212 protein-coding genes, 1 tRNA gene, 1 other RNA gene, 2 pseudogenes and 1 riboswitch (2 of these 217 cut by a window edge) are annotated in these 230,686 nt (G+C 41.4%); of the genes and pseudogenes, 123 read left to right on the plus strand and 93 right to left on the minus strand.

What is annotated here, in order from left to right; genetic code table 11:
- The 22 genes from infB to AN395_RS04375 form a co-directional block, all read left to right on the plus strand.
- On the plus strand, positions 1 to 489 hold the 3' end of the coding sequence (infB, locus tag AN395_RS04270; protein ID WP_004585885.1) for a translation initiation factor IF-2. Its footprint begins 2,169 nt before the window's first position; only the last 489 of its 2,658 coding nucleotides appear in the window; its start codon lies beyond the left edge, outside the window; it ends in the stop codon at positions 487 to 489.
- A 109-nt stretch (positions 490 to 598) separates the two neighbouring features.
- The gene (rbfA, locus tag AN395_RS04275) at positions 599 to 1,006 is read left to right on the plus strand and encodes a 30S ribosome-binding factor RbfA (RefSeq protein ID WP_004585886.1); all 408 of its coding nucleotides are present in this window, start codon (positions 599 to 601) and stop codon (positions 1,004 to 1,006) included.
- On the plus strand, positions 1,006 to 1,950 hold the full coding sequence (gene truB / locus AN395_RS04280) for a tRNA pseudouridine(55) synthase TruB (RefSeq protein ID WP_054982205.1): 945 nt from the start codon (positions 1,006 to 1,008) through the stop codon (positions 1,948 to 1,950). Before rbfA ends, truB begins: the two co-directional genes overlap by 1 nt.
- Positions 1,951 to 2,059: 109 nt before the next feature.
- Positions 2,060 to 2,329, plus strand: coding sequence for a 30S ribosomal protein S15 (gene rpsO / locus AN395_RS04285; protein ID WP_004585888.1), 270 nt, complete (start codon positions 2,060 to 2,062; stop codon positions 2,327 to 2,329).
- 499 nt (positions 2,330 to 2,828) lie between these two features.
- Complete coding sequence (gene pnp / locus AN395_RS04290) at positions 2,829 to 4,955, plus strand: polyribonucleotide nucleotidyltransferase (RefSeq protein WP_004585889.1); 2,127 nt, start codon at positions 2,829 to 2,831, stop codon at positions 4,953 to 4,955.
- A 140-nt stretch (positions 4,956 to 5,095) separates the two neighbouring features.
- The gene (gene nlpI / locus AN395_RS04295) at positions 5,096 to 5,974 is read left to right on the plus strand and encodes a lipoprotein NlpI (RefSeq protein WP_029773956.1); all 879 of its coding nucleotides are present in this window, start codon (positions 5,096 to 5,098) and stop codon (positions 5,972 to 5,974) included.
- Positions 5,958 to 7,091: a hypothetical protein gene (locus AN395_RS04300; protein WP_054982206.1), complete on the plus strand. Its 1,134-nt coding sequence runs from the start codon at positions 5,958 to 5,960 to the stop codon at positions 7,089 to 7,091. Before nlpI ends, AN395_RS04300 begins: the two co-directional genes overlap by 17 nt.
- Positions 7,092 to 7,245: 154 nt before the next feature.
- A complete protein-coding gene (locus AN395_RS04305; protein WP_024033786.1) occupies positions 7,246 to 10,038 on the plus strand; it encodes a monovalent cation/H+ antiporter subunit A in 2,793 nt (930 codons plus the stop codon).
- A complete protein-coding gene (locus AN395_RS04310) occupies positions 10,038 to 10,391 on the plus strand; it encodes a Na+/H+ antiporter subunit C (protein ID WP_004585893.1) in 354 nt (117 codons plus the stop codon). The genes AN395_RS04305 and AN395_RS04310 overlap by 1 nt, the downstream gene beginning before the upstream one ends.
- On the plus strand, positions 10,388 to 11,905 hold the full coding sequence (locus tag AN395_RS04315; RefSeq protein WP_054982207.1) for a monovalent cation/H+ antiporter subunit D: 1,518 nt from the start codon (positions 10,388 to 10,390) through the stop codon (positions 11,903 to 11,905). The genes AN395_RS04310 and AN395_RS04315 overlap by 4 nt, the downstream gene beginning before the upstream one ends.
- The gene (locus AN395_RS04320) at positions 11,905 to 12,441 is read left to right on the plus strand and encodes a Na+/H+ antiporter subunit E (RefSeq protein WP_054982208.1); all 537 of its coding nucleotides are present in this window, start codon (positions 11,905 to 11,907) and stop codon (positions 12,439 to 12,441) included. The genes AN395_RS04315 and AN395_RS04320 overlap by 1 nt, the downstream gene beginning before the upstream one ends.
- On the plus strand, positions 12,435 to 12,704 hold the full coding sequence (locus AN395_RS04325; protein WP_004585896.1) for a K+/H+ antiporter subunit F: 270 nt from the start codon (positions 12,435 to 12,437) through the stop codon (positions 12,702 to 12,704). The genes AN395_RS04320 and AN395_RS04325 overlap by 7 nt, the downstream gene beginning before the upstream one ends.
- A gap of 9 nt (positions 12,705 to 12,713) precedes the next feature.
- Complete coding sequence (locus AN395_RS04330; protein ID WP_004585897.1) at positions 12,714 to 13,046, plus strand: Na+/H+ antiporter subunit G; 333 nt, start codon at positions 12,714 to 12,716, stop codon at positions 13,044 to 13,046.
- A 292-nt stretch (positions 13,047 to 13,338) separates the two neighbouring features.
- On the plus strand, positions 13,339 to 13,836 hold the full coding sequence (locus AN395_RS04335; protein ID WP_054982209.1) for a DUF2059 domain-containing protein: 498 nt from the start codon (positions 13,339 to 13,341) through the stop codon (positions 13,834 to 13,836).
- 150 nt (positions 13,837 to 13,986) lie between these two features.
- Positions 13,987 to 14,424, plus strand: a complete 438-nt coding sequence (locus AN395_RS04340) for a MerR family transcriptional regulator (protein ID WP_024033781.1) — start codon at positions 13,987 to 13,989, stop codon at positions 14,422 to 14,424.
- The gene (locus tag AN395_RS04345) at positions 14,421 to 16,664 is read left to right on the plus strand and encodes a heavy metal translocating P-type ATPase (protein WP_054982210.1); all 2,244 of its coding nucleotides are present in this window, start codon (positions 14,421 to 14,423) and stop codon (positions 16,662 to 16,664) included. The genes AN395_RS04340 and AN395_RS04345 overlap by 4 nt, the downstream gene beginning before the upstream one ends.
- 10 nt (positions 16,665 to 16,674) lie before the next feature.
- Positions 16,675 to 17,025 (plus strand): cupredoxin domain-containing protein, encoded by a 351-nt coding sequence (locus tag AN395_RS04350; protein ID WP_024033779.1) that lies wholly within the window; start codon positions 16,675 to 16,677, stop codon positions 17,023 to 17,025.
- 101 nt (positions 17,026 to 17,126) lie between these two features.
- The gene (locus tag AN395_RS04355) at positions 17,127 to 17,342 is read left to right on the plus strand and encodes a TIGR02450 family Trp-rich protein (protein WP_054982211.1); all 216 of its coding nucleotides are present in this window, start codon (positions 17,127 to 17,129) and stop codon (positions 17,340 to 17,342) included.
- 538 nt (positions 17,343 to 17,880) lie between these two features.
- Positions 17,881 to 18,093, plus strand: a complete 213-nt coding sequence (locus AN395_RS04360; RefSeq protein ID WP_004585903.1) for a calmodulin-like protein — start codon at positions 17,881 to 17,883, stop codon at positions 18,091 to 18,093.
- Between the two features lie 420 nt (positions 18,094 to 18,513).
- Positions 18,514 to 18,717, plus strand: coding sequence for a hypothetical protein (locus AN395_RS04365; RefSeq protein WP_024033777.1), 204 nt, complete (start codon positions 18,514 to 18,516; stop codon positions 18,715 to 18,717).
- 73 nt (positions 18,718 to 18,790) lie between these two features.
- A complete protein-coding gene (locus AN395_RS04370) occupies positions 18,791 to 18,997 on the plus strand; it encodes an EF-hand domain-containing protein (protein ID WP_054982212.1) in 207 nt (68 codons plus the stop codon).
- A gap of 230 nt (positions 18,998 to 19,227) precedes the next feature.
- Entirely contained in the window at positions 19,228 to 20,172 is a 945-nt protein-coding gene (locus AN395_RS04375) for an EAL-associated domain-containing protein (RefSeq protein ID WP_054982213.1), read from the plus strand.
- A 52-nt stretch (positions 20,173 to 20,224) separates the two neighbouring features.
- Here the strand turns inward: AN395_RS04375 and AN395_RS04380 are convergent, their stop codons facing one another.
- Complete coding sequence (locus tag AN395_RS04380; protein ID WP_054982214.1) at positions 20,225 to 21,847, minus strand: M28 family metallopeptidase; 1,623 nt, start codon at positions 21,845 to 21,847, stop codon at positions 20,225 to 20,227.
- A gap of 155 nt (positions 21,848 to 22,002) precedes the next feature.
- Between AN395_RS04380 and AN395_RS19505 the strand changes: the two genes are divergently transcribed.
- Positions 22,003 to 22,152, plus strand: a complete 150-nt coding sequence (locus tag AN395_RS19505) for a hypothetical protein (RefSeq protein ID WP_024033773.1) — start codon at positions 22,003 to 22,005, stop codon at positions 22,150 to 22,152.
- Positions 22,153 to 22,207: 55 nt separating this feature from the next.
- Here the strand turns inward: AN395_RS19505 and AN395_RS04385 are convergent, their stop codons facing one another.
- Positions 22,208 to 23,233, minus strand: a complete 1,026-nt coding sequence (locus AN395_RS04385; RefSeq protein WP_371370264.1) for an MBL fold metallo-hydrolase — start codon at positions 23,231 to 23,233, stop codon at positions 22,208 to 22,210.
- Positions 23,234 to 23,415: 182 nt separating this feature from the next.
- On the opposite strand from AN395_RS04385, the gene AN395_RS04390 reads away from it, so the two are divergent.
- Complete coding sequence (locus AN395_RS04390; RefSeq protein WP_024033771.1) at positions 23,416 to 24,009, plus strand: TetR/AcrR family transcriptional regulator; 594 nt, start codon at positions 23,416 to 23,418, stop codon at positions 24,007 to 24,009.
- Positions 24,010 to 24,066: 57 nt separating this feature from the next.
- Here AN395_RS04390 and AN395_RS04395 read toward each other — a convergent pair whose 3' ends face one another.
- Positions 24,067 to 24,306, minus strand: a complete 240-nt coding sequence (locus AN395_RS04395; protein WP_024033770.1) for an RNA recognition motif family protein — start codon at positions 24,304 to 24,306, stop codon at positions 24,067 to 24,069.
- Positions 24,307 to 24,521: 215 nt separating this feature from the next.
- Here AN395_RS04395 and AN395_RS04400 point away from each other — a divergent pair, with 215 nt between their 5' ends.
- A complete protein-coding gene (locus AN395_RS04400; protein WP_054982660.1) occupies positions 24,522 to 25,799 on the plus strand; it encodes a VCBS domain-containing protein in 1,278 nt (425 codons plus the stop codon).
- On the opposite strand, the gene AN395_RS04405 is transcribed toward AN395_RS04400, so the two are convergent.
- A complete protein-coding gene (locus AN395_RS04405; RefSeq protein ID WP_024033768.1) occupies positions 25,788 to 26,726 on the minus strand; it encodes a LysR family transcriptional regulator in 939 nt (312 codons plus the stop codon). The two genes, AN395_RS04400 and AN395_RS04405, sit on opposite strands and share 12 nt — an antisense overlap.
- Before the next feature lie 148 nt (positions 26,727 to 26,874).
- Here AN395_RS04405 and AN395_RS04410 point away from each other — a divergent pair, with 148 nt between their 5' ends.
- Positions 26,875 to 28,107, plus strand: coding sequence for an efflux RND transporter periplasmic adaptor subunit (locus tag AN395_RS04410; RefSeq protein ID WP_054982215.1), 1,233 nt, complete (start codon positions 26,875 to 26,877; stop codon positions 28,105 to 28,107).
- A gap of 2 nt (positions 28,108 to 28,109) precedes the next feature.
- Positions 28,110 to 31,238, plus strand: a complete 3,129-nt coding sequence (locus AN395_RS04415) for an efflux RND transporter permease subunit (protein WP_054982216.1) — start codon at positions 28,110 to 28,112, stop codon at positions 31,236 to 31,238.
- A 64-nt stretch (positions 31,239 to 31,302) separates the two neighbouring features.
- Here the strand turns inward: AN395_RS04415 and lipA are convergent, their stop codons facing one another.
- The 13 genes from lipA to leuS all read right to left on the minus strand — a co-directional run bounded on the left by lipA (position 31,303) and on the right by leuS (position 44,430).
- Positions 31,303 to 32,268, minus strand: coding sequence for a lipoyl synthase (gene lipA, locus AN395_RS04420; protein ID WP_004585911.1), 966 nt, complete (start codon positions 32,266 to 32,268; stop codon positions 31,303 to 31,305).
- Positions 32,265 to 32,918 (minus strand): lipoyl(octanoyl) transferase LipB, encoded by a 654-nt coding sequence (lipB, locus tag AN395_RS04425; protein ID WP_004585912.1) that lies wholly within the window; start codon positions 32,916 to 32,918, stop codon positions 32,265 to 32,267. Before lipB ends, lipA begins: the two co-directional genes overlap by 4 nt.
- A 19-nt stretch (positions 32,919 to 32,937) precedes the next feature.
- The gene (ybeD, locus tag AN395_RS04430; RefSeq protein ID WP_024033764.1) at positions 32,938 to 33,216 is read right to left on the minus strand and encodes a DUF493 family protein YbeD; all 279 of its coding nucleotides are present in this window, start codon (positions 33,214 to 33,216) and stop codon (positions 32,938 to 32,940) included.
- A gap of 341 nt (positions 33,217 to 33,557) precedes the next feature.
- The gene (locus AN395_RS04435) at positions 33,558 to 34,718 is read right to left on the minus strand and encodes a serine hydrolase (protein ID WP_004585914.1); all 1,161 of its coding nucleotides are present in this window, start codon (positions 34,716 to 34,718) and stop codon (positions 33,558 to 33,560) included.
- A 311-nt stretch (positions 34,719 to 35,029) separates the two neighbouring features.
- Entirely contained in the window at positions 35,030 to 35,794 is a 765-nt protein-coding gene (locus tag AN395_RS04440) for a septal ring lytic transglycosylase RlpA family protein (protein ID WP_054982217.1), read from the minus strand.
- On the minus strand, positions 35,794 to 36,900 hold the full coding sequence (gene rodA, locus AN395_RS04445) for a rod shape-determining protein RodA (protein ID WP_054982218.1): 1,107 nt from the start codon (positions 36,898 to 36,900) through the stop codon (positions 35,794 to 35,796). The genes AN395_RS04440 and rodA overlap by 1 nt, the downstream gene beginning before the upstream one ends.
- On the minus strand, positions 36,897 to 38,777 hold the full coding sequence (gene mrdA, locus AN395_RS04450) for a penicillin-binding protein 2 (RefSeq protein ID WP_004585917.1): 1,881 nt from the start codon (positions 38,775 to 38,777) through the stop codon (positions 36,897 to 36,899). Before mrdA ends, rodA begins: the two co-directional genes overlap by 4 nt.
- A gap of 9 nt (positions 38,778 to 38,786) precedes the next feature.
- Complete coding sequence (gene rlmH, locus AN395_RS04455; RefSeq protein ID WP_004585918.1) at positions 38,787 to 39,257, minus strand: 23S rRNA (pseudouridine(1915)-N(3))-methyltransferase RlmH; 471 nt, start codon at positions 39,255 to 39,257, stop codon at positions 38,787 to 38,789.
- A gap of 36 nt (positions 39,258 to 39,293) precedes the next feature.
- Entirely contained in the window at positions 39,294 to 39,611 is a 318-nt protein-coding gene (rsfS, locus tag AN395_RS04460; protein ID WP_024033760.1) for a ribosome silencing factor, read from the minus strand.
- A gap of 54 nt (positions 39,612 to 39,665) precedes the next feature.
- Positions 39,666 to 40,301, minus strand: a complete 636-nt coding sequence (gene nadD / locus AN395_RS04465; protein WP_054982219.1) for a nicotinate-nucleotide adenylyltransferase — start codon at positions 40,299 to 40,301, stop codon at positions 39,666 to 39,668.
- Positions 40,302 to 40,312: 11 nt separating this feature from the next.
- Positions 40,313 to 41,350: a DNA polymerase III subunit delta gene (holA, locus tag AN395_RS04470; protein WP_054982220.1), complete on the minus strand. Its 1,038-nt coding sequence runs from the start codon at positions 41,348 to 41,350 to the stop codon at positions 40,313 to 40,315.
- Complete coding sequence (gene lptE, locus AN395_RS04475; RefSeq protein ID WP_024033758.1) at positions 41,350 to 41,841, minus strand: LPS assembly lipoprotein LptE; 492 nt, start codon at positions 41,839 to 41,841, stop codon at positions 41,350 to 41,352. Before lptE ends, holA begins: the two co-directional genes overlap by 1 nt.
- Positions 41,842 to 44,430 carry a leucine--tRNA ligase gene (gene leuS, locus AN395_RS04480; protein WP_029772179.1) on the minus strand — a complete coding sequence of 863 codons (2,589 nt, stop codon included), beginning with the start codon at positions 44,428 to 44,430 and terminating at the stop codon, positions 41,842 to 41,844.
- 174 nt (positions 44,431 to 44,604) lie between these two features.
- Here leuS and AN395_RS04485 point away from each other — a divergent pair, with 174 nt between their 5' ends.
- The 3 genes from AN395_RS04485 (at position 44,605) to AN395_RS04495 (ending at position 48,041) form a co-directional block, all read left to right on the plus strand.
- The gene (locus AN395_RS04485; protein WP_004585924.1) at positions 44,605 to 45,063 is read left to right on the plus strand and encodes a zinc ribbon-containing protein; all 459 of its coding nucleotides are present in this window, start codon (positions 44,605 to 44,607) and stop codon (positions 45,061 to 45,063) included.
- A gap of 77 nt (positions 45,064 to 45,140) precedes the next feature.
- Positions 45,141 to 47,564, plus strand: coding sequence for a Lon protease family protein (locus AN395_RS04490; RefSeq protein ID WP_029772178.1), 2,424 nt, complete (start codon positions 45,141 to 45,143; stop codon positions 47,562 to 47,564).
- Complete coding sequence (locus tag AN395_RS04495; protein WP_029772177.1) at positions 47,565 to 48,041, plus strand: FKBP-type peptidyl-prolyl cis-trans isomerase; 477 nt, start codon at positions 47,565 to 47,567, stop codon at positions 48,039 to 48,041.
- Between the two features lie 147 nt (positions 48,042 to 48,188).
- Here the strand turns inward: AN395_RS04495 and AN395_RS04500 are convergent, their stop codons facing one another.
- Positions 48,189 to 48,641, minus strand: coding sequence for a DUF302 domain-containing protein (locus AN395_RS04500; RefSeq protein ID WP_054982222.1), 453 nt, complete (start codon positions 48,639 to 48,641; stop codon positions 48,189 to 48,191).
- Between the two features lie 439 nt (positions 48,642 to 49,080).
- Between AN395_RS04500 and AN395_RS04505 the strand changes: the two genes are divergently transcribed.
- Complete coding sequence (locus tag AN395_RS04505) at positions 49,081 to 51,216, plus strand: TonB-dependent siderophore receptor (protein WP_054982223.1); 2,136 nt, start codon at positions 49,081 to 49,083, stop codon at positions 51,214 to 51,216.
- Between the two features lie 29 nt (positions 51,217 to 51,245).
- Here the strand turns inward: AN395_RS04505 and AN395_RS04510 are convergent, their stop codons facing one another.
- The 7 genes from AN395_RS04510 to AN395_RS04540 all read right to left on the minus strand — a co-directional run bounded on the left by AN395_RS04510 (position 51,246) and on the right by AN395_RS04540 (position 57,905).
- Complete coding sequence (locus tag AN395_RS04510) at positions 51,246 to 52,307, minus strand: mechanosensitive ion channel family protein (protein WP_054982224.1); 1,062 nt, start codon at positions 52,305 to 52,307, stop codon at positions 51,246 to 51,248.
- Positions 52,308 to 52,476: 169 nt separating this feature from the next.
- Complete coding sequence (locus AN395_RS04515; RefSeq protein ID WP_029772173.1) at positions 52,477 to 52,878, minus strand: DUF6691 family protein; 402 nt, start codon at positions 52,876 to 52,878, stop codon at positions 52,477 to 52,479.
- A 4-nt stretch (positions 52,879 to 52,882) separates the two neighbouring features.
- On the minus strand, positions 52,883 to 53,296 hold the full coding sequence (locus AN395_RS04520; RefSeq protein ID WP_054982225.1) for a YeeE/YedE family protein: 414 nt from the start codon (positions 53,294 to 53,296) through the stop codon (positions 52,883 to 52,885).
- A 1-nt stretch (position 53,297) separates the two neighbouring features.
- Positions 53,298 to 54,557, minus strand: a complete 1,260-nt coding sequence (locus AN395_RS04525; RefSeq protein WP_024033748.1) for an OmpP1/FadL family transporter — start codon at positions 54,555 to 54,557, stop codon at positions 53,298 to 53,300.
- A gap of 221 nt (positions 54,558 to 54,778) precedes the next feature.
- Positions 54,779 to 56,209, minus strand: coding sequence for a sugar porter family MFS transporter (locus tag AN395_RS04530; RefSeq protein ID WP_054982226.1), 1,431 nt, complete (start codon positions 56,207 to 56,209; stop codon positions 54,779 to 54,781).
- 36 nt (positions 56,210 to 56,245) lie between these two features.
- Positions 56,246 to 57,340: a FecR family protein gene (locus tag AN395_RS04535; RefSeq protein WP_054982227.1), complete on the minus strand. Its 1,095-nt coding sequence runs from the start codon at positions 57,338 to 57,340 to the stop codon at positions 56,246 to 56,248.
- Positions 57,333 to 57,905: an RNA polymerase sigma factor gene (locus tag AN395_RS04540; protein WP_024033745.1), complete on the minus strand. Its 573-nt coding sequence runs from the start codon at positions 57,903 to 57,905 to the stop codon at positions 57,333 to 57,335. Before AN395_RS04540 ends, AN395_RS04535 begins: the two co-directional genes overlap by 8 nt.
- Before the next feature lie 356 nt (positions 57,906 to 58,261).
- Between AN395_RS04540 and AN395_RS04550 the strand changes: the two genes are divergently transcribed.
- From AN395_RS04550 to AN395_RS04565, 4 genes are all read left to right on the plus strand, one after another.
- Positions 58,262 to 61,555, plus strand: a complete 3,294-nt coding sequence (locus tag AN395_RS04550; RefSeq protein ID WP_200910441.1) for a TonB-dependent receptor — start codon at positions 58,262 to 58,264, stop codon at positions 61,553 to 61,555.
- Between the two features lie 71 nt (positions 61,556 to 61,626).
- Positions 61,627 to 63,183 carry a tryptophan halogenase family protein gene (locus tag AN395_RS04555; protein ID WP_054982228.1) on the plus strand — a complete coding sequence of 519 codons (1,557 nt, stop codon included), beginning with the start codon at positions 61,627 to 61,629 and terminating at the stop codon, positions 63,181 to 63,183.
- 38 nt (positions 63,184 to 63,221) lie between these two features.
- Complete coding sequence (locus AN395_RS04560) at positions 63,222 to 63,962, plus strand: SapC family protein (protein ID WP_054982229.1); 741 nt, start codon at positions 63,222 to 63,224, stop codon at positions 63,960 to 63,962.
- Positions 63,955 to 64,674 carry a DUF6445 family protein gene (locus AN395_RS04565; RefSeq protein WP_054982230.1) on the plus strand — a complete coding sequence of 240 codons (720 nt, stop codon included), beginning with the start codon at positions 63,955 to 63,957 and terminating at the stop codon, positions 64,672 to 64,674. The genes AN395_RS04560 and AN395_RS04565 overlap by 8 nt, the downstream gene beginning before the upstream one ends.
- 7 nt (positions 64,675 to 64,681) lie before the next feature.
- On the opposite strand, the pseudogene AN395_RS19610 reads toward AN395_RS04565, so the two are convergent.
- Positions 64,682 to 64,815 (minus strand): annotated as a pseudogene (locus tag AN395_RS19610) (protein phosphatase); the annotation flags it as partial.
- Positions 64,816 to 64,984: 169 nt separating this feature from the next.
- Here AN395_RS19610 and AN395_RS04570 point away from each other — a divergent pair.
- On the plus strand, positions 64,985 to 65,404 hold the full coding sequence (locus AN395_RS04570; RefSeq protein WP_054982231.1) for an N-acetyltransferase: 420 nt from the start codon (positions 64,985 to 64,987) through the stop codon (positions 65,402 to 65,404).
- 283 nt (positions 65,405 to 65,687) lie between these two features.
- Here the strand turns inward: AN395_RS04570 and AN395_RS04575 are convergent, their stop codons facing one another.
- Positions 65,688 to 66,182: a dual specificity protein phosphatase family protein gene (locus tag AN395_RS04575; protein WP_054982232.1), complete on the minus strand. Its 495-nt coding sequence runs from the start codon at positions 66,180 to 66,182 to the stop codon at positions 65,688 to 65,690.
- Between the two features lie 89 nt (positions 66,183 to 66,271).
- On the opposite strand from AN395_RS04575, the gene AN395_RS04580 reads away from it, so the two are divergent.
- The 3 genes from AN395_RS04580 (at position 66,272) to AN395_RS04595 (ending at position 70,784) form a co-directional block, all read left to right on the plus strand.
- Positions 66,272 to 68,509, plus strand: coding sequence for an exonuclease domain-containing protein (locus AN395_RS04580; protein ID WP_054982233.1), 2,238 nt, complete (start codon positions 66,272 to 66,274; stop codon positions 68,507 to 68,509).
- 136 nt (positions 68,510 to 68,645) lie between these two features.
- Positions 68,646 to 69,539, plus strand: a complete 894-nt coding sequence (locus AN395_RS04585; protein ID WP_054982234.1) for a hypothetical protein — start codon at positions 68,646 to 68,648, stop codon at positions 69,537 to 69,539.
- 291 nt (positions 69,540 to 69,830) lie between these two features.
- On the plus strand, positions 69,831 to 70,784 hold the full coding sequence (locus tag AN395_RS04595; RefSeq protein ID WP_054982236.1) for a hypothetical protein: 954 nt from the start codon (positions 69,831 to 69,833) through the stop codon (positions 70,782 to 70,784).
- Here AN395_RS04595 and AN395_RS04600 read toward each other — a convergent pair.
- Positions 70,768 to 72,120, minus strand: coding sequence for a S8 family serine peptidase (locus AN395_RS04600; RefSeq protein ID WP_054982237.1), 1,353 nt, complete (start codon positions 72,118 to 72,120; stop codon positions 70,768 to 70,770). The two genes, AN395_RS04595 and AN395_RS04600, sit on opposite strands and share 17 nt — an antisense overlap.
- A 140-nt stretch (positions 72,121 to 72,260) precedes the next feature.
- Here AN395_RS04600 and AN395_RS04605 point away from each other — a divergent pair, with 140 nt between their 5' ends.
- The 5 genes from AN395_RS04605 to AN395_RS04625 all read left to right on the plus strand — a co-directional run bounded on the left by AN395_RS04605 (position 72,261) and on the right by AN395_RS04625 (position 79,639).
- The gene (locus AN395_RS04605; protein WP_054982238.1) at positions 72,261 to 72,752 is read left to right on the plus strand and encodes an RNA polymerase sigma factor; all 492 of its coding nucleotides are present in this window, start codon (positions 72,261 to 72,263) and stop codon (positions 72,750 to 72,752) included.
- Positions 72,749 to 73,489, plus strand: coding sequence for an anti-sigma factor (locus tag AN395_RS04610; protein ID WP_054982239.1), 741 nt, complete (start codon positions 72,749 to 72,751; stop codon positions 73,487 to 73,489). Before AN395_RS04605 ends, AN395_RS04610 begins: the two co-directional genes overlap by 4 nt.
- A gap of 25 nt (positions 73,490 to 73,514) precedes the next feature.
- On the plus strand, positions 73,515 to 74,027 hold the full coding sequence (locus AN395_RS04615) for a CC0125/CC1285 family lipoprotein (RefSeq protein ID WP_054982240.1): 513 nt from the start codon (positions 73,515 to 73,517) through the stop codon (positions 74,025 to 74,027).
- A gap of 503 nt (positions 74,028 to 74,530) precedes the next feature.
- Positions 74,531 to 76,885, plus strand: coding sequence for a TonB-dependent receptor (locus AN395_RS04620; RefSeq protein ID WP_054982241.1), 2,355 nt, complete (start codon positions 74,531 to 74,533; stop codon positions 76,883 to 76,885).
- 351 nt (positions 76,886 to 77,236) lie between these two features.
- Complete coding sequence (locus tag AN395_RS04625; RefSeq protein ID WP_054982242.1) at positions 77,237 to 79,639, plus strand: TonB-dependent receptor; 2,403 nt, start codon at positions 77,237 to 77,239, stop codon at positions 79,637 to 79,639.
- A gap of 501 nt (positions 79,640 to 80,140) precedes the next feature.
- Here the strand turns inward: AN395_RS04625 and AN395_RS04630 are convergent.
- Genes AN395_RS04630 through AN395_RS04645 form a run of 4 tightly spaced genes read right to left on the minus strand, consistent with a single transcriptional unit; the run spans position 80,141 to position 84,691 of the window.
- Positions 80,141 to 80,995 carry a nuclear transport factor 2 family protein gene (locus AN395_RS04630; RefSeq protein WP_054982243.1) on the minus strand — a complete coding sequence of 285 codons (855 nt, stop codon included), beginning with the start codon at positions 80,993 to 80,995 and terminating at the stop codon, positions 80,141 to 80,143.
- A complete protein-coding gene (locus tag AN395_RS04635) occupies positions 80,992 to 82,095 on the minus strand; it encodes an ester cyclase (protein WP_024033727.1) in 1,104 nt (367 codons plus the stop codon). The genes AN395_RS04630 and AN395_RS04635 overlap by 4 nt, the downstream gene beginning before the upstream one ends.
- A gap of 9 nt (positions 82,096 to 82,104) precedes the next feature.
- Positions 82,105 to 83,070: an ester cyclase gene (locus AN395_RS04640; RefSeq protein WP_054982244.1), complete on the minus strand. Its 966-nt coding sequence runs from the start codon at positions 83,068 to 83,070 to the stop codon at positions 82,105 to 82,107.
- 10 nt (positions 83,071 to 83,080) lie between these two features.
- Positions 83,081 to 84,691 (minus strand): sodium:solute symporter family transporter, encoded by a 1,611-nt coding sequence (locus tag AN395_RS04645; protein WP_054982245.1) that lies wholly within the window; start codon positions 84,689 to 84,691, stop codon positions 83,081 to 83,083.
- A 238-nt stretch (positions 84,692 to 84,929) separates the two neighbouring features.
- Between AN395_RS04645 and AN395_RS04650 the strand changes: the two genes are divergently transcribed.
- Positions 84,930 to 85,943 carry an ester cyclase gene (locus tag AN395_RS04650; RefSeq protein ID WP_024033724.1) on the plus strand — a complete coding sequence of 338 codons (1,014 nt, stop codon included), beginning with the start codon at positions 84,930 to 84,932 and terminating at the stop codon, positions 85,941 to 85,943.
- A 54-nt stretch (positions 85,944 to 85,997) separates the two neighbouring features.
- Here AN395_RS04650 and AN395_RS04655 read toward each other — a convergent pair whose 3' ends face one another.
- From AN395_RS04655 to hisD, 5 genes are read right to left on the minus strand one after another with little or no spacing between them, the layout of a single operon-like run.
- On the minus strand, positions 85,998 to 87,020 hold the full coding sequence (locus AN395_RS04655; RefSeq protein WP_054982246.1) for an ester cyclase: 1,023 nt from the start codon (positions 87,018 to 87,020) through the stop codon (positions 85,998 to 86,000).
- On the minus strand, positions 87,007 to 87,786 hold the full coding sequence (locus AN395_RS04660; protein ID WP_054982247.1) for an HpcH/HpaI aldolase/citrate lyase family protein: 780 nt from the start codon (positions 87,784 to 87,786) through the stop codon (positions 87,007 to 87,009). Before AN395_RS04660 ends, AN395_RS04655 begins: the two co-directional genes overlap by 14 nt.
- Positions 87,783 to 88,484 carry an alpha/beta fold hydrolase gene (locus tag AN395_RS04665; RefSeq protein WP_054982248.1) on the minus strand — a complete coding sequence of 234 codons (702 nt, stop codon included), beginning with the start codon at positions 88,482 to 88,484 and terminating at the stop codon, positions 87,783 to 87,785. The genes AN395_RS04660 and AN395_RS04665 overlap by 4 nt, the downstream gene beginning before the upstream one ends.
- A gap of 14 nt (positions 88,485 to 88,498) precedes the next feature.
- Complete coding sequence (locus AN395_RS04670) at positions 88,499 to 89,506, minus strand: LacI family DNA-binding transcriptional regulator (protein WP_029772146.1); 1,008 nt, start codon at positions 89,504 to 89,506, stop codon at positions 88,499 to 88,501.
- The gene (hisD, locus tag AN395_RS04675; protein WP_054982249.1) at positions 89,507 to 90,781 is read right to left on the minus strand and encodes a histidinol dehydrogenase; all 1,275 of its coding nucleotides are present in this window, start codon (positions 90,779 to 90,781) and stop codon (positions 89,507 to 89,509) included.
- A gap of 129 nt (positions 90,782 to 90,910) precedes the next feature.
- On the opposite strand from hisD, the gene AN395_RS04680 reads away from it, so the two are divergent.
- Both AN395_RS04680 and AN395_RS04685 read left to right on the plus strand, forming a co-directional pair.
- Positions 90,911 to 91,651, plus strand: a complete 741-nt coding sequence (locus tag AN395_RS04680; RefSeq protein ID WP_054982250.1) for an SDR family NAD(P)-dependent oxidoreductase — start codon at positions 90,911 to 90,913, stop codon at positions 91,649 to 91,651.
- 18 nt (positions 91,652 to 91,669) lie between these two features.
- Complete coding sequence (locus AN395_RS04685; RefSeq protein ID WP_054982251.1) at positions 91,670 to 92,668, plus strand: cupin domain-containing protein; 999 nt, start codon at positions 91,670 to 91,672, stop codon at positions 92,666 to 92,668.
- A gap of 20 nt (positions 92,669 to 92,688) precedes the next feature.
- Here the strand turns inward: AN395_RS04685 and AN395_RS04690 are convergent, their stop codons facing one another.
- Complete coding sequence (locus AN395_RS04690; protein WP_054982252.1) at positions 92,689 to 93,582, minus strand: DMT family transporter; 894 nt, start codon at positions 93,580 to 93,582, stop codon at positions 92,689 to 92,691.
- 105 nt (positions 93,583 to 93,687) lie between these two features.
- Here AN395_RS04690 and AN395_RS04695 point away from each other — a divergent pair, with 105 nt between their 5' ends.
- On the plus strand, positions 93,688 to 94,212 hold the full coding sequence (locus tag AN395_RS04695; protein WP_054982253.1) for a hypothetical protein: 525 nt from the start codon (positions 93,688 to 93,690) through the stop codon (positions 94,210 to 94,212).
- Between the two features lie 2 nt (positions 94,213 to 94,214).
- Here the strand turns inward: AN395_RS04695 and rsmS are convergent, their stop codons facing one another.
- Genes rsmS through dinG form a run of 6 tightly spaced genes read right to left on the minus strand, consistent with a single transcriptional unit; the run spans position 94,215 to position 99,038 of the window.
- Positions 94,215 to 94,367, minus strand: a complete 153-nt coding sequence (gene rsmS / locus AN395_RS19345; RefSeq protein ID WP_024033713.1) for a pleiotropic regulatory protein RsmS — start codon at positions 94,365 to 94,367, stop codon at positions 94,215 to 94,217.
- Complete coding sequence (locus AN395_RS04700) at positions 94,351 to 94,632, minus strand: late competence development ComFB family protein (RefSeq protein ID WP_054982254.1); 282 nt, start codon at positions 94,630 to 94,632, stop codon at positions 94,351 to 94,353. Before AN395_RS04700 ends, rsmS begins: the two co-directional genes overlap by 17 nt.
- Before the next feature lie 49 nt (positions 94,633 to 94,681).
- Complete coding sequence (locus AN395_RS04705; RefSeq protein WP_054982255.1) at positions 94,682 to 95,578, minus strand: histone deacetylase; 897 nt, start codon at positions 95,576 to 95,578, stop codon at positions 94,682 to 94,684.
- On the minus strand, positions 95,578 to 96,186 hold the full coding sequence (locus tag AN395_RS04710; protein WP_054982256.1) for a primosomal replication protein: 609 nt from the start codon (positions 96,184 to 96,186) through the stop codon (positions 95,578 to 95,580). The genes AN395_RS04705 and AN395_RS04710 overlap by 1 nt, the downstream gene beginning before the upstream one ends.
- Complete coding sequence (locus AN395_RS04715; protein WP_054982257.1) at positions 96,187 to 96,963, minus strand: TSUP family transporter; 777 nt, start codon at positions 96,961 to 96,963, stop codon at positions 96,187 to 96,189.
- On the minus strand, positions 96,963 to 99,038 hold the full coding sequence (gene dinG, locus AN395_RS04720; protein WP_054982258.1) for an ATP-dependent DNA helicase DinG: 2,076 nt from the start codon (positions 99,036 to 99,038) through the stop codon (positions 96,963 to 96,965). Before dinG ends, AN395_RS04715 begins: the two co-directional genes overlap by 1 nt.
- A gap of 232 nt (positions 99,039 to 99,270) precedes the next feature.
- Here dinG and AN395_RS04725 point away from each other — a divergent pair, with 232 nt between their 5' ends.
- The 8 genes from AN395_RS04725 (at position 99,271) to AN395_RS04760 (ending at position 113,298) form a co-directional block, all read left to right on the plus strand.
- Positions 99,271 to 101,613: a DNA polymerase II gene (locus tag AN395_RS04725; protein WP_054982259.1), complete on the plus strand. Its 2,343-nt coding sequence runs from the start codon at positions 99,271 to 99,273 to the stop codon at positions 101,611 to 101,613.
- A gap of 245 nt (positions 101,614 to 101,858) precedes the next feature.
- On the plus strand, positions 101,859 to 104,480 hold the full coding sequence (locus AN395_RS04730) for a TonB-dependent receptor domain-containing protein (protein ID WP_054982260.1): 2,622 nt from the start codon (positions 101,859 to 101,861) through the stop codon (positions 104,478 to 104,480).
- Positions 104,481 to 104,547: 67 nt separating this feature from the next.
- Positions 104,548 to 105,417, plus strand: coding sequence for a class I SAM-dependent methyltransferase (locus AN395_RS04735; RefSeq protein WP_054982261.1), 870 nt, complete (start codon positions 104,548 to 104,550; stop codon positions 105,415 to 105,417).
- Between the two features lie 455 nt (positions 105,418 to 105,872).
- Complete coding sequence (locus tag AN395_RS04740) at positions 105,873 to 108,710, plus strand: TonB-dependent receptor (RefSeq protein ID WP_029774022.1); 2,838 nt, start codon at positions 105,873 to 105,875, stop codon at positions 108,708 to 108,710.
- A 60-nt stretch (positions 108,711 to 108,770) separates the two neighbouring features.
- Positions 108,771 to 110,594 (plus strand): putative 2OG-Fe(II) oxygenase, encoded by a 1,824-nt coding sequence (locus AN395_RS04745; protein WP_162232035.1) that lies wholly within the window; start codon positions 108,771 to 108,773, stop codon positions 110,592 to 110,594.
- 14 nt (positions 110,595 to 110,608) lie between these two features.
- Complete coding sequence (locus AN395_RS04750; RefSeq protein ID WP_029774020.1) at positions 110,609 to 110,839, plus strand: hypothetical protein; 231 nt, start codon at positions 110,609 to 110,611, stop codon at positions 110,837 to 110,839.
- Between the two features lie 233 nt (positions 110,840 to 111,072).
- A complete protein-coding gene (locus AN395_RS04755; RefSeq protein ID WP_004585960.1) occupies positions 111,073 to 111,375 on the plus strand; it encodes an H-NS histone family protein in 303 nt (100 codons plus the stop codon).
- A 171-nt stretch (positions 111,376 to 111,546) separates the two neighbouring features.
- Positions 111,547 to 113,298: a DEAD/DEAH box helicase gene (locus AN395_RS04760; RefSeq protein WP_054982263.1), complete on the plus strand. Its 1,752-nt coding sequence runs from the start codon at positions 111,547 to 111,549 to the stop codon at positions 113,296 to 113,298.
- A 16-nt stretch (positions 113,299 to 113,314) separates the two neighbouring features.
- Here the strand turns inward: AN395_RS04760 and AN395_RS04765 are convergent, their stop codons facing one another.
- Positions 113,315 to 113,650: a ribonuclease E inhibitor RraB gene (locus AN395_RS04765; protein ID WP_024033700.1), complete on the minus strand. Its 336-nt coding sequence runs from the start codon at positions 113,648 to 113,650 to the stop codon at positions 113,315 to 113,317.
- Positions 113,651 to 113,887: 237 nt separating this feature from the next.
- Here AN395_RS04765 and AN395_RS04770 point away from each other — a divergent pair, with 237 nt between their 5' ends.
- Genes AN395_RS04770 through AN395_RS04780 form a run of 3 tightly spaced genes read left to right on the plus strand, consistent with a single transcriptional unit; the run spans position 113,888 to position 120,176 of the window.
- The gene (locus AN395_RS04770; RefSeq protein WP_408003090.1) at positions 113,888 to 115,591 is read left to right on the plus strand and encodes an autotransporter assembly complex protein TamA; all 1,704 of its coding nucleotides are present in this window, start codon (positions 113,888 to 113,890) and stop codon (positions 115,589 to 115,591) included.
- Positions 115,591 to 119,274, plus strand: coding sequence for a translocation/assembly module TamB domain-containing protein (locus tag AN395_RS04775; RefSeq protein ID WP_054982265.1), 3,684 nt, complete (start codon positions 115,591 to 115,593; stop codon positions 119,272 to 119,274). Before AN395_RS04770 ends, AN395_RS04775 begins: the two co-directional genes overlap by 1 nt.
- Before the next feature lie 20 nt (positions 119,275 to 119,294).
- Complete coding sequence (locus tag AN395_RS04780) at positions 119,295 to 120,176, plus strand: peptidylprolyl isomerase (protein WP_054982266.1); 882 nt, start codon at positions 119,295 to 119,297, stop codon at positions 120,174 to 120,176.
- 65 nt (positions 120,177 to 120,241) lie between these two features.
- Here the strand turns inward: AN395_RS04780 and queF are convergent, their stop codons facing one another.
- Positions 120,242 to 121,087, minus strand: a complete 846-nt coding sequence (queF, locus tag AN395_RS04785; protein WP_054982267.1) for an NADPH-dependent 7-cyano-7-deazaguanine reductase QueF — start codon at positions 121,085 to 121,087, stop codon at positions 120,242 to 120,244.
- Positions 121,088 to 121,146: 59 nt separating this feature from the next.
- On the opposite strand from queF, the gene syd reads away from it, so the two are divergent.
- Entirely contained in the window at positions 121,147 to 121,686 is a 540-nt protein-coding gene (gene syd, locus AN395_RS04790) for a SecY-interacting protein (protein WP_054982268.1), read from the plus strand.
- A gap of 226 nt (positions 121,687 to 121,912) precedes the next feature.
- On the opposite strand, the gene AN395_RS04795 is transcribed toward syd, so the two are convergent.
- The 3 genes from AN395_RS04795 to AN395_RS04805 all read right to left on the minus strand — a co-directional run bounded on the left by AN395_RS04795 (position 121,913) and on the right by AN395_RS04805 (position 123,473).
- Entirely contained in the window at positions 121,913 to 122,686 is a 774-nt protein-coding gene (locus AN395_RS04795; protein ID WP_004585968.1) for a Zn-ribbon-containing protein, read from the minus strand.
- A gap of 13 nt (positions 122,687 to 122,699) precedes the next feature.
- Positions 122,700 to 122,963, minus strand: a complete 264-nt coding sequence (locus tag AN395_RS04800) for a hypothetical protein (RefSeq protein WP_004585969.1) — start codon at positions 122,961 to 122,963, stop codon at positions 122,700 to 122,702.
- Between the two features lie 270 nt (positions 122,964 to 123,233).
- Positions 123,234 to 123,473, minus strand: coding sequence for a DUF2789 domain-containing protein (locus AN395_RS04805; protein ID WP_004585970.1), 240 nt, complete (start codon positions 123,471 to 123,473; stop codon positions 123,234 to 123,236).
- Between the two features lie 211 nt (positions 123,474 to 123,684).
- Here AN395_RS04805 and AN395_RS04810 point away from each other — a divergent pair, with 211 nt between their 5' ends.
- On the plus strand, positions 123,685 to 124,329 hold the full coding sequence (locus AN395_RS04810) for an N-acetyltransferase (RefSeq protein ID WP_054982269.1): 645 nt from the start codon (positions 123,685 to 123,687) through the stop codon (positions 124,327 to 124,329).
- A 741-nt stretch (positions 124,330 to 125,070) separates the two neighbouring features.
- On the opposite strand, the gene AN395_RS04815 is transcribed toward AN395_RS04810, so the two are convergent.
- A complete protein-coding gene (locus AN395_RS04815) occupies positions 125,071 to 125,370 on the minus strand; it encodes a DUF3301 domain-containing protein (protein ID WP_004585972.1) in 300 nt (99 codons plus the stop codon).
- On the minus strand, positions 125,370 to 126,398 hold the full coding sequence (locus AN395_RS04820; RefSeq protein WP_004585973.1) for a DUF3549 family protein: 1,029 nt from the start codon (positions 126,396 to 126,398) through the stop codon (positions 125,370 to 125,372). The genes AN395_RS04815 and AN395_RS04820 overlap by 1 nt, the downstream gene beginning before the upstream one ends.
- 105 nt (positions 126,399 to 126,503) lie before the next feature.
- On the opposite strand from AN395_RS04820, the gene AN395_RS04825 reads away from it, so the two are divergent.
- From AN395_RS04825 to AN395_RS04835, 3 genes are read left to right on the plus strand one after another with little or no spacing between them, the layout of a single operon-like run.
- Positions 126,504 to 126,824, plus strand: a complete 321-nt coding sequence (locus AN395_RS04825; RefSeq protein ID WP_054982270.1) for a YqcC family protein — start codon at positions 126,504 to 126,506, stop codon at positions 126,822 to 126,824.
- Entirely contained in the window at positions 126,817 to 127,581 is a 765-nt protein-coding gene (truC, locus tag AN395_RS04830; protein ID WP_054982271.1) for a tRNA pseudouridine(65) synthase TruC, read from the plus strand. Before AN395_RS04825 ends, truC begins: the two co-directional genes overlap by 8 nt.
- Positions 127,581 to 128,030, plus strand: a complete 450-nt coding sequence (locus tag AN395_RS04835) for a flavodoxin (RefSeq protein ID WP_024033689.1) — start codon at positions 127,581 to 127,583, stop codon at positions 128,028 to 128,030. Before truC ends, AN395_RS04835 begins: the two co-directional genes overlap by 1 nt.
- A 274-nt stretch (positions 128,031 to 128,304) precedes the next feature.
- Here the strand turns inward: AN395_RS04835 and AN395_RS04840 are convergent, their stop codons facing one another.
- Both AN395_RS04840 and gloB read right to left on the minus strand, forming a co-directional pair.
- A complete protein-coding gene (locus tag AN395_RS04840) occupies positions 128,305 to 129,882 on the minus strand; it encodes a LysM peptidoglycan-binding domain-containing protein (protein WP_054982272.1) in 1,578 nt (525 codons plus the stop codon).
- A 183-nt stretch (positions 129,883 to 130,065) separates the two neighbouring features.
- Positions 130,066 to 130,839, minus strand: coding sequence for a hydroxyacylglutathione hydrolase (gloB, locus tag AN395_RS04845; RefSeq protein WP_054982273.1), 774 nt, complete (start codon positions 130,837 to 130,839; stop codon positions 130,066 to 130,068).
- 53 nt (positions 130,840 to 130,892) lie between these two features.
- Here gloB and AN395_RS04850 point away from each other — a divergent pair, with 53 nt between their 5' ends.
- Positions 130,893 to 131,669 (plus strand): class I SAM-dependent methyltransferase, encoded by a 777-nt coding sequence (locus AN395_RS04850; RefSeq protein ID WP_004585979.1) that lies wholly within the window; start codon positions 130,893 to 130,895, stop codon positions 131,667 to 131,669.
- Positions 131,670 to 131,747: 78 nt separating this feature from the next.
- On the opposite strand, the gene rnhA is transcribed toward AN395_RS04850, so the two are convergent.
- The gene (gene rnhA, locus AN395_RS04855; protein WP_004585980.1) at positions 131,748 to 132,212 is read right to left on the minus strand and encodes a ribonuclease HI; all 465 of its coding nucleotides are present in this window, start codon (positions 132,210 to 132,212) and stop codon (positions 131,748 to 131,750) included.
- A 68-nt stretch (positions 132,213 to 132,280) separates the two neighbouring features.
- On the opposite strand from rnhA, the gene dnaQ reads away from it, so the two are divergent.
- The 5 genes from dnaQ to AN395_RS04880 all read left to right on the plus strand — a co-directional run bounded on the left by dnaQ (position 132,281) and on the right by AN395_RS04880 (position 136,692).
- On the plus strand, positions 132,281 to 132,994 hold the full coding sequence (dnaQ, locus tag AN395_RS04860; RefSeq protein ID WP_004585981.1) for a DNA polymerase III subunit epsilon: 714 nt from the start codon (positions 132,281 to 132,283) through the stop codon (positions 132,992 to 132,994).
- An 8-nt stretch (positions 132,995 to 133,002) separates the two neighbouring features.
- Positions 133,003 to 134,373: a TIGR03503 family protein gene (locus AN395_RS04865; protein WP_054982274.1), complete on the plus strand. Its 1,371-nt coding sequence runs from the start codon at positions 133,003 to 133,005 to the stop codon at positions 134,371 to 134,373.
- A gap of 98 nt (positions 134,374 to 134,471) precedes the next feature.
- Positions 134,472 to 134,548 (plus strand) — tRNA-Asp (locus AN395_RS04870).
- Positions 134,549 to 134,992: 444 nt separating this feature from the next.
- Complete coding sequence (locus tag AN395_RS04875; protein WP_004589026.1) at positions 134,993 to 135,583, plus strand: ATP-binding cassette domain-containing protein; 591 nt, start codon at positions 134,993 to 134,995, stop codon at positions 135,581 to 135,583.
- On the plus strand, positions 135,580 to 136,692 hold the full coding sequence (locus tag AN395_RS04880) for a DUF6136 family protein (protein WP_054982275.1): 1,113 nt from the start codon (positions 135,580 to 135,582) through the stop codon (positions 136,690 to 136,692). The genes AN395_RS04875 and AN395_RS04880 overlap by 4 nt, the downstream gene beginning before the upstream one ends.
- Positions 136,693 to 136,696: 4 nt before the next feature.
- Here the strand turns inward: AN395_RS04880 and fadE are convergent, their stop codons facing one another.
- Entirely contained in the window at positions 136,697 to 139,153 is a 2,457-nt protein-coding gene (fadE, locus tag AN395_RS04885) for an acyl-CoA dehydrogenase FadE (RefSeq protein WP_004589028.1), read from the minus strand.
- 297 nt (positions 139,154 to 139,450) lie between these two features.
- Between fadE and AN395_RS04890 the strand changes: the two genes are divergently transcribed.
- Positions 139,451 to 140,215: a class II glutamine amidotransferase gene (locus tag AN395_RS04890; RefSeq protein WP_004587229.1), complete on the plus strand. Its 765-nt coding sequence runs from the start codon at positions 139,451 to 139,453 to the stop codon at positions 140,213 to 140,215.
- Between the two features lie 73 nt (positions 140,216 to 140,288).
- Here AN395_RS04890 and AN395_RS04895 read toward each other — a convergent pair whose 3' ends face one another.
- From AN395_RS04895 to cmoA, 5 genes are all read right to left on the minus strand, one after another.
- On the minus strand, positions 140,289 to 141,026 hold the full coding sequence (locus tag AN395_RS04895) for a DUF3108 domain-containing protein (RefSeq protein WP_054982662.1): 738 nt from the start codon (positions 141,024 to 141,026) through the stop codon (positions 140,289 to 140,291).
- Between the two features lie 16 nt (positions 141,027 to 141,042).
- Entirely contained in the window at positions 141,043 to 141,690 is a 648-nt protein-coding gene (gene purN, locus AN395_RS04900) for a phosphoribosylglycinamide formyltransferase (protein WP_004588939.1), read from the minus strand.
- On the minus strand, positions 141,690 to 142,742 hold the full coding sequence (purM, locus tag AN395_RS04905) for a phosphoribosylformylglycinamidine cyclo-ligase (protein ID WP_029772582.1): 1,053 nt from the start codon (positions 142,740 to 142,742) through the stop codon (positions 141,690 to 141,692). Before purM ends, purN begins: the two co-directional genes overlap by 1 nt.
- Positions 142,743 to 142,923: 181 nt before the next feature.
- Complete coding sequence (gene cmoB / locus AN395_RS04910) at positions 142,924 to 143,892, minus strand: tRNA 5-methoxyuridine(34)/uridine 5-oxyacetic acid(34) synthase CmoB (protein ID WP_054982276.1); 969 nt, start codon at positions 143,890 to 143,892, stop codon at positions 142,924 to 142,926.
- Between the two features lie 12 nt (positions 143,893 to 143,904).
- Positions 143,905 to 144,630 (minus strand): carboxy-S-adenosyl-L-methionine synthase CmoA, encoded by a 726-nt coding sequence (gene cmoA, locus AN395_RS04915; RefSeq protein WP_004588942.1) that lies wholly within the window; start codon positions 144,628 to 144,630, stop codon positions 143,905 to 143,907.
- A gap of 116 nt (positions 144,631 to 144,746) precedes the next feature.
- Here cmoA and AN395_RS04920 point away from each other — a divergent pair, with 116 nt between their 5' ends.
- From AN395_RS04920 to AN395_RS04955, 7 genes are all read left to right on the plus strand, one after another.
- Positions 144,747 to 145,436 (plus strand): DUF3334 family protein, encoded by a 690-nt coding sequence (locus AN395_RS04920; RefSeq protein WP_004588943.1) that lies wholly within the window; start codon positions 144,747 to 144,749, stop codon positions 145,434 to 145,436.
- Between the two features lie 252 nt (positions 145,437 to 145,688).
- A protein-coding gene (locus AN395_RS04930) for an IS3 family transposase (RefSeq protein ID WP_095206617.1) occupies positions 145,689 to 146,857 on the plus strand; the annotation gives its coding sequence in 2 pieces (ribosomal slippage) (positions 145,689 to 145,959 and positions 145,959 to 146,857; 1,170 coding nt in all).
- A gap of 130 nt (positions 146,858 to 146,987) precedes the next feature.
- Positions 146,988 to 147,674, plus strand: a complete 687-nt coding sequence (locus AN395_RS04935) for a tRNA-uridine aminocarboxypropyltransferase (RefSeq protein WP_029773351.1) — start codon at positions 146,988 to 146,990, stop codon at positions 147,672 to 147,674.
- Between the two features lie 775 nt (positions 147,675 to 148,449).
- Positions 148,450 to 149,454 carry an extracellular solute-binding protein gene (locus AN395_RS04940; protein WP_054982278.1) on the plus strand — a complete coding sequence of 335 codons (1,005 nt, stop codon included), beginning with the start codon at positions 148,450 to 148,452 and terminating at the stop codon, positions 149,452 to 149,454.
- Positions 149,454 to 151,085, plus strand: coding sequence for an iron ABC transporter permease (locus AN395_RS04945; protein ID WP_054982279.1), 1,632 nt, complete (start codon positions 149,454 to 149,456; stop codon positions 151,083 to 151,085). The genes AN395_RS04940 and AN395_RS04945 overlap by 1 nt, the downstream gene beginning before the upstream one ends.
- Positions 151,086 to 152,132: an ABC transporter ATP-binding protein gene (locus tag AN395_RS04950; protein ID WP_054982280.1), complete on the plus strand. Its 1,047-nt coding sequence runs from the start codon at positions 151,086 to 151,088 to the stop codon at positions 152,130 to 152,132. It begins immediately after the preceding gene.
- Positions 152,133 to 152,175: 43 nt separating this feature from the next.
- The gene (locus AN395_RS04955; RefSeq protein WP_004587917.1) at positions 152,176 to 153,075 is read left to right on the plus strand and encodes a Dyp-type peroxidase; all 900 of its coding nucleotides are present in this window, start codon (positions 152,176 to 152,178) and stop codon (positions 153,073 to 153,075) included.
- Here the strand turns inward: AN395_RS04955 and argR are convergent.
- Positions 153,072 to 153,539 carry a transcriptional regulator ArgR gene (gene argR / locus AN395_RS04960; protein WP_004587918.1) on the minus strand — a complete coding sequence of 156 codons (468 nt, stop codon included), beginning with the start codon at positions 153,537 to 153,539 and terminating at the stop codon, positions 153,072 to 153,074. The two genes, AN395_RS04955 and argR, sit on opposite strands and share 4 nt — an antisense overlap.
- A gap of 225 nt (positions 153,540 to 153,764) precedes the next feature.
- On the opposite strand from argR, the gene mdh reads away from it, so the two are divergent.
- Positions 153,765 to 154,697 carry a malate dehydrogenase gene (mdh, locus tag AN395_RS04965; protein ID WP_004587919.1) on the plus strand — a complete coding sequence of 311 codons (933 nt, stop codon included), beginning with the start codon at positions 153,765 to 153,767 and terminating at the stop codon, positions 154,695 to 154,697.
- Positions 154,698 to 154,791: 94 nt separating this feature from the next.
- On the opposite strand, the gene ispB is transcribed toward mdh, so the two are convergent.
- Positions 154,792 to 155,763 (minus strand): octaprenyl diphosphate synthase, encoded by a 972-nt coding sequence (ispB, locus tag AN395_RS04970; RefSeq protein WP_054982281.1) that lies wholly within the window; start codon positions 155,761 to 155,763, stop codon positions 154,792 to 154,794.
- A 421-nt stretch (positions 155,764 to 156,184) separates the two neighbouring features.
- Between ispB and rplU the strand changes: the two genes are divergently transcribed.
- The 7 genes from rplU (at position 156,185) to AN395_RS05005 (ending at position 161,872) form a co-directional block, all read left to right on the plus strand.
- Complete coding sequence (rplU, locus tag AN395_RS04975; protein ID WP_004587921.1) at positions 156,185 to 156,496, plus strand: 50S ribosomal protein L21; 312 nt, start codon at positions 156,185 to 156,187, stop codon at positions 156,494 to 156,496.
- A gap of 16 nt (positions 156,497 to 156,512) precedes the next feature.
- Complete coding sequence (gene rpmA / locus AN395_RS04980; RefSeq protein ID WP_004587922.1) at positions 156,513 to 156,770, plus strand: 50S ribosomal protein L27; 258 nt, start codon at positions 156,513 to 156,515, stop codon at positions 156,768 to 156,770.
- 136 nt (positions 156,771 to 156,906) lie between these two features.
- Positions 156,907 to 158,058, plus strand: a complete 1,152-nt coding sequence (cgtA, locus tag AN395_RS04985; protein ID WP_004587923.1) for an Obg family GTPase CgtA — start codon at positions 156,907 to 156,909, stop codon at positions 158,056 to 158,058.
- A 72-nt stretch (positions 158,059 to 158,130) separates the two neighbouring features.
- Positions 158,131 to 158,622 (plus strand): type 3 dihydrofolate reductase, encoded by a 492-nt coding sequence (gene folA, locus AN395_RS04990; protein WP_054982282.1) that lies wholly within the window; start codon positions 158,131 to 158,133, stop codon positions 158,620 to 158,622.
- Between the two features lie 78 nt (positions 158,623 to 158,700).
- Entirely contained in the window at positions 158,701 to 159,078 is a 378-nt protein-coding gene (locus tag AN395_RS04995; protein ID WP_004587925.1) for a DUF3718 domain-containing protein, read from the plus strand.
- 324 nt (positions 159,079 to 159,402) lie between these two features.
- Positions 159,403 to 161,328, plus strand: a complete 1,926-nt coding sequence (locus AN395_RS05000; protein WP_054982283.1) for a methyl-accepting chemotaxis protein — start codon at positions 159,403 to 159,405, stop codon at positions 161,326 to 161,328.
- 70 nt (positions 161,329 to 161,398) lie between these two features.
- The gene (locus AN395_RS05005; RefSeq protein ID WP_054982284.1) at positions 161,399 to 161,872 is read left to right on the plus strand and encodes a peroxiredoxin; all 474 of its coding nucleotides are present in this window, start codon (positions 161,399 to 161,401) and stop codon (positions 161,870 to 161,872) included.
- Positions 161,873 to 161,916: 44 nt separating this feature from the next.
- Here the strand turns inward: AN395_RS05005 and AN395_RS05010 are convergent, their stop codons facing one another.
- Positions 161,917 to 164,043, minus strand: coding sequence for a S8 family peptidase (locus AN395_RS05010; protein ID WP_054982285.1), 2,127 nt, complete (start codon positions 164,041 to 164,043; stop codon positions 161,917 to 161,919).
- Positions 164,044 to 164,372: 329 nt separating this feature from the next.
- Between AN395_RS05010 and AN395_RS05015 the strand changes: the two genes are divergently transcribed.
- Both AN395_RS05015 and AN395_RS05020 read left to right on the plus strand, forming a co-directional pair.
- Entirely contained in the window at positions 164,373 to 165,557 is a 1,185-nt protein-coding gene (locus AN395_RS05015) for an NAD(P)/FAD-dependent oxidoreductase (RefSeq protein ID WP_054982286.1), read from the plus strand.
- A gap of 77 nt (positions 165,558 to 165,634) precedes the next feature.
- The gene (locus tag AN395_RS05020; RefSeq protein ID WP_235576550.1) at positions 165,635 to 166,546 is read left to right on the plus strand and encodes a lipopolysaccharide assembly protein LapB; all 912 of its coding nucleotides are present in this window, start codon (positions 165,635 to 165,637) and stop codon (positions 166,544 to 166,546) included.
- Here the strand turns inward: AN395_RS05020 and AN395_RS05025 are convergent.
- From AN395_RS05025 to AN395_RS05040, 4 genes are all read right to left on the minus strand, one after another.
- The gene (locus AN395_RS05025) at positions 166,543 to 166,812 is read right to left on the minus strand and encodes a DUF917 family protein (RefSeq protein WP_235576551.1); all 270 of its coding nucleotides are present in this window, start codon (positions 166,810 to 166,812) and stop codon (positions 166,543 to 166,545) included. The two genes, AN395_RS05020 and AN395_RS05025, sit on opposite strands and share 4 nt — an antisense overlap.
- Positions 166,813 to 166,963: 151 nt before the next feature.
- A complete protein-coding gene (locus AN395_RS05030) occupies positions 166,964 to 168,163 on the minus strand; it encodes an AGE family epimerase/isomerase (protein WP_024031374.1) in 1,200 nt (399 codons plus the stop codon).
- Positions 168,160 to 169,137 (minus strand): carbohydrate kinase, encoded by a 978-nt coding sequence (locus AN395_RS05035; RefSeq protein WP_054982288.1) that lies wholly within the window; start codon positions 169,135 to 169,137, stop codon positions 168,160 to 168,162. The genes AN395_RS05030 and AN395_RS05035 overlap by 4 nt, the downstream gene beginning before the upstream one ends.
- Before the next feature lie 16 nt (positions 169,138 to 169,153).
- Positions 169,154 to 170,455, minus strand: a complete 1,302-nt coding sequence (locus AN395_RS05040; protein ID WP_054982289.1) for an MGH1-like glycoside hydrolase domain-containing protein — start codon at positions 170,453 to 170,455, stop codon at positions 169,154 to 169,156.
- 196 nt (positions 170,456 to 170,651) lie between these two features.
- On the opposite strand from AN395_RS05040, the gene AN395_RS05045 reads away from it, so the two are divergent.
- From AN395_RS05045 to AN395_RS05060, 4 genes are all read left to right on the plus strand, one after another.
- Positions 170,652 to 173,093, plus strand: coding sequence for a TonB-dependent siderophore receptor (locus tag AN395_RS05045; protein WP_054982290.1), 2,442 nt, complete (start codon positions 170,652 to 170,654; stop codon positions 173,091 to 173,093).
- A gap of 185 nt (positions 173,094 to 173,278) precedes the next feature.
- Positions 173,279 to 174,859 carry a sodium:solute symporter gene (locus AN395_RS05050; RefSeq protein ID WP_054982291.1) on the plus strand — a complete coding sequence of 527 codons (1,581 nt, stop codon included), beginning with the start codon at positions 173,279 to 173,281 and terminating at the stop codon, positions 174,857 to 174,859.
- A gap of 10 nt (positions 174,860 to 174,869) precedes the next feature.
- Positions 174,870 to 176,111, plus strand: coding sequence for a glycerate kinase (locus AN395_RS05055; RefSeq protein ID WP_054982292.1), 1,242 nt, complete (start codon positions 174,870 to 174,872; stop codon positions 176,109 to 176,111).
- Between the two features lie 73 nt (positions 176,112 to 176,184).
- The gene (locus AN395_RS05060; protein WP_024031368.1) at positions 176,185 to 177,342 is read left to right on the plus strand and encodes an ROK family transcriptional regulator; all 1,158 of its coding nucleotides are present in this window, start codon (positions 176,185 to 176,187) and stop codon (positions 177,340 to 177,342) included.
- Positions 177,343 to 177,447: 105 nt separating this feature from the next.
- Here AN395_RS05060 and AN395_RS05065 read toward each other — a convergent pair whose 3' ends face one another.
- From AN395_RS05065 to coaBC, 3 genes are all read right to left on the minus strand, one after another.
- On the minus strand, positions 177,448 to 180,207 hold the full coding sequence (locus AN395_RS05065; RefSeq protein WP_054982293.1) for a prolyl oligopeptidase family serine peptidase: 2,760 nt from the start codon (positions 180,205 to 180,207) through the stop codon (positions 177,448 to 177,450).
- 158 nt (positions 180,208 to 180,365) lie between these two features.
- On the minus strand, positions 180,366 to 180,953 hold the full coding sequence (gene slmA / locus AN395_RS05070; RefSeq protein WP_004587943.1) for a nucleoid occlusion factor SlmA: 588 nt from the start codon (positions 180,951 to 180,953) through the stop codon (positions 180,366 to 180,368).
- A gap of 97 nt (positions 180,954 to 181,050) precedes the next feature.
- Complete coding sequence (gene coaBC, locus AN395_RS05075) at positions 181,051 to 182,244, minus strand: bifunctional phosphopantothenoylcysteine decarboxylase/phosphopantothenate--cysteine ligase CoaBC (protein WP_054982294.1); 1,194 nt, start codon at positions 182,242 to 182,244, stop codon at positions 181,051 to 181,053.
- Between the two features lie 144 nt (positions 182,245 to 182,388).
- Between coaBC and radC the strand changes: the two genes are divergently transcribed.
- The 3 genes from radC to rpmG all read left to right on the plus strand — a co-directional run bounded on the left by radC (position 182,389) and on the right by rpmG (position 183,737).
- Positions 182,389 to 183,063, plus strand: a complete 675-nt coding sequence (gene radC / locus AN395_RS05080) for a DNA repair protein RadC (RefSeq protein WP_054982295.1) — start codon at positions 182,389 to 182,391, stop codon at positions 183,061 to 183,063.
- A gap of 270 nt (positions 183,064 to 183,333) precedes the next feature.
- Positions 183,334 to 183,570, plus strand: coding sequence for a 50S ribosomal protein L28 (gene rpmB / locus AN395_RS05085; protein WP_004587946.1), 237 nt, complete (start codon positions 183,334 to 183,336; stop codon positions 183,568 to 183,570).
- Between the two features lie 11 nt (positions 183,571 to 183,581).
- Complete coding sequence (gene rpmG / locus AN395_RS05090) at positions 183,582 to 183,737, plus strand: 50S ribosomal protein L33 (protein WP_004587947.1); 156 nt, start codon at positions 183,582 to 183,584, stop codon at positions 183,735 to 183,737.
- Between the two features lie 934 nt (positions 183,738 to 184,671).
- Here the strand turns inward: rpmG and AN395_RS05095 are convergent.
- Positions 184,672 to 186,789, minus strand: coding sequence for a TonB-dependent receptor (locus AN395_RS05095; protein WP_200910442.1), 2,118 nt, complete (start codon positions 186,787 to 186,789; stop codon positions 184,672 to 184,674).
- 83 nt (positions 186,790 to 186,872) lie between these two features.
- On the opposite strand from AN395_RS05095, the gene AN395_RS05100 reads away from it, so the two are divergent.
- The 8 genes from AN395_RS05100 (at position 186,873) to AN395_RS05135 (ending at position 194,623) form a co-directional block, all read left to right on the plus strand.
- On the plus strand, positions 186,873 to 187,277 hold the full coding sequence (locus tag AN395_RS05100; protein ID WP_004589047.1) for a thioesterase family protein: 405 nt from the start codon (positions 186,873 to 186,875) through the stop codon (positions 187,275 to 187,277).
- A gap of 311 nt (positions 187,278 to 187,588) precedes the next feature.
- Entirely contained in the window at positions 187,589 to 187,987 is a 399-nt protein-coding gene (locus AN395_RS05105) for an META domain-containing protein (RefSeq protein WP_235576552.1), read from the plus strand.
- A 94-nt stretch (positions 187,988 to 188,081) separates the two neighbouring features.
- Positions 188,082 to 188,187, plus strand: a riboswitch (TPP riboswitch).
- Positions 188,188 to 188,330: 143 nt separating this feature from the next.
- Positions 188,331 to 190,283, plus strand: coding sequence for a phosphomethylpyrimidine synthase ThiC (thiC, locus tag AN395_RS05110; protein ID WP_054982298.1), 1,953 nt, complete (start codon positions 188,331 to 188,333; stop codon positions 190,281 to 190,283).
- Between the two features lie 55 nt (positions 190,284 to 190,338).
- Complete coding sequence (locus AN395_RS05115) at positions 190,339 to 191,340, plus strand: FAD-dependent oxidoreductase (RefSeq protein ID WP_054982665.1); 1,002 nt, start codon at positions 190,339 to 190,341, stop codon at positions 191,338 to 191,340.
- 7 nt (positions 191,341 to 191,347) lie between these two features.
- Positions 191,348 to 191,542, plus strand: a complete 195-nt coding sequence (thiS, locus tag AN395_RS05120) for a sulfur carrier protein ThiS (protein ID WP_054982299.1) — start codon at positions 191,348 to 191,350, stop codon at positions 191,540 to 191,542.
- Positions 191,543 to 191,546: 4 nt separating this feature from the next.
- A complete protein-coding gene (locus AN395_RS05125; protein WP_004589052.1) occupies positions 191,547 to 192,338 on the plus strand; it encodes a thiazole synthase in 792 nt (263 codons plus the stop codon).
- 13 nt (positions 192,339 to 192,351) lie between these two features.
- The gene (thiE, locus tag AN395_RS05130) at positions 192,352 to 193,878 is read left to right on the plus strand and encodes a thiamine phosphate synthase (RefSeq protein WP_054982300.1); all 1,527 of its coding nucleotides are present in this window, start codon (positions 192,352 to 192,354) and stop codon (positions 193,876 to 193,878) included.
- On the plus strand, positions 193,871 to 194,623 hold the full coding sequence (locus AN395_RS05135; RefSeq protein WP_054982301.1) for a HesA/MoeB/ThiF family protein: 753 nt from the start codon (positions 193,871 to 193,873) through the stop codon (positions 194,621 to 194,623). The genes thiE and AN395_RS05135 overlap by 8 nt, the downstream gene beginning before the upstream one ends.
- Before the next feature lie 26 nt (positions 194,624 to 194,649).
- Here the strand turns inward: AN395_RS05135 and rsuA are convergent, their stop codons facing one another.
- Positions 194,650 to 195,342, minus strand: coding sequence for a 16S rRNA pseudouridine(516) synthase RsuA (gene rsuA, locus AN395_RS05140; RefSeq protein WP_054982302.1), 693 nt, complete (start codon positions 195,340 to 195,342; stop codon positions 194,650 to 194,652).
- Positions 195,343 to 195,401: 59 nt separating this feature from the next.
- On the opposite strand from rsuA, the gene zapE (AN395_RS05145) reads away from it, so the two are divergent.
- Positions 195,402 to 196,511, plus strand: coding sequence for a cell division protein ZapE (zapE, locus tag AN395_RS05145; RefSeq protein WP_054982303.1), 1,110 nt, complete (start codon positions 195,402 to 195,404; stop codon positions 196,509 to 196,511).
- 22 nt (positions 196,512 to 196,533) lie between these two features.
- Here zapE (AN395_RS05145) and AN395_RS05150 read toward each other — a convergent pair whose 3' ends face one another.
- Complete coding sequence (locus AN395_RS05150) at positions 196,534 to 197,502, minus strand: class 1 fructose-bisphosphatase (protein ID WP_004589078.1); 969 nt, start codon at positions 197,500 to 197,502, stop codon at positions 196,534 to 196,536.
- 155 nt (positions 197,503 to 197,657) lie between these two features.
- Here AN395_RS05150 and AN395_RS05155 point away from each other — a divergent pair, with 155 nt between their 5' ends.
- On the plus strand, positions 197,658 to 200,087 hold the full coding sequence (locus AN395_RS05155; RefSeq protein WP_054982304.1) for a zinc-dependent metalloprotease: 2,430 nt from the start codon (positions 197,658 to 197,660) through the stop codon (positions 200,085 to 200,087).
- A gap of 46 nt (positions 200,088 to 200,133) precedes the next feature.
- On the opposite strand, the gene mgtE is transcribed toward AN395_RS05155, so the two are convergent.
- From mgtE to AN395_RS05215, 12 genes are all read right to left on the minus strand, one after another.
- Entirely contained in the window at positions 200,134 to 201,492 is a 1,359-nt protein-coding gene (mgtE, locus tag AN395_RS05160; RefSeq protein WP_004589080.1) for a magnesium transporter, read from the minus strand.
- Between the two features lie 259 nt (positions 201,493 to 201,751).
- Positions 201,752 to 202,024, minus strand: coding sequence for an HPr family phosphocarrier protein (locus AN395_RS05165; RefSeq protein ID WP_004589081.1), 273 nt, complete (start codon positions 202,022 to 202,024; stop codon positions 201,752 to 201,754).
- 40 nt (positions 202,025 to 202,064) lie between these two features.
- Entirely contained in the window at positions 202,065 to 202,910 is an 846-nt protein-coding gene (gene rapZ / locus AN395_RS05170) for an RNase adapter RapZ (RefSeq protein ID WP_004589082.1), read from the minus strand.
- Between the two features lie 19 nt (positions 202,911 to 202,929).
- On the minus strand, positions 202,930 to 203,382 hold the full coding sequence (locus AN395_RS05175; RefSeq protein ID WP_004589083.1) for a PTS sugar transporter subunit IIA: 453 nt from the start codon (positions 203,380 to 203,382) through the stop codon (positions 202,930 to 202,932).
- A gap of 4 nt (positions 203,383 to 203,386) precedes the next feature.
- Positions 203,387 to 203,674 (minus strand): ribosome hibernation promoting factor, encoded by a 288-nt coding sequence (gene hpf / locus AN395_RS05180; RefSeq protein ID WP_004589084.1) that lies wholly within the window; start codon positions 203,672 to 203,674, stop codon positions 203,387 to 203,389.
- A gap of 27 nt (positions 203,675 to 203,701) precedes the next feature.
- Positions 203,702 to 205,201 carry an RNA polymerase factor sigma-54 gene (locus AN395_RS05185; protein ID WP_004589085.1) on the minus strand — a complete coding sequence of 500 codons (1,500 nt, stop codon included), beginning with the start codon at positions 205,199 to 205,201 and terminating at the stop codon, positions 203,702 to 203,704.
- Between the two features lie 69 nt (positions 205,202 to 205,270).
- The gene (gene lptB, locus AN395_RS05190; protein WP_004589086.1) at positions 205,271 to 205,996 is read right to left on the minus strand and encodes an LPS export ABC transporter ATP-binding protein; all 726 of its coding nucleotides are present in this window, start codon (positions 205,994 to 205,996) and stop codon (positions 205,271 to 205,273) included.
- Entirely contained in the window at positions 205,993 to 206,541 is a 549-nt protein-coding gene (gene lptA / locus AN395_RS05195) for a lipopolysaccharide transport periplasmic protein LptA (RefSeq protein WP_004589087.1), read from the minus strand. Before lptA ends, lptB begins: the two co-directional genes overlap by 4 nt.
- Positions 206,531 to 207,085 carry an LPS export ABC transporter periplasmic protein LptC gene (gene lptC / locus AN395_RS05200; RefSeq protein WP_054982305.1) on the minus strand — a complete coding sequence of 185 codons (555 nt, stop codon included), beginning with the start codon at positions 207,083 to 207,085 and terminating at the stop codon, positions 206,531 to 206,533. Before lptC ends, lptA begins: the two co-directional genes overlap by 11 nt.
- Positions 207,082 to 207,633 carry a 3-deoxy-manno-octulosonate-8-phosphatase KdsC gene (kdsC, locus tag AN395_RS05205; protein WP_054982306.1) on the minus strand — a complete coding sequence of 184 codons (552 nt, stop codon included), beginning with the start codon at positions 207,631 to 207,633 and terminating at the stop codon, positions 207,082 to 207,084. The genes lptC and kdsC overlap by 4 nt, the downstream gene beginning before the upstream one ends.
- Positions 207,634 to 208,605 (minus strand): KpsF/GutQ family sugar-phosphate isomerase, encoded by a 972-nt coding sequence (locus AN395_RS05210; RefSeq protein WP_004589090.1) that lies wholly within the window; start codon positions 208,603 to 208,605, stop codon positions 207,634 to 207,636.
- A 2-nt stretch (positions 208,606 to 208,607) separates the two neighbouring features.
- Entirely contained in the window at positions 208,608 to 209,576 is a 969-nt protein-coding gene (locus AN395_RS05215) for a calcium/sodium antiporter (protein WP_004589091.1), read from the minus strand.
- A gap of 254 nt (positions 209,577 to 209,830) precedes the next feature.
- Here AN395_RS05215 and AN395_RS05220 point away from each other — a divergent pair, with 254 nt between their 5' ends.
- From AN395_RS05220 to murA, 7 genes are read left to right on the plus strand one after another with little or no spacing between them, the layout of a single operon-like run.
- On the plus strand, positions 209,831 to 210,634 hold the full coding sequence (locus AN395_RS05220; RefSeq protein ID WP_004589092.1) for an ATP-binding cassette domain-containing protein: 804 nt from the start codon (positions 209,831 to 209,833) through the stop codon (positions 210,632 to 210,634).
- Positions 210,634 to 211,413 (plus strand): lipid asymmetry maintenance ABC transporter permease subunit MlaE, encoded by a 780-nt coding sequence (mlaE, locus tag AN395_RS05225; RefSeq protein WP_024033330.1) that lies wholly within the window; start codon positions 210,634 to 210,636, stop codon positions 211,411 to 211,413. The genes AN395_RS05220 and mlaE overlap by 1 nt, the downstream gene beginning before the upstream one ends.
- Positions 211,414 to 211,426: 13 nt before the next feature.
- Entirely contained in the window at positions 211,427 to 211,975 is a 549-nt protein-coding gene (gene mlaD / locus AN395_RS05230) for an outer membrane lipid asymmetry maintenance protein MlaD (RefSeq protein ID WP_004589094.1), read from the plus strand.
- Between the two features lie 5 nt (positions 211,976 to 211,980).
- The gene (locus tag AN395_RS05235; RefSeq protein WP_029774075.1) at positions 211,981 to 212,661 is read left to right on the plus strand and encodes a phospholipid-binding protein MlaC; all 681 of its coding nucleotides are present in this window, start codon (positions 211,981 to 211,983) and stop codon (positions 212,659 to 212,661) included.
- A complete protein-coding gene (locus AN395_RS05240; protein ID WP_024033329.1) occupies positions 212,654 to 212,947 on the plus strand; it encodes a lipid asymmetry maintenance protein MlaB in 294 nt (97 codons plus the stop codon). The genes AN395_RS05235 and AN395_RS05240 overlap by 8 nt, the downstream gene beginning before the upstream one ends.
- 5 nt (positions 212,948 to 212,952) lie before the next feature.
- Positions 212,953 to 213,210 carry a BolA family protein gene (locus AN395_RS05245; protein ID WP_004589097.1) on the plus strand — a complete coding sequence of 86 codons (258 nt, stop codon included), beginning with the start codon at positions 212,953 to 212,955 and terminating at the stop codon, positions 213,208 to 213,210.
- Positions 213,211 to 213,223: 13 nt separating this feature from the next.
- Positions 213,224 to 214,483 carry a UDP-N-acetylglucosamine 1-carboxyvinyltransferase gene (gene murA / locus AN395_RS05250; protein WP_004589098.1) on the plus strand — a complete coding sequence of 420 codons (1,260 nt, stop codon included), beginning with the start codon at positions 213,224 to 213,226 and terminating at the stop codon, positions 214,481 to 214,483.
- 146 nt (positions 214,484 to 214,629) lie between these two features.
- On the opposite strand, the gene AN395_RS05255 is transcribed toward murA, so the two are convergent.
- The 3 genes from AN395_RS05255 to AN395_RS05265 all read right to left on the minus strand — a co-directional run bounded on the left by AN395_RS05255 (position 214,630) and on the right by AN395_RS05265 (position 217,731).
- A complete protein-coding gene (locus AN395_RS05255; protein ID WP_024033328.1) occupies positions 214,630 to 215,712 on the minus strand; it encodes a trypsin-like peptidase domain-containing protein in 1,083 nt (360 codons plus the stop codon).
- Between the two features lie 100 nt (positions 215,713 to 215,812).
- Positions 215,813 to 217,165, minus strand: coding sequence for a Do family serine endopeptidase (locus tag AN395_RS05260; RefSeq protein WP_004589100.1), 1,353 nt, complete (start codon positions 217,163 to 217,165; stop codon positions 215,813 to 215,815).
- A gap of 149 nt (positions 217,166 to 217,314) precedes the next feature.
- Positions 217,315 to 217,731: a YhcB family protein gene (locus AN395_RS05265; protein ID WP_353683220.1), complete on the minus strand. Its 417-nt coding sequence runs from the start codon at positions 217,729 to 217,731 to the stop codon at positions 217,315 to 217,317.
- Between AN395_RS05265 and AN395_RS19820 the strand changes: the two are divergent.
- The 9 genes and pseudogenes from AN395_RS19820 to AN395_RS05305 all read left to right on the plus strand — a co-directional run.
- A pseudogene (locus AN395_RS19820) lies at positions 217,670 to 217,798 on the plus strand (hypothetical protein); the annotation flags it as partial. The gene AN395_RS05265 and the pseudogene AN395_RS19820 overlap by 62 nt on opposite strands.
- 95 nt (positions 217,799 to 217,893) lie before the next feature.
- A complete protein-coding gene (gene zapE, locus AN395_RS05270; RefSeq protein ID WP_054982307.1) occupies positions 217,894 to 218,982 on the plus strand; it encodes a cell division protein ZapE in 1,089 nt (362 codons plus the stop codon).
- 285 nt (positions 218,983 to 219,267) lie between these two features.
- Positions 219,268 to 219,696 (plus strand): 50S ribosomal protein L13, encoded by a 429-nt coding sequence (rplM, locus tag AN395_RS05275; protein WP_004589103.1) that lies wholly within the window; start codon positions 219,268 to 219,270, stop codon positions 219,694 to 219,696.
- Positions 219,697 to 219,704: 8 nt separating this feature from the next.
- Positions 219,705 to 220,097: a 30S ribosomal protein S9 gene (rpsI, locus tag AN395_RS05280; RefSeq protein ID WP_024600778.1), complete on the plus strand. Its 393-nt coding sequence runs from the start codon at positions 219,705 to 219,707 to the stop codon at positions 220,095 to 220,097.
- Positions 220,098 to 220,652: 555 nt separating this feature from the next.
- A complete protein-coding gene (gene petA / locus AN395_RS05285; RefSeq protein WP_004589105.1) occupies positions 220,653 to 221,243 on the plus strand; it encodes a ubiquinol-cytochrome c reductase iron-sulfur subunit in 591 nt (196 codons plus the stop codon).
- On the plus strand, positions 221,243 to 222,508 hold the full coding sequence (locus tag AN395_RS05290; RefSeq protein ID WP_054982308.1) for a cytochrome b N-terminal domain-containing protein: 1,266 nt from the start codon (positions 221,243 to 221,245) through the stop codon (positions 222,506 to 222,508). The genes petA and AN395_RS05290 overlap by 1 nt, the downstream gene beginning before the upstream one ends.
- Positions 222,505 to 223,254, plus strand: coding sequence for a cytochrome c1 (locus AN395_RS05295; RefSeq protein ID WP_024033324.1), 750 nt, complete (start codon positions 222,505 to 222,507; stop codon positions 223,252 to 223,254). Before AN395_RS05290 ends, AN395_RS05295 begins: the two co-directional genes overlap by 4 nt.
- Before the next feature lie 80 nt (positions 223,255 to 223,334).
- Positions 223,335 to 223,961, plus strand: a complete 627-nt coding sequence (sspA, locus tag AN395_RS05300; RefSeq protein ID WP_054982309.1) for a stringent starvation protein SspA — start codon at positions 223,335 to 223,337, stop codon at positions 223,959 to 223,961.
- The gene (locus AN395_RS05305; protein WP_004589109.1) at positions 223,961 to 224,398 is read left to right on the plus strand and encodes a ClpXP protease specificity-enhancing factor; all 438 of its coding nucleotides are present in this window, start codon (positions 223,961 to 223,963) and stop codon (positions 224,396 to 224,398) included. The genes sspA and AN395_RS05305 overlap by 1 nt, the downstream gene beginning before the upstream one ends.
- A 71-nt stretch (positions 224,399 to 224,469) precedes the next feature.
- On the opposite strand, the gene dolP is transcribed toward AN395_RS05305, so the two are convergent.
- The 4 genes from dolP to AN395_RS05325 form a co-directional block, all read right to left on the minus strand.
- Positions 224,470 to 225,036, minus strand: coding sequence for a division/outer membrane stress-associated lipid-binding lipoprotein (dolP, locus tag AN395_RS05310; RefSeq protein WP_004589110.1), 567 nt, complete (start codon positions 225,034 to 225,036; stop codon positions 224,470 to 224,472).
- Positions 225,029 to 225,622, minus strand: a complete 594-nt coding sequence (locus AN395_RS05315) for an SIS domain-containing protein (RefSeq protein WP_004589111.1) — start codon at positions 225,620 to 225,622, stop codon at positions 225,029 to 225,031. Before AN395_RS05315 ends, dolP begins: the two co-directional genes overlap by 8 nt.
- A gap of 68 nt (positions 225,623 to 225,690) precedes the next feature.
- Positions 225,691 to 226,062, minus strand: coding sequence for a YraN family protein (locus tag AN395_RS05320; protein ID WP_004589112.1), 372 nt, complete (start codon positions 226,060 to 226,062; stop codon positions 225,691 to 225,693).
- 12 nt (positions 226,063 to 226,074) lie between these two features.
- Positions 226,075 to 227,958, minus strand: coding sequence for a penicillin-binding protein activator (locus AN395_RS05325; protein ID WP_054982310.1), 1,884 nt, complete (start codon positions 227,956 to 227,958; stop codon positions 226,075 to 226,077).
- 61 nt (positions 227,959 to 228,019) lie between these two features.
- Here AN395_RS05325 and rsmI point away from each other — a divergent pair, with 61 nt between their 5' ends.
- Together rsmI and rnpB are read left to right on the plus strand one after the other, a co-directional pair.
- Positions 228,020 to 228,877 carry a 16S rRNA (cytidine(1402)-2'-O)-methyltransferase gene (gene rsmI, locus AN395_RS05330; protein ID WP_024033320.1) on the plus strand — a complete coding sequence of 286 codons (858 nt, stop codon included), beginning with the start codon at positions 228,020 to 228,022 and terminating at the stop codon, positions 228,875 to 228,877.
- A gap of 43 nt (positions 228,878 to 228,920) precedes the next feature.
- An RNA gene (rnpB, locus tag AN395_RS08195) (RNase P RNA component class A) lies at positions 228,921 to 229,299 on the plus strand.
- A gap of 75 nt (positions 229,300 to 229,374) precedes the next feature.
- On the opposite strand, the gene AN395_RS05335 is transcribed toward rnpB, so the two are convergent.
- On the minus strand, positions 229,375 to 230,686 hold the 3' portion of the coding sequence (locus AN395_RS05335; protein WP_004589118.1) for a sigma-54 dependent transcriptional regulator. Its footprint extends 101 nt past the window's final position; 1,312 of the gene's 1,413 nt are visible here — the last part of the coding sequence; its start codon lies beyond the right edge, outside the window; the stop codon is at positions 229,375 to 229,377.

Below are 230,686 nucleotides of genomic sequence, written 5' to 3' on the forward strand. Positions count from 1 at the left end.
ATCACCGAAACTGATGCAACACTTGCTGCTGCATCTAACGCAATCGTAGTTGGCTTCAACGTTCGTGCTGATGCATCTGCACGTAAAGTGATCGATACTGAAAACTTAGACCTTCGCTACTACAGCGTAATCTACGCGCTAATCGAAGAAGTTAAGCAAGCCATGTCTGGTATGCTTGCTCCTGAGTTTAAGCAAGAGATTATTGGTCTTGCTGAAGTACGTGACGTGTTTAAGTCTCCAAAAATTGGCGCAATTGCTGGTTGTATGGTTACTGAAGGTACTATTAAACGCAGCGCACCAATTCGTGTACTACGTGATAACGTGGTTATTTACGAAGGTGAGCTTGAGTCACTACGTCGCTTTAAAGATGACGTTCAAGATGTTCGTAACGGCATGGAATGTGGTATCGGCGTTAAGAACTACAACGATGTTCGCGTTGGTGACCAAATCGAAGTATTCGAAACAGTTGAAGTACAACGTACACTTTAATTGCTTGTAAACTAAGATTGTAAATGGGGGCTTTGCCCCCATTTCTGTATCCATTATTTAATTAACTTATTATTTTAATTCAGTAAGTTATGATTTTAGGAAAACAATCATGAGAGAATTTTCTCGCACTGATCGTGTTGCTCAGCAAATTCAAAAAGAAATTGCTGTAATTTTACAACGCGAAATTAAAGATCCGCGCTTAGGCATGGTGACAGTGTCTGCGGTAGAAGTATCGCGCGATTTATCTTACGCAAAAGTTTTTATTACGGTGTTTAATACCGAAGATGAAAACAAAGCAAAAGAAAGCGCAAAAATACTTAACGAAGCAACGGGCTATATCCGCTCGTTACTGGGTAAGCGTATTCGTGCTCGTATAATGCCTGAGCTTAAATTTGTAGTAGATAACTCACTAATGGAAGGGATGCGTATCTCTAACTTAGTGGACTCGGTTATTCGCGAAGATAACGCTAAACATGTTGATGATGAAACTGATAGCGAAGAAGGCACTAAAGACTAATGGCAAGACGCAGTAAAGGCCGTCCGATTGATGGTATTTTGTTGTTAAACAAACCTCAAGGCATTTCATCGAACAAAGCCCTACAGCAAGCTAAAGGTATTTATTTTGCCCAAAAAGCTGGCCATACCGGTGCGCTAGACCCACTGGCCACTGGCATGTTACCTATTTGCTTTGGTGAAGCGACCAAGTTTACCCAATTTTTGCTCGATACAGATAAAACCTATGTGGTAAGAGCAAAGCTAGGTGAGCGCACAACGACCTCTGATTCAGATGGCGAAGTGGTTGAAACCCGTGATGTAAACGTTACCACTGAACAGTTAGCCGCAGAAATTGAAAAGTTTTTAGGCGAGTCAGATCAGTATCCATCAATGTACTCAGCGCTTAAATATGAAGGTAAGCCTTTATATAAATACGCGCGTGAAGGTATTGAAGTACCGCGTAAATGCCGAAAAATAAACGTGTTTAGCTTAACGCTTGATGAGTTTGATGAAGCAAATAACGAAGTACAAATGACCGCCCATGTATCTAAAGGGACCTACATTCGTACTATTGTTGATGATTTAGGTGAAAACCTAGGCTGTGGCGCACATGTTATTATGCTGCATCGCTCAGCGGTTGGCCATTACCCTAAAGATAAAATGGTATCGCTTGAGCACCTTGAAACCTTATTAGCCAAGGCCAAAGAAGAAGAGGTTGCCCCTTCTACATACCTTGATGAATTACTATTGCCAATGGATAGTGCATTGGTTGATTTACCCGTTGTAGAAATTAGCAAAGAGCAGGGTGTTTCGTTTAGCCATGGCCAAGCAGTCGTATTAGGCACTGATTTACCCGAAGGGGCAATTAAAGTTCTTGCTGATGGTGTATTTATTGGCACCGGTGAGCGCAACCCTGACGGGCATTTAAAATCAAAGCGTGGCTTGTCTAATCAGCAACCCGAGTAAACTTTAACTTGTAGTTATTCTCATAGTTGGTAGAATACGCCCGCTTAATCGTTTTGGCTGAATTAGTGATCGGCTAAAGCACCTATTAAATTTAACTTTTGGAGTTATTATGTCACTAAGCAATCAAGAAAAAATCGATATCATTGCTAAATTTGCACGTGCTGAAGGCGACACTGGTTCACCTGAAGTACAAGTAGCTTTACTTACTTTTGATATCAACAAGCTTCAAGGTCACTTTGCTGACCACAAGCATGACTTCCACTCACGTCGTGGTCTGCTTCGTAAAGTAAGTACTCGCCGTAAATTGCTTGATTACCTTAAAGGTAAAGATATCTCGCGTTATACTGCGTTAATCCAAGAGCTTGGCCTACGTCGCTAAGAACTTGATTACGAGAAAAGGAGCTTTATAGCTCCTTTTTTTGTGCCTAAATTTAACGCTTCACACCCCATCGTTAATTTAACCTCCCTTTAATATAAATAACACAACCTTGTGCTAGCACTTAATAAATAAGGCTAGGCAACGCTTGCAACCACTGCGTTAAAATTATCTTTAAGAACAATTTAATAGCGAATTATTCACCTAGCTATCTAAAGGTTTTTAATAGCTAAAAATTCCACGCTTAATTAAACGCCTTTCTATAAAACAATTAAAAAATAATGTGGCAAAAGCGATTACGTTTTATCTTTGGGTAGGCTCGCAATTTTACGTCGCTTTGGTATATACTATGCGCGTAGATAAATAGGTTATCTGCAGTCATTAAAAACTTTGCCAATTGTAGTACTTAATTGATTTCCAACTGAATACAATTATGTACTGTAATTGGCCCTTTTAATGACACTTATTAATGAAATATAAAAACATTTAAGGAATATTTTAAGTGCAAGCAATTATTAAAGAATTTCAACTAGGTCAACACACAGTTACCCTAGAAACAGGTGCAATCGCACGTCAAGCAGACGGCGCAGTATTAGCAAGCATCGGTGACACGTCAGTATTAGTTACTGTCGTTGGTAAGCGTGAAGCTCAACCTGGTCAAGACTTTTTCCCACTAACAGTTAACTACCAAGAGCGTATGTACGCTGCGGGTCGTATCCCGGGTGGTTTCTTAAAGCGTGAAGGTCGTCCTAACGATGGCGAAACACTTATTGCACGTCTTATTGACCGTCCAATTCGTCCACTTTTCCCAAATGGTTTCGTAAACGAAGTACAAGTTATTGCAACCGTTGTATCTGTAAACCCTGAAATCCAACCAGATATGGTTGCGATGATTGGTACATCAGCAGCACTTGCTATCTCTGGTATCCCATTTAGCGGCCCAATTGGTGCGTCACGCGTTGGTTACATCAACGGTGAGTACGTACTTAACCCAACACTAAAAGAGCTTGAAGAAAGCCAACTTGATTTAGTTGTAGCGGGTACTGATAACGCAGTACTAATGGTTGAATCAGAAGCTGACGTACTAGCTGAAGACGTAATGCTAGGTGCGGTTGTATACGGCCATGAGCAATCTCAAGCTATTATCAACGCAATTAACGAATTTAAAGCAGAAGCGGGCAAGCCTACATGGGATTGGTCTGCACCTGAGAAAAACGTATCGCTTGAAGAAAAAGTAGCTGAACTTGCTGCTGATAAAGTAGGTGAAGCTTACCGTATTACCGATAAAGTAGCGCGTAAAGAAGCATTAACTGCAGCAAAAGACGCTGTAATTGAAGCGCTTACAAGCGAGCTTGCTGAAGATGAAACACTTGATAAGCAAGAAGTAGGTAAAGTATTTGGTTCTTTAGAGAAGAAAATTGTACGTGGCCGCATCACTGCTGGTGAAAAACGTATCGATGGTCGCGAACCAGACATGATCCGTGCACTAGACGTAATGACAGGTGTATTACCACGTACTCACGGTTCTGCAATTTTTACTCGTGGTGAAACTCAAGCATTAGTTACAGCTACACTTGGTACAGAACGTGATTCACAGTTAATCGATGATTTAACGGGTACTCACAAAAACCACTTCATGCTTAACTACAACTTCCCTCCATTCTGTGTAGGTGAAACTGGTTTTGTAGGTTCTCCTAAGCGTCGTGAAATTGGTCACGGTAACCTAGCTAAGCGTGGTATTTCTGCTGTAATGCCTACACTTACTGAGTTCCCTTACTCAATTCGTGTTGTATCTGAAATCACTGAATCTAACGGTTCGTCTTCAATGGCATCTGTTTGTGGTACGTCACTAGCACTTATGAACGCGGGTGTACCAATTAAAGCGTCTGTTGCGGGTATCGCGATGGGTCTTGTGAAAGAAGATGAGAAGTTTGTTGTTCTTTCAGATATCTTAGGTGATGAAGATCACTTAGGTGACATGGACTTTAAAGTAGCAGGTACTACTAACGGTATCACTGCACTACAAATGGATATCAAGATTGAAGGTATCACACAAGAAATCATGCAAATTGCGCTTAAACAAGCAAAAGCTGCACGTTTACACATTTTAGGTGTGATGGATGAAGCGATTTCTGCTCCTTCTGAAGAATTATCAATGTTTGCTCCTCGCATCTACACTATGCAAATTCCTGCTAAGAAGATTGCTGAAGTAATTGGTAAAGGTGGCGCTACAATCCGTCAACTTACTGAAGAGACAGGCACAACAATTGAAATTGAAGACGACGGTACAATTAAGATTGCTGCAACAGACGGTGAAAGCGCGCAAAACGCAATTACACGTATTGAGCAATTAACAGCAGAACTAGAAGTAGGTACTATCTACACTGGTAAAGTTGTACGTATTGTTGACTTTGGTGCGTTTGTAAACATTCTTCCTGGTAAAGATGGCCTAGTGCATATTTCTCAAATCAGCACAGAGCGTGTTAACAACGTAACTGACCACTTAAGTGAAGGTCAAGAAGTTAAAGTTAAAGTACTAGAAGTAGACCGCCAAGGCCGTGTACGTCTAAGCATTAAAGAAGCAATGGAATCAGCAGCACCTGCAGCTGATGAGTCAAAAGACGCATAATTGCTAAACTTTAACCCGTTAATATACGCGGGATAATAAAAAAGGGGCTGTTTAGCCCCTTTTTTTATGCTTTAATGAAACCTTATTAGACAAGGTCTGTCTTATTTTTATTGCGATATATCTTGGTATTAAGGATTTTAATGATACTCAAACATTTAGCTTTGGCATCTTTTGCTATTTTGTCTTTAAGCGCTTGCCAAACCACGACTGAATCAAAACCTACGCCGATTGTTAATGTGCCTTTTACTGCACCCCTTGCATCTGACTTTAGAAGTGAAATTGCGATTGCACGTTACTCTGAGCTATTAAATAGAGCCGATTTAAGTACCGAGCAACAAGCTAAGCTTTACTATGACCGTGGGGTATTATTTGATAGCTTAGGAATGACCACGTTATCGCGCATTGATTTTAACCGCGCTATAAAACTAAAGCCTGATTTAGCTGAGGTGTATAACTTTTTAGGTATTCAGCACACTTTAATGCAGCAATACGAAAAAGCGTATGAGTTTTTTGACTCAGCCCTTGAGCTTAATGAAGAGCATGAATACGCTTATTTAAACCGTGGTATTGCACTGTATTATGGTGAAAGAGCAAACCTAGCGCAAAGTGACTTTGATGAGTTTTTAGCACGTTCACCAAACGATCCTTATCGTGTGTTATGGCTTTACCTTGCACAATCACAAGAGGATAAACAACAAGCATTAGCGGCTCTTAAAACAAATGCTGCAGCCCTTGATGAATCGCAATGGGCGTATCAGTTAATTTCGCTTTATACCGGCGATATGAGTGAGCATACGTTTTTATCGGGTATTAGCGAGGGCGTTAAGTCAGAGCAAGAATACGCACAGCGCTTGTGCGAGGCGTACTTTTATTTAGCCAAAATGCACCAAGCAGCCGGGGAGCAGTTTTTAGCTGCTGATTACTTTAGGTTGGCATTATCCACTAATGTGCATGAGTTTATTGAATACAAATATGCACGTTTAGAGCTTGAGCTTATGGCTGGTGCAGACGCTAGTTAAATACCCGTGTTATCTGATTGGTTTGCTATTTAGCCTGTTTATTGCAGGCTCTAGCAACCAGTTAAGCAGCATTAGCTTTTGGCATGTACTTCACGCTCAGGCTAATCCGCTGCAAAGTTATTGGCAATTTCCCCGTTACTTTTCAAATAATATTGCGCATCTTCCCGAGCTGACCTTAGGCTTTTTAGCGCGTAAAAATATCCCATCAGCCCAGTACAATTATTCTTTAAAACTGATTAATGCAAGCAAAAACGAACAAGCAAAGTTATTTTGGCTACAAAGTATTGAGCATGTTGGGCATAACAAGCGCCAACAACTCGCGCATGCTCTTTTAAAGCAAGGTCGCTGGAATGACCTTCAACTATTGTTAACCCAAAACTTACTGCCTAAAGGCGCGGCATTTAACCATTTAGCGCTGCACAAAGGGAGTGACTATGAGCAAGTTTCGCCTTCCTTTTTACATCAACTTGGTTTTGCAGCGTTAAATACACGCCCGCCGATTAACAATAGCTGTAGTTACAATGTGCTGCTATTGGGTGTAAATAGAGAAGCCTTGTTTAAGTTATCAAGTTTTGCCGCGCAGTATAATAAAAAACCTGAGCCGCAAAGCGGGGCGTATTGCTTAAGTAAACCGGTTTACGCTGGGGGCGCAATTGACTGCGCTACCACCTCGGGCATGGCTAATTGCCTATGGCAAAACGCGCACTTAAAAGCGCAGTCTACTAACGGCTATGACTACACTGTAATTATGGGCACGAGCGGCAGCGCCAATGTAACAGGTAAAAAAATGCAGCTAAGTACCCAAGCAAACTATAATGTATTTTTGCATGAGCTAATGCACTTTAGTGGTTTTGAAGATGAATATACGCTACCTATTTCTAAACAGCGTTGGTTGTGTAAACGCCAAGGATACGTGGCCCCAAATTTATATATTTCGCAAGGTGAGGCTGCGCCAAATGGATGGCACAAAAGCTTAAGTTGCCAGCAAGGCGGCGTGGCATATAAGCCAGCTAAGCAATGGTCAATTATGCAGTATCAACAACTCGGTTTATCAAAGCGGTACAGGGCTTTGTGGGTTGATCAAATCAATGCTGCTAAAACCGCTCAGCTTGATTAAATTTAAATCGATTAGGCTTGCTATCTATAGACAAAATGGCCGTTTATAAGTATAACTGTACGTATTAATGTCGTTTAAAAACAGACAGTAAAAGCATCTTTTCGTGATGTATAAAACGTAAGGATAAACTTATGATTATAAAAGGCCCTACATTATGACTTTGCTCTGGATACCTTTGTTATCCTTAATTGGCAGTGTTATTTCTTCATGCACCGGCAAACTATCCCGTACGCAAGCTGCAGCTGTCACTGTACTTGCCCCTTTAGCAGCATTAGGTATTACGCTATACCACACCCCCGCTATTTTAGCAGGTGAAACGATTCGTTATGCTGTAACGTGGATCCCCGCTGTTGGACTGGACTTATCATTTCGTCTTGATGGCTTGAGCTTACTCTTTATGTTTATGATTTTAGGCATAGGCATACTGGTAATTACCTACGCACGTTATTATCTGAGTAAAAACGACTCCTTAGCTAAGCTGTATAGTTACTTATTGCTGTTTATGACCGCAATGCTGGGCATTGTTATGTCTAACAATGTTATTCAGCTTTGGCTGTTTTGGGAATTGACCAGCATTAGCTCGTTTTTATTAATTAGCTATTGGTGGCATAAAACAGAAGCACGAAAGGGCGCTCGCATGGCGCTAGCTGTTACCGGTGCCGGTGGCTTAGCATTGCTGGCAGGTTTAATGTTAGTGGCCGATATAGTTGGCAGTTACGACCTAGATGTAATTTTAGCTAGCAAGGCAATTGTTCAATCACATGATTTATACGAAACAGCACTGGTATTAGTTTTGCTAGGTGCATTTACTAAATCGGCACAGTTTCCATTTCATTTTTGGCTTCCTCACGCTATGGCAGCCCCAACCCCTGTTAGCGCGTATTTACACTCTGCGACTATGGTAAAAGCAGGTATATTTTTATTAGCGCGTTTTCACCCAGTACTTTCAGGTACAGATACTTGGTTTTTACTGGTTGGTTTAACCGGTTTAACAACGCTTTTATTTGGCGCTTATATCGCCTTATTTAAACACGATTTAAAGGGTCTGTTAGCGTACTCAACCATTAGCCATTTAGGGTTAATTACCCTGTTATTGGGCCTAGATACTGAGCTCTCTACTGTGGCGGCAATATTCCATATTATTAATCATGCCACGTTTAAAGCCTCGCTATTTATGGCAGCAGGTATAATTGACCATGAAACCGGCACTCGTGATATGCGTAAGCTTAATGGTATGTGGCGGTATTTACCGTATACGGCCACACTTGCCATGGTTGCGGCTGCTTCAATGGCGGGTGTGCCATTGCTTAACGGCTTTTTATCTAAAGAAATGTTTTTTGCCGAAACCTTACATCAGCAAGTGCTTGGCTCTATGTCGTGGTTAATCCCGGTGTTAGCCACTATTGCAGGGGCGTTATCGGTGGCTTATTCGTCGCGTTTTATTCACGATGTATTTTTTAATGGCGAGCCAATTGATTTACCACGCCAGCCGCATGAGGCTCCGCGTTACATGCGACTCCCTATTGAAGTATTGGTTGTGCTGTGTGTGCTGGTTGGTTTGTTCCCGCATTTTTCAGTCGATGGCATTTTATCTGCTGCGTCTTTGGCTGTACTTGGTCAAAAGGTACCAGAGTACGAACTGGCTATATGGCATGGTTTTAACTTACCGCTATTAATGAGCGCCATGGCGGTAGTGGGTGGTTTGTTTATTTATATAAATCGTAAATACCTATTTCAATTTCAAGCATCATTACCGCCACTTAATGCTAAAAAAACCTTTGAGCTAATTGTGCTTAAAGTTATTAATTGGTGCCAAAGCAGGGTAAACACTATCGAAAACGGCTCATTACAACGCTACATTTTTGTAATGCTGGCGGTGGTATTGTTATGTGCCGGTTGGCCATTATTTGAAATGCAACAATTAGCGGGCAGTATGCCGCGTATTCCGGTTGATGTTCATAACGCAATAGGTGCAGGCCTACTGATTATAGGTGCTTTTGCTACCGTTATTTGGCATCGCTCACGCGTAGTTGCGTTACTAATGATTTCTATTGTAGGGCTTATGGTGTCGGTGGCGTTTACGCGTTTTTCTGCGCCCGACTTAGCGCTTACGCAATTAACGGTAGAAGTAGCAACCGTTATTTTATTAATGTTGGCGTTGTTTTTCTTACCACAACATACGCCTAAAGAGTCTAGTTCGTTACGAGTACTCAGAGATTTAGGGATAGCCTCAACATTAGGTGTTGTGGTGGCAAGTATATGTTATGCATTACTTACACGGCCACTCGAATCGATATCAGATTTTTTCATAGCCAATGCCAAAACTGGAGGTGGCGGTACCAATGTAGTGAACGTTATTTTGGTTGATTTTAGGGGCTTTGACACCCTAGGCGAAATAACCGTATTGGGTATTGCAGCGTTGGGTATATTTAAAGTGCTTTCTCGTATTCCATTGTTCATGCCAGCAAGTGATGGTGAAGGGCGCCCATGGGCACGCGAACGACACCCTATACTACTTGCCAGTATTTCGCATAGCTTATTACCGCTTGCATTATTAGTATCGGCTTATATTTTCTTACGTGGTCATAACTTACCTGGCGGCGGCTTTATTGCAGGTTTAGTAACATCAATTGCCTTTATATTGCAGTACATGGCTCATGGCTCAGCTTGGATAAGCGAGCGCTTTGCAGTCAACTACCGGAAAATTATTGCATCAGGTATCGGTATTGCCTTGTTTACTGGAGTCGGTAGCTGGTTCTTTGAACGGCCGTTTTTAACTACGTGGTTTGATTATTTCGATATCCCATTTATTGGCAAAACAGAACTTGCAAGCGCAATTGTGTTTGATTTAGGCGTTTATTTAACAGTGGTTGGAGCCACGTTAATGATATTAGCAAGCCTTGGCAACATGACAGCAGATACCCAGAAAAAAGAGGTAAATATTTAATGGAGCTATTGTACGCATCTTGCGTTGGTGTATTAGTTAGTTGTGGTGTGTTTTTACTGCTAAGAGCCCGTACGTTTCCGGTAGTGCTTGGCCTTACTATGATTTCCTATGCCGTTAACTTATTTTTGTTTTCTGCGGGTCGCTTAACCATAAATAAAGCGGTTGTGCTTGGTACAGGGGCTGAATATGCCGACCCTTTACCTCAAGCACTAGTACTTACTGCAATAGTGATAGGGTTTGCAATGACTGCGTTTGTGGTTATTTTGGCTATACGTGGTAGAGCCGATTTAGGAAGCGATCATGTTGATGGGCAAATCATCAAAAGTGCAGCCGATAGCAAGGAGCAAAAATGATTCAACATTTAACCTCTTTGCCTATTTTATTACCTATGTTGGCAGCGGTAATATTGCTTTTGCCACCCTGTGGTAAAAGTTTACGTATTCGCCGTATTGCCTCATCAATCATGGCGGTGATCACATTTGTTGTTAGTGCATTGCTGTTAATCCATATATATAACAGTGGTATCAATGTATACGCTATTGGTAATTGGTCTGCTCCTTTTGGCATAGTGCTTGTTGCCGATATGCTTTCTACTTTATTGGTTGCACTCACATCCTTTTTAGGAATGGGAGTCATTTTATATGGCTGTGCCGGCGATGATGCAAAAGGAAACTTTTTTCATCCATTAGTTCATTTTTTAATATTAGGTGTTAATGGGGCATTTTTAACGGGTGACTTATTTAATGTATTTGTGTTTTTTGAGGTGTTGTTGATTGCCTCATACTCACTACTTATGCATGCCGGTGATAAACAAAATACCCGTGCAGCGCTCCAATACGTCATATTAAATTTGGTTGGCTCGAGCGTATTTTTAATTGGTCTAGGTATTTTATACGGCGTACTGGGTACATTAAACATCGCTGATATGACGCAAAAAGTAGCCCTGTTAACGGGCGATGATGTCTATTTGGCGAAGGCCGGCGGCTTACTGCTGTTAGTTGTATTTGCTTTAAAAGCCGCATTGCTCCCTTTGCACTTGTGGCTACCAAATACTTATGCCAGTGCAAAGCCTGTGGTTGCCGCTTTATTTGCTATTATGACCAAGGTGGGTGTATACGCCATGCTGCGCGTTTATACCGTTATTTTTGGTGAGCAAGCCGGTGAGCTTGAACATATGGCGCAATCGTGGTTATGGGGCTTAGCCATTGCTACTATAGTGGTTGGTGCAATTGGCGTAATGGCTGCGCAAGATTTACGTAAGTTAACGGCAAATTTAGTTGTTGTATCAGTGGGCACGTTAGTCGCTCTAATTGCACTGCAAAACGTAACTGCAACAGCTGCACTGCTTTATTATTTAGTACACTCCACCTTAGTCAGCGCTGCACTATTTTTATTAGCTGATTTAATTGCCACACAAAGGGGCAAAGTAGGGGATAGACTGGTTGCCGGACGAGCCGTAAACCAACCTTACTTATTAGGAGCATGCTTTGTAATTGCTGCATTAACCGTAGTAGGTATGCCGCCGCTATCTGGATTTGTTGGAAAAGTTTGGATCCTCAAAACAACCTTAAATAGCGAGCAAGCCTTACTATTTTGGCCTGTTTATTTAATTGCTAGCTTTGTTTTATTAGTTGCACTTTCTCGTGCTGGTACAAGTATGTTTTGGGAAAGAAAAGGCAATAAAACAGAAAGCGCCGAGGGCGAAAATGCTCACCCATTACAAGTGATGATAATTGTAGGGCTACTTGCGTGCTCACCTTTGTTAGTTGTTTTTGGCGGACCAATAAGTGAATACATGGTCAGTGCTGCTACGCAATTGCATGATATAAGTGGTGGCATTAATGCAGTTATGAAGGGAGGTGAGTAATGAGGTTACAAGCCCGTTATCGTTGGTTGCCAACGCCGTTTCGTAGTTTGTTTTTATTTTTAATTTGGTTGTTGCTTAATAATAGTGTATCCGCAGGGCATATAGTATTAGCTACGTTTTTTGCGATATTTATACCGCTATTAAGTGTTTCATTACGTGACCCGCAACCTTTAATACTAAAACCAGGTTTGGCACTAAAACAATTACTCATTGTACTTTACGATATAGTGGTTGCTAATTTACAGGTAGCCTTATTAATCGTTGGCCCAGCTAAAAAGTTACGCCCTGCTTTTGTTAAAGTGCCTATAGATTTAATACACGATATGCCCATTACAATTCTTGCCAGTTGTGTATCTCTTACACCTGGTACAGTAAGTGCCGAGGTATATCCTATTCCTGAGTCACTAGAGGAAGGCGAAAAGCCTAAACAGCGCTATTTACTTATACATGTGCTTGATTTAAAAGATGAAGAGGCACTTATTAAACAAATTAAACAGCGCTACGAAGCTCCCCTAAAGGAGATATTTCAATGTTAGATACTGTATTACTTATTGTATTTGCCATGATTGGTTTATCGTTACTGTTAAACCTATGGCGATTAATTATAGGCCCCTCAGTGCCTGATAGAGTTTTAGCCCTAGATACTATGTACATTAATGTTATCGCGTTAATTATTTTATACAGCATTAGTATGGGCACTGGTTTGTACTTTGAAGCCGCGTTATTAATCGCGATGCTTGGCTTTATAAGTACTGTTGCAGTATGTAAGTATTTACTACGCGGCGACTTAATTGAATAGGATATTAAAATGATAAGCGAGTGGGTTGTATCAATATTACTACTTTTTGGTGGGCTATTTATTTTAATAGGGTCGCTGGGCTTAATTAAATTACCTGATTTTTACATGCGCTTACACGGCCCTACTAAAGCAACAACACTGGGTATGGCCAGCATATTAATTGCTGCAATGGTGTTTTTTGCCACGTCGGTGCACACCATAAGCGTAAAAGAGATTTTAATTACCGTGTTTTTATTAATTACTGCCCCTATTAGTGGGTATATGTTAATAAAATCAGCGATTCATCATAAGCTTAAAGCAAAAGAAGGCACAAAAGGGCTCGATAACGTAGAAGACGATTAGCCCCAGTGCACTGATAAAAAGGCCAAATAAACATGTTTTATTTGGCCTTTTTAGTATGGATTTACACATTTACAAACTATTTTATACCCATTCGCATAATTAAGTAATTTATTCTGAGGCTGGTAAAACGTGTTGATAATTTAGTAAAAAAATTAGCTATTTAGTTGTTCAGAATGAGCATTTTTTAACGTAAGTAACGGCACGTTTAGTCCCGTAAAATGAGTAAGTATTATTGCGGATTGATATTAATCATGTGAGTATGGTCTTACTTTTTATATTTAAGGATATGACAATGGCTAAGGCACTATTACTTTCGTTACTTATATTTTCTGGCAGCGTATTGGCTGACGAGGCAACTAAGCAGCAAAAAATAGACGAGCTAATAAACGTGATGAACATGGATGCTATGGTTGACTCAATGTACGGGCAAGTTGAAGGCATGATGAAAAACATGTCTGCACAAATGGGTGTTAAGCCCTCTGAGCAAGCTATTTTTGATAAATACTATGCAGATATGACCAACGTACTTAAAACCGAAATGAGCTGGAAAAAAATGCAGCCGATGATGGTTAACGTTTACGACAAACATTTTAACGAGCAAGAAATTGCCGACATGCTGGCGTTTTATAAAACTGAAACAGGGCAAAAAATTCTTCAAAAAATGCCTGTAGTAATGCAAGAGTCTATGCAAATGTCGCAAAGCTTAGTGCAAGATGCAATGCCAAAAATTCAGCAAATAGCCGGTGAGCTAAGTGAAGAGCTAAAAGCCTCTCGCCAACAAGAAAATTAATCTCTCTGCCTCTTTTTAGGCGCGCTCATTAGCGCGCTTTTATTTTATCAGCTCCAGTAAATTTAAATTATGCTTTAATGCTCCCCTCTATTGACCTGTGTGTCACACATAGGTTTACAATTGAGCTCTAAAATCTAAGGGGGCTAAATTATGTATGTTAAGCAATTAGCGAAGTTAATGGGTGTAACGCCTGATACAGTTCGTCATTACACACGAATAGGCCTTTTAACGCCCATACGTAGCCAAAGTAATGGTTATCAACAATATACAAAAGCAGACCGCCAACGTTTACAGTTTATTATAAGCGCCCGAAAGCTCGGGTTTTCCCTAAAAGATATACAGCATATCATTGGCGAGTCAGAACAAGGGCATTGCCCATGCCCACTTACACGGCAAATTATTGCAAAACGTTTAGAAGAAACCGAAGCCTTGTTTCAAGAAACCCTTAAATTACGAGTGCGTATGCAAGCGGCGTTAAAGCAGTGGGAAACATCGGCAGATGGCGCTGTTGCAAGTGATGTGTGTAGCTTAATAGAGACGTTTGTTGACCCACTTGTTGAGCCAAACAAAAGCGGAGATGTGCAATGAGTAGCAGTAAAACAACAGAGCAAAACTTTATTATTGAAGGTGCTAATTGTGGCAGTTGTGTAGCCAAAATAGAAAAAGCCCTCAATAGTGTGCAAGGCGCAAACAATGTCGAAATGAACTTTGCAGATCGCACGGTACGCGTAGAGGGCAGCGCGCAGCAAAGCACATTAATTAGCGCCGTTGAAAATATAGGCTACAGCGCAAAACCTATGGATAACACATCAGAGCAAGATGCGCTTGATGAAAAAGCCAAGTCAGACGAGGCACATTACAAAAAGCTAATGCGCAACATGATGCTGGCTTTAGGTGTGGGCGTACCGCTTATGATTTATGGGCTTATTTTTGATATGAGCGTGACAACCACTAACCAGCGAATTGCATGGGGTGTGGTCGGTATTATCACGTTTGTCGTTATGGCTGTAGCAGGTAAGCAATTTTATAAAGGTACTTGGCAGTCATTTAAAAATCATGGGGCTAACATGGATACGCTTATTGCTTTGGGAACGGGCACTGCGTGGTTATATTCAATGTTTGTTGTACTTGCGCCTAGCTTACTACCTGAGGTTGCAAGGCACGTTTATTTTGAAGCTTCTTCAATGATAATTGGGTTAATTAGTTTAGGCTTGGCTTTTGAAGTGAAAGCGCGTGGACGTACTTCGCAGGCTATTAAGCGTTTAATTGGCTTACAAGCAAAAACAGCCCGTGTAATACGCGATGGCGCAGAGCAAGATATAGACATTAGTGATGTGCAAAAGGGCGACCATGTAAGGGTACGCCCAGGCGAAAAAATCCCGGTAGATGGTAATGTGCTCGAAGGTAGCAGCAGATTAGATGAATCTATGCTCACGGGTGAGCCTATGCCAGTGAGTAAACAAGCTGGCGATAAAGTGGTTGCTGGCAGCATTAATAAAAGTGGTACATTATTATTTGAAGCCACACATATAGGCCAAGAAACAACCCTTGCCAATATCATTAATATGGTAAAACGCGCGCAAAACTCTAAGCCTTCAATAGGGCGATTAGCCGATGTTATATCGGGCATTTTTGTGCCCACAGTAATGATAATTGCGATACTAGCAGCCCTTGCATGGTTGAATTTTGGCCCAGCCCCTTCAATTGCTTATGCGGTGGTAGCGTTAACCACCGTGCTGATTATTGCATGCCCGTGTGCGCTGGGTTTAGCAACGCCTATGTCGGTAATGGTGGGAATAGGTAAAGCCGCCGAGTTTGGCATATTAATTCGCAAAGGCGAGTCACTGCAAACTACCTCTAAAATTACTACCATGATTTTAGATAAAACCGGCACCATCACCCAAGGTGCACCACAGGTAACAGATGTTGTAACGTTTAATAACGCAGATGAAAATAACGTAATGCAATTAGTTGCAAGCCTCGAGAGTAGCTCTGAGCACCCACTTGCGGAGGCGATTACACAGTACGCTCAAAAACAAAACGTAACCTTGAGTAAAGTTACCGACTTTGATGCGATTACCGGTAAAGGTGTAAGTGGAACGGTGAATGAGCAAACACTGTTATTTGGCAATAAAGCGCTTATGGATAAATACGAGATTGCAGTTGATGACGCCACAGAGCAAGCACACACCTTTGCAAATGATGCAAAAACCCCGATGTACTTTGCCTGTAATAACCAACTTATGGCCTTAATTGCGGTGGCGGACCCGCTAAAAGGAGACTCAGTACAGGCAATCAAGCGCCTGCACAATGAAGGTATTCATCTAGTAATGCTCACTGGCGATAATAAAGCGACCGCACACGCTGTGGCTAAAAAAGTCGGTATTGATGATTTTATCGCAGAAGTGTTGCCAGAGGATAAAGTAAACGAAGTCACTAAACGCCAGCAGCAAGGCGAGATTGTAGGTATGACGGGTGATGGGATCAATGATGCCCCCGCGCTTGCTAAAGCAGATGTCGGTTTTGCAATTGGCACAGGTACAGATGTAGCCATAGAAAGCGCCGATATTACCTTAATGCGTGGCTCACTGCATGGCCTTGCCGATGCTATTGCCATTAGCAGCGCAACAATTAAAAACATTAAACAAAACTTGTTTGGTGCCTTTATTTATAACGTTGCGGGCATTCCTATTGCAGCCGGAGTGTTGTATCCGTTTATTGGTGTACTACTAAACCCAGTAGTGGCGGGCGCAGCTATGGCGCTTTCATCACTGACAGTAGTCACCAATGCTAATCGCTTACGTTTTTATAAACCCAATAAGCGCTAAGGAGTCGATAATGTTAATGATAAATTTACTTGGTGCAGTATTAATAGTGGCCATTATTTATTGGTTTTGGCTTTATAAGCCAAAGCAAATACACAGTAATGATAATACGCAAACTATAGTGGTAGATAACGGCGTTTATCAACCAAGTCATATAAAGGTGGCGGCCAATAAAAAAGTCACACTTACATTTGATAGAAAAGACAGTGCACCGTGCGCCGAAACTATGGTGTTCCCGCAGCTTGATGTAAGTGAAAGCCTTGCAATGGGAGATAATAAAATCACTTTGCCTGCACTTAAAGCAGGTGAGTACGACTTTCATTGCCAAATGAAAATGTATAAAGGTAAGTTAATCGCTGAGTAACCAGTGAGTTGATGAAGTAACATTAATACGGGCTAACTTTATGTTGAGCTAAACAACGGGTTATGTCGTATTAGTGTTAATTAAGCACACTAGATTATTTAATGAATAAGTTAAACCCTAAAAAATTACTAAACAGTAAGTGGACTGCCACTCCAACTATCAATAAAGAAAAACACTTTATCATTGTAGAAGTAGAATACGATGAAGAGGGTAATGTAATTGAATGCATTACCGAGTCGGTATTTTCTAAAAATCAGTACTCAATACGCTGGCGAGATTTAAAAGACACACAAAAATGGCGTCAAGGCTGGAAGTAGTTAAATTGTTTTTATACCTTAAATCGCCAATTTGTTATGCCCAACAAAATGCAATGCGCTCCCTTTTTAATCCCTTCCTTTTACTAAATTCGCCATTTGGCAACAAATGCCTGTTTTTTACAGGCTTGCCATGCTTTTAAAAAATAAACGCTAAAAATTTTATAAATATCAATATATTTCAATTGGTTATGTTTTAGGTTTTATGACGTTTAATTGTTTTAATTAAGCTGTTCAGCTTTAGTTTATTCTTAAACTTCCCCACGTTATGTTTTTAGTTAGCTTTTAGCTCGTGTGTGGCTTTTTTATAAATCATAAGTTGTTGATTTTAATGGTTTATTTTAAGTAGCTCATCTAGCTGTTGCTAAAAAGCAACAAAAATACCCCTCGAAACTTAATTTTTTCATATACTTATCGTATAACTCATTGTTTATTAGGTGAAAATAAAACATGGCACTGAAGTTGTAATAGCTAAGCTGTATTAAGCAAAACGTGGGTAACGCCAATTGGCTACTCCCCTAACCCTATGAAGGATTTCATTATGAAAAAGGCACAATCAACATTGGTATTAATGGCTTTAGCCTCTTCATCAGCGGCTTTTGCAGTAACAGATTTTGACACACTCGATAAAGATGGCAGTGGCACATTAAGCCCGTTAGAAGCATCTGCTGATGCTGAATTAATGAGTCAGTTTACAAAACTTGATACTGACAAAAACAACGAGCTATCTAAGAGTGAGTTCGACAAAGCATAAGTGAGTGCTTTGAGTAGTTAACGCCCAGTGGCACGTTAATTCTGAGTTGCCAAAGACAACCTAAGTAGGCAAGGGAGCTTACCATAAAGAATAACAAGGATAGTGTAATACACAGGGCACTTTATTATAAACACATAGCGAAGGAATCGTTATGTAAAAGCGATACCCAACTTTGCTTGCAATAGCGCTGGTATTTTCTGGCACATTTGCAAAGTTTGACACCAACAAACGGTAAACTTTTTAAAGCAGAGGTTTTACAAGCGTAGATGATTAATGCGCTGTGGTGTAAGCATGATTCTGAGTTGCCAAAGACAACCTAAATAGGCAAGGGAGCCTATTAAAAAGAATAACAAGGAAGTGAATTGTAACCACCTCAGTGCAAATTTATACAGGTAATGCATATTATTGAAGGATTACATTATGACTAAGCTGAAAACAACACTTGTACTTATCACCTTGGTGTCATCATCGGTGGTATTGGCAAATACAGAGTTTAAAACACCTATGCAAGGCGAAGGTGGTTTAACAAACCAAAGTGATCAATCAGCAGAACAAATAATGCAGCAATTAAATATGCAAAGCCGAAATGGCCTAACCGAAAACGATTTTTTTGAATACAAATAACCGATTCTCCCTTTATGGATCTCAGAAAAGGATTTCTTCCCCTTTGCCAAGCACTTAGCCTAAGGAAATGATTATGAAAAAATTTATCGCACTTCTAGCACTTGCCTCTTCATCAGCGGCGTTTGCCGCGGTCGACTTTAACAGTTTTGATGCCAATGGCGATGGCGTAATTAGCAAAACAGAAGCACAAGCCAACGCACAGTTAGCACGGTTATTTGATAAGCTCGATACAGATAAAGATGGAGAGCTTTCACAGCAAGAATTTTCTAAAGTACAATAATTTTATGGCGTAGTTTTACACTTAAAATTTATCAGGTCATACTCACAAAGCAGTTAAGTAACATTTACTTAGCTGCTTTTTTTGTGCATGGCGCAAGCATAACGGCTTTTTCACCAAAGAGGTGCAAATGAGCGCAAGTTAAAACCTTAACCTTATGAATAAAAACACTTTTTACACTTGGTTTTAAACTTGCTTAGTTAACGCTATAGCAACTGAGTGAGTACACAATTATGGCGCGAATGAGTTATATAAGTAGTGTTGAGCGCTACCATGAGTATGAGCAAGTAATACACAGCTTGCTTGACTCTATTTTAATGAGTATTGAAGATGGGCTTAACAAAAATCGAGATACGCGTTTTTTAGTAAAGCAATATCCCTTTTTAGAGCTGCAATATTGTTTAAACGAATCTGGGCTTCAGCAAGGCAATAACGTTTGCTTTAAGCGTGCCTATAAAAAATTGGCTGAGCAAGGTAATCAGCAAGACTTAAGTGAGCGCCCTTACTTTTTACAATCTAAACAAACCGATTCGGTGTGCTTTACCGATCCGTATATTTCTATCGCAACTAATCATTTATGTATTTCGGCTATTAAAGAGCTAAAAAAGCCAATTAACCAGCAGCATTATTTAGTGTTAGACGTATGCTTAACCCAGTTAATTGAGTTTGTAATGGGAGACAGCGCGCGTGCCGGTATTTCGCCTTATTTTAAAGCGGGTTATGGGGTGATTGTGGCGTGTTTATTTACTTTGGTACTCTTTTTACTGAGCATAGTATTTAACGATATATATGCATTATTAACCCACTTTGACTCAGCGTCTGATCCCCTCGAGCCCTTTAGCATTATTATATATATTACATTAGCGTTGGCCGTGTTTGATTTGGGAAAGACCATTCTCGAAGAAGAGATTTTAATGCATAAGGATATATTTAGGCACTCTTCTACACGGCGCACAATTACCCGGTTTATATCTACCGTGCTAATTGCAATATCTATTGAGGCGCTATTAACCATGTTTAAGGCAGCGTTGGGGCAGGCTGAATACTTATTACCGGCCATTGCGATGATGCTTGCGGTGGTAGGGCTTTTAATAGCCTTGGCTATTTATGTGTATTTAGGGGCAAAAGCCGAAACCTTACTAATGCGGGCGCGCTCAAAATTAAAATCCTCCAAGTAGGAGGATTTTAATGCGATTGGTATGATTATTATTTAGCTTTAAACTTTACCTGCTAATGCGGCTTATCTTGCTCGCGCTTTGCTTTAAAGTCTGAGTCACTCGTCCATGTAGGCCAATCGCCATTGTTAGCAAGCTTTGTGGCTATATCAACAATAAGCTCTATGTCTTGCTTTACGCCACCTAATGACCACTGAGGCGAGTAATCGTCGGCTTCTTTATGGTATTTATGCGCAATGTAATCAGGGTCGGTATCGCCAAGGCTCATAAATAATAAACTCGGCACACCTTGCTTAGCTAAAGAAAAATGATCTGATCTAAAAAACAAACCGTTTTGCGGGCGAGGGTCCATTTTAACAACGCGACCTTGCGCTTTTGCCGCGTTTGCTAGGTAGTTTTCTAGGGTGGATAAATCGTTACCGTATTGCAAAATGTAATCGGTGCCATCTAGCACGTTCATTCCGTCAATATTTAATAGCCCGACCATTTGTTTAGTGGGCACAACGCCACCGGTTGCAAACTCTTGCGAGCCAATGAGGCCAGTTTCTTCTGCGGTAAAATTAGCAAATAAAATAGAGCGTTTAAACGGTGTTTGCTGGTGGATTTGATTCATAATGCGGGCAATTTCAAGTGTGGCCGCTGTGCCAGAGGCGTTATCCACTGCACCGTTATAAATTTTAGGGCCGCTGTCGGTTTGCTTGGTACCAAAATGATCCCAATGAGCACCTATTACCACGTACTCATTAGGGGCGTCGCTTCCTGTAATTTGCGCAACTACGTTATGTGATTTGGCATGCGATACTTCGTTTTTAAATGAAAGGTTGGCTGTTAAATTAAGCGCTGTGGCTTTAAAGTCATCACTTAAAGCCTTTTGTTTTAAATTTTGATAGTTAAGCTGTGCGGCATTAAAAATTTGCTCAGTAGTATTAAGTGTTAGCCAGCCCATAACTGGGAGCTTAGAAGCGTTTAGGTTATTGTCCATCAGGGTGTATTTAGTCCCTGTGTTTGAGCTTTCAACCACGCCCCAAGGGTAAGCCGCAGGGGCAGTTTCGTGCACAATAAATACCGCTTTGGCACCTTGGCGTGCGGCTTCTTCGTATTTGTAAGTCCAGCGGCCGTAGTAGGTCATAGCGTTACCTGTAAATAACGCATCGTTTTGTGTAGCAAAGCCAGGGTCGTTTACCAATACAATAACGGTTTTACCTTCAACATTAATGTTTTCGTAATCGTTCCAGTTGTATTCGGGGGCATTAATACCGTAGCCCACAAATACAATGTCAGAGTTTCGTACATCTATTACTGGCTGTAATTGCTCTGTACGGGCGGTAAAATCGTTACCTGCTTTAAACTTTAAGTCGCCCACCTGCAATTGCATATTTTGATTGGCCGTGACCATTGCCATTTTTACCGGCTGTAAAAACTTGCCATTGTACGCCCCAGTTAAACCCATAGCTTCGTATTGCTCGCTCAAGTAACCCACTGTTTTTACTTCACCATGAGTAAGTGGGCCGCGACCTTGAAAGTCATCAGAGGCGAGCGTTTTTATATGCTGTTTAACGTTATTTAGGCTTACGCCGGGCGTATTTTCTAAAGAAGAGTGCTCGCTTGCAGGTTCAGAGCAACCAAAGAGAGCGACTAGCAGGCTTAGGCTAGCGCTTTTAAAAAGAGTAGAGGCCATAGTTTTCTGAATAGTTTTAAAAATTGGCTTTTAATATAAAGGAAGCACTGATGTGAGTCGAATATTTATCATCTTGCCAGTTCTATTTTTCAAAAATTGAAAATTGCCGGTGTAGGGTGTATAAATAATCGACAACAATAAATGGAGCACACACAATGAGCCAATCTAAAAAAAGCGGATACCTGTTTATAGGCAGCGGCGTAGCATTTTTTGCAGCAGCTTTGCTCGCACAGCAAGCGATGTTTTTTGCTTTAGCTGCATCTTTTGTAGTGTTAGGTACAATTAGTATAAAAAAAGCGGCTTAATAGCCGCTTATTTAATTAACACCTTGTAATAAATACCTTTAAAACACCTACCAAATTAGTTTTTCCACCATTTATGGGTTATTGCAGCGTCGGTAGGGGTAAATATTTGTCCAAACTCGGGTGTACTCAATGTTACGTTATTTATGTTGCTTGCAGCCGTTACTCGTTCAAATGGGTCAACCCAAGCATGAAACGCCAAGTCAAACGTACCGTTATGAATAGGCACTAAAGTTTTACCTTGTAAATCAATATGAGCTTGAACCGATTGCTCTGGTGTCATGTGTATATCGGCCCAATCTTTGTCGTAGGCGCCTGTCTCAATTAGGGTTAAATCAAAAGGACCGTACTTGTTACCAATTTCTTTAAAGCCTGCGAAATAACCCGAATCACCACTAAAATAAACACTTTGCTGGGAGGTTTTAATAACCCACGAACCCCAAAGTGTGTTGTTTGCATCACTTAATCCACGGCCCGAAAAATGCTGGGTAGGAGTAAAGGCAACTAATGCATGTTCGGTTTGTAACTCCTGCCACCAGTTAAATGTGCTAATTTTGTTTTCATTCACTCCCCACTTAACTAAATCGGTATCTACACCAAGTGGCACATAAAACTGCTTAGTTTTTGCAGACAGCTTTTTAATAGCTGATTTATCAAGGTGATCGTAATGGTTGTGCGAAATAAGCACCTTATCGATTGGTGGCAGTTCGCTAATACTAATAGGTAATTTAGAAAAGCGCTTTGGCCCTACAAAAGAAAAAGGAGATGCGCGCTCACTAAATACCGGATCGAGTAACCAGTATTCGCCATGCACTTTTAAAAGCACGCTAGAGTGGCCAAGTTTAATGACATGCACAGTATTATTTGCAAGGGAGTTAAGCATTTTTGCTGTAACACTTTTAATTGCAATGGGCTTTTTAGGTGTAATGTTGGTACGCTTTTCTGTTATGTAACGCCCTAAAATTCCGAGTGTTTTCTTAAAGCTATTCGGCTCAACCTGTTGATGGTTATGAAATCTACCATTTTCGTAGTTATCTACATTAGGTGCTTCATTAACACCTTGCGCAACTATCTGTTTATTCACGCTACAACCTCCAAAAACAATGATGGCGATGATCACAACTACCCATCTTATAAATGTCATCGTTAAACCTTAAAGTAAACTAGTGAGTGTAGTTTTTCATTGTTTTGATGAAAAGTAAACTATACAGTGCATTTTTTTATTGTTTAGTTAAAATGTAGCTATTAACAATTGCAGAACCCATTATGAAATTATCAGAAAAAAAACGCATAAATATTCTTCAAGCAGCAGAGCATCTGTTTTTTGAAAAAGGTGTAGAGCACACTAGTATGGATCAAGTTGCTGCAAAAGCGGAGGCTTCTAAGCGAACTGTTTATAATCACTTTGCGACAAAAGAAGAGCTATTTCAGGCTATTTTAACGACTATGCTGGCTAAAATTAATCATGGTGATGTTATTTACTTTAATAAAAATCAACCAATTGATTTGCAGCTTACTGCTATTGCCGAGCAAGAAGTGGCTATGCTTACATCGCCTGATTTTTTACGTTTAGCTAAAATTGCCTTTATGCAAATGCTACAAGAGCCGCAGCTAGCAAAGTCTTTAAGTAATAATACTATGGGGTGTATGACTTATTTAGAAGATTTTTTAGAGCAAGCTAGAACAGCAGGTGTTTTAAAAGGTGATGAGCTAAATATAGCTGCTAAACAGTTTGTGTATCAATTAAAATCGTTTGTGTTTTATCCGCTACTTTATGGTTTTGAAACAATAACAGAGCAGCAAAATAATAAAGTAATTGAACAAACAGTCAGCTTATTTCTGGCTAAATATAAAGCATAAACTTAAAACGTAAAAAACCAGCAAATAGCTGGTTTTAATAATATAGCAAGTAACTAATTACTCATCTGCGTATTTTACGCGAATTTTGCTTTTATCAACGCTTAATTGATTAAGTGCTTTAATAGCGCTTCTACTTTCTATGTCGTTTGGCATTTCTACAAAGGCAAAACCTTTTGATAAACCAGTATCTTTATCAAGCACCAAGTTACAGGTAGTTACTTTACCGTGTGCTGCAAACAACGTGCGAAGGTCTTGCTCTGTGGTAGCGCGAGACAAATTACGAACTAATAATTTCATATATAACCTAAATAAGGGGTTCGCTGCGGATTATCTCAAGTAACTTGGTTTTAACCTAATTTTATTTTAACCCTTTTATTTAAAGTTGTTTTTCACAAATAGCTCAGCTAACAATTATAAAACCATACTGGTAATAAAGATCTAGTTATTAAAACGAATAATTGGTAAGTTATATTTTACTTTATTTACTTACCATTAACCTGGGCTGGTTGTTTATGTCAAAGTTTGGCTTGCGTGTTTTAACTATTACTTGTGTTTGTTCTTTGGGTATTTTAGCTGTAGGGTGCGGCAGCTCAGGGTCAAAAAGTGAGCCTGTAAATGCATCGGTTGTAGCGCAAAACGCCGCAGTAATTAGCGGTCAAACAGCTGTAAGTATTGAAAATACCCGCGATATAGCAATTACAGGTGAACTATCTATAACGGATGCACAAGCCAATGAGGCAGTATTTAAAACGCAAAGCAATAACACCACAGCTTATGGTTTATTTAGCTTAACTGAGGATGGTAATTGGTCATATACACTTAATGGCGAGCATGCCACTGTGAGTGCATTAAACGAGGGCGAAACCTTACTTGATGAAATAACCGTCACATCGGCAGATGGCACCGAAGCGACAGTGTCTATAAGCATTATAGGCACTGCAGGCCGTGATGATTTTATAGTAACGCAAGAAACAACCCTCAATGCCGATGGCGAAAACACAGGGCTAAGTGCTTATACATTAATAGAAAATGCGTTTAGTGAAGGTGCAATTGAATCGCCTGATATGTATAGCGGGAATCATCAAGATGTTGTGCATATTATTGAAGATACTGACTCAACTGTAGGTAATCACTTTGTGTTTTTAGCACATCGTGATGAAGACCAAGATAAAGATAAGGGCGAAACTGACCGCCAGCGCAACGAAATAAAAGCCTTTGATAAATCGCCCGCCGCAACACTTGCCTTTAAAGACGAAACCGTACAATACAGTTGGAAGTTTAAAGTCTCTAGCGAGCTTGAGCTAAGTAGTAAATTCAGTCACTTTTTCCAAATAAAAGCCCGTAACGATAGCAACGACAATACCAATGGCAACGACGACCAACCTATTATTACGCTCTCTGGTGCACAAAAAAACAGTACAGGTAATCAGCTGCAAGTACGTTATAGCGCAGGCTTTGATGAAAACGGTAACAGCACAGGGCTTGATAAAAACCTTATCGAAACCGACTGGTCACTCATTACTGATGAATGGATAGCGGTATTTGTACAAGCTACTTTTAGTGAAGCGGGGCAATTTGAAATGACCCTAACCCGCTTAAGTGACAACGAAGAGCTATTTAGCATTAGCGAGCAAAACATAGATATGTGGCGTGGCTTTAGCGATGATGACTTTGCCCGTCCTAAATGGGGTATCTATCGTTCAATAGTCGAAACCGATAGCCTTCGCGCTGAAGAAGAGCAGGTACGATTTGCTGATTTTGTGATTAAAAAAGGCGTTTTAGCGCAGTAAATATTTGCCTAGTTTTTTATCGTGGCTACTTACACGTTGTTGAATAATAGCCACTATGTGGCGGCGTATCCACTGCAAACCGGCATCGTTGTCTTGGCGCTTATGCCAAATAACAGAGACGGGTGTTGGTGGCGTATCAATAGGGCTTTTTAAAACCACGAGCTTATTGGTAAATATTTCCTGCTCAAGCGCTATTGAGGGAATGACACAAATAAGATCGGTATTTTTAAGAATATTAGGTACATTTGCCGCGTTATTTACCGTCATCGCTACTCGGCGTTTTAACCCTAATACTCTTAGTGCTTGATCAGATGGCCCTAAAATATCGCCCGTAATTGATACTAATAAATGATCTGTATTAGCAAAGTCAGTAATACTTAAAGGGGCATTAGCAAGCGGGTGGTCAGGGCGCATAAGTACAACATATTTCGGCTTTAATAAGTGCTCGGCTCTAATAACGTTTTCAGACAGGGTGTAGCGATTAATTGCCAGTTCGGCTTCGGCGTCTTTAAGTACATTGGCAGCCTCTACCGCCCGATTAGGGATTGCATGGATATTAATACCTGGGGCCTGCTGCTCAATAATTTTACGAAGAGGCCCCCATATCATTTCTACAAATATATCAGCGGCAGAAATACGAAAAGTGCGCTGCGCTGTCGCTGGGTTAAATTCACTTTGGTTTATAGCATGCTCTAATGATCCAAGTGGCCCCTGTATTTGCCCCCATAAATTGTTAGCAAATGCAGTAGGTTGAATATTTCGGCCATCTTTTATAAATAACTCTTCTCCCCACGCTGCGCGCATACGTGCAAGCGCGTTAGATACCGCAGGTTGTGTCAGCGATAATTGCTCTGCTGCACGAGTGATACTGCCTTCAGTCATGATGGCATCAAAAATCATTAGTAAATTAAGCTCTTGAGGACGCATATAGCACCGTTAAAAATTTTAAATGTTAGATTATTTTACATCATTTTTAGTGATGTGTTTTATACAATAATATAATTATTTTTATGCTTTTACCGCGTTCATAATATAAGCAGATTTTAACACAACTCGTACAGCAAGAGAGTTAACCATGTCAGCTATATATAAATTTACATACACGTTTATTATTGCGCTATTAGCGATAATACTGGGTGCATGCAGCGATAAGCCAAGTTCTATTCAAAGTAATGATGATTCTACGCAAGGGGTGTCCGTAGAAGTGGCCGAAGTAATAAGTCAGCGAATAACCGAGTGGGACAGCTTTACAGGGCGGCTAGAGTCGCCGCAAATAGTGTCTTTGCGTCCTCGCGTATCTGGTTATATTGAAGCGGCAGTATTTGAAGAGGGTGAGCTGGTAAATAAAGGCGACACCTTATTTTTAATTGATAGCCGCGAATTTAATGCACAAGTAAACCGCCTAACAGCGCAACTTGATGAAGCAAAAAGCCGCTTAAAACTAGCAAAGCAAGATTTTAATCGAGCTAAAGAGCTATTTAAAAGTAAATCAATATCTAAAGAGTTATTAGAGACCCGAGGCGCAGAGGTTGACCAAGCAAATGCCTACGTAGCACAAAGTAATGCATCCCTTGAGCTTGCACAGCTAAACAAAACCTTTACACGCGTAGAAGCGCCTATTTCTGGGCGAGTGTCTCGTGCGTTAATTACCGAGGGCAACTATGTCAGTGCAGGGCAAACTGTAATGACCTCTATTGTCTCTACTGAGCAAGTATATGCCTATTTTGATATTGATGAAGCAACATGGCTTAACTATCAACAAGCACACCTTGATAACAATCAATCTACCGCGTTACCTGTGGCGATGCGTTTAGCGAATGAGCAAGATTACCAACACTGGGGCAAGCTTGATTTTGTTGATAACCAAGTAAATACCCAAACCGGTACATTACGCGTGCGGGCTGTATTTAATAATCAAGACGGCGCGCTTTTACCTGGGTTATTCGCCCATTTAAAGTTAGCAGGGGGCAATACTGAGCAAGGTATTTTAATTGCTGAGAAAGCCATTGGTACTGATTTAAATAATAAATACGTTTTAACGGTTGATGAGCAAAATAAAGTGCAATACCGTGCCATTACTTTAGGCGACAAAGTGGGTGAGCTACGAGTTATTAAACAAGGTTTAAAAAGCGGCGAACGCATAGTAGTTAATGGCTTGCAGCGCGTGCGCTCTGGCGTACTCATTACGCCAGAGTTAATTAATATGGCAAAGCAAAGTACTTTAAACGAGTTACAAGCTTGGCAGCAAAAGGTTGATAATCAAAACCGCTTAGCCAATGCCGAGCCAACACTTGAAATAGGCATGTAATAATGAATTTTTCTCAGTTTTTTATTCATCGACCTATTTTTGCAGCGGTTTTATCTATTCTTATTTTTATAGGGGGTGCCATAGCTATATGGCAGTTACCTATTACAGAATACCCAGATGTAGTACCCCCCACGGTTGTTGTTACAGCTAACTACCCAGGTGCAAATCCTAAGGTAATAGCCGAAACCGTGGCCACAGTGCTTGAACAAGAGATAAACGGCGTAGAAAACATGCTGTACCAGTCATCGCTTGCAAACTCTGCCGGCACCATGACATTAACAGTCACCTTTGCGATAGGGAGCGATCCTGACGAAGCAACTACTTTGGTACAAAATAGGGTAAATAGAGCAATACCTCGCCTCCCAGAGGAAGTACAAAGGCTAGGTGTGGTCACCGAAAAGTCATCACCTAACCTTACCCTCGCGGTACATATAACTTCGCCTTCAGGGCGATACGACAGTTTGTACCTGTCTAATTATAGCGATCAATTTATAAAAGATGAGCTAAAGCGCATTAATGGCGTGGGCCAAGTACGTGTATTTGGCGCAGGCGATTACAGTATGCGTGTGTGGCTAGAGCCTAACAAATTAGCGGCGCTCAATTTAAATCCAAGTGATGTAGTCAATGCTATTCGCTCGCAAAATCAGCAAGCTGCGGCAGGAAGCCTAGGCGCACAACCCATAGGCACCAGTGAGTTTCAATGGCTTATCAATGTAGAAGGGCGCTTAATAGAGCAAGATGAATTTGAAGAAATAATCGTAAAAACGGGCGATAACGGCGAAATTACACTGCTAAAAGATGTTGCTAGAGTAGAGCTAGGTGCAGATAGTTATACCCTTAGGCCACTTCTTAATAATGAATCCATTGCCGCTGTGCCTGTTTTTCAAGCGCCAGGCTCTAATGCATTACAAATTTCTGACGATGTGCGCGCTAAAATGGCTGAATTGTCGGCGCTATTTCCAGAGGGCATGAGCTATGAAATAGTGTATGACCCTACCGTATTTGTAAGGGGCTCTATTGAAGCCGTAGTCGATACATTATTTGAAGCGGTTTTATTAGTTGTGTTGGTCATTGTGCTGTTTTTACAAACATGGCGAGCATCTATTATTCCGCTGGTGGCAGTGCCAATTTCATTAGTGGGCACCTTTGCTTTTATGCATTTAATGGGATTTTCACTTAATGCGTTGTCGTTATTTGGCTTGGTGTTAGCAATCGGTATTGTTGTTGATGATGCCATTGTTGTGGTCGAAAACGTTGAAAGGAATATCAGTGAGGGATTAAGTCCTATTGATGCAACCACTCAAGCAATGAAAGAAGTAACAGGGCCTATTATTGCCACTACTTTAGTGCTTGCTGCGGTGTTTATTCCTACTGCGTTTATGAGCGGTTTAACAGGGCAATTTTATCGTCAATTTGCTCTTACAATTACTATTTCAACAGTGCTTTCTGCCATTAACTCGCTTACGTTAAGCCCCGCGCTGGCTGCGTTATTACTCAAACCTCATGGGCAAGACAACGATTGGTTAAGCCGTGCCATTAATAAATTATTTGGCCGTTGGTTATTTGCGCCTTTTAACAAAATGTTCGATAAAGCCTCGGGTAAATACACAGGAGCCGTTGGCCGAATAGTGCATAAGGGCGGCATAATTGGTGTGCTATACGTTGGTTTACTGGCCTTAACGTGGCAGCAGTTTGAAAATACGCCAACAGGGTATGTTCCACCGCAGGATAAAATGTATCTCGTCGCTTTTGCGCAATTACCTAATGCAGCATCGCTAGATCGCTCTGAAGCAGTGGTTCGCCAAATGTCAGAGATAATCAGGGCGCACCCAGGCGTTAGTGACGCTGTAGCCTTTGCAGGTTTAAGCATTAATGGTTTATCTATAAACCCAAGTTCGGGGATGATGTTTACACCGTTAGAGCCGTTTTCAAAGCGGCAGGGCCCGCGCATGTCGGCAGCTGAAATAGCGGAAGATTTAAATAAACAACTTAGTCAAATAAAAGGCGCTAATGTTGCTATATTTCCGCCTCCTCCAGTAAGGGGAATGGGCACTATTGGTGGCTTTAGGCTGCAGCTTGAAGATAGAGGCTCATTAGGGTTTGACACCTTGCAGCAAGTAACAAATGAAGTCATTGCTAAGGCTAAAGCCGATCCCGCTCTTGCTAATGCGTTTACCAGTTTTACAACCGACGTACCGCAGCTAGATGTAAAGGTAGACCGTAAAAAGGCGCTAAGCTTAGGGCTTGAAATAAACACCTTATTTGAAGCAATGCAAGGCTATTTGGGCACAGTTTATGTGAACGACTTTAATTTATTTGGTCGCACGTATCAGGTAAATGTGCAGGCCGATGCACCCTACAGAGAAGATGTAGAGCAAATTAAGCAATTAAAAGTGCGCAATAAAAATGGCGATATGATCCCCCTTGGCGCAGTGCTTAGTATTGAACATAGTTTAGGGCCAGATAGAGTAATGCATTATAACGGCTATGTTACGGCTGAGGTTAACGGCGTACCCGCACCAGGGTATAGCTCTGACCAAGCTAAAGCCGCAATAGAAAAAATACTCGATGAAACATTGCCAATGGGTATTGCGTATGAGTGGACAGACATAACCTATCAGCAAATTTTAGCGGGCGATACTTCAATGTATGTATTTCCACTTATTGTGTTGCTTGTATTTTTGGTTTTAGCAGCGCAGTACGAAAGCTTACGTTTGCCTGTCGCTATTATTTTAATTGTGCCTATGACATTGCTAAGTGCGCTGATTGGTGTGGCTATTTATGGTGGTGATAATAATATTTTCACCCAAATTGGCCTAATCGTGTTGTTTGGACTTGCCACTAAAAACGCTATTTTAATTGTTGAGTTTGCAAAAGAGCTGCAAGATACCGGTATGGATGCATTTAATGCCATTAAAGAGGCGAGCCGGTTGCGATTACGCCCAATATTAATGACCTCAATAGCATTTATTATGGGGGTTGTGCCTATGGTGTTCTCATCGGGAGCAGGCTCTGAAATGCGCCAAGCTATGGGCGTTGCGGTATTTTCTGGCATGATAGGCGTAACGGTATTTGGCTTAATACTTACACCTGTGTTTTATTATATACTTAAACGCAGTGGTAAAAATTAAACCGACAAAAAAGCCCTTAGCAATTTAATTGCTAAGGGCTTTTTTAATGCGTTTTAAAAAGTAACTATTTTACTTCTTTACCTGCAGCTTGTTGGTCAGCGTGATAGCTTGAACGAACAAATGGGCCAGAGGCAGCATGCGTAAAGCCAATTTCATCAGCGTATTCTTTTAGTGCGTCAAATTCCGCTGGTGGCACGTAACGTTTAACTGGCAAGTGATGCTTAGAAGGCTGTAAGTATTGGCCAACGGTAAGCATGTCAACGTTATGCGCACGTAGGTCACGTAATACTTCTTCTATTTCACTAATTTCTTCACCTAGGCCAACCATTAAGCCAGACTTAGTTTTTACCTCTGGGTGCGCTTCTTTAAAGCGACGAAGTAATTCTAACGACCATTTATAATCGGCACCCGGGCGCGCAAGCTTGTACAAACGCGGGGCAGTTTCTAGGTTGTGATTAAACACATCAGGTGGCGTTTCAATTAAAATCTCCAGTGCGCGGTCCATACGACCACGAAAATCTGGCACTAAAATCTCAATAGTAATGGTTGGATTGTGCTTACGGATTTCGCGAATACAATCGGCAAAATGCTGTGCGCCGCCATCACGTAAATCATCACGGTCAACCGAGGTAATAACCACGTAGCTAAGCTTCATGTCTTTAATTGTCAGTGCAAGCTTTTCAGGCTCTGCTGCATCAGGTTTTAGTGGGCGACCATGGGCAACATCACAAAATGGGCAACGACGAGTACAAATAGCACCTAAAATCATAAAGGTAGCAGTACCGTGGTTAAAACACTCAGAAAGGTTAGGGCACGAGGCCTCTTCACATACTGAGTGTAAGCCGTGCTTGCGCATAGCTTGTTTTATACCGTCGATACGCTCGGTAGATTTTGGTAAGCGAATTTTAAGCCACTCTGGCTTGCGCAACATTTCAGTTTTTTCTGTAGGTAAAACTTTAACGGGGATCAACGCCATTTTTTCTGCGTCGCGTAGTTTTACACCTGGTTCCATTTTGACTGGTTTATTCATTCGTTTTCAAACCCTTCAGTATGCTTAACCTGTGTTGCATTAAGCTTCTTTATCATGTGTTTTACCAGCCCTTCACCTGCTTGTGCTAAGTTTTGAGGGCCGTTTAATTCTTTCGTTTGCACCATGTTCATGCCGGCATAACCACACGGGTTGATGCGTAAAAACGGGCTTAAGTCCATGTTAACATTTAATGCTAATCCATGAAACGAGCAACCACGACGAACACGTAATCCTAATGATGCAATTTTACTGTCGTTTACGTACACACCGGGTGCATCGGCCTTTGCGTAGGCTTTAATATCATACTCATTAAGGGTATCAATAATGCACTCTTCAAGCCATGTAACAAGCTCGCGCACACCAATTTTTAAGCGGCGCAAGTTAAATAATACATACATCATTTGTTGGCCGGGGCCATGGTAAGTAACTTGCCCGCCACGGTCTACCTTTATGACTTCTATGTCACCAGGGGCGAGTAAATGCTCATCTTTACCAGCTTGGCCTTGTGTAAATACACTCTCGTGCTCTACAAGCCAAATTTCATCTGGCGAGCTGTCGTCACGGGTGTCGGTATAGGCTTGCATTTTTTGCCAAATTGGCATGTAACGCTGACGGCCTAGTTGGCGTACGATTAAAGTGTTTTCGTTCACAACAAGTCTCAACTATGGCTTAAAGCATATGGCGTACGTCATCAATGTTGCTGATCACGTTGTAAATTTCTTCTATGTGTTTACCGCTTGTCACTGTGGCAACAAACGTTACCGACTCATAATTGCCTTTACTGCTTGGCTTTACTTTTGGTGCGTAGTCACCAGGTGCAATAGGTTGTAATTTAGCTAAAATTTGTTCCGTAAGGTTAACGTTTGCTAAACCCATAACTTTAAATGTGAACGGACATGGGTACTCAAGGTACTCATCAAATTTAGTATTTTTAACAGGTTGAACCACGACGGTGACTCCTCAAACAAAAATGTTGGCTACGTGAGATAATATCAATCCGCAATAAGACTTAATCATTTTACGGGGCTAAACGTGTTGCTACCTGCGTTAAAAAATGCTCATTTAGAACAACTAAATAGCGATTTATTAGCCAAGTTATCAACACGTTTTTCCAGCCTCAAAGTAGATTACTTAATTAACCGAATTGGTATAACGCTAAGCGTGACTGGCAGGTTTAGGGTGATCCTGCTTATATGGGGCGCATTCTAGCATTTTTCAAGCAAAAAAAAACGCCTCATAACAGAGGCGCTTCGTTTAACAACCCATCGACTGTCGGGTTATTTTTACGTTTACATAATTTGTAAACGTAAGTAGTCGTAAATTTTGCTAAAGAAGCTGCCTTCTTCCACTTCTTCAAGTGTAACTAGTGGGTATTGTGCAATGTCTTCGCCCTCTAGTTGTAAGAATAACGTACCTACTTTAGTGCCTTTCGCTAATGGTGCTTCAAGCGTGTTGTCTAGCTCAAAGTTAGCTTTAAGGTTTTTATGTTGACCACGTGGAATGGTAATTGGGGTATCTTCTAAAATTCCTAACGATACATTTTCTTTATTACCCATCCAAATACGTTGCTCTGCAAAGCTGTCGCCTGCTTTGTAAGGTGTAATTGTTTCAAAAAAGCGAAATCCGTAGTTAAGTAGTTTTTTGCTTTCTACTTTACGTGCGCGCTCGCTTGATGTGCCCATAACAACCGCAATTAAACGCATGTCGTTTTTAGTCGCAGACGTTACTAAGCTATAACCTGCCTCTGATGTGTGACCCGTTTTAATGCCATCAACATCTAGGCTTTCATCCCATAACAAAGAGTTACGGTTATATTGTTTAATACCGTTGTAAGTAAACGATTTTTGCTTATAAAGTGCGTACTCATCAGGTACATCACGAATAAGTGCAGCGCCTAGGGTCGCCATATCACGTGGGGTAGTGTAATGCTCGTCTGTATCTAAACCGTGGCTATTAATAAAGTGGCTATTGCTCATGCCTAATTTAGCGGCATGGGCATTCATTAAATCAGCAAATGCGCTTTCGCTACCTGCAATGTGCTCAGCCATGGCTACACACGCATCATTACCAGATTGAATAATAATACCGTGATTAAGCTCATCAACACTTATTTGCTTGCCTACTTCAATAAACATTTTTGACGATTCAGGGAAGTTTTTAGCCCAGGCTTTTTCGCTCACTGTAACCATATCGGTTGGTGCAATGTTACCGGCGTTTATTTCTGTACCAATTACATAACTGGTCATCATTTTAGTTAAGCTTGCAGGGGCTAGCTTTGTATCAGCTTCACCTTCAGCAATAACTTTACCTGTTGTAAAGTCTACTAAAAAATAACCTTTTGCATTAATTTGAGGTGGAGCCGGAATAATTTGGGCGCTGGCTGAAAATACGGCGGCTGTGCAAACTAAGCCGCATACACCTTTGAGGATTTTATGTTTAATTGATTTCATCATACTCATTAATGGTTAAAGTTAAAAATTCGCGTTAGTCCATCTTATACCCAAACTACCCCGAGATGCGAGCGTCGTTGGAATTAAAAACAACTTAGACAAGGCATTGATTGTCAATAATAGTCACTCTATTGTTCAAATCAATAACGCAGTATAAATCGTTTTTAAACCACGCTTTAGGGCGTTTCACTGAGGCTGATTTTCTGTGTTGTTATTTTTTAAAAGGGATTGCCATTTAAAAAATAACACCTAGATTTTAAGCCCCAATACAACGCTGAATCCTACATTTTGGCGTGGTTTAGGTATTTGTCTTACTGAGTGTAAAGCAAGAACGCGTTTTGAAATTGGTTTTGTTTTAATTTTTTTAATACGTCTTGTGCATGCTGGGCATCTTTAATCGGGCCCAAATGCAAACGATAAATGTTGTCTGCTTTTACTATATTAGTAGGTACTTGATACTGCAGGCGTAATGTAGAAGCTAATGCTTCAATATTGCTAAGCGTACTACCCGCAGCTACCTGTATATATGTTTTACGTGCAGGAATGCTGTCGAGCGTAATCGCCTCTAGCTTAACCTTGGCTGTACCGTGAGTGTAATAGCCTAATTTATAAGCAGCAGCATACGAAAGATCTATTATTCTGTCATCATGAAACGGCCCACGGTCGTTTACACGTACAATCACCGATTTATTGTTGGCAGTATTAGTAACGCGTACAAAGCTTGGCAGGGGTAAGGTTTTATGCGCAGCGCTCATGGCAAACATATCGTAAATTTCACCGTTTGAGGTATGGTAACCATGAAACTTACGGCCGTACCACGAAGCGATCCCTTCTTCTGTATACCCTTTTTCATCAAGCATTGGCGTATAACGTTTGCCTAATACCTCGTAGGGGCGACTTGCACTGGCACTTTTTTTAACATCCACCACAACGGCATCTTGCATTTCAAGTGCGGTTGGCGCGCGTAAAGGTGCGGCGTCGTGCTCCATATGATAACGACTATTAGAGCCGCTACTACATGCGCTTAACATAAATATTAAGGCTGAAATAAATAACAGCTGGGTAGGCTTATTCATTATTTTAAAAGCATCCTTTTATCTGTCGCAATTGACATAATAATGCCAAATCCGGCCATTAACGTCACCATAGAGGTGCCGCCATAACTAATAAGGGGTAAAGGTACACCTACAACAGGCAACAAGCCCGATACCATGCCTATATTTACAAAAATATAAACAAAAAAGGTGAGGGTAAGGGCGCCGGCCAATAATTTACCAAACGCATCTTGCGCGTTTACCGCAATGTATAAACCACGGCCGATAATAAATAAGTACAGGCTTAATAAAACACACACACCAAATAAGCCAAACTCTTCACTTAATACCGAAAATATAAAGTCGGTATGGCGCTCTGGTAAAAATTCGAGTTGTGATTGCGTGCCTTGCAACCAGCCTTTACCTTCTATACCACCTGAGCCGATGGCTATTTTGGATTGAATAATATGATACCCCGAGCCAAGCGGATCGCTCTCTGGGTCTAAAAACGTTAATACGCGCTGCTTTTGGTAGTCGTGCATACCGTAGTGCCAAAATGGCCATGCAGCCAGTGCGACAATCGAGCTTAAAAAGCCAATTAAACGCCAGCTTAAACCCGATAAAAACAACACAAATATTCCTGAGCTGGCAATTAAAATTGAGGTGCCTAAGTCGGGCTGTTCTTTAATTAATAAGGTAGGCAGCATCACGATGACAAAGCCAATAATTAGGTGTAATGGACGTGGCGGAAGTTGGTTTCGGCCAATATACCAAGCCACCATCATAGGGACTGCCAGCTTCATAAGTTCTGAGGGCTGAAAGCGAGTAATACCTAAATTTAACCAGCGCTGAGCGCCTTTTGAGCTCACGCCAAATAGCAATACGCCCACCAACATGAGTAACCCAACACAGTAAAGGGGGATCACTAAGCGTTTAAGAGTCGCGGGGGAGAACTGTGCAAGCACTATCATGCCTATAATAGCGCCGCCCATACGGGTGATATGGCGGATCATCATGGCCGAGTCTTGGCCGCTTGCGCTATATACTATGGTGATACTGCCTGCCATCATAAGTAATAAGGCAATTAGTAACGGTAAGTCTAAATGCATGCGCATCCATATCGAGCGCTGGGTGTTTAATACGGTCATTGCGCTGTATTCCTAGCAACTTCTATTGGGTTTGCTGCAAAATAGTAATCCATTAGCTCACGTGCAATAGGTGCACCCACAGAGCTTCCGCCACCGGTGTTTTCTACCACAATTGAAACCACAATTTTAGGGTCGTCATACGGAGCAAAACCAATATAAATCGCGTTATCGCGTTGGCGCTCCTTTAGTGATTTTGCATCGTAACGCTCACCTTGGGCAATACTCACTACTTGCGCAGTGCCTGTTTTACCCGCAGGGTCATAATTAGCGCCTTTAAAAGCACGGTGGGCCGTTCCTGTTACTTTTTTTACGGTATTGTGCATGGCATCGAGCGCGATACGCCAGTTATCAGGGTTATTAAGTACCACAGGCGGTTTTTCTTCGTTATTAATTTGCGTCACTTGGTCTTCTTTTTTAGCCACTTGTGCTAAATGCGGCGGGTGGTTTATGCCTTTATTAACCAATATGTTAGTCGCGTTAGCAATTTGAATAGGGGTGGCAGTCCAATACCCTTGGCCAATCCCCACTGAAATAGTATCGCCACGCCACCAGGACTCTTTAAAGCGGCCTTCTTTCCACTCTTTTGAGGGCAGTATGGCTGTGGTTTCTTCGTGTATGTCTATTCCCGATAAGTCACCAAAGCCAAAGCGGGCCATAAAATTACTAATTTTTGTTATGCCTAAGCGGTATGCCGCATCGTAAAAGTAAGTATCGCACGACTCTTCAATCGCTTTGTAAACATCTACGTGGCCGTGGCCCCAACGTTTCCAATCGCGCCATTTATGTTCAACATTCGGTATTTGAAAAAAACCAGGATCCCACACCGAGGTGCTTTCACTGACAATGTTTTCTTCAAGTGCCAGTATGGCCATATGTGGTTTTACAGTGGAAGCCGGCGCATAGCGCCCTTGAGTGGCACGGTTAATAAGAGGGCGGTCGGGGTTTAGCAGTGCTTTATAATCTTTACTGCTAATACCATGGACAAATAAATTAGGGTCGTAACTTGGGTTTGAATAAAGTGCTAATACGCCGCCATCTTTGGCATCCATTACTACAACCGCGCCGCGCATATCTTTAAGCGCATGTTGGGCTATTTGCTGTAAACCTATATCTAAGGTAAGCACTAAATCACTGCCTGGCTGCGGGGGGGTCATACTTAATGTACGAATAACACGGCCGCGGTTATTCACTTCAACGCGTTGAGAGCCGACTTGGCCATGCAAAAGCTGCTCGTAATATTTTTCTATGCCAAGCTTACCAATATCGTGCGTTGCGCGGTAATTTGTGGCTTGGTCTTCTTGTTCTAACTTATTAAGTTCTTTGCGGTTTAGTTTTGCAACGTAGCCTAATGCATGGGTTAGCGTATCGCCATATGGGTAAAAGCGTGCAAGGCGCGCCTCAATGCTAAAGCCCGGAAATTTATGCTGATTAACCGCAAATTGGGCCACTTCGGTTTCATCTAAGCGGGCTTTTAGTACTTGCGACTTAAAACGACGCGTATGCTTTATGTCATCAATAAAGTCTTTTTTTTGCTGCTCGGTAATCGTAATTATTTTGCTAACTTGCTCAAGCGATTTAGCTAAATCGTCGACCTCTTCAGGAATAACCTCGAGGTTATAAACGGGTTTGTTTTCAGCAAGCAGTACACCATTGCGGTCGTAAATGAGGCCACGGTTTGGCGCAATAGGAATGACTTTAATACGGTTATCGTTAGAGCGGGTTTGATAGTCGGTGTGTTCTTCTACCTGAATGGTATAAAGATTAGAAAGCAAAATTGCCACTAAGCCTAAAACAAAAATAAAACCCACAAATGCGCGCCGTGCAAATAAGTTTGCCTCAGCGGAATGGTCTCGTATTGTGGGTCTTTGCTTAATCATAACAAGGCGCTACTCGCGATGATAAGGATGGTTGTTATTTAAGCTCCAGCCTCGGTATAGGCTTTCGGCAACAATAATACGCACTAAAGGGTGCGGTAACGTTAAGTTAGATAACGACCATTTTTGCTCAGAGGCGGCAATGCACTCAGGGGCTAACCCTTCAGGGCCGCCAATAAGCAAACTAACGTCGCGGCCATCGAGCTGCCACTTTTCCATATTTTTAGCAAGCTGGTGAGTATCAAGTGGTTTACCTGTTACCTCTAGGGTAACAATGCGATTGCCTTTTGGAATAGCGGCTAAGGTTTTTTCACCTTCGGTGTGTAAAATGCGTTTAATATCGGCATTTTTACCGCGTTTACCGGCCGGAATTTCTATTAACTCAAGCGCCATATCTTTAGGAAAACGGCGTTGGTACTCTGCAAATCCGGTTTCTACCCACGCTGGCATTTTTGTGCCAACGGCAATCATTTGTATTTTCACGTAATACTTCCAAGCTCAATTAAAAAATAGTGGCGCTTAGCCCCACAGTTTTTCTAGATCGTAATAGCTACGTGCGTGATCTTGCATCACGTGTACAACTACATCACCTAAATCTACCAGTACCCATTCGCCTTCGTCTTGACCTTCGTAACCTAAAGGTTCTTCGCCAGCGTGGCGAGCTTCTTTTGCTACGTTATCGGCAATTGATTGCACATGACGCTTAGAAGTACCCGAACACACAACCATGTAATCGGTAATGTCTGAGCTGTCACGTACGTCTAGTTGTACCACGTCGCGTGCTTTCATATCGTCAATTTTGTCTAGTGCAAAGGCAAGTAGTTGTTTCGAATCCAAGGTATTGTCTCAATTTTAAATTTAATAGCGTGCATTTTAACATGCTAGGGGGTTTTAATCATCACTTTGATAAAGCTGGTGTTGCTTAATGTAGTGACTGACAGGTTCGGGTAATAGTTCATTATTTTTATTGGTTTTTTTTAAATGCTCTCGAATAGTGCTTGAGGCGGCATCAAGGGTCTCACCAGATAAAAAATAAAGCTTACCAAAGTTGTGTGTGGCAAGTTGCTGTGGCGCTTCAGTGTGGGCATTACTGACATAGCTTTTAAGCGCCTTATTTGGGTTACATGTTTGCCCCGGGCGATGATAAACCACTATATGGCATAGCTGTGTAATTGCTTGCCATTCATACCATTTGTCGAGGTTATTAAATGAGTCCATGCCCATTAAAAAAAGAATTGGCGTATCTGGGTGCTCAGCTCTTAGTTCTTGTAAACTTAACAATGAGTACGAGGGCCCAGTACGATTAAGCTCTCTTAAATCAAGTGCAAAATGAGGGTAAGGGGCAATAGCGGCATTGAGCATATTAATACGGTGCGCTGTACTTATACCTGGCGCAGCTTTGTGCGCGGGAAGTGCACAGGGCATAAAGTACAACGTGGATAAGTTAAATGTATTTACACACTGTGTGGCCATATTTAGGTGGCCTAAATGCACAGGGTCGAAGGTGCCGCCAAAAATTGCAATCATGTTAAAAATCTTTAGTTAAGTGCGTGGCAAGGCACTGGAATATCAAGCGGCTGGCAAAACTTAATACAAATATGGGCAAGCGCTTGGTAAGGCGCAATTAAGTTACCTTGTTTGTAGCTTGAATCAAACAGTGCAAGCTCACTGCTTATTTGCTCAAGGGTATTAATATTTAAGCGGTTAATCGCATTTTGCACAGGCCCTTGCTGGTTTTTCCAAATACCATTTTTTTTAAATAACTGTGCGATAGGCTCGCCATTTAAAAGCCCTTGCTGAATAGTGAGCAAACTGGTGAGCTCTTTATTTATAGCCCATAAAATACTCACCACTTCGGTGTTATCGCTGGCCAGTTTATTAAGTACCTTAATTGCTTGCTTGGCGTGGCCATTTAATAGGGCATCACTTAAGTCAAAAATATCAAACTTGGCTTGATTTAATAGCCCTTGCATCACGAGTTGCTGGGTTATTAAGGCATTACCATGCAGTAGCGAGAGCTTTTCGAGCTCCTGAAAACACGCTAATAAATTGCCTTCGGTAGCGTTAATTAAGCTCAGTTTTGCTTCGTTTTGCATATTCAGAGAAAGGCGCGCTACTTGTTCATCTAACCAGCGTTTTAAATGATTCCCTGCAAGCGGGTAGCACGGTACAAATACACCGTGTTTATCGAGCGCTTTAAACCAGGCGCCACGTTGTACGTCTTGGCTGGCTTTAGCCCCTTTTACAATTAAAATGGTATCAGGGTTAATTAACTCGACTATTTTTTTAAAGGTATTACTACCTGGGGTGCCAGGTTTTTGTTGGTTTAAATCAAGCTCAATTATAGTGCGCGCACTAAACAAAGACATGCTTTGATATTGAGCTATAATTTCTTGCCAATCAAACCCTTGCATTAGGGTAAATTTAATTACCTCATCAAAGCCTTGGGCTTTTGCTATGTCGCGTATTTGCTGCACACATTGCGCTTCTTGAAACGGTTCTTCACCAAACACTAAATAAAAGGGTTTCAAACCTTTATTTAATTCACTCGGTAACTGATTAGCATAACAGCGCATTATAGTTGCGACAGCTCTCTAACAATACGACCACTGGCTTGCTTACGAATTTCGCTAATAAGCAGCTCAAGCTCTTTTGCTTTTGCAAGTGCGTGATCGGGGTCGTCTTGGTAGTTACGATAAAGCTCAAAGCGTTTTTCTATGGCTTTTTCGCCTGGGCGTTTAACAACATAGCTTACCCCGTAGGCAAGCTCGTATTCAGCCACCTGACCATTTTGAAACAACGACAAGGTTTGGCGCTCAATGCTTTCTTTGCGTAAGTAAAGCTGGGCAACATTTTTAGCCGAAGGTGTCAGTTCTACGTTACTGGCTTTAAGCTCTTTTTTAAGGTTTAAAAATAACGATGATTTTTCATCATCACCTTTAAGTGTAAGCGTTTTAAGGTTATCAGGCAGGCTAGAGGCTTTCTTTAAATGAAAGCCACAGCTAGATAACACAAAACACATTAGCACTAAGGCTAATGTGTTTTTAAGGGTGTTAAAGCTAACCATTTAGTTAGCTACCACGTTAAGTAGTTTACCCGGTACGTAAATAATTTTACGAATGGTTGCGCCATCAGTAAATTTAGTTACGTTAGACTCTGCAAACGCAAGTGCTTCTACCTGCTCTTGTGTTGCATCGGCGGCTACAGTTAGCTTAGCGCGTAGTTTGCCGTTTACTTGTACGATGATTAATTTTTCATCTTCAACAAGGGCAGACTCGTCAACTTTAGGCCAGGCTGCATCTAAAATGTCACCCTCTTTACCAAGCTCTTGCCATAACTGGTGCGATAAATGCGGCGTAATTGGCGCAAGCATAATAAGTAGGGCTTCTAATGCTTCGTTAGCAATAGCAACATCTTGCGTATCGTTTAACGGCGCTTTTAATAACTTATTAGAAAGCTCCATAATGGCAGCAATTGCAGTGTTAAACGTTTGACGACGCTCAATATCATCGCTCACTTTTGCAATGGCTTTGTGTAGCTCACGACGCAGTACTTTTTGTGGGTTACTAAGCGCTGATTTATCAAGTGCTTGGTAGCCAACTGTTTTCACATCTACTGCGTATTTCCAAATACGTTTTAAGAAGCGGTGCGCGCCTTCAACGCCTGAGTCTGACCATTCAAGCGTTTGCTCTGGTGGTGCGGTAAACATCATAAATAAACGCACAGTATCTGCACCGTATTGGGCAATTACTTCTTGTGGGTCTATACCGTTGTTTTTAGACTTAGACATTTTGCTCATGCCCGATGAGAACACAGGTTCACCATCTTCTTTGTGCCATGCTTTAGTTACGCGGCCTTTTTCGTCAGTTTCGGTATTTACATCGCTTGGCGAAATCCATACGTCACCGCCTTTTTCATCTTTACGGTAGAACGTTTCGGCAAGTACCATGCCCTGACAAAGTAAGCGATCGAATGGCTCGTCTGAATTTACTAAACCAAAATCACGTAATAACTTATGGAAAAAACGCGAATACAATAAGTGTAAAATAGCGTGCTCAATACCACCTATGTATTGGTTTACTGGTAACCAATAGTTAGCTGCTGCTGGGTCTAGCATGCCTTCATCGTGACGCGGGCTACAGTAACGTGCGTAGTACCAAGATGACTCCATAAAGGTGTCAAAGGTATCTGTTTCGTGTGTTGCTGGTACGCCATTTACCGTTGCTTTTGCCCATTCTGGGTCTGCTTTGATTGGCGAAGTAACGCCATTCATAACTACATCTTCTGGTAAACGTACTGGCAGCATTTCTTCGGTGGCGGCTAATTCGTTACCGTTTTCGTCGCTCAGCATTGGGATTGGTGAACCCCAGTAACGCTGGCGGCTAACACCCCAGTCACGTAAACGGAAGTTAACTTTACGCTCACCCACACCCAGTGCTTCTAGTTTGTCGGCAATAGCGTTAAATGCGCCTTCAAAATCAAGGCCATCAAATTCGCCAGAATTAACTAACACGCCTTTTTCAGTGAATGCTTCTTCTTTTAAATTTACTTCAAGCTCTGAGCCTTCAACCGGTGCAATTACTTGTTTTATGTCTAGGCCGTATGCTGTGGCAAATTCATAGTCACGTTGGTCGTGAGCAGGTACTGCCATCACCGCGCCTGAGCCGTAATGCATTAATACAAAGTTAGCAACCCAAATTGGAACTTGCTCGCCCGTTAATGGGTGAGTCGCGTAAAAGCCTGTTGCAATGCCTTTTTTCTCCATAGTGGCCATGTCTGCTTCGGCAACTTTGGTGTTTTTGCATTCTTCAACAAACATTGCAATTGCATCGCTGTTTTTAGCGGCTTCTTGCGCAATAGGGTGGCCACCGGCAACGGCTAGGTAAGTTACACCCATAAATGTATCTGGACGTGTAGTGTATACGCTAAACTTTTCATTGTTGTCGGTACGCGTAAACTCAATGTCTAACCCTTCAGAGCGACCAATCCAGTTGCGCTGCATGGTTTTAACTTGCTCAGGCCAGTCTTCTAACTTGTCTAAGTCGTCTAAAAGCTCTTGTGCGTAGTCAGTAATTTTAATAAACCACTGTGGAATTTCTTTTTGCTCAACCACTGCACCAGAGCGCCATCCGCGGCCATCTATAACTTGTTCGTTAGCAAGTACAGTTTGATCAACTGGATCCCAGTTAACCGTTGACATTTTTTTGTACACTAAGCCTTTTTCGTACAGCTTAGTGAAAAACCATTGTTCCCATTTGTAGTATTCTGGGTGACACGTGGCTATTTCACGATCCCAGTCGTAACCAAAGCCTAATTGCTTAAGTTGGTTACGCATGTAATCAATGTTTTCGTACGTCCACTTAGCTGGCGCCGTTTTGTTTTTGATAGCGGCGTTTTCTGCAGGTAAACCAAACGCATCCCAACCCATTGGTTGCATTACGTTTTTGCCTTGCAGGCGCTGGAAACGAGAAACAACATCACCAATGGTGTAATTACGCACATGACCCATATGCAGTCGGCCACTTGGATACGGGAACATAGAAAGGCAGTAATACTTTTCTTTGCTCTCATCTTCGGTGACTTTAAATACCTGGTTTTCTTCCCAGTAACTTTGGACTTTTGACTCTATGTCTTGCGGGTTATATTGCTCTTGCATCTATGATTCCAGACTTCTTGCAAACTAATAAAAAATTGCCGATAGGATACCCCAAATAAAAGCCTAATCACAGCGTATAAGCACGGTTTTGTTAAAATCTCACTTTCAGTGCAGGTTAACCTATACTTATCTATGTTAAAGGCCAACACGCCCTTGATTTTGATGGAGTATAAAATGGCAGATTATAAAACATGGCTTAGCGATTTAACTAATTGGTTAAAAGATGTAAAAGATCACGAAGTAAAAGATGCAATGACCCGATTTGTTGAATCTGAGCAAGCACTTAAAGACCTAGGCAAAGAAAAATACGGACTCTATAAAAGTTATTTGCAGCGCGACATAGAACACGTTCAAGAAAACGAATCGCACTATAATTCGCTTGCATGGCAAGAGCTTAAAGAGTCGTTATGGTATGAGCTTTCACACATAGAGGACAAAACCCAGCTTGAATGGCAGTCCCTTAGTCAAGATTTTAAGCACAATGGGATGTATCACGCAGGCGAATGGATAGCCATGGGCACATTAGTATGTAAGAATTGCACCCATAGTTTTGATATTTATCACGCTACACAAATTACACCGTGCATTGAATGTGATGGTATTTATTTTAGCCGTAAGGCATTACAACCCTAAATATATGTATTAAGTGGCTTGTAGGCCACTTAATACGCCCAAAGCCAGCGAGTATGTTGGTACAAAAAGAAGTTAGAATGACGAAAAAACTGCTGCCATTATCTGTTTCAAAGCTCGCACCGAGCATTTCTACTAATCACGTTAGCACGTGTATGAGCAATCCATACCCAGAGCAACTTACCTTTATAGGCCAACAACGCGCCCAAAGTGCGCTCGACTTTTCACTTGGGATGGAGCTGCCAGGCTACAATGTTTATGTAATGGGTGAGGCCGCGCATGGCCGATTTACACTCGTAAAAGACAAACTTAAACAGCACGCAAAAGATCGCCCCACACCTAACGAGTGGTTGTATGTTAATAATTACGACGACCACCGCGAGCCAATTGCGCTATTTATGCAAGCAGGGCAAAGCAAGCAATTAAGTGACGACATAGACTCATTTTTAGATGAAGTACTCGACACCTTTCCGGCAGCGTTTGATAACCCAGCTTATCAACGCAAAAAAAAGTCAATCGAGAGCGAATTTAACGACGCTTACGACAGCGCTATTACCGCAGTAGAAGAAATGGCGCTTGAGCAAAGCGTAGCGCTAATAGAAGAGAAAAACGCCGTAGGTTTTGCGCCTTTAGTTGAAGGCAGACAGTTAAGCGATAACGAATTTGCCGCCCTAGATGAAGAGCTTCGTGATGAGTTTTTTGAAAAAATAGAAAAACTAGAAGATGCCTTAATTGAAGCGCTGATTGAGCTGCCACGCTGGAAACGCGAATCAAAAGAAAAACAGCGTAATCTAAAAAAGGCCACAGCCGAGCAAGCTACAAAGCCATTATTAAAAGACTTAGAGCATAAATACGCTGCACATATTGGAGTGCTGCGCTACTTAAAAGATATTCGCGTAGAAATAATTGATGCAGTACTTGAGTGGCTAGACGATGAAGATGAAAGCGAAGAAAGCAAAGAAGACTTTGACCGTAAAGGCATGCTTACCGACTTTTTTGCGCCTAATATTTTAGTTGAATTTAAAGAAGACGATGCCGCACCTGTGGTGTATGAGCCAAACCCAACCTTTGGCAATATATTTGGCAAAATTGAGTATTCAACATCGCAAGGCTCGCTTATAACCAGTTACCGCTCTATACAGCCTGGTGCATTGCACCGTGCAAATGGCGGTTACTTAATTATGGATGCCGAAAAAGTAATGGCCAACCCGCAAGTGTGGGATGGCTTAAAGCTTTCGCTTAAAACGCACCAAATTAAAAACGACCTACCGTATCAAGACAGCTCAGTAGGCAGCAGCTTTACACTGCGCCCGCAATTAATTCCTCTTGATGTAAAAATTATTTTATTAGGCTCGCGCGATTTGTATTACACCATAGGTGAGTACGATGAAGAATTTGCAGAGCTGTTTAGAGTACTTGCCGACTTTGATTACTATTTACCAAGTAGCGATAAGCTTCAGTACCAATTTATTACTAAAGTGAGTGAGTACTGCCAGCAAACGTTAAAGTGCACAACCACAGAGGCCGCCATGGTGCGGTTACTTAAATTTAGCTACCGCCAAGCAGAGCACCATAATAAATTATCGGCGCGCTTTGCCGATGTGCTTGAACTGGTGGCTGAGGCCAGCTTTTACGCCAAGCAAGATAAGCAAACACTGATTGATGCGCATCATATTGATGAAGCCATTGAAGGTAAGCAGTACCGCACCGGCCAAATAAGCGAAAACATGCTAAGCGATATAAAAGAAGGCCACACGCTTATTGCCACACAAGGTCAAGCCATTGGTAAAGTAAACGGCTTAACAGTGCTGCACATTGGCGATACGTCGTTTGGTACACCCGCACGCATAACCGCCACCGTATATGCCGGCGCCGATGGTGTAATAGATGTTGAGCGTGAAGCCGAGCTAGGTAAAGCAATTCACTCAAAAGGTGTAATGCTACTTACCGGTTATTTAGGTAACAAATACGCCCAGCACTTTAGTTTAACGCTAAGTGCTAACATAGCTATAGAGCAAAGCTACGGTTATATAGATGGCGATAGCGCCTCACTTGCTGAGTTATGTGCGCTTATATCGGCTATTACCAGTTTGCCTATTAGCCAGTCTATTGCCCTTACAGGCTCTATTAACCAACACGGTGATGTGCAAGCCATTGGCGGCGTAAACGAAAAAATAGAAGGCTTTTTTAAGCTGTGTAAAATGCGCGGCTTAACAGGCGAGCAAGGCGTTATTATTCCAAAATCTAACCAAGTTAACTTAGTACTTGATGATGAAATACTTGAAGCGGTTGAGCGCGGTAAATTTAATATTTACGCAGTAGAAACTGTAGACCAAGCACTTAACTTATTAATGGATATTGATGCCGGCGATATTATTGACGGCGAATACCCAGAAGATTCTGTTAACGGTATTGCTTTAGCACGCTTAAAAGATATAGCCGACATAGTTAATGGCGATAGCGAAGAAGATAAAGAAGCCGATGAAGATGAGGAAAAACACTAAATGATCAATATAATTTTAGCGGTGATCATCGCTATATTTTGTTTTTTAATTTTTCAAAATAGTAAAAAAGCAAAGCAACAAGCTGGCATTAACGCGCAAATTGAAGCCGACTACCTTGTCGCTAACGCAAAAGTAGAGGGCGTAATAGAAACCGCCTCAGGCTTACAGTACAAAGTGCTGCACAAAGGTGAAAGCGAAAATACACCTAACCCTACTAGTAAAGTAAACGTGCATTACCACGGCACGTTAATAGATGGCACCGTATTTGACAGCTCAGTAGAGCGTAAAACGCCAATAAGCTTTGGTTTAAATCAAGTTATTAAAGGCTGGACCGAAGGCTTACAACTTATGAGCCCAGGCGATAAATACATATTTTATGTACCGCACCAATTAGCCTATGGCGAAAAGCGAGTGGGCAGTATTCCACCTGCATCACTGCTTATTTTTGAAGTAGAGCTTTTGGCTATTGAGTCTTAATACACGCGTAAAAAAGTGTTATTAACTTTATAAAAAACCCGTTAGCTAACGGGTTTTTTATTGCGTGTTTTTTTAAGTTATTTAAGTTATTTAATATTAAAACCAATTCGCTTAATTAAGTATTATTGCGGTTTGGTATAACTTTAATTATTTGGCCACTGTTGCCATAGAAAGCTTATTAAGCACCACAGCTATTTTATTAAGCACTTCTTCGCAGCCTTTTATATTGTGGCGTTCTTGCAAATAAGTGGGGCTGTTGTAGGTAAGCCAAACTTGGCCATTCTTGTCTTGAGATATATGTACTTTTTGCGGTAAGTCTATCGCCACACTTTGCTGGCACTGCATTAACGGTGTGCCTACCTTTGGATTACCAAAAATAATCACTTCACTTGGGGCCAATTCCATATCAACATTTTGAGCGTTTTTTTGATGATCTACCCGCGCAAAAATGGTTATCCCTTTGTTACTGGCTATTTTTTCAAAACGGTTAGCCGTTTCTTGAACAGAATAATTACTTTGAAAACGTACTAAGCTGTCGTTCGCACTCGCCACGGCCGTGGCCGAGAGTAAAATAACCCCTAAAAACAGTCGGTTTAACATGGTTTGCTCCTCATAAAAAGGCTGATACCAATTCGCTTAATTAAGCGGTTTATTTTGAGGCTGGAAAAACGTGTTGATAGCTAGGCAAAAAATTCGCTGGTAATTGCTCCTGTATTGCGCTACCTTCTGCATCCATGCAGTCGTAAATGAGCATTTTTTAACGCAAGTAGCGACACGTTTAGCCCCACAAAATGATTAAGTATTAATGCGAATTGCTATTATAAAGCGTATGAAAAATACACACTATCTGAGTTCTTTATTTGGTTCAACACTGGGCAAAGGGAATATGTATAAAACGTGAGCATAAAAGTCTTTAAGTACCTATTTTAGTTGCGATTAATTCGAAAAATAAGGATGAATATGAAATTATTTGCATTGCATATGGTAATGATAGTCGTTATCATTCGCGGCGTTTTATACACCTCTTTTCAGGATCAACATGTTTAACCAAAAATACTTGGCGCTTAGTATTGCTGCGTCTTTTTCTGCTTTTTCTAATGTGGCATTTGCCGAGCAAAATAACGAAATTGAAACAATAGAAGTAACAGGCCGCGCTCAGCAGTTTTACCTAGAAACCGAAAGTAAAATTGGCACTAAAACGGATTTAGATCTTATTAAATTACCGCAATCTGCGCAGGTATTAACCGAGCAGCTTATTATTGACCAAGCCGCGCGCGATATTACCGATTTATACCGCTCAATAGCCGGGGTAAGTGAGTACAGTTATTCGGGCGTTACTTTTCGTGGATTTAGAGACGATGCCAATGTATTTTACGATGGCGTACGCGGCGACCCGTACTCGGGCTTTGGTGTACCACAATTATTTAATGTTGCACGTGTAGAAGTATTAAAAGGCCCTGCCTCTGCGTTATATGGTGGTGGTGAGCCAGGCGGTATGATCAACTACGTGACTAAAAAGCCAAGTTATACGCAAAGTAAAGAGCTAAAACTAACGCTTGGCAATTACAACACACATGGTGCCTCACTTGATATGACCGGCGGTTTAACCGACACCATGGCATACCGAGTAGGTGGTTATTATGAAGAGCAAGACAGCTTTCGTAATAATGCAGATTCAAAAAACAGTGAGTTTACCGCTGGTTTATTATTTGATTTAACCGATTCAACCACACTAACCACCACAGTTGATTACATCAAGCAAGACTTAGGCGGTAATCGTTTACGTGGTGTACCGGTAGATGACAACGGCAACTTTTTAGTTGACCCTAGTTACAACGCAAATGAAGCATTTGACTACCAAGACATGGAAGCGTTAGTGCTGCAAGCCGAGTTAAAGCATTACTTTAATGATGATTTTTCTGTAAGTAGCACACTGCGTTACATGGATAACGAACGCGACCAAGCCTACCATGAGTCACAAAGCTGGGTAGATGTAAACGGCGATGGTGAAGCAAACATTGATGACGAAACCATTAAACGCGAATACCGAAAGCAATACCGCGCCAACGAAGAAACAAGTTTAACCACCGACTTTATTTATAGCTTTGAGCAAGGCCAATTAGCACACCAAGTATTATTTGGTGGCGACTACCACATAGTTGATACAGAGTACGATTACTTACGCGCCCGTTATGAAGCGGATGGCGTGGCTAACTTAAACATATTTGACTTAAATTACGGCGAAACCGACCCAAGTACTTATAACCTTACCGACATGAACCGCGATGGTGTTGAATCCGACCGTTTTGGCGTATACGTACAAGATGTTGTAAGCATTAACGAGCAATGGACCGTGATTGCTGGCCTGCGTTACGATTATTTTAAAGAGCTAAATAAAGAAACTGGTTACAGTTACTCAGATAACGATGTAACACCGCGGGTGGCCGTTACATACCAACCTGTTAAAAATACCTCGTTATACATAAACTACTCAGAAAGCTTTAACCCAGTATCGTCGGGTGACCAAGAAGATGTAGAAGGCGAGGGTAACTTAACGCCAGAAACCGGTAAACAAACCGAAATTGGTATGAAAAACCAATGGCTAAATGGCAAAATTATGAGCACCTTTGCTATTTACCAAATTAATAAAGAAAACGTAGTAATGAGTAACCCCGACGACACTGGCGCGGGTGACGGCATTGCAGCACTTTTAAATATTGGTGAGGTAGAAAGCCGCGGGTTTGAAACAACGCTGGTGGGCGATTTAACCGAGCACTGGACGCTAACCGCTAACTACGCCTACAACGATACATTGGTTGTTGAAGGTGTAACCGGCGATACTATTTCAAGCACCTACGGTGATGGCTCTCGCTTTGCTAATGCGCCGCGCCACCAAGCTGGTTTATGGTCGCGTTTTGCGCTTGATAGCATCGACTCGTCTATAGCATTTGGCGCAAATTACGTAAGCGAGCAAATAAGCCAAGATGGCCAAAAAGTTAAACCCTTTACTGTATTTGATATGAGCTGGACTACGCGCTTTGACGATGTGTTATTAAGCGTAAATATTAATAATATATTTGATAAAGAATACGCAGTAAGTGGCTTTAGTGAGCGTAACGGTCACTTCCCAGGCAGCCCACGAGAAATAGTAGGCCAAGTAACCTATAAATTTTAAAGCAATTTAAGCGCGAGCTTATCTCGCGCTTATTTTTTATCGCTATTAAAATTAGCGGCTTCTTGCGCTGTGTTAATAGCTGTAATAGGGAAGGGGATCACAATACCTTCTTGGTTATAGCGTTTGTGTAGCGCTTTAATAAAAGCAGATTTAACCCAAAACCGATTAAAGTACTCTTTTGCGCGCAGCATTACGGTAAAATTAATGCTTGAGTTATCAAAGGTATTGTAATCATCAACCCCCCATTCATGGTCAATTAGTACTTGGCGCGCAACTTCTAGCGTTACTTGCTCTACAAATTCTAGGTCTGAGCTGTAGTGAACGCTTACATCAACAGGTACACTCAGTTCTTTTTCGGGATAAAAGTAATTAATAATACGCGATTTAGAAAGCTGACTATTAGGGATAATAATCATATTATTTGGCAGCATTTTAACCCATGTAGAGCGCCAACCAATTTTCTCTACAAAGCCTTGCTCCTTTGACTCAAGCTCAATAAAATCCCCCACCCGTATGGGTTTATCTATAACAAGTTGTACGCCCGAAAAAAAGTTTTCAAGGGTGGGCTGCAGGGCAAGTGCCACCGCTAATGACGTAATACCTAACGAGGCAATTATAGGCGTAATAGAAATACCCAAGGTGCCTAACAGCACTAAAGCCCCGACCGATAAAACGCTTACCCTAATAATGCCTTTAATAATACTTTGCGAGTTAAAAATTACCGCCGACTCTTTGCTGTAGTAATTAATGGTGCCCACAAAAAAGCGGTCAAAAAATAAAATAATAGCCACTAAGCCCAAAATAATATTAATGGTCGAAAACGAAATATAGCTCGCAACCGGCTCGCCTTGTATTAACAACCCTTGCTCTATAATGGTGAGTAGCACAATAATTGTGCAAAGGGTGAGCGGTTTAGAGATAGAGGCGATAAGTAAGCTATCGAATATAAATTTAGTGTGAGAGGTCCACTTTTTAAGCCAGTACATTATAAAAAAGCGGATGCAAAACAAAGCTATAGTTATAGAAACTAAACAAATAGCAATAACAACCCAAGGTTGCTCTGTTAGGTTGTAAAAAGTAGTAGCAGACATTACTTACCTCTCTTTTATAAACTTAAAAGAGTAGGCAGCAAGTTATGTACCTATATGAATAGTTAGCCAAGGCAAGGAAAGAGAGGCTATTTAAATAGCGTTAAACTGGCAAGCTAATACCTGCCAGTTTTAATGAAGGACTAAGGCCGTATATATTTCGAAGTTAAATTTATACTTTTTTAGCTATCCACATACCGCCAAGTACGGCTGCAAAAAATAACCAAAATTCCATTTTAAGTGAAGTAAGTTGCACAAGGCCCGGGCCTGGGCATATGCCGCTTAATCCCCAGCCCAAACCAAACAGTACAGAGCCAGTGATTAGCCGAGGGCTAATGTTTTTGACATCACTTAAAGTAAACGTTTCACCAAGCAGTGGTTTATCTTTTTTGGCAACCCAAAACCATGCCAGCATCATTATTCCCATAGCCACAGCCATTACAATAATTAAACTGCCATCCCATTGATTTTGAAAATTTAAAAAGTTAAGTACTTTGTCGGGGTTTGTCATACCACTAATGATAAGCCCTAAACCAAATATAAATCCTAAAATAACATGAATTACTGCTGTCATTTTTTTAACCTACTAGGTTTGCTGTAATTATAGCCACGGCCATAAATGTACATGTTGAAACCCACGAACGGGTAGAAAAACGCGACATACCACATACGCCATGGCCACTTGTACAGCCATTAGCTAATGAGGTGCCCATACCGACAAGTAGCCCAGCTACAACTATAAGCACAGGCGATAAGCTCAGCTCACCTTCTAATAAAGACGGCGCAAATATACGCACCGCAATACCGGCTAATAATAGCCCTACAATAAAGTATAATTTCCAACGCGACTCAGCCGTTTGCTTATTAAAAACAGATTTAACAATGCCTGATATACCGGCTATTTTTCCGTATAAAACCAGTAATAGTGCGCACGCTATTCCTATTAAAGCACCCCCTATAGCTGCCGCTATTGGCGTAAACTCTGTAACCATTTTATATTCCCCAAACAACCGACACACCTAGGCCTGATTGCTCCATTTCAATTGATACTTGTTGGTTTGGCGCTAAGTAGTTAGCACCCGATACTTTTTTAGCTGGCGAGTAAAAAGCCATTGCATTTAATTGTACCGTGTTACTAATAGAATGGCTAAACCCCGTAGTAAAATGCCATTCTTGCACACCTGGCGCTAAAATATTAAGTAAAACGTTTGATGAAGGAATAGGTTGCTCTGTATACGAAATACCAAAGCGAATTTTTTGTTTTGCTGTACGCTGCCACTGATAGCCAAGTTTATAAATGGTCATATCGTCCCAACCAAAACCTGCGCCTGCATCGGCACCTAGTGGAGCCGACATTAAATTATCAATCGGGTTAGCAATGCTGTTTACTTCACTGTAATTAATTTTTTGCCAATCAAATACAAGCTGGTTGTTTGGCGTAATTTTATAAGCTGCGCCAATTTGAAGCGAACTAGGTAAATCAAATCCACCTTGCTCTGCAAACAAACCTTTATAGCTATCAAACTCTTGCATAGATACTGATGAGCGGTAACTTGCTCCCCAGCTTAATGACGAGTTTATATCTTGGCTAATACCTAATTGAATACCTAAGCCTGTGCTGGTGTCGGTACCATTATTGGTAAGGGCTTGGGGCGATTGCGAAAAAGGCGCAAAGTTTCCTAGGCCTGTAGCTTTAAACTGCTGCACTGCATAAATTGGTGATACACCAAGGCGTATTTGCTCGTTAAGTTTGTAGCTTATTGTTGGGCTAATAAACATTTGCTTTAAATCAACACCCGTAGTGCCAGCATAAAATGTGCCTTCAGGCTCTGAATCGGCGCTGTAGTCGGTGTTCATACCGCCATTACCATAAACTAATAAGCCAATACTTACTTTGTCATTAAGCTGGTGGCCAATAGCAAATTCAGGAATAGCAAATAAAGTGTTATCACTTTTTTGGGTTTTTGCTTGCAGGTAGAATGCGTCAGGGTAAAAGGTATCTACATCGGATGCTGAGTATTTTCGATCAGGCGAAAAAAGCTCTAAGCCCACAGATAATTGCGTGCCATTTGCTAAAAAGGTAGCAGGGTTATTAGCGCCAGACATTAACTCTTCAGATAGCGCAACACCCGCACCCGCCATGCCTTTGTGGGTCATGCCATAACCATGAGTAAAATACCCATTGGTAGCAAATGCGTTAAACGAACCTAAAGTAAGGGTTAGGGCCAAACCAGATACTAACTTATTTTTCATTTTGATAGACATACGTAGTGGGAAAACGCGGACAATAGCTAATTTTCTATATTCAAAAAAGGAATTTAAATCGATTACTTATAGTAAAAAGGAATACTGAACGAGAGGGGTAAGCCAATGTTTAGTGCAGTAATTATTAGATGGTTTAATACTGATATTAAATCAATCATTTACCTAAAAAACACAAAGCGGTGAAAAGGGTTCACCGCTTTCAGGACTAATTACATAGACTCAAGTGTTTTACCACGGGTTTCTGTAATGTATTTAGCCACAAAAAATATGCTAATAAGTGCCGATAAAGCATAAAAGCCGTACGCACCTGCAAGGCCAATGTTAGCCAGCATAATAGGGAAGGTCATGGTAATGGCAAAGTTAGCAATCCACTGCGCGCTTGCAGCAACAGCAAGCGCTGCCCCACGAATACGGTTATTAAACATTTCGCCTAATAACACCCACACAACAGGGCCCCAACTTAAACCAAAAAATACCACAAATAAATTAGCCATAATAAGCGCAAACGTACCCATGTTATCGCTAAGTACAAGCTTGCCTGCTTCATCAAGGCCTGCGCTGCCAAATATATAAGTAAGCGCGCTTAAGCTGATAAACATACCAATACTGCCTACTAATAGCAGCGGTTTACGGCCAATTTTGTCAACAAGGGCAATAGCAATAAAGGTCGATACAATATTAGTCGTCCCCGCTAATACATTTATAAATAACGATTGCGACTCATCAAACCCAGCAGCTTGCCAAAGCTCAGAGCCGTAATAAAATACCACGTTAATACCTACAAATTGCTGAAACACACTCAGCGCAACACCCGCCCATACAATCGGGTGTACTTTTTTACTGCCATCAATAAATAAATCGCGAATACTTGGCTTTTTATCGCTGCGTAAGGAGCTTTTAACATCGCTTATTTGCTCAGCAACGTTGTCGTTCGAAATTTTACTAAATACTGTTTTTGCATCGTCTACTTTACCTTGCGCCACTAAATAACGAGGCGACTCAGGAATAAACAACACACCCACTAAAAACAGTATTGCAGGCACAAGCTCAGCCCAAAACATCCAACGCCAAGCGGCTATATCAAGCATTAAAATATTTTGCGCACTACCTGCTGCATCAGCAATTAAATAGTTACTTAAAAATGCAGCAAATAAACCCAATACAATAGCGAGTTGTTGTAATGTAGCTAAACGACCACGAAGGGCTGGTGGTGCAACCTCTGCAATATAAGCCGGCGCTAATACCGATGCAGCACCAATACCTAAGCCACCAAATAAGCGGTAAAAAATAAACTCGGCCGAGCTTTCGCTAATGCCCGAACCAAACGCACTAATGGCAAAAATAATCGCGGTGATGATCATAATTGCACGGCGACCAAACTTATCAGCCAGCGGCCCCGCAGCAAGTGCACCTAAGGCACAGCCAAGTAATACAGACGCTACGTTAAAGCCCGTAGCCACACTGCTTGAATTAAACGCATTACCCAGTGCCGACACCGTGCCGTTAATAACACCCGAGTCAAAACCAAATAAAAAGCCACCAATAGCAGCCACGGCAGAGATAAAAATTACGTAAAAAAGAGAGCATGTGCCCAATGTGTGCGCCGAGCTATTACTGCTCGGCGAGAGAGGTGATGTCATAATTGTGTGTCCTGGTTTTTATTATTGTGTACTTTACTATATTGAGACGTGTGGTGCTGCGTATTTTAAACGAATTTTATCTGGGCTAACTCTTTCATAAGCAATATTAAAATTATTGTTTAATACTTCTAGCAGTCCTTTAATATCGCCCGTTTTGAACATGCCAGCTACTTGTACTTTTTTGAGACGGTCATCCTCTGAAAGCTCGAAATCTATATTTGTATAGCGGCTGATTTCAGCCATGGCTTCAGCAAGTGATTCACCTCTAAATATTAAGCTACCTTTACGCCACGATAATCTAGCGGCTACATCCATAGGATCAACTTTTTCGGCCGCTTTAGCAATTTTGCCTTTGAAGCTTAAATCAAGTTTTTCTCCCTTTGACACCGAAGTTGAACTATTTGATAAATACTGACCTTGTTTATTAGTCCCTTGGGAAAGATTTGGTAACGGTTTGGTACTTTGCTCTGCAACAAGGACTTTGCCATCTGTCACAATCAGTTCTATTTGCTTTTGACCTACTTCTACATTAAATGCAGTACCAACAGCCTGAATAACTTTATCACCAGCGATAACACTTAAAGGGCGCATTTTATCGTGAGCTACGTCTATATGAATTTCGCCACGCAGTAAATTTATTACGCGAGCGTGTTGGGTGTACCTCACTTGAACAAAGCTATTTGTGTTTAAGGTGATTTTACTTTTATCAGAAAGCAGTATGTCCTTACTTTCACCTACGTCGGTTTGAAAATTAAGCTGTTTAGCAACCACAGCTGATTGATTAACCGGGTAAAAAAATGAAAAGTTAAACGCTTCTTGAAAAAAGCTAAGTGCAACAGCTAATAAAATAGATGCAGCTGTTGCACCTAACCACACAGGGAGGCGTTTTTGTTTTACTGGTGTTTGTGGAAACAGATCTGACAAGCGGCTGAGGTCGTCCATTTTGTCCCACAGCTGTGCTACTTCAAGTAACACCTCTACATTTTTATAAGATTGTGACAACCATTGCTTTAACGCTTGTTCTTCGAGCTTAGACAGTCCACGATCAAGTTTAGCCAGCCACTCACTTGCTTTATCAAGGCGCGCATCGTCGCTAGTGTTTCGTTCGTTTATAGGATGAACATTACTCATTCCTCCCTCCTGCATTTAGCTGCGAAGAAGTATTTGGTTGCCCATAAACACTTTTTGTAGATTGACGCATAAATTGCGTACAACGTTTCATGCCTGTTGCTATATGTTTTTCCACGGTACTTTCACTAAGGTTTAATTGAGCAGCAATCTCTCGCTGCGAATAACCATACACTTTTTTTAATACAAACACTTTACGGCACTGCACGGGTAAAAGCCGTATGGCTTCACAAAAATTAGAAAATTCACTATCGGTGAGTGCTTTTTCGTACATTTCGTCTTGCTGGTGTTCCGCTAAGAGTTGCTCTAACGCTTCCATGTTGTCGATCCCATCGACTAGGCGTATATTGGCTTGCTTTTGGTAATCGAGCGCTAAATTTCGCGCCGTTTTATAAATAAAAGATTTTGGTGAGCTTATGTTTTCAGTGTTTTTAATCTGACAAATTCGCACATAAGTTTCTTGCACTATATCTTCAATTTCATGTGGCGGCACTATACGTGCAACTACATTTGAGAGACTTTTGCGCGAGGCCAAATAGACCTTATAAAAAAGTGTGTCTTTCGTCATTTAGTGTGTGTCTCGTGTGTGTGTTTACGGCAATTATTGTTATTGTTTTGCCAATACAAACTAAGACGAATGGTAAGAAAAAATCCGCCATTAAATTTAAAAAATAAATAAGTTTTTTTATTTTTAAATTTAATGTTCACTAACCGCAAAGGGCATAAAGCTTGTAATGTAAAGGCGAAGTGTACTACAGTTTTTGCCATTATAAATACCTTACTAGGTACTGACTCTGTACTTTAGAAACTTTAACTTTTTAATTAATAAGTAAAAAACTGCAATGTGGACTGTATTTTTAAATGTTTAAAAATACAGTTAAAAGCGCAAACAATAAAAATAATAAAGGCATAAAAAAAATTAGCATGGCTAGTCAAAAAAATAATTTATTAAAAAAAAATAAAAAAAAATTATGGAGGAAAATAAAAAGTCACTCGTCTTTGTTCTGTGTATGGCCAAAAACTATACACAAGGAATATTTACATTTGCCGCTATGTTTACCGCTTTATGCGCTGGTTTTTAGCTTACTCACCACCGAGGTAAAAGCGAGCGCTGTAAACGATAAAGCTGTGTTTAATATTCCAAGACAAAGGGCCGATTTATCGCTAATAAATTTTGCCGAGCAAGCCGATATTACTTTGCTTTTTCCGCTGGATAAAATTCAGCAGTTACAAACAAATACTATTGCTGGCGAGTATTCAATAATAAACGCATTACAGATTTTACTCGATGGCACAGGGTTGCAACCGCATGTTAGCGAAGATGGGCAAATATCTATTTTAATAGACCCAAGTTTCGAGAGAACTGACAACATGGCTAACTATAAAAAAAATGGCGTGTCCAGTGCTGTACTAGCTGTACTAAGCACAATGGCAACGCTCCCTGCAGTGGCAGAGACAGCAGCACAAGAACCAGAAATAATTGAAGTACGCGGGATCAGAGGCTCGCTTGGCCGAGCTATGGATGCCAAAAGAGAAGCGGGCGGCGTGGTCGACTCCATTTCAGCAGAAGATATTGGTAAATTTCCTGACACAAATTTAGCTGAGTCTTTACAGCGAATTACGGGGGTTTCAATAGACCGTTCAGGCGGTGAAGGGCAGCTTATTACGGTGCGTGGTTTTGGCCCGCAGTTTAATACTGTGCTTGTAAATGGTCGCCAAATGGCCTCTGAAAATCAAAGCCGTGCGTTTAGCTTTGATACTATTGCATCAGAGCTAGTTAAAAGCTTAGATGTATTTAAAACCTCAACAGCCACTATGCAATCTGGTGGTATTGGCTCAACAGTAAATGTAAATACTGCGCGACCATTTGCGATTAGCGGTTTTAAAGTGGCAGGTAGCGTTAAGGGTATTTACGATGAAAATAGCGAAGAAACTACACCTGAAATTTCTGGATTAATTAGTAATACATTTAATGATGACACATTGGGTGTTTTGTTCGCTGTTTCTCGCCAAGAGCGCGAAACACGCTTAAACCAGGCGCAGGTAGACGGCTGGTTAGAAAATGTGGGCGTCCCAAACCCGCAAACTCAAAGCGGGCAAGCATACACCGGTAATATTTTTTCGCCGCGTAATTACGATCATAAAGTAACAACAGAAACACGTACACGTACCAATGCAAACTTAGTAATACAGTACGCACCTTCAGATGATTTAGTTATCACTGCTGATGCGCTCTATTCTGATTTTGATGTAGAAGCAGACACAACGTCTTATGGGCATTGGTTTACAGCGCCAAACTTAGAAGGCTTTGGCGGCGCTGCAGGGCCAACTGTTGATGAAAATGGCACTGTGGTTGATTTATATCAAGAGGTAGGCCTTGCCACCGATATGCACGCTAAAAAGTTTGATCGTTTAACTAACTCTAGCGCATTAGGTTTAAACTTTGATTGGCATGTAAACGATAACTTAAATATGAAGTTTGATTTAAGCCACTCAAAAGCTGAGCGTGAGGCTAATAATGGTGGCGGGGATCAGTTATCGTTGATTGGCTATGCTAACCGAGTTCGATTTGAAGTGGATGGCGGTATTTTACCTTATGCGAGTGAGTTTGCCTCTGCTAACCCTAACATTTATAGCGGCCAGCAAGAGCTGGACGGTGTTGCTTATAACCCTGCAGTTACACCAGATGGCGTATCAAACCATTTAGATACAGCCAATAGCCGAGCACATGTAATGCTACGCCGTGGTTGGGCTGTAGAAGATACCGTGGATCAGTTTCGTTGGGATAGCATTTGGCATAACGATGGTACATCAGGCCTAGTCTCGGTCAAATTTGGTGCTATGTATTCAACTGAAACTAAAAACCTTGATCGTTGGGATAACGAAGGTGTTGGTATTCACTGTACTTTTTGTGGTTACCCAGATAACCCAAGTATGGATGGCTTAGCGCAATTTGTATTTGACGCAGGGGATGACTTTTTATCTGATGTGAGCGGCAGCGGTCGTATGCCAACGTCATGGCTTGCACATGATGGTGAGGCAAACTTTGCGTACCTTGAGCAAATAGCTGCAGCGAATGGTCAGCCTATTAGTTTTGATGCAGTTAAGCGTAATAAGTCGTTTGAGATAACTGAAGATACTTTCTCGTTTTATACAGAATTTGATTTTGAAGCTGAACTTGCAGGCATGCCTTTATACGCAACAGCCGGCTTTAGATACGAAAGCACCGATGTAGAAGTAAAAGGCACAGACGAGCCAGTTAGTGCATTAACGATCTTAGATAAAACGGAAATGCTTGCTAACTTTGGCGCCGTAGAAAATATTTCAGCAAGTTCAGATTACGAAGCGATTTTACCTAACTTTAGTGTAAAGCTTGAAATAAGTGATGAGCTAATAGCACGTGCTGCTGTATCACAAACAATTACACGACCAACACTCGATAGTATGTCGCCTGTAACTGTAATCGAAACAACTCGGCAGGGGGGCAATTTAACATCAAGCTCTGGTAACCCTGAACTTGAACCGTTTACCTCTGATAACTTAGATTTATCATTAGAGTGGTATTACGCTGATGCCAGTTATTTATCCGCTGGTTACTTTAGAAAGAATGTTGCTAACTTCATTATCAATACCACTGAAGATTTAACCTTTGAATTGTCTGGTGGCGGATTGTTGACTGACCCTTCAACAGGTAACGATGTAGATAACCCTGATGCAGCCGACTCAACGGCTGTATTTACAAACACCTTACCAAATAATAGCGAATCGGCGATTGTTGATGGCTGGGAAATAGCCTTACAGCATAGTTTTGACAGTGGCTTTGGCTTTATAGTTAATGCAACATTTGTAGACAGTGATGCAGAGCTAGACCCTGCAGATATAACTCAAGTATTTGCATTAACAGGCTTAAGCGACTCTTATAATGTGGTTGGCTTTTATGAGAATGGACCATTTCAAGCGCGTTTAGCCTATAACTGGCGCGATAGCTTCGTACAGTCACTTACACAGCTAAATGGTGATGGTGTGACAATTGTGGAAGATTACGCACAACTTGATGCTAGCGGCAGCTATGACATTACCGAAAATGTATCGGTATTTTTTGAAGGTATTAACTTAACCGAAGAATATGTGCACAAGCGTGGTCGTTTTTCTAATCAATTATTATTGGTTGAAGATAGCGGACGACGTTTTGCGTTAGGTATTCGCGGTAGTTTTTAACTTTAATTAATAAAGTGGCTTTTACATTTAGTAATAGCCACTTTTTAAATATGCCTTTATAGGTAACAAGTATGAACCAGCAAAATAAAAAAATAAAAACAGTGGTTGTCGTTGGTGGTGGTATAGCGGGCTGGCTAACAGCCGGACGATTAGCGGCGCACCATAAAAGTAATACCCCCAATGGTCTTAATGTTGTGCTAGTTGAATCTCCAAATGTACCAATTATAGGTGTTGGTGAAGGCACTTGGCCTACCATGCGTAGTACATTAATAGCACTTGGTATTAGCGAAACCGACTTTATACGTGAGTGCGAAGCAAGCTTTAAGCAAGGTGCAAAATTTGCCAAATGGGTGGATGGCAGCAATGATGATTTTTATTATCACCCATTAGTTTTGCCACAGGGCTTTTCAAAAACAGATATGGCAGGGCATTGGTTAAATAACACCGCTGAGTCAACGTCTTTTTCAAATGCAGTGTGTTACCAAGAAGCTATTTGTGAGCAAGGGCTTGCTCCTAAAACAATTCGCACCCCAGAATATGCTGCCTTAGCCAATTATGCCTACCACTTAGACTCGGCAAAATTTGCCGTTTTTTTACAAAAACATTGTACGCAGGAGCTTGGCGTTAAACATTTTTTAGCTGATGTAACACAGGTCAATAGTGCTAAAAATGGCGATATTGCAAGTGTTACCACAAAGCAACAAGGTGAAATTAGCGGTGATTTATTTGTCGATTGTACCGGTTTTTCATCATTGTTATTAGGCGAGCATTATAAGGTTCCTTTTATGCCTTGCGATGATGTGCTGTTTATCGATACCGCCTTAGCAGTGCAAGTCCCCTATGAGAATGAAGATGAGAGCATTGCGTCTCACACAATTTCAACAGCGCAAGAAGCAGGCTGGATATGGGATATAGGGTTACAACACCGCCGTGGGGTAGGTTATGTGTATTCGAGTAAATACAGTAGCGAAGCACAAGCACGAGAAAAGCTTAAAGAGTATGTTGGCGATAAAATAGAGTCGTCAACAATTAGAAAAATCCCTATTAAAAGTGGCCATCGCTCACACTTTTGGCAGAACAACTGTGTTGCGGTAGGGCTTTCGGCTGGCTTTTTGGAACCGCTTGAAGCTTCTGCATTGGTATTAGTAGAAATGTCAGCGCAAATGATAAGCGAACAACTCCCCCACACCCGCGATATTATGGATATTACCGCCAAGCGCTTTAATGAGACGTTTAGCTACAGGTGGGAAAAAATAATCGACTTTTTAAAGTTACACTATATTTTATCAACCCGTGACGATAACGCATTTTGGCGTGATAACAGAGACCCAAAAACGATTCCTCAAAGCCTACAAGATCTAATGAAATTATGGCAATACCGCGCCCCTGCTGACTATGACTTTACAAGTAACAATGAGGTGTTTCCAGCGGCGAGTTATCAATATGTTTTATATGGTATGGGCTTTAAAAGTGACTACAGCACAACTTCCTATATGCTTAAAGACACTGATTTTGCTAAAAGTCAGTTTGATAAAAATAAAAGCATGATAAACCAAGCAGTCACTAACTTACCTAGTAACCGAGAATTGTTAAATAAAATTAAGAGTCATGGCTTTAGCACTATTTAGCTTAAAAATTTACACATAAAAACAATAAAGAGACACGCATGGAAAATTTAGTCGCATTAGAGCAAAGTGCTCATCAGCATATAAAAATAGACACACAAAAAGCACAATCACACGCTGAAAACATTAATATGATCCCTGTTGTTATGGCAGAACTTAATCAAATTGCCGTTCAGCAGCCTATAGTTTTTGCAAAAAACTCAGAAACAGGGGAGTTTACACTCAATGCTTTATTAGGCTTTGAGCAACATGAGAACTTGTTTTATCAGCACTCGCAGTGGCAGGGAGTATATTTACCGCTTCAGTTACAGCGTCAGCCATTTTTTGTTGGTGATACTCATGCAAAGCAAACTCAATACCCTGTGTGTATTAATTTAAATAGCCCAGCAGTCATTAATAACCAAGCGCAAAGCCAGAATGATTTAGAACCAATTTATACCCAAAACGCAGAAGAAAGTGGTTATTTTAAAAAAATAAAGCAGTGTTTAGGGCATTTACTACAAGGCGAAATAGACAATAAAAAGTTAATAGATACCTTGTTACAGCATGAGCTACTGCAGCCATTATCGCTTGAGGTAACGTTTCAGAACCGTCAAAAAACAAAGTTAAACGGCTTATACACTATTAATCAAGAAAGACTCGCACAACTTGATAGTGATAAAATTACGCTTTTACATCAACGCGCTTTATTACCCGCTATTTATACTGTTATAACCTCGCTTGGCCAAATATACCCATTGATTGAGCGTAAAAATGCGGTGCTTAATTTAGCCGATGATTGATTTTACACTTAACAAAAATATGGTGTTACAGATACACACTGTTGGGGAAGAGCAAACCCCAATTATTGTTATTAATGATTTTGTAAATAATGTAGATGCACTTATTAATTTTGCTGTGTTTTCTCAAAACGCCAGAGAAACATTTTGCGCACAAGAAAGTGATTTTTATCCAGGAGTAAGAAAAGCAGCACCGCTTAGTTATATCGAGCGGTTAAAAGACCTTGCGCCAATTATTAATTCACACTTTGATATGACAGATAAAAGCGAGTTTGATGTAATACTTTCTGCTTTTTCAATTGCATGCACTGAACCTGATGAGCTAAGGCCAATACAAATGCTCCCTCATTTTGATACACCTAATATGAATCAACTTGCTATGGTGCACTTTTTATGTGATGAAACGCATGGTGGCACTTCATTTTACAAGCATAGAGCCCTAGGGTATGAACGCATAACAAAAGAGCGACTTATGCCATATAGGCAAACTATTAAGCAGCAAGCCATGGCGCAAAAGCTTCACAAAAACCCACATTATATAAATGGCAGTACAGCTTTGTTTGAGCAAGTTTACAGTGTAGAGGCAAAGTTAAATCGGGTTGTTATATACCCAAGCAACTTATTGCACTCTGGTAATATAAATGCGGCTAACGATTATGTATGCGATCCAATTAATGGGCGTTTAACTATTAGTAGCTTTGCTGTTTTACGTTAGCTTTTTATTACCTGCTAAAACTTTCAAAGTACTCTTTTTGCAATGCTATAGTCAGTGCTTTAGGGCGAATACCTTGTACACTTTATCTTTTGTGTAACCTGCCGAATTTAAAATAAGCGCAGCGACTAACGCTGTGCGGCCATATTGATATTACCCATTTTCTTTTACATTAAAAGTTGAATATATCCCCTGAAAGCTGGTTAAAACTAATTAACCAATTAGCACGCGTAATTTATAGCGCAGTTTAGCTTATTCAATTAAAGTGGCTAATTAGTTTATTGAGTATTAATTCTTTTTTGAGGCTAGATGGATGCTAGAGATTGTTGCTACTGAAGACTTAAAGACTGCCGCACAGTTTACGTTTAACAATATGAAGCCCTATTACGAAATGTATGCGGTAGATTGGGATGTAGAAGACGTTTATCAAGCTACCAAAAACCTTAAAAATTTTGATATTTTGTGTAAGGAACAACACATAGGTGTCGTGCGCTTATCATTTGAAGAAGGGCGTTGCCAACTTCGCGATATTCAGATTGCAGCTACTTATCAAAACAAAGGTTATGGTGCTCACGTTATTGCTAAAGTAGTTGATATGGCTCGTCAACAAGGTGTCAAATTCATAGATCTCAAAGTATTTCAGCTAAGCCCAGCATTTAAGTTATATAGCCGTATTGGATTTGCTGTCGATAGAAAAGATGATCGTTTCTACTACATGAGCTTGCGAGTCTAATAGCAACAGTATTAAGAGGCGTAAAGTACTTGGTTTCACTACTCTTTAGCTAACTTTAGTCAAGTCCGACTGTATTGCCTTATGCAGGCATTAGTTTTTAGGAAAGCGAGGTGTTCTTAATTGCTGTGTGGTCTGCTCAAAAATTTAAAAGTACATTTATGCCTGCAGGTTTTGGCTCATTCCTATTTGGTGTTTTTTTGGTTTACATAATTACGATTAGTTACCGTTAATAAGTGGCTAAGCTTATAAAGGGTAACTAATAATGAGCGTTAACATATTCCCCTCACACCTCAAAGTTATTAAAGTATTCTTTTTGTAGTTCTATAGTCAGTGCTTTAGGGCGAATGCCTTGTACTAGGCTGTATACTTCTTCTTTTGTGTAACCTGCCGAATTTAAAATAAGCGCAGCAACCAACCCTGTGCGGCCAGTGCCGCCTTTGCAATGAATGGCAATGGTTTGTTTTTGCTGTATAGCTTGTAGTATGTCTGCTTTGTGGGTGTTCCAGCTTGATATAAAAGGCTGTTTGGGTGCTTCGTCGTCATTTATAGGTAAATGAAACCAGGTTATATCGTGCTTTTTGCACTCACTATTAATTGTTTCTACGTTGTTTTTTTCAAGCTCCTTTTGCGGCATAAGCGATAGTAGCATGTGAGTGCCAGCGGCTTTTAATGTAGCGATTGAATCCGCTAGGTTTTGCGTTTTTGTACCAGGGCAAGGCGTAAAAATAATATTTGCGCCGTTATTGAGTGATAAAACATCGTATGGGTGCGCGCTCATGGTAAGTCCTTTATTTTTCATAAATTTACTTTTATACGCTCACTATAGCGTGTTTTAGTTACAAGTTTAAGATTGAATAATAAGCACAAATGCTAGATACTGTTTTTATATACAGTTATGGCGATGTTATGAAAAAAGAATTACCAGCAAAATACTATTTAGCGCATTTTAGAGAGCTTATTGAGTTTGTAACAAGTAAATGTATGCATTTACTTGAGCCCAAACACAGCCAATTTATTAGTAAAATTAACCAGCTAGATGAGCAAAGCCAGTGCATGTTGGCGCGTGTGTATTCGCGTAAGCCTTATTTAGTGCAGGCGCAATCGCTCAATTATGAAGAAATAACTTCGCCGCATCAGGCTATTTATACGCTAAAAACAGCGGGTATTTTATATGAGCCAAACGCACAGCATTACAAGCAGCTTATTGCGCATTTAACCAAGCCCATGTTGGTGGAGTTACTCAGTAATTACAGTGAGCAAGTAAGCTTTAAAAAAAGCGCAGCTAAAGGGGAGTTGGTCACTATTGCGTGCCAATTTTTTAGTGAGCGCGCAGATGATTTAGCCCCTTTATATAGCCAATATGTGATAAATAACCGTGAAGATTATTACGAGTATTTTGAGTTTTTATTTGCAGGGCGCTTAAGTAGTGGCGATGTAAACCATCAAAACCGCTTTGTTATGCGCGATTTAGGGTTAACCGCTACCCGCAAAGGGCACAGCGAGAGCTTGTCGCGCTTTAATACCCTCGCTGAGGCGCAATCTAATTACGTTTTAAATCGTTACCGTTTAGCGTTTAAAAACATTGGCAAAACAGCCGGTAATATAAAAGATGAAACCTTTGATGACAAAGCCCCTTACACCGAGCTTGCGTATTTAGTATTGGCGCAACCGGCGCATGGTGCACAAGCGCACGACATTAAAAACAAACTGCTGGTTAGGCTGTATAAACAACTTAAAAATACCGATAGCAAACTTGCCTTTAGCTTACTTGAAGGCTGCACCGATTACGCCGAAGCCCAAGAAATTCAAATAAGAGAGCAATACCGCTTAGGTAATAAAGAGTGGGTAAAAGCACAGCTAGAACAAATAATAGAAAACCCGCTCACCGACGATTTACTGTATTTTGCTGACGACTTTTTAATGCGTAAGTTTAATAAACAAACGCGTTCGCGCTTAAGCACTATGCTAGCCGATACCCAATGTGTGCTTGAAATTGACGAAATTTACCGAGGCGATGTAGAGCAAGGCGTAAATGAGCATTACACCGCAAAAGGGTTAACGGTTTTTAATACGGAAAACACCTTATGGCAAAGCTTATTTGGTTTAGTATTTTGGCACGAGTTATTTATAGAGTCGCCGTACCCGCCGTGTAATGAATTTGATATTTACCCGCAAGTTTTACAGCTTGGTAATTTTTATGAAGCACAAAGCACGCAAATTGACGCACGTTTAAAAAGCTGTAGCACTAATCAGGCGCTGCTTAATTTGGTATGTAAACATGCCGCGCAATATTTTGAGCAGCCCAATGGTTTATTTAGATGGCGCAGCAATTTATTAGAGCCACTAGAGGCACTAATTTTAAACAGCCCGCTTGAAGCGTTAATTGCGCATTTAACGGCCATGAGTAAACAGTATTTGCAGCTAAAAGATGGCTACCCCGATTTAATGGTCATTAATAATGGGCAAGTACATTTTGAAGAGGTAAAAGCCCCAGGCGATAAACTTAGGCGCAACCAACTTACCACTATTGATAATTTAAAAAATGTAGGTTTTACAGTACATATTGCTGCAGTTAAGTGGTTTGTAGACCCTAACCGTATTTACAGCGTGGTTGATATAGAAACCACGGGTGGCTTAAAAGGCGGTAACCGCATTACCGAAATTGGCATTGTTAAAGTGCAGCACGGTAAAGTAATTGATACCTGGACGACACTTATTAATCCGCAGCGCCATATCCCAAGCTTTATTACTAAATTGACCGGCATAAGCGATGGCATGGTTTACAACGCGCCTGTGTTTGCCGAAATAGCAAAGCCACTACTAGATAAGCTCGCAGGCAGTATTTTTGTAGCCCATAACGTAAACTTTGATTACGGATTTATTAAAAAAGAGTGCGAGGTTGCAGGGCACTTTTTTAAAATGCCAAAAATGTGCACCGTGGTTGAATCGCGCAGAGCGTTTAAAGGCTTAAAGTCGTATTCGCTTGGTAACCTCAGCGCGCATTTTAATTTAAACTTAACCAGCCATCACCGCGCATTGGCCGACGCTACCGCCACTGCCGAGCTGTTATTGCTGATCCAAAACAGTGAAACGCTTACGCAGTAAACGAGTAATTTATATTTAAGAGTATGAAACTTAAATAATTAAGTAACGTTATTATAATTTTTTAATTATTTTTGGAATAAAGTGTTTTTGTAAATCGTCTTCTTTATGTCAATCCGACAAACTAGAGGACAAAACAATGACTAAATTAAATAAAATTGTAAGCGTAATGATGTTAAGCGGTGTGTGTACTTTTACAGGTGCAGTGCACGCCGCTGATATTGAACTATCTCAGTCAACGTCGGCGCAGCAACAAACATCTACATCTATTGCGCTTTCACAAAATGGTTTAACAGCCAGTGGTAGCAACGAGTCAAACGTATCTAACGATACACAAGTAACGGCTGATGATTCGCAAAACACAGATTCAACGGCGAATAATACGCAAACTCCAGCGCAAGAAAGCAGTGAGGCCGCAGAGCCTGCAAATACATTAGTTGCATCTGCAAGCGGATCTTTAAATAATGCATTAAATGCACCGGCCTCGTCTTTAAATGCCACAGGCAATTCCACAAGCAATACCACAGCCAATACAGCGCTCGATGCAACAACGCAGTTAACTTCATCGGCGGGTAATTTAACAACCGCTGTGAGCCAGTCGTCATTACTTTCTGTTACCTCTGAACACGGCGCTCAGCCAGATACTACCGATACACCATCAGATGCCTCGTTAGTTTCAAATGTGAGTAGCGCTAGCGATTCAGTAACACAAGCTGATGCAACAAATGCGCTTAATGCGGGTGAGCTTACAAACCAATTAGCAATTACTAATACGGCTACAAACTCAGTGAGTTCTGCACTGCAAGTGGGTGATGCAATTAATACCAGTAATGAAGTAGTAAGCAGTGTTCAGCAATCTTTAATTGCCAGTGTGCAAGATAGTACGGTTACCAGTTTACAAAGCACGGTACAGCAAAGTGTTAGTGGGCAGGTGAGTGCAGCGGTCACTGATCAAATTAGTAACGATGTAGCACTTAGCACCGCAAGTGAAGTAGTAACCAACATTACTAACGATTTAGACCTAGGCCTTTAGAGCGTGTTGAACTTTGCAGATTGAAATTTGTTCAATCTAGGGGCGATTAAACTGAGCAAAGCTTCCGCATCTTGCTCTCGCTCTTTATCTGCATCCATGTAGGCAACAAATAGCTTATCGCCCCTAGACAGAACCCGAAGGGCAGCGCATGTTTGGCATTTATGCTGCGTTATCGCCTTGCCTAAAAACCAAACATGCTGCTGCAAATTCAACCATCAAAGATCAACACGCCCTAAGCGTACTTGCAAAATGCCGAATAGGGAAACCTATTCGGGCTGTTGGAGAATAAATATGAAAGCAGTTATAACCGCCACATTGTGTGTTTTTAGTGCCCAAGCGGTGCTTGCACAAACCAACCACGTTAAAACACTTGAGCAAACTAAACCCTTTAAAAGTAGCTTTGAGCTAAATGCAGATGCAGAAGTTGGGGTATTGAGAAACTCGGCGCTCTCTGTTCAGGAGCTTGACGATATTTCGTCGCAAAGCGACAGCGGCATAAAAACCGCAGCCGGTGTTAATGCAAAATGGCAATTAACTAAAAGCGCTAAATTAACTTCAAGCTATAAGTTTGAACAACAAGACTACGATGAGTTTGAACAATACGATTTAGGCCTGCATCAATATGGTTTAGATGGTAGCTACAGCTTTAATAGCCATGAAGTAGGATTTCGTTACGATGGTGCAAAAGCAAATGTAGATGGCGAACCATTTTTACATTTTAATCAAGCCAGTGCTTATTATGGCCATTTTTTAAACCCGTATACGTATTTGCGTATGAGCATAAAAACCAAAGCTAAACGTTTTGCTACTGCAAAAGCACGTAATGCCGACGGCGTAGGTGGCGATGTAGCGCTTTATCATTTTATAAATAATGGCCAAACCATGCTAATGGCATCGCTAAGTGCCGATAAAGAAAACGCCGACGACAACCAATACGACTTTAACGGCTACGGCTTTACGACTAAAGTTACACACAAATTTACGGCCTTTAATGTGGCTAACAAAGTGGGAGCTGGCTGGCGTTATCAAAATAAAGATTACGATGAGCAAACAACGGATGATTTTTTTGAGCAAATACCGTCGCGAGATGAGCACCGAAATGTAGTTAATGCGTTTTATAACGTAGCTGTGTTTGAGCACGTAACGCTAATAGCCGAGGCTGAATATGGCGATTATCAATCAAAGCTTAGTAGTAATACCTATACGCAATCGGTTTTATCGGCGTCAGTTAAAGTGCACTTTTAGGTGGGTAAATGGCGCCATAACCAAAGGTGGTGTCTTTGCCTTGCTCGCCTAAATCGACGGCCAGCGATGTAAGCTCGTTAAGTGCTTTGGTTTTATTATTCCCATGCTTTAACAATAAACAACTTAATGCCGCGCTTACATGCGGCGCCGCCATTGACGTACCCGATTCCCTCCCAAATTTTCCATTGCCTTGGCTTGTAACAACATTTACACCAAGGGCTGCAAAGTCTATGTAATCGCCTTTATTTGACCATCTATAAATGTGGTTTTTTGAATCAATAGCACTTACCGCTATCACGCTTTTATACGCGCCTGGGTATAACGGCTGCGACGCTGGCCCTTGGTTACCTGCAGCAGCTACAATTAACACGTTTTGTTTTATTGCAGCAGTAATACTTGCTTCTAAAACTGCGTTATTTGGCCCTGTTAGGCTCATATTTATTACGGGTATTTTTTTACTAACTAACCAGTTAAGTGCCTCTACTATGGCAAATAATGTAGCCCCTTGTGCATATTCAGATTGCCTATAAAACACCTCGGCACTGTAAAGCTTGGCATTGCCTAAAAGCGGGCTAAGTTTTGCTCCTTTACCTGTAATTAGCCCTGCAATGGCGGTGCCGTGTAAATTTGGCGAGCTTAACCCTTGTGGTAAAAAGCTTTGCGTAGTGATATTTGCACCTTCAAAAGCACTGTGTTTGGTATTAATGGCGCTGTCGATCATGCCAATTTTTACGCTTTGTGTGCAGTAGGGGGCAATAGAGTTATTTGGTGTTACTTTTTCGGTAGGCTCGCCAGTTTGCGCCTGGTATATGTGGTTTCGGTCAAGTATTGCAGACTCATCTAAGTTAAGCGCTTTTAATAACTCACTCTTAGAATTAACACCTTGGGGCACGTTAAAGCGCACTAAGCTCATATTAAGTGCGTTGTAATTTTTTACCGATACAATGGTTACATTTTGCTGCTTTAGGGTATTAAGTTGTTGGCTATTTGCCATTAATAACCATTGGCGCTCTATTGCTCTAAAGCCGTTTTCTAGCTCTACTTCAACAAATGCGGTGTTTTGGCTATTTATATTAATGTTAAGCACATTGGGTAAGCTGCTAATTGGCTCACTTATTTGCGCTTTTAGTTCAAGTTCATCAATCGAAACTTGTGGTTCAGGCACTGGAAGCGGCAGGCGCTTTGCGCGCTCTATAGTTTGCTCAATACGCTGCTCTATTGGGTTTAACTGCCCAAGCACTTGATCGACTCTCACTATATTGGCAGAGCTCGTTGCGCTAAATATGCAAAGCGAAGTGGCTATTATGTGTTTAACGCGTGTGTTTTTAATATTCATAGTGGGTTACTTCTATTAAATTTATCATGCTGCTTAGTTAACGTTTAACACATAGAAATATTTCATTATTCAAATTATTTTGATTATTTGGGAATAAATGTTTTTTTGAATCGTCTTCTTTATAAAAGGGGTAAAAATCAATGAACGAAACTCTAAAAACCTTATTGCCCATGCTTAGGCGCTTTGCCTATTCGCTAACGGGTAGTAAAGCAGATGCAGACGATGTAGTGCAAATAACAATTGAAAAACTATTAGTAAAAGGTATTCCAGATGACGTTGAGCCTGCTAAATGGGCGTTTAAAATTTGTCGCAATGTGTGGATAGACGAATACCGCTCACGCAAGGTAAGGCAAAATACGGCCCAGGCCGATGTTTTACCAGAGCCAATTACAAGTAATGAGCACCAAACACTCGAAAACAAACAAATGCTTAAAAATGTAAATACAGCACTTGGGCAATTACCCGAAGAGCAACGCGCCATTGTATCGCTGGTGGCAGTGCAGGGCATGGCCTATAAAGAAGTAGCACATACACTCGACATACCTATAGGCAGTGTAATGAGTAAATTATCGCGAGCACGCAGTACACTTTATAATTTAATAAAACCCGACTTTAAAAAGGAGCAAGTATGAACATTAACGACGAAACACTTAGCGCCTTTTTAGACTCAGAGCTAAGCGAGCACGAAATGGAGCAAGTGCGCAAAGCCCTTGAAACCGATGATGAACTAGTAATGCGACTTGCAGAGCTAAGCGAAGTAGACATGCGAGTAAAAGAGCACGCAACAAGTATTGATGACGCACCCCTTAGTGACTCATTAGCTAAAACGGTTGCAAAGCTTGATATGGCAACGACAAAAAACACGTTAAATAGCAATGTAGTAACGTTAACGCCTTGGCAAAGGGTTAAGCAGTCGGCTAATAAAAGCTTAGCAATAGCTGCAAGCGTTGCCGTGGTATTTGGTATTGCAATGACTAGTTATTTACAACCCAATGAGTCGCAAAATTTAGTAGCCAGTAACATAGTATCAGCACTTAATACACAGCTAAGTAGTGGTGAGTATAAGCAAAGTGATGGCTCAGTATTTAGCGCGCAGCTTAGCTTTAAAAATCAGCAAGGTGAGCTTTGTAGGCAGTATGCGCTAAGCTCAAACAATACAACGCAAACAAGCATTGCTTGTAAAACGCAAAGCGGCTGGCAAATTAAAGCGCAAACAGCCGTGCAGCAAAGTGATAATGGCGCGCAATATCAAACGGCGTCTAATAACAGTGAGTTAGATGCTGTTATAGATAACATGATCAGCGGCGCACCACTAGATAGAGCGCAAGAGCAGCAAGCAATTAGTGCAAAGTGGCAGTTAAACCAATAATAGTTTTTATAAAACGAGGTGAATGATGAAAACATCTATTTTAATTATCAGTATTTTACTTATGGCGGGTTGCGCATCTAAACCCGACTACCGCCCAGCTAATAATGGCTCACAAGGTTATAGCGAGCAAAAAATTAGTGACGATCAATACCGCGTCGAGTTTAAAAGTGTGTCAAACAACGTAGCCGATGCAGGTGACTATGCATTGTTACGCGCGGCTGAGCTTACCCAAGCACAAGGCTACGACTGGTTTGTTGTAACTAACAAAGAAACCTTTGTTGAGTCTAAATCGCAAGCGCCCGCGTCATCTATTAGTGCATCACATAGCCAGCAATATGAGCGAAACTGTGGTTTATTAACCTGTGAAACACGTGTACGCCCGAGCAATAGCGTAGGCGTACAAGTGAGCAACAATGATAAACGCAAAGAAGTACACACCCTGATTGATATTAAAATGGGCAAAGGCATTAAACCCAGCGACAACAGCTATAGCGCACAAGACTTAATTGAAAACTTAAGCAAAAAGACACAAAATTAATTATGAGAATAGTTATTAGCTGTCGCTATTTTACATGTGATTATATTTAAGCTATGCGCTTACGCTTTAATCTTTAGTGACAGTGGGCACTTAATTATTAGTTGGTTAGGTGCCTACTTTAAATGTGATTACACACCCCCTTTGGACTTCGAAGTCTTTTAATCGGTATCTCCTCTACCATACTTCTTTCTTTGGTTGTTATTGCTAAATTAAACAGATCAAACCAGTGCTTTAAAGAATAAACTTGTAAAATAACTTTATAATTTTAAAGGGTTTATTATTATTTAAATACTCTGCTTCGCTTTTAGTGTTATGAGCATGTAAAACTTTCACATAATCTTTATTGCATTCGAATGCAAAAAGCGATAGTTTTTATAAGTCGAAAAAATAGGCATTTAAATCGCGCTTTTAATAATTATAAATACTAAAAATTCGGTAGCGGGTTATTTAGCCCTTAATTGCTTAATAAAATAACTTATATCAACAGGTGGAGAACTAATCTCATGGCCGTACATATTTTACGTAAAACACTTATTTTTGCTGCAGTAAACACGGCGATATTGGGCTCAGCCTCGGTATACTCGCAAGAGGCAAAGTTAAACCCTAACAAAGAGTTGGAGGTTATTTCGGTCACCTCTACTAAGCGTGTTAAAAGTATTCAATCAGTGCCGTTGGCTGTGACAGCTGTATCTGCTAAAGATTTACTAGAAAATGGCGTTACTGATATCTTAAACCTTGATAGCTTAGCGCCAGGGTTAAAGTCGGGTGTGTCGGGCAGTGATGCTCGCCCAGCTATGCGCGGTGCTAGAACAGAGCAAGTAGAGGCTAACGATGTTGCCATCGCGTTTTATTCTAACGGTGTTTATCGTCCTCGTCACGGGCAGGCGCTTGCTGGGTTTGTTGATTTAGAGCGTGTTGAAGTATTACGCGGGCCACAAGGTACATTGTTTGGTCGCAACTCATTTGGTGGCGCGATTGATGTTATAGCTAAAAAACCAGAGCTAGATATTACCGAAGGCGGTATGGCCGTTACATTTGGTAATTATGGTCATTTACGTGGTGAGGGCTTTTTTAATGCAGCGCTTACTGATGACACTGCGGTGCGATTTACTGGCGTTCGAGAAATAAGAGATCCCTACGTTGAAAATACATTTAATGAAGATGCAGGCTTAAAAGATGCTGATATGTATTTTTTACGTGGCCAAGTTTTTACTGAAATTAACGACGATATAAATTTAAATGTAAAAGTAGAAACGTGGCAGGATGAATCAAATGGCGGCGGTGCTTTTGGCTACCATATTTTAGGCGTTCCTATAAACCCTACAACGGGTAAAACAAGTTTGTCGGCACCATTAACTGAGCGAATTGGTCGTGACGATGTGTGTGGCAGTAATTGTGGCCGCTTTGGTGCAGGTTTAGATAACGTAGCAACACCAGGGCTTGATACAGCACAGGCGGTTTCGTCAGACCCATTTACTCAGCAGTTTGACTATAAACCATCGCGAGATGTAAGTGATGTAAGCATTAGTGCAGAGCTTAACTGGTCATTAGAGTCGGTAGATTTGAAAGTGATTGCAGCCTCAATGGATTACGAAGAAACGCGCCTTACTGATGGTGATTTTTCGACTTATGCAACCACGGTTGATGGGAATGCGATTGAATCAAAAACAAACTCGTTAGAAGTGCAGGTTAGCTCAACGTATGAAAGCGACTTTGAATGGGTAGCGGGTATTTATTTGCTTTCAGAAGATTTAGACAACGCATTTTTAAATGGCAGCTATGGGGCTGTGGTTGATAATGTGCCAGATACAACGCAACCCCAAGAATTTCAGTACGCGTCGTGGTTAAATCAAATTCAGTTAGAAACAAGATCAGCTGCCGCCTACTTTCAAGGTAATTACACATTTAATGATGATACACGCGGTATAGCCGGCATTAGGTATACAAATGACAGCCGTGAGTGGGATATTTACGGCCAAAACCCAGATGATTTAAGCACGCTTGATTTTTCTGTACTTGAGGTTGATAACGCAGACGATGATTGGAGTAAAGTAACCTGGAAGCTAGGTCTTGAGCACGATTTGGCAAGTTCTCAACTGCTTTATGCTACAGTTTCTACAGGCTTTTTAGCGGGTAACGCACAGGGCGCTTTTAATGGCGAAGATAGCTACGATGAGCAAACAGTAACGGCTTACGAGCTTGGCTTTAAAAGCATGCTGCTTGATAATTCATTAAGATTTAACGCTTCTTTATATTACAACCAGTACGAGGACCTACTTTCTACTCGTTTTCAAAACGTGGGTGGTACGGCGGTGTCGTTTTTTGGTAATGCCGGCGAAATTGATGCTGCAGGTCTTGAGTTAGAAATTGATTGGCAGGCAAGTGATGCATTGCGCCTAGGGGCACGCGCCGCGTTTACAGACTCAACGTATGGCGACTTTGTTACGCCAAATGTATTTGAAGAGGGTGGGGAGACCATTAATGGCGTAGATAACTTACTGCAACTAGATGGTAATGACGTGCAACTAAGCCCTAAATACAATATTACACTATTGGCCAGTTATGAGTTTGATTTAGGTGATAAAGGCCGCGTTGTGCCTGCTACCAGTATTCAATTATCGGATTCGTATACAACCAACGATTTGCCTTTTTCATTTGGTACTCAAGAAAGTTACCAAAAGTACGATGCTAGCCTTGCATGGTATTCGGCAGATAATGAGTGGTCTGTACGTGCGTATGTTCAAAACGCAGGAGATGAGCTCATACTACTTAGGACAGTCCGCTTTGGTGGTAATGTGGCTGCGGCCGATTATGCTAATCCTCGCACTTATGGTGTAAGGGTAGGCTATAACTTTTAGGCATTTTTCAATAATGTATTTTAAGGGTTAAGTAAAAGTGTAAGTTTGTGCATTTTTCTAAAATATAGCATTGAAATTTTAAATTAAACAATCGCTTACATAGAGCCAGTAATAAATTATTACTGGCTTTTTTTGTGTTTCGAAATCACTTTATTTTCATTTTAATATATTGTTTTATTTAGATTAATTTCGATAAGGTTATTATTCGAGCAAAAAGTTGTTGATCTTTTTGACTTCGAAGTCTATTTTAGTTCCATGCATTTTCAATTGATACAACTTGTTTACTGTAATAATTGAAAATGTAGGTTTGGGGAGAACTAAATACGTTTTATACTGGGGAGAATAACTATAATGAAAGCTAAATTTACACGGACTCTCGTTCATTTTGCTGTAACCACCGCTATTGCAGCAACCACAATGAACGCACACGCTGCGCAAGAGCCAGAACAAGCACAAGCGCAAGAACAAACCGCAGAGCCCGCGATAGAGCGTATAGCGGTTACGGCAAACCGTCGCTCACAAGACCTACAGGAAGTATCATCATCAATAACAGCATTAGGGGAAGGGGACATTGCCCGCGCTGGTATTATTGATGTTACGGGTCTTGAACAAGTGGTACCAGGCTTACGTATGGGTTCGTCGGGTGGTGAAGTTAGACCCGCTATGCGTGGTGCTCGCACCAACGAAGTAGGTGTAGCAGGCACCGGTATTGCTGAGCAAATTGTAGGTATATTTCAAGATGGTATTTATGTGCCGACTACCTCATCGGGCTTAGGCGCGCTGGTGGATGTTCAACGTATTGAGGTATTACGCGGGCCGCAAGGTACGTTATATGGCCGAAATACGTTTGCGGGCAGTATTAATATTATTACTAACCAACCTGTTTTTGACGATTTACTGGGGAGTATAAAAGTTGAAACAGGCAGCTATAACCGCAGCGCTTATGAAGGAATTATAAATATTCCAGTAAGCGACACCGTGGCAACCCGTTTTGTAGTGGCCTCTGATCGTCACGATGGTTATATCAATAATTTAGTTGTTCCAGGCCCTTCAGATGACTTGCGCGAGAAAAACCAGTTTTATATGCGTAACGTTACTAAGTGGGAGCCAAACGAAAAGTTTAATGCCACTGTACGCTTTGATTACTCGCGTAAAGACTCAAACTCAGAAGCTATTTGGGGTTACCAACAAATAGCGGGCTACCAAATTGAAGAAACCTCGCCGGGATCGGGTGTATTTAACACTACGCCTACAATAACCGAGGGGCATATTTATCAGCCAAGTGATGCGCAGCACGAAGACCTTGGCCCGTACGATGTTTACCGCAATGGTTTTTCACTTGATAAGCAAGAGAGCTTTTCGACCACATTAGCACTTGAATGGTATACCGACTTTGCTGATATTAAATGGACCACCAACTACTCAACGCTTAGTGGTAAGCAATATTACGATAACGACTACAGCGACGGTGGCATTGATTTTGTAGGTGGTTTTGGCCGTGAGGATGACCAAAAAACACTCTCATCTGAGCTGCAATTTTCATCTAACGATGAGGGTGATTTTTCGTGGATTGGTGGCCTTTACTACTTTGACCAAGAAGCAGATTGGAGCTGGTTATCACATGCAGATACCACAGGCGATGGTGTGTCAGACTCTGTTGTAGTGCCTTCGTGGGGGAACCCGGATTACGACCCGCATACGGCTAAATCTATTGCGGCGTATGGGCAATTACGCTACCAAGTAACAGAAGATTTGCGCGTGGTAGGTGGATTGCGTGTAAACCAAGACGACAAAACATTTACCGGCGATACAATACCAGATTGGGATGACTCAGCACTGCTTTATAAAGCGGCTGCCGAGTACGACATTAATAACGATATTATGGTGTATGCAAGTGTAGCGACAGGCTACAGAACCGGTGGCGCAAACGATTCGCGCGTTGTAGCTCGCGGTGCTGACCCACTTTACGATAACGAAGATGTTATCTCTTACGAAATGGGTATGAAAAGCTATTTGCTTGATGGCGCAATGCGTTTAAATCTTTCGGTATTTATGAACGAATACGAAGATGTAAAAGCACAGTTATTTGCAACCTCATGTAACGATACGACCACTGGCGATACTGTTTTAGAGTGTGTTGCAGCAGGCACTGCTACCACCTTTGAATACTACGAAAACGGCGGCGATGTAGAAACTGTGGGCCTAGAAGCCGATATTCAATGGGTGCCAATTGATAACCTAACACTAACCGGTACTTTATCTCTGCTTGATAGCGAATTTGCTGATGGCTATGCGGTAGGTAATGAGCAGCTTCGCCCATTATTAGCATTAGGTAACTTAGAAGGTCGCCAAGATATAAACGACAGCTCGAGTCAGTTTAGTTTTGAAGGCTGGAGCCCAGCTATGGCGCCTGAGTACAGTGTAGGTTTTTCAGCTCGTTATGAGTTTAGCTTAGAGGGTGACTCGTACTTAGTACCGTACATTCAACTAAATTACTTAGACGATTACTACGCGTTTGATACGAACATCCCAGAGGTGCAAGTAGATGCACACTTAATGGCTGATGCACGTTTAACCTGGTACATCAACGACAGTGTGCAAGTAGAAGCGTACGTTAAAAATATTGGTGATAAAGCGATTTTAACTCGTGGTGTAGTGCACTCACAAATCGTTGATGGCTTACCTGCAAACTCAGTACAAGCTAACTGGAACAACCCACGTACGTGGGGCGCAAGCTTAAAATATCAGTTTTAGAATTTCCTAAAATGGCCGCTACGGTCATTACTTTCAGCCAGCTATTTATTAGCTGGCTTTTTTTATTTTAAGCTTGTTAGTTAGCTCCAGTTAGCCTTACTATTGTATTTACCCCACCTTTACTGGCATTTATTGAGTGCGCTTTTATTGACTTTAGATTGTAAGCTTAACCCCTCTTACCTGACCTTAATTTGAGTTTGCTAAATGCATAAGTGTATTTAAGCCATAAGTGCGTAACTTACAATGGGGGGCTTGGCTGTGAGTTGCATACTCGGGCTTTAGTAAGGCGAGGCTGATACTTTATTTACTGCCTTTAACTATTTTAAAGCGGTATTTTTTAAATAAGTAATACCCACTCGCTTAATTAAGTGAGCTATTTTAAGTTATAAAAGCGAGTCATTAATAGGGTGAAAATTGCTTAAGTATGATTACAGGTTGCTACAAAGGCCATCTATAAAAAAAGCGCTCAGTGAGCGCTTGAAGGGAAGTGGAAAGGTGACCTTATAATGCAAATTGCTGGTTAAGTGCCAGCGTGTCGAATTGCATTACTTCGTGGGTTATTTGATTATCGCTGATGCTAATAACGCTAATTAGTTGTTGGCGTACACGTACGTTTTTAGCATTAAAGCTGCCATCGAGAGTCCAGCATAGGGTGGCTTGGTTTTGCTTACTGTCATACTCAACGGTTTCTAGCTGGGCATAGCGTCTGCTTAGCGATTGCGTAAAATCTAAGTGGCAATCAAGCAGCGCGCTAATAGGTTGTGGCTTTGTGTTACCTGCAAGTACAGCCGTAGCGCTTGGAGTATAAAGGGTTTCAAACTGAGCCAAGTTATTAGTTTGCCAAATTTGCCACCAGTTATCTAAAGTACGAGCAGTGTGAGAGGGCAGCTCGCAAATAGCGCTGGGGGTTGCATGAAAAGTAGTAGGGTGCAGCTGGTTATCTAAATCGCTAACAATAATCGGGTCACTTTTTGGTAGTTTAGGAATAACCGAGCTGTTATTTACCGTTGTATTTACATACTCGTTATTGGCTAGCGACAACGTATCAACCACACATTTTACTGACTTAATAAAAGTCCCGTTGTGTTTTATTACAAACGTTAAACGCACTGGGTTTTTAAGCTTTTTAGGCTGTAAAACCAGCTGTAGGGTTTCACATTCTGCGCCTACACTATGGGTGTGCGATACACACTCAGACACACCATGTTGAGCTAAAAAGCTAAGCCACAAAGGCTGTGCCTGCAAAGCACCCATGGCGGTAAAGTGGTGCTGCTGCCAACGGCTACTGCGAAGCAACTTGCTGCTTAGGCCTTCAATGTCGGCTTTAGTGTATAAATCGATAATAGCGTTGATCATGCATTTTCCTCCCACTGTGATTTGTTGACTAATGCATGTGCTTTAAATAAGTTTGCATAAAGTGCTACTTCATCAAAAACGGTGATCTCTTCGATGATTTTTTTGTTTTTAATACGCAAATGCGATGCGCCTAAAATAAAGTAAGGCTGCTGTTTAAGCTCACTTAGCTCGTTATTTTGCGGGTTGAAGTGGCCGGCGAGCGACCAACGTATCGCTACATCTGTCGTGGTTTCGTCAAATGGGGTAATAGCTATATGATCAATCGTTAATTTGGCGTCGGGGCAGGTTGCAAAAAATTGTATAAATACGCCGTTAATTTGTGCAAGTCCGGTGGCCATTCTGCCGCTAGGCCATTGCTGTGTGGCCGTTAAACTGTAAAATTCGTGCACTTTAGCAAACTGTTTTTGATTAAATAGCGTGTCTAACCAAGTATGAGCAAATGCCGCAAGCTCACCCTCTACAATGGGCGTACTTGCAACGCGGTGATCTATTGCAATTACACGGTTAAATTCATCGTTTAGCCACTGCGTGTGTTTTTCTTTACTCGGAATGTTTGCCATGTGTTTGGCTACATTAATAATGTTTAAGCCAAGCTGCTTAACTAAAAAGCCGTTGTCGCGCACTAGCCACTCTTTAACTATTTTGTTTTCAAAGCATACGCAGTCGGCAATGGTTGTAACACGCCCTGTTTTATGTGTTGCTGGGCCAAACTCAGAGTTACCTGTGTTAGTCATTACACTGCTAATTAAGTGTGATGAGTAATAGTGCTCGTTGGCTTCTTCTGAAAACACCACGTTTTCGCCAATTAGGCTTCTGTCGGGGAAGGCGGCAATAGTTTTAAGGGTGCCTTGAATAACATCTTCTATGTTTTCACCATAGGCGCCAAGGGTAAAAACAGGGCATACATCGGCGTAATAGCGATAGCATAAGCCAATGTTTTTTTGCTCCCAAATACGGTGCGTTATGCGCAAAATGTAATCAACGATATCAACAAATTCGTCATCAAAACCGATTAAAGGCTGTTGTTTGTTACCTTGCGGGTTTAACACGCTCGATAACGGCAGCCAGTAAGGTTGGGTCATATTATTGTGTTTGTTCATGCTCACCTCTTAATTAGCTGCGGCTATTTTGCGTTGCATTTGCTCAAAAATATCAATGCCCATTCCATCTAATAAATGAGGGATATCAATAGCGACCCAGTTTTCTTTTAATATGCCGTTTTCGCAGCGCCAAAAGTCCATTACACGCGGGAACAGCTTATTGCCAGAAGGCGGTAAACCTAACCAGTCTTCACCAGTGTGGGTGCCATACATGTGAGGCCAGCCGCCGGTAGCAACAAAGTTATCGTGACTTACTAAACACAGTGTTTTATTAATACCGCGATCAGGAAAGCCTTTTAAAAACGGCCCTTGATGGTGCTCTCTAAAGCCGCTAATTCCGCGGGTTGTACCAATGCCTGCTGGGCCATACCAAATAAAGTCTGGGTGCCAGTATTTTTCTAAATTAATGCTGTATAGGTCTTTCCCATCGTAGCGGCCAAGCTCTGTGAGCATATCAACTACAAGTTGCTCGTTGGTTTTGCTAAGCGTTTCGTTTTTATCACCTGTTGGTACGCCATCAAGTGTGGTGGGGGGCATAACTAAACCTGGGTAACCTAAGCTTGGGCGTAATGGGTTTACGCCTACTTGGTTCATTACATCAATTAAATCTAAAAATGTGTAAACATTAACCACTTGGTTGTTTTCTATTTGCGCCATTTCGCTGTAGCGAATAAACACACTTTTGCCGCTGGCAGGAATACCCAATAAAGGCTGTGTAAATGTGCCGGTAAAATACCCTGTTGCACACACCCATTGCTCACCTTTGTAGTCGCCCTGGATAGAGATAAACGGTTTGCGCTCTATGTCAGGTAACGAATGTTTAAGTACGCCAAAGTAGTCATTAATCACATTTTGCTTTGTGCTAATAGGCTCAAAAGGGTGGCTTACCTGCCATTGAACGGAGTCTGCAAGCAATGCTTGATTTGGCAATTCTGCAGCGCTGAAGTTTTCGAAAAGTTGTTCTAAAATGTTCATTTATTTCACCTTACACAAAATATTCAAATAACATGAGAGAGGCAAAGCTCAGTACAAAAAAGCCAAGTAACCAGTAATTGATTGAGTCAAACTTACCCGGAATTAAGTACCAGCCGTTTTCTTTTTCTGGACGTTTTTCATCTTTAAATGCTTTTAACTGACCTTTAATGGTGTATGCGTTGTAATCCTCTTGATAGCCATCAAATGCAATACTTAACGCAATGCTAAATACAAGGCAGGTTATTGCCCCTATGGCGCAGTACCATGGCCATGCAATGTCGGTAAACAGTGCGCACACAGCAACGGTAATAAACGACACTAAGGTGCCTATTAATAAGCCTTTTTCGGTGGTGTGCTTAGAGAAAAACCCAAGGGCAAACATGCCAAGCTGAGCACCTACAAAGTACGAGCCTACTTTAGTGAGTATTTCTAAAATTGAGCCTTCGCTGTATAGGTGATACATAATGGCCGGAATAATAATGATCACCGCCCAACCTAGCGTAAATAAGCGAGTAACATTTAAATAGTGAGCGTCGTTTTTTTCAGGCGCAAAGTACTTTTTATAAAAATCGATAGTACTTATGGTTGAAAGTGAGTTAAGTGCTGAGTCGAGGCTCGACATAGATGCTGCCATTACCGCTGCGGCAATAATGCCCATTAACCCCGGTAAGCCATAATCAGCTGCAAACTGTAAAATAATTAAGTTGTCGTTTTCAAAAGTGCGCCCGCCGTAGTAGCTATAAAACAGCACGCCCATAAATATAAAGAACAAGTAAATAAAGAACGCGATAAAGCCCATTAGTAAGTAGGATTTTTTAGCATCGCCAATATTTTTAGCGGCAAGGGTGCGTTGCACCATCATTTGGTTAGTGCCATACACTGTAATGTGATACAGCGACATAGCCAGCACACCAGACCACACGGTAGTTACTTGGGTAAAGTCGAGCGAGAAATTAAGTGGGTCTAATTTACCTTGGCTTTTTAGCTCGCTCAGTGTTGAGCTAAATGAACCATCCATTGAGGTGATAAGGGCATACATAATAATACCGGCCCCTATAAATAAGATGGCTGACTGAATTACATCGGTCCATATAACGGCGGTTATGCCACCTAGCATGGTATAAATAAGGGCGATTATGGTAACTAAAAATATTGCAGTTATAACATTTATATCGATAATAAAGGCCAACACCAAGGAGGTTGCATACAGCACTGCGGCTGAACCCATTGTTTGCGATATTAACCAAATAGTAGAGATAAGTAAGCGGGCCTTTTTACCAAAGCGGCGCTCTTGGTATTCGTAAATAGAGGCCACACCCGCGTTGTAAAAAAACGGAAAAAACAAACACACCACCGCCACAATAACCAGTGGGTAGTTAAGGTGTATGGCAATAACCGAGAGCCCCTCTTTGTAAGACCACGCTGGCGCACCTAAAAAGGTGAGCGCACTTACATAAGTAGCAACAACCGATATACCAATAGCCCACCAAGGTGTTGTTTTTCGACCTATGTAAAAGTCGTTAGCACTACTGATCTTTTTACTAATTACAAACCCAAGTATTAGGTTGGCAATTATGTACCCGATGAGAATGCTCCAATTCAACAATCCAAAATCATTCATAATTAATCCTGTTAGATTAGGTTTTACGGGCTTGAGAGCCTATTTGTATTTTTTATTTTGAATCATCATGAATCACTTTGACTTCGAAGTCAATTCTCATTAGTATTATTTTAAAGCAATTTATAACTTACTATTCACAGGCTTTTAATTACTCTTTAAATGCAATACATTTTGTTAAAGTGTGTTTAACGGCGGTTTGAAGACATTAATTTGACTGCGCAAACAATGAGGAATAATCATGGCAGATATACTTAAAGATAAACAACTAGTTCGTCAATTTCATACTGCATTAGAAAAAGCACAAGGCAATGATTTACAAGCCGTATTTAATGAGTTTATGGCCAACGAATACAGCTTTAAAGGGGTGCATCCGTTTAATGAGCTTGAGTGTGCGAATGATGTAATTGCCCAAGTTTGGCAGCCATTATTTAGCTCGTTTAGTGCGCTGCAGCGCCGTGAGGATATTTTTATTGCAGGGCAAAGCGAAGCCGACGGTGGCCAGTGGGTGATGAGCATGGGCCATTTTATGGGCTTATTTGATAAAGATTGGCTAGGTATTGCGCCAACCCATAAGCTTGCCACTTTGCGCTATGCCGAGTTTAACTGTGTTAAAGACGGAAAAATAATTCAGACCGGTTTTTTCGTCGATATTATTGGCCTTATGATGCAAGTAGGTTTAAACCCGCTGCCGCTCTCTACTGGGCAATATTTTACGTATCCCGGGCCACGTACGCACGATGGTATTCGTTTAGGTAAAAGTAGCGATGAGCAAAGCGAAAAAACAATGGCGCTGGTAAATCAAATGATTGATAACCTAACCGCGCTTAATAAAAGTGGCGTTGATACGTGCCCGCCCGAAGTGCTTGGTAAAACCTGGGATGAAAACATGGTGTGGTATGGCCCAGCAGGCATTGGCGCTACTTACACAATTAAGCGTTATCAGCAGCAACACATGTATCCGTTTAGAGAAGGGCTAACGGGTAAAGTATTTAACGGCCATATTTGCCGGTTTGCTGAAGATGAGTTTGCCTGCTTTTTTGGCTGGCCTAACTTAACTAACACGGCCATTGGGGGCTTTTTAGGCCTACCGGGTGCTAATACCCCAGCAGATATGCGCGTGGTGGATGTGTATCACCGCGAGGGCGATAAACTGGTAGAAAACTGGGTCATTATTGATATTCCTTATTGGTTAAAACAACAAGGCCTAGATATTTTAAAGCGCACGCAAAGTATTGCGAACCCTGGCGCATAGCCTATTTAAGTAATAAAAAAGCTCTGTTTTACAGAGCTTTTTTGTTTATACGCCCTAGGGCGCAAAGTTTAAATAGCGCGCTTTGGTAAGCTCTTTCATGCGTGCGAACACATCTACCCCAATTTGATGGTAAACATCAAGCATATCTATCAGTACCCAGTTTTCGCGAATTAAGTTATTCTCGGCACGCCAAAAGTCGAGACTACGCATGGTTATTTGCTGATTTGCAGGCGCAATACCTAACCAACCATCATTACTAATAGTCATGCTCATACCCGGCCATGCGGTAAAGCCAACATAGTTTTCATCGGCAAATAAATAGCCTTTACTTGCATCACCTACTCGGTTTGGCAGTGCATTTAAAAACGGAATTTGATGCCAGTTTCTAAACCCTTTTATACCTCGTGCAGTGCCTATGGTACTTGGCCCATACCAGCTACAGTGCGGGTGCCAAAATTGCTCAAGCTTCATGGCCTCTATACCGCCTTTGGCATAAAAACCAAGGTGCTCACACATGTCGCCCACAAGTTTTAAGCTTTGTGCTGAGTGCTCTTCATTGTAATCGTTTGTGATTAATCCATCTTGCGTTGCAGGGCCTGGTACATGCCACTCTTTCCCTAAGCTTACCGAAAGCGGCCATACATTAGCTTGCATCATTACTTCGGGAATATCCCAAATAGCTTGTACTTCTACCACTTTGTTATTTTTAATACGGTAAAATTCATGAAAACGCATGCTAACTTGGTGTCCAGTAGGGGGGATATCAAGCCATGGCTTTTCAAACGAACCCGTATAATAACCGCAACAACCTACCCAGTCTGAGTCGTTAATTGAGCTACCAGCCATAACAATTGTATCGCGGCGCTCTAGGCCAACAAATGCCTTGCTAAGTGGTAAATAGGCTTGTTCAATAAGCGCATTAGGGTTTGTAAGTGTTTCAAACGGGTAACATAGCTGAATGAGTGCGTCATCGCTAAACACGGTATTAATTTGTGTATGTAAGGCGTTTATATCAAAGTTATACAGAGCCTGTCTAAAGTCGTGTATTAACGCTTTATTTTTATTATGAATGTTCATTGTTTTGGGCTCCTGTTGCTGTTTCAAATTGGTCTCGCAATTGCTTAGCGCCACTTAATAAAAAGCTGTGATCTGAGCCTAATAAATAAAAGCTCACGCCTAATGATTGCCAATGGCTCAGCTCGCTCAAATTACCTACAAACATGCCACAGCATTTATTATATTTAGACGCTGCCTTGGCTATTTTAGTAACTGCCTCAAGTACAATAGGGGCGCTTGGGTTTGTTTCGCCAAGGGAAATCGTTAAATCCATACGGCCTATAAAAATGCAGTCTATTTCATCTATTTGGCACAGTTGCTCAATGTTATCCAGTGCATCGGCATCTTCTATTTGCGCAATAATACAGGTTGATGACTTATTGCTTGCTAGATTATCGGTTAGGGCATGGGTTGTGTAACCAGCAAAGCGGCTTGAACCGGCATAGCCTCGGCCGTTATTGCCATAAAAGCAGTTTTTAATAATTGCTTTTGCTTGTTCGTGGGTTTTTATATGCGGCAGCACAAGGCCATCTGCGCCTATATCTAAGCTACTTAATAAAGTGGCGTGGTCTGTATTACTAACACGTATAAGCGTGGGCATATTTTTAGTACGTGCTGCCATTATGCAGCTATCTAAATCGCCTCTATCAAAGGGCGCATGCTCTGCATCAAGGCACAGAACATCAAGGTTAGTGTGAGCCAATACTTCTGTATTATGATAATGCGTGCTTTTAATAAAAGTACCTAGCAGTAGCTGTTTTGCATTTAACTTTTGCTTTAAATTCATGATAAAGACTCCAACCAGTCTAATAAAATTGCGTTTACCGTATTACTTCGCTCAAGCGGGGCAAAGTGAGCGCAATGACCAAGCAGTACAAGGTCACTATTAGGCGCTGCTTCATGCATACTTTGCTGAACACTTGCCGGGCATAACGGGTCATGCTCGCCCCCAATAATGAGTAGTTTTATTGTACTTTGCTTTATTACGCTTAACGTATCTTCGCGGGTGGCAAGTGCACTCAGCTGGGCGCTAAAGACGTTAATACCAAGATCGTTTGCCATGCTAAGTACGGTCTCTTCATGGGCTTTATTTGGTTGGTAAAAGTAGTGCGGCAAAAAGTCACGTTTAAGCAGGGCTTCTAAACTGGTGCTTTTGGCGTGTTCAATTTGTTTGAGCCTAATTGCAGGGCGCTCAGGTTTATCGGCTAAATAATTGCTCGACATTAAACACAAGGAGGTAACTAGCTCAGGGTTTGATTTTAACAGGGCAAGCGCAACAATTCCGCCCATGGAAAAACCTATAAATGGGCCCGGCTCTTGTGCAATTTTTTTGCAAAGTTCTACCATTTGCAAAATGCTAGATTGCTCGGTGAAGGGTATTACACATGGTGTATAACCTGCATTTTGCAGTGCGTTAATTTGCGCTGCAAACATGCGGTCATTACACAGTGTACCAGGTAAAATATAAACAGGATTTTTGGCCACAAAAATTCCTTAATTTAACGTTTTTTAATAGAGTTCCCTTCAATTAATGAACCAGTAAATACCCGAACTTCTGCAGCCGCTTGAGGGTTTTCAATGCGCTCCATTAAAATATCAACAGCGGCTTTAGTAAGCTGTTTCATTGGCTGTTGTACTGTGGTTATTTGATAGTTGTACCACGAAGAGGCATTAATACCATCAAATCCTACAACCGACATGTCATCGGGCACTTTAATGCAAAAGTTTTCTTTTAGTTCATCAATTACGCCAATTGCCATAGCGTCATTACTGCATATTATGGCATCGGGCTTGGGGTGTTTTTTTAACCATTTTTTAAGTGCGTCGCGTGCCGATTTATACCCATAATCACCATAAATAACCGGCGTGTCTTTAACGCCTAGGGTTTGTAAATAATTTTCGGCTATTTCTCTGCGCTCGTTTGCAACATCTGAGTCGGTAGGGCCGGATATAATTAAATACGATTTATGGTTAGCTTCGTGTAATAAATCAATTAACTGTTTAATGCCTTTGTCGTGATTACAGCAAACGGTGTTTGCATTCGACTCAGGCACATGGCGGTTATAAAGCACAATAGGCGTACTGTGTTTAGCAAATAAGTTTAAGCTTTTACTATCAAAGTGAGCAGCTAGGGCAATTACACCATCAACCTGAAAGGTCCATATGTTTTCGAGTAATTCATCTAGCTCTTCTGCGTTATCAAGTGTAAAGAGCAGCACACGTTTATTGTGCAGTGCCAGCTCTCTGTTTAGCTCAGAAAGCACCTCTGGGTAATTCAGGTTTGCTTGCGATGACAATATAACCGCAACCATACCCGATTGTTTGGTGATCAACATACGGGCAATAGCATTTGGGCGATAGCCCATTTCATTGGCCGTTGCGATTACTTTTTCACGGGTTTTTTTAGACACACTAAAACCGGGTCTAAAAACACGTGATACCGCCGATTGCGATACGCCCGCTACTCGGGCAACATCGTATGAGGTGACTCTTTTTTGCTTCAAGATTTACTTCCTATATCGTCTTACACGAATGTCTGCTTGTTCTTTGTGGCCTGCGAACCCTTCTGCAGCACATAATCGTGAACAATACTCACCAACAACCACCGAGGCTTGCTCTGTTACTTGCTGAAAAGTACATGTTTTTATGAATTTTCCTACCCATAGTCCGCCAGTATAACGCGCAGCTTTACCTGTGGGTAGTGTATGATTTGTACCAATGCATTTATCACCATACGAAACATTAGTTTGCGGACCTAAAAATAAAGCGCCAAAGTTTTGCATGTTCTCTTTAAAGTAATCGGTATTGCTGGTCATCACTTGCACGTGTTCAAACGCTAAGTCGTTGGCAACTTGCAGCATTTCTTCGTAGGTGTCACATACAATTACCTCACCGTGATCTTCCCATGCTACGCCTGCAATATCGGCGGTGGGTAAAATAGTAAGCTGCCTTTGCACCTCAGCGATTGTATCTTTAGCTAGTTGCTCTGAGTTGGTGAGTAAAATAGCCGGTGAAGTCGGGCCGTGCTCTGCTTGGCCGAGTAAATCTGCCGCACATAGCTCGCCATCTACACTGTCATCGGCAATAACGAGGGTTTCGGTAGGCCCAGCAAATAAATCAATGCCAACACGGCCAAATAGCTGGCGTTTTGCTTCGGCAACAAACGCATTACCTGGGCCAACGATCATATCTACTGGCGCAATAGTTTGTGTACCAATTGCCATTGCCGCTACCGCTTGCACGCCGCCTAAACAATAAATTTCATCGGCGCCTGCCATATCCATCGCGACTACAATCTCAGGTGATGGCTTGCCATTAAACGGCGGAGCCATGGCTATTACGCGTTTAACACCCGCTACTTTAGCGGTTAATACGCTCATGTGCGCAGAGGCTAATAGCGGGTATTTACCACCTGGCACATAACAGCCTACGCTATCCATAGCGATATGTTTATGGCCAAGGGTTACGCCAGGTAAAGTTTCTACCTCTACGTCTTTCATTGAGTCACGTTGTATTTGTGCAAAATTACGTACTTGGCTTTGTGCCCATTTAATATCGTTGATTAATTGATCATCAAGTTGTGTATAGCAGGCTTTAATTTCGTCTTCTGAAAGTTTGAAAGACTTCGGAGTCCAGTTGTCGAACTTTTCAGAGTACTCTCGAATGGCTGCGTCACCTTCGGTTTCAACATGCGCTAAAATATTTTCTACAATATCTCTTACTGATTGATTTTGTTTTTGTTTTGAGTCAATTGGTTGACCCTTTTTTAAATGCTTTATCATTGCTAATGTCCTTAGTGAGTCGTTGTTATATACACATTTGATGAGACGTATTGGTTAAATAATGTCTTGCATCTAACTGCACTCTAATTAATAATGACTTCGAATGCAATATAGAATTTAGGTGAGCAAATGGGATTTGATAAAACGCTTTTAGTGGGTAAAACCATTTTGGTGACTGGTGCAGGTAAAGGTATTGGTAAAGCATGCGTAGAAAAATGCGTAGATGCAGGGGCTCAGGTTATTGCAGTAGCACGTACCCTCAGTGATTTACAAACACTGCAGCAATACGCGCCTGAGCAAATAGAAATTTGGCCGCTAGATATAAATAGCGATGCTTTTTTTGAGCGTTTAAAGGCGCTAAAAACACTCGATGGGCTGTTAAATAACGCCGGTATAAATCGGGTTGCGCCAATGCTTGAGCAAACAGATGAAAATATTGATGACGTAATTGCGATGAATATACGCAGCGTTTACAAAATTAGCCAAGCGGCACTGCCAGCGCTAATAAATTCTGGCGCTGGGGCGGTGGTTAATATGTCGTCGCAAATGGGGTTTGTAGGTTCACCTAAACGTACTTTGTATTGCATGAGCAAACATGCGGTAGAGGGGTTGAGCAAAGCAATGGCGGTTGAACTTGCCGATAAAAATGTGCGCGTGAACACCGTAGCCCCCACCTTTGTAGAAACCCCAATGACCAAACCCATGCTAGAAGATGCGACGTTTAAGCAGTTTGTTTACGACATGATCCCACTGAAAAAAATTGCCCAAACCGATGATATTGCCAATGCTTGTGTGTTTTTACTAAGCGGCCTTTCGGCAATGATCACCGGTACAAGTATTAAAATTGATGGCGGTTGGACCGCACAGTAACCAATTTAGGAGAGAGTAATGAGTGTATTTGCAGATAGGTTAGTACGATACGATGATTTAATTGCGTGTAAAAATGCCTTTATTGATACACGCTCGCCGGGGAGCGATCAAAAAGAAAACTTTACAATTATTGGCCCAGGCGTTGCCGAAAACCCAAATCAACATGTGCATATTTCTATTCCTCATGGGTTTAATATTGGTGGTGCGCGCCAACCTGCAGGGTGTTTAAATTCGCAGCATAGCCATTTAACTGAAGAAATTTTTGTAGTACACAGTGGTACGTGGGCTTTTTACACTGGTGTTGACGGTAAAGATGCCAAGGTAATTTTAAATGAAGGCGATATTATTTCGATCCCGATGGATATATTTAGAGGGTTTGAAAATGTTGGCGACGGCGTAGGCTATTTATATGCGGTACTTGGAAGTGATAACCCTGGTAGAGTACTTTGGGCTCCGCAAGTATTTGACATGGCAAAAGAATACGGACTAATTTTGCTAGAAAATGGCAGCTTAGTAGATACCACGTTAAATGAAACCATTCCCGATGGTGTAAAGCCAATGGCAGTCACCAGCCAAGAGCAAATAGCGCAGCACAGAGTAATAACCGATGAAGAGCTGTCACAAACAGTGGTTAAAGCCAGCAACTTTAACTGGAATAAACGCTCGTACCTTAGCCAGTTTGATGGCGTATATGAAGCGCCATTAGTCGGTAATTTAAACGCCAAAACATGTATTCAAACACAGCTAAATTGGCCACATGGCTTTAATATTTCTGCGTTAAAGTTACAACCTGATGCACTGGTTGCGCCTCATACTCGTTTTGAAGAAGAGGTTATATTTGTTCATCAAGGAAGCGTAACAATAGACTTAGGTGATGAAGTATTAACGCTTAACCAAGGTGATACTTTTTCAGTGCCTATTGAGCACGTAAGAGCCTATAGCAATAATAGCCAAACCGACTGTGTGCTTTATATAACGCGCCGCCACGACGCGCCAAAAGACCCACAATTTATTTAAACTATAATGCTATATAAAATTTAAGGCACTTTGCTTGTTTTAGCTAAGTGCTTTTTTCGTGGTAAAAAACCAGTAACCAGCATAGTACCCACAATAACAAATAATGCGCCGAGTAACGTATTTGGTCCTATTTGCTCATCTAAAATTAAATGCCCCCAAAAAATGCCAAATAGCGGAATTAAGAACGTGACCGTTAAAGCTGAGGTTGGGCCTATATCGTCAATAAGTTTAAAAAATAAAATATAAGCAAGTGCGGTACACACCACGCCAAGTGCTAATACGCCAAGCATAACGTTGGTACTAGGTACTTCGCGCATTGGCATAAAAAGTATAAGGGGCAGTACTATGAAACTGGCTGCCCACATAGAGCCGTGTGCGTTATCGAACGGGGCAAGCTTAGGGGCATTTTTTGTATAATGGGATGCAATGGCATAACACAGGGAGGCGCTTAGCGCTGCTGCAATCGCAATAAGTGACTGACTATTTAATACAAAATGATTTTGCCCAACTAAAATTGCCACGCCTATTAAACCCAACAGCAAACCTAACACCATGCTTTTAGTTGGTTTGGTTCTGCTCCAAATAATGCCCACCACCGCGCCCCATATGGGCGTTGTAGAATTTAAAATAGATAAGGTAGAGGCGCTAATTGTTTGCGCGGCATAAGCAAACAGTAAAAAGGGGAGGGCGGAGTTAAGTGCGCCAATTATAAAAAAGTGCTTTGTGTGCTTAGTAAACGCCAAGCAGCGTTTTAAATACAGCGCCACAATAAAGAGGGTGAGTGCGGCAAAGCCAACTCTAAACTCTATTAACACCGCTGGGCCTAAGCTGTTTGCTGCCATTCGCATAAATAAAAATGACGCACCCCAAATTGCAGCCAGAAAAAATAACCGAAGTAAACTTGCTAAGCTCATGATAGTATTTTAATTATACAAATTAATTTACAGAGTAACAGGCTTTGCATTAACTGTAAGCCAGATTCGGTACTCGCATATAAAAATAATAAAAAAGGAATAGTCATGAGCCAATATTTACTGATCACAGCAATAATGGGAGTGGGTTTATTAAGTGGTTGTGGGTCTACGCCTATTAATTTATACGATGACATAACCATGAAAAAACATGAGTACAATGGCATAAAAGCGTATAAAAAAGGTGATTATAAACAAGCTTTTATGTACCTAAAAGACCCTGCAGCACTTGGCTATAAAAGCGCGCAATACACATTGTCGTTTATGTTTTTAAAAGGGCAGTACTTAACACAATCCACTAACATGGGTATGGGGTGGCTAGGCGTTGCAAAAGAGGCTGGAGTTGAAAGTTGGCAGGCGCAATACAATACCTTTTATAACGCAGCCACTTCGGCGCAACAGCTTAAAATAGACGAAACCGTTGCGTTGTACATAAGCCAATATGGTAGTAAAGCTCAAAAAATGACGTGCCGTCGCTCAACAACCCCAAGACGCACGTTTGGCGAGATTAAAATTGATTGTAACAAACACGAGGGCACTGTGACTAAATACGAAGTGCAAACAAAAGAATAATACTAAGCGGTGGCTTGTTTTTGTTCAAAGTCACTTTTTACAATTTCGAGCGCTTTTAATACATCCTCTGGAGCAACTTCGTGCTGCTCCAAAAGCATAATTAAATCCACTGCCAGTTTTACATGTGTAGGGGCGTTATCAAGTGGGCTGGTCATATAAATCTTTCTTTTTTGAAATTTGGCTAATAGCAACATCAATAGCGGTTTGTACGCGCTCTTCCATGTGAATACGTTCACTTTGTGGTAAATAAAAGGCCATATCTACATCGTATCTAATATAACGTGGCGGCAATTGATTAAGTACCGTGCAACAAAAATCGGCCATTACATCTTCACTGTAAACTTTATCTAGTTTACGTTTAATGATTTCTTCAACCACAATTTTTTCGTAAAAGTTATGTATGTCGTCGTGCAGTCGCATCGTGCTAGCGCCTTTTATAGAGTCCGTTTATTTGAGTGTATACTAAGCACTAAAATAAATCGATAGCAGCTTTAAATAGTTGTTTATGAACATTAATTAACGCATTTAAATTACGCTGATAACCGCCACCTAAAGCGCACATAAGTGGGATGTTATGGGCTTTGCAGTAGTTAACAATAAAATGATCGCGCGCATAAACCCCTTCAAGCGTTACGTTAAATAACCCTAGCTCGTCTTTTTCGTAAATATCAGCCCCTGCGTTATATAAAATAATGTCGGGGTTATGAATACGCACGCAAAATTCGAGGGCTTGTTTTAGCGTTGTTAAGTACTCGGTATCTGATGTGTTGGCAGGTAGGGCGAAGTCGTAATCAGAGTGTTGCTTTAGGCGCGGAAAATTTTGCTCGCAATGAATAGAGCAAGTAACTATAGCGTTATTATGTTGCGTAATTTGTGCCGTGCCATCGCCTTGGTGTACATCACAATCAAATATTAATACGGTATCGGCTTGATTTGTATTGATTAAATGCGCGCTAGCCACAGCCAAGTCGTTAAAAATACAAAAGCCACTGCCGTAATCGCTATATGCATGATGATAGCCACCACTTAAATTAGCGCAAAAACCATATTTTAGTGCGTATTCGCTGCCTTGAATACTTGCCCCAACCGAAAGTAGCGTACGCTCTACTAATTCGCGTGAATACGGGAAACCCATCTTTTTAATTGCTTTATTACTGAGCGTGGCGTTTAAAAAATCATTTATGTAATCTTGGCTATGGCACAGTGCAAGCTGCTCGGGCGTTGCTTTGGTTGGTGTATTAAACTGTGTAGCCCCAAAGCCCAAGCCTTCTATTTCTGCTTTTAGCATTTGGTATTTTTGAATAGGAAAACGGTGGCGCTCAGGAAGCGTTAAAGCACTGTAAAGCGGGTGGTAAAAAAGCTGCATTAGCGTAATTGTTGTTTTTCGACTTGTTGAATTTTATCTTCGGTGGCCGAAATAGCTTTACGGCAGCGGCCTAAACGCGCATGCGTGGTTAAAATTTCCATATTAAGTTTTTGTGCTTGCGCTGGGCTGGCTTTTTCCATTTGTAGTTTACGCTCTTCAATCATTAACACTAAGCGTCGTTCAAACTCATGGTTTTGTTTAAGCTCGTCGTATAGCTCGTGCGACGATTGCATTATTTTTTTTACGGCTTGCTTATAAACCGTATTTCTGGGTCTAGGTTTGTACTGGCTTTTGTTTTCTTTTGCCCAGATGGGGGTCGATTTAATAACACTAAATACAGCTTGTACTTGATTACCTATGCGCTCGAGTGCATAAGCATAAGCATGGCGATGATCACTGGGTGGTAAGCTGGTAATTTCGTCTTCAATTTCTGTTACGTAGTCAGTTAAGTTCATGCTTTTAGTACTAAATACGCCGCGGTCAAATAAACTAGGCTGCGCCTGCATATAGCGGTTTTTAGAAAACAACTTTGCGCTATCAAATTGCTCAGCTTGTTGTTTAAGCGTAGCAACTTGTTGGCGTAATTTATCTAACGCGTGGGTTTGCATTTACAAATAAGCCTCGTAAATCAGTTTTAATGCTAGGAGTATAACCATAGTGTTAAAAACAGGGCGAATAAACTTACCGCCAAAGCGAATGGCTGAGTGAGCACCAATCCAAGCACCTAACATAATAAAAAAGCCCATGATAAGGCCTAATAAAAAGTTTACATGACCAAGTGCCACAAAGGTAATAAGCGATATAAAGTTAGATACAAAGTTCATTGAGCGGGCTAAACCACAGTTAAGCAGTAAGCTCATTTTATAAAATAAACTATTAGATGCGGTCCAAAAAGTACCGGCGCCTGGGCCTGCTACGCCATCAAAAAAACCTAACGCTAAGCCCTGTAACCACTGCTTTAGTTTAAGTATTGGTGTTACTTTTGGTAAATCATCGCCCTGTGTGGTGCTTAAACTACCAAACAAGCTATAACAAGCCACCATAATAATAATGATAGGCAAAAGCTTATTTAAAAATTCAATACTTAAGTGATCGACTATTAACGTACCAATCACAGCGCCTATGGCTGTAGCAAAAATGGAGTTTGCCCAAAATTTTGGACTAAATAGATTTTTTTTATAATATGTGTAGCTGGCCGTTAATGAGCCAAAGCTTGCCGCAAGCTTGTTGGTGCCAAGCGTTACATGCGGTGGCAAGCCTGCGGTGAGTAGTGCAGGGACTGTTAATAAGCCACCGCCGCCGGCAATTGCATCAATAAAGCCAGCAGCAAGGGCTGCGGCACATAAAACTGCCAGTGTTGTGGGTTCTAAAGCAAGTTCAAACATTAATAATCTATTTGTCTTTTAAAAGGTGGTAAGGTGTCGAGCATGGCTTTGCCGTAGCGCTTGGTAATTAAGCGTCTATCGAGAATGGTTATACGGCCTTCATCGCTCTCTTTTCGCAGCAGTCTACCACAGCTTTGTACCAATTTCTTTGCTGCATCGGGCACCGTAATAGACAAAAATGGATTACCGCCTTTACTTTGTACAAATTCGGCTTGGGCTTCTTCTATTGGTGATGTAGGTACTGCAAACGGTATTTTTGTAATTATTAAGTTTTCTAAATATTTACCAGGTAAATCAAGCCCTTCTGAGAGGCTTTGCGTACCAAATAAAATACTACCTTTACCGCTATCAATATTTTGGGTGTGTTTTTTTAATAATGCCTCGCGCGACATTTCGCCTTGCACTAATAAGCTAAAACCTTTTGTTCTAAGAAACTTAGCCACATGGTCCATTTGCCAGTACGATGCAAACAACACCAAATTAGCTTTTTTTGTGTTTAAGTACTCTGGCAAGGTTTGCGCTATATGGTCACTAAATGCTTTGTCGGTTGGCTCAATTTTACTTACCGGAATACGCAAGGTTGCTTGTTTAGGGTAATCAAAAGGTGAGGGCACTTTAATAAACTTAACGCCTTCTTCTTTTGCTAATCCGCTTTCATAGGCAAAGTGGTCAAACGAACCAAGAGCACTTAAAGTCGCCGAGCATAGTACCGCCCCTGCGCATTCATTCCATAGTTTGTCTTTTAAGTAGTAGCCAACTTCGATAGGGCAATCACTTAATAGGTGATCGTGATGGTTTTTATATTCTAAACGTTTGATCCACCTTGCGTGAGGTGTACCTTCGCCTTTATTTGCATAGCTATACCACAGCTTATTTAATTGCTCTAAGCGGTTTATATAGTGCCCGCTTTCGGCTAAGACAGGGTCGGCAACGTAAGGTTTTATATCGCCATCACTTACATCTTGAGTGAGGGTATCGTGCATTTTGTTTAAACAACGCAGTGCATCTAGTGTGGCGTCACTTATATCTTTAGCTTTGTTGTGCAATGATTTTGGTATTTCGCCATGCTCAAAACGATATGTATCGTCTTTTGAGTATTCAAAGTCGGCATTATCAAGAAGATCACGCACCACTTTTAAGTCTTTATTAGCATCGTTAATGCTATCGCACAATTTGAAATTTTGACCAATGGCCTTTTGACCCACTAATACCTTAGACATTTTGCCACTAAATTTGGTGAGCTTATCTAGCCAATCAATGGTGCCTTTAATAGTGGCCGCTGCCGATGAAAAGTCGCGGGTAATATGTGCAAGGTGGTGCGCTTCATCTATTACATAAATGGTGTTATCAGGTTCGGGTAAAATTTTACCGCCCCCTAAATCCAAATCTGCCAGTAGCAGTGAATGGTTAATAACAAGCACATCCATTTGCATAAGCTGATTACGAGCAAGCTGAAACGGGCAGGTTTGATGGGCTTTCATTTGGCGTTGGCAAGCGTGTTTATCGCATGCGATTAAGTTCCACACTCTATCGGGTATGGTGTCGGCCCAGCTATCCCTGTCGCCTTGCCATTTTTTATTTACATAGGCATCGTAAAGGCCTTTTAAGCATTTAGTTTCCATATCACTTAGCGGCGAGGTAAGTGTGGGCATAAACTCCATTTGGGTTTGGCTATCGCCATTAACAGCGTTATGTAATTTATGGGCACATATATAGCGTTGCCTACCTTTTACTAGGTCAAACTTAAAGCCGAGGCCTGAGTGTTTTTTAAAAAAAGGCAGCTCTTTTGCTATTAATTGCTCTTGTAGGGCCACGGTAGCAGTAGATATAACCAGCTTCTTTTTTTGAGCAAGGGCAAGCGGTAACGCGCCCAAACAATAAGCAAGTGATTTACCAGTCCCTGTGCCAGCCTCAATAACACATATTCGCTGTTTTTTATGGTATTCGCCAGCCAGTGTTTTTGCTATTTCGGCAACAAGGTAGTTTTGGCTACTGCGTGGGCGGTAATCAGTAAGGTTACTAGCCACATGCTGGTGTACTTGCCTAATTGTTTTTTTTAGTTGGTCAGAAAGCATGGGGAGATAAACCTAAAATATGTATATAATTACAGTGTATGGATTTTAGAGTTATAACCGTGTAACTACAAGCAAGGATGAAATTAATTTAGTAAATTAATGCGGCGATTTTTTAAGTTTATAAATTACTCCCTATTATGGCCTGTTTATATCTTGAGGTTGAACAATTTTCAATCCTTAACGTTCATGGCCCTAAAGTAGAAAAACAAAATATAAGTAAGGTTTATTGATAGTGTATTTAACATCTGGTTTTGTACTTTCTGCACAAGCGCACGATAGCGCTCAGGGTTTACAATATGAAATTTGGTTTGCTACCGATAATGGACCAATAAAGACAATTTCTGAGAATGAAACCGCACTATTTTTTATAAAAAACTCAGATACAAAAGCAGCTAAAGCCATTTTATCTGCCGAATCACTAAACTTTTTAATTAAACCTCTTTCACTTAAAAATTTTCAGCAGCAAGATATGTGTGGCTGTTACTTTTACTCACTCAAACACTTTTATAGCGCGAGCAAAGCGTTAAAAAGTCGCGGTATTACACTTTATGAAGATGATATAAGGCCCATTGAGCGTTATTTAATGGAGCGCTTTATTAAAGGCGGGGCGTGGATCACGGGTAAACGAGTGGATCATGCACATTACACTGAAATTTTAGATGCTAAATTAAAAACCAACGCTGACTATACGCCTGTGCTTTCTAAGTTGTCACTTGATATAGAGTGCAATGAAAGTGGGGTGTTGTTTTCTATTGGCTTGGTAGGCTGTGGTTTAGATTGCGTAATCATGATTGGAGAGCCTGAGCATCACGACCCAGTGATTGGTTATACTATTATATGGTGCGCAGACGAGGTTGCACTATTACAGCAACTTGTAACACTTATCAAGCAGTGCGACCCAGATATTATTATTGGGTGGAATGTTATTGAGTTTGATTTTGCAGTTATTTATGAGCGCTCTGTGGCACTTGGGGTAAAACTATTACTAGGAAGAGGAAACCTTCCTTTATATGTTCGAAAAGGCCATTTTACACGGGTTTCTATTCCCGGGCGCTGTGTAATTGATGGCATTGATACTCTAAAAAATGCTACTTATAGTTTTGAAACTTTTTCACTTGCTAATGTAGCTAAAGAAATTTTAGGCGAGTCTAAATTAATTGAATCTAGTAACAGCTTACAAGAAATTATTCGTCAATTTAATGAAGATAAACTCGCGCTCGCTAACTACAATCGGCAAGACTGCATACTCGTTAATAAAATCTTCGATAAGCTAAAACTTCTCGATTTTGCTGTTATTCGCACACAATTAACAGGCCTTGAGCTAGAAAAGCGCGGCGGCTCAGTGGCGGCTTTTGTAAACATGTATTTGCCTTTATTACATCGCAGCGGTTATGTAGCACCTAATATGGGCGACCATGGGCTGACGTTTGAAAGCCCAGGTGGTTATGTTATGGAGTCGGTACCGGGGCTGTATAAAAATGTCATCGTGCTTGATTTTAAAAGCCTGTACCCCAGTATTATGCAAACCTTTTATATAGACCCGCTTGGACTAATAGAAGGGATTGAAAACCCTGAAAACAGTATTGAAGGTTTTAATAACGCATTGTTTTCAAGAGAGCAGCACCATTTACCAGCGCTTATAAAAAGCCTAGCGCTACAGCGCCAGCGGGCAAAAGATAATCACGATTTAATGCTATCCCAAGCGATTAAAATAATAATGAACAGTTTATATGGTGTATTAGGCTCACAAGGCTGTCGTTTTTATGACCCTCGACTCTCAAGCTCTATTACTTTGCGTGGTCATGAGATAATGCTGCAAACTAAAAAGTGGATTGAAGAGCAAGGTTATAGTGTTATTTACGGAGATACAGATTCGACCTTTGTAAAACTAACGGATGATTTAAGTGTTGAGGCCTGTAATAAAATAGGTAAACAGTTAGCTAAACACATAAACACATTGTGGCAGCAAAACATACACGCTAAACATAATTTAACTAGCCATTTAGAAATAGAGTTTGAATCGCTTTACAGCCCATTCTTTTTACCCACCATAAGAGGTAAAAGCGTGGGGTCTAAAAAACGCTATGTGGGGCAGTTAATAAAGCCGGATGAATCAAAATTGGTTTTTAAAGGCTTAGAAACCGTAAGAAGTGACTGGACTAGACTGGCTCAACAGTTTCAATTTGATTTATTTACCCTCCTTTTTGATCAACCAGAGCAAATAAATGACCTTGTACACGATTACATTAGTAAACTTTTACGCGGCGAATTTGATCATTTGCTGGTTTTTAAAAAACGTTTAGGTCAAAACTTAACCGACTATCAAAAAAATATCCCTCCACATGTGCAAGCAGTAAAAAAGTTTCAGAAACAAAATAGTGAATTTACGCTAAAAAGAGGTGAATTTGTTACATTTGTTTACACAACCCACGGTGTTGAGCTGTATCAAGGGCTGCATAGCTACGACTACCCATTGTATATAGACAAACAAATTGTACCTTTATTAGAAATGGTTACGCAATTTGTTAACGTTAACGTAAACAGTTTCGAGCTAAAACAGTTCGAACTATTCTAACTTGTACCTATTAATGCAATTTTTGATTACATAATCTACGCTTTAGCTTTATTTTTGTACAGTTATTCCTCATCTAAGCTAAAAAACAATAAAAAACCCTTTTTTAATTAATATTTGGTTAACAGTAGTTGGCTTTTAGATATTTTTTGTTTAGTATTTGGTTTAGTCGCTGTTAACAAACTGTGACAACAAAAAATAATTAAATAATAGTCGCTTCTAACAAGTGGTGACCCAGGGAGAATCAAATGTTAAATAATAAAGTTTCAAAGGCAGTTCGCTTAGCGATTGCATTTGGTGCAGTATCAACAGCTGCATTTTCGTCAAGTTCATTTGCTGCAGAAGAAGAGTCTGCAGAGAAAGTAGAACGCATCCAAGTAACTGGTTCACGTATCAAACGTACAGATTTAGAGGGTGCTTCTCCGGTAGTATCTATTACTTCTGCTGATATCAAGCTAGAAGGTGACTACACAGTTGCAGATGCACTACGTTCTAGTTCATTAAACTCATTCGGTTCGTTCTCAGAGCGTTCTGGTAGCTCAGCACAATCTCAAGCAACTATCAATTTACGTGGTGCTGGCTCACGTCGTACTTTAGTACTTTTAAATGGCCGCCGTTTCCCAGGTTCACCAACATTAGGTGGTGCTTCTGCTAACCTTAATGCTATTCCAATGGCTGCTGTTGAACGTATCGATATCATGACTGAAGGTGCATCTTCTATTTATGGTTCTGATGCAATGGCAGGTGTTGTTAACGTAATTATGAAAGAGAACTTTGAAGGTTTAACTTTCAACATTGGCGCGGGTCACCGTGACCAAGATGAAGGTACTACTTCTACAGAGTTTTCTGTAGTTGGTGGTGTTTCAAACGATAAAGGTAACATTACATTCTCTTTCGATCACCAATCTCGTAAAGGTATTTCAGATGCTGACCGTGACTACACTAAAGCTCAGCTTGGTGATTTAGACGGTGATGGCGACATTGAAGCTTACACTGCAGATACTGTAGGTTGGTCATACTTTGGCGCTACTGTACTTTCACCTGATTTTTCTACAGCGTCAGCTTCACTTTTATGTGATGATTTAATCTCTGAATACGGTGAAGATACTTTCCGCCGCGTTGATGCAAACGAAGATTGGGGCCCAGGTTCTGAGTACTGTATGTATGCATTCGCTAATGTATCTTACAACACAGCATCAATTGACCGTAACACATTATATGTTAGTGCTAACTACGAGCTAACAGACGACATAGAGTTCTTTGCTCAAACAATGTTTGTACAAAACTCTTCATTTGGTCGTTACGCTCCACCGGCTGCAGCATGGGAAAACATGGCAGCTGATAACCCGCATAACCCATACGGTGAAGACGGTGCATATGGTTTATTCCGTTGGGTAGGTATTGGTACACGTGATGGTAACGTAGATGATTACAACCAAGATTTAACAGCTGGTTTACGTGGTGACTTAGATTGGAACAACGCTTCTTGGGAAGTTTACTACCACCACAATAAAGCAGATAACAAATCTGTAGGTGAGTACTACCTTTCTTACAGTGGTTTAGCATACAACGAAGCTAACGATATCGATTTAGGCTCTGATGAAGGCATTGCCAACATGAAGTCGACTACGTTACAAAACTCAGGCTCTACTTTTGACCAATACTTTGCTGGTTTAGGTTTTGACTTATTTGAACTACCAGGTGGTGCTGTTGCTCACTATGTAGGTGTTGAATATTTTGAACAAACTTACGAAGATATTTACGATGGTCAATCTGAAGCTGGCTTAATCGGTGGCTCTGCTGGTAACTCTTCAATGGGTGACCGTGATGTGACAGCTGTTTTCTTCGAATCAGTACTACCAGTTTCTGATGCAGTAGAAGTGAACTTAAAAGCTCGTTACGATGATTACTCTGACTTTGGTGACAACGTTGCTCCAGCAGTATCTGCTCGCTGGCAGGTTGCTGATAACGTAGTGATTCGTGGTTCATACTCTGAGTCGTTCCGCGCGCCAGGTCTAGATTTACTTAATGCAGCACGTACATTCTCTGCTGAATCTGCAATCGATTATAATAACGGTTCTACTACATCACGTCAGTACAACACATACTATACTCAGAACTCAGAACTTGAAGCTGAGACTTCAGATTACATCAACTTAGGTGTGGCATGGGATGTAAACGATAACTTAAGCTTTAAGTTAGATTACTTCCAACTTTCTATTGATAACGTTATTCAGTCTAAATCTCTACAGGGCTTATTATCTGATGAGGCTGCTGGCCTAATCACTGCAGTAGGTGTTGATACAGATACGTCTGATGAAACTTTCTACCTTAAGCGCTCTGCTTCAGGTACGCTAATCGAAGCAGGTACTTCTTACTTTAACGGTGCTGGTTTTGAAATCGAAGGTTTTGATTTCACTATTAATGCAAACGTAGAGACTGATTTTGGTGACTTCCGCTTTAACAATGTTAACAGTGTAACACTTTCATACGATTCTGAAGTGGGTGGTGTTGTACAAGACACTGCTGGTTGGTCTGGCCAACCTGATCTTAAGTCAGTAGCAACAATTTCTTGGTCACTTGATGATCATACAGTATCTTGGAACTCTACTTACACAGCAAGCACGTCTGAAACTGAAGTTGATGAAGATGGCGATGGTTTCTACGAGCAATCAGGTGATTTAGACAGCTGGTTAATCCATAACTTAACTTACAGCTACAATGCAGGTCCTTACGGCGCTGTAACATTTACTGTAAGTAACTTAACTGACGAAGACCCAGTTCTTTCTTCAGCTGGTACATGGGATAACCAAGACCTTTACAACAACTTTGGTCGTGATTACCGTGTAAACTACTCAATTAGCTTCTAATATTAATTAGAAACAGGTTGATATATAGGGCTGAATTTATTCAGCCCTTTTTTTATGGGGATTTTTTATGGAAAATTATTGGAGTGAGTATTGGTCTCAAGGGTATTTAACTTCATTTGGGCAGGATATTAAGAAAAACTATACAGGCAAGCTCAAGCAGAGCTGGACAAGTTTTGCTACTGAGCTTAGTCCACAGTGTAAAATACTAGACATAGGAACAGGCAATGGTGCACTGATACAGCTTATACACGATAGTAGTAAAGATCAGCTGAGCTTTATTGGTATTGATAAAGCAACAGTGGCAAAGAGCGTTACAGGCGTGCCCGACTCTAGTATTTTATCAGATGTAAGTGCAGAGTCCTTACCTTTTGAAAATAATGAATTTGATGCGATAGTGGCTCAATTTGCAATTGAATACAGTGAGCTTTCGAAGAGCATTTCTGAATTATTTAGAGTATTAAAACCGGGTGGGTTATATCAAATTGTTTGCCACGAAATAGATTCAGATATAGTTAAACCAAATGTGCTTATATTGGAGTCTGCTGTACGTGTACGTAGTGACTTGTTAACTCCTTTAAAGCAGCTAATTGATGAGCTGAAAAAAGATGATAATGCTCAGGTTAATAGCTTGATAAAAACAATAAATAACCTTATCCAGCTTGAAAGACAAGTACACCCTCACGCAGTTAATGGAACACAGTATCCCGACTTTTTTCAGTTTATTTTGAATAATAGAAAAATTGATTTAGAACGCGCTTATCAATTATTTACTCAAGAGCTCGAAGGGCTGATCTTTAGGTTAAGTGACTTAAAGCAAGCGGCGTTAAACTCTCAGGATATTAGCCAGTTGTTATTGTTAGGCGATAAAACATTTAAAGAGGCTCTAGTTGACTCTAATAATGAATATATCGGAACGCTTTACAAAGGACGCAAATAGCTAGCCCCATTACTAAAATTTGTTCTGTTCTGCACATTAATAATCTAGCAGCTTTGATGGTATTCCAAAGGCCATACGAGCTGCAGCTCCCGATTCCTTTGCTTTTTGGCGACTTGTTAAACATTGTTCTTGGTCACCTTGTCATTTATAAATTTTAAATTACCTTGTTAACACCTTTAAAAATGTAAATAAGTAGAAGTATTTTACGTTTTATTTTCAAAAATGCATTGTTCCGGTTATTGGTATATTCATACTTTATTTTTTGTCCCCTTTATCGAAATAAACTAATATTAATTATATTTAAATTGATGTGAATTATTGGTTTTTAATATGTTGACTATGTTTATATATTGATACTAACATTCACAAAAGAAGCGGTACTTTCACTTCTTAAGCTATTTATTTAATGGCTAAAATAATAAATATATAAATAAAATTATTTCAGGGAGAATCCAATGTTAAATAACCAAGTTTCAAAAGCGGTGCGCTTAGCGATTGCTTTTGGTACGGCATCTACAGCTGTATTTTCAGCAAATTCAATTGCTGCTGAAGAGGGAGTTGAAAAGGTAGAGCGTATAGAGGTTACCGGTTCACGAATTAAACGTGCAGATCTTGAAAGCGCTTCACCAGTGAGCATTATTACTACTGAAGATATGAAAGTTCAGGGTATTTCAAATATTTCCGATGCGTTACAAAACCTTACCGCTCAGTCGGGCGGATTAACTGCTGCTGTAAATAATGGCGGTAATGGTAATGCAACTGTTAACTTAAGAGGTATGGGTTCATCACGTACATTGGTACTTGTTAATGGACGCCGTATGATTGCCTCAGGTACTGGTGCATCTTCTACCGTGGATCTTAATGCCATTCCTTTTAGCGCTGTAAAACGCATAGAAGTTTTAAAAGACGGAGCATCAGCTGTTTACGGCTCTGATGCTCTTGCTGGTGTGGTTAATATTATCATGCGCGATGACTTTGAAGGCTTTGAGCTAGATGCCAGCTATGCAGAGACAGGTGAAGGTGACGGTGAAGAAGCTAGCTTAAGTAGCACCTTTGGTGTGAGCAGTGATAAAGGTAATGTTGTTGTAAACGTTGGTTTTTACGACCGTGGTACTGTACGTGCTAGCGACCGAGATTATTCAGCATGTCCATACGCTGAAAGTGGCGGTGAGCGTTTTTGTGCCGGTTCTGGTAACTCTTTAGGTATGAATGCAATCTTAGATGATGGTAGAAGAGTTCAGTTTGAGCCTGGCGGTAACGGTTCATCAACTGATACTGGCTATCACACATATGTGGGTAGTGGCGAAGGCAACGATACCTATAACTACTCTTCTGCTTCATACTTATCTACGCCTGCAACTCGTTATAATGTGAGCGTGTTAGGTAATTATGAATTAGCAGATAACTTAAACTTTTTTGCAGAAGCGTACTATACAAACCGTACCTCAACGCAACAAATGGCACCAGCACCTATCAACTACACATACAGTGTTGATGGTCGTAGTTGGGTATTAAGTCAAAACCCAGAAGTTTACCCATTCTCAGGCTTGTATGATTTTGCAACTCCTGGCGACAATGTAGACATGTTACCGCTGCGTCGTATGTCAGAAATGGGTGGCCGTGTATTCGAGCAAGAAGTAAATACAGCACAATTTACAACTGGTTTAGAGGGCTTTATCGCTGATCAATACGCTTGGAATGTGTTCTATACATATGGTCGAAATAGCGCTATTGACCGTTCTAAAAACTACATCAACGTAGACAAAATGATAGCGTCAGTAAATGAAAACTGTGAAGGTGTCTCGGTTACAGGTTCGCCTAGTGACTACACGGTTACAGGCAACGATGCATCTGCTCCATGTATTAACTACTTCGGTGAAGGCGCGCTTTCACAGTCAGATGCCGATTACTTGCGTTACACCGATCAGGGTACTTCAGGTACAGAAATGCACCACTTAGGCGCTTCAATTTCGGGTGATTTATTTGAAATGCCTTCTGGTGTTGTTGGCTTTGCATTTGGTCTAGAGCACCGTGAAGAATCAGCATTTAATCAACCAGATGCATTCTCTTCATCAGGTATCGGTTCAGGTAATGCTGTACAGCCAACTTCTGGTGGCTATAAAGTTGACGAAGCATATGTAGAGCTTGTTGTTCCACTATTGAATGATTTACCACTGGTTCAGTCTTTAGATTTAGAAGCTGCGCTTCGCTACTTTGACTACGATACATTTGGATCAGATACTACTTATAAGTTAGGTCTAACTTGGCGTATGACAGACGAAGTTATGCTTCGCTCTGTATTATCAACAGCATTTCGCGCACCAAGTGTAAGTGAGCTTTACGGTGGTCAGTCAGATAGCTTCACCAATTATACAGACCCTTGTACTGGTTTTGGTGGTGCTGGCTTTGATTCTAGATACCAAACAGCCTGTGCTTCTGATGCAGCAGCCGGCCTAATTCCTTCAGATGGTACGTTTGCACAAAACAGTGGTCAACTTCGTGCGGTTGTTGGCGGTAACCCAGACCTAGGTCCTGAAACTGCTGATACATTTACAGTTGGTCTTGTTGTTGAGCCAATTGAAGGGCTAAGCTTTACTGTTGATTACTACGATATTGAAGTAGATAACGTAATAAGCTCTGTTGGTATTACGACTAAGCTAGATAAATGTTATAGCGCGGGTGAAGAAGGTGGACAAGGTGGTTCTTTTGCACTTTGTGAAGGTGTTGTACGTGATGCAACGGGTAACTTTGATGGTACTCCATCACTTGATCAAAACCTTTCTACTTGGAACCTATCGGGCGTAGATTTCAACGCTCAATATAGCTTTGACGCTGCTGGCTTAGCGTGGAGAGCTGATTGGGAAGCTTCTTACATCTCTAAATGGGAAGTACAAGAGTTTGCTGGTGAGCCTATTCAAGATTACGTAGGTGTTGCATCAAGTGGTTCTGGCTCAATTCCTGAGTGGAAACATAATGTAAGCTTACGTGCAGCCGGTGATGATTGGACTGTTTCATACAAAGTGATGTATGTAGATTCGCTTGTTACAGAATCAGTTGCATTATTTGATGGAGACCCTGCGGATTACTATTCACCAGAAGCTGACTCGTTTGTATCACATACACTAAGTGGTACTTACCAACTTAACGAGCATGTTTCGTTACGTGGTGGTATAGATAACCTAACAGATGAAGAGCCTCCATATTACAGCGATTATGATGATGCCAATACAGATACTACGTTGTATAAGTACATCGGTCGTAACTTCTTTGTAGGTACAACTATTTCATTCTAAGCATAAGCTTTAATGCTAAGGCCGGTATATTATCGGCCTTTTTATTATTTAAGAGAACATATGCAAAGCCAAGGCATGTCATTTCAAGATGTAAGCAACTTAATCCTTAAGGAAATTAATAATAATAATTTCCTTAAGGCATTAAAAATTGCTAATTCGATTAAAAGTAATGAATCGAGTATTGTAGCGCACCTTCATCACTTAAAATCTATAGCATACCAAAAGAAAAAAGATTATATATTATGTTTAGCCGAGATTGAAAAAGGTATTAAACTAAGTCCACGTCATTTTCATTTAAATGTAAATAAAGCAAAATTATATAACTTGTTGGGTGAACCTGATAAGTCAATAAAACAATATTTAAATGTATTGGCTATATATAGTGACGATATAGAAACACTTTATAATATCTCTGTTTTGTACTTTAAAAAGAATGAATTTACTAAAGCAAAAGAATACATTGATAAAGCATTTACACTATCCCCTCAAAATGCAGTTATTCTCAGTGCAAAAATAAAAACAGACTTAAAGCTTGAGAAGTTTACTGAGGTCGATAGGCTCACAGATGATTATATTCGCAATTTTGGTGCTGATGCTAGTATTCTCAATAGTAAAGGGTTGGCTTTAAAAGCTTTATGCTTTTGGGATAAAGCAATTATAACTTTTGAGCAAAGCTTAAAATTAAGCCCTGGTTTAGTTGAAGCTAAAAAAAATATGGCCAGCTGCTATCACTTAGCCGGTAAGTTTAAAAAAGCCAAAGCAATATATACAGAACTAACAACTATCAACCCGCTAGATTTAGACAGTCATCATTGGCTAAACCAAATGCTATGGGAAACTGCAGACTCTGGTTTTTTATCCTCATATAACCATGCTTTAAAAATAACTGGAAAAAATACTGCACTGGAAGCTGAGCTTGCACAAAAGCTTTATACATCGGGTAAGCAAACTGAGGCTTACAAAATAGCAAAGCAAATACTCTCTCAAAGCAATTGCCCACAAAAAGCGTTTTCTATAGTGGGTGATTACGAACGTGAAAACAGCTTATTTGATGAATCTTTAGAGACCCATTTAGCTGCCAGTAATAGGTTTAAGAATAATCACGCGTACATAGAATTAGCCAAAAGCTATATTGCGATAGATAAACCAGAACACGCATTGAACATTATAAATAAGTTATTAAATCAAGACGAATATAACCAAGAGTACTTGTGTATTAAAAATACAGCATTGAGATTACTAAAAAGCGAGCTGTACTCATATTACTGCAATTATGATTTATTTGTTATGCAGGAGAAAATAGCAACACCTTCTGGCTTTGCTTCTATAGATGATTTTTTAACTGAGCTTAAAGGTACGTTAAAACAGTATCATTATTATCAAAACCATCCTTTAGAGCAATCTTTAGTGAATGGTTCTCAAACCGCAGAAAAGTTATTTGATTATCAACTGCCGATACTAAAAATACTAAAGCAGGAGCTATACGAGTTAACGTCATGCTTTTTATCAAGGCTTCCAAAAGATAATCAACACCCTTTTTTAAAAAGAAATGTTGGTGATTTTAAAGTAACTGATTCATGGTCGGTAATTCTGAAAGGTAAAGGTTTTCATAAAAATCATTATCACAGCCAAGGTTGGATGAGTTCACCATTTTATGTATCTATACCCACGCTGATATCTGAATCAACCAACCAAGAAGGGTGGTTAAAGCTAGGTGAGCCAGGATTTAATATGCACACTAAGCTTTTACCTGAGACAACATTAAAACCAGAGGAAGGCAAACTTATTCAATTTCCATCCTATTTTTGGCATGGGACTAATACCCTAAATAGTGAAATGGAACGAGTAACAATTGCTTATGACATACTCCCTCAACACACTTAAATTAAGGATAAACAATGAAACATCTTTGTACCGTATTATTAGTAATTTTAGCTTCAGGTTGCACTAGTGCAGCAGCACTTAAAGCCAGTGAAAGCGATGGCAAAATATGTAAACTCGAAAAAACCACAGGTAGCAACATTGCAACAAGAGTGTGTAGAACACCTGAACAAATTGCTTACCAAGAAAAATTAAGCCAAGAGGCAATGAGAGAGATGACCCGTGGTAGTGTAAAAATTGATAAATAGACTTTAACTTTATAAGTTTATTAACCTCTATTAAAAAATTAATAGAGGTTAAATATTTTTTATTTGATATTAAAGTCCATTACTATACTTATTCTATGCTGATTTCTCATGCTAAAGTATTTGCTTTTATACCTTTTGCTATGGAGTAAAATTGCTCATGGTAAAAATATATTGTTGGGTTTATACTTGCTTTGAAACTAAAAAGTTAACTCCAACAAGCAAGAGAGATATAAATGAAAGAAGTTCGATCTTTTATTAAAACAGCATCATTAACTGAGCTAGAAAAAGCACAACAATTAATCACTGATGCGATTGCAAAATATACTGAGCAGCTACAAGCTAAACAGGAAGTGTTGGATCTTTTAAAAGAAAAAGGACTTACGTTAGAAGATTTACAAGACGGTACAGCAGATAAACGTACTAAAGTAAAAGCTAAGTATCGTATTGAAGTAGATGGCGAAGTGATTGAATGGACCGGTCGTGGTCGTCGCCCTAAAGCGTTTGAAGGTGTTGATTTACAAAAGCACCTAGCTTAATAAAGTAACAGAGAAGCTACGGCTTCTCTTTTTAATGGCGTATAATTTAATAACTAAACTTAGGCTTACGCTTTGTACGCGAGATTTAATTGGCCAAAACTTACCTTAAACTCCCCGCAGTCGCTTAGTATTTGTTAAACTGCATTTCTGGTTATTCTATTTACTATTTTCATGAGCTATAAATTAAGGCCGTATCAGCAAGAGGCCGTAGAGCGCACTGTTTTACATTTTCGAAAAACAAATGATCCTGCCGTGATTGTACTGCCTACCGGTGCGGGTAAAAGCCTTGTTATTGCAGAGCTTGCGCGAATTGCTAAGCAAAAAATTTTGGTGCTTGCACATGTTAAAGAGTTGGTAGAACAAAACGCACAAAAATATAAAAGTTTTGGTTTAGAAGCGAGTATATTTTCAGCAGGGTTAAAAGAAAAATCACTCAGCCACCAAGTTACCTTTGCCAGTGTTCAGTCTTTATCGCGTAATTTAAATAAATTAAATGAGCATTATTCTTTGCTTATTATTGATGAGTGCCACAGAGTAAATGGTGATAAAAAAAGCCAATATGGAAAGGTTATAAATGCGCTCAAAGAATATAATCCTCAGTTAAAAGTATTGGGTTTAACAGCCACACCTTATAGATTAGGAATGGGGTGGATATACCATCATCATTACCATGGTTTTGTAAAAGGTAATAAAGAAAGTCCATTTAAAAACTGTATATTTGAATTACCGCTCAGGTATATGATCAAACATAATTACTTAACGCCGCCAAATGAAGTGGACGCGGCAATTAGTCATTATGATTTTTCGTCCTTGGCTACTAATGCGTTTGGTCAATATACGACTGATGACATGAATGCGCTTTTAAAAAATAGTGAGCGCGCAACGCAAGCTATACTGAAGCAGGTAATACAATACAGTGAAACCCGCCAAGGCGTGATGATATTTGCGGCAACGGTGATGCACGCGCAAGAAATTTTAACTTATTTACCCGCAGAGCAAAGTGCCCTTATAACTGGCGATACCCCAAATGCAGAACGCGATAAATTAATAAATCAATTTAAACAAAAAAACATAAAATACCTCGTTAATATTTCTGTTTTAACTACCGGATTTGATGCTCCGCATGTCGATTTTATCGCTATTTTACGCCCCACCGAATCGGTTAGCTTATACCAGCAAATTGTTGGCCGTGGGCTTAGGCTAAATGAAGGAAAAACAGACTGCTTAGTTATAGATTACGCAGGCAACGGCTTTGATTTATTTCACCCTGAGGTGGGCGATAAAAAAGGTGATAGCGATAATGAGCCCGTTCAAGTGCTTTGCCCTGGGTGTGGGTTTGCAAATATTTTTTGGGGAAAAACCGATGCTGATGGCAGAGTAGTTGAGCATTTTGGCAGGCGCTGCCAAGGTTTATTAGAAGATGACGAAGGCCATAAAGAGCAATGCGATTATCGGTTTAGGTTTAAAGAGTGCGAACAATGCGGCGCTCAAAACGATATAGCAGCTCGTAAATGCCATGATTGCGGCGCAGTAATGGCCGACCCCGACGACAAGCTACGTAACGCCCTTAATTTAAAAGATGCGTTAGTACTGCGCTGTAGTGGGTTATCAGTGGTAAAACTTAAAGATGATTTAATTAAAATAACCTACTTTGATGAAGATGGTGCAAGTTGCGATGAGGTATATAACCTTGCCAGTAAAGGCGGGCAGTATATTTTTAATAAACAGTTTGGTAAACGCCTAGGGCAGGGGCAAGCGCCTGTCGAATTTAAAAGTGCTGAGCAGGTTATTAAGGCACAGTTTGATTTAGTGCATCCCGATTTTGTTATCGCGCGTAAAAGTAAAAAGTATGGCTGGAAGGTATCTGATAAATTATTTGATTACTCTGGCAACTTTAGAAAAGCTAATCAGTTAAGCGGTTAAGCTTAACTGATTTTTGTTAAGCGGCGTCTTCGTCCATTAAACCCCAGCCATCGCCATAGCCATTATAACTATTAGCAATACTTTCAAGGTATTGCTCTGCTTGGCCAAGCAATGTGTGCTCTGGCACCATTTGTACATGAGTAATCACTTCCCACACGCCTGTGTCTTTACACTTTTCAACGTTTGCGCTTTGTACTAATGCATCAGAGATTATTTCTTTGGCAAATTTTTCAGCATCAGCTTGTTGTTCAAATAAAATGAAAAAATCGATTTGGTGCATTTTGCTTAAATCAACGCCAGCAGCGGCTATTTCGGCTAAAAGTTGGCCGTTATCATCATCAGGGAATTGCATTAAAAACTCATTTAAAATTAATTTTGTATTCGTAGTCACTATTGTAACCAAAATATTGCTTTAAAGCGTATTAATTTTAACTTTATAGGCTTTAAAGGGGAGTGAAATTTGGTGCAAGATTACCATTAAGTTAATGTGTTGCTCATTATGGCTATGGTAGTATGCAACTCATTGGTGGTTAAATTTTAAAGAATAAAAAGTAAGGATATTTACTTGTTCAAACAGTTATTACGTTTTGTGTTTTTTTTAGCTTTTTTTATAAGCACTCAAGCCAGCGCTGAGCAAAGGGTAATTGAAGATTACGAAATTAAAGGGATTAGTGGCGAGTTAGAAAGTAACGTTGAGCTCTATTTAAAACAACTGGTTGGCGAAAAACCCACCAGAACCTTGCGCCGCTATGCCAAAAAGCAAGTGCAAAGCAGTATTAAAGCGCTGGGGTATTACAACCCAACGGTAGACATTGAGTTTGATAAAGACGATAAAGAACTTATCGTTAAAGTAGAGCGCGGCCCTGCAACGCGCATAGAAGCTATTAATATAACGCTTAATGGTGAGGGTAAAAACGACTCGCAATTACAAAACGTTATTAAAAATTTAAATTTAACCCAGGGCGATGTTCTTAATCATGGCAGGTATGACTCAGCTCATAAAAAAATAGAGTCAATGCTATTAGAGCTAGGCTATTTTGATGCTAAATGGCCAGCCCGAAAGCTTGCGGTATCGGTGCAAAAAAACAGTGCCGTTATTACATTTAATATAGATACCGGCGTGCGCTACACGTATGGCAATATAATCATTGCCAGCGAAACCCCCGCAGAAAAATACATTCGTTCACTTGCACCTTTTACCCAAGGGCAAGCTTATAAAGCCACACAAATTGCCGATTATAACCTTGAGCTCTCAAGCACACCGTATTTTGCAAGCGTGCGTATTTATGCCGATATACCAGCAAGAGCAAATGGCCAAGTGCCTATTAATATTGATGTGCTACACAAACCTGCTAATAGCTACGAAGTAGGCGGTGGCTTTAATACCGAGCTGGGCCCGAAAGTGCGTTTTAAATGGAGTAAACCCTGGATCACAGAAGACGGGCATTATCTGGAAAGCAATTTAAATGTAGCTGAGAAACAGCAAGATATTTCTATGGCGTACACCATTCCGGTAGATGACCCTAACGACGATTTATGGCGTTTATCAGTGGGTTACAAGTTAGAAGATGAACTTGCCGATGATATATACAGTGAAATACTGACCGGCCAACTGCAGCGCCAATGGTTAACTGAAGATAAATGGGTACGCACGGCCTTTTTACGTCGAGACCAAGAAACATACCGCATTGGTGATGAACCAGAAGAAAGCACCGAAATGCTTATGCCCGGTATTAGCTATGCCCGTAAAAAGTCAAAAGGAGGCACAACGCCTTATTGGGGTGAGCAGTGGCTAATTTCGGCTGAGTTTGGTTTAGATGATGTACTTTCAACCACAAACTTAGTGCGGGTGCAGCTGCAGCATGCGTGGCTGCGAACCTATTTAGATAAACACTTAGTTTTTTTAAAAGCAAACGTGGGCGCCATGCTGGTCGATAATATTGAAAACGTACCTTACTCGCTGCGCTTTTATGCCGGTGGTGACCAAAGTGTGCGTGGTTTTGCTTATCAGTCTATTTCTCCTGAAGATGAAGACGGTGATTTAATCGGTGGTAAATACTTACTAACCAGTACTATTGAATACAATTACCAATTTGCACAAAATTGGCGCGCCGCTTTATTTGTTGATGGCGGTACCGCTACAAATGACTTTTCGGACGACTTTGAAGTGGGCGCAGGCTTTGGCTTTCGTTATTTAACACCCATTGGCCCCGTAAAAGTAGACCATGCATGGGGGCTTACTAAAGAAAGTAAAAGCACACGTTTAAGCATTACCATAGGGCCAGAAATTTAATGTCAGTATTTAAAAAAATATCCGCCGCAATCATCGGCGTTTTAATCACGCTTGCCGTTATTATATTTTGTTTGTTATTTACTGCGCCCGGTAATCAATTTATTGCTTATAGTGCCAATAAAATGGTGGACGGCTTACATATCGAGATTAAAAAAGGGCGTTTTTTATATAACAACCCGTTTAATGTGAGCTTTAAAAACCAAAGTACAGATTTTAAAGCGCAGCAGCTTAAAATAGATTTATTTTGGTGGCAGTGCGATGGCCTATGTATTGAAAATGTAAGTGCGCGGTCAATCAAACTTGCCCTTGGCAATGCACCCGAAGCCACACAACAGAGCACCTCAGAGCCAATAACTAAAATTACGTTTCCCTTTAATATTGCCGTTAAAAATGTAGCAATAAACAAATTTGTATTAAATCATTCCAGTGCTGATGTAACCGTAAATAACTTTACCCTTGCAGCGAAAGCTGAAGATGCAACCTTAGCATTAAAAAGCCTAACTATTAGTGATGTATTGGTAAAGCTTAAAGAGCAACCCTCCTCATCTAATCAAGCAACGGCTAATCCAGGCCAGGCGCTAACAACGCTACCTGCGTTACCAGATATAGAATTTACATCGCCCCTTAATTTACGGGTAGAGCAGTTTGACGTTAAAAAGGTGGATATTGAGCAAGGTGAGCAAACTCACACAATCGAAAATATAGCGCTTGTATTAAATGTAGAAGATGAAAAAGTTAACTTACAAACGCTTAGCGCGCAGTACCAACAATGGCAACTAAATACAGAGTTAACTAGTGAGCTTGCAGGTAATTTACCATTAAACGCTAAAGTAGCGCTAAATAGCGACTTGCACCAAGCGAATTTAGCGTTAAGTGGTGATCTATCTGATTTAAATATAAATTTACACACGACTGGTCAGTACCCATTAAATTTAACGGCAACGGCTAATTTAAAACAAAAAAATTATCCGTTTGAACTTACTGGTAAAGTTGAGCAATGGTTGATTGACGCTCAAAGTAACGAGCTAAAAGTAAATAATGTTGATTTATCAGCCTCGGGTAATGCGGATGATTACACGCTAAGTTTAAAAGTGCATAGCCAATTAGGTGCCTATCCAGCTGTAGTATTAAACACGCAATTAAACGGCTCACTTAGCCAAGCGCAGCTAAGTACCTTAAGCCTAAAAGCAAACGACAGTAGTGCAATATTTAAAGGTAATGTTAATTGGCAAAAGGGCATACAAGCCGATTTCACCGGTTCGTTAAATAGCTTAAAAGCGCAGTACTTAACAGATGCGCTTACAAGTAATATTTCTGGCCAGCTAGAAGGGCGCTTTAACAGCGAAGGGCAAAACTGGCACTTGCAAATGAATAATACACAACTTGCAGGTACATTGAACCAAACACCGCTTGAATTTGCCTCAAACTTTGCACTTAACAATACGCTAAAAGCCAACATAGACAGCCTGTATTTAAGTAGCGGTGCCAATAAATTAACCTTGAGCGGGCAAGTTGACGACACCTGGCAGGTTGACGGAAAAGTAACACTTACCGGAAATGAGCAAACTAATCTGCCATTCGTTGCAAACGGTAAGGCCGATTTAAAAGTTAAAGGACCCCGTTTAACCCCCGCCGTTGATTTATCGTTATTACTCGATAACTTTATGTATAACGACATAAACGTTAATAAACTCACCCTTAAAGGTCAGCTCGATACAGCCGCAGATTGGCAAACCGATGTGAGCTTAAACGTAGGCTCAGCAATGGTTGCTGATCAGGTAATTAATAGTGTTGAGCTAACTGCCACTGGCGATAAAACCGACCATCAGCTGGTGGCCGCCATAGATGCAGAGCAAGGCGCTGCTGAACTTGAAGTAACCGGTAAGCTCAATAATGACGTGTGGAATGGCTCGCTCAGTAACATAACGCTAAGTGATAAGAAACTCAGCTTTAGTAATAGTAAAAAAATTGCGGTGATGTTTAATACCCAAACCAGCGATTTTGATGTGAGTGCGCATTGCTGGCGCTCAAACAAAAGTGAGCTATGTATTAACACCCTTGCGCAAACTAAAAACTTGGGGCAATTTAATGCTACGTTGAGCAATTTAGCGCTTGAAGAGCTTAAACACTTTTTACCAGATAACATGCGTACGCGTGGTGATATAAGCGGCGACTTTGCTGCAAATTGGAACGAGGGCGCATTAAAAACACTTCGCGCTAATTTAAATGCGCACGACCTTGTTGCTGTTCTTACCTCAGAGGAAGACCGGTTTAGATTACCCATCGAAACGCTAAAAGTCAGTGCTTACACTGATTCTCAAACGGGTAAGCTAGAGGCCGATTTACGCTCAAGTGTGCTAGGTAAAATAGCCACCGAAATTAATATTGATGATATTCAAAATCAGCAAACATTAAACGGTCACCTTAATATAGATAAAATATTGCTATCAGACTTACATCCTTTTCTCGAAACCCTTGAGCAATTAAAAGGCGATATAACAGGTAACGTGGCAGTTGCCGGCACTTTGCAAGACCCACTATTAAATGGTGAGCTAAATGTCAGTGATATCAATTTAGAAGGTGAGCAGTTGCCGGTGGTGTTGCAAAAATCTAATGTAAATATTTTATTTAATAAAACCACCGCCACAATTAAAGGTAATTTAAACGACACCCAAGGCGGTAAAATCAACCTAACCGGCGACGTAGATTGGCAAGGTACACAGCCTGAGGTAAATGTAAGCGTTAACGGCGAGCAGTTTTTTGTACGCGCGCAGCAAGGCGTGACGTTTAAAGTATCGCCTGATTTAACCATTGGACTTGCAAATAATGCATTAAAGCTGTCTGGCGAAGTGATAGTGCCTCATGGCAGGGTAATGATTGAAGAGCTGCCAGAGGGCGCCGTTCAAGTGAGCGACGATGAGATTATTGTTGATCAACAAACTGAAACGGCAGAAAACGTGCCGTTTGATTACGATGTAAATTTAAAAGTGATTGTTAAAAACGATGTAAAAATAGAATCGTTTGGTCTTGAGTCGAAAATAGCGGGCGATTTAGCCATCAAAATGAGCCAGGGCGCCCCTATAATTGCCACCGGCGAGCTAAATTTAATCGATGGTACGTATTTAGCTTTTGGCCAAGATTTAATTATTAGTACTGGGCAAATAGGGTTTAGTGGCTCGATTGAGCAACCATTTTTAAATATTAAAGCCATACGTAATCCAGACACCACAGCAAACGATGTTGTGGCAGGTGTTACGCTTACTGGTAACGTTGAGCAACCTACCTTAAAAGTATTTTCTGAGCCGGCAATGGATCAAGCACAAGCGCTGGCCTATTTACTCAATGGGCAGCCGCTAGGCGAGGGCGACAGTTCAAGCGATGCTATGCTTACTCAGTTATTGCTCTCACAAGGGGTGAGCCGCAGTGAAGGCGTTGTATCTAAAGTTGGCGAAACCATTGGTTTATCTGATGTAAGCTTAAGTTCAACGGGCTCTGGCGATAACACTAAGCTTGAAATATCGGGCTATGTAGCGCCTAGCTTACAAGTTAAATACAGCGTAGGGGTATTTGACTCGCTCAGCGAGGTCGCTATTCGCTATCAGCTGCTTTCGCAGTTTTATGTAGAGATCACCAGTGGTTTAAATCAAAATGTTGATTTACTCTATAAGTTTGATTGGGACTAAATAGGCAGTATAAGGATTATATGAAAGGACTATATTTAGCAGCACTAATAACAGGGTTAACTGGCTGCGCCCAATACACAGAGCAACACGCGGGCACTCAACAAACCCCAACCCGTAGCGCAAGCGAGGTAATAAAGCATGCTAAAGCGCACGAATGGCGAAATGTAGACAGGCAAAATGTTTTAAAAATTACGCTGCCTACAGGGGCGGCTTATGTTGAGCTTAACCCACAGCTTGCAGCTAAACATACTGCGCACATAAAACAACTTGCACGAGAAGGCTTTTATAAAAATACCCGTGTTTATCGTTTTGTTGAAGGGTTTGTGGCACAAGGAGGCGACAGCTCAGGCAATAAAGCAATTAAAAAGGCTAATAAAACTGTGCCTGCGGAGTTTTACCATAGCACCGCACAGCCGCTTAAAATTACAGAGCTACAAGGCGATGGTTACGCGCCTGTAACGGGGTTTTTAAACGGTTTTGCTGTCGCACAAAACGCCTCTAATACACAAACTTGGCAGGTACATTGCCACGGTGTGTTTGCCATGGCGCGTGGCAATGAGATAAACAGTGCAAGCACTGAATTTTTTGTCACCATTGGCCAAGGACCGCGCTACCTTGATAAAAATATTACCGTATTTGGAAGAGTGCTTGAAGGTATGCAGCACTTTAATCGTTTACAGCGTAAGCCTGTTGCTAATACGCCATTTAACCCAATTACAAACATTGAGGTGTTAGCCGATATTAAGCGTGATAAAAGCACCTTTAATGTTATGAAAACAGACTCGCAATCATTTAGAGAATTGATTGAGGCGCGAAAAAATCGTACCGAACCTTGGTTTGTATACGCCCATAATTATGTTGATGTGTGCGCAATGCCTATTCCGACTAATCGCATTGACTAGCTTATAACGGGTATAAAAAAGGAGCTTAAGCTCCTTTTTTATGGTGATATTTAAGTCGATTGGTATTACTGGCGATTAATTTTTACCGCAAAAGGCGTATCGTTATAGTGCGTTGAACGATACGGATTTATATCCAGCCCACCGCGGCGCGTATAACGCGCATAGACTTCAAGCTCTTTAATGTTTAGCTGCGTGGTTAAATCACTATAAATACGCTCTACACATTGCTCATGAAACTCATTGTGGGTTCTAAATGAAATTAAATAACGCAAAAGTGCCTCATGGCATATTTGCTCGCCAGTGTAACGAATAATTATACTGGCCCAATCTGGTTGCGAGGTAATTAAGCAGTTAGATTTAAGCAAATGGCTGTGCAGGGTCTCAGTAACTAGGGTGTCACTTTTTGATTTAAGTGAGTAGGCGTCAATATCGTAGTTATCTATTTCAATATCTAAATCGTCAATACATTGCCCAGGTAATGGCGTGCAAGGTAAGCAGTTATAGTCATCAGGTGCGTATAACGTTACCGCTACATCGCTATTTACCGCATTTGATAAGTCTTCAATTAAATGCTGTCTTACCACCTCAGTACTTTCAAAGCGGGTTTGATTAAAGCTATTTAAGTAAAGTTTAAACGACTTAGACTCAATAATATGGCTGCTTTGGCACGCAAAAGTAAACAGCGCCACGGCAACCTGCGGCTTACCTTTAGCGTTTAACCACGAAAGCTCATAACCTGTCCAAATATCTTGGCCTTTAAAGGGCAACTCGGCTTCGTCAATATTTAAAGCATCACGATTTAACTTGCGGGCAATAGGAAAAAGCAAGCTAGGCGAATATACATCTACGTATTCAGTAGATTGTCCTAACACACTACCTTTAAGGTCTGGAGAATTGCTGTAATCTGTCATGTTTGCTCTTAAATAGTTACAATAGGGACATTATATCTAATTTAAATGAGTTTCGCAGTATGTCTGTTGCAATGCAAATGGCCCAACTTCACACGCAATTTTGTGAAAAAACCGTTAAAAACACCGCTAAATATCCGCTTATGGCACACGATGAACAATGGCCTAGCCCTTGCGAGTTTGGCGAGGTAGACGCACAAGGCAATATTCAATGGAAAAGTGCTTTGCAAACCCCCGCAGGTTCATTATCAGATTTAGCTAGCGCGCTTGAGCTGAACTTCCCAGCAGGGGTTGATGAGTTTTATGGGCACATGTATGGCGGTAGCATTTTAGCCAGCATAGATGGTCACCGTGTGGAGTTATTACAAGCTTGGAATAAAGATGATTTTGACCTGCTGCAACAAAATATTACCGGTCATGTATTAATGAAACGAAAATTAAAGCAGCCAGAAACCCTGTTCATTGGTTTAACTGAGCAAGATGACTTACTGGTTACCGTGCAGGTAAATACCGGTGAGGTATGTTTAGAGTACGTAGGTAAAAAGCCGCATCATGTACTTGCACCCAATATAGAATCTTTTTTAAAAGCGCTTGAGGTTTAGATTAATTAAACCAATGTGCAGTAATCGTTAATTATTGTGCAGGATAAGCCCTTTGCAAGACGCGTTAAAGGTTGCTCAGTTATTACAGTAAAAATAACGATACTGTAGCCTTACTTGCCGCTTTTACTTAATTTAATTGAGCATTAAAAAATCAGCTTAGTGCAATGCATTAAGCTGATTTTGTATAAGGTGTGTAATTTTTATTTTGCAAAGTGCAGGCTTTTAGTTACTGAAAATCCCACGAAACATTAGATACCAACCCACACGGCTCACACCTAAAATCAAATAACCCAAACCACGGCTCTGGTAATTTCCACTCACTATTGCAGCTAGGGCATTTACGCTCAAGTTCTGAAGCTTTATCTACACCGCCTACACGGTATAAATAATAATAAACCGGTTTTTGAGTTAAAAAGCGAATACGTTTAGCAATGTCTTTACCGCGACGATATAAGTCACTTTGTGTGCTTGATATTTCTTCAAGCGCTGGAAATTCACAGCGAGTAGCGCCGTTAATTTGTATTTGATCGCAAGCTTGCCAATCTTCTTGCCATTTTATGAGTGTTTTATAATCCCCATTTGCAATGGCCGGAATAGTAAACAATGGCACGGGTAAAAAATCATCACCACAATACAGTGGGCTACAGGTATGCACATAGGTTGTGTATAAAATATAGCTTGAAGGCGATTTACAGGTATCGGCACCGTTTGAGTGAATGTCTTGGCCAATAACTTTTATTTTAGGGGCGAGTAAACCTGCACTGTGCAGCTTCTCAATACTGTGTTTTACAAAAGGGCTATTATTTAATGGGTGCATGGCGTCTTCGGTTGGGCACATTACACGGGTAATAAAATAGCCATCTTTTAGTACAGTTGGGAATTCTTCACCCATAATTTGGCCGTTAAAACGCAGCGCATTAACTAATCGGTTAATGGCTTGCTCGGCGTGCTCTAGGGTGGTGTCTTGGTAGCAGTCAAACGTTAAATCAACAACGAACATTTATAGTCTCAAATTATTTTTGCTCTAACAGGGCTAGCAACCTATCGAGTTTTTTCTCAATGCGATCGAGTTGAGATGTTTTAGGCTCAACGATGCTCTGCTCAGGGTTTTTCATTAAATTATGAATTGAATCAGGATTATTTTTATATTGGCTTACTGCGGCAATAATAACCGGCATAGGCACAGGTTGTGCTAAACGGCTTTTAGTTAGGGCAACAGTAGGGGTTTTGCCTTCATCAAGAAGGACTTTAATTGCATCAAATACAACTGCATTCATTAGATTTGTAACTCTTTAATATATAAGCGCAGCAAGTGTTTGCTGCGCGGGTGCTATAGTAGCAACAATACCAAGGCGCATAAAGCCTTGGTATAAGCAGAGGGGGGATTATACCAATTCGCAATAATACTTAATCATTTTGCGGGGCTAAACGGGTCGCTACCTGGGTTAAAAATTTTTCATTTAGAACAAGCAAATAGTGAATTTTTGCTTAGCTATAAACACGTTTATCAAACCTCAAAATAGGTCGCATAATTGAGCAAATTAGTATTACTTACCTTCTTGGCGAAGCCTCACATCAAGTTCATCAATTACTTCGCTCCACGCGCCATCTTCTGCTAGCGATTCTGCTAAAAAATGCTGCTGTGATTCATCCCAAAAAGGAGCTTGTTGTAAAAGCGTTGTGTCTTCTAGTGAGTGAGAAGCAATAAAATCGTCAATCTGTTGTTCTGAGCTAGGTAAACCCAATTGTGCAAACAACGTTTTCATATCGTGTTTTGTCGTATCCATATTATTACTCCATCTGATTAAATTAAACCAAGCTTAGAGCCAGACTATAGGCTTTGCTAGTTAAACTCTCGCTGAATTGACGGTATTTTTGCTTTAGGTATATAGTTAACTTGCAGTATAGATAAACATTTTCGCCATTCAATTGCTAATTACTTTATATACGGTAAATAGTTTGGCAACGTTGAGGGTAGTAAAGCAAAAAGGATACACAATGACAGTCACCTCTAATGAGCACACATTAAGCGTACAATACCTTGCCCCTGAAGATATAAGCACTGCAGGGAGTTTAATCTATCAGGCCTATCATGATGATCCGCTACTTCAAAATTTATTAGGTTATGATCAACATAATATAGCTACCTACGAGAAAAAATTACGCTCAGTGATACGCGAAGAGCTCAGTGCTTTTTGGCAAGAAAAACTGCCATTAATAGGCTTGTACCGCGATGATAAATTAAAAGCGGTGGCGTGTGTATTTGAGTCAAGCAGCCAATTACAACCAGAGCGTTATTGGCATTGGCGCTTAAAGTTAATGCTGAGCGCAGGGTATTTGCAAACCAACCAACTAATAGAAAAAGAGCAAACAATACGTACTGCGCTTAATGAGATTGGCGATTACTACTATTTAGCGTTTATTGCGGTAGACCCGCACGTGCAAGGCCACGGGCTTGGGCGCTACCTGTTACGAGGCTTAGATGATTTAGCAACTAAAAACACAGGGGCCAAAGGGCTTGCCGTTTTTGTTACACGCCAAGAGCATAATACGTTTTTTAAATCAGAAGGATTTAGCACTTATAAAGCACTTGCCTTTAATAAAGTATCCGGAGAGCTTCTTTTTAAACCATATGCAAAGTAAGTCTGTAAGCGATAAGCGCCATTACGGACATATGCCCGTGAGATATATCTTACATTGACGTGCGCATTATCAGTTACGGCCGTTCACAAATGCAGCTTTAAAAGGGTAAGTTTTTGTTTTATATAGAGTTTTATATTTTTTCATATATATTACGAAAAATTAATTTTGTTTACCTAGTAGGATGAAACCCAAACTCGCGTAGTATTTAACTTGTCAAGACGACATAGCTTAATGACTAAGCTACTGCCAAGGATACGGAATAGGCAACATAGCAGATGCTAGCAGGAAGCATAAAGGACAAGTTAAAAAGGACGCAAGGACGAACTAGGAAGTGCATGAAGCGCTTAGTAGTTGGAACTACTTAAGGATATTTACGGATGAGGCTACAGGAAGTAGCAGGAGCGTTAGTTTACGCAGGATGGCCAAGGCGGCAAGTGGAAAATGCAGGATGCATTTAAAGTGGCAGGAGCTACTTAAAAGGATGACCAAGGATGATGCTACAGTAAGTAGCCAAGCGTTAGTTTACGTGGGTTAGCCAGGATGGTTATGGATTTTGCAGGATGCAATGTTGAGGGTAAATAGGGTTGTTTACTCGTTCAGGGGATGATAATACGGATTTTGGGTCAAGGATAACAAGCAGGATGCTGTAAGAGTGGGGCGTAACTTTTGTTACGCCTTAGTTTTATGTATTAACTTATTTTAGTGGTTTCACTTTAACCCCACCGGTTTTAACGATTAAAGTTAAATTTTGTGTGGCGGCACAACAACGCTTTTTAGCATTTCATTTTCCATAATTAAAATACCTTGATAGGCATTTTCGCCATCACTTGAAAACTCAAACATAAATTCGCTTTTGATCCCCGGTTTGCCATTTTTTAAAATGCCAAAGCGGCGTTTTGTGCACGCTACGCTCATTAACTGAACCTGTAATTGCTCAGCTTGGCGCGCGGCATGACTGTTAGCAGCTTCTGCTACTTTTCGGTTTAGCCAAAATAAGTAAATTACAGCGCCAATGGCGATAAACGTCCACAAAGTAGCCATTAAGAGAACAACCTTCCAATTGCGCGAGCGAGCGTTTCGCTGCGGTTTTCTTTACGTAATAAGCCTAATAAATGTGGGCGTATAGTGGGTATTGCAACTAAATCAGCAAAGATACTGGGAAATAGCTCGGCAATTTGCTGGTGGTGCGCACAATTATCCATAAAAATATGTAAGCGCTCAGGCTCTTCTAGTTGAGAAAAGCATCGCCCTGCAATCGTTAAAAGTACATCTGAATCAGTGCCAACAGATGAGCTTAATGCAGCATCTACTAGTTGTGTACACAGCCCTTGGGCTTGGCCTTTTGAAAGTGAGCGCAGTGCGGCAGTTAGTGCAATTGTATCGTTATTTTCAATGGCAGTGTGGCCATAGGCGACTAAAAGCTCACTGAGTGATGGCGGTATTTCAACATGCTCAAGCATGGCGCTCAAAGGCTGCAATACCTCTAGTGGTAAATGCGGCCAAGCTTTTTGCAAGTTTGCTAAGTTGTTGTCGTTATTTAAGCGCAGTGCAAAATCGGCAATCCCTTGTAGCGCAACGCTTTGCCAATCATCAAAACCTAAAGTGCCACTAAAGTACAGCTGCGTGTGCTCGTAATATTTAGAGGCTGGTTGCTTTAACAATACTTTAAGTTGGGCGTTAAAAGCCGCTAATTTATTTGCATTAGGGGTAAACACATAAGGGTTATTATCTAGCTTACCATCGGCTTGCTCGCCGGTAATTTCGCTGCCTAGGGCTTCAATTACCATATTAGCGAAATGATCGCGGCTCGCGCTCACTAATTTACTTTGCTCATCAAGTGGAAACTTTAAAAACCATACATAAGGTTCTTTACTTGCTTTGCTATCCCAAAATTGAATAGCCAGCCATGCATGCCCCGCAAGCGGATAAGGATAAGGAACTTGCGCTTGCTCAATAGCTAAAAACTGTTTTTTATCAAGCTTAGTAATATGCCTGCCAATATCAAAAGCACGCCATTGTGTACCGGCGCCATCTAAAAGTTGGCCAAGTGTCGCTATGTGTTCGCTCATCGTTATCTCAATTGTTTTTACTGCAAAATTGCCTCAATTATACGCCATAGCAGGCATTGAGGGAACAGGGTATAATTGCCCTATAACGTAAAAAGAAGAGTGGTTATGTATCAGCAAACGCAGGCTTATTTAAACCAATTAAGCACACTTTTAAAAAAACATAAGCTGTGGCAAAGCACGCCAATAGAGGCGCATAAATTACAATCTCAAGTGCCTTTTTGTCACGATACTATGGCATTTGAGCAATGGTTACAGTTTGTATTTATTGAAAAAATGCAGCAATTAATAACGCTTAACCAACCATTGCCGCAAAATTTTGCCATTGCGCCTATGGCAGAGATGGCGTTAGTGGGTAAAACGGGCAGCGGCGAAATTATAACGCTACTTAGTGAACTTGATGCTTTTTTAGGTAAACCCCATGACTGAAAAGGGTGAACTTGTAGAGTACGGCGAGCTTAATATTCTTTACCAAGACGAATACTTTGTGGCCATAGATAAGCCCTCAGGCTTATTGGTTCATCGCTCTTTTTTAGATAAACATGAAACCCAGTTTGCAATGCAAATGCTGCGCGACCAATTAGGGCAACATGTATTTCCGGTGCATAGGCTAGATAGACCAACATCAGGTGTGCTGCTATTTGCTTTAAGTTCAGAATCTGCCCGAGACATGAACAAGCTATTTATTGAAGGCACTATTACAAAGCGTTATTTAGCGCTTGTACGTGGTTTTGCGCCTGAATCGGTGTTTTTAGATAAACCGTTAAAAGAAGATCTTGATAAAATAGCTGACAAATTTGCCACGCAAAATAAAGCGCCACAAGCGGCGCAAACGCAATTTAATTGTCTGCATCAAGCCACGCTACCAATTCCTATTGGTAAATACCCCACGGTGCGTTACTCGCTCGTAGAGTGTTTTCCAAAAACAGGGCGAAAGCATCAAATTAGGCGCCACCTTAATCATTTATCAATACCTATTATTGGTGATGTAAACCATGGTGATAACCAGCATAATCAATTTTTTAGGGAGCATTTTGCACTGAGGCGGTTAATGCTATTTGCAACGCAGCTTAGTTTTGTGCACCCTTACACGCATAAACCCATCGTAATTAAAGCGCCACTAGGTGAAGACATGCTTAGTATATGTAAGCAACTAGGTTGGCCACAGCAAGAAAAGGATTATTAATGGCACATATTAGTATTTTTGTAGGCAGCGTTAACGGCGGAGCAGAACGTTTAAGCTACGACGTTGCAAATACAATTGAAAAAGCGGGGCACACTGCGAGCGTTATTAGTGAAGCCTCACTTGATGATATAAAAAACGCCTCACATATATTAGTTGTTACCTCTACCACAGGACAAGGCGATGTACCTAGCAATTTAGCTGGGCTCTACTTTGCTATGAATAGCACATTTCCGATGCTAACTGATAAGCCATTTGGTGTTATAGCCATGGGCGATAGATGCTACGGCGATACGTTTTGCGGTGCAGGGCGCAGCTTTGATGAGCTACTACGTGACTTGCAAGCTAAGCCGGTAGGAAACCGTTTAGAAATAGATGCCTGCGAAGACTTTGAGCCATGGCCTGTAGCAGAGCCGTGGTTAAAAGCATGGCTTGAAAAATTACCAGCTTAGTAACACCAATGCGCAATAATGCTTAATCATTTTGCGGGGTTAAACGTGTCGCTAGCTGCGTTAAAAAATGCTCATTTACGACCGCATGGATGCAGAAGGTAGAGCCATGCAGGAGCAATTGCCGAGAACAACTAAATAGCGAATTTATTGTCTAGCTATTAACACGTTTTTCCGGCCTCAAAATAGAGCATTTAATTAAGCGAATTGGTATTAACTGCTTATATGTACAAAAAAAGGAGCGCATGCGCTCCTTTTTTAGTTATTAAACCGTTGGTTAACTACTTCTTACATCAACCTTAAGTTTTAACTTTTGGCCAGGCTGTAAATACTTTTGGCCGGCTAAGTTATTCCACTTAATAATTTCGTTCACGGTTAAATCAAATTTAGACGCAATACGAGCAAGCGAGTCACCACGGCGTACTTTGTACGTAATGGTGCGATTAGTACTTGCAGTTGCCTGTGGTTTACTCGCTGATTTATAAACAGTGAGCTTTTGATTTAAGCGCAATACTGAGTTTTTCTTCAGTTTATTCCACGAGGCCAGCTCATCCATGGTGACATCGTATTCACGACTAATGTCCCACAGGGTGTCGCCACTTTTAACCGTGTGCGACAACTTAGTACGGGTGGCTTTATTAGCAGCTAAACGCATTTGCTTAGGTAAATGTTCGCTATTAATTGCGCCATCGGTTAAGGGTACTAATAACTGTTGGCCAATACGTATGGTGTTTGACTTTAATTTATTAAGCGAGCGAATAGCACTGGTACTGGTGGTAAACTTTTTAGCAATAACCGATAGGCTATCTCCGCGCGCCACAGTGTATTGCTGCCAGCGTAAGCGGTCTTTAACATCGGTTTGCGCCAGCTTTTGGCTGAATTTTTCCGCTTTATCGGTGGGTAATAGTAAAAAATGCGGACCGTTAGGGTCGGTCGCCCAGCGGTTAAAGCCTGGGTTTAACCTGTATAGCTCAGTAAGAGTCATATCGGCCATATCTGCGGCCAGTGCAAGGTCAATCTGTGTGCCTACATCAACCACTTCTACAACTTGCGCGTTGATAACCGGTTTCCACTTTACATTAAACTCATCAGCGCGTTTTAATAAATCGGCAAGGGCTAAAAGCTTTGGTACATACGCGGTGGTTTCGCTTGGTAAGTCGAGGGACCAAAAGTCTGTTGGTAAATGCTTTTTACGATTTTTTTTAATCGCACGCATTAAACGCCCTTCGCCTGAATTATAAGCGGCAATGGCGTTTAACCAATCGCCTTCAAGGGTTTTGTGTAAATACGATAAGTAATCAAGGGCAGCACGCGTAGATTGCACTATGTCGCGTCGGCCGTCGTACCACCAGTTTTGTTTTAAATCAAAACGCTCACCAGTGGCTGGCATAAATTGCCAAATACCCGAAGCACTGCGATTAGAGTAGCCAAATGGGTCAAATGCGCTTTCTACAATAGGTAAAAGGGCGATTTCGATAGGCATTTCGCGCTTTTCTACTTCTTCAACAATAAAATGTAAGTAAGGTTCTGCGCGTTTTGAAATGCGGTCTAAATAAGCTTGATGACGCGCATAGTAATTACGCTCGGTAACAACAGGGCGGTTTTGCGGTACATCAATAGACAGTTGGTAGCGAATGCGCTCCCACACATCATCAAAAACGGGGGCGTCTTCGCTCTGCTCAACGTGTTGATATTGGGCGTTTACCATCAATGCATTGTTAATATCGTTAGGGCTTGCGCCTTCTAAGCGCTTATTTGCTTGGGTAGCAGCTTGTGCGTCTGAATCTACGGTTGTTAATGTTTGACAACCACTTAGCGCAAGCGCCAAGGCAATTAATAGAGGAGATTTATTCATATATACCAATACATCAGGTAAAAAACTCGGCGAATACTACCCGTTATGAGTCAACATTGCCACTTAACGACCAACTTTAACATGTTGATAAAACCATTCGCTATTTTTAAACCAATGGTTTTACCTAGGATATACCTAACCACGATGCTGCAAAATTAATTACAACAGGTCAACATATCTTAACTAAAAGTTGTCTTTGAATCGTCTCAGACTTGCAAAGTTTTCCCATGGTTCATTGTTTTTTGTAACCAACACAAATTCTTTTGGAATTAACTCTGTAATAGTAGGTAGGTCGCTGCGCATAAACGGATTAACTTTAAGCTCTTGGCCTATTGTACTTGGCAGTGTAATTTCGCCCTTAGCACGCTGTGCATCAACTTTATCGCTGTATTGGAGTAGTTCAGGGTTACGCGGCTCTACGGCTTTTGCAAATGCTAAATTGGCTTGTGTATATTCATGCGTGCAATACACTTTGCAGCTTTTAGGTAGCTCACGCAGCTTATTAAACGACTCCCACATTTGCTCAGGCGTCCCTTCAAATAATCGCCCACAGCCCCCACTAAAAAGGGTATCGCCTGTAAAAGCCAACTCTTCATGAATATAACAAATGTGATCAAGGGTATGGCCAGGGGTGGTAATAATGTTAAAACGCGTACCCAATACCTCAATACTATCGCCATCAACCAGTGTATTGGTGATCCCCGCAAACGGACTGTTTATAGGACCGTACACTGCAATGTTTGAAAACTGTTTTACAAGCTCGGCTACGCCACCGGTATGATCGCTATGATGATGGGTAATTAAAATGCCACCAAGTTGTAAGTTATGCTCTGCTAAATGCGCTATAACGGGCTGAGCGTCGCCTGGGTCAACCACCCACGCTAGGTCGCTATTATGGGTAGTTAAACACCAAATATAATTGTCAGAAAATGCTTTAATTGCTTTAACTTGCACCATATTAATTTGCTCTATAAAGTGACGGGTAACACCTAGTATAACGAGCTATAAAAATGAAACCAGCCCTTAGTTTTCAAGAAGGACCCAAACCGCTGTCATGGCAGCAGTTCCCTCATGGGGATTATTTACGTGCTGACATTGAACAAAAAATGGATCAATGGCTGCCGCGTATGTTTGGTTACCATATGCTTAAATTAGGTAATTTAAGTGGCGAGCTTAATACCAGCGTAAGCACTATAAAACACCAAGTATGTGTTGCCGAAGAGGGGCCTTACACAGGTGTAATAGCCGATATAGACGAACTGCCTTTTTATGAGCACAGTGTTGATGCGTGTATTTTAAGCCACTGCTTAGAGTATCACTCAGACCCACATCACATATTACGCGAGGCGCATCGCACACTTATACCCGGTGGTTACATTGTTATTACCGGATTTAATCCGTTTAGTTTATGTGGATTGGCGCAAATGTTGCCTTTTAGCGGCCAAAAGCTGCCGTGGACGGGGCGTTTTTTTACGCCTGCGCGGGTAAAAGATTGGCTTAATTTATTGGGGTTTGAAATTATTAGCGATGAGCGCTTTATTTACTCATCTCTTGCGCGTGGTAACAGGCTTTCACGGTTTGCATTTTGGCGCAGTTTTGCCAAACAGTATTTAAAACCTATGGGGAGTGTGTATATGCTGGTGGCGCGAAAACGCGTGGCTCCGCTTACGCCTATAAAACCTAAGTGGCATGCAAGGCCGCAGTTTTCACCTGTAAAAGGGGCTGGGCTTAGACAAACCTCAAAGCAGCACTTTAAACAGTGTGAGCAAAAAAATAATAATAGTTAAATAATGTAAGTACGCACTTTTTAACCCAGCCATGAGCTTTACATTCATGGCATTAAAAAGTGCGAAAGCTTTAACGGGTTAAGGCTGATACCCTACATCATCAAGTAGGTTGCTACTGCCTGCAGCGTCACGTGCCAAATCGTCAACTATTTCGTTATATTTATGCCCGCTATGTCCCTTTACCCATTTCCATGTAACCGTGTGCTCGCTACAAGCGCTATCAAGTCGCTTCCATAAATCAACATTTTTAACCGGCTTTTTTGCCGATGTTTGCCAGCCCCGTTTTTTCCAATTTGCAATCCACGACTCAATACCCTGCTTAACATACTGGCTATCTGTGGTGAGGTTAACGGTGCAAGGGCGGGTGAGTGATTCAAGGGCAACAATGGCAGCGAGCATTTCCATACGGTTGTTTGTGGTGAGCTTATACCCTTGGCTTAATTTTTTTTCGTGGCCGTTATAAATCATAAAAATACCATAACCACCAGGGCCCGGATTACCTAAACATGAGCCATCGGTGTAAATCTCTACGGTTTTTTGCACTGTTTTACCTTGATATTATGTACAATAAAGTGATTATAGAAAGATACCAGAGTCAGGCTAAATTCGATATGGCACGTAGACAAATAGTTTTAGATACAGAAACCACCGGCATCGACCCCAAACAGGGGCACCGGATTATAGAAATTGGGTGTGTAGAATTAATAAACCGACGTTTAACCGGTAATAATTTTCATGTTTACATTAACCCACAACGCAGCATTGAAGAAGAAGCAATAGATGTTCACGGTATTACCAACGAGTTTTTACGTGATAAACCACTTTACCGCGATATAGCGCAAGAGTTTTTTGACTACATTAAAGGTGCAGAGCTTGTAATACATAACGCCCCGTTCGATGTGGGCCATATGGATAACGAGTTTGCGCTGCTTAACCAAGGCTACCCAAATACGCACGAGTACTGCCAAGTTCTCGACACCCTTAAAATGGCGCGTGATTTGCATCCTGGTCAAAAGAACAACCTAGATGCTTTGTGCCGCCGTTACGATATAGACAACGCAAAACGAACATTACACGGCGCATTACTGGATTCTGAAATTTTAGCCGATGTTTACCTTGCCATGACGGGCGGGCAAACCAAGCTAAACTTAAACCAAAATAAAGATGACGGCAGCGAGCAACAGACTGGTGGCATAAGACGCTTAAGTAGTGACCGAGCACCTTTAGTTGTATTGCGCGCAAACGACGCTGAGCAAAGCGCACACGAAGCACGACTCGATCTTGTAGACAAAGAAGGCGGCCACTGTTTATGGCGCGCTGAATAAGGCCAACTATGAAAACGATGTATTTTATAACTGTACTGTGCGCCACCTTACTGTTTAGCGCCAGTGCGTTTGCCGTTAAGCAAGTAGAGCTGCTTAAACGCGACGGCGAACAAAATGAAATACCGCTGCTAGATAACCGTTTTCGGATAGACAGCCAATTAGACGAAATAACCTTACTATTTTTTAGAAAGGCAGGTTCGCCCGCGGTTATTTTAGTCAGGCCCGATGGCAGCAAGTACTTTGCCACTAACGCCGTTAAAGATCCCAACCTCGATTGGTTTGATGAGCTTAGTTACGACTTAATCACCATAAAAAAACCGATGGCTGGCCCATGGCAAGTTATTGGCCGCATTTTGCCCGACAGCCGCATTGTGGTGTTAGGGGAAGTGTCTTTAAAAGCACAGCCATTACCTCCTATGTTATTTAGAGGCGAGACAATAAAAATAACGGGCGAAATTTTAAATGATGATGAGCCTATCGATGCTAACTTATTCACAGATGTAGTTAGCCTAAACGTTGACTTTGTAAGTACCAACGATGAAAGCTATGCAAACTTTGGTGCAGGCACTCAAGAAGTTGCCGAATTTAAAGACGATGGCCGCGGCTTTGATGAACGCCCTAACGATGGAGTGTTTACTGGCGAATTTAAATTAGACTTTCCTGCAGGGCAGTGGACACCAGAACTCTATATAGCGACCCCCTTATTACAGCGACGCATTGTGCAAGACCCTATCATTGTGCATGAACCGCCATTTAAATCTGAGGTCGCACTGGCAGAGCTTGATACTGACGATCACCAGCTAACTATTAATATAGATAGCAACATAGTTAAACCTGAAACCGTTATTGTGCAGGGAAAAATTTATTACCCTAATAATGAAGAGCAAATGTTTACAATTGACGCGCAAGCGGGTGATACACGCCAACTAGCAATTAAAAACTATGATTGGGGAAGATACAGCGTTGAACTGTCTGTTTTTGGCACTAATATAAACGGTCGTGAGTTTATGGCCACAATACCAACATACAAATTTGAGATAGAAAGGCCAATAGAAGCAGTACCAGAAATAGACCCTGCTACGCTTATTGATCAAAATCTGGCCTTGGAAGCTGAACCCGTTGAAGAAAAAATGGCCACTTCTACATTAGTGACTTTAATCGTGGGCTGTAATTTGCTCATTTTATTGTTAGGGTGGTTAGCAATTCGTATTTTTGTACAGAAAAAGCCAATCAAATTTAACTTTAAACTGCCTTTTTTAAACAAAAAGAAAGTAAACGATGAGAGCAACGCCGATGCAGAAAAAAATCAAGTCGGCAAAAATGGCTCAAAAAGTGACAAATCAGGTGAAATTTTAAACCTTTCGATGTCAGATGACTAAAAAACCTGTAAAAAAACAAAAAAGCCCTTGACGAAGTAGGGGCTGATTCGTATTATTCACGCCGCTGCAAAGGGAGACCTAAGCAGAAACGAAAATGCGGAGTGGTAGTTCAGTTGGTTAGAATACCGGCCTGTCACGCCGGGGGTCGCGGGTTCGAGTCCCGTCCACTCCGCCACTTGTTATTTCCTCAATAGCAAGCAATAAATAATTTCCTTATTAACTAATCCAAATATAATTTTTTATCAGCTATCAGCCATAATTTACACGTAAACCGTAGTAGATTTGAATTAAAAACTCATAGCTTAATTTTTAGTTTAGTTCATAGCTTTACGTGTTATCAGAATTCAAATTGTCCTTTAAAGTAGTTATATGGCTTGAGGCTAAGTCATAGCGCCGCAGATGTAAAAAGCTTATCTTTATAGTGAAGTGTTAGAGAGGAACGCTGTTGATGTCACAAGCTTTTTCAGAGCTTCTGATACTGTTGCACTTTGCTAAAAGATTTATCGCTATTAGAAAGCGACGTTACTTTCCCGTTAGTGTTGTTTTAAAGCTGTGGTGATGGGTTTTGTTTCTCATAAAAGTTTATTTATAATATCACGCTTACTTATAGGGATATTTTATGATTGAAGTGATTGGCTTAAATAAGCAGTTTGTTACCAACGTGGTTTATCGTGATTACAATAAAGTGTTTAGCAGCCAAAAAGTGTGCATCGAAGCACCTAATGGCCAAGGGAAAACAACTCTATTGATGATGTTAGCGGGGCTTGAAACTTACGAAAGTGGTGAGCTTTTGTTTTCTGGAAATGCATTAACCGAACCACATAAGCAAGTTGCTATAGCCTCTGACAGTATTGCTTTACCCGACTTTTTAACAGCAAAGCAAATAATTAACTTATCCTCAAATACATTTGGCTGTTGTTGGCCAACAGCTATAGTCGATGGGTTTAATTTTAATGAATTTCTAAATACGCGCTTTGACGCCCTATCATCAGGTAACCAAAAGAAGTGTCAGTTAATTTTAGCGCTTATGCGCGATGCACCGTATTTACTGTTAGATGAACCCAGTGCAGCGCTTGATCAGGCGAGTATTGAGTATTTATTAATTTTACTTGATGAATATTTAGTAAATAAGCCACAAGGTCAAATAATTATCACCTGTCACGAGCCCGAGCCTTTTTTACTACATGGCTTTGAGTGTATGCCTTTATGATTGCAAATTTAAAACAATCAATTGGCCAGTACCGCTCTTTTATGGATTATCGTTTTCAGGCATACAAGACTGAACTTACACAATTATTATTACAACTGAAAAGCTTTGGGTTGTTATTTTTAGTGGTGTTGGGCTCGTCAGTGTTGGGATTGATATTGCTACTTTTTTTAGGGCTGGGAAAAATTATTGATAGTAGTGATGCACCTCAATATGGTGCGCAAATGGCTTGGCTGTATTTGTTGCTACAAAGTGTAATGTTAAGCGCAATGAAGTCCGCAATAAAAAACTCAGCCCAACGAGCGTTTCAACAGACATTGGTAAAGCGGTTTTGGCTTGGTTTGGTGGATATAAAGCTTTTGCTGTTAAGTAATGGCTGGTTGATTGCAAGCCTTGTTATCGCGATTGAGCTGAGCATAAACCAGTGGCTTAGGGTGCCGCATTTTTTGGTGTTTTTACTATTACAATTTATCCTCGGCATTTTATGCTTATACAAGCCAATAGCGCTTGTTTATGGATTTTTGTTATCTGCAATGTGGCTAATGTTACCGTTTGATGTAAGTCCACTGACTTATCAGTGTGGCTTTGTGCTGTTATTTGCCTTAAGCACCTTCATGGTACCTTTTAATTTTGCAGCTAAGTTAGAGCTAAGCTCACTTACAGGCTTTTGGCTAATGTTTTTTATACACAACAGCTGGACCTTGATTTGGCGAGGTGCTTTATTGTTGTGCGTATTTATGGCATTTGAGGTACTACTACAAGAGCGCGCTAATTTAGCTGATATATTTAGTATTTTGTCACTAGCTTTTGTGGTGTTGTTTAGTAGTTCATTACAATTTGATTGTAGTCATCTACATCAACAATATAGTGTGTTTTTTAAAATGCAGAATAAGCAAACAGCATTTTTTATTGGCCAATTTGTTCCTAGTTTAATTGTGCTCTTACTTTCGCTTATTGGTTTTTTTGCTTTATTCAACCAAGCAAGTGGCTTGTTGCTATTAACTGGCATTATTTGGTGCGCACTCCAACAAGCTATCGTGCAAAAAAAACCAGCGCATTACGCGCTGGTTTGGATGATCACAACAGGCGGACTGTTGGCTGCGTTAACCTAACGGGTTAAGCTGCATCTGCTTTGCTGTCTTCACTTTTACGTGCGGCTTTGCCTGCTAATAAATCAGCTGGGTCAAAGTCATCAACGTTAATTACGTCTAAGCGGGCTTTTTCAACAGCGGCTAATTTATCAGCTTCTGCTTGGCTTAATATGCCAGCTTCAAGACCCATTTGCGCTACTTTATCAAGTTGGAAGAATGGCAGTTTAAGGCCTTTTTCTTTACATACTCGTTCAAATAACGGCTCTACAGCCAGTACGTCTTTAAGTGTTTGCTCTTGACGGCCAACTAGGTTTAGTGGCTCATCTTTTAAGTAAACATAGCTTGCTAAACGGTTACGCGTTTCGCTAGGTACTTGAAGTAGTTGTGCTAGTTTATGCTCAAGTTTGTCGGTAGGTTTACGAACCGGGCGACCAAACGGGAATAACAATACTTTTAATACGCCACGTAATGGGGCAGAGGGCATGTTATTGATTAAATCAGCAAGGGCACGTTGGCAGTGGTAAAGATGATCCTGACAGCTCCATTTTACTAGGGCTAAATCTTCTTGTTTACGGCCTTCGTCGTTATAACGTTTAAGCGTTGCAGACACTAAATATAAGTAACTTAGTAAGTCACCTAAACGTGCTGAAATACGTTCTTTACGTTTAAGCGAGCCACCAAATACCGCCATGCTAATGTCAGACATAAGCGCAAGCGATGCACTAAAGCGTGATGCTATACGGTAAAACTCTGCGGTGTCGTCTTTGTACGGTACGCTAGTAAAACGTGCACCGGTAAGCGCAAGCCACTTAGTGCGTACAAGGTTCGACATTGTAAAGCCAATGTGGCCCATTAGCGCTTTATCAAATACGTTAAGCGCTTCTTCGCGGTCTTCAATTTCACAAGCACCAAGCTCGGTTAGTACAAATGGATGACAGCGAATTGCACCTTGACCATAAATAATCATATTACGGGTCAAGATGTTGGCACCTTCTACTGTTATAGCAATAGGGGCACCTTGATAGCCACGACCTAAATAGTTATTTGGCCCAAGCATAATCCCTTTACCGCCCAGTACGTCCATTGCATGAATGGTCGACTCGCGCATTTGCTCGGTAAGGTGATATTTAATAATAGCTGAAACAACCGATGGCTTTTCACCTAAATCTACCGCACCCGTTGACATACTAACCGCTGCATCTGAGCTGTAAGCGTAACCTGCAAGTTTAGCCAGTGACTCTTCAACACCTTCCATTTTACCAATTGGTAAACGGAACTGACGACGAATACGGCTATATGCGCCTGTTGCTACGGCAATCGTTTTAATCCCACCGGCAGAGTTTGATGGCAATGTAATTGCACGGCCAACCGATAAACATTCAACCAGCATGCGCCAGCCTTGGCCAGCCATTTCTGGGCCACCAATAATGTAATCAAGGGGTACAAAAATGTCTTTACCGCGGGTCGGGCCGTTTTGAAATGGTACGTTAAGCGGGAAGTGGCGACGACCAATTTCAACACCTGGCGTGTTAGTTGGAATAAGTGCACAGGTAATGCCTGGCTCTTTGTTGTCGCTTAGTAAACCATCTGGATCTTGTAGCTTAAAGGCAAGACCAAGTACTGTAGCCACTGGTGCAAGAGTAATGTAGCGCTTGTTCCAGGTAAGGCTAATACCTACTACTTCTTCACCGTTCCATTGCCCTTTACACACTACACCATAATCAGGAATTGAGCTCGCGTCAGAGCCTGCTTCTGGCGAGGTTAATGCAAAACAAGGAATTTCTTGGCCTTGGGCTAAGCGCGGTAAATAATGATTTTTTTGATCTTCAGTACCGTAGTGCTGTAGTAATTCACCTGGGCCTAACGAGTTAGGTACACCTACAATTGACGATAGTAAGGTCGATTTACTGGTTAACTTTTGCAGAACACAAGATTGTGCAAACGCAGAAAACTCTAAACCGCCGTATTCTTTTTTGATGATCATGGCAAAGAATTTATTATCTTTTAGATATTGCCATACATCTTGCGGTAAATCGGTAAGCTCGTGTGTTGCTTCCCAATCATCTAGCATGCTACATACTACTTCTACAGGGCCATCAATAAAGGCTTGCTCTTCAATAGTCAGCTTTGGTACTGGGTATTGGTGTAGCTTTTTCCAATCTGGGTTACCACAAAACAAATCAGCTTCCCACCACGTAGTACCGGCATCGATTGCTGACTTTTCAGTGTCAGACATGCTTGGCGTTACTTTTTTAAAGGTAGTAAAAATCGGCTTGATAATATATTGCTGACGAATGCCAGTAACAGAAAGAGGAACCGCGATGATCAAAAAGATCAACCAGCTAATTAAACCAAAAGCACCTGCAAAGGTACCAATTAGTAATGTTGCGGCAGAAACACCAAGTGCTGTGTTCCAACTCGCTCTGTGGTAAACCGCGATGCTGAGCAGTGCGATTAAACCGAGTGTAAATATGAGTGTCATTGCTTATTCCTTAATAGAGGTCAGACCACCTCAGTTAGAGTAGCGCTAGTGAGCGTAAGTTTCAAGTACATTACAGCGTTAAATTAACGACAAACTAGCCATTATGCTTATCATTATTCCCTTTATAAGGAACAAGCATGCACCACTGCTATGTTTAATTCAATCACAGCGATTATTTAAGCGCTAAAAATCAGTAAATCAGCTAGCCAAAAAAGTTTTTTTAAGTAAGTATGTCTGTTGTAGCGCACAGCAAAGTACAGCGCTATTTATACGTATTTTTTAAGGGTTAGTTTATTAATGTGTGAATTACTTGGCATGTCAGCCAACGTACCTACGGATATTTGTTTTAGTTTTTCAGGTTTATTAGAGCGCGGTGGTAATACTGGCCCGCATAAAGATGGCTGGGGTATCACGTTTTACGAGGGTAAAGGGTGTAGAACCTTTAAAGATCCTGAGCCAAGCTATCAATCAGAAATCGCCAAGCTAGTAAAAGCCTACCCCATTAAAAGTGTGTCGGTAATTAGCCATATTCGCCAAGGCAACCGTGGCCGAGTGTGCCTTGAAAATACCCATCCGTTTACCCGTGAGCTTTGGGGACGCGAAATTACCTATGCACATAATGGGCAGTTATCTAACTATCACGATTTAAAACCACAATATTATCGCCCTGTGGGCAACACCGACAGTGAGCTGGCGTTTTGTTGGTTGCTAGATAAAATTCGTGAAAAATACCCAAAACGTCCCTCTAATATGGCCTCTGTATTTAGATACGCGGCTAAGCTTTCGCATACGCTACGTGAAAAGGGCGTATTTAATATGTTATTGACCGATGGCGTATTTGTATTGGCGTACTGCACTAATAACTTACACTACATAACGCGTCGAGCACCATTTGGTAAAGCAACGTTAATTGATGCCGATATGGTAGTTGATTTTAACGAAGAAACCACCCCAAACGATGTAGTAACAGTAATAGCTACACGGCCATTAACCAACGACGAACGCTGGCAAAAAATGCAGCCAGGGGAGTTTGCGTTATTTAAAATGGGCGAACTAATTTAGTTAAATAGCCTAAAAGCAAACACAAAAAAACGCGATATAAAATCGCGTTTTTTTGTGTTTGCTATCACCGTGTTTACGGCGCTTCTGATCTTACTTCGCTGCTCTCGCTAACTGGAGTAGAAACAGGCTGGGTAACGGTAAATGAATTCATTTGTACTTCAAACTGCTCCATGCCTTTTTCACCTTTCCACATACGTACAAGCATGTAGTCCATTTCTGGTGCAAACCAGGCAAGGGCTTGGCGTTTATCGTTATCGTATAAACGTTTTACTTTTATAGCTTCTACGTTACCAATTGGCAGCGAAATCATTTCTTTGCCAACCACTTCAAAGTTGTAGTCGCGGCGATTGCCTTTTTTATCAATAAGCGGAAACGAAAAATAAGTTTCGCCTTTTTTTAAGCCTTCGCGTACTTGTACTTGATACGAAATAGCATCTTGAAATTCGTCAGTCCATTCGCACTTTAGCGGGTATTCGCTAGTACTACTGGTGACCACTTTATTTTGTGTATCAAAGTCTATTTTATAATCTTTATCTGGGCCGGTGCCGGTACGCACCATATTGTAATGATGAGGAGTGACTTTGTTATCTAAAAAAGTAAATACTGAGGTTTCCTCTCGCTTGTCAGAGAAAATCATCCACTCAATATTGCTGTGATAAGTAAGTTGATACGTTTGCTCGCCAACTTTTTTAAGTTCGCGTACTGCCTCGCCATGATTTTTACCTTTGCGTAAAATATCGTAGCTGGCTTGATACTCTGTTAGTTCGCCTGCATTTAGGCTAGTAGGAAGTAAAGCGCCCACACATAACAGCAGGGCACTTATTTTTTTATTGTGGGTAGTGCGCGCCGTGTGCAGGAAGTTGTTTTTCGTCAAGAACTGCATAATCTGCTTCCATAGTAAGTCTGTGTTCACTGAACCACTTGACCACCAAAGGATAAATTATATGCTCTTGTTCGTGCACGCGTTTAGCTAATGTTTCTGCTGTATCATCCTTGAGTACAGGTATTTGCGCCTGAAGAATAACGGGACCGCCGTCTAACTCTTCAGTTACAAAATGAACACTTACGCCATGAACATCGTCTTTTGCATCAATTGCTCTTTGGTGGGTATTCAGCCCCTGATACTTAGGCAACAAAGATGGATGAATGTTCAACATTTTTCCAACATATTTTTGCACTAAGCTAGGAGTAAGAATACGCATAAACCCAGCTAATACAACTAGATTTGGCATAAAAGAGTCAATAACGTTCATTAATTGCGCATCATAGGCCTCGCGCGAGTCAAAATCTTTGTGACTGAGCACTTTTGTAGCAATACCTGCTTGTTTTGCACGCTCAAGGCCGTAAGCGTCTGCTTTGTTACTTATAACAGCCGCTATGTGTCCGTTTATTTCGCCGCGCTCGCAGGCATCAATAATGGCTTGTAAATTAGAACCACTACCCGATATTAATACCACTAAGCGAATGGGTGCCATTACTTAGCACCACCTACAATTTCTACTTGCTCTTCGCCGGCAACAGCATCTTGAATTTCACCAAGGTGCCATGCGTTTTCGCCAAGCTCTTTTAAAATGCTTAAGCTTTGCTCTAGCGCGTCGCCTGGTACTACTAATACCATGCCTACACCACAGTTAAATGTACGGTACATTTCGTGCGTAGTAATATTGCCGTTTTCTTGTAACCAGTTAAAAACGGTTGGCCACTGCCAGCTATCGCCTTTAACTACTGCTTTTGCAGAATCAGGTAATACACGCGGAATGTTTTCCCAAAAGCCGCCGCCAGTAATATGCGATAGGGCATGCACGTCTACTTGCTTAAATAACTCAAGTAAAGGCTTAACGTAAATACGGGTTGGCTCTAGTAAGTGCTCGCCTAGTGTTTTGCCGTCAATAACTTGGTTCGTATCGGCGTTTGATACTTCAAGCACTTTACGAATTAAAGAAAAGCCGTTTGAGTGCGGACCGCTAGAGGCAAGGGCAATAAGTTGATCGCCGGCTGCTACTTTTGTGCCATCAATAATTTTAGATTTTTCTACTACGCCGGTACAAAAACCGGCCATGTCGTAGTCTTCACCATCGTACATACCTGGCATTTCAGCTGTTTCGCCGCCAATCAGGGCACAGCCAGAAATCTCACAGCCTTTACCAATACCGGTTACTACATCGGCCGCTGTGTCTACATCTAGTTTACCTGTTGCATAGTAATCTAGAAAAAACAGGGGTTCAGCGCCTTGTACTATTAAATCGTTTACACACATTGCAACTAAATCAATACCTACAGTGTCGTGTTTTTTTAAGTCGATAGCTAAACGTAGTTTAGTACCTACACCGTCAGTACCTGCCACTAGTACTGGCTGTTTGTAACCTTCTGGAATTTCGCAAAGAGCGCCAAAACCACCAATTCCGCCCATTACTTCTGGACGACGCGTTTTTTTAACTACGCCTTTAATACGCTCAACAAGTGCATTACCAGCGTCGATATCTACGCCCGCGTCTTTATAGCTTAATGACTGTTTTTGTTCGCTCACAGGTTTTCCTCAAATAATTGCTTGGGGTTGCTTTTCGATAGCTTAGAAACGCGCGTATTTTACAACAATTGCAACTGCGCGGCTAGCTCAAATATAGTTTTGAAATAATTAACAAGGACACTTGTCCGCTATTAGTTTGTTAATTGCACAAAAAAAGCACCCTAGGGTGCTTTTTAGTTATTTATGCTTTGGCAGTTAGTATTGCTCTAAGTGGAGCAGGGTAACCTTCAATGGTTTTACTGGTATCGTTTGGGTCTAAAAAATCAACTAATGATTCGTTTTCCATCCAGTCGGTCCTACGTTGCTCATCAAGCGTGGTAATTGCGCAATCTTTTATTTGCACATCTTTAAAGCCAACGCGTTCCATCCACAGTTTTAATGCAGCAGTACTTGGAATAAACCAAACGTTGCGCATTTTTGCGTAGCGGTCGGTAGGTACCAGTACGGTGTTTTCATCGCCTTCAATTACTAACGTTTCTAGTACGAGTTCGCCACCTGGGCGAAGCTGCGCTTTTAACTGCGCTAAAAAATCGATAGGCGAGCGGCGGTGATACAGCACCCCCATAGAAAACACCGTATCAAACGCTTTAAGCTCGGGTAGTGCTTCTACACCTAATGGTAATAAATGCACGTTTTCGTCTGGGTTGTAATGTTTAATGGCCTGAAACTGACACAAAAATAAATCAGAAGGGTCAATACCCACTACAAATTCAGCGCCTTCACCGCGCATACGCCATAAGTGATAGCCAGAGCCACAGCCGATATCTAATACTGTGCGGCCTTTTAATGGCTCAATATGGGGAAGCAGGCGGTCCCACTTCCAATCGCTGCGCCACTCTGTGTTTATTTCAATACCGTGTACAGTAAAGGGGCCTTTGCGCCATGGCATCATGCGTTTTAATAAATGCGTGGCTTGTTTTTGCTCGCCTTCGCTCATCTCCCCCGGTGCGCCAATTTCTACTTTAGTGGCGATATCAACGTGGGTTGTTTTTACTTCTGGCAGATTTTTAAGTACTTTTTGCCATTTTGGTAAATCGCCATGGCTTGCCTCGTTTTGCCAATGCTTTAATTGAGCTGGCAGGGTTTCTAGCCAGTGGCTAAGTGGGCTTTGTGCAATTGCTGCGTAAAATTGGTTAAACCATTGAGACATAAGTCACTCTCTTTATTTAATTGCTACCATTGAGCAAAAATTAAAACATTGATACCACACCTGCGTTTGGCTAAAACCAATGTCGCTTAAACGATTAAAGTGAGTGCTTAGCGTATCGGGGCGCATCACGTTTTCAATGGCAGTACGTTTTTGGCTTATTTCAAGCTCTGAGTAGCCATTGTGGCGTTTAAAGTCGTGGTGCAAATCGATTAATAAATTATCGCACTGCTCGTTTTCGGCTTTAATTTTTTCGCTAAGGAGCAGGACGCCACCGGGTTTTAAGTTAGCGTAAATTTTTTCAAGCACGGCTTGGCGCTGTAAAGGCGGAATAAATTGCAAGGTAAAATTCATGGCCACTACCGACGCATTTTGAATCTCAAGCTCGTTAATATCGCCTAAAGTTACTGTAACAGGCACGTCTGACTTAAAGCCTTGTAAATGTACCTTACAACGCTCAACCATAGCTTGTGAGTTATCTACAGCAATAATGTGGCAGTTATCGGTGCGAATATTACGGCGCATACTTAGGGTAACTGCACCAAGCGAGCAGCCTAAATCGTAAAGGTTTGAATTACTTTGCGCATATTCACCGGCCAATTTACCCATAGTGCTTACAATGGTGGCATACCCAGGCACAGAGCGCTGGATCATATCCGGAAAAACCTCAACCACATTTTGGTCGAAGCTAAAATCTTTTACTTGTTGCTCAGAGGCGTAAATACTGTCTTTTATACTCACTAAGGCAGTCTCTTTAAAAATAATGGCACTATTTTAACATTTTATACTGGATAGTCAGTGATAAATTCAGTAGCTTGGCTAGAATTATGAATAATAAGTATAAAAGAGAACGTTAAATGAGCAAAAGTAAGGTAATTAGCACAGACGATATATTAGCAACCCTATGTCATTCAGTGACGGGTGTTCTGTCATCAGCCAGTGGTAACGAAATTAGCTACTCGGCTATGGTGCAAAAAATAACGCGCACCTGTATGCGTCCAGACATTGGCTGTTTTGTATTATTTGATGGTGGCTTTACAGGGCTGGTAGTCACTAATTTTACAGCGCAAGCGGCAATGGAAATTTACGGCGATTACATGCGCAATATGGGCATGCCTGAAGAAGAAATTGCCCACAGTCATTTATCAGATGACGTTTCAAATGTAATGGGCGAGCTGATGAACCAAATTGTTGGTGACTTCACTTCTAAAGTGCGTGAGCAGTTACATACCTCTATTACGCAAAACCAGCCAAAAATGATGGCGATTAATAAACAAGTGCAAATATCGGTTGATACCACTATGGATCGTCCACAAGCACGCCGCGTAACCTTTACTACGCGCAACCAAAATATCTTTTACCTAGAGCTGGCAATGGATAAAACAGAGTTTATTAAACTACATGACTTTGACATTGTAGAAGCGATAGACCCTGATGACATTATCGAAAACGAAGCTAAGCAAAAGGCCGAAAAAGCAAAAGCTAAGTCAAAAGAAGCAGAACAAGATGATGCCGATGATGACTTTATGGCTGAGCTAGGGCTGTAATGTAGGTTGGGTTGAGCGAAGCGAAACCCAACGTGCTTTTGAGCTGTCAGTTTTAAGCTATCAGCGGTCAGTAGAAAAGTTACCAAAGAGAACGCGATTTTATATCGCGTTTTTTTATTGAGAACTTTGATTACGAGTTAGGTTGTATTTATTTTTCGCTGACCGCTGACCGCTGACCGCTGACCGCTGACCGCTGACCGCTGACNTGATCTGACTCCATAAAAGTAGACACCTATTTAGGAGTCAGTTCTCATGAAAGTAAAAGCGTTTCGTAAACATACAGAGGAATTTAAAAGAAAAGTGGTGCAGGAGTCACTAGACTCACACGGTACCGTTAAAATGACCGCTAATAAATACGGTATTCATCCCGATATGCTGTCAAGTTGGAGAAGTAAAATGACCTCAAGAAAAGAGCTTAAGCCACTTAAAAACCATGGTCCAGAAAAGTCATATAAAGACCTTGAACGTCAAGTTCGTAACCTTGAAAAGCAGCTTGAGGACGTACAGTTGGAGAACGACGTACTAAAAAAGGCGAGGGCCTACTTCGACAGTCTAAAAGAATAAGGTTTCAATATATTCATAAGACCACGACGGTGAAGAAAACAGTAAGCAAGTTATGTAAGTTATTATCTGTTTCTAAGGCTGGGTATTACAAATGGTTGAAACAGTCGTCGAATCCAGTTGAAAGAAAAAATGATTTTTTACTTCAGTTTTTAATAAAAAGAAGTAATGAAGAGCACTGCATACCTGGTTACAGAAAATTGTGGCAAGCCGCCATAGCCGACGGATATGATTGCAGTAAAGGCCGAGTGCAGCGTTTATTACAAAGCGTAGGTTATCGCTCTAAATCAGGTAAGCGTCGCTACACCAGTGGTAATAAAAAGCAGGGTTTTATAACGACAGAGAATCTACTTGCTCGTCAATTTGATGTTGAAGAGCCTAATAGTGTATGGGTATCGGATATAACTCAGGTGCGCTGTAAAGAAGGCTGGCAGTACTTATGTGTCATTTTAGATTTATACTCACGCAAAGTTGTGGGCTGGGCAACAAGTCGAATTAATAATGCGGTTTTAGTGATTAAAACACTAAAGAAGGCTTGGAATGTGCGCAAGCCGAACGGGCAACGTTTACTGTTTCATTCAGATCAAGGGAGCCAGTATCGAGCTAAAGAGACTATATCGTGGTTGAACAAGCGAGGTGTAACGATTAGCATGTCGAGAAAGGGGAACTGCTGGGATAATGCCTGTTCAGAAAGTTTTTTTGCTCAGTACAAAAAAGAATGGATGAGTAATCTAAATGAACTGAGCCGTAGCGAAATGACAATACAAAGTCGTTTTTATATTGAGAATTACTACAACTCAGTGCGAATGCATGGGACGATTGGAAATGTTAGCCCCATACAATATGAATCAATGAATTAAAACCCCGTGTCTACTTTATCGGGGTCAGATCAGATAGCTGATAGCTGATAGCTGATAGCTGATAGCTGATATCTATTCCCTTTTATTTTAGCTACAATACGCGCCGAACAAATTTTAGGTAATAGCCCCCTTGAAAAATCCCCAACATAACTCAGTATTAGTTTTGCGTGCTCAGCAAATCAGCGAATCGCGCCGCGAATTTAATGCCCGTGGCGGCAAAATGGATCGCTGTGAGCAGTGTTTAATTGCTAAGCATTACTGTATATGTGAGGGGGTAGAACAAGCGCAGTGCGATGCTGGCGTGTGTTTATTAATGTATCATAATGAAAGCTTTAAACCGTCAAACACAGGGCGTTTAATTGCTGAAATAGTCCCTGACAACTATGCATTTAGATGGGACAGAACAGAGCCAAGCGCTGAGCTATTAGCTTTATTAAACAACGCTGATTATCAACCTATGGTGATATTTCCAGCTGAAGATGTAGAGCCGGGCAGGGCAACCACCGAAGTAAACATTGAACCTGGCAAAAAGCCATTATTTATATTTTTAGATGGCACCTGGCGCGAAGCTAAAAAAATGATCCGCAAAAGCCCGTATCTAGATAATTTACCGGTGTTGTCGATCACCGCTGATAAACTATCAGATTACCGTTTACGCGTTGCACCTCACGCATACCAGTTAGGCACTGCTGAGGTAGGCATTATGGTGTTAGCGCTCGCAGGTGAGCAAGATGCCGCCTTAAAGCTTGAACAGCACTTTATAAAATTTCGTGATGCGTACTTACTTGGTAAGCGAAATAAGGGCAGGCCGCAGTAACTTAATTTTAGGCAAAGAAAAGCGCGCTCTATCTCTAGGCGCGCTTGCGGAATCTTCTAATTTTGCATCCTGCAATTGAACTTAATCAACTCCAATTTTTACTTATCCATGTGATTACGATATTACTTTTTAGTTCTATGTAATTTAGGCTATCCGGGCCTATCTCCTTTAAATCCCTGTACATCCTGTAGTGGTAAAAACTATTACCTATTCCTTTTGGCACATCCTAGTGCAGTCCATTAATTTACAATTCCATTGTGTTGCCTCAAGGGCCTGTCCATTTAATTCCTATCACATCCTGTTAAACAACTATCCGCTGTTGTTATCCTTGCTGTATCGTCCTGATACGTTCCTTTGTGCAACAATCCATTGCGATACTCATCCTGAGCCTGTCCTAATTTCCGTGTTGTCCGTAGTAACCTAATCATTGGTTGTTCGAGTAAGCAGTCCATTTCCTTTTACTCGATAAGCATCACTGCTTGGTTGATGTAGTAATTGTAGCGTGCTGGTGCAACTAAAATAGGTTAAAACGGCTATGGATTTACTTATAAAAAATGAGTATTTATAACAAATTAAATAAAAACAAGTGTTTAGGTTGGTTCTTCTGGGTTGTTATAGGTTTTTTTACTCATTAGCTGTCAGCTCTGTAAGAGATGTCTTACGCGGTATTTCCTTTTTGGTCATTAATTACTTATTTACATTTATGTAAAGAGTGTATATTTTCACGTATCACGATAAAATCCCCTGTAAATAATTACTATTTAGGTAAATTGATATGAGAACTGCACTGGCTATACTTACTTGTATTATTAGCGCTTCGCCTGCGTTTGCGAGCGATGTTGTTAATATTTACTCTTTTCGTCAACCGTTTTTAATTCAACCTATTTTAACTGACTTCACTAAGCAAACAGGCATTAAAACGAATGTGGTTTTTGCAAAAAAAGGGTTAATAGAGCGTGTTAAGCGTGAAGGGAAACACAGTAAAGCCGATTTAGTATTAACATCTAATTTTAGTGCGCTTATTCAGCTAGAAGATCTCAATTTAACGCAAAGTATTAAAAGTGATCGCATTAAAAGCAATATTCCTGCGTCGTATAGAGATAGCGACGGGCAGTGGGTGGCATTAACTAAGCGGGTTCGTAATGTGTATTCATCAAAAGAGCGCCTAGGTGCATTACCTGAACTCACCTACGAAGATTTGGCTAACCCACAGTATAAAGGACAAATTTGTACACGCTCTGGCAAGCATCCCTATAACCTTGGCTTAGTTGCTTCGATGATTGCTCATCACGGCGAGGAAAAAACTAAAACATGGTTAGAAGGTGTTAAAGCTAATTTAGCACGTAAGCCACAAGGTAACGATCGCGCGCAAGTAAAAGCGGTAAAAGAAGGTTTGTGTAATCTTGCTTTAGGTAATAGCTACTACCTTGGCAAAATGCTTCAAGACGACGAGCAAAAAGCGTGGGCTGAGTCTGTTTATATTAATTTTCCTAATCAGCAAAATCGCGGCTCACACATAAATGTTTCGGGTGCTGTCATTACTAAATATGCAAAAAATCCTGATAATGCCCTTACGCTTATTGAGTTTATGAGCGAAACCAAAGCACAAAATATGTATGCATCTGTAAATATGGAGTACCCGGTTAAGCAAGGCGTTGAGCTATCAAGTTTAGTCGCCTCTTGGGGAAGCTTTAAAGAAGATGGCCTAGCACTTGATGAGATCAGTAAATATCGTCCGTTAGCCCTTAAGCTAATAGATGAGGTGAAGTTCGACCTTTAATGAATTTTATATTTAAGCTGTCTAAATGGCAGCTCTTTGCTTGGTCGACAGGGCTTTTATTGTCGGCCCCGCTGTTTTTTCTGATATATGAATCTTTACAAGGCGACTCAGAGGTATTTTCTCATCTGTGGGATACCGTGCTGTGGGATTATATTACTAATACTGTGCTGCTTATTTTTGGCGTATGCCTGCTTAGCTGTGCAATTGCGCTACCGCTTGGTTGGCTCAGTGCGTATTGCTCCTTCCCCGGCAAAAAGCAATTTGAATGGGCGCTTATGCTGCCCCTTGCAATGCCTACCTATTTAATAGCCTATGTGTATACCGATTTGCTAGATTACGCAGGCCCTGTGCAAATAGCCCTAAGAGAGTGGTTTGATTGGCACTCGCCAACGGATTATTGGTTTTTTGATATTCGCACTTTGCCCGGCGCTATGGTGATGATCGCACTTGTGTTGTATCCGTATTTATTTTTAATTTTTAAAACCGCACTGCGAGAGCAGTCATTTAAGTTAGTGCAAGCTAGTCAATTAATGGGTTTATCGCCTTGGCAAAGCTTTTTTAAAGTAAGCATAGTGCTTTCACGTGGCTCAATTGTGGCAGCCCTTGCGCTCATAAGCATGGAAACCATGGCCGACTATGCAACGGTAAGTTACTTTGCAGTGAGCACTTTAACCACCGCTGTGTACGATACATGGTTTGGTTATTACTCACTCACGGCTGCAGCGAAAATATCGGGCGTTATGCTGTTACTGCTGTTTTTAGCTTTAATGGCGGAGCGCTTTAGTCGGCGTAACCAAGCCGTGTTTGAGCGTCAATCAGGTGTTAATAGCGAGTCGTTATACAAACTTAAAGGTAAACATGCATGGCTGGCTACGTCATTTTGCAGTGTTATTTTGCTCATTGCTTTTATTATACCTATGTTGGTATTACTAAATTATGCAATAACTTACTTTGATAAAGCGTGGAACACGGCATTTTTTAGTTACGCGTGGCAAAGTTTAAAAGTAGCTATTATTGTAAGCGTAGCCAGCATAATACTCGCTACACTAATCGTTTTTTATCAGCGTGTGGCAAAGCAAGGCTATTCTTTAATACCTGGTCGCTTAGCGAGTACCGGCTATGCACTGCCAGGTACGGTACTGGCTATTGCTGTGTTATTACCGCTTAGCGCATTAGAAAACTCAATAAATACAGTCCTTGAGGGCTACAACCTAGATATAGGTTTATTACTAACCGGCAGCATTATCACTATTATAGTGGCTTACTTAGTGCGCTTTTATGCCATTGCGCACGGTGCTATAGAATCGAGCTTTGTACGTATTAGTCCATCACTGGATATGGCTAGCCAATCTATGGGTAAAAGCCAAGGGCAAACACTGCGCTTAGTGCACCTTCCTTTATTACGTCGAGGTCTTTTAACAGCTGCATTGCTTGTATTTATTGAGTGTATGAAAGAGCTGCCAGCCGCATTACTCTTAAGGCCTTTTGACTTTGAAAGTTTAGCCACACATGTATTTCAATACGTGAGCGATGAGCAGCTTGAGCTTGCTTCTATTTCCGCTTTATTTATTGTTTTGGTTGGGTTGATCCCCTTGTATTTTATTAATCGTTCTATGGAGCAACGCAGTTAAATGAGCCGTTTAAATTTACAAGGTGTGGGTTATCACTACAGTGGCACGCACGTGCTACACAATTTAGATTTAACGGTGGGTCAAGACGAAATTGTGTGTTTGCTCGGGGCCAGCGGCTGCGGTAAAACAACCACCTTAAAAGCAATTGCAGGCCTTATTGAAATAAATGAAGGTAGTGTATTTATAGACGGTAAATGTGTAAGCGATAAGCATACATTTGTATCACCAGAGCATCGTAATATAGGGATGATGTTTCAAGATTATGCCCTGTTTCCGCACCTCAGTGTGGCCGATAATATTGCGTTTGGGCTGGGTAAAGTAAGCAAAGTTCAAAAACAGCAACGGGTAGAGGAAATGCTAGAGCTAGTGCATTTAACGGGGTGTGCAAAACGCTACCCTCATCAGCTATCGGGTGGCCAGCAGCAACGCGTGGCTATTGCGCGGGCTTTGGCTTATAAGCCTAGTTTATTGCTTCTTGATGAGCCTTTTTCGAACATAGATACCCAAGTACGCTTTGAGTTAATTGCTGATATTAGGCGCATTATTAAAGCGCAGCAGGTTTCTGCGGTATTTGTTAGCCACTCAAAAGAAGAAGCCTTTGCGTTTTCAGACACGCTAGCCATTATGCACCAAGGAAAAATAGCCCAACAAGGTACACCAGAGCAGCTTTTTGCCATGCCAAAGACAAAGGAGGTTGCAGAGTTTCTGGGTCAGGGCATATACTTAGGCGCAGAAGTGTTAACGGCAACTGAATACACAACGCCTTTTGGTGTCGTGCAATCGCAGCATGAGCATACGCACAGTGCAATAAAAGGGGTGGTGTATATTCGTCCACACCATATTGAGCTTGCGCAAAATACGCAGGCCGATAACCCTCAAGGTGTGAGCATTTTAAGCCGTCGGTTTATAGGCTCGGCTTATGTTTACACTGTTGTAATTGCAGAGCAAGAGATTGAAGTTGCCGCACAATATGGCCAGTCATTTGAAATAAATGAGCAGGTTATAATAAAAATAAAACCTCACACGGTGAATTTTTTCGAATCATAACAAATGTGTTATTCGCTGTGTTTTATAAAGCTAAGGAATAACAATGGCGCAAGCGCAATCTGGGATTTGTGCTGAAGCAAACTTACACGGTTTGCATTTATTTTTTAATGTATTTGATGGTCAAGACGAGTCATTGCGCGCAAAGCTTAAGCGCGTAAGCGCAATTGAAGAAGAGTTTAGTGATCAGTTCTCCGAAGCCATGCTCTCTTGCATGGTGGCTATAGGCGCGCAATATTGGCCGCATATACTACCTGAATATATCCCAAGCGAGCTGCAAAGCTTTCCTAATATAAATCACAGTGATTTTGTTATGCGCGTACAGCCATGTGATTTATTCATACAAATTCGCTCAGACCGAGAAGATGTTAATCACCTTTTTGCATTGCAAATATTAAAGTTGTTTTCGCCCGATGTAGAGCTGGTTGAACAAATTCGCAATTTTAGGTTTTTAGATGGGCGAGACTTTAACGGCTTTATTTATGCAGGCGACACCCCACATGGACGCCAAAAACGAATCACGGCACTGGTTAATAACCCCGACAGCTTTGAACACCAAGGCAGCTATATTCATGTACAGCGTTATAAGCATGACCTGAGCGTATGGCAGCATTTATCACTAAGCGAGCAAGAACACATTATGGGGCGCACACGTTTAGATAACACCTTAATTGAGCCAAAGGTAGATACTAGCCACGCGACTAGAAGTGAGCTAAAAGATGAGAGCGGCCAAGCAATACTGCTTAACCAAAGCATGCCGTATGGCGATGTTTACGAGCAAGGCATGCTAAGTATTACATGCTCAGCATCGGGAAGTGCGTTTGAAAAGGTACTTAACAGCCGCATAGGAAAAGGGGAGTGTTACGACCACTGGCTTGATTTTACTCAAGCCGATATGGGCTCAGCGTTTTTTGCGCCGTCAGTTAGTTTTTTAAAACAGCTTTAAACCGTATCAAATAAAATACGTACGCGCTCTAGTGTAATGTCTATTTCAGATATTTTTGCTGGCGCAATAAAAATAGTGTCATCTCCGGCAATTGTGCCCAATACACCATCAGCTTTGCCTAGTGAGTCTAATAAGCGGGCAATTAACTGCGCAGCGCCTGGGCTGGTGGTTATAATAATCATCATTTCGTTATGCATAATATCAATAACAAGCTGACGTAGTGGGCTTTTAGCAGTCGGTACGCCCATTTCTGCGGGTAGGCAATAAACCATTTCTTGTTTAGCATTACGGGTACGCACAGCGCCAAACTTGCTAAGCATGCGCGACACCTTACTTTGGCTTATATTGTCAAAGCCTTGCTCTTTTAATGCTTCAACTATTTCGCCTTGCGAGCCAAAGTTCTCTTCTTTTAAAAGTGCTTTAAACGCTTTTACCAGCGCTTCTTGTTTGTCTTGTGGTTGCATAGTCTTTATTCATTTTTGTTATTTATAATGCAAATTCTACACAAAAATGAATAATTATGCAGCAGTTGTTTAGTTAACTTGCCAGTTTGCTGCGATAAACCAACAAAGTTTACAACTATGGTCGAAAATATACCTGAAATAAGCAGGATAAATTTGTTTTTAGTCGCTAATTTCATTATCTTAAGAGCCACAAATATTTCCTACCTCAAATTACGGAGAATTCCAATGAAAGTTGCTGTATTAGGTGCTGCAGGCGGTATCGGTCAAGCGTTGTCTTTATTATTAAAAACAGGCTTACCAGCTGGTTCTGAATTATCACTTTACGATGTTGCACCAGTTGTACCAGGTGTTGCGGTTGACCTATCTCACATCCCTACAGATGTTAAAGTAGCAGGTTTTGGCGCAGACGATTTAAATAAAGCGCTTGAAGGGTGTGATATCGTACTTATCCCAGCGGGTATGCCACGTAAACCAGGTATGGATCGTGCGGATTTATTTAACGTAAACGCAGGTATCATCAAAACATTAGCAGAAGGCATTGTAGCTAGCTGTCCTAAAGCGTTAGTGGGTGTTATCACTAACCCAGTAAACGGCACTGTGCCAATTGTTGCTGAAGTATTCAAAAAAGCAGGTACTTACGACGCTAAGCGCGTATTTGGTATCACTACGCTTGACGTAATTCGTTCAGAAGCATTTGTTGCTGAGCTTAAAGGCGTAGACGTAGCAACCGTTAAAGTACCAGTAATTGGTGGCCACTCAGGCACAACCATTCTACCTCTACTTTCTCAAGTTGAAGGCGTAAGCTTCACTGAAGAAGAAGTAGCTACACTTACTCCACGTATCCAAAATGCAGGTACTGAAGTAGTAAATGCTAAAGCGGGCGGTGGTTCAGCTACATTATCTATGGGTGCTGCTGCAGCACGTTTTTGTATGTCTTTAGTTAAAGGCCTACAAGGTGAAGACGTAGTAGATTACGCATACGTTGCTGTTGAAAATGGCGATGCAGAGTACTTTGCTCACCCAGTACGTTTAGGCACAAACGGCGTAGAAGAAATTCTTTCTTACGGCGAGCTAAGCGCATTTGAAGAAAAAGCTAAAAACGACATGCTTGAAACTCTGAAAAAAGACATCAAAGAAGGTGTTGATTTCATGGCGTAATAGCCAAGTTATGCACAAAAAAGCCTGCTTATGCAGGCTTTTTTATTGCTCGAAAATTATGGCCCTTAAACACTAATTAAGGGAGGCTGCAAAGTTAGTGATCTCGCTCTACAGCTATACGCGCTAAGCTGATTAACGCTTGCTTGTACTGCGACTCTGCTAAAAAGTCTAAACAGGCAATGGCCTTGTCTGCTTCTTGCTGCGCCTTTTGCATTGTAAATTCAAGTGCGTTGGTTTGTTTAAGTGCCGTTAAAATAGCCTCAAGGTTATCCATACCATTGCAATGCTCAATGGCATCACGAATAAGGGCTCTTTGCTGATCACTGCCGTGCTTCATCGCATATATTAGCGGTAAGGTTGGCTTACCTTCTGCTAAATCATCACCAATATTTTTACCTAATTGGTCAGCGTCTGCGTTGTAATCAAGCACGTCATCAACTAACTGAAAAGCAGTACCTAAATGCATACCATATAAATTAAGCGCATCTAACACACTGTTATCTTGCTCGGTAATAATAGCTGCAAGCCCTGTAGCGGCTTCAAATAATTTAGCCGTTTTAGAGTAAATAACCTGCATGTAACTTGCTTCGGTGGTATTAGGGTCGTTGCAATTCATAAGTTGCAATACTTCACCCTCAGCAATCACGTTGGTGGCATCAGCAAGCACTTGCATAATTTGCATTTTGCCCAGCCCCACCATAAGTTGAAACGAGCGGGTGTAAATAAAATCCCCAACCAGCACGCTGGCAGCATTACCAAATTCGGCATTTGCAGTCGGTGTACCACGGCGCAGGTTAGATTCATCAACAACATCATCATGTAATAGTGTTGCAGTATGAATAAATTCAACAATCGTTGCCAAAGTAATGTGATCTTTACCTTGGTAACCCAAAGCTCTTGCTGCCAATATTGCCAGCATCGGGCGTACGCGTTTGCCGCCGCTGTTAACGATGTACAAACCAAGTTGATTGACTAACGCCACATCTGAGCGCATTTGCGCGTGTATAAGTTGATTGACGTCATTCATATCGCTTTCGATTAACGCCTGGATAGCTTTTATATCCATTGATCTCCGAGCCAATTTTTATGTGTGAACGGCGCCGATTGTACAACAAAAAAAGCACTAGCTCGATATTTTGTGACGATTCATTAAAAAAACCGAGTTAAAAACCTTAATTAGCGCTTAATTAGGGTATTTAATTGTATATTTCACACTCAAAGCGCGACTATTTATTGCGCAGTCAATGGGTTCTGGAGTAGGCATAGCGACACGTAAATTTATTTTGTCTTTGCACTAAAAAGCGCTTGGCAACAGGGCAATTTAATATAAAATGGGGGAAATATTGAATTGCTCTCAATGCAGCTACTTTTTATTCATTTTAATTACAAAATAGGCTTGCTAGTTTTTATGCATTAGCGTAAACTTCGCGCCCTATCGAAGAATATTTTAGTTGCGTCGATTTGAGGGCGCACAGACGGAGTTAATTATGTACGCGGTTTTCCAAAGTGGTGGTAAACAGCATCGTGTGACTGAAGGTCAAACGATTCGTCTTGAAAAATTAGACGTTGAAACTGGTGCAGCAGTTGAATTTGATTCAGTACTTTTAGTTGCTGATGGTGAGAAAATCGAGATCGGTGTACCGTTCGTAAACGGTGGTAAAGTAACAGCTGAGGTTGTTTCACATGGTCGCGGTGAGAAGATTAAGGTTGTTAAATTTAGACGCCGTAAGCATTCTCGTAAGCAAATGGGCCATCGTCAATGGTTCACTGAAGTTAAAATCACTGGCATTAGCGCTTAATTAGAGGTACTTAGAAATGGCACATAAAAAAGCAGCTGGTAGTACTCGTAACGGTCGCGATTCAGAAAGCAAACGCCTAGGTGTTAAGCGTTTTGGTGGCGAATCAGTTCTAGCGGGTAGCATCATTGTTCGTCAACGTGGTACTCGTTTCCACGCTGGCGCAAACGTAGGTATCGGTAAAGACCACACTATCTTCGCAAAAGCAGATGGTAAAGTTCAATTTGAACAAAAAGGTCCTTTAAACCGTAAATACGTAACTATCGTAGCTGAGTAATCAGTAAGGTAGTAAAAAACCCCGCCTTTGCGGGGTTTTTTGTTTTCAGAAACGTCAAATATATACCCAAGCCTGCATTTACGTTGGCTTGGGTATATAATAGTTAAATTAAAGCCAATCCCTAAAGTGAGTAATCATGAAGTTTGTAGATGAAGTAGAAATTCGCGCAGAAGCTGGTGACGGCGGCAGCGGTGTCGTGTCTTTCCGTCGAGAAAAATATGTACCAGACGGTGGCCCGGACGGCGGTGACGGTGGAGACGGTGGTAGTGTTTATCTACAAGCTGATGAAAACTTAAATACCCTAATTGATTACCAGTTTGAGCGTTTTCACCGTGCCGAGCGTGGTACTAATGGTCAAAGCCGTAACTGTACAGGTAAAAAGGGCGAAGATTTGGTAGTAAAAGTACCTGTGGGTACACGTATTACCGACGTTGACACTCAAGAGGCGTTAGGCGATTTAACGCAGCATGGTCAAAAAATTGTGGTTGCAAAAGGTGGTTTCCATGGCTTGGGGAATGCACGTTTTAAATCAAGTACTAACCGTGCTCCACGTCAAAAAACGTTAGGTACACCAGGTGAAGTTCGTAACCTTAAATTAGAGCTTATGCTACTTGCCGATGTAGGCCTATTAGGGTTGCCAAATGCAGGTAAATCAACGTTTATTCGCAGTGTATCGGCAGCAAAGCCAAAAGTAGCTGATTACCCGTTTACCACGCTAATTCCTAATTTAGGGGTTGTGCGCCCAGAGGCTAACAAATCGTTTGTAATAGCCGATATTCCGGGTTTAATTGAAGGTGCCTCAGACGGTGCTGGCCTAGGTATTCGCTTTTTGAAGCATTTAGAGCGTTGTCGTGTATTGTTACACGTGATTGACGTTATGCCTGTTGATGGTTCAAACCCTGTTGATAATGCATTTGCCATTATTAACGAGTTACACCAATACAGCCCTAAGCTTGCTGAAAAGCCACGCTGGTTAGTGTTTAATAAAATAGACTTATTACCAGAAGATGAAGCGCAAGCTTTGTGTGAGCAAATTGCGCAAGAGCTAGGTGAAGAAGAAAACGTTTACCGTATTTCAGCAGTCAATAAGCTTAATACTCAGCCATTAATTCACGATATTATGGCATTACTTGATAGCATGCCTAAAGAGAAGTTCGTTGAGATTGAAGACGAAGAAGTTGAGTTCAAGTGGGATACCTACCATCAAAAAGCAACCAAAGGCGATGATGATGATTGGGACGACTGGGATGAAGACGACTACGATGTAGAAGTGGTCTACGAGCGTTAATAAAAAACATATTTTAAAAAGGAGCATAAGCTCCTTTTTTATTTTTTAAGAATAAAGTACTAGGTATTTGATGTGATAATTTCAATGATCGCCGCAATGGCAAACAACCGTGTAATTGGTCTTGATAATAAAATGCCGTGGCATTTACCCGCCGATCTACAGCATTTTAAAAAGGTAACAACAGGCAAACCTGTCGTTATGGGGCGTAAAACATTTGAATCGATAGGTCGTCCTTTACCTGGGCGTCGCAACATAATTATTACCCGTAATAGCCAGTATAACGCTCAAGGTATTGAGACGGTCACCACCCCAGAGGCTGCGCTAGAGCTGGTTAAAGCCGAAGAAGAGGTGATGATAATTGGCGGTGGTAATATTTATCAGCAGTTTTTACCAAGTGCCGATCGTTTATATTTAACCTTTATAGATTTAGAGGTTGAAGGGGATACGCAGTTTCCAGATTACCAAGCGGTAGCAACGTGGGAAAACGTCGACGAACAGGCAAATAAACCCGACGAAAAGAATCAATATAGTTATAAATTCGTAACTTTATATAAAAAAGATTAACATTATTGCGAAACTTACAGCAGGTTGGTACAATATTAGACAATCAACATAGGTAAAAAGTACCATAAAGGGTGTTTCATGTTTAAATTGTCAAAGCTAATTGTTATTACAGCCGTTGCTGCTGGTTCGTTAATGTATACCGTGCCTGCTAAAGCCAATGATCAATTAGCAGTATCTATTTGTGAATATATCGCAGCTGATGATAAAAACCGTTTACGTAGTAAACTAAAAAGCTCACGTGTAAAAATTCGCAATATTTACGATGCTATTCAATGTAATGGTAATAATTTACTTCGCCATGCTGTAGTTAGTAACGCTGTTGACTCGGGCGAGTACATAGTTAAAAACTTATCAAAAAGCGCACTGTCTGATGGCGCTGATATAGCATGGGCTGAAGGCAATGGCCACGGTGGCTCACCGTTAATTGCTGTAATTAAAGACCGTGCTGGCCTTTAATTAACACAATAAAATAAAAACCGCGCTGGTCGCGGTTTTTTTGTGCCTGGCGTTAGCTAATACGCAGCGCTTTAGTAATGGTGATAGCTGTATTAAGCCTATTTTAATTTGAACCTTAAGTGATGAAACTCTCACCTTGTAATTAACCCGCGTTTCTTATCTTTAATAGCATATAAATTTAGGTCGGTTGGTTTAATAAAGGCGCTGTATTCGCTAAGCCTTTACTCGTATATTTGCCGCAAATATAAGTGTTTTCCCTGAGTTACATAAAATTGTCATAAATAGTTAATAGTCTACGCGCTTAAACAATAGGGGTTGTTATTTATGCGCGTATCATCTTTTACTCGGCTGTTAGCCATACTGTTAACATTGGCAAGTATTTTATTGGCCATCACACTATTTTGGGCAAGCCAAACTTTACTTAAGCTTGAGCAACAAGACAGCGCATACAGTAAATTAAAAAACACGATTTTAGTGGATTTAGCCGGTGACCTAGGCAGTTATCTAGAACAAGGTGATAGCCAATACTTAAATCAATCATCAGCCCTAATTGAACAAGTGAAAACGCAGCAACTCGCAGTACTCCCCTCGGTACTTGCCGAGCAATTAAATGAGCAGCTCAGCACGTTAGATACCGATATTAAAGGTAAGTACAGAGCGCTGGGTAAATTGTCGGGCAACGAAACGGCGTTACTTGATAATGCAATTCGCCAAATGGCCGGCTCAGCCTCGTCACTGATTGGTTATGCAAAAAAATCCCCTAATCAAAATAGCGATGCGCAAGCTTATTACACACTTGGCGCTGATTACTATAATGAGGTGATCAACCTCGCCTTATTTACTTATCAACTAATCGTAAGTTACGACAGCAATACTGAACAAAGTTTGCAGCAAAGTATTGCTAATTTAAATGCGTTAGCAGCCAAAATAGAGCAACTCCCTAATTTAGGTGTTATGAGCGAGGTTGACGAAGATGCTTTATTTTTTGACGAAGAAGCTGAAGATTTGGCCGATGAAATAAAATCTGAAATTACCAGCTGGCCTAACCGCTACCCCCGCGATTTAGCCAGTACATTAGCGCAAGCCCAGCAACGTGAAGCCGGCACCAATGAATTGCGTGAGCAAATTAGCTTGCTCTCTAAAACCGTTATTAATGCAGAGCAGCAACTAAAACAGGCACAAGGGGCGCTCAAAGAAAACGTATTTTGGGTATTTTGCTTTGCTATTGGCGCTTTGGTGATGCTAGCCGCAGGTGTTTATATTGTGCAGCGTAACCAAGTGCTCAACCCATTAAGGCAACTCAGAGACGGGTTTGCCTTTTTAATTGAAAGTAACGAGCTGAAAAACATTGAAAGTAAGAACCCAAAAACAGAGGTTGGCGAAATAGCCAGTTACTTTAATTTATTAATTGAGCGACAGCGCAAAGAGGCACAAGAGCGTGCCCAAATGCTAAAAGTGGTAAATGATTTTATGCAGCAAATGAGTGAGCATTTGCAAACTATTAGTCAAAAAGCGTCTACAAGTCATGGGCAGGTGGAGCAAAACCAACATTTGCTTGCTGATATTCAACAAATTGGCGAGCAGGTAAATAATATTAATGCCCAAGTGGCTGATAACGCCCAACACACTTTTAGTGCAATGGAGCAAAGTTTAGGCTTTGCACAAAGCATGCTAAGTGCCAGTTCAGACACGCAAACACGGGTTGAGCAAAGTATGCAAAACCTACAAGAGCTGCTTGCGGGGGTTGAAGGCGTTGGGCAAATTATTGAAGTGATCCGCAATATTGCCGATCAAACAAACCTACTAGCGTTAAATGCAGCAATTGAATCAGCACGTGCTGGCGAGCATGGCCGAGGCTTTGCTGTTGTAGCTGATGAAGTACGCCAGCTTGCTCGCCAAACTCAAGGCTCATTGAGCGATATTAATGAGCAGCTCACACTACTGAGCGAAAAGTCGGGCACAGTATCTACACAAATTGCGGCCTTAGCAGATGGCACGCAGTCGCAAACACAAAACGCGCAAGAGCTAAAAGTAAACTCAGAGGGCGTGGCCGATAACGCTCAGCAAGCCAACAAAGTGGCCTTTGAGGCCATGGAGCTGGCTAAACAGCAAAGTAATTTGCTAGATAACTTTAGCCAGTCAATGCAAAGTATGAAAGGCCAAGTAAGCGAATCAAGCTTACTTGTTGACGATATTCATAGCCAGTTACAACAGCAAATGCAAACCATAAAAGTAAACCTTGGCTTGTAAATACCTGCTAACACAAAGGTAATTAGCGTTATACTGTAGGCTCATTAATCAAATGCTTTAAGGATTTATCATGATTGAACAAGGTCAAACGTTACCCGCAGTTACATTAACGCAGCTAACAGACGAAGGCATGCAAACTCACACTAACGCTGAGCTTTTTAATGGTAAAAAGGTTGTGCTTTTTGCTGTACCGGGTGCATTTACGCCTACCTGTTCAAATGCGCATTTACCTGAATTTATAACCCTTAGTGATAAAATTAAAGCAAAAGGTATTGCGGCAATTTACTGTGTATCGGTTAACGATGCTTTTGTAATGAAAGCATGGGGAGAATCTCAAAATGCCCAACAAATCGACATGTTAGCAGATGGCGATGGCAGTTTTACTAAAGCGTTAGGGCTTGATAAAGACACCGGCAGTTTTGGTGGAACACGCTCTACGCGCTATGCAATGATAGTCGACGATAATATAGTAACAGGACTGTTTGTTGAAAAAGACAAAGAGTTTTCAGTAAGTCGTGCTGAGTCTGTGTTAGAAAAACTATAATCGCATTATTAAAGCCCTAAGTGCATGCACTTAGGGCCTTTTAATTATGGCTGGTATTGGCCACTTAATGTTAAACCCGAAAAGGTTCTGTAAGCGTTAACGCTTAAATGCCACGTACCCGCTTGCGGATTGCTAAACGTACATGTTTCTGCGTTACCGTTTTTATAAGGACGACAGTCGTAGCTAGATGCGGTAGGTTGGCTGCCAAACTTAACAAATAAGTCGGCATCACCTGTACCACCTGAGGTGGTGACTGTAAATGTGCTCATTCCTGCTGGCACATCTAAAGTGTAGTGCTTCCAGTTACCTGTTGTAGCCGTTACATCGCTGACCGTGCCGCCACCGGCTTCTGGTGTAGTTGAACCGCCACCTGTAGAACCACCTGTAATATTACCCACTAAACTAACGCCAGAATAAGCCGAGTAGCCACGAAGCATTACATGGTATGTACCAGCTGTTGGGTTATCAATAGAACACTCCTCGCTATTACCGCCTTTGTACGGACGACAATCGTAGCTTGAGGTAGTTGGTTGGCTGCCTGCGCGTACGTATAAATCTGCATCGCCGCTACCGCCACTCATTGTGAACGTAACATTCGTTGCGCCACTTGGTACTGTCATCGTGTAATACGCTTGTGAACTTGCAGCGCCGCTTAAGCCTGTTTTAGCTTCGCCATCTGTCAGTTCGCTATCGCCACCGGTAGGAGGTGTTGTACCGCCACTTGCTGCAGCTACAGCGGCTGCTGCATCAACAATACCTGTACCACAACTTGTACACGTTGCTGGGAATGAGCGGGTGGTCGATTTTAAAATGCTTTCTATTTCATCTGGGGTAGCATTTGGTTTAGCTTGCTTTATCAGGGCTGCAACACCGGCAACATGAGGCGCCGCCATTGATGTACCTTGAGAGAACGCATAGTTATCGCTTGAAGGTGTAGACGAGCCTGAATTATAGGTTGATAAAACGCCTTCAGAGTCGTTTGCAAAGCTTTGTGCGCCGCCCGGCGCTGCAACATCAATATTGCTACCATAGTTTGAATAATATGCTCGTCCGCCGTTACGTCCAACAGAGGCAACATTAACAACGCCACTACAGTTACCTGGGTTATAGTTTGCTGAGTTATCGTTATCATTACCGGCAGCAATAACCACGACTGCACCGTTGCTGCGTGCCGTGTTAATTGCGTTTTGTGTGGTAGAGCTACACGAGCCGCTGCCACCTAAGCTCATGTTAATTACATCAGCAGGGTTTGAGTTGGCAGGAATGCCCGATACACTTCCGCCAGATGCCCAAATAATGCCATCAGCAATGTCTGACGTTAAACCACCACACTTACCAAGAACACGTACAGGCACAACTTTAGCGCCATAAGCCACACCGGCAACACCTTCACCGTTATTAGTAACAGCCGCAACCGTACCTGCTACGTGCGTACCGTGCCAGCTTGAGCCTTGTGCGCCGTTATTTCCACATTCGCCAGCAGCTACAGCATCGCCCGGATCGCGTGCGTCACTGTCGCGACCGCCGCCATCATTAGCTACTGATAGGTTAGAGATCATATCGTAACCCGGTAAAATGTTAGCATTTAAATCAACATGTGGGCGGTAGCCAGTATCAAGTACCGCAACCACTACGCCACTGCCTGTTGCAGTATCCCATGCGGTTGGTAAGTTTAGGCCGCCCGCTTGCTCATAGTAGTGCCATTGGTCGCCGTAACGAGGGTCGTTAGGCGTTGCAAATGGTTTTAACATTTGATCCACTTCAATGTATTCAACATTGCCAGAATCAACCATTTCTTGCATAAATTCTTGTGCTTCTGCAGCGCTTAGTTTTTTATCTGCGCGCATAACGTGGTGGTTATTAAGCGCCATTGCACGGATGTACTTCGCTTTTACTTTACCTTTTTTAGAAGCGAAATTTTTTACAAAGCGTTGAGCACGCTTTTTCATATTTGCAGGGCTTGCGTCAGCAGACGAGGTGCTTAGCATATCGTTCGCGCTATTTTTGTACTTAATAATAAACTGAGTTTCAAAACCCGATTGGCTTTGTAGTTTGGCTGTGGTTTCTGCCATAGAGGTAGACACATCTTGAGCAACACTTGCAGATGCTGCAAATACCGTACTAATAGTGAGCGCGATAGCGCAACGCTTAAATGATTTACTTGTTGTCATAATTATCCCTAGTTGTTATTAGTTAGTTCGTAATATTAAATTACGAAACAGAAACAAAGGTAAATGATCTGTTAATTTCTTTAAAATAATAATTGCTTATGTACCTATTTCTTTTAGTTATAACCTAGGTGTACGGTGCCTTTGTCGTTGTTTAGTATTTATCATATAAAACAAAAATAAGTATAAAGGATTGTTATTTTTACACTGTTTAGAAAAGCCCATAGCTAGCCTTGGTTACATTTGTTGCTATAAATTTAATAATAAATTCTATTCAGAGTGTTTAAACAAACTTTGCTATAATCGGGCAAATTTTTGAGTAGGGCGAAGTAATGAATCAAGTAGATGTAATTGTGATTGGCGCAGGTGCAGCCGGATTAATGAGTGCAGCACAAGCCGGTTATCGCGGGCGTAGCGTTACAGTGCTTGATATGGGCAAAAAGCCTGGTCGAAAAATTTTAATAAGTGGTGGTGGGCGTTGTAATTTTACCAATGAAAATGCCAGTCCAGAAAACTACTTATGCAGTAACCCTCACTTTGTTAAGTCGTGCTTAAGCCGCTATACACAACACGATTTTATTGAGCTGGTGGACCGCCACGGCTTGGCATACCATCATAAAACCTTAGGCCAATTGTTTTGCGATAACAGCGCGCAAGATATAGTTGATATACTACTTACCGAATGCGAGTGGGCTGGTGTTAATATTAAATTGCGCAGCGAAGTGTTAAATGTGGCTAAAACCGATATTGGCTACCGTGTTACCACTGAGCAAGAAACACTGACTTGTGAATCGCTAGTTATCGCATCGGGCGGTTTAACAATGCCCAAGCTTGGCGCCACTCCTATAGGCTATAAAATTGCAGAGCAGTTTGGCTTAAACGTACTTCCTACCATGGCGGCGCTTGTGCCATTTACTTTGCATCAACACGATAAAGAACGCTTTGAAGGGCTTTCAGGAATTAGTATACCTTGCGAAGTGTCTAGCGAAGACGGCACTGTATTTAAAGAGAATATTTTGTTTACTCACCGAGGTTTATCGGGGCCAGCCATATTGCAAATAAGCTCATTTTGGCGAGCGGGGCAGGCAGTAAGCATAAACCTGCTCCCTGATCTCGATTTAAAACAGCAACTGACTGATTGGCGAGAAACACAAGCCCAAAAATCATTAAAAAACAGCCTTGCGACTATTTTACCCAAACGCTTTATAGACATACTGCACGACAGCAAAGCGATTCCAGATTGTAATATTAATCAGCTTACCCATGCTCAAATAGATGAGTTAGCAAGCTATATTCACGCATGGCAAATAAAACCTAATGGCACAGAGGGCTATCGTACCGCCGAGGTAACTTTGGGCGGCGTTGATACCGATGAGCTGAGCTCTAAAACCTTTGAAGCTAAAAAAGCCAAAGGCTTATATTTTATAGGCGAAGTAACCGATGTAACAGGCTGGCTTGGGGGCTACAACTTCCAGTATGCGTGGAGCTGTGGGTTTGCATGTGGGCAATATGCATAAGTATTTCAGCGTATTGTGATAGATGAGATAAAAATATTACACTCTTAATTAAGGTGATTTTAAAGAGTGTAATATTGGTGCGTATATTTTTGCTGTTAAGTATTGTCGCTACAAGTTTTAATGCATTAGCATCAGAAAACTACAGCGATCATGAAGCGTTTTGCTTGCAACAGCCCAAAACGCACTGTTTAACTTATATTGAAACGCGCCTTAATGAAGTCAAAGACAGCCCTGCACAGTGGTACAAAATAAAAACCTACCAATTTGATTACTACTACGACTACCAACAGTTCGAAAACTTACTCAACGCTATTACTCCTTTTTTAGAGCAAGATAAGCTGCCCGATGTATTTAAGCTACAAATGTATTTTTATTACGCGAAAGCACTTAACTATATTGGCAAAAAAGCAGAAGCTAAAACGTATGCCGCTAAAGCGTTTACCCAGTTAGACGGGATATATAATGCTTTTGGTGACCCTTTAAGATTAGTGGAGTTGGCTAACCTACACTATGTGTTTGGTAGTAAAAAAGCAGCGATGCGATTACTAAGAGATGCCGAGCAGCGCTTTGCAAAAAATAACGATCCTATTTTTCATTTAGAGCTGCACATTAACAAAGCGCATATTTACTTAAAGTGGCAGCAATACGAGCACGCAGTAAAAAGTAATTTAATGGCCTATAACGCCATAAAAAACACCAACCACGCTGCTAAAATAGTGCTTGCTAGCGGTAACTTAGCGTACAGTTATCAGCAAAATAAAGAGTATTTAGAAGCTATAAATTATTATAAAACCGCATTCAAATTTACTGAGCCCTCAAGCATTTACCATGCTATTTATAGCTTACGTTTAGCGCAGGTATATTTACAAATAGGTAAAAAGGTACAAGCGAAAGAATGGCTTAGTCGCATTGATAGAAACGCCACCGAGTTTGGTAAAGGCCATGCTGCATTGTATAGCAAGCTGCAGCACGCCCTTAGCAATAATTAATTTGCAATCGCTGCTTTATATGGGGTGTTAACGCCTGCGTAACGCGGGCCAAATATTTCTAAACCTTTAGGGCCTGTAAATTCCTTTGGCGCTGATAAAATTACAACGGCTACTTTCATGCCTACCTCGTAATTAGGATTAGTAATTGGTGTGCCTGTTTGGCTGTTAATACAGCATATTAAATCAGGAATGGTTACGTGTACTTCGTCATTTAAAAACGCGGCCATGTTTTCGTTTTTAACCGTTATTTTGTAACTGTTATTCAAAATATGAGGTTTAAAAAGTAGGGTGCGCACAAAATTATATTTTGTGATGATTATTTTTAGGGTGTTAAAGGCGTAACTATTTAGGCAAAAAACCGCCAAAAAGGCGGTTTAAAGGTCTACACAACACAATTAAATGTTTTACCTTATTGGGTTATTTTAATAACGCCAACACGTCAAAACAGGCACCCATAGTATGGTAATCCGTTTTACCAATTGGGCTTTTCATGGTATCTATTTTTTTGTTATCTACGGTTAAAATTCTAAACCACGCACCGTATTGATGATCAACTAAGTGCTGCCACGAGTACTGCCAAATTTTGTCATACCACTGCTGGTATTTTTCATCCCCTGTGGTTTCATAAAGGTAGGCTGCACAGCACAGTGTTTCGGCTTGCACCCAAAAGTACTTGTCGTCATCGCATATGCTTTTATCTGGCGCAAAGCCGTAACAAATACCGCCGTGTTGTTTATCCCACGCAACGTCTATTGAATTATCAAATAACGCTTGAGCGCGCTCTACAAGCCAAGTTTGTGGCTTATGCTTATTTAAAAACATTAGTAGTTTTGACCACTCAGTTTGGTGACCTGGCTGAAAACCCCACGGGCGAAACAAATTTTTAGGATCGTCTTTGTTATACTCTAAATCAACCTGCCAATTTATATCGTAGTGCTCCCAAATAAGCCCTCCCATTAAATTAGCTTGGCGATTAACCATGTTATCGGCCAGTGTGAGCGCGCGATTTAAAAATAGCTCATCTTGAGTTGCTTCATAAGCGGCAATAAGTGCTTCACAGGTATGCATATTGGCGTTTTGCCCGCGATACGGATCGCACTTAGTAAAGTCATTGTTGTGCTGATCTTTATATAAACCCGCTTTTGCATCCCAAAAATGGGTTTCCATTGTTTGAAATGTATCGTTTAGGTATTCGCGTGCCTCTGTAACACCTACGCGGTATGCCCAACTGTAGGCTAAAATCACGAACGCAAAGCCATAGCAGTGGTTGGTATCATCAAGTACAGAGGCGTTACCTTGCTCAACACTTAATAACCAATTGTAACCGCCTGTTTGCTCAACAAAATGGTGCTTACGAATAAACTCAATACCCGATTTAACACGGTTTAGGTACTTTTCATCATTAAAGGTTTGGTACGCACGTGCATAGTTAAATACAAACCGAGTAGAGCTTACTAGGTGGCGAGTTTGCTTATCAAATACCTCACCATTATCCGAAAAGTTTTGGTAAAAACCGCCGTGTTCGTCGTCTATGTTTGGCTCGTAAAACGCCAGCGTATCGGCAATATGTTGTGTTAAAAATTCGCGGCTTTTAAAGTTATCAGGTGTGTGGCTCATAGTGCGCTCCTAAAATCATTAAGCGATTTTTCGTTAGGAAGAGACGTAAATGCCCCTTTGTAAGATGCTGCATGAGCACCACATAACGAAGCAAATTCAAAAATAGTTGTTAGTGTTTCGGGGTTATTGCAAAGCTTACTAAAAGAGCTAGGTGTGAGGTTTTGTAAGCCTAGTTGATACAGCAATCCACCTACAAACGCATCTCCTGCGGCGGTAGCATCAACCATAGTAACCTTTTTAGGGTGAAGCGTTTGCTTGGCATTTTTGGTATACCAATGCATGGGGTTGCCTGCATCGGTAACCACAAATAACTCACAGCCATTATTGAGAGTGTCGGCTATAAATTCTTCACCCGTTTGCTCACCCGCTAAGTATTCAAGCTCTTCTTTAGAGGCTTTAATAATAGAGCAGTGTTTTAACAGGGGTAAAATGTGTTCACGCGGGTTAGCATTACTAGGCCATAAGTTGAGGCGTAAGTTAATATCAAAACTGACAATTGAGTTATTTTGCTTTGCAAATTCAACCCCATACGCGGTGGTTTTACGTATGCGCTCGTCGGTTAAGGTGTTTGAGCAAATATGAAAAATATCGCATTGCTCAAACCACTCACTGCTAAAGTCACTATTTGTAAAGTGCAGATCGGCGGTGTTATCACGGTAAAACTCAAACGTACGGTCGCCGTCCTTATCAAGTGATACAAACGCAAGGGCGGTTTTTGCTTGGTCGGTAAAGCGCATAAAGTCGGTTTTTACGCCTTGCTCTTTTAAGGCGTTATGTAAAAAATCACCAAAGCTGTCGGTGCTTAGCATGCCAGCAAAGTAGGCGTTACCACCTAGCTTTGCAATAGCTACGCTTACGTTTGCAGGCGCACCGCCTGCAAACTTAGTAAACGCTTCGTGCTCGCTGTTGTTTTGGCTTAATTTATCAGAGAGTAAATCAACCAATACTTCACCAAAACATATTGTGTGTTTCATAATGCTGCCTTAGTTATTAATCAAGTAGCCAATGCAGCGCAATAGCGGCTGTCCATGAGAAATCTTTACCGCCACAGCCGGCGCCTGTTTCTGGGTTAAAATATTCGTAGTAACCCGATTTAAGCACTAAATCGCGCGTGTCGTCCTGAATTTTATCAGCCGTGGTTACAAACCCTGCTTCTTTAAGACCGGTGGCTATCATCCAGTTAATGTGTAACCAAATAGGGCCGCGCCAGTAACGTTGTGGTTCGTATTTTTCTTCTTTAGGGTGGGTAGATGCCACACTAAATTGACTCGACTCAATAAAATCTTCTGTTGCGGTATTAATAATACGCGTTTGCTCGTCAGTTGTTAAACCAGCATAAACGGTTAGTAGTGCCGCCGATGTTTTAACTTTAGCTAGGCTGTTGGTTAACACGTTTTTACAGTAAAAGTATTCGCTTTGCTCACACCATAACGTGTTAATTGCTGTTTGAGTTAGCTCTAGACGCTGTGCTAAATAATCGGTACGTGCATCGTTTAAACCGAGTTGTTCACCCATTTTGAGTAAATCTTTTGTCGCACGGTGCAAAATAGCAATAATACCTAGGTCGTTCATTTTGTACGGGCAGCTTTCGTAAATTACTTTGCTATCAAAATTGTTACGTTTAAAAAAGTCTACTAGGTATAAGAAACGGTCATACTCGCTTTTATGCGGGCGCTGCGACGAATCAACATGGCTGGTGTCGCGGCGGGTGTATTCCCAATCAACACCAGGTACAGCTTCAAGGGCATCATCCCACGATGGGCTGTTATCCATACCCGATTCCCACGGATGATAAGTGACCACTAAGCCTGTGTTTTCAGGATCGCGGTCGTTGTACCACCATAAATGGTAATCAACAACTTGAGAAAATAATGCTTTAACTTTTTGCTCTGCAAGGGTTTTATCTTGTGCGCTAGCAAGCATTTCTTTCATTACTGTTGCCACAACCGGTGGCTGCGAAATAGACGTACTTTTAATTTTTTTATCAGAGCCCCACACATCTGGACCAGGGAAGTAGGTAGTTGAATCTTTATGAAATAAGATATGTGGCACCATGCCGTCATCCCACTGGCCTGAAAATAACACATCAATTTCTTGCCACGCACGGCTCTCGTCAGACTTCATCCACCCTAGGGCTGTAATCGCTGAATCCCAGTTCCACTGAAACGGGTAAAGGCCATGCGTAGGGACGGTATAGCCACCTAAATCGTTTGCTATAAGTGTTTTAGTAGCAAGTTCTGTAAGCGATGCCGCTGTGGCTGCATCAAGTTGACCGTTGATTGTAGTAGTCATATTGGGTGCTCTTTGTGTGTTATTTTCAATTTGCATAATATTAAAGCACTCATTATGGGTTGTAAATGTTTTTTTTCTGTGCTTAAATCCTGTTCGAAGTAACAAAAAACTAACATGTATACTTGATTATTTCGCACTTACTTAGCCACACTCTAAGTAATTACACACAGACAACTAGCACAATTGGAGAATACCCGTGAATAAAACTACGATCGCCTCTATTGTATCTTTATGCCTCACACAAGGCGCGTTTGCCGCAGAAGAGACTGCGCCAGATACAGCAAAAAAAGAAAATAACGTTGAACGTATTATCGTCTCTGGTACCAGCAAAGGACGCGTTATTTCAGATACCCCACAGTCAGTAACCTCTATTAGCGAAGATGAATTAATAAAGCTTTCATCAAGCAGCCAAGCAGATGTATTACGTTATATCCCAGGTATTAAAGTAGAAGGGGGCGGTGGTGAGGTTGGAACAAACCTACAAGTAAGAGGCTTACCTTCATCGGGTCAGTTTCAGTTTACGCCACTGTCGTACGACGGTTCACCTAGTTTGAGTGTTTTTGGCTTAAACTCATCGGCGTTTGATGTGTACTACCGAAACGACTTAGGTATTGAGCGTGTAGAATTTGTGCGTGGCGGTGTGTCTAACTTATTTGGCCAAGGCTCTGTAGCGGGTATTATTAACTATATTTCTAAAACAGGCAGCGATGATCCGCAAAGTACTGTGCAAATGGAGCTTTCTGATCAGGGCCGTACCCGTTTAGATTTTGCTACAAGCGGGCCGCTAAACGAAGATGGCCTTTATTATGCGCTGTCGGGCTTTTACCGTTACGATGAAGGCCCGTTAGATACAGGGCTTGAGACTAAAGGCACTCAGTTGCGCGGTAATATTCGTAAAGAATTTGATGACGGCTCTGGCTCATTTACAGTGTATGGCCAATACATTGACGACCAAGCGCAGTTTTACCTGCCTATTCCGCTTGATGGCGACAGCCGCGAACGCTTAACTGGTAACGATGGACGCGAAGTGGAGTCATTACAAACTGCTAATGTGTCTAACCTCTCTTACGATACTGCCAATGGTCGTTATGAATCGCCAATTAGTGATGGTGTGGTAACTAAAGGTGGCTCTATTTCAGTGGTGTTTGAAAAAGAGCTCGCTAACGATTTTGCTATTAACATGCGCAGTAAATACGCAAAGTACCAACACGAATTTAATCTATTTTTAGATGGCGACGGTATTATTAATGTACCTGAGAGCCAGGAAGAGTTTTTAGCTAACCGTGGCTTAGGTGATGTAAGCGATGCAGCGTTTACTTACACTGCATCGGGGCAGGCACTGGCAAGCGATGACTTATTATTTGCTAATCGTATTTTAGATAGAGACCGCCCAGCAGAGGATTTTTCTGCCGAATTTAATATTGTTAAAAGTATTTTTGTTGGCGATTTTAGCCACGATATTACCGTAGGTACGTTTTTCTCTCACAGTGAAGCCGATGACGATAACGTTATTACGACCTACTTGGGGGAATTTAACAATAACCCTGAGCTGGTTGATTTAACGTACACTAATGCCGATGGTGATGTTGTTCAGTACACACAAAATGGTATTAGTGGCCCAGGTATTTCTTACACCAACCAAACAATAAGCGCTACCCGTCGTGCGCTTTATATAGCGGACCAAATGGAAAGCGATGATTGGATTATCGACTTTGGTGTTCGTTATGAAGAAATTGACGGCAAAATTAGCCGTGAAGGCAGCCAAGTTGTACAAATTTCTGATGATCCATCACTTGCGCCTAATTTACAGGTAAACACCACAGGCAGTGGTGTAATGACTTACGGCGAAGTAGACACCTCTGAATTTGCAGTATCGGGTGCAGCCTTATACCGCTTAACCGATAACTTAAACGTATACGCGAATGCATCTCGCGGGTTTTTCTTCCCAGAAATTAGAGGGATTCAGTTTAATGATTTAGGTGAGCCTGCCAGCTACGAAGCCGAAATTGTTGAACAAGGCGAGCTTGGTATTAAGTTTTTTGATAACGACTTTAGCGGTAGCATCGCGTTATTTAGAACCGACCTAAAAGACAGACGCAGCGTAGACTTTGTTAACGATGGCAACGGTGGGGTATTAGAGCTGCCTGTTATGCAATCAACCAAAGCAACGGGTGTTGAACTGACGGGTCGCTACGATATTACCGACGAGTGGGCGGTTGATGCCAACATGACCTACACTGACCACGAATTTACTGAGTTTGACTCAGACCCTTCTATTATTGGTAACGAGTTACGTCGTAAACCAAAAGTATTATTTAACTCTTCTATAAGCTACACCGCAGATAATTGGGATGCTGCTTTGTATCATAACTTTACAGGTAAAAACTTTGCTAACGATGCAAATTCTGTAGAGCTTGATTCATTCCACTTGTTTAGATTTGATGCGGGTTATAACTGGCAAATCGCCCCAGAGCAAACCGTACGTTTAAGCGTAGGGGTATTTAATTTGTTTGACTCTGATGGTGTTACCGAAGGCTCGCCGCGTTTAGGTAATAGCCAAACGTCAGACAATCCTTACTTTGTAGGCCGTCCAATTCTCCCACGACGCGTTACATTTAGAGTCAAATACGACTTTTAAATAAATGCTTTACGCCTATTAACCTGTTTTGGGGTTAATAGGCTTTTTGCATTGTGATGCATTTTTCAGCTAAGTTAGCGATAGGCTTGTTTTTAGGGACTGTTTTAGAAGTAAGCATATAGCTGTTTAGTTTTTTATTTTTGAGAAGGCGCTGTGTTTTCTTAATGTGAATACGCGAAATAATTATGAATATATTAGATTTTTCAATAGTTGCTCTTTACCTTGGTGCCTTATTGGTAATGGGGTTTATGCTACGCGAACAAACCAATAAAAGTGATTACTTTTTAGGAGGCAAAAGCTTAGGGTGGAAACCTTTAGCTTTGTCGGTAATGGCCACTCAGCTTTCGGCCATTAGCTTTATTTCGGCTCCTGCATTTGTTGGTTTGCGTGAAGGCGGTGGTATGCAATGGCTCTCGTATGAGTTAGGTGTGCCGCTTGCGATGATTTTAATTTTAGCGACTATTTTACCTAAGCTTTATAAAAGCGGTATTGTAAGTATTTATGATTACTTAGAAATGCGTTTTGGTCGTTCTACCCGTGTGCTTATTAGTGTGGTGTTTCAGTTTAGCCGCGCATTTGCCACCGGTATTATGATTTATGCGGTATCGCTTATTCTCCAAGGCACTATGGGTATAGAAGCATGGCAAGCCATTGTGCTTACCGGCGTGATCACGGTGTTATATTCACTGCAAGGCGGTATGAAAGCCGTGGTGTATGGTGATGCAATTCAAATGATCATCATTGTACTAGGTACTATTGCTTGTATTGGCTTTGGACTTTATCACTTAGGTGGGGTTGATACCTTTATTGCTAATGTTGATTCGAGCCGATTAGAAGCCATAAAATTTGATTCGTTTGGATTTAGTGGCGATGGTTTTGGCTTTTTACCTATGATTTTTGGTGGTGTGGTGCTTTACGCCTCTTACTATGGGTGTGACCAAACACAAGCGCAACGTGCACTTAGTGCAAAAGATCCTAAAAACTTACGCTACATGATTTTAGCCAACGGCGTAGTGCGTTTTCCTATTACTATTTTATATTGTGTGTCGGGCTTAATTGTAGGCACACTGGCTATGAGCAACCCTGAGTTTTTAGCCAAAATTCCAGCCGATAACCCAGATTGGATGATGCCAATCTTTATTTTAGATTACTTACCACATGGCTTAATTGGTTTATTAGTGGTGGCTATTTTATCGGCGGCTATGTCATCACTTAGCTCTGCTATTAACTCGCTTTCGGCGGTAAGTATTGAAGACTACAGCCGTATTTCAAATAAAGAGCTAGACCAACCAACGTACTTAAAACTGGCTAAATACTTAGGGCTTATTTGGGGTGCAATTACGTTAATTTTATCGCTTTATGCTGGTGATATCGCACCTACTATTATTGAAGCCATTAACAAAGTAGGCTCTTTATTTTATGGCCCAATACTAGCGGTATTTTTAATAGCCGTAGTTAGTAAGCGCAGTGCTGCGCTGCATGCAAACATAGGCTTAATTAGTGGTGTGTTAATTAACTTGTTGGTGTCGGTATTTGCGCCAGACGTATTTTGGTTTTGGTGGAACTTTATTGGCTTTGTGGCCACTGCGGTGATTACCCTTACGACAAGCATTGCGATTCCACGCGAAGTAAACGAGGTTGCTAAAGCGCAAAACGCTGAGACTATCTCAAACTCAATTTTAACCGGTAAAGATATCGTTATGCTGCTTAGCATGTTTGTTGTGATGGTATTAATTTGCCTTGCTATTCCATCAATTTTTTCGTGAGCGTTAACCCATGGATTCTAAAAAGTCATTTTTAATCGATTTATTTACCACGGCGGTAAATGCCTGTAAACCCAGTGCGTGTATGAGTAAGTACTTGGAAAATATAGATGCCAGTAATGGTTTATGTGTGGTGGGCGCCGGTAAGGCCGCCGCCGAAATGGCCGCAGAGGTTAACCGTTTTTATGGTGATAAATGCTTTGGTGCGGTAGTGACACGTTACGGTTACGAAAGTGCCGGCGATACTGGGCGCATTAAAGTGCTTAGTGCTAATCACCCAACACCAGATGATAACAGCTTAGCAGCAGGTAAAGAGTTATTGGCGCTTGTAAAAAATAACCCGGCCGATATTCCTATTTTGTTTATTATATCAGGCGGCGGCTCGTCGCTTATGTGTTTGCCGGTAGATGATGTACCGTTTGAGCAAAAGCAGGCGCTTAATCAGTTTTTACTTAAAAGTGGTGCAAGCGTTGATGAAATTAACGTTGTGCGCAAACAGCTCTCGCTTGTTAAAGGCGGTAAGTTAGCACAAGCGGCTAAGTCGGATTATGTCACGCTGATTATTTCGGATGTAGTAGGGGATAAGCCAAGTGACATTGCATCAGGCCCCACAATTAGCGATAACAGCACTAAAGCCGATGCGCTGGCTATTTTACAAAAGTACAACTGGCCGGTTATTAACGAAATTGAAGCGCATTTATTAAAGCCTGAGCAACCACGCGCGGCTGATACTCAAGGCAAACACTTTATTGTGGCTAATGCCCAGCACGCGATTGACAGTGCTATTGATGTAGCGCAGCACCAAGGTTGGGATACGCAAGTACTTGGGTACGACATTCAAGGTGAGGCAAAAGAGGTTGCCCGCGCACATGCTAAAATTGCCCTTGAGCAAAAAGCGCAAGGTAAGCGCGTTATGTTGTTCTCTGGCGGTGAGCTTACAGTAACGGTAGCCGATGTTTATGGTGATGGCGGCCCTAATCAAGAATACTTAATGGCATTGGCAGAGGCACTTAACGCCGAGGCGGGTATTTATGCCATAGCGTGTGATACCGATGGTGTAGATGGCAGTAAAGATGTTGCCGGTGCGTATATAAATAGCAGCACGATTGCGCGCGCACTTGATGCTGGCGAAAACTTACACGCTCAGTTAGAAGGCCATAATAGCCATCAGTTTTTTAAAGCCATAGATGATTTAATTATTACTGGGCCAACCAATACTAACGTTAACGATTTTAGAGTGATAGTGATTGAGTAGGCGCGCTCGCCTACTTGTTCTTTAAAGTGGTTTAACGTAACCTTGTGCTCCAATTTTATTAGGGTTAATAGCTATGTTTTCGCTAAATAACAGTAACTTATTACGCTCAGGATTTGAGCTTGGAAAAGGCGACAAACTTTTTCAAGACATTGAACGTGATATTATTAAAGTGGTGTTTTGGGAGCAGTGCGTAACACAAAGCCATATTGTGAGCGCCACCCGAATTCCGCAGCAAACTGTCTCGCGTTTACTTAAATCGTTAACTCAGCATGGCGTAATAATGCAAACCGATACGCTTATCCCTAATAAAAAGGGTAAGCCTGGGTTTGGTATTGCGCTTAACCCCGAATACGGCTTTACCTTTGGTTTAGCTATTTTGCTTGATGCTATTTCTGTAGCGGTCATGGATTTTACCGGTAAAGTTATTTACACCCATATGCAGCTTATGTCAGACATGAGTATTAATAACGTACTTAAAAGTGCGCAAAAGCTGGTGGACGATATAAGCGCAGAGCATAATATTGCGAGCGAAAAAGTGCTGGGTATGGGCGTGGGTATATCGGGATTTTTTAGTTCTATGGACGGGAAAATGAATACCCACCATATGCTAGAGGAGTGGTCGCAGGTTGATATTATCGATATTGTCTCTAAGCATTTTCAACTCCCTACGTGGGTGGTGAATGACGCCACAGGCGCCGCCGCTGGCGAAGGGGTTGCAGGTATAGGCCGCGAGTATAAAAACTTTGTGTATATGTTTGTCTCGGCGGCATTTGGAGGCGGAATCGTAAATAACGGCGATGTATTGCGTGGTACTTACGGTAATGCTGGCGAGCTTGGCGATATGTTGCCGCCCAAGTTATACGCTCATCCCAATTTAGAGTTACTAAAGCGCATTTTGAAAAAAAATGGTGTAGCGGTTGATTCAATTTACGACCTGCACGATAACTTTGACCCCGAATGGCCAGGCGTTGAAGAGTGGCTATTTAAAGTTCAAGATTCGTTTGATTTAGTAGCAACCTGTTGCTCGGCGCTATTAGATGCAGAAGCGATTATTATTGGCGGCCATATACCTAAAGAGCTGGCCGAAAAAGTAATAGCGCGTACTGAGGTTTACGCACAATTTAGACGCGGTGCTAAACGCCCAATGCCCAAGCTGGTGGTCTCAAACATTAATAATTTTCCGGTCTCGATTGGTGCAGCCACTTTGCCATTTAGAGAGCTGTGTTTGTAGCTTAATAATAGAAACTTTAAAACAAAAAGCCGATATTGATTTATACAATATCGGCTTTTTAGTATTTAAACCAAATTCTTAACTAAGTGTTTTGGCGAATGGGTTTTACTCTTCAACGAACGGTTCACCTTCTGTCATCCACTTAGCGGCTGGCTTGCCTTTTAAGTAATGGTCAAAGTACTGCATCATACGCACTGAAAAATCGACCTGATTAGGAAACTTTTTCAAATGATGTGGTTCACCTTCGTATTGTAAAAAGGTGGCGTCTTTACCCGCACGGCGCAGGGCTAAGTAATATTGCACGCCTTCGTGCCAAGGCACTGCGTCGTCTTTGTCTCCAAACATAATTAAAATAGGGGTATTTACTTTATCGGCAAAAAACACTGGTGAGTTTTCGATGTATAGCTCGGGTGCTTCAAATAAATTTTTACCTATGCGGCTTTGTCCTGTTTCGTACTGAAATTGACGCGCAAGGCCCGACTTTAAACGTATGCCGCTGTATGCACTGGTCATGTTTGATACCGGCGCGCCCGATACAACCGCTTTAAACATATCTGTTTGAGTGATCATAAACGCACTTTGATAACCTGCCCATGAATGCCCTTGTAGGCCTATTTTATCTGGGTCGGCAATGCCTAGGTCTATAAGCTTTTGCGTGGCGTTGATCATGGTTTGCGTTGACGATTTACCTGGGTGGCCTATTTCAAAGCGAATATCAGGTAAAAAGATTGCATAACCATTTGAGGTAAACATAGGGAAGTTAGGACGATGATTTAGCTCCATTTTAGGAAAATCATACATGCGCTGGCTCATATAGCGGTAAAAATACACAACAACGGGCACTTTATCGCCTTTTTTGTAGCCTGCTGGTTTAATTAATACCCCTTGTAGGTCTTCGCCATCAAAGCCTTTGTAGCTAATTAGCTCTGGCTTTTCGCCCCAGGAAAAATCCGCCATTTGTGGGTTTAAGTTGGTAACTTTTTTAGGCGCTGTAAAGCTAAAGTCGCTTTGGTAGTAATCAGGAAACTGATGATAAGTTTGCTCGGTAAAGAGGTATTTATCGGCATGTTTTGCCTTTTTAACTACATCAATACGTTTTTTGCCACTCAGTACGTTAGTAACCGTCTGTGAGGCTAAATCTAGCTTGGCTACTTCACGTTGCTTTGATTGTAAGTTAACGGCTGATACAAGCAATGTATCGTTTTGAGCAAAGCCTACGAGGTTTTTATCAAGCTTAATAACGCGATATTGCGTTTTGCTTGGTTTACCATTAGTTAAGCGCTCAGCGCGTTGAGTGTTGACATCAAACGCCCAAATATCGTATTTGCTATAAACCAATACTTGGCTGCTGTTATTTAACCAACCAGCAAACCCATAACCAGGTTGCGGTGATGGATAGTCGTGTTTGTCATCGGCAAACGTGGCATTAATAGCTTTGCTAAGGGCGGTAACTTTGTTGGTTTTTAAATCTTTAAGTTGTACTTGGCTTTGTGCAAAGTAGGCAGCGTAGCGCCCATTAGGCGCAAGGCTTGGTGTAAACGGTGAGTTTTTAATAATGGGAGTTTGCTCACCGGTATTAATGTTTATGCTGTAGTAGTCGGCAAAAAAGCCACCGTACATAATTTTTTCTAGGTGGGCTTGGTTAGAGTAGCCTAATACACTTTGGCTACGGTTAATGTTAAGCGCTAAATCGCTGACTTTTTCATTGCTTAGTTGTACTGCTTTTTGGCTTTTTAAATGAAAAACAGCGCTGTAATGGCGGTTTTTATTAACCTTGTTCCACTGTTGTTCTTCTCGTGGTTTTATTTGGGCATCGTTGTTGTGCCACACGTTTAGCGCTTTATGTTCACGAATCGTGTCAAAGTCGTACAGTGATGCTTGGTCGGTGTACTCTTTTGCTTTTATTTTAGCGGCCAGTTTGGGGTGGTTTTCAAAATATAAGCGCTCGCCATTTTCAGACCAGCTAATCGATGCTGTTTTACCTATAACCCATTCTTTATTAGGGGAGTCGATAGTGCTAAGGGTGTTATTTTGCCAAAGCTTTAGAGAGTATTGTCTGCGACGCTCATCATCGTTTACGTAGTTACCGAGGTTAAATGCGGCTATTTCTTTATCAGGGTGCCAACTAATTGATTGTGCAACCACGCCTGGCTCATCAATTAATACGCTTTGCGCAAAGTTATTATTAAGTTCAATCAGTACAAGCTGATTGTTGTTACCATCGCTAAAGCTTTGGCTGGCAAGTAGCTGAGCGCCACTAGGGCTTAGCGCATAACTAAATACATTATTTAAGCTGTGGGTGGTGCTGTTTTTTAAGTTTATTATTACTAGCTCAAAGCTTTTATCTTTTTTATCTGGTGTGATAGCGCTTTTTTCTTCGCTGTTATCTTCAACGGGTGTGTCTTTTTCTGCTTTTTTATCAACTCGATAAGCAAGCCACTGGCCATTGTTACCTAAAACATAGTCTTTTACGTCGGCAAATTGCTGTTTTTCGCCGGTTTGGGTATTGACTAAAATGAGGTTGTTTTTTAGTGATGACTTTTTCTCGCTGGTCTCTTGCTCAAGCAGGGTGGGTACTTGTGTAAATGCCACCCAATTAGCCGCTTTGTTAATAACGGGCTTGGTGCCGCGCTCCACGGTGCTAATGAGGGTGTTTGTTGTTAAGTCATAAACTTGCCCATTTGCATTGCCACGGTAAGGCTTAGCGCTAAAGCTGAGGATTTTACCATCATCTGAAAGTTGGGTGTTTTTTGCGTACTTAAAATCGAATACGTCTTTAAATTCTAACGGCTTTTGAGCCCAAGCAGCCGGGCTCGCTAAGCTTGCAAGCAGTGCTGAGCTTAAAAAGGTGAGCGTTGTTTTCATTATTGATTCTCGTTTTTCACAGTACTTTTAATGTAATAAGTATTGTAGCGAGTTTGGTTTATATTTCGAGCGGATCAGATAAGCGGTATAAGAAAAGGGACGAAAGGGTTAACGTTAGCGCGATTAACTAGCGCTAACGGTAAAATAATAAAGTAAGGTTATAACCAAATTTTTTGTAGTTCAGGCCATTGTTTTTCAAATTGCGAACTTGGTTTTACTTTAAAGTCGCTGCGCACAAACTGGTTCATTTTACCTTCAACATAGGCTAGTAAAAAGTTAGCAAGGGTGAGTTCGTCACTTTGAAAGGTTTTACCTTCACGAAGTTTTCGCTCGCGCAGTACTTGTTTAAATTGCGTTTCTAGCTTTTCAAATAGCCCTTGTACACGTTCGCGTAAACGCTCTTGCTCGCCTTGTAGGGCGTCGCCGGTAAGTATGCGTGTAATACCTGGGTTTTTTTCTGCAAACGTTAGTAGCAACAACAAAATATTATAAACGCGTGTTTGGCTTTCTTTTTCGTTTTCTAAAATAAGGTTAATGCGCGATAAAAGCGTATCTTCGATAAACTCTATTAGGCCTTCAAACATACGTGCTTTACTTGGAAAGTGACGGTAAAGCGCAGCTTCAGACACGCCCACTTCAGCAGCAAGCTTTGCAGTTGTAATCCGTTGTCCTGGGCTGGTTTCTAACATTTGCGCGAGGGCTTGCAGTATTTGCTCTTTGCGATTACTTCTTTTTGTCGCAGGCATGAACCTTCCTTTTTTATTTGTTATTTTTAGCTGCTAATCATTTTTTGTTCAAATGAGTGGCTTATGTTAATGTTTTATTCAGTTTGTTTCCAGCACTTTATAGTTGCTTGGCAAGTTGTTTAATTACCTCAAGAGCAATGCGTGTTTTACTATTTACCGCCAGTGCTAACTGCTCATTTTGCCAGTAAAGTGTTAAAGCATTGTGATCTGAATTAAACCCTAAACCACTTTGCGATACATCGTTAGCGCAGATCATATCGAGATTTTTATTTTTAAGTTTACCCTTTGCATAGCTCTCCACATTTTGCGTTTCAGCAGCAAAACCCACAGTGTAAGGGCGGTTTTGCGTTAAGTTTGCCACGGCGGCTATTACATCGGGGTTTTTAACAAGGGTGAGGGTAAGCTCATCGCCTTGTTTTTTCATTTTTTGAGTCGCTACATTAGCCGCTCTATAATCGGCTACGGCTGCACAGCCAATAAAAGCATCAGAGAGTGGGGCATAGGTTAATGACTCATTTAATAGCTGCTCAGCGCTTTCAATGTTTATTAAATTAACGCCAACAGGGGCTTTGATAGTGACAGGCCCTGAAATTAAATTGACATGAGCGCCAAGCTTTAAAGCGGCCTCAGCCAGGGCAAAGCCCATTTTTCCTGAGCTGTGATTAGAAATAAAACGTACAGGGTCAAGCGGCTCGCGGGTTGGCCCTGCCGTAATTGTAATGGTTTTACCTGCTAATAATTGCGGCTGCTCTGAAGCAGTGCACAAAGCCACAAGCTCATGCGGCTCTAGCATGCGCCCAGCACCTACATCGCCACAGGCTTGCTCACCTTTGCCTGGGCCCCAAATAAGTACGTCACGTGCTTTTAAAGTGGCTAAATTTGCTTGTGTTGCAGGGTGTGCATACATTTGCTGGTTCATTGCTGGGGCTATTGCTACTTTAGCAGGGGTTGCCAGTAATAGCGTGGTAAGTAAATCATCGGCTATGCCGGCGGCCATTTTGGCAATGGTATTACTCGTTGCAGGCGCGACTAAAATTAAATCAGCCCATTTGGCAAATTCTATGTGGCCCATTGCAGCCTCTGCTGAGGGGTCAAGTAATGAATCAGACACCATTTCACCACTCACCGCTTGCATGGTTAATGGGGTTATAAAATGCTTAGCTGACTCGCTCATAACTACTTTTACTTCGCAACCTGTCTCTTTTAAGCGCCTAACGAGCTCTGCACATTTATAGGCCGCAATGCCGCCGGTGATGCCAAGTACGATTTTTTTGTTTGTTAAGTTAGTCATGAGTGTTTTTTGCTTGAGTGTATATGCAGGCTAAAATAACAAATCTTTGTGCTTTGAGCTAAGTTTTTAGGATTAAATAATCAGGCTAATTTTAAAAATTGCATTACAGTTATAAGACTGTTTTTTAATCATCAAGGATGAATAATGCAATTAACATCGTTACCTAACTCACTTCGCCCACGCGAAAAACTCATTGAAAAAGGCCCTAAAGCATTGACCGATGCTGAGTTATTAGCGATATTTTTGCGTACGGGCTTACCCGGTATGAATGTGATTGAGCTTGCACAGCACCTGCTTAACGAAAACAAAACATTGCATAATTTATTTAACGCCAGCCAAGATGAGTTTTGCGCACAAAAAGGGTTAGGAATGGCAAAATATGTGCAATTGCAAGCGGTGCTCGAGCTGAGTCAGCGTTACATGCAGGAGCGTTGCCAGCGCGATGCGGTGTTTAATTCGCCAAATGCGGTGTATGAATATTTAACGCTGCAAATGCGCGGGCTACAGCAAGAAGTGTTTATGGTGCTTTATCTCGATAGCCAAAACCGTTTAGTAAAAGACGAAATTTTGTTTTATGGCACGATAAACTCAGCCAGCGTTTACCCCAGAGAAGTTCTAAAAGCGGCCTTAAAAAATAATGCTGCGGCCATTATTTTGGCACACAATCACCCAAGCGGGATTGCCGAACCAAGCCAAGCAGACAAACTTATCACTAATAAATTACAACAAGCACTGCAATTAGTAGACATAAATGTGCTTGATCACATCATTGTAGGAGGAGAAACGTGTGTTTCTTTTGCACAGCGAGGCTTGATTTAAGGTTGCTTGATGAATAAGTGTGTTAAAAATGAGCGGTTTGGACGGTTTTAGCAAATTAGTTTAATTTAAATGCAGTTTTTACTTTCCCTAAGGGCATTCGATCTTTATAATTAGCCGCTATCAAATTTACATATGAGCTGGTTGGATAGATCAGTATTTGATCTTTGCCTGTAAAAGCTGTATAAAGAGCGCCCTTCGATTTATCTAGGGCACAAATACATGGCCTTAGGTTAAATTAAGCTCGAGCGAAGTTATTGGAGATATATAGACATGTCTAAAGTATGTCAAGTTACAGGTAAGCGTCCAACGGTTGGTAATCACCGTTCACACGCGAGAAACGCGACTAGACGTCGTTTCCTACCTAACCTACAAACACACCGTTTTTGGGTTGAAAGTGAAAAACGTTTTGTAACACTACGCACTACTACTAAAGGTATGCGTATTATCGATAAAAAAGGCATCGACGCGGTACTTACAGATATCCGTGCTCGCGGCGAAAAAGTTTAAGGAACTGAATCATGCGCGATAAAATCCGTTTAGTTTCAACTGCTGGTACTGGTTTTTTCTACACTACCGACAAAAACAAGCGTAACATGCCTGAAAAGATGGAAATCAAAAAGTTCGATCCTAAGGCTCGTAAACATGTGATTTTCAAAGAAGCTAAAATCAAGTAATTTAGTTTTCTTTCAGAATTGTAAAAACCCAGCTTATGCTGGGTTTTTTGTTTTTAGCACTTATCAATATTAAACAGCCCCTAAAATATTTTATTAAATCAACAGATATAATTTAAGTATTCTTGTTTTTAATGGCTTACTAGTTCTTAAAAAGGCGAGCGTCGAAGTTTTGAGGCGTTATAGCTCACTGAAGTGATGTAATTAATGCTCCGCTTGTTTTGTATTATCTTTAACCCTCCCCTGAACATGGCTTAATGAAGTGATAGCATCTTAGGATATTTAGCCCGTATAAAGGCAAGCTAACTCGATATAAAATATTTAGCATGCTTACTTTTAACTTCTTTGCACACTATGGACTTGCAATGTGTTACCGCACACAGATTTCTTAAGAAAGTCGCCTGTCTTGTCGCTGAGCAAGAAAAAGAATGGTATAGGCTTTAATTTTAGAGTGTTGCCTAAGGTAAGCGTGGATTATGTATTGCATACTTTCTACCTAAGACTATGTGCAATTTCTACTCTATCTAATTAGGTATATAAGGAAGTGCGAGACCAAAAGTTAAGCTGTTACACAGGAGGATTGAATAATGTTCTGTAACTTTTATAACATGTGCTAAACCGCAAGGGTGTCTATTTACCCGTAACATACCCTTTTTATTTCTTACGATGCTATAACAATGTTTAACGTGAGTAATCGGGGTGCGCAGCTAAAAGCACATTGATAAATTTGACAGATAATATATGGCTTTTAAGAATATTTGTATAGGTTAGGGCTTAACTAAAATGACAGCAATGTGCTAAAAGTTATAAGTTTTCTTGTGCTTAAAAAGCTTTGCTAAGGTAAAACCCTCAAAATCGAAGATAATGAGGGTTTTACATACTTAATAAAAGAGCCGCATATTACAGCGTAAGTAAAGCCCTTAGTCGAGAAGGGTCATTACAGCTCTAACGTAAACGTTATACCCGCTACTCTTGGCTCACCTAATTGCACGTAGGTGTGTGTAGCGTAGCCATCAAGTGGGTCGTTACCAAACTCAAAGCCGCGGGTTGGTACTTCTTCGTCAAATACGTTACGTGCCCATGCGCGCACTGCCCACATGTCGGCTTCGTAGCCTAAACTTAGGTTTACTAAATTACTGCTAGGTGCTTTTGAATTATGGCTATCTGAGAAGTAGTAATCGTCCTTACCTTCAACACCAATCATACCGTACAGCTCATTAGTAAAGTTGTAACGTGCGCTAAATGCGTATTGGTATTTAGGTGATTGCGCTTGCTCACGACCGTCTTGGTTTAAGCCAGATTGCGTTACAAAGTCGTCAATTTCTGTGTTTAAGTAACCGGCGCTACCTGTTAAGAATAAATCTTCGGTAAGTTGGTAACTACCTTCAACTTCTAGCCCGTAGTTGCTACCAGAGCTTGCGTTATCAACGTAGCCTGTAAATTGCTGACCTTCTACTTGCCATGCTTTTAGCTGTATGTTGTCGCGGTGCATATAAAATGCTGCTAAACGAAGGGTAAATTTATCATCAAGCGATGAACCCTTAACGCCAAACTCGCCGCTCCAAAGGTATTCAGGGTCAAAGCTTGTATGCTGCTGGAAAAAATCAGCATCTAGGTTTAAACCTTCATCTTTAGCTTTTGCTAATGCTTCTGAATTAATACCGCCAGCTTTATAACCACGGGTAATGCTGGTGTAGATCATAGTACGGTCAATCACTTGGTATTCAAGTGCTATTTTACCGCCTACCATTACGTCGTCAGTCTCTTCAATAAAGCCGTTGCTGTCGGTGTAATCACCTTGGTATTGCTCTACACGTAAACCGGTAATGAGCGTGGTTTTAGGGCCGATAGGTGTGGCTACTTGGCCGTAAACAGCTACGTTATTGGTTTCGTAGGTTGATGCAAATGGACTTGCAAGCCAAGTGTATTCGCGCTCTAAATCTACGTCGCGGTTTTGATAGTAAACACCGGCAACCCAATTACCTGTTTTAGAATTAAATTGTAAATTAGCCGATTGATCATCGCGATCACGCGTGTATATATCGGTTGAGCTATAACCCCAAGGGTGTAGGCCAGCTGCACATAATTGTGGCTCGCTTGCATCGTTACATACCCAGTCTTCATCAAAGCTGTAAAGTAGCTCTGTATCAATGGCTGAAAGGTTTAAGCTTACATGAAAGGCATCAAAACCTGTGTAGGTATTATTAATACCAATGGCGTAGCTTTGTTGATTATCTTGGCCTGGCTCGTCGGCTACACTATTACGGCTGTTATCAAGCGTGAACGCATCGTAACCGTTGTTTATATCTATGTAGTGCAGGTTTAACTCTGTGTTTAAATGCTCAGTAAGTTGGCTGTTTAATTTAAAGCGGGCTACTTGCTCATCCTGTTGTTGAGTTTCGTCGTTTAAATATAGGTTATCTACGTAGCCATCTGATTTTCTGCGAAAGTAGCTGACGCGTGCGCTTGTGTCGTCGGTTAATCCAGTACTCGCTGCAAGGCCTGCTTCGCGCGAGTTATAAGTACCCATACCCACTTGTAATTTTAAGCTCGGATCGGCAGTTGCCTGAGCTGATTCCATTTGGATCATACCGGCCATGCCGTCTGCACCAAAGCGAGTGCCTTGCGGGCCGCGGTAAATTTCTACCTGGTCTATATCAAATAATAATGAGCTGCCACCTAAACCCGAGTAGTTAATGCCGTCAATAACTAAGCCAACCGATGGGTTAATTGGATCTACAAATTGTGAACGAAGTCCCACTCCACGAATTTGAATATAACGACCACGAGACGCACCAGATGTAAAGTTTACGTTGGCTGTACTACCTAGCATTTCGTCTAAGTAACTTGCACCACGTTGATTAATTTCATCTTTGCTAAATAGGCTAGCGCTAGCGCTTAATGTTTGAATGCTTTCACGTTGAAAGTCGCCTGTAACAACAATTCGTTCTAGGTCGCTGTCATCAGCGTTTGCTATAAGTGGTGTACTAATTAGCGGTAATAACGCCGCAGTAATTAAAGACAAACGTAAGTTCATTAGGTTACTTAACTCCATTTTGGGGACTCGTATGGTAGCAATTATTTTAATACTTGTGTTATAACGCAGCGATTATACGTTAAATAATCAGGATTACTAATATGACCTTTAAAGTTGATTTTAAAGTGCGCCATTACGAATGTGACCTACAAGGAATTGTAAATAACAGTGTGTACTTTAATTATTTAGAGCATGCTCGCCATGAGTTTTTATTTGCAAATGGGGTTGATTTTGCACTACTAGCAAAGCAAAAAGTTAATTTAGTGGTGATACGCAGTGAGGTTGATTATAAACATTCGCTTGTACCAGATGATGAATTTTATATAGCAGTTGAACCTGAGCGTATAAGCCGTATAAAGTTTGCGTTTAAGCAAACCTTAGTGCGTAAACACGACAACAAAGTAATGCTACAAGCCAAGGTTATAGGCACCTCGGTTAATGAAAAAGGGCGCCCTTTTTTACCTCCAGAAATAGATAATTTATTTAAAAATTATACCCAAGATTAGCCAGTATAATTTTTAGGGGCTGTGACCTTTGGGGTTAAATTTAACCAAGTTTGTTTTATAGCAGCGCCTAGGCAGTGGGGTTGTTTATCGTAAATAGCGGGTAGCGTAGGTGCTGTTATCGAGCCCACTAAGTTACAAACCAAGCAAAGCGATTAAAGTGCCCATAATGTGAACACGTTTTAATCTGCAAAGTTCAACACTCTCTAAACTATCATAGAACAAAAATTTACATTTAAAACATGCATTTTTAACGGATAAACCGCATAAAAATTGTTACTATTACGGTAATTAAATATTTAGTTAGAAATAGCATGAAATTAGCAGCACTACCGATGTTTTTAATCGGTTTATGTATTGGTTGTACAGCCACAGGGACGGTGACCACTGAGCAGCTAAAGTACACACAATGGCAACTATCAAAGGTTGATGGTTTAGCTGTGCCGGCCTCTTACAGTGCATCAATGAGCTTTATTGAAGCGTTGCAAGTAAACGGGTTTGCAGGATGTAATAAGTTTTTTGGTGAAGGCGAGCTTAAAGACAGCAGTATTAGCGTTAATAAACTTGGCATGACGCGTAAGTCGTGCGGAGCAGACGTTGATGAGCTAGAGCAGCAGTTTTTACAAGCGCTACGAGAAGGTGCAACGCTTACCATGCAAGGCTCACAGTTAGTTATGCAGGGCGATCAAACTTTTTTATTTATTGCAAAGTAGTGGCATGAGTATTTAAAACTGCCCCTTGCAGGCAATTTTTAACTGGCGTACACTCAACGCTGATTTGATCAAAATAGCAAATCAACGAACATAATTTTACTTGTCGGAGTGCCTTAAATAATTAAGGCTGAGATCGCGAAAGCGGGATCCGTGAACCTGATCAGGTTAAAACCTGCGTAGGGAACAAGCTGCCTAAAATGGGACGCTTGTGCGTCTTTTTTTATGCGCACAACAAAATAAATAGCCATTTTAGGCCGCAAAGCAGCGTAACAACTGCTTTACGATCTTTCTCTATTCCTTATGGAATATCTGACAAGACAATCCTTTAGCAATGAGGTAAGTCATGTCAAACACTACAAATAAGTCTACACGTCGAGAAACGCGCGCTGCTGCGTCAGATTACATTTATAATTTAACAGGTCAGCCATTTCCAAGCTCACAAAAAGTGTATGTTGAGGGCAGCCAAAGCGGTGTACGCGTGGGTATGCGCGAAATTACATTAAGCGATACGTTTATTGGTGGCGATGAGCAAAACCCTGTGTATGAGCCAAACGATCCACTGCGTGTTTACGATACATCAGGCCCGTATACCGACCCTAACTTTGAGTTAGACGTACGTAAAGGGTTACCTAAATTTCGTGAGCAGTGGATAAAAGAGCGCAACGACACCGAAGTGCTCGACTCAGTCACTTCGCAATTTGCTCAACAACGTATGGCCGATGACGGCCTTGATCATATTCGCTTTGATCATTTACCTAAAATTCGCCGTGGTAAAGCGGGCAAAAACGTGACGCAAATGCATTATGCTCGCCAAGGCATTATTACCCCTGAAATGGAATACGTAGCCATACGCGAAAACATGGGCCGTGCACAAATTAGAGAAGAGCTGCTAGCAGCACAGCATAAAGGCGAATCGTTTGGGGCGAGTATTCCCGATTTTATTACCCCTGAATTTGTTCGCGACGAAATAGCCCGCGGTCGCGCTATTTTACCAAATAATATTAACCACCCCGAAACCGAGCCCATGATAGTTGGCCGTAACTTTTTAGTTAAAGTTAACGCTAATATTGGTAATTCATCGGTAAGCTCATCAATCGAAGAAGAAGTAGAAAAAATGGTGTGGTCTACGCGCTGGGGTGCCGATACCGTAATGGATTTATCAACCGGGCGTTACATTCACGAAACCCGTGAATGGGTAGTACGTAATTCGCCGGTGCCCATTGGCACGGTACCAATTTATCAGGCGCTTGAAAAAGTAAACGGAGTGGCCGAAGACCTAACGTGGGAGATATTTCGCGATACCTTGATTGAACAAGCCGAGCAGGGCGTTGATTACTTTACTATTCATGCCGGTGTATTGCTGCGTTATGTGCCAATGACGGCAAAGCGTGTAACCGGCATTGTATCGCGTGGTGGCTCAATTATGGCTAAGTGGTGTTTAGCGCATCATAAAGAAAACTTTTTATATACGCACTTCGAAGATATTTGCGAAATTTTAAAACAATACGATGTGTGTTTTTCGCTTGGAGATGGCCTTCGTCCAGGTTCGATTGCTGATGCCAACGACGAAGCGCAATTTAGTGAGCTACGTACGTTAGGGGAGCTTACAAAAATTGCGTGGAAACACGATGTACAAGTATTTATTGAAGGCCCAGGCCATGTGCCAATGCACATGATTAAAGCCAATATGGATGAGCAATTAGAGCATTGTGGCGAAGCGCCTTTTTACACATTAGGCCCATTAACGACCGATATAGCACCAGGGTACGACCATATAACATCGGGTATAGGCGCTGCACAAATAGCGTGGTACGGCTGTGCCATGCTGTGTTATGTAACACCAAAAGAGCATTTAGGTTTGCCCAATAAAGAAGATGTAAAAGAGGGCTTAATTACCTACAAAATTGCAGCGCATGCGGCCGACTTGGCCAAAGGCCACCCCGGCGCGCAAGAGCGCGATAATGCATTATCAAAAGCGCGCTTTGAATTTAGATGGCACGACCAATTTAACATTGGTTTAGACCCAGAACGTGCCCGTGAATATCACGACGAAACCCTACCGCAAGAGTCTGGCAAAGTAGCGCACTTTTGCTCTATGTGTGGCCCTAAATTTTGCTCAATGAAAATTACCCAAGAAGTACGCGATTACGCCAAAGATCTCGAATCACGCGGGATCGATCCTAACAATGTTGGTGATGCAATTGAGATCAAAATGGTTGATGTAGAAGCGCAAATGAAAGCGAAATCGGAAGAGTTTAAACAAACGGGCTCAGAAATTTACCACAAAGCAATATAAGCCAATAACAGGTTAGCGGCTTATGGCTGCTAGCCTGTTATTAAAAGGAGGTTTTATGTTTTACAACATTGCTGTTGTGGGGTTTGGTTTAGCTGGGCGCTTAGCTGCCCTTGAGCTTAGTAAGTCGCATCATGTAACCGTGTTTGAAGCCAGTGATGAACACACACAAAATAGTGCCGGTAAAGTGGCTGCGGCAATGCTTGCTCCGCTTGCTGAGTCGGTATTGTGTGAAACAGATTTAGCCATCATGGGGCTAAATTCACTCAAGCGCTGGCCAGAGATAGTGAGCGAGCTTGAAGGCGAGGTTTTTTATCAGCAAAAAGGCACGCTGGTCGTGGCACACCAGCAAGATAAAGGCGATTTACAAAGCTTTAGCCAGCGTATTAAGCCTATAGCAGGGCACAGCGCGCAGGCGTTAAATGCTCAGCAAATAACGCAGTTAGAACCCGAATTAGCTAATCGTTTTAACCAAGGTGTGTTTTTACCCTGCGAAGGGCAAATAGATAACCAGGCCTTTTATAAAGCAAGCTTTACCATGCTTAATAAACGTAAGGTTAAGTTTGTTTTTAACCAACGCGTTAGCATTCAAAACGGCGAGGTGAATAACCGCGGGTTTGATTACATTATTGACTGTCGTGGCTTAGGTGCTAAAGGCGATAAACCCCTTAGAGGCGTACGCGGTGAAGTGGCTAGGTTACATGCACCTGAGGTTAATTTAACGCGGCCGGTGCGTTTAATGCACCCGCGCTACCCAATTTATATAGCGCCAAAACCTAATAATGAGTATGTAATTGGTGCAACTGAAATAGAGTCTGATGATAGCGGCCCTGCAACGGTGCGCTCTACGCTTGAGCTACTTTCGGCGGCCTACACTGTGCACAGCGGGTTTGCCGAAGCGCGGCTGTTAAATATTCAAAGCGGGTTACGCCCCGCATTTAGCGATAACCGCCCTGCGGTTTTAAAAACAGGTAACGTAATTAGCATTAATGGCTTATATCGTCATGGCTATATGTTAGGGCCCGCCTTAGTGGCTGATGCGTTATCTCAAATAGGGTGAGTAATAAATGACTATAACAATTAATGGTGAGCTGCTAACTATTAAAAGTGCAGTGCTTGTTGATGTATTACAAAATTTTGGTGCAAAGCCGCCATTCGCGGTGGCACTAAATGGCGAATTTATTCCACAAAGTCTGCACGCCAGCACCACAATTAACGAAGGGGATAGCATTGAATTGTTATCGCCTATTCAAGGTGGGTAGCATTATGCAAGGTAACGATTGCTTAACTATTTATGGCGAGCAACTAAATAGCCGTTTATTAATAGGCTCGGCGCTTTACCCCTCTCCAGCGGTGATGGAAGAGTCTATAAAAGCCTCTGGCGCGCAAATAGTAACGGTGTCATTAAGGCGCCAGCAAAGCGCTGCCGCAGGGGATGACTTTTGGCAGCTTATAAAAAACACCGGCCTTAAAATACTGCCTAATACCGCAGGGTGTCACAGTGTAAAAGAAGCCGTAACACTTGCTAAAATGTGCCGTGAAGTATTTGCAACCGATTGGATTAAGCTGGAACTAATAGGTGATGACTACAACTTACAACCCGACCCATTCGCATTGTTAGAAGCCACAAAAATATTAATTGATGATGGCTTTAAAGTATTACCCTACTGCACCGATGATTTAGTGCTTTGCCAGCGTTTAAACGAGCTAGGGTGTGAGGTGCTTATGCCTTGGGGCGCGCCTATTGGCACCGGTAAGGGGCTTTTAAATAGTTATAATTTAAAAACAATTCGTGAGCGCTTACCAAACACAACATTAATTGTAGATGCAGGGCTTGGTTTGCCTTCGCATGCCTGCCAAGCGCTTGAATTAGGGTATGATGCGGTATTATTAAATTCAGCGATAGCAGGGGCTGGCTGCCCAATTACGATGAGCCGTGCATTTAAAGCCGCGGTAGAGGCAGGGCGCTTTGCGTATAATGCCAAAGCAATGCCCGAAAAAGACTTAGCAGCCCCCTCAACCCCTACAATGGGTATGCCGTTTTGGCATCAGCAGTAAGGAAATAAAGAGTATGAATAATTTAGTGTGGACAATTGCAGGCTCAGACTCAGGTGGTGGCGCAGGCATTCAAGCCGATATAAAAGCAATGCAAAGTTTTGGCGTGCATGGCTGTACTGCAATTACCGCGCTTACGGCGCAAAATAGCTTAGGTGTAGAGGCCATTAACGCGGTATCTACCGATATTATTGAATCGCAATTACTCGCACTCGAAAGCGATATGAAAGCCAAAGTAATTAAAATTGGCATGCTGGCTAATGTGCAGCAAATTCAATTAATAAGCGAGCATATAGCGCATTACAAGGCAAAATGGCCTGTACCGCCTGTGATTGTTTACGACCCCGTTGCAATTGCTTCAAGTGGTGATGTATTAACAGAGGAAGATACCGTAAGTGCCATTAAAGAATGCTTAATGCCGCTGGTGGATGTAATAACGCCTAACACGCACGAAACGCAATTATTAACAGGCGTATATTTAATTGGCCCAAGCGCCGTGAAAGACGCAGCTAAAAAGCTATTAAGTTGGGGCGCAAAAGCGGTTGTTATTAAAGGCGGGCACTGGGATTACCCAAGCGGCTACTGTATTGATTACTGCACACAAAACGGCGAAGAGTATTGGCTTGGTAATAAAAAAATTCAAAGCCCTCATAGTCATGGTACAGGTTGTAGCATGGCCTCGGTTATTGCCGCGTGTTTAGCAAAAGACTACCCACTAAAAGATGCTTTTATTTTAGCTAAAGCTTATATAAATCAGGGCTTAAAGCAGTCGGTTAGATACGGCGAAGGAATAGGCCCTGTTGCACATACTGCTTTTCCTACACAGTTAGATGACTACCCGCAAGTAATAGAGCCTGGCAGCTGGCTTGGTGATGAGCTTGATTTTGATGTGCCGCTTGAATTTAATATGGCGGCTGATTTTGCACCTTGTGAGAGCAAAAAGCTGGGCTTGTATGCTGTGGTCGATAGCCTAGATTGGCTAGATAAATGTTTGCAGCAAGGTATTACTACGGCGCAGCTTCGCGTTAAAAATAAAACCGACCTTGAGCTTGAAGAGTTAATTAAGCAGGCCGTAGAGCTGGGTAAAAAGTACCACGCTCACGTATTTATTAACGACTACTGGCAGTTGGCAATTAAGCACGGTGCCTACGGCGTACACTTAGGCCAAGAAGATTTAGAAACCGCTAATTTAGCCGCGATTAAAGAAGCAGGTTTAAGGCTTGGGCTTTCTACCCACGGTTTTTACGAAATGTTACGTGCGCACAACTACCGACCAAGTTATATGGCATTTGGTGCTATTTACCCAACCACAACCAAAGATATGAGCGGCCAAATACAAGGTCTCGATAAACTTAAAAAGTGTGTGCCATTAATGCAAAACTACCCAACAGTTGCCATTGGCGGCATAGATTTAACCCGCGCAAGCGAGGTTGCAAATACAGGAGTAGGCAGTGTTGCGGTTGTACGCGCGATTAGTGAAGCGGATGATTATATTGCAGCAATTAGTGCGCTAAAAAGTGCTATAAACCAGCCTAATGAATAAGCTTAGTGATAAAGAAACCCTGCGTTATAGTCGCCACTTATTATTAAAAGAAGTGGGCCTAGAAGGGCAGTTAGCACTTAAAGCAGCCACCGTTGCAGTAGTGGGAGCTGGCGGGCTAGGTAGCCCTGCACTTTTGTATTTAGCTGCGGCGGGTATTGGTACACTTATTTTAATAGATGATGATGCGGTTGAGCTTTCTAACTTGCAGCGCCAAGTGCTTTTTAAAGTTAATCACTTAGGGCAAAGCAAGGTCACCGCTGCTGGCAAAGTATTAACAAGCCTTAATAATCAAATAGAAATAGTGACGCATTGTAAAAAGCTTGATGATAACAACGCAGGGGAGCTTTTCAAAAATGCCGACATAGTACTTGATTGCTCTGATAATTTTGCCACACGTTACAGTGTTAACCGTTATTGCTTTACTCATAAGTTGCCTTTAATTGCAGGTGCCGCGATTGCAAGTAGTGGGCAACTTATGGGCTTTGATTTTAGGCAAAACAATAGCCCATGTTATGGCTGTGTTTTTGCAAAAAGTGACGCCGCTCCCGCTGTAAATTGTAGTAATGCAGGTGTAATAAGCCCACTGTTAGGAATTATAGGCTCTATGCAGGCACAGCTTACGCTTAATATGCTGTTAGGGTATGTTGAAGGTAGTGTGTTTATCAGCTTTGATGCGCTGAGCTTAAAGCAACAGCATTTTAAAATGATTAAAGATATAAACTGCAAAGAGTGTGCTTTGAGGTAATCATTTACTTTAAATGAGCAGTTTATTTAAACCTCACCCTCTGTTAATTGTCTATACTCGCCACTAGCTAAGTTTTCGTCCAGTATAATATTACCTATTTGCTCGCGGTGTAGCTCTACCACTTTGTTGCCTACCGCGGCTAACATGCGTTTAACTTGGTGGTATTTACCCTCGCTGATTGATAAACGTAAGCTGTAGGTGGCAAGTGCTTCTGCTTTAGCTGGGCGGGTGAGATCTTTTTCGTTGTGAAGTTGTACGCCGCTGCGTAGTTGCTCTAATGCTTCTTCGGTTATAGGCTCTTGAGTTTCTACTAAGTAGGTTTTTAATTTGTTGTGCTTTGGCGAGGTAATACGGTGCGACCAATCGCCATCGTTAGTAATAAGTACTAAGCCGGTGGTGTCTATATCAAGGCGACCTGCTACATGAAAGTCGGCCATATTTGGCTCATCGAGTAAATCAAATACGGTGGGGTGTAGTTCATCTACATTTGCACACACGTAGCCTACAGGTTTGTGCAGCATAAAGTAGCGTTTGCCTAAAAATACCATAGGCTCACCAGCAAATGTTACTTCATCTTGCTGGGCTACTTGAAAATCGAACGCGCTAATAACTTCCCCATTTACTTGCACTTCTTGGCGTTTAATACCCGCGCGAGCTTTTGAGCGTGGTAGCTCGGCTAGGTGGCTAATAAATTTATCTAAGCGGCAAGGGAATTTCATTTTGGTTCACATTTTTAGTCGGCTACAATGGCGGCGATTATAGCCGATAGTGAAACCCCATGTCAGTAAACTACCCACAAATTTTAAGGCTTTACCAAGCAAAAATAGATGCGGGTGAACTGTGTGTTGATAGCGCTCAGCAAAATGCAGTAAATGCGTTAAATAACCTAAGTATACAGTTACACACAAAAATACCTTGGTGGAAAAAAGCGCCGTTAATTAAAGGGGTTTATTTGCATGGGCCGGTGGGGCGGGGTAAATCCATGTTAATGGATTTATTTTATAAAAACTTACCCACTGAGCGTAAGCAGCGGCTGCATTTTCATCACTTTATGGCGCAAATACACACGCAACTTGCCCAGCTACAAGGTCATAAAAACCCCCTTACGTTAATTGCTAAACAATGGGCGAAAGATATTAAAGTGCTGTGTTTTGATGAGTTTTTTGTTAGCGACATTGGCGATGCAATGATTATGGCAAGGTTATTTAATGCCTTGTTTGATAGTGGGGTAGTGCTGGTGGCAACTTCTAACGCAAAACCTGAGCAGCTTTATCGCAATGGCCTACAGCGCGCGCGGTTTTTACCCACAATCGATTTAATTAAAAATTATTGCCATGTAATTAGTGTTGAAGGGCAGGATGATCATCGCTTTAGGTATGGTAAAAATAGCCGCCATTATTTTATTAATTTACCTATAAGCGAGTTTAAAAAGCAGTTTTTATCTCAGTATCCACAAGCAAAGGAAAACCAAATTTTACAGGTACACTCCCGCAGCTTATCGTGTTTATTAACCGCAGATAATGCATTAATGATCGATTTTATGGCGCTTTGCTCAGGAGCGCGTAGCGCTTACGATTATATGTTTTTAGCCAAGCAGTTTGATATTTTATATATAGAAAATGTGCCAAAAATGGGTGTAGGCGCAACAGGTAAAGTAATAGTGCATGGTATTGAAGACAGTTATCAACGCGAAAAACAAATTCTAAATGAGCATTATTTAGATGACGAAGCGCGGCGTTTTATTGCATTGGTTGATGAGTTTTACGATTGCCATAAATTGTTAGTTATTAACGCCCACGCGCACGTTGACTATTTGTATCAGGGGCAAAAGTTAAGCTTTGAATATGCGCGAACGAAGTCGCGCATTGTCGAAATGCAAAATTGGTAAGTATTTCCTTTTAATTAAAAAATTACTTATGATATCCCAAGCACGTTTCTACTTCGTTTTTAGAGCCTAATATTACCGCCACACGCTGGTGGATTGCATCGGGTTGAATATCCATAATACGCTCAGTACCCGTAGAGGCGATACCACCTGCTTGCTCAACTAGCATAGCCATGGGGTTGGCTTCGTACAGTAAACGTAGCTTATTAGGTTTATTTGCATCTTTGGTGTCGGTTGGGTAGGTAAATAAACCACCACGGCTAAGTACACGGTGCACATCGCCAACCATAGCGGCAATCCAGCGCATGTTAAAGTTTTTAGCACGTGGGCCGGTATCGCCAGCGAGTAAGTCATTAATATAGTTTTGCATTGCTGGCTGCCAATGACGCTGGTTTGACGCATTAATGGCAAATTCGTTTGTGTCAGCAGGGATAGTGGCAAAGTCTTGTGTTAGTAAAAAGCTACCTTGGGTTTTATCTAGCGTAAACATGCGCGTGCCTTTACCTGTAGTAAGTGCAAGCATAGTTGATGGGCCGTAAAGCACGTAACCTGCAGCAACTTGTTTGTGGCCTGGCTGCATAAATATACTTTGATCGGCGGCATCTGAGCCTTCTGGGGCTTCCATAATTGAAAATATAGTACCCACTAGCGAGTTAATATCGGTATTTGATGAGCCATCAAGCGGGTCAAACGCCACAATGTATTTAGCGTCTTGGTTGCCAGCTACTGTGTAGTCTTCCTCTTCTGAGGCGATGGCTTTAACTGACCCAGACTCCAGTAAAATATCTTTTAAAAGCTGATTAGATAATACATCGAGCTTTTTTTGGGTTTCGCCTTGAATGTTTTCATCAAGCGTTGAGCCTAATACGCCAGAAAGCGCACCTTGGCCAACACGAAACGAAATTTCTTTACATGCTGCTAAAATGGTTCTAATTAACGATAAAAGTTCTCTAGGACAACCGTCTTCTAGTAATACTGGTGGGAGTCTACGCATTCTATTTTCCTGATAACGTGTACTAGCTAATCTAAATGTGAGAGAGATTAACTTAGTGCGCTGAATTTCGTCTTAAATACCTGTATTGTTTAAATAGCACTGTAATAATGGTGCCACCTAATTGTACTTAAAACGCCAATAACAAAGATAAGATTATGAAAAAAATACCACTAATAAGTTACATATTCTTTACTGTGCTGTGCTCTATGATAACCCAAGCGCACGCAGCAATTAAGCCTATAGATGAATTTACTGCGCAAATGAATCACTTTCCTGGGTACTTTTCGTTTTATTACGATACTCAAAACGGCAAAGTATTTTTAAAAGTAGATAAATTAGAGCAGCAATTTTTACTTCAGCAAAGCTTACCTTATGGAGTTGGCTCTAACGATATAGGCTTAGATAGAGGCCAACTTGGTAACACGTATTTAGTTCAGTTTGAGCGTTTTGGCGATAAAGTAATGTTGCGCGCGCTAAATACATATTATCGCGCTAATACCACTAACAAAGCTGAGCAGCAAAGTATTAAAGAGGCCTTTGCATCCAGTATTTTAGCGGGCTTTAAAGTGGTAGCGCAAAGCGAAAAAACGCTCCTGATTGATTACACACCCTATTTATTAAGCGATGTACACGGGGTAAGCCGTACGCTTGCAGCGCGCAAGCAAGGCAGCTTTAGCCTTGATGAATCACGCAGCGCTGTGTATATGAATCGCTCAAAAGCGTTTGTAAAAAATACCGAGCTTGAAGCAGTATTAACGTTTAAGGGCTCTAAACCAGGTAAATTTGTGCGCCAAGTAAGCGCCGATGCATACGCACTTACTGTACATATGCACCACTCACTTATTAAATTACCTGATGATAAATACACGCCGCGCAAATTTGACCCGCAATCAGGGTATTGGAGCATTGAGCATAAAGACTATGCAGCCCCCCTTGGTGAATCTATGTTTGTGCGCTATATACCGCGCCATCGCTTAGCTAAAAAAGATCCAAGTTTACCGATTAGTGAACCCGTAGAGCCTATTACTTATTACCTAGACCCAGGTGTTCCTGAGCCGGTTAAAAGCGCGTTACTTGAAGGCGGTAAGTGGTGGAATGATGCCTTTAGCGCAGCAGGCTATAAAAACGCATTTATAGTCAAAGTATTGCCGAGCAATGCTGATCCTATGGATATTCGCTATAACGTTATTCAGTGGGTGCATCGTGCTACACGCGGATGGTCTTACGGAAGCTCTGTTATAGACCCTCGTACCGGCGAAATACTCAAAGGGCATGTAACACTTGGCTCATTGCGTGTACGCCAAGATATTTTAATTGCAGAAGCCCTTGGTGCGCCTTATTTAAAAGGTAACGAGGTGGCTAAAAATTTACAGGCAATGGCACTTGATAGGATTCGCCAGTTAAGTGCACACGAAATTGGCCATACGCTGGGCATTGCACATAACTTTGCAGCCTCGGTGGGGGATAGAGCGTCGGTTATGGATTACCCGCACCCACTACTTAGCTTTAACGAGCAAGGCGAGCTTGATGTAACCCGCGGCTATGCAAGCGGTATGGGCGTATGGGATACCCAAGTTATTAAGTATGGTTACAGCGACTTTACCAATCAAGATGAAAGTGCTGAGCTTGCAGCAATATTAAAAGAGAACAAAACGAAGGGCCTTGAGTTTATATCTGATAGCGACGCACGCGCAAAGGGCGGGGCACACCCTACAGCGCACTTATGGGATAACGGTACTAACCCAACGCAAGAGTTACTTAGAGTGCTTGATGTACGTAAAAAAGCGCTTTCGCAATTTGGTATTAACAACATTAAAACGGGCGATGCACTCTCGCAGTTAGAAGAAAAACTCGTGCCGCTTTATTTATTTCATCGCTATCAAGTAGAGGCTGCAGTTAAGCTAATTGCGGGGGTTAACTACGAATACGAAACACGTAACAACTCACCTGCTAAGGGCGCGCAAGTGGTTGCAAAAGCGCAGCAGCAAGCGGCGCTTAGTGCTGTTTTAACAACATTAAAACCGGCTAATTTAATTTTGCCTGAGTCGGTGTTAGCGCTTATTCCGCCAAAAGCGTATGGCGAGTCTAAATCGCGTGAAAGCATAACGGGGCGTACGGGTATAACACTTGATGCGATGGCCTTGCCAGAAGTAGCTGCGCAGCATAGTTTATCGTTATTATTAAACCCACAGCGTTTAAATCGTTTAGCTCAACAACAAGTTCGTAATTCTAATTTTTACAGCTTAGATGAGTTGCTAGAGCAGCTTTACAGCCAGGTGTTTAATGTGTCATCACCTAATACAATGAAAGGCAAAATCACCCAGCGGGTGCAATTTTTAACTGCAAAAAATATGGCTGATTTAGTCACTAGTGACAAGGTAAGCCCAGAGGTGCAGGCGCAGCTACGTTTCTACTTGGTAAAATTAAGTAAAGAGTACAATCAAAACTCAATGTTAAGTAATACCAGTGTAGGAGAAAGCGCGTTTAAACAGTATTTAGCAGAGCAAATAAAACAGTTTTTAAAAGTAGGTAAGTGGCCTGAAAACTTCAGTGGTTTACCAATGCCACCGGGCTCACCAATTTAATTATATGTTTTAGTGTGTAGTGGCTACTTAACCTGAGCTCAGGTTGCTAAATAAGTAGCCACGTTGCGGTGCCTAAAAAGGCAAAAATACCGACAATATCAGTTACTGTTGTAAGTACAACACTACCGGCAAGTGCAGGGTCTATATTCATTTTTTTCAATAAAATAGGAATACATGCGCCAGCAACACCAGCCACTACAAGGTTCATAAACATTGCAAATGCGAGCACGCCGCCAAGCATAAAATCCCATTGCCAAAGCGCAATTACACTGGCTATAAGTATTGACCAAATAACCCCGTTTAATGCGCCTATCGCCAGCTCTTTAGCCATTAAAAATCGTTGGTTAGTTTGGTTAATATGGCCCACGGCAATACCGCGAATAACCAGAGTTAAAGATTGGCTACCTGCTACACCACCCATTGAGGGCACAATGCCATTGAGTACAGCTAAAATAGGTAATATATCTAAGGTGCTTTCAAAAAAGCTGGCCACAAAGGCGGCTGCTAAGGCTGTGAGTAAGTTAACGCCAAGCCATACTGAGCGTTTTTTTGAGCTTTTTAAAACAGGTGCAAAGGTGTCTTCTTCATCATCAAGACCGGCAAGGCTTAATAAGCTGTGCTCTGCATCTTCACGAATAACATCAACAATATCATCAATAGTGACACGCCCAAGCAAGTGGGCGTTATCATCGACTACAGGGGCCGATATCCAGTTATGGCGCTCAAATAACTGAGCAACTTCACTTTCATCCATCGAAATAGGGATAGACTCACAGTCTTCATCCATTAAATCTTGAACAATTTTTTCAGGCGGATTAGTTAACAGTGTACTAAGTGATAATGCACCTAAAAAACAGTTATGTTTATCAACAACGTATAAATCATCGGTGCCCTCTGGCAGCTCACCGCGTAGCCTAATATAACGCAGCACAACATCAAGAGTAACGTCTGGGCGAATGGTCACCGTATCGGTGTTCATTAGCGCGCCTGCTGAGCGCTCTTGGTAAGATAAAGCTTGTGTAGCGCGTTCGCGGTCTTGCGTATCCATAGCGCTAACCACATCTTTGTACACGGTGTCAGGTAGGCTACGTAGGACTTCACCTAAATCATCGTGGCCCATATCTTCAGTGGCCGCGGCAATATGCTCAGGTTCCATTTGTGCAATGATACCTAAACGTACATCTTCAGAGAGCTCTTCTAGCACATCCCCTTGCACATCTGGGTCAACCAGTTGCCAAAGCATGCGTCTAATTTTATGCGGAGAGGATTCAAGCAGCAGTGCTGTATCACAAGGTGCTGTTTTTGCTAGCATGCGTCTTACTTGAACAAATTGCCCACTATTAAGTGATTTAGTCACTTGTTTTAGTTGCTGTAGTGGATAGTCTTGTTCAAACGCTTCTGGCATTGGCATCCTAAATATTTTTGTGTAATGGAAAGGTGTTTAGTAAGTGGAGTTGCCCACTGTTATTTTCTTTATTTTTTGTGCTAAACCCAATGCTGGGACTAAATTAGTGTTTAAAATTAAGTAACCAAATTTAGCAGGGGCATGGCTTTATTATCCTAAATTAAAGCACTAAATTAGGCGAGTCGGAATACCCTAATTTACTAAATTTTTATAATTTGGCCAGATAAGTCTTTAACTTATAAGGCTATGGTGCTTTAAATTATTCTTGCTCGTTAAATCGTTGTGCAATTAATTGCCCAACCGCATGCAAAGCTTGCTCTGAATCAGGGCCTTCACAGACTACTTTAACTTCTTTACCTTTACTGCTTTCAAGTAGCATTAAAGCTAATACGCTGTCGCCTGCGGCTTCTTTATCATCTTGGTGTAAGGTGATTTTAGCATCAAACTGCACAGCTAATTGCGCAAGGACCGTTGCCGCTCTGGCGTGTAAGCCTAATTTATTTTTTATTAAAAATGTGTCTTCACAGCGCATAAATTACTATACCTAAACTGAACAGGTTATTATTTTAAGGTTACTTTTCTTGCTCACGATGACGAATTTTGACATTCGGATGCGTCATAGCAAAGCTCTCGCCAATGGCTTGCGCTAAATAAACCGAGCGGTGTTGACCACCAGTACAGCCTATTGCAATAGTGAGGTAACTACGGTTATTACGCTCTAAGTGTGGCAACCAAGTTTGTACAAAGGTTTGAATTTGCCAAGTGAATTTTTGCACTATGCTGTGATTTGCCAAAAAATCTTTTACTGGTTGATCAAGGCCCGTAAGCGGTTTAAGTTCAGGCTCCCAGTGAGGGTTTGGCAAAAAGCGAGCATCAAAAACATAATCAGCTTCTTTAGGTATGCCGTGTTTAAAGCCAAACGATTCAAACGTTACAATAAGTTGCTTATCTTTTTTACCCAGTATTTTTTCGCGAATTGACTCTGCTAATTGGTGCACACTTAAATCGGTGGTATCAAGCATAAAGTCAGCGCGTGTTACGAGTACATCAAGCAGTTCTTTTTCTTTTTTTATTGCTAAATCAAGCGGCAGTGAATCGATGGATAAAGGGTGTAATCTGCGTGTTTCTGAAAAACGTTTGATCAGTGTTTGATCATCACTATCTAAATAAAACAGTGTGGGTTTAGCAAAGTCAGGAAGGTACTCGAGAATATCGTTAAATTCATCTTGTTCTTTGGGGATATTACGAACATCTATACTAACGGCTATTTTGTCATAGTTATCTGAAACACTTCGCACTAAAGAGGGCAGTAAGTTGACCGGAATATTATCTACGCAATAATAGCCTAAATCTTCAACCACGCGTAAAGCAACCGACTTACCTGAACCAGAACGGCCGCTTATGATAATTAACTCCATTTATAGCCCTTAGTATTTACTACGATTGATCAACAATTACTTGGTACAGCTCTGCATCGGTTTTAGCACTGCGCAGCTGTTTACAAAATTCTTTGTTGCTCAGTTTATCAGCTATGGTTGCCAGAGTCTTTAGGTGCTGTTGGTTATCGCCATCTGGTACGATGAGTGCAACAAAAATATCAACAGGGCAGTTATCAATAGCGTCAAAGTTAACAGGCGTGTCGCTAACAAGTACTAAAGCCAGCGGCTCTTCTACGCCACCCATTCTGCCATGAGGAATGGCGATCCCCCGGCCAATGCCAGTACTGCCTAGCTTTTCTCTGCTTGCCAGCGCATTAAGAATATCTTGTTGTGGTAAGTAGGGGAGCTTTTCATGAGCAAGCTCACTGATAAACTCTAAAATTCTTTTTTTACTACTAAAAAGGACCGCAGCTTTGCTGCAGTCCTGGCATACTAATGTACTTAATTTCATAATATTAGTGTCTAGCAAGCTTCTCTTTATGTTTTATGACTTGACGATCGAGCTTGTCAATCAACGAGTCTATAGCGGCATACATATCTTGGTGCTCTGTTGAGGCAAATAAATCTGCGCCACTTACATGAATAGTCGCTTCTGCTTTTTGGTTGAGTTTTTCTACATCGAGAATGACATGCACATTGCTAATATGATCTGAGTGCCTTTCTAGCTTTGCAAATTTATTATTTACATAGTCTCTAAGTGAATCAGTTACTTCTACGTGACGACCAGTTAGGTTTAGTTGCATAAGCATTTCCTCTTTGTTTTTTACGTCTTATATCAAACTCTTTCTCTGATTTGACGGTGGAATAGCTAGCGATTCACGGTATTTTGCTATTGTGCGTCTAGCTACTTTAATTCCTTGCTCTGCCAATATATCCGCAATTTTACTATCACTCAATGGTTTAGCTGAGTTTTCCGCGGCAATTAGCTTTTTAATTAGGGCACGTATTGCGGTTGATGAACACTCGCCGCCGTTTTCAGTGCTTACGTGGCTTGAGAAAAAATACTTAAGCTCAAAAATACCACGTGGCGTATGCATATATTTTTGCGTAGTAACACGCGAAATTGTCGATTCATGCATTTCTACCATTTCAGCAACATCGTTTAAAACCATTGGCTTCATGGCTTCTGGGCCATGTTCAAAAAATGCCTGTTGCTGTTTTACAATACAGTTTGTTACCTTAAGCAGCGTGTCGTTTCTGCTTTCAAGGCTTTTTATAAACCATTTAGCTTCTTGTAAGTGAGAGCGAATAAACTGGCTATCACCACTTGATTTTACGGTACGTGACATAGCCGCGTACTGACTATTTACGCGTATTTTTGGCATGCTATCTGGGTTTAGCTCTACCACCCAGCGGCCTTTTATTTTTTTAACCGATACATCTGGTATTACATACTCCGACTCTTCCCTTACTATTGTATCTGCAGGTTTTGGGTTGAGGGTATGTATTAGGGTCATGACCTCTTTAAGCTCGTCTTCTTTAAGCTTAGTCTTTTTCATTAATGTACGATAGTCGCGTGCCGCTAATAGATCAATGTGATCGGTTAAGATCATTTTAGTTTGTTCTATAAAAGGGGTGTCTTTATCAAACTGGTTTAGCTGAATACACAAGCACTCTTGTAAACTGCGAGCGGCTATACCTACAGGGTCAAATAACTGAATACGCTTTAAAACGGCTTCTATTTCATCAAGTTCAACTTCAACTTCGTCATCGTTTTCTTGGTTAAAGCTTTCTAAAATTTCTTCACAACTTAGCGTTAAAATACCCGAGTCATCTACAGCTTCTACAATGGCAATAGCAATGGCTTCGTCTGTTGGGCTAAAAGGAGTAAGCTGAAGCTGCCACATTAAATACTCATGTAGCGTTTCAGTAGAGGCACCTTGATAAATAGACTCATCTTCTGGCATTGGGCCTGAGGATGCAGCAGGGGCTGCGCTCATGTACTCATCCCAAGTTACATCCATTGCCATATCATCGCTAACGGTGTCTTTATTTAAAGCTTCGCCACTGTCTTGCTCGTACTCGCTGGTTGTATCGTCAGCCGATGCGCTTACGGTTACATCATCCGTATCTGCTTTTTGTTCATTTTTTCCAGCCGACTCTTCCGTGTAATCTTGCTCTTCTACTTCTAATAGCGGGTTGCTATCAAGTGCTTCTTGTATTTCTTGCTGGAGATCCAATGTACTGAGCTGCAGCAAGCGAATCGCTTGTTGCAATTGTGGAGTCATTGTAAGTTGCTGGCCCATGCGCAGCTGTAATGATTGCCTCATGTATCTCTAACAATCCTTTTATGTTGTTATAATTAATATTAGCAGATGCTTGTAGGTGTGGCTTAAATGTTACAGCCTAAATTGCTCGCCTAAATAAACATCGCGTACAGTTTTGTCATTTAATACGTGTTCTGGGGTGCCAGATGCAATTAGCTCCCCATGAGAAACAATGTAGGCTTTTTCACAAACATCAAGGGTTTCTCTTACATTGTGATCGGTAATTAATACGCCAATGCCACGGTTTTTAAGATGTTCTATTATTTTCTTTATATCTAACACTGAAATCGGATCAACACCAGCAAAAGGCTCATCCAATAAAATAAATTTAGGGTTCGCTGCCAGTGCTCTGGCAATTTCTACACGGCGGCGTTCACCACCAGAAAGCGCCATACCTTGGCTATCGCGAATATGCTGAATACTAAATTCATCAAGTAAGTTGTTAAGCGTTTCTTCTCGCGCGGCTTTATTGAGCTCTTTACGCGTTTCTAAAATCGCCATTAGGTTTTGATAAACTGTCAGCTTTCTAAATATTGATGACTCTTGCGGCAAATAGCCAATGCCTAAGCGGGCGCGGCTGTGCATAGGTAATAACGTAATGTCGTTATCATCAATAGAAATTTTACCTTTGTCGCTAGGTACTAATCCTACAATCATGTAAAAGGTGGTGGTTTTACCTGCGCCATTAGGGCCCAATAAGCCAACAATGCTGCCGGCTTCTACCTCAAGGCCTACATTTTTTACAACTTGGCGGCCTTTATAGCTTTTTGCTAATAGTTCTGCTTTTAAGGTGCTCATGGTTGACCTTCGTTACCTGTTTTTTCTTTAATTTTTGCTTCAACAGGCACTAAAATTGTGTGGACACGATCCGTAGAGTTTTCGTCTTTTTCTGCGCTAATAAGCTGCTGCTGCATATCGTAGGTAATACTTTTAGCATTAATTTTTTGACCGGCTTGTGCGACTTCAGCATCGCCAACAAGCGTTAAAAAGCGCTTTGCTACGTCGTAACGTACTTCGTTTGCACTGGCGCTCATTACGGTACCATCGTCTTGTTTTTCTTCGAAGTAGGCTGGGCTGCCAGTGGCAATAAGGAGTTGTTTGTTATCCCCTAAGTCTTCACGTTTATGTACTTCAAGTCGGTCGGCTGTAATTTTGCGATTGCCATGCACAATTTCGACGTTCTTTTCAAAAATACCTACGTTTTCTTTAAGTTGGCCTTCTTGACGGTCTGCACTAATAGAAATTTGATTTGCTGGCGGTTGAGCAGCAGGCTCAGCAGCAGAGGCGCTAAATGCAAGCATTAGCGATGGGATAATAAGTATTTTAGTGAGTTTATTGGTCATAATATATTGTTCGCGTATGGTTAATTAGTTTTATTACTTCGGTTTTTAAATCGGCTTCAAGGCCTTTACCGACAATTTTTAAATTAGGCCCAGTGACAACCACTGGCTGCTCAGAGCGCATTGTTAGCGCTTTAATGTCGACTTCGATGTTATCGGCATCGATGTTATCTATCATGGCGTTATCAACTAAATTTTTAGCAACCACATTGCCTTCTAAAATAAGTTGTTTATCTTCGTAAAGCGTTGCTTCGTCTGCATTTATTCGCCATGTTTGCTTTTCGTTATACAAGGTGAAAATAGGTTTTTCAAAAAACGTAAAACCAAGCTGTTGGTAAAGCTCCATTTTAGCCGCTGTGACTTTATGGCTTATTTTGCCTTGCTCGTCATAGGCTGTTTGCTTAAGCTCTATAGCGGTGTAATCGGGCTTTGCAATTACTTCAGGTTCTTGCTCTGGCGCTACATTGGTTTGGGTAAAATAAGGGTACCAAAGCCAAACCATACAGCCGATGAATAACGCACTGAGTATAACGCGTGCTGCATTCATGAACTGGTGCCTTGTGTTGTAAGCGCTATGCCATTCTCTAGCATAAGTAAGTCTGTGAGCTCTCTAACGGCGCCAAAGCCGCCAGGCATTTGCGTAGTGTAATGCGATAAGCGCTTAATAAGCGGGTGCGCATCGTTTACTGCAACGGCAAAGCCAACGCGCTCCATTACTGGCATGTCAGGGCCATCGTCACCAATATAGGCTATTTGTTCATCAGTTAACTTTAAAGTGTTTTTGAGTTCTTGATAAGCAATAAGTTTGTCTTCTTGGCCTTGATAAATGTGCTGTACGGTTAAGCTGCTCATGCGAGTTTGCACTATTTTTGAGTGACGCCCCGTAATGACCGCAACTTCAAAACCGCTATTGATCAGCGCTTTAATGCCAAAACCATCTTTTGTATTAAATGCTTTTAATTCTTCGCCTTGGTTACCGAGGTAAATTCGGCCATCAGAAAATACACCATCAATGTCGCATATGAGTAGTTTTACTTTTTTGGCGCGTGCTTTGGCATCATCGCTTAGCGGTTGATAGAGATCTTCAAATTGCATTTATAATACTCCTGCTTTTAAGAGGTCTTGCATATTTAAGGCGCCTATTGGCTGGTTTTTATCATTGACAACAATTAAACCATTAATACGTTTATTTTCCATTATGTTTAGGGCTTCAGCTGCAAGTATATCGGCCGTGGCGGTTGTGCATGACTTAGTCATAACCTGGCTAATAGCGGTGCTATGTATATCCACTCTTTGCTCTAAAATACGGCGTAAGTCACCGTCGGTAAAAAGGCCTGCAAGCTGTTGATTGTTATCTACAATAGCGGTCATACCCAGCCCTTTGGCTGACATTTCTATTAACGCGTCTTTAATTGTTTGCGTTACACCTATAATAGGGGTGTTTGTGCCGCTGTGCATTACATCTTTTAAAGTGAGCAACAATCGCTTACCTAAACTGCCACCAGGGTGAGAGAGTGCAAAGTCATCGGCGGTAAAGCCGCGTGCTTCTAAAAGCGCAACCGCCATTGCATCACCCATTGCTAAAGTAGCTGTGGTGCTTGCTGTAGGCGCTAAACCTAATAAACAGGCTTCTTGTTCTACTTTTATGCATACGTGCACATCGGCAAGTGTTGCCATAGTAGAGAGCGGGTTGCCCGTCATCGATATTATTTTTGCACCAAGGCGTTTAAGCACCGGAATAATATTAAGTACTTCGCTGGTTTCGCCCGAGTTTGATATAAGCATAACCACGTCATTTTTGGTTATCATGCCTAAATCACCATGGCTTGCTTCGCCTGGGTGAACAAAAAAAGCAGGGCTGCCTGTACTTGCAAGGGTAGCAGCAATTTTATTACCAATATGGCCTGATTTACCCATGCCAATAACAATAATGCGGCCTTGGCAATCAAACATGAGCTGACACGCACTATGAAAGTTTTCGTCAACGTATTGTGTAATATCAGCAAGCGCTTGGCGTTCAATGTTTAATACGCGTAAACCTTGCTCTATAAAATTTAGTTGTGCCATTGTTACCCTACTTGACTAAAAATATAACCTTGGTACGCCAAAAATGCGATGAGTAATAGGCCACCTTCTACTCTATTGATACGCTGAGAACCTCTAAAGTTCAATGACATAATAATAAGCGCAAGCGTAGCACCTAACATAATAAGTATGTCGCGGTTTGCAAGTGACGGGTCAACCACTGATGGGTTAATAATACCTGCAAGCGGTAATACCGCTAAAATATTAAATATATTTGAGCCCACAATATTACCTAGGGCTAAATCATCTTCGTTTTTAAGTACACCCGCTACAGAAGCTGCAAGTTCAGGCAAGCTTGTGCCAATGGCGATAATGGTTAAGCCAATTACTAAGTCGCTTAAACCAAAGTATTTAGCAATATCGACTGCTGAACCAACTAAAAAGTGTGAGCTAACAGGCAATAAAACCATGCCGACAATTAGCCATAAAACGGCTTTTTTAGTTGGTACATCGTTAGGAACCTCATCGCAGGCTTCTGAAACAAAAGGGTCATCTTGATTTTTTGCGCGCAAAGAAACCACAATCAAACCGCCAATAAATACAGCAAATGCAACTAGCAACGCCACCCCTTCGGTGAGCGAGAAGTAGTTGTCTGAAAATACATACCACGTAGCCAAGGATACCAGCATAACAAGCGGCATTTCGCGTTTTAAAGTGCTTGATGACACACTCAAAGGGCGTAGCAGCGCAGTAATACCTAACACAAGTAATATGTTTGTTATATTTGAACCTACCGCGTTACCGACCGCTGTGTCGGTTTTATTTGCCAAAGCAGCCGAGGCCGATACCATCATTTCAGGGGCCGAAGAACCCATAGCAACAACCGTTAAGCCAACAATTAAAGTAGGGACTCCAAAGTTTTTAGCAAGCGCTGCCGCACCGTATACAAATCGGTCGGCGCTCCACACAAGTGCAGCAAAACCAAGAATTAAAATAACAAACGAGGTAACCATTATGTTAAGCCAGATGTTCAAAATACAGATGGCGCGAATAGTAACAAAAGCCAACATGAAAGTATAAGCAAAAGAGCAAGGTCTACTATTGCAGTGCGTGAATTTTATGCGCTTAAGCAAAGGTTAAGGCAATTTACTTCAGCCTTAGAGCGCTTTTTGTAAGCGTATTACAAAATCTTACGAATTGTTTTTTCCATCTTGGCTAAAAAACCCTTAAAATAGGAGCACGAGTGAACATTGTTACGGAGAGCGACTTGTCGCAATCAATAGTAGAAGTCAAGGATGTTAGCTTTTCGCGAGGCGATAGAACCATATATAAAAATATGAGTTTTAGTGTTCCTAAAGGTAAGATAACAGCGATTATGGGGCCAAGCGGAATTGGCAAAACCACAATGCTACGCTTAATTGGTGGGCAGCTTAAGCCTGACGCCGGCGATATTTTATTCGAAGGTGGCAGTATTCCTAGTATGTCGCGCAAAGAGTTATATGCGGCACGAACCAAAATGAGCATGCTGTTTCAAAGCGGTGCGTTATTTACTGATATGTCGGTATTTGACAACATTGCATTTCCTCTGCGAGAGCACACCAAGTTAAGTGAAGCGTTAATTAAACTAGTCGTATTAATGAAACTGCAAGCGGTGGGTTTACGCGGTGCTAAAGATTTAATGCCTTCGGAGCTTTCTGGCGGTATGGCTAGACGAGCAGCACTTGCACGTGCTATTGCACTGGACCCAGAACTTATTATGTATGATGAGCCTTTTGCCGGCCAAGACCCAATATCCATGGGCGTATTGGTAAAGCTTATTAAGTCGTTAAATGAAGTGCTAGGTTTATCATCCCTTATTGTAACCCACGATGTGACGGAGGTAATGAGTATTGCCGATCACGTTATTATTATTGCCGATCAAGGCGTAATAGGGGCTGGGACACCGGATGAAATGCGTAATCATGAATCTCCATTAGTACAGCAGTTTTTAAAAGGGTTATCGGATGGACCTGTGCCATTTCATTATCCTGCACAAACGTATGCTGATGAGCTGTTAGGAGAAAACGCTTAATGTTGGATTTATTTCAAAAGTTAGGTCATAAAACGCTGGGGCGTTTTGCTGCATTAGGGCGCTCTGCCAACATGCTTTTTAATGCATTGTGGAATGTACCTAACTTTAAAAAAGGCACACCGCTGTTAGTGCGCCAACTTTATATGGTTGGTTCGCAATCATTATTAATTATTATGGTGTCGGGTTTGTTTATTGGTATGGTGCTTGCGCTGCAAGGTTACACTGTATTGGTTGGCTATGGCGCCGAAGACAGCCTAGGCCCATTAGTTGCGCTTAGTTTATTACGCGAACTAGGCCCTGTGGTTACAGCGCTACTATTTGCTGGTCGCGCTGGAAGTGCGCTAACGGCAGAAATAGGCTTAATGAAAGCCACCGAGCAACTCTCTTCACTAGAAATGATGGCCATTGATCCTCTCAAGCGCATTATTGCACCGCGTTTTTGGGCAGGTTTTATTAGTATGCCATTGCTTGCACTTATTTTTTCTGCGGTTGCTATTATCGGTGCTCATTTAGTTGGGGTTGATTGGTTAGGCGTAGATACCGGCAGCTTTTGGTCGATAATGCAATCGCAAGTATCGTTTCAAGAAGATGTATTAAACGGCATGATAAAAAGTTTTGTATTTGCCATGGTAGTGACCTGGATTGCGCTTTATAAGGGCTACGACTGTATCCCAACATCAGAAGGGATCAGTAAAGCAACAACAGAAACAGTCGTTCACTCATCACTGGCAGTATTAGGGTTTGACTTTATTTTGACAGCGGTAATGTTTACCAGCTAATAGGGTATAGATAATGAATTCACGGAAATTAGAGATTTTAGTTGGCTTTTTTGTCGCATTAGGCATTTTAGCGTTTGCAATGTTAGCACTTAAAGTGGCTAATTCGGGTATTAGCGGGTCGGGCGAAACCTACACGCTAAATGCAAAGTTTGAAAATATCGGCTCACTTAAAGCGCGTGCACCGGTAAAAGTAGGCGGTGTAGTGATTGGCCGTGTTGAATCTATTTATGTACACCCACAGGAGTTTTTGCCTGTGGTAAATATGACGATAGATGCACAGTATTTATGTCGTTTTTCAGACACTAGCTCAATCTCAATTTTAACATCGGGTATTTTAGGGGAGCAGTACTTAGGTATTCACCCTGTTATTTCTCCTAATGCAGCAGAGCAGCGCTGTTTAGGTGAGACAGTGACCGAAAACGCACAAGATCAAGCAATCGATGAGTTATTTGGCGTAGAGAGCAAAGCGTTAGGTGATGGTGATTCAATCACAGATACTAAGTCTGCACTTGTTTTAGAAGAGTTAATAGGGCAGTTTTTATTCAACCAAGGTAGTGAGTAATTATTATGTTGAAACAGTTTTTAGCCGTTATTGCACTTGGTGCAACCCTAGCTGTGCAAAGTGTTAGCGCAGCCGAAGTTAAACTGACAGATCCTAACAAAATGGTGCGTCAGGTAGCAGAGCATACATTTGAGCGCATTAAAAAAGATCAACTGCTTATCACTAAAGATAAAGAGCACCTTCGTGTTATTGTAGAAGAAGAGCTGATGCCTTACATAGACTACAAATATGCAGCACTTCGTGTGTTGGGTAGTGAAGTGTCTAAAGTGCGTGCAATTACCGATGAAGCCGAAAAAGCCGAAGCAATTAAAGACATCCAAGAATTTATTGGCGCGTTTAGAGGCTATTTAGTTGCTACTTACGCGGGGGTATTTACTCAATACACTGACCAACATGTAGAATTTGGCGCAGAGCAACCATTTAAAGGCAAAGATGTAGTTGTAGTAAAAACTAAAATTACAGAAGATGGCAAGCCTGACATAAAAATTGATTTTAAAGTGCGTGAAGATCGCAGCGGCGAGTGGCGCGCATACGATATGATTGCAGAAGGAATTAGCTTACTCGATGCAAAACAAAGTGAGCTACAAGGTATTTTACGCCAGCAAGGTATTGCACACGTAAGTAAATTACTAGAGCAAAAGAGCCAGTTACCTGTGCAATTTAGAGGCAACAACAGCAATGACTAAATTGGCAATTAGCCAAGTAGATGAGCAGCACTATAGGGTAAGTGGTGAACTTACCCGCAGCTCAATTGGCAATGAACAGCTTCTGAACGCCAAGTCATTAAGTAAGCATAAAACCATCTATTTTGACCTTTGTGAGGTAATGAGGGTTGACACAGCGGGCTTAGCTTGGTTAATTCACTCTTTTGCTGAATTTAAGCAACAGGGCACACGCCTTGAATTGCAAAATCCACCTGAGCAATTGCAAAATTTAATGCAGTTGGGTCAGGTAACAACTTTATTTGAGTGAGAGTTATGGAAACTAGCCAAGTCGAAACATTATTACGCGACGAACTTCAATTATCTGAAGTAAAAGTAAAAGCCAATGGTAGCCATTATGAAGTAATTGCAGTAGGTGAGTGCTTTGACGGTTTAAGCCGCGTTAAAAAGCAACAGCTAGTTTATGGCCCATTAATGAATACTATTTCAGACGGTACAATTCACGCTGTATCAATTCGTGCATTTACGCCAACTGAGTGGAAGCGTGAACAAAAATTTATTTTACCTCAATAGTTAAGGCCTCTTAATGGATCAGTTTGTAATTCAAGGTGGCACTTCACTTGCGGGTGAAGTAACTATTTCTGGCGCTAAAAATGCCGCATTACCAATTTTGTTTGCCGCCCTGCTTGCCGATGGTAAAAGTACATTTACGAATGTTCCTCGCCTTCGCGATATTGTGACCACTGAGGCGCTTTTAAGCACCTTAGGCGCAACTGTTAATTGGCAAGGCGATACACTGTATATTGATGGCGCAACCGTTAATAAAACGCTTGCTCCTTATGATTTAGTTAAGCAAATGCGTGCCTCTGTTTTGGCGCTTGGGCCTTTAGTGGCGCGTTTTGGCGAGGCGCAGGTATCGCTACCTGGTGGCTGTGCAATAGGCGCACGCCCGGTTGATATACATATTCAAGGTTTAGAGCGCATGGGCGCACAAATAAATGTTGAAAACGGCTATATCAATGCAAAGGTAGAAGGTCGCCTTAAAGGCGCTGAAATTTTCATGGAAATGGTCAGTGTTGGCGCAACCGAAAACTTACTAATGGCCGCAGCACTTGCTGATGGTAAAACGGTGCTTGAAAACGCAGCACGCGAGCCCGAAATTATTGACCTTGCCAATTGCCTAATTGCTATGGGTGCAAAAATTACTGGTGCGGGTACAAGCCGTATAGAAATTGATGGCGTAGAGCGTTTAGGCGGCTGTGAGCACAGCATTTTACCTGATCGCATTGAAACGGGCACTTTTTTAGTTGCAGCAGCGATGGCTGCAGGCGAAGTACTTTGTAAAAAAACAGATTTTCATTCACTTGAGCCTGTTATTGAAAAATTACGTGCCGCGAATGCATTAGTTGAAGTAAACGATGACAGCATTTATTTAGATATGCGTAATCGTGAGCTCAAAGCCGTTAATATTAAAACCATGCCACACCCTGGTTTTCCAACCGACATGCAAGCGCAGTTTACCGCGCTAAATGTAGTGGCTAATGGTAGTGCAACAATTACCGAAACCATTTTTGAAAACCGCTTTATGCATGTACCAGAGTTACAACGCATGGGCGCTAATATTCGTTTAGAAGGGCACACCGCTATTTGTGGTGAAACGCAAAGTTTAAGTGGCGCACAAGTAATGGCAACCGATTTACGCGCCTCTGCAAGCTTAATTTTAACCGGTATTGTGGCGCAAGGTGAAACGGTAGTCGATCGTATTTACCACGTAGACCGAGGCTATCAACGCATTGAAGATAAACTCAGTGGCTTAGGTGCCAATATTAAGCGCAGAAGTAGCTAATACCCATTCGCAATAATATTTATTCGCTTTGAGGTGAGAGCACACTTGCTCCTAAATTAAGCGCGCTGGGTTAAACACAGTTTACTTTAGACATAAAAAAGGTCGGATACGCGTATTGCTAACCGACCTTTTTATTGCCATTTTAGTTAGAGTTTAGTTTCGAGCTCTGCAACTCTAACCATTATTTTTTCTACTTTACCGTTTCGGTACAGCTCAAATTCTATTTCTTTACCGGGCTGTGTATTGCCTATTTTTTCGAGTACTTTTTGCGGGTTGGCCACACTTAACCCTGCAATTTTAATAACGATGTCTTGCTCTTCAATGCCAGCTTGCCATGCAGGACCTAATGGGTCTAAATTGGTGATGCGCATACCAGCAACCTCAGTAAGGCTGTCGTTTACCTCTTTGCCCGTGCTATCAACCGCAGTGCCTTCAAAGCCTAAATAGCCACGTACTACACGGCCATGGCGTATTAGCTTTGCCATTACTTCTTTGGCGAGCGAATAGGGAACAGCAAAAAATATTCCTTGGATATTAAGATTTTCACGAGTTTTAAACTGCGCAGACGTGATCCCCACTAAATCACCATTTGAATTAACCAAAGCACCGCCAGAGTTACCTACATTTATAGCTGCATCCATTTGCAGTAAGTTGTTATAAGGGCTATCGGTAATTTTTTGTTTACCGGTGGCACTAATTATACCTTGGGTGATGGTTTGCCCTAAATTGAGTGGGTTACCAATGGCCAGCACTACATCACCTACACTGGTGGTGTAATTATCGTTTACGGGGATCACCGGCAGGTGGTCGGCGTTAATTTTTAATAAGGCTAAATCGGTAATGGTGTCAAAGCCAATTAACTGCACATCAAAAAAGCGTCGGCCATCGGTTAATATAACCAAGATTTGATCTGCATTATTTATCACGTGGTAGTTAGTTAATATGTAGCCATCTTGCGCCATAATTACGCCAGAGCCAAGCTCTTGAACGGTGTTTTGTTGCTTATATCGAGGCTCTTTAGAAATGCTTTCTGAAAAAATAGTTACTACCGACGGTGCAGCACGCTTAACCGCGTCAGCAAAACTAAGGTGATTTGAGCTCATAGCACTGGGCAAGGGAACATTAGGGAGTAAAGAGGCGCGCATATTAGGGCTGAAAAAAACCACTAAAAAAGCGATACCTAAACCGACAAACAAAGGGGGAAGTACAAATTTTAGTAATTTCAGCACGAGATTCTTATTGTTAGTGAGCAATTCTTTATGATGGCACAAAAAAAATAACAGCGGCAAGTGCTGCTGTTATTTTTATTGCTTATTTATAACGTGTTACTTATTGGATAAGTACAAAGATAGACTCTCTGCCACGTTTAACGCCAAGTACAATATTACCTTGGGTATCTTCGATAATTTTGTTCATTTGACGAATGTTTTCTACACGTTGGCGGTTAACTTGTACAATCACATCACCTTCTTCAAGACCAACACGTGCAGAAGGAGAGCGCGGGTCTACTGTGGCGACTTCAATACCTTTAGTGCCATTTTTTTGCACGTTTTCAAGCGTTGCACCTTGGAATGCAGGATGCAGTTCATCGCCTGCGGCGGTTACACCCGAAGCACCATCAAGCGTTACTTTAATGGTTTTTACTTTGCCATCGCGGTAAATACCTAATTTAACTTCGCGTCCTTCACCTAACGTTGCTATTTTACTACGCAGCTCGTGGAAGCCACTAATATCGCTGCCATTAATACTAATAATAACATCGCCGGCTTTAATACCTGCTTTGCTTGCTGCGGTATCATCCATTACTTGCATAACGTAAGCACCTTGTTTAACGTCAAGTTGCTGTGCTTTTGCAAGGCCTGCATCAAGTGGGCGGCCAGAAATACCCAGTGAGCCACGGCGTACTTCGCCATGTTCAATAATTTGGTCGACTAAGTTTTTCATCATATTTGATGGAATGGCAAAGCCAATACCAACATTTCCACCCGAGGCACCTAAAATAGCAGTATTAATACCAATCAGTTCGCCATTTAGGTTAACTAAAGCGCCTCCTGAGTTACCTTGGTTAATAGCTGCATCGGTTTGAATAAAGTCTTCGTAGCCTTCAATATTTAAACCACTACGCCCTAATGCACTTACAATGCCCGAGGTTACTGTATGGCTTAAACCAAATGGATTACCAATTGCTACTGCAAAGTCGCCGACACGCAATTTATCTGAATTTGCCAGTTTAACTTCGGTTAAGTCATCTGCATCTATTTGTAATAGCGCAATATCAGACTCTTTATCGGTACCAATTTTGGTGGCTTCAAATTCACGGCCGTCTTCTAACGTTACCACCATTTTTTCGGCATCTTGAATTACGTGGTTATTTGTTACTACATAGCCTTCGTCGGCATCTATAATAACCCCTGAGCCTAAGCCACTAAATTGGCGCTTTTGACTACGTGGTTGAGGGTTTCCAAAAAAGTATTCAAGCGGGTCTGCACGGCGGCGCACTTCTTTTGAGCCAGAAACCTGAATGCTCACAACGCCAGGGGTAATTTGCTCAAGCATAGGCGCAAGTGTGGGTAATTGTTGGCCGTTAACTGCAATAGGCAGTTTTGCATAAGAGGCCATTGGACTTAGTAATAAGCTTGTAGATAAGATTGCAGCACTAATAAGTGATAATTTCATTTTCATAGTCAGGGTGTACTCCACATCACAGGAAAAGCAAAAAGGCTGCATAAGCAGCCTTTTCGAATTTAAATATAAAGCTGTTACATTTAAAGACTATGGGGTCAAAAAAAAGTTCCTCAAGATAGCACTAACATTTTAGCGTGCTCAGTGTGTTAAGAGGCTTTTGCAGGTTTTGTATCGCCATTTTGCCCTGCAAATAAACCAGACTCACCCGAGACGTAATCGGCAGGTTGTGCTTGTGCCGATGAACGGTCAACCTCGCGCTCTTTTAAAGACGCTTGTAATTGCTCTGTTGTTTCTTTAGAGAAAAACGGCTCGCTAGGCGCTTTGTTTTTATCATCAAGTAAGAGTTGATTGGTTTCTTCAACATGGCTGAGTAGTTGGTCGTAGTTTTCTTTCATTTTATTCACAAGCTTACCTGTGCTTGCTAAATGATCGGCCACATCTTGGCGATACTGCTCAAGCGCGTTTTGTGCTTGCTCGGCTTGTTCTTTTAATTCATCTTGCTTAAATTGCTTTTTAGTAACGAATGCACCAACAAAAAATGCCACTACAGCAGTAATAATAATTAAACCTACCCACGTAACTGTGCCCATAACTTCACCCCTTTGGGAAAAAATATCTAATAATGCCTGATTCAAATATAAATCATCCTGTGGGTAATATACCCCGAGTTAAGATGCGTGTTAATATGTTGTGCAAATTAAACTGTGTTTAAAATGTAATTAGATATGACTCCTTGGCAAACTTACCAGCAAGATCTTAAGCGCGATGACTTTGTACATGACCAAGCACAAGAAAATGCAGTGCGCCATTTACAACGTTTATACGATGACCTCACAAATAAAAAACCACAGCAACAAGGCTTTTTTGCAAAGTTGTTTAATAAAAGCGAACCTGAGCCAATTAAAGGGCTTTATTTTTGGGGTGGTGTAGGGCGTGGTAAAACCTATTTAGTAGATACCTTTTACGAAGCGCTGCCAGGTGAGCGTAAAATGCGCGTGCATTTTCATCGCTTTATGCACCGAGTTCACGATGAACTAAAAAAGCTAAATAATAAAAGCAATCCACTGGAAATTGTTGCCGACATATTTAAAGCCGAAACAGATATTATTTGTTTTGATGAATTCTTTGTTCAAGATATTACAGATGCCATGTTACTCGGCGGCTTAATGCAGGCATTATTTGCACGCAATATAGTATTAGTCGCTACCTCTAATATAGTACCTGATGATTTATATAAAAACGGCTTACAGCGTGCGCGTTTTATTCCGGCCATTGAGCTGGTAAAAGCGAACACAGAAATAGTAAATGTAGATTCTGGTATTGATTATCGCTTGCGTACACTTGAGCAAGCCGAAATATTTCACAGCCCGTTAGATGAGCAAGCCGATAAAAACTTATTTGAATATTTTGATAAGCTATCGCCAGAGGCGGGGGAGCTTGAGCAACCCATAGAAATAGAAGGGCGCTTAATCAACACACGCAAAGTGGCTAAGTGTGTAGTGATGTTTGAATTTAGCGAATTGTGCGAAACCGCACGTAGCCAAGTCGACTACATGGAAATTAGCCGTTTATATAACACGGTAATTATTTCTAATGTAAAACAGCTTGGACAAAATAATGATGATGCAGCTAGGCGCTTTATCGCTTTAGTGGATGAGTTTTACGAGCGCCATGTAACATTAATTATTTCGGCTGAAAAACCGATCACGCAACTTTATACCCAAGGTAATCTTAACTTTGAATTTAAGCGCTGCATTAGCCGCCTGCAAGAAATGCAGTCTTTAGAGTATTTAGCAAAAGAGCATTTAGCATAGCGCTAATACGACTGTATCGACTCTTTAAAGTGGCCTTATTGTTGTTTTTATATAAATGCATAAATTTTTGTAATTTTCTTGTGGAAAAAACAACCGCTCGGTAGCAATGTGTTTTAAGTGCTGGTATACTCCCGCGTCTGCCACGTTGCGTTCTATGTCCTCATATAGTTTAGCCACTTGTGAGCGGCGCTAAAGTCTAAAACTCGAAGGGGTTATAGCATACTTAGAGCGGTAGTTAATAATAACTGCCTGTGGTTTTAATTGAAAAACATTGGATTTTTATAAATGAAAACGTTTGTTGCTAAACCAGAAACAGTAAAACGTGACTGGTACGTAGTTGACGCTGAAGGTAAAACTTTAGGTCGCATCGCTACTGAAATCGCTCATCGCCTACGCGGTAAGCACAAAGCTGAATACACTCCACACGTAGATACTGGTGATTACATCATCGTTATCAACGCTGAGAAAGTTACTGTAACTGGTAACAAATTCAAAGATAAAGTGTACTACGCTCATACTGGTTTCCCAGGTGGTCTTAAGTCTACTACTTTTGATAAACTTCAAGCTGCAAAGCCTGAAATGATCATCGAAAAAGCTGTTAAAGGCATGTTGCCACGTGGTCCTTTAGGCCGCGCTATGTACCGTAAACTTAAAGTTTACGCAGGTACTGAGCACAACCATGCTGCACAACAGCCTCAGGTTCTAGACATTTAAGGAGCACTATCATGGCAAATCAATACTACGGTACAGGTCGTCGTAAAAGTTCAAGTGCTCGCGTATTCTTACGCCCAGGCACTGGTAACATCGTAATCAACAAGCGCTCTTTAGAAGAGTACTTTGGTCGCGAAACAGCACGCATGGTTGTTCGTCAAGCTCTTGAGCTTGTTGACATGACTGAAAAATTTGACCTTCACATCACCGTTGCCGGTGGTGGTACAACTGGTCAAGCTGGTGCTATCCGTCACGGTATCACTCGTGCACTTATGGAGTTTGACGAGTCATTACGTCCACAACTTCGTAAAGCAGGTTTTGTTACACGTGATGCACGTAAAGTTGAACGTAAGAAAGTGGGTCTTAAGAAAGCGCGTAAGCGTCCACAGTTCTCAAAACGTTAATTTTTACGTTATCAAGAATTCAAAAACCCAGCTTATGCTGGGTTTTTTGTTTTTGGCATTAAAATTTAAGTACTTACCTACCTCAAGCCCGCTTTTTTAAGGCTAGGCGCTGATCATATTTTATAAATACTGCGTATTTAATGTACGAAAGCTTTAAAATACCCATTTCGCTGCAAAAAAGTTAAATAATTATCGCAATTAGTGTAAATCCATCAGTTAATTGGTGGAATTTTTTGCTACAATTGGCTGGCAAGTAGTATGAGCAAGTTCAACATCACCATGTACAGTTTATCTGTTTCCTCGTAGTGGGGTTGATCTTGGTCAGTATATTGTTTTTACAGAAGCGCTATTATAGTCATTCGGCTTTATTCTCGAGCTTACTTTATCAAACTATTGATCAAGTCGGGTTATTCGAGCGTGAGGCTGTGAATAACCTTGTTTTAATCAAGGGTTTTAATTATGATCGCTTCTATTTTAAAAATTTCGAAAAATTAACCTGCTGTAACTGATGTTCTCAATATAGCAAGTGTTGAGAATCATAGTGGAGATAAGTGGATGAGCAATGCGCCTGTAGACAATGGCCGACGTCGCTTTTTAACCATAGCTACCTCTGTTGTAGGTGGTGTTGGTGCGGCTGGGGCTGCTGTTCCTTTTATTGCGTCTTGGAATCCAAGTGAGCGAGCTAAATCTGCGGGTGCGCCTGTAGAAGTAGATATCAGCAAACTTGAGCCAGGACAATTAATACGTGTCGAGTGGCGTGGTAAACCTGTATGGGTTGTATCACGTACCCCTAAAATGCTTGAGCAGATGAAAGAACATGAAGGTCAACTTCGTGATCCGCAATCGCAAGAGCCACAACAACTAGAATCATCAACAAATGATTACCGTTCATTACGCCCAGAGATTTTTGTCGCTGTTGGTATTTGTACGCATTTAGGGTGTTCTCCAGGCTTTTTCCAAGGTAACTTTAGTGAAAAAGTTGAAGGGACAGATGATGGTTTTTACTGTCCATGTCACGGTTCTAAATTTGATATGGCTGGGCGAGTATTTCAATCAGTTCCTGCACCATTGAACTTAGAAGTACCACCTTATACTTTTCTTGATGAAACCACTATTTTAGTGGGCGAAGAAAAAGGGGTAGCCTAATGTTTGGTAAAATTGTTAGTTGGATTGACGACCGTATCCCAATGACACGTGTTTGGAACATGCACATTGCACAGTATCCAGCACCTAAAAACTTTAACTTCTGGTACTTTTTTGGCTCGCTAGCCATGTTAGTACTAGTAAACCAAATACTTACTGGTATTTGGTTAACGATGAACTTTGTTCCCTCTTCTGAAGGCGCTTTCGCATCAGTAGAGTACATCATGCGTGATGTTGAATACGGTTGGTTATTACGTTATTTACACTCAACGGGTGCATCTGCGTTTTTCATCGTTGTTTATATGCATATGTTCCGTGGCATGATCTACGGCTCTTACCAAAAACCACGTGAATTACTGTGGTTGTTCGGTATGTTTATTTTCTTAGCATTAATGGCTGAAGCCTTCATGGGTTACTTACTACCATGGGGTCAAATGTCGTTCTGGGGTGCGCAGGTAATCATTTCGTTATTCGGGGCTATTCCGGTAATTGGTGATGACTTAACACTTTGGATCCGTGGTGACTACGTAATATCGGGTGCAACGCTTAACCGCTTCTTTGCATTACACGTTATTGCACTACCATTGGTTATTGTAATTTTAGTGTTCTTACACATTGTTGCGCTGCACGAAGTGGGCTCTAACAACCCTGACGGTGTTGAAATAAAACGCAAAAAAGGCACTGTGGCTGAAGAAGATAAGTCTAAATTTAAATTCCATGAGTATTACACCGGCAAAAAAGACATTGTTGATGCGATACCGTTCCACCCGTACTACACAGTAAAAGATATTGTGGGCGTGGTTGGTTTCTTAATCTTGTTCTGTTGGGTTGTATTCTTTATGCCTGCGATGAATGGTTTCTTCCTAGAAGCGCCAAACTTTGAAGCAGCAAACCCACTTAAAACACCAGAGCACATTTTCCCAGTTTGGTACTTTACGCCATTCTATGCAATCTTACGTGCAATCCCTGATAAGCTTATCGGTGTTGCGGCAATGGGTGCGTCAATTGTGGTACTCGCATTGTTACCGTGGATTGACCGTGGTCGTGTTAAATCGGTTCGTTACCGTTGTGGTTTCCACAAATGGAACATTGCAGGTTTTATTGTAACTTTCGTTCTTTTAGGTTGGGTGGGTGCAACTCCACAAACTGATATGAAAACGATAATTTCTCAAATCTGTACTGTGACTTACTTTATGTTCTTCGTACTGTTATTTATATACAGTAAGAATGAAAAAACTAAGCCATTGCCTGAGAGGTTAACGAAATGATGAAAAAGCTACTTATTGGTGTATTTGCTTTATCAGTAAACTTGCTGCCTAACATGGTTATGGCTGCGGGTCCTTCGGTTCCTCTTATGGAAGCGGGTAACGATATATCTGATCAGCCTTCTTTGCAGCGCGGCGCAAAGTTGTTCATGAACTACTGTCTTGGTTGTCACCAAATGCAGTATCAACGTTATGAACGTACTTTCCGTGATATTGGTATTCCAACCGAGCTTGGCAAAGAGCAATTGATTTTTGATGGTTCAAAAGTAGGTGGCCATATTCTTAACGCTATCGCAAAAGAAGATGCTGCTAAATGGTTTGGTGCGGCTCCGCCGGATCTAACCAATGTGGCGCGTGTGCGCGGCAGTGATTGGATTTACACTTACTTAAAATCGTTTTATAAAGATGAATCTCGTCCGTTTGGCGTAAATAATACGTTATTCCCATCGGTGGGTATGCCACATGTTCTTCAAGAACTACAAGGTTTACCAACACCTATCATTGAAGAAGTTGAACAACATGGTCAAACAGTGACTAAAGTTGTTGGTACTGAAACAGATGGTAAGGGCGAATTAAGCGTTGATGAATACGATCAAGCGGTTCGTGATTTAACGAATTTCTTAGAGTATGTAGGTGAACCTACACGCCTTGAGTCAGAAGCGTTAGGTATTAAGGTAATTGGATTTTTAGTTATCCTGTTTATCTTGGCATTTATGCTTAAGAAAGAATACTGGAGAGATGTTCATTAATTTGAGCATTTTACAAGGTAATTTTGCAATAGGGGCTTAAGCCCCTATTGCTGTTTTAGTTATTTAATGGAGGTATAGGCATGGCCGTAGCTGCCAATAAGCGCCCTGTAATGACCCTTTTTTCTGGTGCTAACTGTATGTATAGCCACCAAGTACGTATTGTGCTTGCAGAAAAAGGTGTAAGTGTAGATATTCATTTGGCTGAAAAGGATAACTTGCCAGAGGCACTTCACGAAATTAACCCTTACGGTACAGTACCCACACTGATTGACCGTGAGCTTGGCTTATATCAGGCAAACATCATCATGGAATACCTTGATGAACGTTTCCCTCATCCTCCACTAATGCCTGTGTATCCGGTAATGCGTGGTCGTAGCCGTTTAATGATGCACCGTATTGATACTGATTGGTACAGCCTTGCTGAAAAAATCATTAACAATACAGCAGATGCTGTACAAGCTCGTAAAGAGTTAACTGAAGCGTTACTTGCAATTGCACCAATCTTTAACGAAGCTCCATACTTTATGAGTGAAGAGTTTAGCTTAGTGGATTGTTATTTAGCACCACTATTATGGCGTTTACCAGAGTTTGGTATTGAGCTTAATGGCTCTGGCGCTAAAGAGCTAAAAGAGTACATGATCCGCTTATTTGAGCGTGAGTCATTCCAAGCTTCTTTAACTGAAGCAGAGCGTGAGATCCGTTTATAATGACGCCTAATCGTCCTTATTTACTACGTGCTTTTTTTGATTGGATCGTAGATAACGACTGCACACCACATTTAGTGGTTGATGCGCAGTACCCAGCAGTACAAGTGCCTACGCAGTTTGTACAAGATGGCCAAATAGTGCTTAATATTAGCCCTTCTGCCGTTACTGGGTTTTCGTTAGATATGGAACAACTAAGCTTTAATGCGCGCTTTGGCGGACAGCCAATGCAAGTATATGTGCCTTTAGGTGCGGTGCTTGCTATTTATGCGCGTGAAAATGGCGAAGGAACAGTCTTTACTGCAGATGAGTTTTTAGAGGACGAAGACGATTTTGCACCTGACCTTGAAAGTGTGGAAACATCAGATGAGATTATTGATGAGACCCCGCCAGAAAAGCCAGAAAAGAAAAAAGGCTCACATTTACGCGTTATCAAGTAACGCTTAAATACAAAAAAAACCGCTAATCAAGCGGTTTTTTTATGTGCCTTATCAACGGCTTTTTATGTATTTTATAAATATTCAAACACTTTAATAACGCGCTCTACACCCGATACATTGCGTGCAATGTTAACCGCTTGGTTAGACTCAGATTCAGATACTAATCCCATTAAAAATACTTCAGCGTTTTCGGTCACTACTTTAATATTATTGCTCGGTATATCTTTAGCTGTTAAAAGCTGTGCTTTTACTTTAGAGGTTAGCCACGAGTCGTGCGTTTGTGTGGTAATACCAATATTTGACCCAATTCTAATTTGGTTATGTATTTTACGTATACCTGAGAGCCCCTCAATGCTCTGCTGAGCTTGGTTTTTCATTTCTTGATTGGCAACCTGGCCTACCAGTAAAACAATGCCATTAACGCTTATAGCGTCTACATTGGCGAACTTTTCTAGTCGTTCAACTTCACTAAGCGCAATACTGGCTTTAATTTCTATATTATTGTCGTCTATTTGCGAGCCAATGGTGCGGCGATCATTTGCTGCTGTTACTGCACCAGCTGTTCCTGCAACCACTGCGGCTGCACAGCCTTGCAGTAAAACAACAGTACCTAAAACAATAAGAGAGCGTTTAAACATAATTTTCATCCTGCGGGAAAAGAGTTAAATCAACCAGTTCACTTAAGCAATGTAAGTTAACTAAGTGAGATTCAATAATGCGGCTAGGGCGCTTAGAAGGCGTACGAATTTCTACATCATTAGGGCCTAATAATCCAACGAGTTCTCCACCATCGTCACCTACCATCACTATGACCTTCATATCTTTAGTAAGTGCAGCTTCTACAGCAGAAATAATATGTTTTTCGTTGCCATTAATTGCTAACGCAAGCAGTAAGTCGCCTTGTTGTGCAAAGGCACGTACTTGGCGAGCAAAGGTATCATGCTCATCTACTTGGCTACTTTGCCCTAAATTGATGTTTTCTTGAGATAGCGCAATAGCAGGTAAACAGGGGCGTTCTGTTTCGTAGTGATTAACTAATACGCCGGCCATGTGCTGCGCTAGCATATGGCAGTTTGCCGTGCCACAGCAAAGGAGTTTGTTACCATTAATTAAACTTTGTGCAATGGTAAATGCCGCAGACTCTAGTGCGCTTGGCAGTACTTCGCCTGCTGCTATTTGTACTTGAATGCTTTCTGTAAAAATTTCTTTAATTGTATCTTGCATAGACTACCAATAATTTATTCGTCATTTTTGTTTGTTGCTGGGCGTTTTATTAATCTGTTTGCGTGGTGTTAAAGTACGCTTTTGATCCAATTTATATTGCCAGAGCCTTCACCTGTAATGGCAACGTAGTCGACTCTTATAGGCTGATTAGTTAAGTTTTTTGCTGCCAAGTAGTGATAAATAGTGCGTTTTAATCGTGCTTGTTTTTGTGCGCCAAGGGCATAATTTGCACCGCCTCTCGCATTGTTTTTACGAAACTTAACTTCTACAAATACAAGCGTATCGCCGTGTTTCATAATTACATCAAGCTCACCAAAGGGGCAATAATAATTACGCTCAATAGGCGTAAGCCCTTCACGGGTTAAGTATTTCTCTGCTTGGCGTTCATAGTACTGGCCTTTTTCTCGGCTATTTTGCCACAGCTCTTTAAACCACGACATAGCCGCTCCAGATTAATCAAACGTAAGCGTATTGCTTTCGTTGGCTGATTGCATAAATAAAGGCACGGGCTGCTTTGTTTCTAGCTGTACGGCTTTTATGCGTCTATTTGTGTATTGTGCCCAATCAAGCGTACGCTCTATGTGTCCGCTTGTATTCACCGAAAGCTTTCCACTTAAACCTGTAAACTTATTACCGGGCATTACACTCAATTGCCTAATGTCGCTTAGCACCGACACGGCATCGTAAGCCATGGCAAATAGGCGTTGGCTTATATCGGCATTTTCAGGCCACAGCGTGTTGTATTGGTTGCGTAAATTATGTTGTTTAACTGTCGCATTAAGCATCCACGGAAGCTCTGTAAAGTAAAGCCCTTCTAAATCGCCTTTATCGGTGCGATCTATTTGTTTACTATGGCTTTTAGAGCTGGCATAAAGCGGTATCCGCTGTGCAAAAGTACTTACATTTACATCTAAATAAGGTTTTATCAGGCGTGTTTCTATAGCGTCGCCTAAAATGTAAATCGCATCAATATCGCTACGAGAGCGGGTTTCACTTTCTACTTCTTGTTTAAATAAAGACTTAACCGTTTTAATACGCTGCTTAGATTTATCAACCTCTAACAAGCTTGTAATTGTGTTTGGCATGTCTTTGTTATCGTTATAAAACCCAATTTGCGGTTTTGTTTCGCTATAGCGCTGCCACTGAATATTAAAGTAATCAACCAAACGCTGACCATTGGCATTATTAGGCGCTAATAACATAGGCTTTTGATAACCTTTAGCTAAAAAGTGCTCCAGCGCTTGCTGCACTTCATGCTCAGGGTTTAAAGCAAAAAAGTAATGTTGCAGCGAGAGTCGCTCACCATCAAATGTATTTAAGTGTAATGTTGGGGTATCAATAAGTGTTTTAGCTTGCGCAAGTTTATCTATATTCGCTTTTAATAATGGCCCAATCACAAAGTCTGGATTAAATTTACTCAGCTGCTCGCTTAGCACTTGGGTTGCAAGGTTCTCATCTATAAAAACAGTGTCGCTAATACTTTGCTTATCAAGCCCTGCCAAAATGCCGGCTTTTAGGGCGTCACCTAAACGCTCATTTGCGCCTGATTGCGGTAAAAGTACAGCTAAACGCTCTATATTAACTGGTGCTAGGTCGGCTAGGGCTTCATCTTGCTCGGGTAAAATAGCTACGGCAGGGTGCCCAGGGTAGCGACGGCGCCAATTATTAATGGCTTGGTCAAGCTCTACACCGCTATTTGCATATACCTGGTGGTACAAAGCTAAGTTAGTCCAACCTTGTTGAATAACAGAGCCACGATTAAAGCGCTCCAGCGCATAAGAAGACAGCTTTGTTAAGTTATCCCAAAGCGCACTTTGCAGAGCAGGGATCTCAATATTGTTTTTATTCGCAGTTTCTGAGGCTCTAAAAAAATAAGGTGCGGCGCGCTTAGGAAAGTTTTGCGATGCATATATGCTAGCAGTTAAATATTGATGCCAAGCAAAGTGTTCAGGCTGTTTAAGATGGCCATCGAGTGATTGCAAAATAACGAGCGCTTGGTCGTTTTTATTTTGCTGCTTTTGTGCATAAGCAATGTATAAGCGGTTTTGTATTTTATCTACACTTGGGGTTTGCTCAAGCTCATTACAAATGTTTTCAAGTAACGGCCAGCTTTGCTCCGAAATAGCCGCATCACGCGCACTATAAAGTAATTGAATTTTGTCGGCACCGGTACGATTAAGCGCTAATTTATAAATAGCATCGGCACTGGTTGCTTGATTTTGCAGCGCATTCGCACTGGTGTTAATGCTATCGCTATTTTTAGTTGGTTTTTCGGTTGTGCTACAGGCCGATAACCCTGACAATATAATTAATAGACTAACAAGTTTAAGTCGCACAATGATTTCCCAATACGTTAACGCGATTTGCTTATATTACTGACTGACGCAGGAGACCTCAATGTTAAATGAGGAGAATTCACAGAAAATTGGCACTCTTTACATTGTTGCCACCCCAATTGGCAATTTTGACGACTTAAGCCAGCGTGCCATCGCGACATTATCGCAAGTTGACTTAATCGCTGCTGAAGACACGCGCCACACCGGTAAGCTACTAAGCCACTTTGGTATAAAGGCTAAAACCTTTGCATTACATGACCATAACGAAAAACAAAAAGCGCAGCAGATTATTGATTGGCTAAACGAAGGCAAAAATATCGCGCTAGTTTCAGATGCCGGCACGCCGCTGATAAGCGACCCAGGTTATGCCGTGGTAAACCTGTGCCGCGAGCAAGGCGCGCATGTAACACCCGTGCCCGGTGCGTGTGCTGCTATTACTGCAGTGTGTTGCTCAGGCCTGCCAACAGATCGCTTTCAGTTTATTGGCTTTACACCGGCTAAAAGTAAAGCCCGCCAAGATTTTTTCATAGAAGCTGTAAACTCAAGCATTACCAGCATAATGTACGAAAGCACCCACCGTATTATGGCAAGCCTAGATGATTTAGAAGCGGCCTTAGGTAGTGAGCAACAAGTGGTATTTGCAAAAGAGCTTACCAAAACCTTTGAAACCTTTTTTAATGGTAGCGTAAGTGAGTTAAAGCAGTTTTTAACTGATGACCCAACCAAGCAACGCGGCGAAATAGTGCTCATGTTGCCAGGTAAACCCAAGCAAGTAGATGATATACCGCCAGAGGCGCGTAAAATGCTGGCGCTACTTGAAAGCGAAATGCCGATGAAAAAAGCCTGTGGTATTGTTGCTGAATACTTTGGAATGAAGAAAAACGCCCTGTATAAAACAATTATTGACGAAAAAGAGTAAATCTTTACTGCGTACAAGGCACAGCTCATGTATACTGCGCGCCGAGTTAGCCAAGATAATCGCTGCCTGTGACGAAAATGATCAGGGGGAGGAAAGTCCGGGCTCCACAGGGCAGAGTGCCAGCTAACGGCTGGGGGGCGTGAGTCCACGACAAGTGCAGCAGAGAGGAGACCGCCAACCCACGGGTTGGTAAGGGTGAAAGGGTGCGGTAAGAGCGCACCGGGCCGCTAGTAATAGTTGGTTGCAAGGTAAACTCCACTCGGAGCAAGACCAAATAGGGTTCTATCATTTTAAATAATGAACGCGTGGCCCACGTGAGAACCGGGTAGGTTGCTTGAGCCATAGAGCGATTTATGGCCTAGACGAATGATTATCACTTTCTTCGGAAAGGACAGAACCCGGCTTATATGGCTAACTCACTCATTCAACAAAAAAGCCCGCAGTTAACGCTGCGGGCTTTTTTGTGCCTAAAATTTGATTAAGTACTTTGTAGTTTTTTAAGGCTCAGGCTGTCCTTTTTTAAGTCGCTTACTGAGTGCTGGCTGCGATATACCGAGTAGTTGCGCTGCCATTGATTGATTTGAGTTGCTACGTTTCATAGCTTCTGCTACCAGTAATTCTGCGGCTTGTTTTAAAGTGGGTAGCGTTGATGTTGACTCAAATAACGGCTTGGCAAGCTGGGCTTGCATATCTAATTTGGGCACGGCGCTGCGTACGCTTTCAAACGCTTTCATAGACAGGGCGCCACTTTGGTGGGTGCTCATTGCATCAAAGGCCATGGCGCGCAGCTCTCTTATATTGCCTGGGAAAGCGTAGTTTTCGAGTAAAATTAATAATTCTTTTGGAATACTTGCCACCGGTTTATTAAATTCTTGTGCGGCAAGCGTTAAAAAGTGCTCGAGTAATAAGGCTATATCTTGCTTGCGCTCCCTAAGCGGCGGAATATTTACATGATGAATTTTTAAACGGTAGTATAAGTCGTTTCTAAATTCGCCATTTTCTTTTTTAGTGAGTAAGTTTTGGTGGGTGGCTGCAATAATGCGGGCGTTGATGCGCTTTGGGGTATCGCTGCCTACTGGGTAATATTCGCCTTCTTGCAAAAGCCTTAATAGCTTTACTTGCGAGGCCAGGTTTAAATCGCCAATTTCATCAAGAAATAATATCCCACCTGATGCGCGTTCTATCATGCCTTTGCGGGCTTGCTCAGCACCTGTAAAAGCGCCTTTTTTATGGCCAAATAAGGTATCCGAAAATAAGTTATCGTCAAGGCCGGCTACGTTTACACACACAAGTTCGCCACTGCAGCTACTGGTTTCGTGAATGGCTCTGGCTATAAGCTCCTTTCCTACGCCGCTTTCTCCGGTTATAAGAATAGGTTGTTGGCTATTTGATATAGACTCAATGTAATTAAACACCGAATGCATTTGATGATCCACACTAATAATTTTAGAAAACGCAGGATGCAGGCTTGTTTGGTTTTCTAGCAGATAGCCGCGCATGGCTTGGTTTTCTAAGTTTAGCTCTTGAAAACGCACCACCTGCATTATGCTATTGCTTAGGCGTTCGGGATCTTCTGTTTTTACATGATAACCATAAGCACCTAATTTTATACATTTTACAGCGGCTTCTACTTGGTTAATGCCGCTGATGATCACCACCGAAATGTGCGGAAAAAGCTCTGTAATTTGCGCTATAAGCTCATCACCGCTGATATGTGGCATGTTTAAATCAAGCAATACAACGCGAACATTCCCTTGGTTTAGTTTGGCAATTACATCGCGGCTATCATTACATTGCACAATGTTGTTA

Origin of the sequence: Pseudoalteromonas sp. P1-30 (assembly GCF_001400005.1) — a bacterium.
In the GTDB taxonomy this organism is placed as follows: Bacteria; Pseudomonadota; Gammaproteobacteria; order Enterobacterales; family Alteromonadaceae; genus Pseudoalteromonas; species Pseudoalteromonas atlantica.

Bases quoted from the DNA above. Each gene is read 5' to 3' on its own strand.
- rbfA (WP_004585886.1), top strand. From the start codon at position 599: ATGAGAGAATTTTCTCGCACTGATCGTGTTGCTCAGCAAATTCAAAAA.
- truB (WP_054982205.1), top strand. From the start codon at position 1,006: ATGGCAAGACGCAGTAAAGGCCGTCCGATTGATGGTATTTTGTTGTTA.
- rpsO (WP_004585888.1), top strand. From the start codon at position 2,060: ATGTCACTAAGCAATCAAGAAAAAATCGATATCATTGCTAAATTTGCA.
- nlpI (WP_029773956.1), top strand. From the start codon at position 5,096: ATGATACTCAAACATTTAGCTTTGGCATCTTTTGCTATTTTGTCTTTA.
- AN395_RS04305 (WP_024033786.1), top strand. From the start codon at position 7,246: ATGACTTTGCTCTGGATACCTTTGTTATCCTTAATTGGCAGTGTTATT.
- AN395_RS04310 (WP_004585893.1), top strand. From the start codon at position 10,038: ATGGAGCTATTGTACGCATCTTGCGTTGGTGTATTAGTTAGTTGTGGT.
- AN395_RS04315 (WP_054982207.1), top strand. From the start codon at position 10,388: ATGATTCAACATTTAACCTCTTTGCCTATTTTATTACCTATGTTGGCA.
- AN395_RS04320 (WP_054982208.1), top strand. From the start codon at position 11,905: ATGAGGTTACAAGCCCGTTATCGTTGGTTGCCAACGCCGTTTCGTAGT.
- AN395_RS04325 (WP_004585896.1), top strand. From the start codon at position 12,435: ATGTTAGATACTGTATTACTTATTGTATTTGCCATGATTGGTTTATCG.
- AN395_RS04330 (WP_004585897.1), top strand. From the start codon at position 12,714: ATGATAAGCGAGTGGGTTGTATCAATATTACTACTTTTTGGTGGGCTA.
- AN395_RS04335 (WP_054982209.1), top strand. From the start codon at position 13,339: ATGGCTAAGGCACTATTACTTTCGTTACTTATATTTTCTGGCAGCGTA.
- AN395_RS04340 (WP_024033781.1), top strand. From the start codon at position 13,987: ATGTATGTTAAGCAATTAGCGAAGTTAATGGGTGTAACGCCTGATACA.
- AN395_RS04345 (WP_054982210.1), top strand. From the start codon at position 14,421: ATGAGTAGCAGTAAAACAACAGAGCAAAACTTTATTATTGAAGGTGCT.
- AN395_RS04350 (WP_024033779.1), top strand. From the start codon at position 16,675: ATGTTAATGATAAATTTACTTGGTGCAGTATTAATAGTGGCCATTATT.
- AN395_RS04355 (WP_054982211.1), top strand. From the start codon at position 17,127: ATGAATAAGTTAAACCCTAAAAAATTACTAAACAGTAAGTGGACTGCC.
- AN395_RS04360 (WP_004585903.1), top strand. From the start codon at position 17,881: ATGAAAAAGGCACAATCAACATTGGTATTAATGGCTTTAGCCTCTTCA.
- AN395_RS04365 (WP_024033777.1), top strand. From the start codon at position 18,514: ATGACTAAGCTGAAAACAACACTTGTACTTATCACCTTGGTGTCATCA.
- AN395_RS04370 (WP_054982212.1), top strand. From the start codon at position 18,791: ATGAAAAAATTTATCGCACTTCTAGCACTTGCCTCTTCATCAGCGGCG.
- AN395_RS04375 (WP_054982213.1), top strand. From the start codon at position 19,228: ATGGCGCGAATGAGTTATATAAGTAGTGTTGAGCGCTACCATGAGTAT.
- AN395_RS04380 (WP_054982214.1), bottom strand. From the start codon at position 21,847: ATGGCCTCTACTCTTTTTAAAAGCGCTAGCCTAAGCCTGCTAGTCGCT.
- AN395_RS19505 (WP_024033773.1), top strand. From the start codon at position 22,003: ATGAGCCAATCTAAAAAAAGCGGATACCTGTTTATAGGCAGCGGCGTA.
- AN395_RS04390 (WP_024033771.1), top strand. From the start codon at position 23,416: ATGAAATTATCAGAAAAAAAACGCATAAATATTCTTCAAGCAGCAGAG.
- AN395_RS04395 (WP_024033770.1), bottom strand. From the start codon at position 24,306: ATGAAATTATTAGTTCGTAATTTGTCTCGCGCTACCACAGAGCAAGAC.
- AN395_RS04400 (WP_054982660.1), top strand. From the start codon at position 24,522: ATGTCAAAGTTTGGCTTGCGTGTTTTAACTATTACTTGTGTTTGTTCT.
- AN395_RS04405 (WP_024033768.1), bottom strand. From the start codon at position 26,726: ATGCGTCCTCAAGAGCTTAATTTACTAATGATTTTTGATGCCATCATG.
- AN395_RS04410 (WP_054982215.1), top strand. From the start codon at position 26,875: ATGTCAGCTATATATAAATTTACATACACGTTTATTATTGCGCTATTA.
- AN395_RS04415 (WP_054982216.1), top strand. From the start codon at position 28,110: ATGAATTTTTCTCAGTTTTTTATTCATCGACCTATTTTTGCAGCGGTT.
- lipA (WP_004585911.1), bottom strand. From the start codon at position 32,268: ATGAATAAACCAGTCAAAATGGAACCAGGTGTAAAACTACGCGACGCA.
- AN395_RS04435 (WP_004585914.1), bottom strand. From the start codon at position 34,718: ATGAAATCAATTAAACATAAAATCCTCAAAGGTGTATGCGGCTTAGTT.
- AN395_RS04440 (WP_054982217.1), bottom strand. From the start codon at position 35,794: ATGAATAAGCCTACCCAGCTGTTATTTATTTCAGCCTTAATATTTATG.
- rodA (WP_054982218.1), bottom strand. From the start codon at position 36,900: ATGACCGTATTAAACACCCAGCGCTCGATATGGATGCGCATGCATTTA.
- mrdA (WP_004585917.1), bottom strand. From the start codon at position 38,777: ATGATTAAGCAAAGACCCACAATACGAGACCATTCCGCTGAGGCAAAC.
- nadD (WP_054982219.1), bottom strand. From the start codon at position 40,301: ATGATTGCAATTTTTGGCGGCACCTTCGACCCTGTGCATTTAGGCCAC.
- holA (WP_054982220.1), bottom strand. From the start codon at position 41,350: ATGCGCTGTTATGCTAATCAGTTACCGAGTGAATTAAATAAAGGTTTG.
- lptE (WP_024033758.1), bottom strand. From the start codon at position 41,841: ATGGTTAGCTTTAACACCCTTAAAAACACATTAGCCTTAGTGCTAATG.
- leuS (WP_029772179.1), bottom strand. From the start codon at position 44,430: ATGCAAGAGCAATATAACCCGCAAGACATAGAGTCAAAAGTCCAAAGT.
- AN395_RS04485 (WP_004585924.1), top strand. From the start codon at position 44,605: ATGGCAGATTATAAAACATGGCTTAGCGATTTAACTAATTGGTTAAAA.
- AN395_RS04490 (WP_029772178.1), top strand. From the start codon at position 45,141: ATGACGAAAAAACTGCTGCCATTATCTGTTTCAAAGCTCGCACCGAGC.
- AN395_RS04495 (WP_029772177.1), top strand. From the start codon at position 47,565: ATGATCAATATAATTTTAGCGGTGATCATCGCTATATTTTGTTTTTTA.
- AN395_RS04500 (WP_054982222.1), bottom strand. From the start codon at position 48,641: ATGTTAAACCGACTGTTTTTAGGGGTTATTTTACTCTCGGCCACGGCC.
- AN395_RS04505 (WP_054982223.1), top strand. From the start codon at position 49,081: ATGTTTAACCAAAAATACTTGGCGCTTAGTATTGCTGCGTCTTTTTCT.
- AN395_RS04510 (WP_054982224.1), bottom strand. From the start codon at position 52,307: ATGTCTGCTACTACTTTTTACAACCTAACAGAGCAACCTTGGGTTGTT.
- AN395_RS04515 (WP_029772173.1), bottom strand. From the start codon at position 52,878: ATGACAGCAGTAATTCATGTTATTTTAGGATTTATATTTGGTTTAGGG.
- AN395_RS04520 (WP_054982225.1), bottom strand. From the start codon at position 53,296: ATGGTTACAGAGTTTACGCCAATAGCGGCAGCTATAGGGGGTGCTTTA.
- AN395_RS04525 (WP_024033748.1), bottom strand. From the start codon at position 54,557: ATGAAAAATAAGTTAGTATCTGGTTTGGCCCTAACCCTTACTTTAGGT.
- AN395_RS04530 (WP_054982226.1), bottom strand. From the start codon at position 56,209: ATGACATCACCTCTCTCGCCGAGCAGTAATAGCTCGGCGCACACATTG.
- AN395_RS04535 (WP_054982227.1), bottom strand. From the start codon at position 57,340: ATGAGTAATGTTCATCCTATAAACGAACGAAACACTAGCGACGATGCG.
- AN395_RS04540 (WP_024033745.1), bottom strand. From the start codon at position 57,905: ATGACGAAAGACACACTTTTTTATAAGGTCTATTTGGCCTCGCGCAAA.
- AN395_RS04550 (WP_200910441.1), top strand. From the start codon at position 58,262: ATGGCTAGTCAAAAAAATAATTTATTAAAAAAAAATAAAAAAAAATTA.
- AN395_RS04555 (WP_054982228.1), top strand. From the start codon at position 61,627: ATGAACCAGCAAAATAAAAAAATAAAAACAGTGGTTGTCGTTGGTGGT.
- AN395_RS04560 (WP_054982229.1), top strand. From the start codon at position 63,222: ATGGAAAATTTAGTCGCATTAGAGCAAAGTGCTCATCAGCATATAAAA.
- AN395_RS04565 (WP_054982230.1), top strand. From the start codon at position 63,955: ATGATTGATTTTACACTTAACAAAAATATGGTGTTACAGATACACACT.
- AN395_RS04570 (WP_054982231.1), top strand. From the start codon at position 64,985: ATGCTAGAGATTGTTGCTACTGAAGACTTAAAGACTGCCGCACAGTTT.
- AN395_RS04575 (WP_054982232.1), bottom strand. From the start codon at position 66,182: ATGAGCGCGCACCCATACGATGTTTTATCACTCAATAACGGCGCAAAT.
- AN395_RS04580 (WP_054982233.1), top strand. From the start codon at position 66,272: ATGCTAGATACTGTTTTTATATACAGTTATGGCGATGTTATGAAAAAA.
- AN395_RS04585 (WP_054982234.1), top strand. From the start codon at position 68,646: ATGACTAAATTAAATAAAATTGTAAGCGTAATGATGTTAAGCGGTGTG.
- AN395_RS04595 (WP_054982236.1), top strand. From the start codon at position 69,831: ATGAAAGCAGTTATAACCGCCACATTGTGTGTTTTTAGTGCCCAAGCG.
- AN395_RS04600 (WP_054982237.1), bottom strand. From the start codon at position 72,120: ATGAATATTAAAAACACACGCGTTAAACACATAATAGCCACTTCGCTT.
- AN395_RS04605 (WP_054982238.1), top strand. From the start codon at position 72,261: ATGAACGAAACTCTAAAAACCTTATTGCCCATGCTTAGGCGCTTTGCC.
- AN395_RS04610 (WP_054982239.1), top strand. From the start codon at position 72,749: ATGAACATTAACGACGAAACACTTAGCGCCTTTTTAGACTCAGAGCTA.
- AN395_RS04615 (WP_054982240.1), top strand. From the start codon at position 73,515: ATGAAAACATCTATTTTAATTATCAGTATTTTACTTATGGCGGGTTGC.
- AN395_RS04620 (WP_054982241.1), top strand. From the start codon at position 74,531: ATGGCCGTACATATTTTACGTAAAACACTTATTTTTGCTGCAGTAAAC.
- AN395_RS04625 (WP_054982242.1), top strand. From the start codon at position 77,237: ATGAAAGCTAAATTTACACGGACTCTCGTTCATTTTGCTGTAACCACC.
- AN395_RS04630 (WP_054982243.1), bottom strand. From the start codon at position 80,995: ATGATCAACGCTATTATCGATTTATACACTAAAGCCGACATTGAAGGC.
- AN395_RS04635 (WP_024033727.1), bottom strand. From the start codon at position 82,095: ATGAACAAACACAATAATATGACCCAACCTTACTGGCTGCCGTTATCG.
- AN395_RS04640 (WP_054982244.1), bottom strand. From the start codon at position 83,070: ATGAACATTTTAGAACAACTTTTCGAAAACTTCAGCGCTGCAGAATTG.
- AN395_RS04645 (WP_054982245.1), bottom strand. From the start codon at position 84,691: ATGAATGATTTTGGATTGTTGAATTGGAGCATTCTCATCGGGTACATA.
- AN395_RS04650 (WP_024033724.1), top strand. From the start codon at position 84,930: ATGGCAGATATACTTAAAGATAAACAACTAGTTCGTCAATTTCATACT.
- AN395_RS04655 (WP_054982246.1), bottom strand. From the start codon at position 87,020: ATGAACATTCATAATAAAAATAAAGCGTTAATACACGACTTTAGACAG.
- AN395_RS04660 (WP_054982247.1), bottom strand. From the start codon at position 87,786: ATGAATTTAAAGCAAAAGTTAAATGCAAAACAGCTACTGCTAGGTACT.
- hisD (WP_054982249.1), bottom strand. From the start codon at position 90,781: ATGATAAAGCATTTAAAAAAGGGTCAACCAATTGACTCAAAACAAAAA.
- AN395_RS04680 (WP_054982250.1), top strand. From the start codon at position 90,911: ATGGGATTTGATAAAACGCTTTTAGTGGGTAAAACCATTTTGGTGACT.
- AN395_RS04685 (WP_054982251.1), top strand. From the start codon at position 91,670: ATGAGTGTATTTGCAGATAGGTTAGTACGATACGATGATTTAATTGCG.
- AN395_RS04690 (WP_054982252.1), bottom strand. From the start codon at position 93,582: ATGAGCTTAGCAAGTTTACTTCGGTTATTTTTTCTGGCTGCAATTTGG.
- AN395_RS04695 (WP_054982253.1), top strand. From the start codon at position 93,688: ATGAGCCAATATTTACTGATCACAGCAATAATGGGAGTGGGTTTATTA.
- rsmS (WP_024033713.1), bottom strand. From the start codon at position 94,367: ATGACCAGCCCACTTGATAACGCCCCTACACATGTAAAACTGGCAGTG.
- AN395_RS04700 (WP_054982254.1), bottom strand. From the start codon at position 94,632: ATGCGACTGCACGACGACATACATAACTTTTACGAAAAAATTGTGGTT.
- AN395_RS04705 (WP_054982255.1), bottom strand. From the start codon at position 95,578: ATGCAGCTTTTTTACCACCCGCTTTACAGTGCTTTAACGCTTCCTGAG.
- AN395_RS04710 (WP_054982256.1), bottom strand. From the start codon at position 96,186: ATGCAAACCCACGCGTTAGATAAATTACGCCAACAAGTTGCTACGCTT.
- AN395_RS04715 (WP_054982257.1), bottom strand. From the start codon at position 96,963: ATGTTTGAACTTGCTTTAGAACCCACAACACTGGCAGTTTTATGTGCC.
- dinG (WP_054982258.1), bottom strand. From the start codon at position 99,038: ATGCTTTCTGACCAACTAAAAAAAACAATTAGGCAAGTACACCAGCAT.
- AN395_RS04730 (WP_054982260.1), top strand. From the start codon at position 101,859: ATGTTAAATAATAAAGTTTCAAAGGCAGTTCGCTTAGCGATTGCATTT.
- AN395_RS04735 (WP_054982261.1), top strand. From the start codon at position 104,548: ATGGAAAATTATTGGAGTGAGTATTGGTCTCAAGGGTATTTAACTTCA.
- AN395_RS04740 (WP_029774022.1), top strand. From the start codon at position 105,873: ATGTTAAATAACCAAGTTTCAAAAGCGGTGCGCTTAGCGATTGCTTTT.
- AN395_RS04745 (WP_162232035.1), top strand. From the start codon at position 108,771: ATGCAAAGCCAAGGCATGTCATTTCAAGATGTAAGCAACTTAATCCTT.
- AN395_RS04750 (WP_029774020.1), top strand. From the start codon at position 110,609: ATGAAACATCTTTGTACCGTATTATTAGTAATTTTAGCTTCAGGTTGC.
- AN395_RS04755 (WP_004585960.1), top strand. From the start codon at position 111,073: ATGAAAGAAGTTCGATCTTTTATTAAAACAGCATCATTAACTGAGCTA.
- AN395_RS04760 (WP_054982263.1), top strand. From the start codon at position 111,547: ATGAGCTATAAATTAAGGCCGTATCAGCAAGAGGCCGTAGAGCGCACT.
- AN395_RS04765 (WP_024033700.1), bottom strand. From the start codon at position 113,650: ATGCAATTCCCTGATGATGATAACGGCCAACTTTTAGCCGAAATAGCC.
- AN395_RS04775 (WP_054982265.1), top strand. From the start codon at position 115,591: ATGTCAGTATTTAAAAAAATATCCGCCGCAATCATCGGCGTTTTAATC.
- AN395_RS04780 (WP_054982266.1), top strand. From the start codon at position 119,295: ATGAAAGGACTATATTTAGCAGCACTAATAACAGGGTTAACTGGCTGC.
- queF (WP_054982267.1), bottom strand. From the start codon at position 121,087: ATGACAGATTACAGCAATTCTCCAGACCTTAAAGGTAGTGTGTTAGGA.
- syd (WP_054982268.1), top strand. From the start codon at position 121,147: ATGTCTGTTGCAATGCAAATGGCCCAACTTCACACGCAATTTTGTGAA.
- AN395_RS04795 (WP_004585968.1), bottom strand. From the start codon at position 122,686: ATGTTCGTTGTTGATTTAACGTTTGACTGCTACCAAGACACCACCCTA.
- AN395_RS04800 (WP_004585969.1), bottom strand. From the start codon at position 122,963: ATGAATGCAGTTGTATTTGATGCAATTAAAGTCCTTCTTGATGAAGGC.
- AN395_RS04805 (WP_004585970.1), bottom strand. From the start codon at position 123,473: ATGGATACGACAAAACACGATATGAAAACGTTGTTTGCACAATTGGGT.
- AN395_RS04810 (WP_054982269.1), top strand. From the start codon at position 123,685: ATGACAGTCACCTCTAATGAGCACACATTAAGCGTACAATACCTTGCC.
- AN395_RS04815 (WP_004585972.1), bottom strand. From the start codon at position 125,370: ATGGCTACTTTGTGGACGTTTATCGCCATTGGCGCTGTAATTTACTTA.
- AN395_RS04820 (WP_004585973.1), bottom strand. From the start codon at position 126,398: ATGAGCGAACACATAGCGACACTTGGCCAACTTTTAGATGGCGCCGGT.
- AN395_RS04825 (WP_054982270.1), top strand. From the start codon at position 126,504: ATGTATCAGCAAACGCAGGCTTATTTAAACCAATTAAGCACACTTTTA.
- truC (WP_054982271.1), top strand. From the start codon at position 126,817: ATGACTGAAAAGGGTGAACTTGTAGAGTACGGCGAGCTTAATATTCTT.
- AN395_RS04835 (WP_024033689.1), top strand. From the start codon at position 127,581: ATGGCACATATTAGTATTTTTGTAGGCAGCGTTAACGGCGGAGCAGAA.
- AN395_RS04840 (WP_054982272.1), bottom strand. From the start codon at position 129,882: ATGAATAAATCTCCTCTATTAATTGCCTTGGCGCTTGCGCTAAGTGGT.
- gloB (WP_054982273.1), bottom strand. From the start codon at position 130,839: ATGGTGCAAGTTAAAGCAATTAAAGCATTTTCTGACAATTATATTTGG.
- AN395_RS04850 (WP_004585979.1), top strand. From the start codon at position 130,893: ATGAAACCAGCCCTTAGTTTTCAAGAAGGACCCAAACCGCTGTCATGG.
- dnaQ (WP_004585981.1), top strand. From the start codon at position 132,281: ATGGCACGTAGACAAATAGTTTTAGATACAGAAACCACCGGCATCGAC.
- AN395_RS04865 (WP_054982274.1), top strand. From the start codon at position 133,003: ATGAAAACGATGTATTTTATAACTGTACTGTGCGCCACCTTACTGTTT.
- AN395_RS04875 (WP_004589026.1), top strand. From the start codon at position 134,993: ATGATTGAAGTGATTGGCTTAAATAAGCAGTTTGTTACCAACGTGGTT.
- AN395_RS04880 (WP_054982275.1), top strand. From the start codon at position 135,580: ATGATTGCAAATTTAAAACAATCAATTGGCCAGTACCGCTCTTTTATG.
- fadE (WP_004589028.1), bottom strand. From the start codon at position 139,153: ATGACACTCATATTTACACTCGGTTTAATCGCACTGCTCAGCATCGCG.
- AN395_RS04890 (WP_004587229.1), top strand. From the start codon at position 139,451: ATGTGTGAATTACTTGGCATGTCAGCCAACGTACCTACGGATATTTGT.
- purN (WP_004588939.1), bottom strand. From the start codon at position 141,690: ATGGCACCCATTCGCTTAGTGGTATTAATATCGGGTAGTGGTTCTAAT.
- cmoB (WP_054982276.1), bottom strand. From the start codon at position 143,892: ATGTCTCAATGGTTTAACCAATTTTACGCAGCAATTGCACAAAGCCCA.
- AN395_RS04920 (WP_004588943.1), top strand. From the start codon at position 144,747: ATGAGCAAAAGTAAGGTAATTAGCACAGACGATATATTAGCAACCCTA.
- AN395_RS04940 (WP_054982278.1), top strand. From the start codon at position 148,450: ATGAGAACTGCACTGGCTATACTTACTTGTATTATTAGCGCTTCGCCT.
- AN395_RS04945 (WP_054982279.1), top strand. From the start codon at position 149,454: ATGAATTTTATATTTAAGCTGTCTAAATGGCAGCTCTTTGCTTGGTCG.
- AN395_RS04950 (WP_054982280.1), top strand. From the start codon at position 151,086: ATGAGCCGTTTAAATTTACAAGGTGTGGGTTATCACTACAGTGGCACG.
- AN395_RS04955 (WP_004587917.1), top strand. From the start codon at position 152,176: ATGGCGCAAGCGCAATCTGGGATTTGTGCTGAAGCAAACTTACACGGT.
- argR (WP_004587918.1), bottom strand. From the start codon at position 153,539: ATGCAACCACAAGACAAACAAGAAGCGCTGGTAAAAGCGTTTAAAGCA.
- mdh (WP_004587919.1), top strand. From the start codon at position 153,765: ATGAAAGTTGCTGTATTAGGTGCTGCAGGCGGTATCGGTCAAGCGTTG.
- ispB (WP_054982281.1), bottom strand. From the start codon at position 155,763: ATGGATATAAAAGCTATCCAGGCGTTAATCGAAAGCGATATGAATGAC.
- rplU (WP_004587921.1), top strand. From the start codon at position 156,185: ATGTACGCGGTTTTCCAAAGTGGTGGTAAACAGCATCGTGTGACTGAA.
- rpmA (WP_004587922.1), top strand. From the start codon at position 156,513: ATGGCACATAAAAAAGCAGCTGGTAGTACTCGTAACGGTCGCGATTCA.
- cgtA (WP_004587923.1), top strand. From the start codon at position 156,907: ATGAAGTTTGTAGATGAAGTAGAAATTCGCGCAGAAGCTGGTGACGGC.
- AN395_RS04995 (WP_004587925.1), top strand. From the start codon at position 158,701: ATGTTTAAATTGTCAAAGCTAATTGTTATTACAGCCGTTGCTGCTGGT.
- AN395_RS05000 (WP_054982283.1), top strand. From the start codon at position 159,403: ATGCGCGTATCATCTTTTACTCGGCTGTTAGCCATACTGTTAACATTG.
- AN395_RS05005 (WP_054982284.1), top strand. From the start codon at position 161,399: ATGATTGAACAAGGTCAAACGTTACCCGCAGTTACATTAACGCAGCTA.
- AN395_RS05010 (WP_054982285.1), bottom strand. From the start codon at position 164,043: ATGACAACAAGTAAATCATTTAAGCGTTGCGCTATCGCGCTCACTATT.
- AN395_RS05015 (WP_054982286.1), top strand. From the start codon at position 164,373: ATGAATCAAGTAGATGTAATTGTGATTGGCGCAGGTGCAGCCGGATTA.
- AN395_RS05030 (WP_024031374.1), bottom strand. From the start codon at position 168,163: ATGAGCCACACACCTGATAACTTTAAAAGCCGCGAATTTTTAACACAA.
- AN395_RS05035 (WP_054982288.1), bottom strand. From the start codon at position 169,137: ATGAAACACACAATATGTTTTGGTGAAGTATTGGTTGATTTACTCTCT.
- AN395_RS05040 (WP_054982289.1), bottom strand. From the start codon at position 170,455: ATGACTACTACAATCAACGGTCAACTTGATGCAGCCACAGCGGCATCG.
- AN395_RS05050 (WP_054982291.1), top strand. From the start codon at position 173,279: ATGAATATATTAGATTTTTCAATAGTTGCTCTTTACCTTGGTGCCTTA.
- AN395_RS05055 (WP_054982292.1), top strand. From the start codon at position 174,870: ATGGATTCTAAAAAGTCATTTTTAATCGATTTATTTACCACGGCGGTA.
- AN395_RS05060 (WP_024031368.1), top strand. From the start codon at position 176,185: ATGTTTTCGCTAAATAACAGTAACTTATTACGCTCAGGATTTGAGCTT.
- AN395_RS05065 (WP_054982293.1), bottom strand. From the start codon at position 180,207: ATGAAAACAACGCTCACCTTTTTAAGCTCAGCACTGCTTGCAAGCTTA.
- slmA (WP_004587943.1), bottom strand. From the start codon at position 180,953: ATGCCTGCGACAAAAAGAAGTAATCGCAAAGAGCAAATACTGCAAGCC.
- coaBC (WP_054982294.1), bottom strand. From the start codon at position 182,244: ATGACTAACTTAACAAACAAAAAAATCGTACTTGGCATCACCGGCGGC.
- radC (WP_054982295.1), top strand. From the start codon at position 182,389: ATGCAATTAACATCGTTACCTAACTCACTTCGCCCACGCGAAAAACTC.
- rpmB (WP_004587946.1), top strand. From the start codon at position 183,334: ATGTCTAAAGTATGTCAAGTTACAGGTAAGCGTCCAACGGTTGGTAAT.
- rpmG (WP_004587947.1), top strand. From the start codon at position 183,582: ATGCGCGATAAAATCCGTTTAGTTTCAACTGCTGGTACTGGTTTTTTC.
- AN395_RS05095 (WP_200910442.1), bottom strand. From the start codon at position 186,789: ATGGAGTTAAGTAACCTAATGAACTTACGTTTGTCTTTAATTACTGCG.
- AN395_RS05100 (WP_004589047.1), top strand. From the start codon at position 186,873: ATGACCTTTAAAGTTGATTTTAAAGTGCGCCATTACGAATGTGACCTA.
- AN395_RS05105 (WP_235576552.1), top strand. From the start codon at position 187,589: ATGAAATTAGCAGCACTACCGATGTTTTTAATCGGTTTATGTATTGGT.
- thiC (WP_054982298.1), top strand. From the start codon at position 188,331: ATGTCAAACACTACAAATAAGTCTACACGTCGAGAAACGCGCGCTGCT.
- AN395_RS05115 (WP_054982665.1), top strand. From the start codon at position 190,339: ATGTTTTACAACATTGCTGTTGTGGGGTTTGGTTTAGCTGGGCGCTTA.
- thiS (WP_054982299.1), top strand. From the start codon at position 191,348: ATGACTATAACAATTAATGGTGAGCTGCTAACTATTAAAAGTGCAGTG.
- AN395_RS05125 (WP_004589052.1), top strand. From the start codon at position 191,547: ATGCAAGGTAACGATTGCTTAACTATTTATGGCGAGCAACTAAATAGC.
- thiE (WP_054982300.1), top strand. From the start codon at position 192,352: ATGAATAATTTAGTGTGGACAATTGCAGGCTCAGACTCAGGTGGTGGC.
- AN395_RS05135 (WP_054982301.1), top strand. From the start codon at position 193,871: ATGAATAAGCTTAGTGATAAAGAAACCCTGCGTTATAGTCGCCACTTA.
- rsuA (WP_054982302.1), bottom strand. From the start codon at position 195,342: ATGAAATTCCCTTGCCGCTTAGATAAATTTATTAGCCACCTAGCCGAG.
- zapE (WP_054982303.1), top strand. From the start codon at position 195,402: ATGTCAGTAAACTACCCACAAATTTTAAGGCTTTACCAAGCAAAAATA.
- AN395_RS05150 (WP_004589078.1), bottom strand. From the start codon at position 197,502: ATGCGTAGACTCCCACCAGTATTACTAGAAGACGGTTGTCCTAGAGAA.
- AN395_RS05155 (WP_054982304.1), top strand. From the start codon at position 197,658: ATGAAAAAAATACCACTAATAAGTTACATATTCTTTACTGTGCTGTGC.
- mgtE (WP_004589080.1), bottom strand. From the start codon at position 201,492: ATGCCAGAAGCGTTTGAACAAGACTATCCACTACAGCAACTAAAACAA.
- AN395_RS05165 (WP_004589081.1), bottom strand. From the start codon at position 202,024: ATGCGCTGTGAAGACACATTTTTAATAAAAAATAAATTAGGCTTACAC.
- rapZ (WP_004589082.1), bottom strand. From the start codon at position 202,910: ATGGAGTTAATTATCATAAGCGGCCGTTCTGGTTCAGGTAAGTCGGTT.
- AN395_RS05175 (WP_004589083.1), bottom strand. From the start codon at position 203,382: ATGAAATTAAGTACATTAGTATGCCAGGACTGCAGCAAAGCTGCGGTC.
- hpf (WP_004589084.1), bottom strand. From the start codon at position 203,674: ATGCAACTAAACCTAACTGGTCGTCACGTAGAAGTAACTGATTCACTT.
- AN395_RS05185 (WP_004589085.1), bottom strand. From the start codon at position 205,201: ATGAGGCAATCATTACAGCTGCGCATGGGCCAGCAACTTACAATGACT.
- lptB (WP_004589086.1), bottom strand. From the start codon at position 205,996: ATGAGCACCTTAAAAGCAGAACTATTAGCAAAAAGCTATAAAGGCCGC.
- lptA (WP_004589087.1), bottom strand. From the start codon at position 206,541: ATGACCAATAAACTCACTAAAATACTTATTATCCCATCGCTAATGCTT.
- lptC (WP_054982305.1), bottom strand. From the start codon at position 207,085: ATGAATGCAGCACGCGTTATACTCAGTGCGTTATTCATCGGCTGTATG.
- kdsC (WP_054982306.1), bottom strand. From the start codon at position 207,633: ATGCAATTTGAAGATCTCTATCAACCGCTAAGCGATGATGCCAAAGCA.
- AN395_RS05210 (WP_004589090.1), bottom strand. From the start codon at position 208,605: ATGGCACAACTAAATTTTATAGAGCAAGGTTTACGCGTATTAAACATT.
- AN395_RS05215 (WP_004589091.1), bottom strand. From the start codon at position 209,576: ATGGTTACCTCGTTTGTTATTTTAATTCTTGGTTTTGCTGCACTTGTG.
- mlaE (WP_024033330.1), top strand. From the start codon at position 210,634: ATGTTGGATTTATTTCAAAAGTTAGGTCATAAAACGCTGGGGCGTTTT.
- mlaD (WP_004589094.1), top strand. From the start codon at position 211,427: ATGAATTCACGGAAATTAGAGATTTTAGTTGGCTTTTTTGTCGCATTA.
- AN395_RS05235 (WP_029774075.1), top strand. From the start codon at position 211,981: ATGTTGAAACAGTTTTTAGCCGTTATTGCACTTGGTGCAACCCTAGCT.
- AN395_RS05240 (WP_024033329.1), top strand. From the start codon at position 212,654: ATGACTAAATTGGCAATTAGCCAAGTAGATGAGCAGCACTATAGGGTA.
- AN395_RS05245 (WP_004589097.1), top strand. From the start codon at position 212,953: ATGGAAACTAGCCAAGTCGAAACATTATTACGCGACGAACTTCAATTA.
- murA (WP_004589098.1), top strand. From the start codon at position 213,224: ATGGATCAGTTTGTAATTCAAGGTGGCACTTCACTTGCGGGTGAAGTA.
- AN395_RS05260 (WP_004589100.1), bottom strand. From the start codon at position 217,165: ATGAAAATGAAATTATCACTTATTAGTGCTGCAATCTTATCTACAAGC.
- zapE (WP_054982307.1), top strand. From the start codon at position 217,894: ATGACTCCTTGGCAAACTTACCAGCAAGATCTTAAGCGCGATGACTTT.
- rplM (WP_004589103.1), top strand. From the start codon at position 219,268: ATGAAAACGTTTGTTGCTAAACCAGAAACAGTAAAACGTGACTGGTAC.
- petA (WP_004589105.1), top strand. From the start codon at position 220,653: ATGAGCAATGCGCCTGTAGACAATGGCCGACGTCGCTTTTTAACCATA.
- AN395_RS05290 (WP_054982308.1), top strand. From the start codon at position 221,243: ATGTTTGGTAAAATTGTTAGTTGGATTGACGACCGTATCCCAATGACA.
- AN395_RS05295 (WP_024033324.1), top strand. From the start codon at position 222,505: ATGATGAAAAAGCTACTTATTGGTGTATTTGCTTTATCAGTAAACTTG.
- sspA (WP_054982309.1), top strand. From the start codon at position 223,335: ATGGCCGTAGCTGCCAATAAGCGCCCTGTAATGACCCTTTTTTCTGGT.
- AN395_RS05305 (WP_004589109.1), top strand. From the start codon at position 223,961: ATGACGCCTAATCGTCCTTATTTACTACGTGCTTTTTTTGATTGGATC.
- dolP (WP_004589110.1), bottom strand. From the start codon at position 225,036: ATGTTTAAACGCTCTCTTATTGTTTTAGGTACTGTTGTTTTACTGCAA.
- AN395_RS05315 (WP_004589111.1), bottom strand. From the start codon at position 225,622: ATGCAAGATACAATTAAAGAAATTTTTACAGAAAGCATTCAAGTACAA.
- AN395_RS05320 (WP_004589112.1), bottom strand. From the start codon at position 226,062: ATGTCGTGGTTTAAAGAGCTGTGGCAAAATAGCCGAGAAAAAGGCCAG.
- rsmI (WP_024033320.1), top strand. From the start codon at position 228,020: ATGTTAAATGAGGAGAATTCACAGAAAATTGGCACTCTTTACATTGTT.